Raw genomic sequence first — 226,034 nt, 5'->3', positions numbered from 1 at the left:
ATGGCATAAGCTTCGCCGCCGGGCGCCGGCTGGGCCGCAGCCAGCTTTTCGGAGACGCCCGTTCCGTACAGTTCGAAATATTCGGTCAGCACGATCAGGTCGGGGGAATCGGTTTTCACCGCCTCCTCCATCATGGCCTCCACGCGCGCCAGATTGGCGGCACGGTCCGGTCTGGCATGGTTCTGGATCATCGAGATTTTCATGGCACTTCCTTTTGTGAACGTGTTCAGGCCACGACGCTTTCGCGGCGCAGGACATCGACCGTGGACTGGATGCCGCCGCGCAACACCATATTTTGGGTGGCGATCACCAGCAGTTCAGCACCTTCCTCAAGGGCGAACTGCCGCTCGGCCGGTGTCCATGCGGGCATGATCCAGGTCTTGCCGGCCTCGCGGGCAGCACGGGCGATGCGGGTCAGGTCGGCGCGGTCGGCGTCGTTGAAGGCATAGGCGCCGCGACCGCAGGCCAGCGCCAGATCCGATGGGCCGGGAAACAGGCCGTCAACCGTGTCCAGCGCAATGATCTTTTCGACATCCGCGAGACTCTCGGCGGTTTCGATCATCGCGTAGCACTTGGTGCGGCGGTTCTCGTCCTCAAAGGCCGTGGTGGAAGGGCGGGCATAATCGAAGACCCGCCCGCCCGTATAGGAGCGCACACCGAGTGGTGGGTACTTCGCCGCCTTGGTGATCTCCGCGGCATGGGCCACATCGCGGATGTGGGGAATGACGACTCCCAGCGCGCCGAAATCCAGAACTTGCTGGATGGATTCCACGTTCGGTGCGATCACCTTGCAGATCGCGGGAATGTCCAGCGCCTTCGCCAGCGCCAGGAACTGGTCCAGCGTGGCAAGGTCAAAGGTGCCGTGCTCCAGCTCGACCACCAGTTTCTGAAAACCGCACAGCTTCGCCATTTCCAGAAAACTGAAATGAGGCTGCGACATCCAAAGTGCGATATTTTCCATGATAGAAGGAATGTTCCTTGTTGCGAGATGAGATCAGGGCGTCACTTGCCCATGGCCCTCGAGAAGCCCAGCGTGCGCTCGAGCACGACGATGACCAGCAGGGTGGCCAGGATGAGCGCGACGGAAACCGCGGCGGTCATCGGATCGGTCCGGCTTTCGACATAATCGAAAATCTCGACCGGAAGCGTGCGGACATTCGGCCCTGTGACGAACAGCGAGATGACCACCTCGTCGAAGGACATCAGGAACGACAGGGCAGCCGATGCTATGAACCCGGGCATCATCAGCGGCAGGGTAATGCGGCGGAAAACGGTGAAGGGCGATGCACCGAGCATTGTCGCGGCTTCCTCCACGAAAGGCGGCAGGGTGGAGAACGCCGTGGCCATGATGCGGATCACATAGGGCGTGGTCACGATCAGATGCGCGATCACCAGCCCCGTATAGGACCCCAGCAGCCGCATCTGCACGAACACCAGCAGGATTGCCAGGCCAAGCACGATGGAAGGCAGCAAAAGCGGCGCCGTGAACAGGTTCATCAGGAACTCGCGCCCGGGGAACTGGAAGCGTTTCAGCGCGTATGCCGCTGGCACGCCGATCAGAAGGCTCAGGATGGTCACGACCGTGCCCAGCCATAGGCTGACCTTCAGTGCCTGCATCAGCCCTTCGTGCTGGAACATGGCGCGATACCAGCGAATTCCCCAGCTTTCGGGCGGAAACACCAGGAAGCTGTCCGCGCTGAACGACAAGGGAATGACGACCAGAACAGGCGCCAAAAGAAAGATATAGAGCAGGAACACCACGACCTTGAGCGGCAGGGACATTTGTCCGATCATCTTTGGCCTCACTCGTAGCGTTGCGACTGGCGCGAATAGAGCGCGAGAGCCAGGCCGAAGATGACCAGAACGATGACCGAGGTCGCTGCCGCCTTGGTCCATTCGAGTTGCACGACTGCCTGATCGTAGATTTCGGTGGCAAGCAGGAAGACCCGCCCGCCGCCAAGAAGCTTGGGCGTGATGAACGAGCTGATGGAGAGCACGAAGCAGAGCAGGCACCCCAGCAGCACGCCCGGCATGGTCAATGGCAGGATGATCCTGCGAAAGCGCACAACGGCGTTTGCACCGAGGGTCGCGGCCGCTTCTTCATAGACTGCATCCAGCCTGCCGAAGCCGGCGATAAGCGCCAGAGCCATGTAAGGGATCAGGATTTCGATCATGCCGACATAGACGCCAAGCGCGTTGTTCATCAGCCGTATGGGAGATTCGACAACGCCTGCCTGCATCAGGAGCCCGTTGATCAGCCCCTGGTTTCCGAGGATGACCATCCAGCCATAGGTTCGCACCACGCTGGAGACCAGCAGCGGAGAAACCGTGATCACGAACAGGATATTCCGCCAGCGCGGGTTCACACGGTGCAGGAACAGCGCGATCGGGTAGGCGGCGATCAGCGTGCCGATGGTCACGATGAAGGACATGACCAGCGAGTTCCAGATGAGTTGGTAGCTGAAATAGTCGGTGAAGAAGTTGATGTAGTTGTCGAAGGTGAAGACATTGGTCAGGATGCCGCCCGACTGGCTTTCCAGCAGCGAGATCATGCCCAGCCGCGCCATCGGCAGGATGAACGCGAGCAGGTTCACCGCCGCCATCGGCAGCAACAGCGCCAGGATCAGCCAGCGCGTCGACCTCGGGGCAAAGCCGTCGGCGCTCATGATTCATCCCCATAGACGAACATGTCGGCGGGCGCCCATTCGCACATCAGCATCTCGCCCTCGACATGGCGGGGCCCGGAACTGAGCGTATGGTGCTCGACTTTGAGCTCCTGGCCACCGATATCGAGGTCGTACTGGATCAGGTCGCCGATATAGGTCACGCGCAGCAACCGCCCGCGCACGGCGTTCGTATGGTTGGAGACGATGCCCCGGTCGCGGTCCGGCGTCAGCGCGATGCGGTGGGGCCGGACGGTTGCGGTCACATCGCCCGAGATGCGGCCTTGCGTATCGGCCGAGAAGGTTTCCGAACCTATCTCGATCCTGTTGCGGCCGGTGACCCGGGCGCGGAACTTGTTGGTGCGGCCGACGAATTCCGCCACGAACAACGAATTGGGACGCTCGTAGATATCTTCGGGCGAGCCGAGTTGCGCCAGCTTGCCGCCGTGCATGACGCCCACCAGATCGCACATCGTCAGCGCCTCGACCTGATCGTGCGTCACGAAAAGCGTGGTGATCTTCAGGCGCTTCTGGATTTCGCGGATTTCGACGCGCATCTCATCGCGCAGCTTCGCGTCGAGGTTGGAGAGCGGCTCATCCAGAAGCAGGATCCTCGGGCGTATCACCAGCGCCCGCGCCAGCGAAACACGCTGCTGCTGGCCGCCGGACAGTTCGCGCGGCCTGCGCGAACCCAGGCCCGGCAGGCGCACCATTTCCAGCGCCTCCTCGATCTGTCCCTTGGCATCGCGGCGTGAAATCCCGCGCATTTCCAGACCGAAGGCCACGTTCTCGGCGACCGTCATGTGCGGAAACAACGCATAGCTCTGGAAGACCAGGCCCATATCCCGCCGGTGGGGCGGCTCTTGCGACACGTCCCGCCCGCCGACACGAATATGTCCGGAAGTATTCTGGACGAGGCCCGCGATCATGCGCAACGTAGTGGTCTTGCCGCAGCCGGATGGTCCCAGCAGGCCGAGCAGCTTGCCTTCCGGCAGATCGACATCCAAGGCATCGACCGCCTTGTAGCCGTTCGGATACACCTTGCTGACCGAGGTGAGGCTGAGAAAGGCGGGATCGGCTTCTGCCACGGCAGAAGAAATCCCCTTTGCTGGAGATTGGGTCATGCGCTGTCCTGACTTTTGGCGATCAGAGAGCCACCTGCACCTGGGCGCAGTGGCTCGGTGAGGATGTTCAGCGACCGGCGGGAATGATCTCGCGCCGCCAGCCGGTCAGGAAGGTTTCGCGCAGGTCGCCGATAGCCATCCAGTCGACATCGATCAGATTTGCGCGCTTTTCCGGGTCCGTAAACGGGATGCGGGCCGAGGTTTCCGGGTCCAGCTCGGTTTTGGAATTGGTCGGAGCATAGAACATCGCCTTGGCGAAGTTGGCCTGCGCTTCGGGGCTGATCGCATAGTTGATGAAGGTTTGCGTTGCGTCCGAATCCGGCGACTTGGCGATCTGGCTGATGACGTTGATCTGCGCGGCGGTGCCTTCCTTGGGAGCGACGGAGGCGACCCGCCCGCCGGTCGAATCGAAGAAGAACTGCGCGCGTGCATTGTAGCCGATCGAGATGTTGGCCGTGCCGTCCGCCACGAGCGTATAGGCATCGGGCTTGGGCTCCCAAGTCTGCACCAGCGGAGCAACCTCGATCAGCTTGTCGATGCCGGGACGAATATCCTTCTTGTAGTCCTCCTCGCCGGCCATGCGGTTCGCCACGATGGTCAGCAGGATGGCTTGGATATCGCCGCCGCCTTGTGCCGGCAGGATGACCATGCCGTCGTTCTTCTTGTTCCACAATTCCTCCCAGGAATCCGGGGGCGTGGGATAGACACTGGTGTTGTAGACCAGGCTAAGCGTGTCGAAGGTCAGCGGGATCGCCTTGCCGCCCAGATCCTTGCCGATGTCGTAGAGGTCGGCATAGTTCGGCAGCTTGTCCAGGTGAATATCCTCGACCAGCCCCTCTTCCGAAGCGATCTTGGCCACAGACAGATCGTAGATGACGGCATTGACGGCGGGGGCGTCTTTCTGCGCGCGCATATTGCCCAGCGAGGTCGCCGCGTTCTGAACGCCGAAATACTTGACCTTGATATCAGGATGAGCAGCTTCGAACGGCTGGATCACCGCCTTGACGTAGTTCTCCTCAAACGCGCCACGATAGCCCATCACCGTTATCTCTTGCGCAATGGCGATCGTGGCGAATGCCGAACCCAGAGCCGTTGCGATCAGATAGCAGGACAGTTTCTTCATTTTTGAGTTCCCCTATTGGACTGGAGCAAGCTTGAGCGGGGCGTGGCATCAAGTCCAACGGGAAAATTGTGACGACCGACAAGAAAAGCTTTACGGGTCGGGGCCGGCTGGCCTCGCGCGACCCCTGTGAGGGCATCCGCTCCGCAATCCCTGCTAAGGCCTTAGCGGCATCATCGCTCGATAGACTGCAGGGAAACCGCACATCTTGCCGCTCAAATCTCAGGCGTGCTCGGCGATGACCGCGAGGAAGGCGGGGCCGTAGCGGTCGAGCTTGGCATCGCCGATGCCGGGCACGTTTGCCATCTCGGCGCGTGACGCGGGGCGCGACACGGCAAGCTCGATCAGGGTCTTGTCGTGGAAAATCACATAGGGCGGCACGTTCTGCAGGCGCGCGATCTCCATGCGCTTCTGCCGCAGCGCCTGGAACAGCTCCTGGTCAACACCGGTGACGGCAGATTGCGCCGCACTGCGTACGACCTTGCCACACCTGGCACGGCTCGGCGCCGGCACGCGCAGCATCAGCGCCGGCTTGTCGCGCAGGAAGTCGCGGCCGGCGGGGGCGATCGACAGGCCGCCATGGCCGGCGAGGTCGACATCGATCAGGCGCAGCGCGATCAGCTGGCGCAGGATCGCCCGCCATGTGCGGTTGTCGTGTTCCCTGCCGATGCCATAGGTGGAGATGCGGTCATGGCCGAACTGGGCAATGCGCTCGTTTTCCACCCCCAGCAGCACGTCGACGATATAGGCCTGTCCGAAACGCTCGCCGGTGCGATAGATGCACGACAAGGCCTTTTGCGCGGCGATGGCGCCATCGAACAGCTTTGGCGGCTCCGCGCAGGTGTCGCAATTGCCGCACGGTTCGCAATGGTCGCCGAAATAGGAGAGCAGGACCTGCCTGCGGCAGCTCGCCGTCTCAGCCAGTCCCAAAAGCGCGTCTAGTTTCTGCCGCTCCATGCGCTTGCGCTGCTCGGGCGCCTCGGACTCCTCGATGAAGCGGCTGCGCAACGCGATGTCGTCGTAGCCGTAGAGCATCAGCGTGTCGGACGGCAGGCCGTCGCGCCCGGCGCGGCCGGTCTCCTGGTAATAGGCCTCGATGCTGCCAGGCAGGCCGATGTGGGCAACGAAGCGCACATCCGGCTTGTCGATGCCCATGCCGAAGGCGACGGTGGCGACCATGATGACCGCCTCGCCATGCTGGAAGCGCATCTGGTTGGCTTCGCGCGCCGCCTTGTCCATGCCGGCGTGATAGGCGAGCGCATCGTAGCCCAGACCCTGGAGCCAGGCGGCGGTTTCCTCCGTCCGACGCTTCGACAGGCAGTAGACGATGCCGCTCTCGCCCTCGTAGCGCTTGAGGAACTCCTTGAGCTGGGCGCGCGGATTGTCCTTTTCCTCGATTGCGTAGCGGATGTTGGGCCGGTCGAAACCGGCGATGAAGGCATCGGCCTCGTCGATTTCGAGATGCGACAGGATTTCCGCACGCGTCGGCTCGTCGGCCGTCGCCGTCAGCGCCATGCGCGGGGTGCCGGCAAAGCGGGCCACGACCGCGTCGAGCTGACGATAGGAGGGACGGAAATCATGCCCCCATTGCGACAGGCAGTGCGCCTCGTCGATGGCGACCAGCGACAGCCTCACACCATCGAGCAGCTCCAGAACGTCGGGCCTCAGCAAGGTTTCGGGTGCGACATAGAGGAGGTCGAGCGCACCGGAGCGAATGTCGCGCCACAGAGCGCGGCGTTCGTCGAGCGAAAGATCGGAGTTGAGGCCTGCCGCGCGCACGCCCGCCTGCCGAAGTGCCGCCACCTGGTCGGCCATCAGCGCCAGCAGCGGCGAAACGACGAGCCCCATGCCGGGGCGGACGATCGCGGGGATCTGGTAGCAGAGCGACTTGCCGCCCCCCGTCGGCATCAGCACGAAGGCGTTGTTGCCGGCAATCACATGCTCGACGATGCACGCCTGCGGCCCCCTGAAGGCATCATAGCCGTAGACGGTCTTGAGGATTTCGAGGGCGGTGGCGGTCATCGGCGGCACGGAGAATCACGGAAAGGCCCTTCATAGCAGCTTTCCCGCATTCAACGATGCGCCCATATCAAACGCTGGCCAAGGCGCACCGGGAGTGATCCGTCGCGCCTCTTGTCGCTAACATCGACGGACACCGGCTGATTGCAGCCGAGCAAATGCTTCCTCAATGGACAATTGCTTGAAAGCTTGCATAGTAAGGCGTGCAGCCAGGAGCGCACCATGCCCGAGCGAGGATCAGGAAATAATGCACAATCGACCTGAAAGCGGCGGCGGCAGGCTGGACGATGCCGCGCGCGCCGGCTGGCTCTATTACGTGGCCGGCAACACGCAGGACCAGATCGCCGCGAAGCTCGGCATTTCGCGCCAGACCGCCCAGCGTCTGGTGTCCCTTGCCGTCTCGGAGCGGCTCATCAAGGTGCGGGTCGATCATCCGATCGCCAACTGCCTCGAACTGGCGGAGCGGCTTAGAGCGCGCTTCGCGCTGGATCTGGTGGAAGTCGCGCCGAGCGATCCCGCCTCGCCATCCACAACCCTCGGCATAGCTGAAGCGGCGGCGGCGGAGATCGAGCGGCGCCTGGGTTCGACGGAACCGATCGTCATGGCGATCGGCACGGGGCGCACGCTGAAGGCCGCCATCGAGCAATTGCCGTCCATGGATTGCCCCCGTCACAAGGTCGTGTCCCTGACCGGCAACATTTCGCCGGACGGTTCGGCCGCGTTCTACAACGTGATCTTCACAATGTCGGACCGCGTCAAGGCGCGCTCCTTCCCCATGCCCCTGCCCGTCATTGCGTCGTCGCCGCAGGAGCGGGAAATGCTGCTCAGCCAGCCGATGATCCAGCCGACGCTCGAACTGGCCGCAAGGGCGGACGTTACATTCGTGGGCATCGGCGACCTCGGCCCCAACGCGCCGCTCTATGAGGACGGCTTCATAACAAAGGCGGAGCTGAAAGCCCTGCAAAAGGCAGGAGGCGTGGCCGAAATCGTCGGCTGGGCCTTCGATCATGAGGGGCGGCTGATCGAGGGCATCACCAACGACCGCGTCTCGTCGGCCCCGATCCCCTCACGGGAAAGCTCACTGGTGGTCGCATTGGCCATGGGAGAGCGCAAGCTGCCCGGCATAGTGGCGGCGATGAACCGGCGCCTGATCAATGGCCTGATAACCGACGAACGGACAGCCGCCGCCATTCTGGCGAAATAGACCTCCCTTCCCGACGTTGTGATGATCCGGGCGCTGGCGTGCCTGCTGCTTACGCCAGCGAGACCGCCCGTTTGTGTCGTATTCCGGTGCGAGGGGTAAATCCAGCTTGACATAAATCACTTTAAATGAATAATTGCCCAATGCCAAGGCAAATGCTCATCTTGGCTTGGGAGGATTTTTGATGAGACTTCACACGATCATTCTCGGATTGTGTTCGGCCAGCGCCATCGCCTTTGGCGCACATGCCGAATCCATCACCATCGCCACGGTCAACAATGGCGACATGGTCCGCATGCAGAAGCTGACGGACGACTTCACCGCCAAGAACCCGGACATCCAGCTCCAGTGGGTCACGCTGGAGGAGAACGTCCTGCGGGAGCGCGTGACCACCGACATCGCCACCAAGGGTGGTCAGTATGATGTGATGACGATCGGCACATATGAGGTGCCTATCTGGGCGAAGCAGGATTGGCTCCTGCCGCTCGACAATCTCGGCGACACCTACGATGCCGGCGACATCATCCCGGCGATCGCGGGAGGCCTGTCGCTCGACGGCAAGCTTTATGCCGCGCCATTCTATGGCGAAAGCTCGTTCGTGATGTACCGCAAGGACCTCATGGACAAGGCGGGGCTCACCATGCCCGAAGCGCCGACCTGGGAGTTCATCGCCGACGCGGCGCGCAAGATGACCGACCGCGCCAGCGACATCAACGGCGTCTGCCTGCGTGGCAAGGCGGGATGGGGCGAGAACATCGCGTTCCTGACCGCCATGGCGAACTCCTTCGGCGCGCGCTGGTTCGACGAGAACTGGCAGCCGCAGTTCGACCAGCCCGAGTGGAAGAATGCCTTGCAGTTCTATATCGACCTGATGAAGGACGCAGGGCCGCAAGGCGCCTCCTCCAACGGCTTCAACGAGAACCTGGCGCTGTTCCAGCAGGGCAAGTGCGGCATGTGGATCGACGCCACCGTGGCGGCTTCCTTCGTGTCGAACCCGACCGACTCCACCGTCGCCGACAAGGTCGGCTATGCGCTCGCGCCCGACACCGGGCTGGGCAAACGCGGCAACTGGCTCTGGGCCTGGTCGCTGGCCATCCCCGCAGGCACGCAGAAGGCGGAAGCCGCCCAGAAGTTCGTCGCCTGGGCCACAAGCAAGGAGTATCTCGAACTCGTGGCGTCGAAGGAAGGCTGGGCCAACGTTCCGCCCGGCACACGCACCTCGCTCTACGAAAACCCCGAGTACCAGCAGGCCGCGCCCTTTGCCAAGATGACGCTGGATTCGATCAACTCGGCCGATCCCACGCATCCCACCGTCAAGCCGGTGCCCTATGTCGGCGTCCAGTTCGTCGCTATTCCGGAGTTCCAGGGATTGGGCACGACCGTCGGCCAGCTCTTCTCGGCCGCCTTGGCCGGCCAGTCGAGCGTGGATGACGCGCTGGCCGGCGCCCAGACCGCGGCGGTGCGGGAAATGACCCGCGCCGGCTATATCAAATAAGGCCGCCTCCCAGCGCCTTGGCCGCCCGGTTCCCAGTCCGGGCGGCCACCTTCGACCGTATCGAAACTGTTCGACGCAGCGGTGATCCCCATGGCCACCCGACAGACCCGCACGCTTGCCCGCTTCATGATGGTGCCTTCCGTCATCCTTCTGCTGGTCTGGATGGTGGTGCCGCTGGCCATGACGCTGTGGTTCTCGTTCCAGAACTACAACCTGCTGAACCCGGCGAATGTCAGCTTCGGTGGCCTGTTCAATTATCGCTTCTTCTATACCGACCCGGCCTTCTTCCAGTCGATCTGGAACACGCTGGTCATCGTGGTGGGCGTGCTGCTGATCACGGTGATCGGCGGCATAGCGCTGGCGCTGCTGCTCGACCAGCCGATCTTCGGCCAGGGCATCGTGCGCATCCTGGTCATATCGCCATTCTTCGTCATGCCGCCGGTGGCGGCGCTGGTGTGGAAGAACATGCTCATGCACCCCGGCTACGGCGTGTTTGCCGACATCGCCCGCTTCGTCGGGCTGCGGCCAATCGACTGGTTCGCGCAATATCCGCTGTTTTCGATCATCCTGATCGTCGCCTGGCAATGGCTGCCTTTCGCCACGCTGATCTTGCTTACGTCTCTGCAGTCGCTCGACGGCGAGCAGAAGGAGGCGGCCGAGATGGACGGCGCCGGGGCGCTCAGCCGGTTCGTCTATCTCACCCTGCCGCACATGGCGCGCGCGATCACGGTGGTGATCCTGATCCAGACCATCTTCCTGCTCGGCATCTACGCGGAGATCCTGGTCACCACCAATGGCGGTCCGGGCTACGCCTCGACCAACCTGCCGTTCCTGATCTATCGCACCGCGCTGCTCGGCTACGACGTCGGCGGGGCCTCCGCCGGCGGCATCATCGCGGTGGTTCTCGCCAACATCGTCGCCATCTTCCTGATGCGCGCAGTGGGCAGGAACCTGGACAAATAGGGAGGACAGCCATGGCCCGCACCGTTCCCACCGGCACGAAACTCGGCTGGACGATCGCGGCATGGGTCGTCGCCCTGCTGATCTTCTTCCCGATCCTCTACACCATCGTCACCAGCTTCAAATCCGAAACGGAAGCGATTGCCGGGTTCAACCTTATCCCCTCGGGCACGCTGGAGAGTTATCGCGAGGTCCAGTCGCAATACAACTATTTCAAGCCGTTCATGAACTCGGTGATCATCGCGGTCGGCTCGACCATTCTTGCGTTGCTCGTGGCCATACCGGCGGCCTGGTCGATGGCCTTTTCACCGACAAAGCGCACCAAGGACATCCTGATGTGGATGCTATCCACCAAGATGATGCCGGCGGTGGCCGTCCTCGTTCCCATGTATCTGATCTTTCGCGACTGGGGCCTGCTCGACAGCCGGGTCGGGCTCACGGTAATGCTGATGCTCATCAACCTGCCGATCGTGGTGTGGATGCTCTACACCTATTTCCGCGAGATTCCCGGCGAGATCCTCGAGGCAGCGCGCATGGACGGAGCAACGCTGTGGGGCGAGATCGTCTATGTGCTAACGCCGATGGCCGTGCCCGGCATCGCCTCCACGCTGCTTCTCAACATCATCCTCGCCTGGAACGAGGCGTTCTGGACGATCCGGCTCACCACCACGAACGCGGCACCGCTGACGGCGTTCATCGTCTCGTTCTCCAGCCCCCAGGGCCTGTTCTGGGCCAAGCTGTCGGCCGCCTCCACGCTGGCCATAGCGCCGATCCTGGTGCTGGGCTGGTTCAGCCAGAAGCAACTGGTGCGCGGGCTGACCTTCGGCGCCGTCAAATAGTCCAGCACCGCTCGCGGAGTCATTTCATGGGCAACATAACACTTAGACAGGTCAGCAAGTCGTTCGGAGCGGCGACTATCATCCCCAACATCGACCTCAACATAGAGGACGGGGAGTTCGTCGTCTTCGTCGGCCCGTCCGGGTGCGGGAAATCCACGCTGCTGCGCCTGATCGCCGGGCTGGAGGACGTCAGCGGCGGCACGATCGGCATCGACGGCCGCGACGTCACCAACGAGGCGCCGGCCAGGCGCAAGCTGGCGATGGTGTTCCAGTCCTACGCGCTTTATCCGCACATGACGGTGGCGAAGAACATCGCCTTCCCGCTGAAGATGGCCGGTGAAAACCGGGAAACCATCGACCGCAAGGTGAGGGAAGCGGCGCGCGTGCTCAACCTCACCGACTATCTCGACCGACGGCCGGGGCAACTGTCCGGCGGCCAGCGCCAGCGCGTCGCCATCGGCCGCGCCATCGTGCGCCAGCCCACGGCCTTCCTGTTCGACGAACCGCTGTCCAACCTCGATGCGGCGCTGCGCGGCACCATGCGCCTCGAGATCAGCGAACTGCACCATCAGCTCAAGACCACCATGATCTATGTCACCCACGACCAGGTCGAGGCCATGACCATGGCCGACAAGATCGTCGTGCTGAATGCCGGCAGGGTCGAGCAGGTGGGTTCGCCCATGGAGCTCTACAGGAACCCGCAGAACTTGTTCGTCGCCGGCTTCATCGGCTCGCCGCGGATGAACCTGATCGAGGGCGAGGCCGCCGGCAAGCATGGCGCCCACACCATCGGCATCCGGCCCGAGCATTTGACGATCTCGACCAGCGAAGGAACATGGAAGGCGACCGTCGGGGTGGCCGAGCATCTCGGTTCCGATACCTTCCTCCACGTGCAGGCCGAGGGCGTCGGGGCGCTGACCGTGCGGACGGATGGCGAGTTCGCCGTTCAGCATGGCGACACCGTCTATCTGAGCCCCACTTCCTCGAAGGTGCACCGCTTCGACCAGAACGGAAAGGCGATCTGAATGCATCTGCAAGGCAAGTCGGCGCTCATCACGGGTTCGGCCCGCGGCATCGGCCAGGCCTTCGCCGAAGCCTATATCCGTGAAGGCGCAACGGTCGCCATCGCCGACATCGACCATCGGGCCGCCGAGAAAACCGCGGCGGAGCTTGGTCCCGCCGCTTACGCGATCCATCTCGACGTAACCGATCAGGCTTCAATCGACGCCGCAATCAAGGCGGTCGAGCGGAAGACCGGCGGCATCGACATCCTCGTCAACAACGCCGCGCTGTTCGACCTCGCGCCCATCGTGGAGATCAGCCGGACGAGTTACGAGAAGCTTTTCTCCGTCAATGTCGCCGGAACCCTGTTCATGCTGCAGGCAGCGGCGCGCTCGATGATCGCGCGCGGCAAGGGCGGCAAGATCATCAATATGGCAAGCCAGGCCGGGCGGCGCGGCGAGCCGCTGGTGGCCGTGTACTGCGCCACCAAGGCGGCGGTCATCTCACTCACCCAGTCGGCGGGGCTCGACCTGATCAGGCACGGCATCAACGTCAACGCCATCGCGCCGGGCGTGGTCGATGGCGAGCACTGGGATCACGTCGATTCCCTCTTTGCAAAGTATGAGAACCGCCCGCTCGGCAAGAAGAAGCGTCTGGTCGGCGAGGCCGTGCCCTATGGGCGCATGGGCACGGCGCAGGATCTGGTCGGCATGGCCGTGTTCCTCGCCAGCGCGGAGGCCGACTACATCGTCTCCCAGACCTACAACGTCGATGGCGGCAACTGGATGAGCTGAGGGTCTTCCCGGCCTTGTGCCGGCTTTTGGAAGGAAATGCAGTCATGACCGTCAAGCTGTCTCTAGGAACCCTCGCAGCACTTCCCGCCGGGGTGGCCAAGCCGCGCTACGAGCGCGACAGGCTGAGCCCCGGCATCCTGCATTTCGGCGTCGGCAATTTCCACCGTTCGCATCAGGCCGTCTATCTGGACGAGCTCTTCAACGCCGGCATCGGCCACGACTGGGCACTGGTCGGGGCCGGCGTGTTCGAAGGCGAAAGGCCGAACCGCGAAAAGCTCATCGAGCAGGACTGGCTGACGACGGTGGTCGAGCAGGACGAGGACCATATCGGGGCGCGCGTTACCGGCGCGATGGTCGATTTCATCATGCCGGGAGATACCGCCGCCATCATCGGGCGGCTGGCCGACCCGGCGATCCGTATCGTTTCCCTGACCATTACCGAGGGCGGCTATTTCATCGACCCGGCATCCGGCCATTTCGACCCCATCCATCCCGGCATCGTGGCCGATGCCGCGAATATCGCCAGCCCGAAGACCGTATTCGGACTCATACTGGCCGGGCTGATGCGGCGCAGGACCGCCGGCATCGTGCCCTTCACGGTGATGTCCTGCGACAACATCCCCCACAATGGCCGGGTGACCGCCGACGGGGTGATCGGGCTCGCCCGTCTGGTCGATGACGAACTCGCGGACTGGGTGGCGCAGACCGTCGCGTTCCCGAACAGCATGGTCGACCGCATCACGCCCGCGACCACGGATCGGGAACGCGCGATATTGGCGGACGATTTCGGGGTCGAGGACAATTGGCCGGTTTTCTGCGAGCCCTTCCGGCAATGGGTGCTGGAAGACCGCTTCACCGCCGGGCGTCCGCCGCTGGAACAGGCTGGCGTGCAATTCGTTGCCGACGTGGCGCCCTACGAACTGATGAAGATACGCATCCTCAATGGCGGGCACGCGGCCATCGCCTATCCCGCCGGGCTGATGGACATCCACTTCGTCCACGAGGCCATGCAGGAGAAGCTGGTGCGCGATTTCCTGGCCAAAGTCGAGCATGAGGAAATCATCCCGACCGTGCCGCCAGTACCCGACACCAGCCTCGAGGATTACTACCAGCTTATCGAAAAGCGCTTTTCCAATCCGAAGATCGGCGACACGGTGCGCCGGCTGTGCCTCGACGGCTCCAACCGCCAGCCCAAATTCATCATCCCCACCATTGTCGACCGGCTGAAGGCCGGCAAAGGCATTGCCGGGCTGGCGCTCGAATCCGCCCTGTGGTGCCGCTACTGCTTCGGCACCACGGATTCGGGCGCCGTCATCGAGCCGAACGACCCGAACTGGGACCGCGTGCAGGCAACCGCCAAAGCTGCCCGCAGCGACCCCGGCGCATGGCTCGCGATGGAAGACATCTACGGCGAGGTGGGACAGTCGGCCGTATTCTCGGCGGCCTTCGCGACAGCCTTGCGGGATCTGTGGGCGAACGGCACACGCGAAACCCTGCGCCGCTATTTGTCGAACCCATGAAGCCGCCGCCCTTGCCGTAGCGCCGGCCTCGCCCCGCCCACCTTCACCGCTTGCGTCGCCCGGTGCGGCCTTTATAGTCGCCGACAGTTGCGATGGCCGGCCTTGCAGGCGTGTGATCGAGAGAGCGGCGTGTTGAAGAGCGGATATGTCTGTGCTGTCGATGTTGGCACGGGCAGCGTGCGGGCCGGCATATTCAACCGCAATGGCATCCTGCTCGGCCGCGCCGCCTTCCCGATCGCCCTGCACCAGCCCCTTCCCAATCATGCCGAGCACGATTCGGAAGACATCTGGCGGGCCGTCTGCACGGCCGTGCGCACGGCGCGCGAAACAGCCGGGGCCGCCCCGCACGAAATCGTCGGGCTGGCCTTCGACGCCACATGCTCGCTGGTGGCGCGGAATCGGCAGGGCGGGCAGGTGAGCGTTTCGACTGGGGGCGAGCGGCGCTGGGACACCATCGTCTGGCTCGACCATCGCGCCATCGCCGAAGCCGATGAATGCACGCATACGGGTCATGCCGTGCTGGACTTCATCGGCGGCGTCATGTCGCCGGAGATGGCGACGCCGAAGCTGATGTGGCTGAAGCGCCATCTGCCGCAAAGCTGGGCGCAGGCCGGCTATTTCTTCGACCTCGCCGACTTCCTCTCATGGAAGGCCACCGGATCGGCGGCGCGCTCGCAATGCACGCTCACCGCCAAATGGACCTATCTCGCCCATGAGGCCGAGCCGTGGCGTCCCGATTTCTTCGACCGGATCGGCCTTGGCGACCTGTTCGAGCGGGCGAACCTGCCGCGGCGTGCCAGTCCCGTGGGAGCCAGCCTCGGCGTGCTGTCGGTCGAAGCCGCCGATAAGCTTGGCCTGACGCGGGAATGCGTGGTCGGCACCGGGGTCATCGACGCCTATGCCGGCGCGCTGGGCGTGCTCGGGCGCTTCGCGGGCGACGCGTCCGGCATCGGCCGTCATCTTGCGCTGATTGCCGGCACGTCGAGTTGCGTCATGGCCCTGTCGCCCGAACCGCAGCCCTTCGCCGGCTTCTGGGGACCTTACTTCGGCGCAGCATTGCCGGGTCTGTGGCTGACGGAGGGCGGCCAGTCGGCCGCCGGCGCGCTGCTCGACCATATCATCCGCTGCCACGGCGCGGGCGGCGAGCCAGATGTCGCCATGCATGCGCGGATCGTGGACCGCATCATGGAGTTGCGCGCCGCCGAAGGTCTCGACCTTGCCGGCCGCCTGCATGTGCTGCCGGATTTCCATGGCAACCGCTCACCGCTGGCCGATCCGCACGCCGTCGGCGTCATCAGCGGCCTGACGCTCGACGCCTCGTTCGACGGCCTGTGCCGGCTTTATTGGCGCACCGCCGTCTCCATAGCGCTCGGCGTTCGCCACATACTCGAAACGATGAACGACAACGGCTATCTGATCGACACGTTGCATGTGACCGGGGGCCACACGCGAAACCCGCTCCTGATGGAACTCTATGCCGACGCCACCGGCTGCACCGTGGTCGAGCCGCTGTCGGACGATTCCGTGCTCACCGGAACGGCCAGCCTGGCGGCAACGGCAGCCGGCCTCTATCCGGATCTTGCCGCCGCTTGCATCGGCATGCAGCAGAACGGAAGGCACAGGTTGCCGAACAGGCAAGCCGCCGCGCGTTTCGACCGCGACTATCGCATCTTCCTCGAGATGCACCGGCAAAGGCGTGCCCTCAACGCCATCGAATGAGCGGCATATGCTGCTGCCTCTGAGATCGCCCTCTGCGCGCTCCTGCATAGCTGCCTGCAACGGCACGGCATCTCCCGACTGCCCGATCTCCTCCAGCGCCCAACGGACGCGAAGATCGCGCTCGAAGCCGCAGGGGAACTCGGGCAGCCAGTTGAAGGTCTGGACGATGACGCTCAGCGGCTTTTGGCAGAGTCGAAGATCGGTTCGAACCCGCCCCACATCATGCGCATGCCGTCAAACGGCATTTCGGGAAATTCCTGTCCCTCCATGCTTGCTTCCATCGCTTTGGCCGCGGCGTCGCAGGTTGCCCTGTCTGCCCATGCCGTCCAGCTGAACAGCGGCACCTCGCCTTCCTCCGCCTTGGTCGCTCGATAGAAGTCGGTCTGCTTGCCATGTGGCACGTCGACACCCCAGGCTTCGACTATGCCCAGGCAGCCATTGGGCTTGAACGCACCTTCCCATGCTTCCTTGGCCAACTTGACGTAGGCGGCCTTGTTCTTCTCCGGCACCGCCAATGCGAAACCCTGGATATAGCCGAGGCTTCTGTCGGTGCCTTCCACGAAAATCGGCTCGAAGCCGCCAAAGATCATGCGACTGCCGTCAAACGGCATTTGCGGCATTTCCTTCATGGCCGGATCATTCTGCATCTTTTCCCAAGCAGTGTCGGCGGTCGGCTTGTCCGGCCATTTGATCCACGAGAAAACGACCGTTTCATCGTCCTTGGCATTCACCGCGCCATAGAGATCGGTGACTTTCCCCTTTTGAACGTCGACGCCCCAGTTCTCGACCATGCGGGTCGCGCCATAGTTTCGCATCAGCGGCCAGGCGACGTTCACGTGCTCGATGTATTTCTGCTTGTTCGCGGTCGGAACGGCTGCAACACAACCGGTATAATAGGCCATCTCTCTCCTCTCGGACCGGATCACAGCCCCCGCATACCCAGGATGACTCTTGTGGTACGAAAAAGCAACTGATAGTATTAAAAAATGACTAAGCACTATGAGACCTCGCGGATCCGCTATGACGAAGGCTGTCTGGCCGCGCACGCGCTGAACCTGATCGGCGATCGCTGGGCTCTGCTGGCAGTCCGCGAACTTGTGTTCGCGCCCAAGCGCTTTCAGATGATCCGTGCCGGCCTGCCGGGCATCACCGCCGGCGTGCTGAGCGGCCGGCTGGCGCAGTTGCACGAAACCGGGATCGTCGCGCATGACGAACGACTGGGCCTTTATTCCCTGACCGATGCCGGGCGAGGCCTACTGCCGGTCCTGGAAGCATTGTGCCGGTGGGCATTGACCGTACCGGGGCACGATCCCTCGCGCTTCATCAGCCCGTCGGCGCTGATGATCTCGATGGGCGTGAACCTGGTGTACGAACGGGCAGGCAGGCGCAGGGCACTGGCAGGTTTCGACTTCGGAAAGGAAGCCTTTGAGATGGAGCTGGTCGATGGCCGCCTGTCGACCGCATCGGTTGCCCGGCTCGATGCTCCCTTCGTCCTCATTGGAAACGGCAATGCGATGGCGGCAGCGGTCTATGGCACGGCGCCGCTGTCCCTGCTGATTGCCAAGGGCTTCATCGGGGTGCAAGGGGATATCCCGGCGGCTCAGGATTTCGTCGACATGTTCAGGCTCGAGGCTCGGTCTTGATCATCGTGCCGGGCAGCCGGTGCGCTCGGCCATGACCGCAACAGATCCGTAGGCGTCAGTAGGCGCGGACGGAGCCCACCACATCGACGATGACCTCGAGGCCGTCGAAGGAGGCCGGCAGGCCGCTGGCCTGTTCGCTGCGGGAAACGGAAACATTGAGGGCAAGGTCATCCTCACGTGGATTGAGGCAGATGCCGATGCCCAGAAGCCCTTTCCGATCGCCGAACCGTTCCTGGAAGGCTTTCTGGATTTCGCGCGCCTGCTCCATGGAGTGCTTGGTGGCGGCCATGTGTTACCTATATCAGCGTCACACCCAGTTCTTCGCACACCGATGATATAGGGTTCGCTCCCGTCATTCCAACGTTTCCGGCGCCGCCCGAAGCCGACCCTGCAAATAGCAGCGCCACCGGACGGCCCTCCTCGTCCACGATCAGGGACCCGCTGTCTCCGGGCCGGCTGAAAGGCTGCGGCGCCATGTCGGTCTCGATGACGATTTGCCCGTCGAACCGGGCCACGCCAACGCCGACATCGACCAGATAGTTATTGACATTGACGGCGCGCACCCGGCCACGCGTATGACGGGTTGTGCGCCCTGTCTTGAATACCGTCATGCCGGGCACCGCCTCGACCAGTGCATCCGGTCGCAGGGTGATGGCGGGCGCAGGCTCGTCGGAACTGTCATAGAGCGTGTGGCGGTCCTCGCGCCGGCCATGCTCGGTGAGCGCAGCGACCGCGGCATCCACCCGGTTGGGGAAGCCGCCGAACTGGATCGGCACGAAGCGGGCCAGCTCGCAGATGACGTCTTCCACCGGCCTGCCGCCGTCGCGCGCACCGGGCTGCATGATCGTCGTTCCGACAGCCACGGCGTTGACATCTGCAAGCACGTGATTGTTGGAAAGGATACCTGTCCTGCCACTCAGATTGTCGCGACAGAAGCAGCCAAGCGTGCCGGCATAAGGAACGGTCGTTGGGGAAATGCTCACGCCGGGCCTGATGGGATCGTTGCGCACAGTCGTCCAAAGCGGTTTCTGGCGACCGATGTAAAGCACATCGGCCTCGCCTCTGGCGAAGCCGACAATCTCGTCGACCACCGTGCTGCGAACCTTGTTGCGATTCTGCACGAGCACCGCCAGCCTGGCCTCGTCGCCTCGCGCGCCGGTGATGCCGAGCGCGATATCGTTCAGCCCTTGCCGCGGCGGCCTTCTCGGTCGCGCCGATTTCGTCTCGAACAGCATGGGATCGAGGAACAGTCCGGGGGACGGCCGGGCAACGCCCGCCATCGCCGGCAGTTCGATGAACTGGAAAATCTGCGAAAAGATGCGCGCCTGCAAATCGAGCGCGGATTCGAACTTCATCTCATCCTCCTCCAACGCCCGCCCGACGATTCGGAACTGTAGCAGAAAAGCTCACCCAGCGATTAGCGCCAGCAAACGCCATAACGGATGACGGCTGACGTGGCCGGCTTTTATCGTTGACGAAGCGCGTCGTTGAAGTAACCCGACGGACTTCGCCCCATGCTGCGCTTGAATGTTGCGGCGAATGCGCTCGCGCTTTGATAGCCGCAGTCCAATGCGACCGTTACAACGGGGCGTCCCTCTGCCAGAACGGGCAGGGCAGCGAGCAGCCGGGCCTGCTGCCGCCAACGGCCGTAGGTCATGCCGGTTTCGCGTTCGAAATGACGCATGAAACTACGCCTGCTCATCCCGGTTCGGGAGGCCGCCGCATCCAGTGATAGGTCGGTGTCCGGTTTCGCTTGCAACACGCGACAAAGGTCGCGCAGGCGTTGGTCCGAGGGCATGGGTAGATTGAGCGGTTCCGTTGGGAGAAACGTCAATTCGTCCAGCAACAGTTCGCTTATGCGTTGTGCGAAGGCCGTGACGGCGTGGCCCTGCAGTTCGACTAGGCGCAGGATCAACTCCCGCAACAGGGGCGAAACTTCCACCACGCCGCAGGATGGAGGCAAGGACCGGGCGGCATCCGAACGGACAAAGATTGTGCGAAACTGGACCGGCCCGTGGCTGCGGGTTGCATGTTCCACCATTGAAGGAACCCAGACCGCACGGTTGGGCGGCACAACCCATGTGCCGCTTTCGGTCGTGACCGACACCACGCCGGATCGCGCATAGATCAGTTGGGCATTCTGATGCCGATGCGGCGGACCGGCGAAGGAGACATCGTCCTGCGCGACGGCGGATACGGCAAGCGAAAGCGGTGCGGGATAATTCAACGACATGAGTTGACCCTTTTGCGCTCAATAATGACCTTTACGCGCAAGAATGCCAATGCTCACGTGCATATTATGGATCGCAGAAACGGATTTTCCGGAAAGCTGCCGAGTGTTCGCTTGCGCCCGCCCCCTCATGTCTTTTTCGACGGCATTCACCGCTCCGTTGGATGGCGTGCGCCTTGCTTCGTTCCTTCTTCTCCTTCGACTTACCGGCGACCGTTGGGCCTGATGGCGACCCGACGGTCGTAACCTGCCGTCAGTACCCGTTCCGTTGCCGAAGTCGCTGCCCGACGCAGCAGAAGGAATTTATTGCCATGATGCACAACCCCGTCCATAAATACCGTCCTTTCATTTCCCCGATCACGTTGCCCGACCGCCAATGGCCGAACCGCCGATTGACGCAGGCGCCACGCTGGGTTTCGACAGACCTGCGCGATGGCAATCAGGCGCTTGCCGATCCGATGGATGGCGAAAAGAAAATGCGCTTCTACCGGATGCTGCTGGAGATCGGATTCAAGGAAATCGAGGTTGCCTTTCCCTCGGCCTCGCAGACGGAGTTCAATTTCGTTCGTCGGCTCATCGAAGACGATCTTATCCCTGAGGATGTGACGATCCAGGTGTTGACGCAATCGCGCACCGACCTGATCGCGCGCACCTTCGAATCCCTGCGCGGAGCGCGACAGGCCATCGTGCATCTCTACAACGCGACGGCGCCGCTGTTTCGCCGCGTGGTGTTCAAGATGGAGAAGGAAGAGATCATCGATCTCGCGGTCTGCGGTGTAACCGCGATGCTGGAAGAAAGCCGGAAACAGCCCGAGACTCGCTGGACTTTCGAATATTCGCCGGAAACCTTCTGCTTTACCGAGCCTGATTTCGCGTTGGAAATTTGCGAACGAGTCCTCGACGTCTGGCAGCCGACGCCTGAAAACAAGGTGATCCTGAACCTGCCCGCTACGGTCGAAGTGGCAATGCCGAATGTCTATGCGGACCAGATCGAGTGGTTCTGCCGCAATCTCTCGCGCCGTGACAGCGTGATTATAAGCGTGCACCCGCATAACGACCGGGGCACGGCGGTTGCCGCGACGGAACAGGCTCTGCTCGCGGGGGCCGATCGTGTCGAGGGCTGCCTGTTCGGCAATGGCGAGCGCACCGGCAATGTCGATCTCGTGACGCTGGCGCTGAATCTCTATACGCAAGGCATCGACCCGCAACTCTATTTCCCCGAGATGCGCTCTGTGGTGCGCACGGTCGAGCATTGCAATGCCTTGCCGGTTCATCCACGTCATCCCTATGCTGGCGAACTGGTGCATACAGCCTTTTCCGGCTCCCATCAGGACGCCATCCGCAAGGGCTTTACCGCGCATGAAAGCCGCAATGACGGCATATGGGAAATGCCCTATCTGCCGATCGATCCAAAGGATATAGGCGAGACATATGAAGCCGTCATCCGCGTCAACAGCCAGTCAGGCAAGGGAGGCGTGGCATGGATACTGGAACAGGACCGCGGGCTGAAGCTGCCACGTCCGCTGCAGATCGATTTCAGCCGCCGCGTTCAGGCATTTGCCGACGATACGGGCAAGGAAACGACCGCCGAAATGATCTGGTCGCTGTTCAGCGACGTTTATCATCTCGACAGGAACACCGATTTCGAACTGCTGACCTACAAGGAAAGCAGACCGGCACGTAGCAGGGAAGCACGTATCTTCGCCGGGCGTATTCGACATCGCGGCAAGGAGATCGCCATAACGGGGCGAGGTAACGGTTTGATATCAAGCGCGGTCGCGGCATTGCAGGCCAGTTGCGGCATCGACCTGGAAGTCGTCGACTATCACGAGCATTCACTGAAGAAGGGCACCTATGCGCAGGCCGCCGCCTATATTGAATGCCGCACCCATGATGGACGAAAAATCTTCGGCGTCGGAATCGATGACGATGTCGCAACCGCGTCGGTGCGGGCCGTCCTCAGCGCCGCTGCCGATTATACCGGCATCGCATAGCAGTGTTTGCATCAGATACCATATGAAAGCAATTAAAGCGGTTCCGTTTGAAACGGAACCGCTCGAACACGTTGCTTTTACGGTTGAGCTCCAGGCGCCTTCGTCGCCGGAAACGAGCTCAGGTTCTTGGTCATTCGAGCCAGCCGCGCCCACAGGGCCGCGCCGACGGTCTGGTTGCCATTCGTTGAAGTCGTATTTCGGGTTGTGCAGGATGGCGAAATCTTCGCCGTTCCGAGGCGCAGGAAGCCGCCCGGCTTGTGCTCGAGGGCGGCATGGGCCCGTGACAACCTGGTCATTCCGCGATATCCGGAAGTATCTGATGCAGGACGATTGCCCAGACTGAACCGAAGGCGATAGACGATCCTAGAAGATATTGCATGAAGTCCGGCAGCGTTTTCACAAAATCTTGCGGAGCAAGCGTGGCGAACAGAGCCATCAGCACCGGTAGGCCGATCACCAGCATATTGCGCTCATTGAGCACGGTGGCGCGCACCACGCGGAAGCCGTTCATGGCGATAACCACGCACAAAACGCCGAACACACCGCCGATCACCGGTTCGGGAATGGAAGCAATGATGGCTGCGAGCTTACCGATCAGCCCGAAGACGACGAGGAAAATGCCGGCGGCCGCGAAGGCCACGCGGCTTGCGACGCCCGTGATTGCGATTATCCCGGCATTGGAGGAATAGCCTGTCACCGGCGTGCTGCACAAAAGCGCACTGATCAGGCAGCCGATACCCTCGCCTGTGGCACCCCGATCCAACTGCTCGTTGGATAGTGGTTTTCCGGTGACCGCGCCAATCGCAAACCAAGTACCGGTCGTTTCCGCCAGCACTACGAGATAGACGATCAGCATGGAAAGGGCGGCCGGTAGCGAGAAGCTGACTTCGAGGCTGGCGAATGCGAAGCGTGGCAGTGAAAACCAGCTTGCCGCTGCAACACCAGAAAAATTGAGCTGCCCCATGAAAAACGCCGCTACGCAGCCAGCTGCAAGCGCCAGAATCACCGAGAAAAGGCGGAGCCATGTTCCGCGCGCGCCAAGCACGATGCCTGTTAGCATGCAGCTGACCAGAATCGCCGCCGAAATGAAGGCTAGCAGGATATTGCCACCAACCGTTGCGCTACCGTGCACTGCAAACACGCTCGAATTGAGGGCGACCGGCATCAGCGCCACGCCAACCACGATAATGATCGTCCCGCCAACGACAGGTGGCACGAAGCGGCCCACGAGCTTGTGGAAGATCTTGGTCGGCGAACCGAGCAGGATCATCAGGATCGCGCCCGGAATCAAAGCCCCGATCACTGCCGAAAGGCCAGAAAGACCGCCGCCGGCCGCAAAGGCGATTGCCAGCACCGCGCCGATCGGCACAAAGGAAGGCCCCTGCATCACCGGCAAGCGCATGAACAGTTGCGACTGAATGAGCGTGGCGAGCCCCGCCGCCACGAAGGCTGACTGGATGAAAGAAGTGGCGTCGCCGAGCCCGAAGGAAAGTGCCGACGCGATGATGAAAGGTACGATGTAGACATCCATGGCCAGCACATGCTGCAGACCGAGCGCGGCAGCCTTGCCCGCCGGCAGGGGATCGTCCGGTTGGGCGATCAGTGTGACTTCCCTTTCGGAATGTTTCACCGCGATTTGTTCCATCTTGTTCCCCTCGATTGCGGCCGTTCCTCATATTCGAGCAACTGCGTGCAAAGCATTACATGCCGGCCGATGGTCGATCATGGGATTGCATCGCAAGAAAAAACAGGGGTGCGCGGGTTTGCTCACCGGTTTTATTGTGGGTTATCCTGTACTTTCTCCCTCTTTTGATAACGGGAATCGGGATGAAAAAGCGCCCTTTCACACTTGCCGCGACAGCCTTTCACACACCGGAGCGGGGCCTTTTGGAGGTGCTGGAGAAGCACCTGTTTTCAATCGATGCCGAAGGCCGTATCGTGGATATCCTCTCTCCCGCCGATGACGGGTATGAGCGAAAGAAGGAGGCCGCGCGGGCGGACAGAACTCTGGTGGAGCTTGCGGCCGGCCAGTTTCTGCTGCCGGGGCTGATCGATTTGCATATCCACGCGCCGCAATGGCCACAGATGGGCAAGGCGCTCGATGTTCCACTCGAGGTCTGGTTGCAGAAATACACCTTTCCGTTGGAAGCGAAATATGCCGATCTCGATTTCGCCCGTACAGTCTATGCTGATCTCGTCGACGGACTGATTGCCAACGGCACGACCACCGCGCTCTACTTCGCTACCATTCACGGTCCCGCATCGTTGGCTCTGGCTGAAATATGCCTTGCAAAAGGCCAACGCGCGCTAATCGGCAAAGTGGTGATGGACGACCCCGTCCAGTGCCCAGACTTCTATCGCGATGCCGACGCAACCACGGCGATCAAGGAAACCGAACACTTCATAGAGGCGGTGCGGGCGCTGGCACCGGGCAAGCGACCACTGGTGCAGCCGGTGATCACGCCGCGCTTCATTCCAAGTTGTACCGACGAAGCCCTGAAGGGACTCGGCCATCTCGCCGCTCGCTATGACTGCCATGTGCAGACCCATTGCTCCGAAAGCGATTGGGCGAAAACCTTTGTGGAAGACCGTTTCGGCCAAAGTGATGCGGCAAGCCTCGATGGCTTCGGCCTTCTCACGCGCCGCACCATCCTCGCCCATTCGAATTTCATCGATGAGGAGGATATGAACTTGATTGCAGTACGCGGCGCGGGCATCGCCCATTGTCCGCTTTCCAATGCCTATTTCGCCAATGCGGCGTTTCCGCTGCGCGCGGCCCTCGACCGGCATATGCATGTCGGGCTCGGAACCGATATTTCAGGAGGCTACAGCCCCTCGCTTTTCGATGGCTGCCGCCACGCCCTTTCCACCTCGCGAATGTTGCAAAGCGGCGTCCACGCCCATCTACCGCCGCAAGAACGAGGCCTCCCCGGCGCACCCATCAACCATTGCGAGGCCTTCTGGCTGGCAACGGCAGGCGGGGCCCAGGCACTCGACCTGCCTACCGGTAGCTTCCGGCGCGGTTTCGAATTCGACGCCCTGCTGCTCGACACTAAAGCCGCCCAATCCGATATCCACATCTATGACGGCTACGACACGCCGGAAGATGTGTTTCAGAAGATCGTCCTCAACGCTACTCACGGCAATATCGCAAAGGTATGGGTGAGCGGTAGGGAGATCTTGAAGGGAATTGAGCCCCGTTAGCGAAGATGTCTATCCCGAACAGGGTTGATTGCAGGGTTGCGTTGCAACCGTTGTGGTAATTCGGACGAGGCCTCCCCTTGAGGAGACCGTTTGATGTTCAAAGGCCGTCATTTCGACCGATCAATGATCCTGCTGTGCGTTTGCTGGTACCTCGCCTTTGGTCTGGGCTAAAGGCTTTGCAGCGCCACGGCAGGTCAGACCGCATCGTCATCGACGGGTAGCCGGACCAACCGGGAGGAGATCACCTCCTACGATGCCGGGAGCCGCTTGCGGGATAAGTCGCGGCGAGCGCTGAAGCCAATCAGCATCGCAAGAGCCAATACCTCAACAGCCGGATCGGGCAGAATCATCGGCGCATCAAGCGCCGGGTGCGACCCATGTCGGGTTTCAAGTCCTTCACGACGGCAGCCGTTACACTGGCGGGCATGGAGATGGTCCATGTGATGCGGAAAGCGGCAGGGCCGCTTCGCCTTCAACCCGGCCGCTTCCTTCAAAGAACAATTCGAGGCAATCGCCGCCTGAAATCCGTCAAGTAACTGGTCTCTTTATGGCTATCAAAAAGTTTGCAACACAACCGTAGCCGTCACGTGGCCTCTGCAAACTTGCGGAGACGGCCCGGCAGCTATTCAGGTGCGTTGACGATAACCTCGGTTTTCGCGAATTTCGTCACGTCGATCAGGCCCATGTCGGAAATGCGCAGTTCGGGGATGACAACCAGCGCCAGCAAAGAGTGCTGCATATAGGCGTTGTTGAGCCTACAGCCGCATTCGCGCATGGCTTCGACAAGACGGCCCGCCTTGCCGGCCACAGCTTCCGCGCGCTCGTCCGACATCAGGCCGGCGACGGGCAGCTCGACCAGCGCAACCTCCCTGCCCCCGGAGATCATGACGATGCCGCCGCCGACCTCCTGCAGGCGGTTCGCGGCCTGCGCCATGTCGGCCTTGTTGGTGCCGACCACGATCATGTGGTGGCTGTCATGCGCCACCGTGGAAGCCATGGCGCAATCGCCGGTGTAGCCAAAGCCCGAGACGAAGGCGTTGACCACCTCGCCCGTGGCACGGTGGCGTTCCACCAGCGCGATCTGGCAGACGTCGTTGGCGCGGTCCATCTGCACCAGTCCGTCCTTGACCGGCAGCTTGCGCTGCAGCGCCTTGGTCGGTGCTTGGTTCTCGACCACACCGATGACGCGCACATTCACCTCGGACGCACCGGGCGCGGCAATGTCGAAATCGGTGGCGGTCAGCTTCTTGCCGAGCTTCACCGTATTTTTGGCGCTGTCCGGATAGTCATAGGCCGGAATGTCGGCGGCAAGCCTGCCGCCCTCGGCCAGCAGCTTGCCGCGGGCAAACACCATCTCGACCGGCAGTTCGGTCAGGTCCGAAGTGACGATCAGGTCGGCGCGGCGGCCCGGCGCGATCGACCCCAGCTCGCGTTCGAGGCCGAAATGCTGGGCCGTGTTCAGCGTCGCCATCTGGATCGCGGTGACCGGCTTCAGCCCTTGTGCGATGGCATGGCGCACGACGCGGTTCATGTGCCCGTCATTGACCAGCGTGCCGGAGTGGCTGTCATCGGTGCACAGGATGAAGTTGCGCGGATCGAGCCCGCGCTCGGTGATCGCCTTGACCTGGGCTGCGACATCGTACCATGCCGAGCCGAGGCGCAGCATGGCGCGCATGCCCTGACGCACGCGGGCGATGGCGTCATCCACCGTGGTGCCTTCGTGATCATCGGCCGGGCCGCCGGCGGCATAGGCATGAAAGGCACGGCCGAGATCCGGCGAAGCGTAGTGACCGCCCACCGTCAGGCGGGCGGCCTGCGTGGCGGAGATCTCGGCCATCATCTTGGCATCGTTGCCGGCGACACCGGGGAAATTCATCATTTCGCCGAGACCGACGATGTTGGGCCAGCCCAATGCCTGGCGCACATCCTCGGCGCTCAGTTCCGCGCCGGCCCGCTCAAGTCCCGGCGCGCTCGGCACGCAGCTCGGCACCTGCACAAGGATGTTGATCGGCAGGCTCTGCGCCTCGTCGTTCATCAGCTTCACGCCGGCGAGGCCGAGCACGTTGGCGATCTCATGCGGATCGATGAACATGGTGGTGGTGCCATGCGGGATGACCGCGCGCGCGAATTCGGTGACCGTCACCAGTCCGCTCTCGACATGCATGTGGCCGTCGCACAGTCCTGGCACCAGATAGCGCCCCGCAGCATCCACCACCTCGGTGGCCTCGCCTATGGCATGGCCGGCGTCCGGCCCGACATAGGCGAAGCGGCCGGCCGAAACGGCGATGTCGGTGTTGGGCACGATCTCGCCCGAATAAACGTTGACCCACCTGCCGTTGCGGATCACCAGATCGGCCGGCGTGCGCCCCATTGCCACATCGACCAGTCGTGGGGCGGTTTCGAACCATGGCTGCAGCATGTCCTGCATGTCCTTTCAATTCACATCACAAAACCGGACGGGACCAGACCGGCCCCGTCCTTGTCGTTGCCGGCTATTGAACCTGCATCACCAGCATGGCTGCAAGCAGCGCCACGAACCACATCACCGGCTTCACTTCTCTTGCCTTGCCGGCCACCAGCTTCAGCACGACATAGCCGATGATGGCGAGCGAGAGGCCGAGCGTTATGGAGAAGGTCAGCGGGATCAGAATAATCGCCAGGAAGGCGGGAATGGCATCCTCTACACTCGACCAGTTGATGCGGCCCATGGGCTCCGACATGAATAGGCCGGTCAGGATCAGCACCGGTGCCGTGGCAATCGCCGGCACCAGAGAAAGCAGTGGCGACAGGAACAGGAAGGGCAGGAACAGCACGCCCGAGACCAGCGCCACGAGGCCGGTGCGGCCGCCCTGGGCGATGCCGGCGCCCGATTCCAGATAGACGGTGGCCGGGCTGGTGCCGAGCGGGGCGGAGATCATCGCCGCGACGGCATCGACATGCATCGACTCCTTCACATTGCGCGGCATGCCATCCTCGTCCTTTAGATTGGCGGCTTCCGCCAGCGCAAGGAAGGTCGACAGCGCCTCGACGAAGTTGGTGAAGAGGAACACGAAGATGAAGGGCGCATAGGCGACCTGCAAGGCGCCAAGCAGGTCGATCCTGCCCACGAAGCTGAAGTCGGGCGCCGCCAGCATTCCGCTCCAGTTGACCAGCGTATGCAGGTCGGGGGTTTCGGGCCAGAAGACGCTGCCGTCACCCCACCAGCGGCCGATCGGAATGGCGAGGATGGTGGTGATGATCATGCCGGCCATCATTGCGCCGGGCACCCGGCGCACGACGAGCGCCACCGTCATGATGAAGCCGGCAATGAAGGTCAGGGTGACCGGATTGAAGGTCGTCAGTCCGACGATCGTGTCGGGGTTGGCGACGATGAACTTGGCATTCTCCAGACCGATGAGGGCAATGAACAGGCCGATGCCGCAGGCGATACCGTAGCGCAGGTCGGCGGGTATCGCCTCGATGACGGCCGTGCGCAGATTGAGAACCGCTAAGATGGTGAACAGCACGCCCGCCCACAGCACGCAACCGAGCGCGATTTCCAGCGGCACCTTGGCACCGATCACCATCGTGTAGGCGAACAGCGCGTTGATGCCCATTCCGGGCGCCACCAGGATGGGGCTGCGGGCATAAAGGCCCATGGCGCAACTGCCGACGAAGCTCACCAGCACGGTCGCGGTGACGCCGGCCGAGAACGGAATGCCTGCATGTTGCAGGATCGAGGGGTTGACAATGATGACGTATGAAGCAGCCAGAAACGTCGTCAGGCCGGCGATGATCTCGGTACGGATCGTCGATCCGTACCGGCTTATTTCAAAGAAGCGGTCAAGGAAGCCGTGAAGCCCGGGTTGCCCCGGACTTCCGGCGCGCGCCGCGATGTTCGACTGATAGCTCATTTTTCCTCCCGTATTGAACTTCATCGAACCGCAGAACCTCTCCTCATTCTGCGGCGATGGGCCTGGCCGTCGCGCCGGGCTCCGGCAGCAGCGGCGAGATGATCTCAAGATTGACGCAGTCCACCACGCCGAGGTCGGTGATGGCATAATCCGGAATGGCAGTGATCTGGAGCACGAACATGTACATGAACGGCCACGGCAGATCGCAGCCGAGCGCGCGCGCCGCCTCGTCCAGCCTTGTTTCGAGCGCGGCCATCTCCTGCGGGTCAATGTCGGAGACGATGCCGCCGATCGGCAGGTGCAGGAACTCAACGACCTTGCCGTCCTTCACCACCACCTGGCCACCATTGTTGGCGATGAGATGGTTGATGGCGACGGCCATGTCCTCGGGATTTGCACCGATGCAGATGATGTTGTTGTCATCCGGCGCGGTCGAGGAGGCGATGGCACCGGTCTTCAGGCCGAAGCCGGAGGTGAAGGCGACCGGGCGGTTCTGCGTCTTGCCATAGCGTTCGACGACAGTGACGTACTGCACGTTCTGGCCGACATCGGCGAGCACCTTGCCGTCCCTGACCGGCAGCTTCACGTCGTGGCGCGTGCGCACGAAGATCTTCTCTGGCGTGACTGCGATTGCCAGCACGTCGGCGCTGTCGCCGCCACCGGCATAGGGAACGGCGAGATCGGCCGCCGTGACCGGCTCGACCCTGACCGATTTCAGCAGCGCCTCGCTGCGCACCGGCGGCATCAGTTCCACCGCCATGCGGCCGTCACGCGCGGCGACCGCACCATTGGCGATGACCGCCTCGACGCCGAAATTGCGCAGGTCGTCGACGATCAGGATGTCGGCGATCCGACCGGGCGAAATGGAGCCCACCTTGTGGTCGATGCGCAGCGCCTCGGCCCCGTTGATGGTCGCCATCTGGATCGCCGCCATCGGCGAGATGCCCATGGCAATCGCCATGCGCACCATATTGTCGAGATGGCCGCGCGCGAGGATATCGCTCGCCACCACATCGTCGGTGCAGAAGCTGATGCGGCGCAGCGCCTTCACGCCCATTTCGGTGACGATGCGCAGATTGTCCGACAGGAAATGCGAGATCGAGGATTCGCGCACCACGACATGCATGCCGGCACGCAGCTTCTCCAGCATTTCCTCAGGCGTGTAACTCTCATGGTCGGCGCGCACGCCGGACTGCATATAGCCGTTGAGGCGCGCGCCGCGCGTCATCGGGCAGCAGCCGAGCACCGGCAGGCGGCTCCGCTCGCCGATCTCGAGCGCCTTGAGCACGTCTTCATCCTCTTCCTGGATGAATTCGCGCACCGTCTCCCAAATGCCGACGCATTCGGGCCAATGGTGAGTGGCGAGATGATCTTCGGGGCTGAAATAATGGCCCACTGTCGAGCGCGGCATGGTGTAGGGCGTCTTGCAGGGCGCACCCCAGAAAACCTTGAGCGGCGTCTGCTTCGCCTCGTCAAGGAACTCACGCGCGGCATCCGGGCCGCCAACGACGATGATCTGGTCGAGACCCGAGACGATCGAGGTGGTGCCGAGCGGCACCACGGCCTTGGCGAAGCTGGTGAGCGACAGCTTCGAGCATTCCACGTGGAGGTGGCCGTCGATCATGCCGGGGCACAGATATTTGCCGGTGGCGTCGACGATCTGCGTATTTGGGCCGACATGGTCGGAAATGTCGCCGATGGCGATGATGCGCTCGCCGTAGATGGCGATGTCGGCCTGGTAGATCTCCTCCGACACCACATTGACAAGTCGTCCGCCGCGCACCGCCAGCGTTGCTTTGGCCTCCTTGCCCGACGCCGCGCGAATAAATTCCCGAATGTCCGTCACTTAAGCACCTCCTGATGGAAGGGGTAGTATTTGGTGACGCCGGCGTTTGCGCAACTGGTCAAATCCAGCTATTTATCGGACATATCGTCCAATAAATTGAACGAGAACCATGGACCTCTCCCTTATCGACAGCTTCGTGAAGGTCGCCGACGCCCGTTCGATCTCCGCAGCCGCGCGGCTCCACCGCCTGCCGAAATCCACGCTCAGCCACCGCATCCGCCAGTTGGAAGACCAGTTCGGCGTCGAACTGTTCGTCCGCGAGGGACACAACCTGCACGTCACCGACGCGGGTTCGGAACTGCTGCTGCATGCAAGGCGCATCCAGGCCAGCTATGACGACGCCTCGACCGCCATGGCCGAGATACGCCACGGCGTCGCCGGAACGCTGCGCGTCGGCTCCACCGGCGAGTTCGGCACGACGATCACCTCCGAACTGCTCTACGCCTTCCGCCAGCAATATCCGCAGGTCGTGCTCGACGTGGTGTTCCTGACCACGCACCAGCCTTTCGCCGATGTCACGGAAATGGCGCTCGACGGCGTCTTCCACTGGGGCGAGCCGTCCGATGTCGACTATATCAGCCGGCGGCTGGCGACGGCCTCCTACGGCCTTTATGCAAGCCCCGCCTATCTCGCCCACCACGGCACGCCGCAGGTGCCCGACGACCTTTCGGAACATCGCGGCTTGGTCTTTCGCCAGCCTATCCGTCCGCAATCCTGGTATCTGGCCAAGGACAAGCGCTCCGACGTCAGCATCCTGGCGCCGGCCACCTGCCTGGCCAACGACTACTGGACGCTGAAATATTTCGCCGTGGCGGGCGAAGGCATCGCCTATCTTCCCGGCTTCTTCGTGGAAACGGAATGCCAGAGCAACCTTTTGGTGCCCGTATTACCTGACTGGCGCTCTCCCGAAACCGCGATCAACCTCATCTATTCGCGCCGCCGGCACGTATCGCGGCGCTTCAGGGCCTTCATCGAATTCTGCATCGAGTTTTATCGCGAGCGGGAGCACGAGCAGGTGCCGCGCTACTATGTCGAGAAGGTGAAACGGGAGGAGCCCAGGAGGTGAACGGGGTGCCTGAGGCGGCCAGCCGTCAACAACGATCGGCTTCCGAGCCAAGGGCCTCGAGGATGGCCTCCCTGTGGGCGTCGATGCGAGGCGACTTGCGGTCGCCGCTCAACGCCTTGGGACGAACGTCGCCACGTTCGCGCTCCAGTACCCGCCAACGGCTCACGCTGGTCGCGCTCATCCGCTCACCCGTGGCGCGATCTGCGAACGTGGAGCCTGGATCCCGGCTGACCGCAACATAGGTACGAAACATCTCGAAATCCTTGCCGCCATCGCCACCGGCGCTGACCGGCCCAGTCGCTGTGAGAATGTTGCTGTAGAGCCTGGCCCGGGCGACGTGACGAGCCAAATGCTCAAAAACTGATGATGAGCGTTTTTCGAATTCTGCGATCTCCGCGTCGCGCCGTTGGTCTCGAAGCGCACTCTGGACAACATCAAGCCGTACCTCGCCAGCCTGATCATCTACCGCAAATACCGGCCCATGCGGACCGGCCGGACACCTGCAGCTTCGAAGAAGAGATGACAGGAACGCTCAAGAAGCAATCCGGTCTGGAAGCGATCATGCGCTGGATCGAAAAGGAGCGGTCGAAAGATGATGGTGGCCCCATGCTTGCCACGGTGACCAAAAAGCCAGTCAATACCTCGCGAGTGTCAACCACACGACCGAAAAGATTACCTCCTACATGTCAAACGCCAGCACCGGCCTTGCCCTTCTCCATCCTGCCCCGCAGGCCGCGATGGGTTTTTATGGCTAGGTCTTTGAGGAACAGCGCGTTCATCGTGCCTTTCAGCCCGACACGCAACTCGCTAATCTCGCCCTCGACCAGCATGACGACGGTGATGCCTGCAAATTTCAGGTGCTTGTAGAGGGTCGCCACGTCCGCCTTATCGCGGCTGATGCGGTCCAGCGCCTCGGCCAAGAGGATGTTGAACTCGCCGTGCTGCGCATCGCGCATAAGACGCTGGATGCCCGGCCGCAGGATCGTGCTGGCACCGGAGATAGCCGCATCCTCGTAAGAACCCGACGATCTGTCACTGTTCCCGCGCCGCATGTTCCCGGCAAAACCGGAACTGGTCCTCGATGGACGCCTCGCGCTGGCTGTCGGACGAATAGCGGGCGTAAAGGGCTGCGCGGGTCATAGCTCCAATCCTTTCTTCTTGGCGGTTCACTACCGCGTCAATGCGGATTGGACATCGGTCACGGTGAAGTCATCGCCGACATACAGAAGCGGGGCCGAGTGCCGTTTGGCGAGGGCATAGGCAAAGCAGTCGCCGAAGTTCAGCCCGCCCCGTGTGCCGAACCCCTTGCCATAGTCCAGACGCGCCCGCATCGCGGCACGCGCGAGGCTTTCATCCGTGGGAGCAATGGAAATACGGAAATCGGCCAGAAACGCATCCAGATCGGCAATTGCTTCGTGCCGATCCCCAGTCTTGATCCTGCCTGCCATGACAGTGCCCGCCTCGACATAGTTCACCGCCGAAATGAGGCGGGAACCATCCGCCTGGAGGGCGGTCATGCAGCCAGACGCCTCCGCCTCCTCAAACATGATCGCAATGATGGCGGACGCATCGACAACCATCATCGGGAGAAGCCAAGCTCTTCGGGCGTGTCGCCGACTGCTTCGTCCCATTCCTGCTTCGTGACCGGACGGCGGTCATAACGTCCCGCGCGCTCGCGCACGAATGCCTTCATACGGGAAACGTAGTCGCTCTGCGCCTCCTGCTCGGCGCGCAGCCGATCCAGTCGCTCGCGCATGGCCTGCGTGATGGCGTCCGTCATCGTTTCGCCGGTCAGGCGGGACAGTTCCCGCGCCAGCCGGTCCGCCTCCTCGGTCTTAATGCTCAAGGCCATATCAGCCTCCTTCTAGATTTATAATATAGATAACATTTCCACCCCGATCATTCAATGGCGAAGATCGGAATCCCCGCTGTTATTGATCGTCATCTTCGCAGGGACGATCTTCCTGCACGCCTGTCCGAGTCTTGAACGACTTGTCGTCGTTTGCGGCCTGCAACGCCTCGGAGTGCTCCCGCGCGATCTGGTGTCCGATCAGGCGGGCAATGGTCAGCGCCACCGCGTCCACCCGCTCGACGCATCGGCCGCGTGCCCGGTATCCCGTCCATTGGGCGCGTGGTTGTCATTCGCCGGCCTCTGTTTTCCGTCATCGCCCCCGCTATCAGAAGACATCGAAGTCGCTGCGCGGCTTCCATCCGGCAGGTTAGGCGATCCAAAGATTGATGTCGGATTCATGCCAGCCCGTGCCGTTGGTGCTGATCTTGATCAGGCGTGGGAAGGTGCCGTCGGCGATGTTGCGGCGAAGCTACCGCACCATCGCCGAAGTGCTGCTCGGATTCAGCGGCACGAAAGGGGATTGGGAAATCGGCCCGCGCAAGAACAAGGCTCGCCGCCTCGCCGCCCACGGCATCAGGATGATGCGCGGCGGTTATCGGCTCTTATTGCATTATCGTATCGAGGAACATTCTAAGGGCCTTGGAGGTGTCTGTCCTGTGATCAATGTGCCGCCGTTTCTTGCGGCTGTGCGTCTGAGCATAGTCCGCTGCTTGACCAATAGCGCTCTTGAGTGTGCCCGCATAAGTGCCGTCTCCCGCCCCCGGAAATTTGCGAAACAACCGTCGTCGGGAGCGGAATCCTTAAGCACAATACTCGACAAGCTCCGGATCGAGCGTTCTCCGTGCCTGTAGAACACGTTGCGAACGCCATCCAATCCTCTGTTGTCGGCCAATACCACGGCAATCGTACCCGCATCAGGGCCGGCTGCGGTGCGATTGTCTCGCCGCCTTCATCGGTGCTGGCACGGATTCCGCCACAAGGGCGTCACCGACCGCATGGGCGACATTGCTCAGTATCTTCCATTCCTGTTCGATCCGCCGCATGGCCGTCTGCCAGGAGCCATCCTTCGGCGTTTTGACCCGCCTTCGCGCCGACGCCAGCGAGCGGTAGAGTTCCAGCATGCTGCCTGTCGCGCGCTCGCGGGTGAACAGTCTCGCTGTCCGGCCTGCCGCCTTGCCAAGAGCGCGACGTTTCCTGTCATCGAGTTCGCCAATCCACCGCACTGTTTCGGCGAAGCTGTGGGACGGCACGTCAGCGGGAAGAAGCCGGCCATTGAACCGGTCCCTGACCATCTCGCGGACACCGAAAGCGTCAAGTGCGACCACCGGCACACCGGCTGCCATCGCTTCGGCAAGCACGAGACCTTGCGTCTCGGAACGGGAAGAGAAGGCGAAGGCATCGATCGCGGCATACATCGACGCGAGGCGTTCACCCTCGCAGGCGCCTGGCATATGGATACGCTCGGCAAGGTCGTGTTCTTCGAAGAATCTGCTGATCGGTTCCTTCATCGGTCCGCCCCCAACGACAAGGAAGTGCGCACGTCTCTCGGCGGCCAGGAAACGGCCGATCGCGTCCGCGAGGTAGTCGAGGTTCTTTTCCGGGGCCAGGCGGCCGACATGGCCAACGACGAAGGCATCGGCCGGGATGCCGAGGTTCCTGCGAACCTCATTTCCGTCTCCCCCTGCAAATCCGTCAATCTCGATGCCTGTCGGGATCGTATTCACCGGGGCCTTGACGCCGCGGTCGATGAGGAAATCGGCCATGCTCCGACTCGGCGCGATGACCGCATCGCACAGATCGCTGTAGCCGAGCGCGATGCCAAGCACGAGGCGCTGCAGCACGGGAGAATCCCGGGCAATATGGTAGCTGCAGAGTTCGTAGCGCGTATGATGAGTATAAACGATCGGCAGATCGAACGACGCGGAAACCCTGAGCGCGGTATCGCCAAGCAGGAAGGGATGATGCGAATGGACAATGTCGGGAGCGAAACCGGCAAGCGTATCGCTTAGCGGCCGGGTCAGCGGAATGGGAACGGAAAAGTCGCTGCCCCGAAAATTCTGGACCGCCGGGATACGCACCACATCCGGCTCGTCCGAAGTGATGCCGGGGAACTCCGGCGCCACCACCAGCACCCGATGTCCGATCTCGCGCAAGCCATCCGCCTGCCAGGCGACGCTGTTTGCCACTCCGCTGATGTGAGGCCGGAACGTATTGGTGAACATTACGATATTCATCGGCTGCTCGGGTTATGTAACCTTTCGTTCTGCAGCAACACGAGTGCATCGAACGCCCGCGCCAGCCAAATGTTCCATTCGTGCTTGGACGGCGCCCCGGAAGAAGCAAGGAAACCAGATGGCTGTAGCTATGCGTAAGTTCACCACGTCGAGGCGTTTTGAGTGCTTTCTTCCCGTTAGCCAACGTCAAGCCTGATGCTGGATGTGGTCCGGCGCCGACCAGGAAACATTGTCCACTGAACCCGATGGAAGGAGAAAACGATGAGTGTCCAGGTCATCTGATCTCCCCGGGGGGCCAAAACAACGGCAATCAGGTGCCGAGCGTCTTCCGCGACGATGGACGCGATTCGTTCCTGCACAGGTCGAACTTCGCTTTCCGATGCTGGAAGCGGCCATCGGGTTGGCCGCCCTCATCGTACGAAAACCTCTCCCGCCCTGTTGCGGGAGAGGGACGGCTTCATGCCTTGCGGTCTCCCGAAGCTCCTGCCGCGGATACCTGCTGGGCAGCGAGAAACATCAGCGCCGACGCGACGGTGCGTCGATCCCAGCCAGCGGATTCGGCCATGTCCAGCAGACCCGCCAGCAACGGCTTCAAGACGCTGCGGCATTCCGTTTCATAACCAACGAACTCGTTCGCCGAATGTATGGGCGGCGAAACGAATCCGATGCCGGTCATCTCGTTCATGGCTGTCTCCATGCTCTCTGCGCAAGGCACCCGCTCCCGATATCGGAAGCGGGCGCTTCGCCAGCACGCTAGAAGTCCATGCCACCGGCAGGCATGGCGGGCGCGGATGCTTCCTTCTTCGGCTTCTCGGCCACCATCGCCTCGGTGGTGACGAGCAGACCGGCGACCGAGGCCGCGTCCTGAAGCGCGGTGCGTACCACCTTGGCCGGGTCGATCACGCCTTGCTTGTAGAGGTCACCATATTCGCTGGTCTGAGCATTCCAACCCCAGGCGAATTCAGACTTTTCGCGCAGTTTGCCCACGATGATGGAACCTTCCGCACCGGCATTCTCGGCTATCTGGCGAACGGGAGCCTCGATGGCCCGGCGCACGATCTCGACACCGTGCTTCTGGTCCTCATTGTCGACGGTAACGCCGTCCAGGGCCCTGGCTGCTCGCAACAGGGCCACGCCGCCGCCGGGCAGGATGCCCTCTTCCACCGCCGCGCGGGTCGCATGCAGGGCGTCGTCAACGCGGTCCTTCTTCTCCTTGACCTCGACCTCGGTCGAGCCGCCGACGCGGATTACTGCGACCCCGCCACTCAGCTTGGCAAGACGCTCCTGCAGCTTCTCGCGATCGTAGTCGGAGGTGGTTTCCTTGATCTGGGCCTTGATCTGTTTCACGCGCCCTTCGATTTCTTCCTTCTTGCCCGAACCGTCGACGATGGTAGTGTTTTCCTTCTCGATCACCACCTTCTTGGCGCGACCAAGCATCTGCAAGGTCACATTTTCCAGCTTGATGCCGAGATCCTCGCTGATCGCGGTGCCACCGGTGAGGATGGCGATGTCCTCCAGCATGGCCTTGCGGCGATCGCCGAAGCCGGGAGCCTTGACGGCAGCGATCTTCAGGCCGCCGCGCAACTTGTTGACGACCAGCGTGGCAAGGGCCTCGCCTTCCACATCCTCGGCGATGATGAGCAGCGGCTTGGACGACTGCACGACAGCCTCGAGCACCGGCAGCAGGGCTTGCAGGTTGGAAAGCTTCTTCTCATGGATCAGCACGTAGGGCTCTTCCAATTCTACCCGCATCTTCTCCTGATTGGTGATGAAGTAGGGCGATAGGTAGCCGCGATCGAACTGCATGCCTTCGACGACTTCCAGCTCGGTGTCGGCGGTCTTGGCTTCCTCGACGGTGATGACGCCCTCGTTGCCGACCTTTTCCATCGCCTGCGCCAAAAAGCTGCCGATTTCGCTATCGCCATTGGCCGAGATGGTGCCGACCTGGGCGATCTCGTCGTTCTTCGTCACCTTGCGGGCATTGGCCTTGAGTTCAGCGACGACAGCATCGACAGCCTTGTCGATACCGCGCTTCAGATCCATCGGGTTCATGCCGGCGGCAACGGCCTTTGCGCCTTCCTGAACGATGGCCTGGGCGAGAACCGTGGCGGTGGTGGTACCGTCACCGGCCAGATCATTGGTCTTCGACGCCACCTCGCGCACCATCTGCGCGCCCATGTTCTCGAACTTGTCCTCAAGCTCGATTTCCTTGGCGACGGAGACGCCGTCCTTGGTGATGCGCGGCGCACCGAAGGACTTGTCGATGACAACGTTGCGGCCCTTGGGACCAAGCGTCACCTTGACGGCATTGGCGAGGATATCGACGCCGCGCAGCATCTTCTCGCGGGCTTGTGCATTGAATTTAACTTCCTTGGCAGCCATTGGATCACTCCTTCGATAGGCAGCTTACTTTGACTGGAATGGATTTCCGGGGAAGAAGCCGTTAGGCGGCCTTCTTCACGGCTGTGGCCTGCTCGATCACGCCCATCACGTCGCTTTCCTTCATGATCAGGAGGTCTTCGCCGTTGAGCCTGATCTCGGTGCCCGACCATTTGCCGAACAGGATGCGGTCACCAACCTTGACATCGAGCTCGACCAGCTTGCCGCTCTCGTCGCGCGCGCCCGGGCCGACAGCGATCACTTCGCCCTCCTGTGGCTTCTCCTTGGCGGTGTCGGGGATGATGATGCCGCCGGCAGTCCTTTCATCGGCCTCGATGCGGCGGACCAGGACACGGTCATGCAATGGACGGAACGTCATATCGTTCTCCTTCTGGACAAACAGATTTTTGAGGTTCCTCCACACCGGACCGGCAATCGGACCGATGCGGGGCTCGCGCGACCCTTTCGGCATCGCGCGCCATCACGAGCTAGTTTTGCGATTTTCGGGTTTCAAGAGGTTCCGCAAAAATTTTGGCACTCGTGCCAATCGAATGCTAGCGCGATGAAAACATACGGTTAAATTGGATTGCAGTCGCGTATTTCCGCTTGAATTTTTGAAGCGGTCGAACAAAATTATTCAAGCCCTCGCCACAGCGAGGCCTGGGAAACAGAAACCTCAATAAAGGAGCTTTTTGGAAAGACGGAGGACCAAGATGGACCGACAGAATCCTACGCCGATCATCCCTTCTCTTGTTCCCGAAACATCCGATCTCACACTTGACCGACTGTTATCGCCGGCAAGGCATTTCGAACATCCCGACGACGTCGTGAAAGACGACACCCTCGATATCCAGGAAAAGCGCGCGATCCTGTCGTCCTGGGCATCGGATGCCTGCGCCGTGGAATCCGTTCCCGCGCTACGAAAGCCGCCGGGCGCCGACCGGCCGGTCTCTTTCGATCAGATCATGGACGCGTTATGCCGGCTCGATATGGCGGCTGCGCCATCGCGTTCGACAAGTGATCGAAGGCACAATTTTGATCGCCTGGATGCTTGAAGGCGTAAGGCACAGGGGACGCACATGGTCACTGCGGTCAGCAGGGAATTCCGCCTGCAGATGGAAAGCTGTGGCCTGCCCACGGCCGAAATTCACTATCATCTCCCCGATTATCCAAATCTACTGCAGCTCTACATCTGGCAGGAATACGATCAGGCGACTACTTTCCGGAGCTGAAGGGCACGCGTTCTTGACAGTGGCCATCCTTCGCCAATCAGCGCCTCATCGCCATTGAGCCGGGCTCAGGGCTGATGGCAATGGACAAGTTCCGGGGCACGGGCACGACCGTCGTCACCAGATTCTGAGGTGGCCGGGGCTGATTGCCGGAAGAATCCGGCAATCAGTGGTGTATCTGCTCCTCGATCTGGGCCTTCTGCCGTCCAAAGGACGGAAGAAGCGGCAGGAAGAAAACGATAATCGCGATGCCGAGGCAGATCATGGATATGGGGTGCATGTAGAAGATGCTGATCTCATCGCCCGACATCACCATCGCCCGGCGGAAATTGGACTCCATCAGATAGCCCAGCACCAGCGCCAGTATGATCGGTGCCGGCTCGATCCGCACTTTCTGCAGGACATAGCCGACCACGCCGAAACCGACCGCGACCCAGATCGAGAAGATGTCCTTGGACTCCGAATATGTGCCAAGCAGGCAGGTGGCGGCCACGATCGCGGTGATCACCCCGCGTGAAATCTGCGTTAGTTGCACCCAGAGCCGCGTGCCGTAAAGTCCGAGCATCACCATGAAAGGCATGCCGACCAGCAGTGCGATGTACATCGAGTAAGGCACTTCGGGATTGCGCTCGAAGATCAGCGGGCCCGGCTGGACGCCGTGGATCGCCAGCGCCCCGATCAGCACCGCCGTGCTTGCCTTGCCGGGAATACCGAGCGCAAGCATGGGAGCCAACGCGCCCGGCATGCAGGAATTGTTGGCCGTCTCCGCCGCCACCACGCCTTCCGGGTTGCCCTTTCCAAAGGTCTCAGGCGACTTCGACAGGCGTTTCTGGATCGAATAGGCGGTGATGGAGGCGATTGAAGCCCCAGCGCCCGGAATGACGCCGACAACATAACCCACCAGCGTGCTTCGGATCATGTTCCAGGTATGCGGTCTGATCAGGCTGAACTGGCCTGAAACGCTCGGGATATTGCGCAGCGGTATCACCGGCTCGTCCGCCGTTTCGAGCATGCGCAGCACTTCCGACAGGGCGAACAGGCCGATGAGCGCCGAAACGAAGGGAACGCCGGAAAGAAAGCCTTCCACCACGGCGAAGCGCGGGATGCCATCGACGGGATCGGTGCCGATCGTCGTCAGCAGGAGCCCGAAGAGCAGCGCGATGATGCCGCGCGTCACCGAGTCCCCCGACAGGGTGGAGATCAGGCTGAGGCCGAGCACGGCGATCGCGAAATATTCGGCAGGCCCGAAAGCCAGCGCGAACTTGGTCATCCAGCTCACGGTGAAAATAAGCAGGATCGTGCTCAGCACCGAACCGCCGGCCGAACCCAGAATGGAGAGCGTCAGCGCCTGTCCGGCCTCCCCGCGCTGACGCATGGGATAGCCGTCCAGCGCCGTGATCGCCGCCGAGGGTTCGCCGGGCGTATTGACCAGAATGGCGGGAATGGCGCCGGAATATTCGGATGCCATATAGAGGGTGATAAGCATCACGACCGAGACGATCGGATCGAGGCCGAAACTGAAAGGGATGAGCAGCGCCATGCCGACGCCGGCCGACAGGCCGGGCAGGGCGCCGACGAGATAGCCGATGATGACGCCGGCAAAAAGGCCCGCGATCACCTGCCAGCTCGAGAAGGCGGCGAGACCCGCCATGAATCCGTCGATCATCTGTCTCCTCCGGACATTTGCTGACGAGATTGGTCCGGCCTTCCCGGCGCGGACCGCAAGCGATTGGAGTCGAAACGCAGCCGGCGCCTATGGCAGAGGCGTGCCGAGCAGCATCTCGAAAAGCAGCTTTGTAAAGAGCAGGAAGCCCCCGACATAGAGCACTATGGCAATCGGACTGCGGCAGTTCGCGACGTAGAGAAACGCCGAGAAGAATACGGCCATCGCGATGTAATAGCCGAGGGTGTCCATCATGAGCGGGAACATGATCAGGAGCGCGATGCCAAGCAGCACACGCATCGGCTGCCGCACGGTTATTCGCTCCTCGAGGCGGCCGGATATCATGCGCCGCACACCGGCGCCCGCGAAGATGAGGCTTGTCAGGCCAAGCAGAGCCGCCAGCCCTTTCGGGAAGTCGGCGGCGCCCACCGCCGTGCCGGAAAAGTCCGGCAGGACGGATGCCTGGAAGAAGAACCAGCTCGCCATGGCGGTGAGCGCCAGCCCGATAACGATGTCACCGATTTCGAGCGAAAAGAACAGCGTGCGTGCTTCCGGCATCGTGTCCTGGTCCCGCATTTCGTCTGGGTTCGATTGCATAACCGGTCTGCTCCGACGTCGTTCAGTGCATCGATAGTCGCGTCATCCACTCTTTCGTGATCATGTCTTGCTGATGTGCGAATTCGGTGAATTCGGCAGGCCCCTGGAACGCGGGCGTCAGCGAGGACTCCTTCATGTAGGTTTGCAGCTCCGGCGTTTCCAAAACGGCCTTGACCGCTTCTGCCAACTTGTTCTTGACGTCTTTGGGCATGCCCTTCGGCCCGATGATGCCGCGCATCTGCTGCCAGGAGGTATCCGCGTCATATCCCTGTTCCTTGAAGGTCTGCGCGTCCGGGAACTGCGGTACTCGTTCGTCCGCCATGACGGCGATGACGCGCAGATTGCCCGCCTCCACCTGGTTCTTGACCAGATCGACATAGGCGATCGCGACCTCCGCATGGCCGCCGACGGTCGCGGTCACGGCATCGCCGACGCTGTCATAGGGTATCCAGCGAACCTTGCTGCTTTCGAGATTGGCGGACTGCGCCATGATCTCCCAGGCGAAATGGCCGCCCGACCCGCGCACGAAGCCGGCCATGACGACGCTTCCCGGTTTGTCGTTCGCGGCCTCGACGAGGTCCTTCATGGAATTGAGCTTACTGTCCTTGTTCACGACGAGCAGGTACGGCTCATTCACCAGTCGCGCGATCCAGTCGAAGCTGTCCACATTGTACTGCTTCAGTGTCTGATTGAAGGCGCCGATATGCGTGCTGGTAACCGATCCGATCGTATATCCATCGGGCGCGGACTTGTTGATATCGGCCAATTGCGCTGCTCCGCGCCCGCCCGCCTTGTTTTCGACAGGGACGGGAGTGCCGAGCGACTTTTCCAGACCAAGCGCGATCTTGCGCGCCATGATGTCCGTCGCCCCGCCCGGCGAGACATGAAGAATATAGGATATCGGCCGTGTCGGGTAATCCTGGGCCGCTGCCGGCGCACTGATCAAGCCGATTGCCAAAGCCGCCAACGCCAGCTTTTTGAACATGTTTTCCTCCCGTTTTTGGAACATAAGTTCTCGCTTCGACCGTATACCCGCTCCTCACTTCGGGCCGGCCTCCTCCGCAGGCCCAGCGATCAAGTCGACTCTATAGCGTAGTTGCGATTGATACAACTAAAAACTGGAACACGGTGCCGAGCGCAGTGTGCGGCTAAAACTCTACACTCGCGGAAAGGCAGAGATTGCCGTCCCCATCCCGCGCCCACAATTGATAGCCATCGCCGGAAGGCACGCCTTCTAGGAATATGCGTTCACCTGCAAAGATCGGTTTCATGGCCCGGAATCCGAAAGTTCTGAGACGTCGCACTGAGGTGTTGCGGCGCAGCGCGTTGAAAAGCAGTGTCGCGGTCAGCTGCCCATGCACGACCACATCCGGATATCCCTCGACTTCGCGCGCGTAAGGCGCGTCATAGTGAATGCGATGGGCGTTGAAGGTTACGGCGGAATAGCGGAACAGAAGTGCGGTATCGGGCTCGACCGTCTCGCTCCACGCCGCATTTTCCGGGGCGCGCTTAGGCGGGGGCGGAACCTCGTCGGGCCTGGGGTCGTCACGATAGACGATCGTCTGAACTTCAGTCAGCACATGTTCGCCGCCGCTACGGTAGATGTTCTCGATCTTGAGGAACACCAGCAGGCCGGTCTTTCCGGCTTTCACTAGTATGTCCGCAATTCGCGCTGTTTTTTCAACCTCCTCGCCGATGCGCATCGGGCGACCGAAGCTGATGTCGCTCGCGGCCCACATGCGCCTCGGCAGGCTGACCGGGGGCAGGAAACCTCCGCGCTGCGGATGCCCATCCTCCCCCATGCGTGAGCGCGGCACGGCCGGCACGAAGTAGAGCCACTGGCCGAGCGCCGGCACCTCGTCTCCTTCGCCCGTGCCGACGTCTTCCTCCAGTGCGGCTTTCAATCCCCGCACTGGCCAGGCGTCCAGCCTTTCGCGCGCGACTTCCGTACGGTCGATCCATTCCCGGTAGGTGGTCTCATCGATCTCGGTCACGAACATCTCTTCTGATTGTCAAAATCCGTATGGTTATAACGGAGTTGCTATTGCAACTACTAATGTCTCGATCTAGTGTGGAAGTCAACAGCAGCAGGAGCGAGGAGCCGTGATGGCCATTATCGACATAAAGACCGAGATTACCGGCAATGTGTGGAAGATCGTGGCCGAGGTGGGCCAGGCGATTGAGGAAGATGATCCGATTCTGATCCTCGAATCGATGAAAATGGAGATTCCGGTAACGGCGCCAGAAGGCGGCAAGCTCGTCGCCATTCTTACGGCGGAAGGCGACACTGTCACCGAGGGCACGGTGGTTGCCCGCATCGAAGCCTGAGCACTGGGATGAAGAAGATTCTGGTTGCAAACCGGGGCGAGATCGCACGCCGCATCTTTCGGTCTGCCCGCGCCCTCGGCATCGGCACGGTCGCAGTCTATTCCGAGGCCGACGCCAACGCCGCACATGTCATGGAAGCCGATGCGTCCGAGGCCATAGGTCCGGCTCCGGCGCGTGAAAGCTATCTGAACGCCGACCGCATTCTGGAAGCTGCGCGTTCGTCAGGAGCGGACGCCGTGCATCCCGGCTACGGTTTCCTGGCGGAAAACGCAGGCTTTGCAGAGCGTGTCATCGCCGCCGGGCTCACATGGGTGGGGCCTTCACCTCGCTCTATAATCGAAATGGGCGACAAGCAGCGTGCCCGCGAACTCGCCCAGGCAGCCGGCGTGCCGGTCGTCCCGGGCTCCTCCCGCTTTACCGTTGGCGACACCGAGGGGATCGAGGCCGCTGCCGAGGCGACCGGCTACCCGCTTCTGGTCAAGGCGTCTGCCGGCGGCGGCGGCATCGGGATGCGGCGCGTCGACCGGCCCGATCAGCTACGCGCGACGGTCGAGGCAACGCAGTCCATGGCGCAGAAGGCTTTCGGTGACGGGTCCGTCTTCCTGGAACGCTTCGTGCCCAAGGCGAGACACGTCGAAATACAGGTATTCGGATTCGGCGACAGCAAGGCGGTGCATCTTTACGAGCGCGATTGCTCTCTGCAACGCCGCTTCCAGAAGGTGATCGAGGAGAGCCCCTCGCCCGGCCTGCCGGCCGAGGTTCGCGCCGCGATGACTTCGGCAGCTATCCGGCTGTGCGAAAAAACGCGCTATGCCGGCGCCGGCACGGTGGAATTCATCGTTGACGCGGAGAGCTTCGAGTTTTTCTTCCTGGAGATGAACACCCGCATCCAGGTGGAGCATCCCGTCACCGAAATGACCACCGGGCTCGATCTTGTCGGGATGCAGCTCGATTTCGCCCGCGGCAGACTCACCGGCATGGAGCAGTCGGCGGTGGCTACGAAGGGCCACGCCATCGAGTGCCGGTTGTACGCGGAAAACCCCGCAAAGATGTTCATGCCTTCCCCCGGAACGCTGAATGTTTACCGACCGCCGGCGACGGGAACCCATCTGCGTCTCGACAGCGCCTATCGCGAGGGAGATGCGGTGACGCCCTATTACGATCCGATGATCGGCAAGCTGGTTGTTTGGGGAGACACGCGCGACCAGGCAATCCGGCGTGCCGTCGAAGCGCTGGACGATTTCGCGATCGAGGGCCTTCACACGAACCGCGACTTCCTGGTCGCCTGCCTGAAAGACGATGGCTTCGCCTCGGGCGATGTTTTCACCGGCTTCATCGATACACATCAGAAACGGCTGCTGCTGGCAGCCTGAAAGAGGAGATTTCCGCCATGTCCAACGCACATGCAACGCTGGCCGACAGCGTCTGGTCCCGCGATCCCGCCAACAGCCTCGTCCGGGGTCTGATCCTGTCCGTCGCCGGCTCGATGTTCATCGCCGTCTGCGCGCGCATTCAGGTTCCTATGTGGCCGGTGCCGATCACCATGCTCACATTCGCGGTGCTGTTCGTGTCGCTGGTCTACGGTCCCCGCCTCGCGCTGGCGACGGTTTCGCTTTATCTGGCGCAGGGCATCGCCGGATTGCCGGTCTTCGCGGCAGGAGGCGGGATTGCCTACCTGATGGGACCGACAGGCGGCTACCTGCTTGCCTGCCTTCCCGCCGCCCTCGTCGTCGGCATGCTTGCGCAGCGGGGCTGGGGTTCCCGGGCCGTGCGGGTGTTCCTCGCCATGCTGGCCGGCAGCGCCATCTTCTATCTTGTCGGCGCAAGCTGGCTGGCCATCTTTGTCGGCCCTGAAAAAGCGATCGCCGCCGGCGTCATTCCCTTCCTGATCGGCGATGCGGTCAAGGCGATGCTGGCGGCGGCCTTGCTGCCTGCCGCATGGAAGCTGCTGCCCCGCAGCATCTGATCACAAATGCGCGGCCGGCCCTTGCGACCGGACCGCGCATTTACAAATCTTCATGTCGCATGCTAGTTCGAAACCTCCCGAAATGAATGTGAGGAGCAGGATTTGACCGCTAAGATTGCCGTCGTCGGCGCCGTTCCCGGTACGCTGGTCGCGGATCTGAAGCGGCTCGGCTTCACGGAATACGAATCCCGTATCTACGTTCAGCTCCTGCGCGAAAGCCCGGCCACGGCTTATGAAATTTCCAAAACCGCCGGCGTTCCCCGGCCGAACACCTACCACGCGCTGGAAGCGCTGTCCCAGCGCGGGGCCGTGCTTCCCGTCAGCGAGACGCCCGTCCGCTACATTGCGGCGCAGCCGAAGGAATTTCTCGACAGCCTGGCCCGCCGCACCAGCGACCTGTGCGCCAGCGTAGGCAACCAGCTCGCGAACATCGCCCAGCCGCTCGATGACCAGTATGTCTGGACGCTGACCGGCGAGTCGGCCGTGCATGAAAAAATCGATTCCCTGATCGATTCCAGCCAGTCCATCATCATGGTGAAGGCTGCTGACGACGTGTTGCGGCGGCATGCCGAGACGCTGCGGGCGGCAGCGGCGCGCGGCGTCGAGTTCCTGATCGTGCTGTTCGGGCAGAACGCAGACGAGTTCCGCTTCGCCGAAAATTCGCGTGTCTATATCCACGAGGGCAACGGCGTTCGCATGGGAACGACCGACAATCTGTTCACCATCACCTCGGACCGCAAGGAGATGGTCACCGCGGTGATGGCCGAGGATGTCACGGCCGTACATACGCGCAACCAGCCGATCGTCAACATGGCGGAATCGCTGATCCGCCATGACTACTACATGGCCGAAATCTTCGACCGGCTGGGACCAGAGATCGAATCCAATTTCGGACCCTATCTGCGCGACCTGCGCCTTGCCTGTTTCACACCTGAGCAGGCGGCTTCCTTCAAGGTCAAGACCGGACTGACCTGAGCACGTCGCCCGAGAACGGGAAACGGTTTCAGGCCAGCCTGCCTTCATTCAATTGCGGGCGGCCAGCCGCCGCTCCAGATGCCCCACGATCGACAGCGCGCGGGCCATGGCGGGAATTTCGTCGAACACTGGAACGCGGGCACGCGTAGCGCGTTCGCGATACTCACGGCGCTTCTGATCCAGTTCCGGCGATCCATCAGTGCGCAGCGCCATGGCGAAATGCGCGACGCCCGGCCATTTGCGCAGGGTTTCCTCGACAACCGTGAAGAGATTATCGACCGGGTCCACAGTTCCCCGACCCACGAAAGCCGCGAGGTTCAGATGCATGGCAATGGCATCCGGGTTCGCATGTCTGAAGACATGCTCAAGAATCTCGCCAGCGATCCAGCCGTCCTTTTCCTGCAGGGTTCTCACCGGCGTGTCGATCGGGTTGGCCGTGCTGGTGCCCGGCGGCAATCCCATCGCCGCCAGCGCCTCGCGCGCTGCGCCCTCGAAAGGTGCGATGCTCAGACCCATGCTCGCGAAGACATCGGTGCCAAGAACACTCGAACCGCCGCCATTTCCGAATAGCGTGACCTCATGCGTCGGCTTGGCGGGACGCAGGTCAAGATGCTGAAGCGCGAGCAGCGCGTCGATGAACTCGTCCACTGTCGAGACGAGCGCCACCGCGGCCTGCTTCTCGAGAGCTTCCCATGCCCGGTCGTCGCCGGCCAGTGCCCCGGTATGCGAGGCAGCAGCGAGACGGCCCTGCGAGGAGCGGCCACCCTTCAGGATGACGACCGGCTTCGTGGCGCGCCCGGACCGCAGCAGGTCGAAGAAGGCTCGTCCGTCCGTGATATCCTCCAGATAGACGCCGATGGCCTTGGTCTGCGGGTCGGCGAAATAGAAGTCCACCAGTTCCTGCGGCTGCACATCGGCGCTGTTGCCGATGCTGACCAACCCGGAAAAGCGCAGGCCCCGCCACTGGCCGCGCTTGATGATGTCGGTGCTCAATCCACCGGATTGGGAAACGATTCCGATCTGCCCTACTTCCTTCGGAGCGCCGGCGGGAAAAGTCAGGCAGCCGCGCGGCGAATAGGTGCCAAGACAGTTCGGGCCGAGCACCCTTACGCCGGCCGCACGCGCTTTCTCCACTAGTTCCTTCTGAAGCTGCTCTCCTTCCTCGACCTCACCGAAACCGGACGAGATGACCTGGGCGATACGGCAACGGCCATTCGCCGCCCCAAGCACGTCGGGGATGCGCGTGGCGCCGATCGCCACATAGGCATAATCGACGATCTCCGGTGTCTCGGCCAGCGAGGGGTAGGCCTTGTAGCCTTCTATTTCTTCGGCGGAGGGGTGAATCGGGTAGATTTCACCATGGTAGCCAAAGTCGCGCGCACGGCGAATGAAGGTGTTGGCGATCATCACGTCTTTGGTCGAGGCGCCGAGCACCGCAATCGTCTTCGGCTCGAACAGCGGGCGGAATTCTTCCAGTATGGAAGTAGGGCCCGGCGTGGTCGCCGCTTTTTCATCCTGAGCGAGGATGAAGCGGGCGTCGACTGCGATCACGCCGTCGCGGGAAGCGATGACCGGGTTGAGATCGACCTCGGCGACATGGTCGCCCAGTGTCATCAACAGGCCGTTCTCGCCACCGACCTTTACCATCGCATCGACCAGCGCCTCTTCGTTCACGCCGGCCCCGCCGCGCGCGCCGCGCAGCAGCGCATGGCCTTTCAACTCCGCCAGCATGGCGCGGGCATCATCCCGGGAGACTGGGCAAATCCGGAAGGCCACATCCTTAAGAACCTCCACGAAGACACCGCCGAGGCCGACCATTAGCATGGGGCCGAAGCGGGAATCCCTGAACCCGCCAATGACGATTTCCAGCCCGGCGGGCGCCAATTCCTCGACCAGCCATCCCTCAACATGTGCCGAAGCGATGCCGGGCTTCCTGGCCATCGCGTCGACCGCCGCTTCGACGGCCGCGGCATCGGCCAACCCGAGCGCCACGCCACCCACGTCGGATTTGTGCAGGATCTCGGGCGAGATGACCTTGACCACGAACGGTCCCTTCATGCCGGCGGCCAGTTCGGCCGCATGGGCGGCGTCACGCGCCACCGCCGAACGCGGCACATCGATGCCGAACTGGCGCAGCAGCGACTTGCCCGTGGATTCGTCGAGCGAGGTCTTTCCGGCTTCCAGCGCGCGGATCGCGATTTCAGCCATGGGCTGGCTTTGGATATTCATGATGCTTTCCTCAATAACTGGTCGGCCAGGTGCGCATGAGATGCTGGCCCACGCCCCCCGAGCGACGGCGGCGCTGGATTTCGAACATGCGGATGAGATAGGCCCGTGTTTCCTGAGGCTTGATCACATCCTGCGCGGAGAAGATGCGCGCCATATCCCAGATCTCCAGATCCTTCTGGATATGGCCCAGCGCCTCTTCAAACCCTTCGTCTCCGGCCTTGAGGTTATGGACGATACTGGTGGCGAAGACCGGGTCCATGAAGGAAACTTCCGCCCCCGGCCACGCGATCATGGCGTCGTTGTGCGCACCGCCGCCCATCGCCACATAGGCGCGCCCATACGCCTTACGGCAGATGACTGTGATCTGCGGCACGGTCGTAAGGCAGGTGGCGTTCATGAAATTCATGATGTGGCCGGGTGCGCCACGCCGCTCGGCGTCCGTGCCGACGACGAAGCCCGGCGTGTCCATCATTCTCACCAGCGGAATATTGAAGCTGTCGCACAACACCGTGAAGTCGATGATCTTACGGCAGGCCTCGGCCGAAAGTGCACCCCCGCCGACATTCGGATTGTTGGCGATGATCCCGATGACCTTGCCGTCGAGGCGGGCGAGCGCAACCATCGCCGAGCGGCCGAAACGCGGCTTGAGTTCGAACATGCTGCCCTTGTCGAAGATCAGCTCGATGATCTTCTTCATATTGTAGACTTGGGTTCTCTTTTCCGGGAGCACGTCGAGAATGCGTTCCTGCTCCAGACCCGAGCCGTCAGAAACCGGCGCGTCGGGTGGCAGTTCGCCATTATGGCTCGGCATATAGGACAGGAAGGCCCTCAAGGCCTGCATGGCCTCCTCGTCGGTATCAACAAAATGGTCGATGAGACCTGTCTGTTCGGCATGGAGCCGCCATCCCCCAAGCTCCTCCAGATCGACATTCTCGCCGATGGCCATCGAGACCAGACGGGGACTCGATACCGACATGATCGAGCCTTTCTTCATCACCGCGAAGTCGGAGCAGCAGCACATCCATGCGGACGAGCCGAACGAGGTGTCGAGGGCAGCAGCCACCCAGGGCGTGTCGCGCATGCGCCGGAACTGGGTGATGTCGTTGCCCAGCATGGTGCCCATGCCCTTGGATCCCATGGCGTCGGGCAACCTCGCACCGGTGGATTCGCCCACATGGACGAAGGGCATGCCCTTCTCGGTGCAGGTTCTGCGAATATAGCCCATCTTCTTGGAATTCGTGGCGCCGGTGGACGCGCCCTTGACGGTGAAGTCGTTCACCACCACGCCGACATCACGACCGCCGATGCGTGCAAAACCGGTGATCTTTCCATCGCGTGGCGTGCTGTCGGCATCGGCCTCCAAGGACGACTGGCCGAGCAGGCCGACCTCGAAAAAGGAATCCTTGTCGATCAGGGCGTCGAGGCGCTCCTGAGCATTGAGCTGCCCGCTTTCGCGCCGCCGGGCAAGCTTCCTCGGCCCGCCCAGCGCGCTCGCAATCTCGCGTCTTTTGTCGAGTTCAGCCAGCATCTCATCATGCGCCATCGCAATGTCTCCTCGCTCTTTGCAATCCTAGTGAAAGTGACGGCTGTCGATCGTCACGCGCTCCAGCGCCTCACGATCGACGGTTGGACGATAGCCAGCCAGTATGTGGATCGAGCCCGCCTCGAAACGCAGGGGTTCTACCAGCAGGCTTTCGCGCGATTTCAGGAAACCGTTGAACTCTCCCGCATTGCGGATCGTCTCTCGGGCCACGCATGCCTCGAGCCAGGCATGAATGTCACTGCCGAGCCCGTCTCCCAGCACCGGCTCCATTCCGGCGGAACGAACCGCGCGCAGCCCTTCCTCCAACCTTTCCAGACCGCCAAAGCGCTTCAGCTTGAGCTTGCAGAAGCGGACATTCGGAATGCTCGCCGCGCGTTCGATGTCCTCCAGCGAGCAGATTGGTTCATCGAGCATCAGGGGAACAGAGGAGGCATCGGCGACGGCCCTGTTGGCCTCCCAGTCGTCTGAATCGCAGGGTTGTTCGAAGAGATCGATATTTTCCGGATTCAGTTGACGCGCGAAGTCTGTTCCCTGATCCCGTGAATAGGCGCGATTGGCGTCCAGGCGCAGCGTGGCACGGCCGGCGACTGCATCCTGTATGATTGCGACCCTGGCCAGATCCGCGGTTACATCCTTGCCGACCTTGACTTTGAAAGTCCGGAAGCCCTGTCCGATCCAGTCCTCCACCTCGGTCCGGATCTCGCCTTCCTGAGCACTGTTGATAGGCGTCAGCAGCGGCATGTTTATCGGGTGCGGAAACTCCAGGAGGCGATTGCCCTCCAGAACCTCGAGCGCCGATACCAGCGCCGTGGTGGCGACCTTGGATTCCGAAAAGCGGGCAAGCGCCGCAGTCTTGGCCTCATCTGGCTCCCGACCGACGCTTTCGGCCAGCCGTTCGCACAGAAAGGCCCAGCCCCCTTGACGCGTCTCGCTGCTCGATCCGGGCGAGATATGGGCGTCCGCGAAACCGACCCGGCCGTCGGCATCCTCCACTTCGACAAAGTAGGGCTCGAAAGTCTCGAAGGTCCGATAGGAAAGCCGGTAAGGCCGATAGAGCGGCAACTCCAGTCGCCTGAGGCTCAGTTTTCGAATGGGCGCCACTGACCTGTCTCCTCTCCGGCCCTGATCCGGGCATTGCAATTTAGTAGTTGCTATAGCTACTACGTCGATCTAGTTTATTTGAACGAAACATGCAACAAGCTTCGAAGGTCATTGAAGAAATGAACGCAGGCGAGGTTGTCGGCCGGATGCCGAACAGGCTTGGCGGGTCTCCATGCGGCCGCTGAAGAAACTGTTTCTCGTCGGCGCAATGGCGGCGGTCGGCGGTATCATCGCCAACAGGATCGGCCTGCCGGTCGGCTTTCTCATCGGGGCCGCCGTCGTAACGGCCGTCGCGGGTTTGAACGGCATGGCGGTGCAACTGCCACCAACACTGTATCGGGCCGCGCTGGTAGTGGTGGGAACGGGCGTCGGACTGGGCATCACCACCGACATCGTCGCCCGGCTGGGCTCGGTATTCTGGCAGATCCCCGCAGCCGCGCTGGTTTCCATCGCCATAAGCTGGGCAATGACGCCCCTTTTTTGCCGTCTGAGCGGAACCAGTCTCGCGACCGCACACTTCTCGCTGGTGCCGGCGGGCATCGCCGAGATGGCGGAAACCAGTGCCCGCTATGGCGCCGACACGGGCACCGTCGCCACCATGCACGCGTTGCGGGTCATGCTTGTCGTGCTGGTGCTGCCGGCCGCGCTTACCCTGCACGCCGAACCGCAAGCCTATACGGCGACCGCCATGCTGCGCTCCGGTGCCTGGACACCTGGCCTTGCGCTGGCGCTGGCCATAGGCGCCGTGGCTGGACGTCTCGGGTCTTTGGTGCGCATCCCCAATCCCTACATGCTGACGCCGATCCTCGCCGTGGTTACCCTGTCGGGTGCCGGTTTCGTGGCGGCAGCCGAGCCGCGCCTGCTCTCGGGCGCCGCCCAGATTCTCATCGGCATCAATCTGGGCGCACGGTTCGACCGATCGACCATTCGCAGGCTGCCGCGCGCCTTCGCGACGGCGATTCCCGTGATGCTGCTGCATCTGGGGCTGATGTCCGCCCTCGCGGCCGGCATGGCCTATCTGGCCGGCATCGACCTGCCGACCGCACTTCTCGGTTTCGCCACTGGTGGCACCGTCGAGATGGTCCTGACCGCAGGGGCCGTCGGTGCCAGTGTTGGCATCGTCACCGCATTCCAGGTCGCACGCGGCGTCTTCGGAAACGCGCTTGCAGGCCTCATCTACCGATACGGATATGCCCTGTCGGACTATCGCCCAACAGAAAGACAGTGAAGCTCCAATGCAGACAAGACCCCTCCGGAGCGTCCTTTATATGCCGGCCTCGAATGCCCGCGCGCTCGAAAAGGCGCGCGAGCTCGATGTCGATGCCGTCATCTTCGACCTCGAGGACTCGGTTGCACCGGAGGCCAAACCGGAAGCGCGCGCACAGGCTGTCCGCGCCGTCGGGGAAGGTGGCTATGGCCGGCGCCAGATAGCGATCCGCATCAACGGTCTCGGCACTCCGTGGGGCGCAGCCGACCTCGAAGCGGCAGTCGCTGCCGCTCCCGACGCCATTCTCATCCCCAAGGTCGGCCACCCGGACGACATCGCCACACCACAAGCAGCGATCGCCAAGGCGGGGACTTCAAGCCGCCTCTGGGCGATGATCGAAACGCCCGCCGCCTTCGGCAACCTGCATGCGATAGCCAGTGCGGTCCGGGATACGGCGCCGGCGCTGTCTGTCTTCGTCATCGGCACCAATGATCTCGTCAAGGATATGCGCATGCGCGTTCAGCCGGGCCGCGCGAACCTGGTGGCCATGCTCGTCGCCTGCGTCGCTGCGGGGCGGGCTCACGGCCTTCAGGTGATAGACGGAGTCTACAACGCGCTGGACGATCACTCGGGCTTCGAGGCCGAGTGCGGGCAAGGTCGCGATCTCGGCATGGATGGCAAATCCCTGATCCACCCGCGTCAGGTGGCGCCCTGCAATGCCGCCTTTACACCCTCAGCCGAGGAAGTCGCCTGGGCCCGCCGTCTGGTCGATCTTTTCGACCGCGCCGAGAACAAGAATGCGAACGTGCTGCGCGTGGACGGCCAGATGGTGGAGCGGCTGCACGCCGAAGCCGCGCGCCAGATCCTACCTCTTGCGGAAATTGCTAAAGGCTAGATGGAAAAGGGCATCATGGAGGAATTGCAGAGGAACCTGACTTTACCGCTGCCCGGCCTGCCCGAGGTCGCACATGTCAGCCTCGCGCAGGCCGAAAAGCTCGGTCTTGGCGATCTCGGGGGACTGCCCCGTTCGTTTCTGGTGCTGGCCGAGGGAATCTTGCGCGCATCCGGCCCGGAAGAGCAAATCCGCAGCAGGCTGGCGGCCCTGAAGTCGGGAGACCAGAGCACCGACATACCTTTCCAGCCGGGGCGTGCTCTGCTTCAGGACTTCATGGGCATTCCGCTGATGACCGATCTTGCATCGATGCGCGATGCCCTCGTCGCGCGAGGCGCGGACCCTCTTCGCGTGCAGCCCTGCATTCCCATCGACTTCGTCGTCGATCACTCCCTTGTCGTGGCGCATGCCGGTAGCTCCAACGCCCTCATGCTGAACCGACAGTTCGAGATGGAGCGCAATGCGGAGCGTTTCGCCTTCATCAAGTGGTGCCAACAGAATTTCGACAGGCTGCGCGTTATCCCACCAGGACGCGGCATCATGCATCAGGTCAATCTCGAATGGCTGGCATCGGTGGTGCGCATCGTGGACAGCCCCTCGATGATGCCGCTCGCCGTACCGGACACGATGATCGGCACCGACAGCCACACAACCATGATCAATGCGCTCGGCGTGCTTGGCTGGGGGGTCGGCGGGCTGGAAGCTGAAGCAGCCATACTGGGCATGCCGTCCGACATGGTCCGGCCGAAGGTCGTCGGAATGCGTATGGAGGGTCGTCTGGCAGCCGGCGTGACGGCCACCGATATGGTGCTCCATCTCACCCACATGCTGCGCCGGCTGGACGTCGTGGGCGCCTTCGTCGAGTTCCACGGCCCGGGCGTTTCGGCCCTCCCGGTAGCCGACCGAGCGACCATCGCCAACATGGCTCCGGAGTTCGGCGCCACCTGCGCCTATTTCCCGATCGATACCGGCACATTGAATTACCTTGCCCTGACCGGCCGCGACAGCCGACATATCGAACTGGTCGAAGCCTATGCGAAGGCGCAAGGCTTGTGGCAGTACGCAGACAGCCCGGCCCCGGTGTTCGATGAGAACCACATCTTCGACCTCGATACCGTCGAACCTTCGCTGGCCGGCCCGGTCCGGCCGCAGGATCGTGTCGGCCTTTCCCATGTACCGGCTTCCTTTAACAAACGAATGGTCGAGATCGGCGCAGCACCGCGCGAAGGTGGCCATGGCGCCATCGATCATGGCGCAGTGGTGATAGCGGCGATAACGAGCTGCACCAACACTTCCAACCCGGCCGTGATGCTAGCCGCCGGGCTGCTGGCCAAAAAGGCCGTCGAGCGCGGTCTGCGTGCAAAACCTTGGGTCAAGACATCGCTCTCGCCCGGTTCGCGCATCGTGACGGATTATCTGGACGAAGCAGGGCTCACGCCCGCGCTCGAGACGCTCGGCTTTCACAATGTCGGGTATGGCTGCGCGACCTGCAACGGCAATTCCGGCGCCCTGTCGCAGGCGATCGCTGAAGAAGTGCGGTCCCGCGATCTGTGCGGGGCCGCCGTTCTTTCAGGCAACCGCAACTTCGAAGGCCGCATCCACCCGCAGGTGAAGGCCGCATATCTGGCGTCGCCGCCTATCGTCGTGGCCTATGCCATCGCCGGGTCGATGCATGTCGACCTGTCAAGCGAGCCGCTGGGAACCGACCCGCAGGGCAAGCCGGTGATGCTTGCGGATGTATGGCCGAGCGAGGATGAGATCGCGGAGGCCGTTCATCGCCATGTGCGGGCGGATCTGTTCCGCGGCGCCTACGATTCCAAGATCGAGAGCACCGAAGCATGGGAAACGATTGCAACGCCGCCCGGCCCGCAATTCCCCTGGAATCCTGCAAGCAGCTTCATCGGCCCCTCGCCCTTCGTCACTGAAAACGACGACATTTTGGAGAATTCCCGGAACTTCTCGGGATTGCGGCCGCTGCTGGTCCTCGGCAATTCCATCACCACCGATCATATCTCGCCCAACGGCGCGATCCCGCCGGAAAGTCCCGCCGGCCAGTACCTGCTCTCTTGCGGCTTGGAGCGAAGCAAGCTCGGTAATTATGGCGCACGGCGCGGGAATCCCGCCGTCTGCCTGCGCGGCATGTTCGACAACCGGCTGCTGGAAAATTCCCTCGCCGGCGGCCAACGCGGCAACAAGACGCGCGTGGCCGGAGAACAGGATTTCTTGTCGATCTACGAGGCCGCGCAGCTTTATCGCACGCAACGCAAGAGCTGCATCATCGTCGCGGGGCGCAGCTACGGGGCCGGATCGTCACGTGACTGGGCGGCCAAGGGCGTGGCGTTACTCGGCGTGCGGGCAGTTCTGGCGGAAAGCTTCGAGCGAATCCACGCGTCCAACCTGATCGGCATGGGAATCCTGCCTCTGATGCTGCCCCATGGGCTGGAGGCTGCCTCCCTCGATGTGCAAGCGGAAGATTGTTTCGATCTCGATGTAGACTCGCGCACGCTGGCGGCGGACATGCCCGTCCCTGTCACGTTGCGCAAGCAGGGCACGGCCTGGCATTTTACCGCACGTCTTCTGGCAAAGACGGAATCTGACCTGGCGTTACTCGAAGATGGCGGGCTGCTGCCCACACTGCTGCATACGCTGTCGCGATAGCAGCAGCACCTCAGCTGTGCTTTGCCGGGAAAGTAACGCCGAAGCGCGCGCCGCCATCGGCAGGCGTTTCCTGCTGCACACTCGCACCGTGATGCTGCGCGATCTGGCGCACCAACGCCAAGCCCAGTCCCCAGCCGCCGGCATGCTCGCTGCGGCCCGAGGGACGGTAGAACGGCTCGAACACCCGCTCGCGCTCGGCCTCGGCGATTCCCGGGCCGTGGTCGCGCACGGCGAGTTCGATCGCGCCGCCATGCCGACTGACCTTGACCGAGATCGGCGGTGCGCCATGGCGCAGCGCGTTCTGGACCAGGTTGCGCACGAGGCGGCCAAGCAGTCGCGCATCGCCTTTCACCATCGCAGCCTCGCCCGTCACCTCGACGCCGGAGCGCGCGCCTTCCTCCGCCGCCAGCGCCAGAAGGTCGACATCTTCGTCGAGTTCGACTTTTTCAGCGTGGTCAAGACGGCTCGCCAGCAATATCTCCTCCACCAGCTCGTCCAGTTCGGACAGATTGCGCAGAATCTCGCGGTGACGCGTCTGGCTCGGTTCAGCTTCGTGCAGCTCGCTCGCCATGCGCAGACGCGCCAGCGGCGAGCGCAACTCGTGGCTGGCGTTGGCGAGCAGCGAGCGGTGTGCGGTGACCAGTTGCTCGATCCGTTCCGCCGCCCGATTGAAGCTCGCCGCGACCGCCGCCACCTCGTCCCCACCCTCAACCGGCGCCCGCAGGGCAAGGTCACCGCCGCCCCATTGTTCGACGCCGCGCCGGAGGCGTTCGAGCCTACTGGTCAGATGCCGCACCACCGGCCAGGCAACCAGGCCGGTGACGACGGCGATCAGCACCAGCCAGACGAGCGGGTTGGCGCGCGGCGGCCCGAAGAAGGAGTCGCCGCCCAGCCGGGCGACCACCACGCGCCCGTCCGGCAATCGCGTGGACAGGTGGCGGCGATGTTCGCCGCGCCGGAAACCGGGCTTGTCATCGGGGGCGGCGAAGGAAAGCGGTGCGCCGACGCTCGCAATCACGCTGCCGTCTGTGGTGAAGATCGTGATGTCGGCGTCGAAGGCCTCGCTCAGCCGCGCCAGCACGGTCTGCGTTTCCTCCATGCCGGCGTTGGCCGGCAGCATGGCGGCGATGAAGGCGTCGCGCCTTGTGCCCCAGCCGCGATCCTCCTCGTCATGGGAAAGCCGCACGAAGACGGCACTGGCCAGCGCCACCACCACGAGGCTCGCTAGCAGCGTGAGATAGACCTTGAGGAACAGGCTGTTGCGCATCGGGCCTATTTTTCCTCGTCCTGCCGGCGGGCAAACACGTAGCCTGCGCCGCGCACGGTGACGATGCGCTTCGGGTTCCTGGGGTCGTCCTCGATCGCAGTGCGGATACGCGAGACGTGGACGTCGATAGACCGGTCGAAGGCCTCGGAACCCTCGCCCTTCAGCCGATCCATCAGCTGCTCGCGCGACAGCGTTCGCCCGGCGTTCTCGGCGAGCGCCACGAGCAGGTCGAACTGATGGCCGGTCATCGCGCAGTCACGGCCGTCCAGCCTGGCGACGCGCGAGGCCGGGTCGATCTCCAGCCGGCCGAAGCGCATGACGCGGTCTGCCCCTGCGCCGTTCCCGCGCCGGCGCAGAATGGCGCGCAGCCGCGCAAGCAGTTCGCGGGGGTTGAAGGGCTTGGGCAGGTAGTCATCGGCCCCGAGTTCAAGGCCGACAATGCGGTCCATCTCCTCGCCCTTGGCAGTCAGCATCAGGATCGGCACGTCCGAGCCCGCGCGGATGCGCCGGCATGTCTCGAAGCCGTCGAGGTCCGGCAGCATCACGTCGAGGATCACCGCATCGGGCGCTCTGCGCCTGATCTCGTCGAGGCCAGCCAGGGCGGTCGCCGCCGCCCGCGCCGCAAAGCCGTTGCCGGCAAGATAGTCGCACAGCATGGCGGAAAGCCGCGTATCGTCGTCGACGATCAGGATCTGGTCCGCCATGCCGCGTATGCTCCGCCCGTCGTGCTGTGTTGGTGTCAGGCGGACGATCCTACCACCGACCGAAGCCTTTGCGCTCCTTCATCTGCTCGACCAGCCTGGCGCGCTGTTCCGGCGTCAGCACCTCGGCCGCATCGAGCGCCGTCGCCACCATCTTCTTCGATGCCTCGTCTATTACCGCGATGCGCTCGGCCCGCAGCTTCTCGGCGGCAGTGCGGTCGATCGTCGGCGCGGCCATCAGGTCCATGACCGCCGTGCGCGTGTCGCGGAACTCGCGCATCGCCGGCCGCATCTCGGCGCGGGCGCCGTCGATGATTGCCCAGATGCGGTCTTCCTGCTCGGCGGTGGCGTCTACCGCATCGAGCGCGCGCTCGATACCGCGTCCGCCAAAGGGACCGCCATGGTTCATGCCCATTGCCATCATGTGAGGACCCGTGCCGCCGCCCATCGCGCCGGCCACGCCGATGCCGGCCAGCGCCAGCACGGAAACGCCACCGGCGACAATCCATCTGGTGCGACGCTTACCGCTAATCGGCGCTGCGTTGGCGATGCCGGTTTCCTGTCTGTCCTGTTCCATCGTGAAACTCCTTGTCCATGCGGCCCGATTGCCGCGATGGAGCCAGACTAGGAAAGGACTGTTTCGGCCGTTGCTGGCGAGTGTGAAGAAATGTGAAGCGGCTCAGAACAATCGCGGGTCGAGCGAAAAGGGTTGCTGGCGCACGATCCGGATATCGGCTGCGGCCGGATGGGTGTGATTTATCAGCACGTTGTGGTCCGGGGAATCGATGACCGGCACGATGGCGGAGGGCACGCGCAGCAGCGGCGCTGCGCGTTCCTCATGCCATTTGTCGCCCCTTTCCTGGCTCCAGCCCTCGTGGCGACGCCAGTCCGGCGACAGGTCTGCCAGGTCGATGTCTTCCACAGCGACGGTGTCAGGAAACTCATAGGTGACCATGACGAGTTCCGGCAAGAGCGCGGGGTCCTCGACATGAACGAGCTTTTCCAGAACGCACAGGGCCGGCGAGGTCGCGCAATAGGTGACGGCATGGCCCACGCTGTTCCAGCGCCCTTCGAAATGGAGACCGTAACCTCCGTCGAGCGCCAGCGCATATTGCTTGCCCGACAGGCGCCACAGCAGCATCAGGCGGCAGCACCCCAGGCGATCTTGCCGAGGATAGTCTCGATCACCCGCGCGCCGGCTTCGGTCTGGGCCACAGCGAGCGGCGCTTCGCCGCCGAGCTCGAGAAGGGGGCGGCGAAGCCAAGTGTTGGCCTTGTCGCGGTCGCCGAAGGTTTGCTCGGCCAGTGACTGGATGCGCAGGAGGCGGACAGCGCGGTCGGACTCATCCACCGTCAGCGGCTGCTGCCTGTCTGCGCGATGGCGGCGGGTCCGCTGCGGGATCACGAATTTCTCGATTTCCTGCTCGCTCATCCCAGCCTGACTGAGCCCCCGAAGAGCCGAGAGCGGAAGCCTGTTGCGGACAGCCATGGCGAGGTCCGCCTGTGAGCGCACGACATAGCCAAGCACGCTCTGGCCTCCGAGCTTGCGTGCGACTTCCTCGACGATGGCAACCGACATGACAGCCTCCATGGCGCAAATGGCAATCTGCCGCAAATATATGTGGCAGATTGCCGATTGGCAAGAAGGGCGAAATTTATCGGGACCGCGCCATCAATCAGGCCGCCCGCTCCCCCGCGGGCAGGCGGATGAGATAGTCGAAAGCGGCGAGCGACGCCCTTGCCCTCGCCCATGGCGATGACGATCTGCAGCGAGTTGTTCGGAACCTCGTTGACGATGCCGGGCGAACCCTCCTGATCGCCTCTCCAAAACAGCGCGAACAGCACTATCGGCGGAAGCGGAGACAAGAGAAGCGCAATGGCAAGCCGCCACCCAGGCGGTTGGTAGCGGTGATGTTCCTGTCCATCATCGATCACATCTGATCTTCACGCGGACCTCCGCTACTCGATGTAGGTACCGACAAGCTGCATTTCGGCGTGAAGGGCGTCGGCACGATCTGCCCTGCCAACCCGCTTCATCTCCGTTGCCGCACGCTCACGCTCCTGCATTTCTGCGACGAGGACCGCGCGCACCTGCGCCGGTGTCAGGGAGAGTCGCTCGATTTCCGCAGATCCATCACGGAACCGATGCAGGTCCGTGGCCTGCTGATCGGCCCTAAGCGGCGGTGCCTCCGCGTTGTCGATCGCAGCGACAAGCGCCCGGATCACTCTCGCTTCAGTGGTGCGCCCTTCCTTCATGGCGGAGCGCAGATCGGCCCGCAAACGGATTTTCATGGAGTGTGCGGCATCGCTCATCTTCGTCACGATATCCATCTACTATTTTCCTGCCGTCCTATCCGGCTGCCCGGAACCGGTCGTGAGCGGTGAGCCGCATCGTCAACGGCTCCGCATCGTCCCAGCGATAGATGTCCGTGCGGAGATATCGGAGCTCATCCTCATAGGTTTCCTCATCGACCTCGACCCACCAGGCCTTCGGCCGCCCATCGCTGCCGTCCGACCAGCGATAGCCCCGCGCCTTGAGCTGGTCCTTCATGTCGAAGGGCGAGTTCTCGGCGAAGATCCGCACGCGGCTGCGCGCGCTTGACCGCAGCAGCTCCGCGAAGGGAACTGCCTTCCCTCGCCTGCCGGCCGCGCCAGCACCTCGAGGAGCGCGTGGCAATCGTCGGTCGCCCTGTGTCCCTCGTGGAAGAAGCCCGACTGTCCGACGAGATAGCCGAGCTTGTTGCCCTCGAAGCCGAGATCGGCCCAACGAATCTCCGAGACGGAGCAGGCCCATGCCTTCGGGATGAAGGATGGCGTGAGCTTCTCGCAGAACGGCCGGTCGAAGGCGGCGTTATGGGCGATGACCAGATCGGCCGGCTCGATCAGCACATCGAGGACCGCCATGTCGATCTGCTGCCCGGCCACCATGTCATCCGTGATGCCGGTCAGGCGGGTGATCTCGGGCGGGATGGGATCGGAAGGTTGGCGCAGGCCGCTGAAGACCCCGACGACGTCACCGACCGTTCCATCGTCATCATAGGTGAAGGCGATGGCGCCGATCTCGATCACCTCGTCCTTCGCGTGCTGAAGGCCGGTCGTTTCTGTATCGACCAAGACGGCGAGCCGGGGAAACGGGCTTTCGCTTCGCGGCACGATCGGCCGCGGAACCAGTTTGCGCAGAACCCTGTAGCGCCCGGTCTCTTCCAGGCGATGCGCCGCTCCCTCGTCGTCCCAGACATCCGGTCTGCCGGCATGCTGCTGCCGTGGCTTTCTCGGCGCTGGCCGAGGGACCTCACGATAGCCTGGTGCTTCGTCAAAAAGATCGAACTGGGCGGACGCGTTCTTCATGCTATCGCCCTGACCCCTTTTGCTGTTGGCTTCTTCCCGGCGGCGGTTCCGGTCCACCCCGCGCGCGCAAGCGTGTCGAGCAATGTCGATCGCGCGACGGAAAAGGTTCGGCAGACAGCGGCCTTGCTTGCTCCGGCCTCGAGCGCGGCGATGATCTGCTCGATCTTCTCCTGATCCAGCGCCGGCGGCCGCCCTCCTCGCCTGCCCCGCCGCTTGGCGGCCGCAAGCCCGGCGATTACCCTTTCACGCGTGAGGGATCGCTCATATTGCGCCAGCGCGCCGAAGATCGAAAACAGCAGCTCGCCGTGTGGCGTGGTCGTATCCATCTGCTCGGTCAGCGACCGGAAGGCGATCCCCCTTTCCTTCAGCCTGGCGATGATCGACAGCAGATGCGGAAGGGAGCGGCCGAGCCGATCCAGCTTCCACACGACGAGGCAGTCCCCGCTCCGCAAGTCTTCGAGACATGCCTTCAGGCCAGGCCGGTCATCCTTCGCTCCGGACGCCTTGTCGTGATGAAGGTGCCGCTCATCGACGCCAGCGGCGATCAAGGCGTCGCGCTGCAGATCAACCGATTGCCGGTCGTCGGCCGATGAAACCCGCATGTAACCAACCAACATATACGGAAAACCCCGAATCGTGTGTTTCCGCATAGTACGTCAATCCGACAGAGATTTCCGCATATTTCTACGCAGCGCGCGAACTCTCGCGCGCGGTCGATGGAACACCATACGGAAAACAGGTGTTTGTCGACAGGCAGCTTTGACTTCATTGTCGCCGTTCGGAGTGCTTCTGTCGCCGCCCGAAACCTGCCGTTCGCTCAGTTCCCACCAAACGGCAGAGCCCGGGGCCAGATTGCGACCTGTTAGGTTTGGGGCGCGTGGAACCTAGGATGCATCCACAACGCCGTCAAATCGAGACCTGAGAGGCAGCCATCTGAACGGATGCTCATTCAGACAATCGCGTCTGTCCTGCCAAAATAATCGGTGGAAGCCCTCAATCATATGAATGCACGCGCGAGCAAAGATTGATAAGAATCAGCAGGGCAATGGGCAATGATCACAATTGGATGATGTAACGTACTTGTGGGTCGCTGAGACCGTTCTTCGAAAGCACAAGCGTCCTTTGAACGCACGCGCGCTTGTGAATTACGGTCTCGAAGACGGGCTTTTCCCCGCGGCAGGGCTCAGTCATACGCCTCAGAAATCTATGCAGGCGAGGCTCAGTATCGACATCCTCAACAACAAAGCGTCTATTTTTGTTCGGACAAGCCGAGGGAGATTTTTTCTCCGCGAACTGCTAGAGTTGAGCGAAGATAGCGGGACATCGGGTCTGAAAATCTACACTGCGGAGAGGCATGTGCCGACGCCTTCCGCTGAGATGGTCTTGGCCGTTCCTCGACCGGTTTATGGTCAGTTTCTAGCTTATCAGGGTATTGGTCATATTGGTGTCGAGAACCCACTTGAGCAGCTTCGAGACAACCAAATTGAGTACGTCGCACGCGCAATTGCGGAAACCGATGAAAACTTCAAGCAAGTAGTCACATACACGATCATACAACATCAATCGAAAATTCTGTCATTTCGAAGGGGCCTGTACAACCGTGCAGCCAGTTTCCTGCGCGGCGCTCATTGCGTTGGATTCGGCGGGCACGTAAACGAAGCTGATCGGGACCTCTTCTCACGATTTGACCTCGGCGTACGGCAGAACGCGGCACGAGAGATTTCTGAGGAACTGATGCTTCCGGGCGGTCGGCCGCAGATCGATCCGCAATCACTTGAGTTCCTAGGCATCCTTAACGATGACTCGTCTGACGTAGGCGTCCGCCATATGGCGGTTGTACTCCGTTTCTGGGTTGATGATTGGTCACAATGGCGTGCCGTCACCAAGGGAGAGGCTTCCATTAACAAACTGCGGTGGATTGATACGGCCGGCGAGACAATCAATCTTTCTGAGTTTGAGTACTGGTCGCAGTTGGTCATTCGTGCCTTCTTTCCGAGTTCAATGCAGATGGTGCCGAGCTACAAAATCCAACGAAGGGCGATTTTTCGCGAATCCCATATTCTGTCCGTCGTAGGCTCAATTGGCTCTGGAAAATCCGCAACCAGCCAGCAATTTGCGCAGCAGTTTGGGTATGTCACAGTTAATTCGGGTGCTGTTTTGGCTCAACTGCTTGGCATCCCAGCCATACCTGGTACGCCGCGTGCTGCCTTTCAGCGGCAAGCCGAAGATTTCATCTCTAGTACTGATGGACCAGTACGACTAGGGGCTGCTCTTGCGAATGCCGCGAGAGAAACAGGCGCCGACCGAGTGCTAATAGACGGGATCCGACATCCCGAAACGCTAGAAGCGCTTAGGACGAATGCTGAAAAGCCTATCGCACTGCTCTACGTGTATACGCCACCGGATGTTGCGTATGAAATGTACCGCTACCGAGAAGGACATAACGAAGAATCGATTACCTTCGCTGATTTCGTCACGCTTTACACTGCACCGGTGGAGAACCGAATACGTTATCTGATCGGCGAAGCAGACATCATTACATTCAATTGGCTTGGGTTAGACGCTTACCAACGTGCGCTTTCAAATTTGATGGGGGAGTTGAATGCTCACTGAAGTAGATGGGGGATACGACCAAGGCTATCGCGCTGTGGAGAACTTTTGGGGCAAAGCTCCAGCAAGTCTGGTCGCAACATACCTGCGATCCCACAAGGCAGTTGGGCTTCAAGTTCTCGATGTCGGAGCGGGCGAAGGGAAGAATGCGGCGGCATTTGCGCATGCTGGAGCCTACGTCACTGCGCTAGAGTGCTCCTCGGCCGCTATCCAGAATGGCCGTAAGCTATTTCCAGACGTCGACATCAACTGGGTTCAAGCCGATGCGACAGATTATCGATACCCAACCGGCTTCTACGATGTCGTAGTCTGCTATGGGCTGATCCATTGCCTTAAGAGTGAGTCAGTCGCTCGAAATATGCTATTCAACCTTCAAAACTCTCTCAAAAGTGGCGGAACGATCTTTGTCGTTGCCTTTAACAACGGTAGTCATGATCTGTCAGCGCACCCGGGATTCGCACCGCTGCTTCTGAGCCATGACTGGTTCATTGAAAGGTTCAATGAGTGGCATGCGGTCGGAGCATCTGATTCCATTTTATTTGAAACCCATCCGCATAATCTCATCCCGCATCACCACTCGCTAACCAGACTTACTGCGGTGAAACCATGACAGCTCCCAAGGCGACTGTTCCGGCCGAACTGCGCAAACTTTATGGTCAGGGGCGAGTGATCCCGTTCGTGGGTGCTGGTGCCTCAATGTCATTGACTTGGAAGTCCCATGATGGTTACGAAACGCTCCGAGGACCATCCTGGAGGGAAATGGTGGACCAAGCCTGCCGTCTACTCGGGTATGAAGATCCTGAGCTTCTTCGCTATCGAGGAACGGATCTCCAGATTCTTGAATTTTTCGAACAGAAGAAAGGCAACTTTGCTCCGCTGACCAACTGGCTTGTCAGGCGGTTGGATGTCCCGGAGGCTGCAATCAAGGCATCGCGCGTACATGCAGCACTCTCCGCCTTGGGGGCCTCAACGAAGTTCTACACTACCAATTATGACGATCTGCTAGAGCGAGCCCTTACGCTTGCGGGACGAGAAGTGAAGGTCGTTGCGGCAGAGCGAGACATGGGAACGAGCGACAGGATGGTTGAGGTTGTCAAGTTTCATGGCGACTTTGATAACCCAGAGGCAATGGTGGTGTCCGAAGGTCACTACTACAAACGCTTGAGATTGGACGGGCCGCTAGATCTGAAGCTCCGCTCTGACCTCTTGAACCGTGTTGCTCTTTTCGTTGGCTACAGTTTTAACGATCTCAATATCCGCTTCCTTTTCGACGTTCTCAATGAGATGGTGAGATCGCTGCCAGGTAGCGATATTGGCAAGCGGGCCTACATTGTTGTCAACAATCCGTCGGACTTTGAGTATACGCTCTTCAGGAAGCGGAACATGGAGATCATCCCAACGTATGGAGATGACCGAACCGCCAGCCTTGCTGAAGTCTTGGAACAGCTTGTCTCATGAGAAAGCGAACCATATACTACGCAACACGAAGCGTCTTCAAAAACGAAGAGTTGAAGATTATCTCTCGTTTCGAGACATTTCTCGACCCCGCGAAAAATACTCAAAGCATCGGCGATCTGATCGAATTCAAGGTTTCTGAAATTGTGACCGAAGAACCATTAGAAATCAATCTGTGCGAAATGGTTCGTCACAAGGCGCGATCTGCTTATCGGGTTATTCTTGCTCCATGTATTGTAGAGCATGCTGGACTTGTGCTTGAGAAGAATGAAACCGAGGGCTTTCCAGGCGGCCTAACACAGCCTATGTGGGATGCCCTCAAGCCAGAGGGTTTTCTATCGCGAATAAATTGTGCGGGTGAGCGCGCTATTGCTCGAGCAGTTGTTGGCTATTGCGACGGAAAGCAGACTTACACGTTTGTGGGTGAGACGAGAGGCACGATTGCCGACGCACCTACAGGCTCGAGGGACTTCTATTGGGATGTTATTTTCTGTCCCGATGATGGTGGTGGAAAAACCTATGCCGAGATAAGCGGCGAGCCTAACGGGTTGCAAAAGAAGCTCTCGATGTCACAATCTACCAAGGCGATCAAGGCATTTGCGAGTTTCTTAGCCACACAGAATGGAAATGGACTTTTTGAGACGAGTTGAAGTGCCAGCGCGGGACCTAGCTGAGCAATGGCTGTATCCACCGGAGAGGTATGGCGTAGACCTTGGCCCGCCCAAGACGAGGGCGTTGCCATCGGATCTCGTCGACTAGATGCGGACTGCTTCCCTGCGTGATTGCCCAAAACCTACCAGTCCGTTTCCCACCCCCCTCGAGACATTCCAGATCTCGGATTGACGACCGGTAATTCCGATTTCATCTGGACCACGTCACAGCACAGCAGTCTGTGATTTTTCGTGGAATGAGGACCCTGTTTGAGGGGTGATTTTCGTCCAAACGGGACCCCTTAACGTGGGGTCATCAAGATGCCTCCGGTTTGATCGGAGGCATTTGTGTTTTGGATGTTGGTTGTGGAGACGATTGCAAAGATACGTCGGCTGTCGCTGGTGCAGGGGAAGTCGATCAAGGCGATCTGCCGGGAGCTGGGCATCTCGCGGAAGGTGGTTCGCAAGGTGCTGCGATCGGACGAGACCGATTTCCGCTACGAGCGCAAGCATCAGCCGTATCCTCGCATGGGAGCCTGGCGCGAGAAGCTGGACGGGCTGTTGTTGGCGAATGTGGCGAAGCCGCAGCGTGAGCGGCTCACGCTGATCCGGATCTTCGAGGAACTCCGAGGCCTCGGCTATGACGGCAGCTACAGCTCGGTGTGGCGGCATGCGCAAGATTGGGAAGAGCACCGCGGCAGCGCTGCCGCCGAGGCCTACATTCCGCTGAGCTTCGCGCCAGGCGAGGCCTACCAGTTCGACTGGAGCCATGAGATCGTCCTGCTGGACGGCGTGACGGTCACCGTGAAGGTGGCGCACATGCGGCTTTGCCACAGCCGCATGTTCTTCGTTCGGGCCTATCCCCGTGAGACGCAGGAGATGGTGTTCGATGCACACGACCGGGCGTTCGCGTTCTTTCGTGGAACGTGCACGCGCGGCATCTATGATAATATGAAGACGGCGGTTGACGCGATCTTCATCGGCAGGGATCGCCGCTATAACCGCCGCTTTGCGCAGATGTGCGGACATTACCTTGTCGAACCTGAAGCCTGCACGCCGGCGTCGGGTTGGGAGAAGGGCCAGGTCGAGAACCAGGTCGGGCTGGTGCGCGAGCGTTTCTTCACGCCGAGACTGCGCTTCAAGACGCTGGAGGATTTGAACGGCTGGCTTCTCGACAAATGCGTCTCCTACGCCAAGGCGCACCGGCATCCCGAACAGGGTGACCGCACGATCTGGGAGGTGTTCGAGGAGGAGCGGGCCAGCTTCATTCCCTATGCCGGCCGCTTCGACGGCTTCCACTGTGTTCCGGCCTCCGTGTCGAAGACCTGCACGGTGCGCTTCGACAACAACAAATACTCGGTGCTGTCGAGCGCCGTCGGCCGGCCGGTCGAGATCCATGCCTATGCCGATCGCATCGTCATCCGCCAGGACGGCGTGGTGGTCGGCGAACATGCCCGCTGCTTCGGCCGCAACGAGGTGATCTACGATCCCTGGCACTATGTGCCGGTGCTGGCCCGCAAGCCCGGCGGGCTGCGCAACGGTGCGCCGTTCCGTGGCTGGGTTCTGCCGTCAGCCATGGAGAAGATACGTCGCAAGCTCAAGGCGGCCGACGATGGCGACCGGCAGATGGTGTCGATCCTCACCTGTGTGCTGAGCGACGGATTGAACGCGGTCGAGGCGGCCTGTCAGGAGGCGCTCGATCACGGCGTCTCGTCGGCGGCGGTGATCCTCAACATCCTGGCCCGCCGCCGCGATCCGGCGCCGGGCACGATCCTTTCCATTCCCCAGGCGCTGAAGCTGGCTCACGAGCCGATCGCCGACTGCGCCCGCTATGACAGTCTCAGGAGGACGAACAGCCATGGAACGCACCGAGGTTCTGGAACTGATGGGCACGCTGAAGCTTTACGGGATGCGATCAGCCTATGACGAGATCATGGGCGTCGCCATCAAGCGCCAGCACGAACCACCGAAGATCGTCGGCGATCTGCTGCAGGCGGAGATATCCGAGAAGCAGGCACGCTCCATCAAATACCAGCTCACCGTCGCCAAGCTGCCGTTGGCCAAGGACATCGACGACTTCGACTTCACCGGCACGCCCGTCAACGAGAGCCTGATCCGCGATCTCGCCGGCGGAGCCTTTGTCGCCGATCAGCGTAACGTCGTCCTGGTCGGCGGCACCGGCACGGGCAAATCCCATCTGGCCATCGCCATTGCCCGGGCGCTCATCCGCAACGGCGCGCGCGGCCGCTTCTTCAATGTCGTCGACCTGGTCAACAGGCTGGAGACGGAGACCCGCGCCGGTCGGCAAGGCCGCATTGCCGATCATCTTACCCGGCTCGACTTCGTCGTGCTCGATGAACTCGGCTATCTCCCCTTCGCCCAGGCCGGCGGGCAGTTGCTCTTCCACCTCGTCTCGAAACTCTACGAGCGCACCAGCGTCATCATCACCACCAATCTGGCGTTCGGCGAATGGCCCACTGTCTTCGGCGACGCCAAGATGACCACCGCGCTGCTCGATCGCCTGACCCATCACTGCGAGATCGTCGAGACCGGAAACGAATCCTGGCGCTTCAAGAGCCGCTCTCAAAGCTAAAGCCGAAAGCCAACGAAACGCACCCGATCAGGCTGTGCAACCCCGACCAGCTTCGCCTGATCGGGCGCTAACCGCCGTGCCCTTCATCACCCTAAACCGGGGTCCCTTTTAGGCGAAAATACAGGGTCCCGATTCCACGGTCATTGACAAACAGACCGTCGCAAGCATCGTATTCTGGGTGCCCTGTTCAAAGCGATTGAACGCCAAGGCGGAAAGGTCGTGCAAGGAGAGCGACGTGCCCTGTTTGCCGAAGTCTTGGGCGAAAAGGTGGAGTTCCAGGTTCGCGAGAAGCAAAAGCAGGAACAGCGCCCCCTAACCGAAGACGAGAAGCGATGGCGCTCACCCGGTGACAACGGCTGGAAGAAGGAATTGGTGCCGACGGGATGGCTGGTTTTTGAGATCAAGACTTGGCAATGGCCGGCAGGCCTTCCGCGCCAATGGCTTGAATCCGAAAAGCAGGCAATGGAAAGCATGCTGCCTGACATTCTGGCCACCGTCCTCGCTGCCGGACCACTGCTCGTTCAACAACGCAAAGATCGAGAGGCGGCAGAGCGCGAGCGACAGCTCGCCGAGAGGCGCCGCTATGAAGAGCAGCAACGACGCAAGCGAGACGCTAACCGCTGGCGAAAATTCAGGGAGCTGGCGCAGGATTGGCACGAACTCGCCGCCGTGCGCGATTTCCTGACTGCATTGAGGTCAATGGACACCGAGTCGGCCACAGAGATCGATGGACGAAGCGTTGAAGTGTGGATCGCGTGGGCAGAGGAGTGGCTCCAGCGAGCCGATCCGACAGCCAACGGAGTCGATGGTATCTTTAGGCAGGTCGCCGCCGTTACCGATTGGACCTACCGAGATTGACCGCCTGGATACCAACATCTTATGTGTCTCACTCCTGCTAGATTAGCCCCATCGCGGCTCCCGGCCAGGAGCTGCGATGGGTGGGATACAGCGTTTAACATCTTGTGGCCTGACCACGTTCGCTAGCAGGCTGATCCCATCTCTCCTCACCGTCTCGAACAGTTGACGGCGGCCCGTTTGCGGGACCGCGAAGCATAAGGAAGAGAGAGTGACATGATACCAGCTACAGCCGTGATCGGCATAGATATTTCCCGCGATTGGCTCGACGGATTTTGTGTATCGAGCGGGCAGCACTTCCGCCTGCCCAACACCGCAGAAGGCCATGTTCAGTTGCTGGCCTGGATCCAGAAACTGCCTGATGCGGTGCGAATCGGGTTTGAGGCTACGGGTGGCCAGGAATGGGCACTTTGGGCTTATCTCGTCGCTGCTGGGATTGAGGCGGTGCAACTGGCTCCGGCACAGATCAAAGCCTTCGCCCGTTCTCGAGGCACGCGCGCCAAGACAGACCGCATCGACGCGGTCCTTATTGCCGGCTTCATGCAATTCCGCCCAGAAGCCGGGCGGATATTGCCGCATGGAAATCTGCGCATTCTCAGAGCGTTGACGACCCGGCGGGCTCAGATTGTGGACATGCGCAAGCGGCTTGCAGCTCAGATCTGTGCGCGTGAGAAGCAAGGTGTTACCGACGATCTTCAGGAGTTGGACAGCACTCTGAAGGCTGTTCTGGATGGTCAGATCAGTGAGATCGAGCAGCGGATCGAGCGAGTTATTACTCAAGAGGAAAGCTTGGCCAAAAAAGCCCGACTGCTACGATCCATCCCCGGAATAGGCCCGGTATCGGCAGCCATGTTGATTGCTGAAATGCCGGAACTCGGGCGGATGACAGCAGGCGAGGCCGCCGCCATGACGGGCCTTGCACCAGTGTCACACGACAGTGGCACAAAGCGTGGCAGGCGAACCATCGCCGGGGGACGGCGCTCACTGCGACATGTTCTGTTCCAGGCAGCGCTCGCCGCCGCCTGTCACAATCCGTTGCTCAAACCTCTCGCAAAGCGCATGAAAGAGAGTGGCAAACCGCACAAGCTCATCATCATTGCAGTCGCACGCAGGCTGGTCGTAACCGCAAACGCCGTCCTCAAAACCGCTACGCCATGGCAGACAGGCAAAGCCGCTTAGACACAGTTGCTAGATGGCTTGACAATCGTCTCTCGTCGGAGCTAGAAATGGGAACGTTCTCAGAGAACGTTCCCATTTCTACCAAAATTCTTCCCAGCAGAAAGCCGGGATGGATCACAGGGGCTGCCTCAAATGGAATATCTGAAGACTGGCAAGGATCAGAATGAGGTTTTGGCCGACGATAACGCCGTCAAGTCCGTAGTTGAGGGCATTCTCGCCGACGTCGGCGCCCGCGGCGACACCGCGGTCCGGGAACTGTCCGCCGGCTTTGACAAATACAGCCCTGAAAGTTTCTGCCTCGACGACGCTGACATTGAGCGGGCCATGTCCAAGGTTGCAAAGGGCGATCTCGACGACATCCGCTTCGCACAGGAACAAGTCCGCAATTTCGCCCGCAGGCAGCGCGACAGCATCAGGGACCTCGAGGTCGAAACGCTTCCCGGCGTATTTCTCGGCCATCGCAACATTCCGGTGAACGCCGTCGGTTGCTACATTCCCGGCGGCAAATATCCGATGGTGGCCTCCGCCCATATGAGCATCGTGACCGCCAAGGTAGCTGGCGTGAAACGCGTGATCGCCTGTGCGCCACCCTTCGGCGGTGAGCCGCACCCGGCAATCATCGCCGCGATGCATCTGGCCGGTGTGGACGAGATTTATGTGCTCGGCGGCGTGCAGGCAATCGGAGCTATGGCGCTCGGCACCGAGACGCTCGCTCCGGTCGACATGATTGTCGGCCCCGGAAACGCCTATGTGGCGGAGGCCAAGCGCCAGCTTTATGGGCGTGTGGGCATCGATCTCTTCGCCGGTCCGACGGAAACGCTGGTCATCGCCGACGAAACGGTCGATGCGGAAATTTGTGCGACCGACCTGCTTGGCCAAGCCGAGCATGGACCAACCAGCCCAGCCATACTGCTCACGACTTCCCGCGCTCTCGCCCGTGAGACCATGGCGGAGGTCGAGCGCCAGCTCTCCGTTTTGCCGACCGCCGACATCGCCCGCGCCGCTTGGGAAAATTACGGGCAGGTGATCGCATGCGAAACGCAGCAGGAAATGGTTTCGGTCGCCGACCGGCTGGCTTTCGAGCATGTGCAGGTCATGACGGCGGACCCAAATTTCTTCCTTGAAAACATGACCAATTATGGCGCCTTGTTCCTTGGGCCACGCACCAATGTCGCCTATGGCGACAAGGTGATCGGCACCAATCACACGCTTCCGACCAAACAGGCGGCGCGCTATACAGGCGGGCTGTGGGTTGGTAAGTTCCTCAAGACGTGCACATATCAGCGGATCGAGACGGACGAAGCCAGCGCACTTGTCGGCGATTATTGCTCCCGTCTCTGCAGGCTCGAAGGCTTCATCGGCCATTCGGAGCAGGCCAATATCCGCGTCAGACGGTACGGGAAATCCGGGCCGGTGTGAATGGAGGAAGTGAACGAACTGGGCGTCTCGGCGGGTCCGGGTCCGCGTAAGGGCAGGTCGCGGGTCACAGTCAAGGACCTGGCGCGCGATCTGGGAATGTCGGTCTCGACCGTCTCACGCGCTTTCTACGCCGAGGCCGTCGTCGCTCCGGCAACCCGCGAACTGGTGCTCAAACGTGCACGGGAACTCGGTTATCGGCCCAATCCGATGGCCCAGAGCCTGAAGACGAACCGCACCCAGATCGCCGGAATGGTCGTATCCGATATCACCAATCCGTTCTATCCGGAAGTAATGTCGCGGCTTGCCGCCGGGCTTCACGAGATAGGCATGAACGTCATGCTGATTTCCGCTCCGCAAGCGGGTGAGATCGACGATGCGGTCAAGCTGCTGCTCTCCTATCAGCCCGATCTGGTCATCATACTTGCCGCTACCCTATCATCGGAAGCAATGCAAGAGTGCCGGAAGGCGGGTAGCCCGTGCATCTTCTTCAACCGCCTGTCCAGCGACCCCGACAGTTTCGGCGTAAGCTGCGACAATGCCAAGGGCGGCGTCAAGGCGGCGGATTTTCTGATCGAGCGCAACCACAAGCGCCTCGCCTATATTTCGGCCTATGCCGACGCCTCGACCAATATGGAGCGGCGCGACGGCTTTCTGAATCGCGTCGTGGAGCGAGATCTCGCCCGGCCCCTGGTGATAGAAGCCGGAAGCTTCAGCTACGAGGCGGGCTATGAAGCGGCCGGCGCGTTTGGCGAACTGGAAGCGCGGCCGGACGGGGTCTTCTGCGCCAACGACATTGTCGCGTTGGGCTTCATCGACGGCGTTCGCAACAGGCTCGGACTCGATGTTCCCGGGGACATCTCGGTGGTGGGCTTCGACGACATCGCCATGGCCGGCTGGCCCTCGCACGGCCTCACTACGGTGGGGCAGCCAGTGGACGAGATGGTGTCGGCGACCGTCGAGCTTGCCGCGACACTGGCCGCCGATCCGCGCGAAAAACCCATCGTGATCCGGCTTGCGCCGCACGCGATCGTCGAGCGCACCACTACACGCCGGCGCTAGATCATTGTTCCCATCTCTTTGCAATTTCTTCCGGCTACAATCTCTTGAGGTGTCACATTGACTGAACCCATCAACAAGATCGCTATCGTGGGCGCTGGCCTCGTCGGCTCCGGCTGGGCCATCGTGTTTGCGAGAGCAGGACTGGAGGTCGCCGTCTACGATACGCTTTCCACTGTGCGCGAAGGGGCGCTGCCCTTCATCAAGGATGCGCTCGCCGACCTTCAAGGCGTCGGCCTGATCGATGATGCGGCGCAAATACTTGCCCGCATCCGCATCGCCGGAACGATAGAGGAGGCGCTTGTCGATGCCGATTATGTGCAGGAATCGGTATTCGAGCGCGTCGATGTCAAAAGCGAGGTCTCGCAACTCATCGACGCTGCGATGGCTCCCCGCACCATCGTCGGCAGCTCCAGTTCCGGCATTCCCGCATCCGCCTTTACGCAAGACTGCGTCAACCGGGAGCGCTTCATGGTGGCGCATCCGGTAAATCCACCGCATCTGGTGCCGGTGGTCGAGATCGTACCTACGCCGTGGACCGACAAGGCGGCGGCAGAACGTGTCCGCGTTCTGATGGAGAGGGTCGGCCAAGTTCCCGTCATTGTGCGCCGGGAGATCGAGGGCTTCATTCTCAACCGGCTTCAGGGCGCGCTGCTCAACGAGGCGTGGGCGCTGTTCGAAGAAGGCTACGCCAGCGCCGCTGACATCGACAAGACCGTCGCTCACGGACTCGGGCTTCGCTGGTCTTTCATGGGCCCGTTCGAGACTATCGACCTCAACGCGCCGGGCGGCGTCGCCGACTATGCGAAGCGCCTGGGAACGCTCTACCACGGAATCGCCCGGTCGCGGAAGGAACCGCGCCCGTGGTCCGACGAGTTGATCGCGCGCGTCGAAGACGAACGGCGGCAGGTTCTGGCAGAGACCGACCTGTCCGCGCGGCGCGAGTGGCGGGACGCCTACCTCACGCGGATAGCGGCCTTCCGCAAGCAAAGCGGAGACAAGGGCGATGCTTGAAGGACAATGCGCTTTCGTCACCGGCGCTACCGGCGGCCTCGGCCAAGCCATATGCCATGCTCTCGCGAATGCGGGAATGCAGATAGCGCTCGGCTATACGACACCGGCCAAGGCGCAAACCCTGCTGCCAGAACTTTCCGGCGACGGTCATATCGCCGTTCACGCACCGGTCACGGATTCGGCGATGCTGGCCATTGCCGCCGCGAGGGTTAAAGAGACGTATGGCCGTCTCGACTTGCTCGTCAATTGCGCGGGCATCACCCGCTTCGTACCCCATCACGATCTCGACATGCTCGACGATGCGCTGATCGACGAAATTTTCGCGGTCAATGTGCGTGGGGTGATCGCATCCACCCGCGCCATGCTGCCCTTGTTGCGAGCCGCACCCTCGCCGCTAATCGTCAACATATCGTCCATTGCGGCAACGACGGCCATGGGCAGCAACATCGCCTATTGCGCCTCCAAGGCGGCGGTGGACAATCTCACCCGGTCGCTGGCGCGGGCGCTGGCGCCTGACGTGCGCGTGGTTTCGGTCGCGCCGGGGCTAGTCGACACGGAATTCGTCAAGCAGCTCGACGAAGACTGGCGCAACGATCAGGCCGGACGTACGCCACTTAACCGTCTCGCGCGGCCGGAAGAGATCGGAAGCGCCGTGATCGCTGCGGCGACCAGCCTGTCCTTCATGACGGGTGCGATCATTCCCGTCGATGGCGGCAGGCCGCTTGGTTAGAGCATTCTGCAGCGCGGCAAAAACGCAGAAAACCAGGAATCAACGGCGGAAGCTGGCGCCAAGTCCAAGCGCATCGATCCACCCAAGCCCTGCTCCGGTATCGGCGCGGGGCTTGTACTCGCAACCGATCCAGCCCTCGTAGCCCAGCGCGTCGATAGCCTTCAAAACCCGGCCATAAGCGATCTCGCCTTCATCGGGCTCGGCGCGCGAGGGAACCGCCGCGATCTGGATATGGCCGATCATCGGCATGAAGCGCTCCAGCCGCTTCAGAACATCGCCCTCCGTCACGCTGACATGGTAGACATCAAACATTAGCTTGACGTTTGTGGCGCCAAGCTCCTGGATGAGTTCCGCAGCCTCGCCGATGCGCGAATAGAAATAGCCCGGCTTGTCGCGCGGATTGATCGGCTCCAGCAACAGCGTCAGATCGTGCCGCGCCGCTTTCTTCGAGGCGACTTCGAGATTGCGCAGAAACGTCGATCTCGCCGCAATCCGTTCATCGGGCGCTGTGACGCCAGCCATGGCATGGATCGATCTTGCACCGCTGTCGCGGCAATAGGCGATCGACTGGTCCACAAGCGCCTGGAAATCGGCTTCGCGGCCTGAAACCGCGCCCAGTCCGAACTCGCTGCGCGATGCATCTCCAACGTCTGTGTTGACGCCCAGCAGGACAAGATCGTGACGCGTGCAGGCGGCGCGCACATCGTCCGCCGGAACGTCATAGGGCCAGTGAAGCTCGACTGCCCCGAACCCGGCCGCAGCCGCGCCTTCAATGCGCCCGATGAGATCGAGTTCCGGCCACAGAAAGCCGAGATTTGCTGAAAAACGGGGCATGATCACCTGAGACGGAACGAATTTTCTAGATCGGCCACCGCCACCGCATCGAGCGTGCGGACGGCCATGCCGCGCGTAAGCAGGATCAGCTTCGCGGTTTCCTCCAGCTCTTCCGCTGCGAACACCGCGCCTTCCAACGATGTGCCGGCCACCACCGGCCCATGGTTTCCGAGCAGGACAGCTGAACAGCGACTGGCCCGTTCGCGGATCAGGGGCACGATGTCGGCGGAGCCCGGTCTGGTGTAATTCAGGACCGGCACGCGTCCGACACGCATGACCACATAGGGCGTAACCGGCGCGATCGCATCGTCGGGATCGACGTCTGCAAGGCAGGAAAGCGCGGTGGCGCAAGTCGAATGCAGATGCACCACTGCGCGCGCGGTCGGGCGCGCTGCATAAAACGCCATGTGCAGCGGCAATTCCTTGGTCGGCGCGTCACCGCCTATATGCCGCCCTTCGGCATCCAGGCGCGACAGACGCTCCGGCTCCAGAAAGCCGAGACATGAATTGGTCGGCGTGGACAAAAAACCATCGTCCAGCCTTACCGAGATGTTGCCGGACGATCCCACGGTGAAGCCGCGCTCGAACAGCGAACGGCTCCACCGCACGATGTCTTCGCATATCCGCTCCTCATTGCTGCTCATCTCAGCCATCTCCCAGCGCGTTCAGCGCCTTTTCGTAAAAATCGGGCGCACCGAAATTTCCACTCTTGAGCGCAAGACGCACGGGCCGCGTTCCAACCGCCGCAAGCGCCGGGACGCCGGGATCGATCTCGGGGCCGATTAACAGACTGTGTACGTCAAGACCGGCGACCACAGAACCCGAAGTCTCGCCACCGCCAACCGCGATCCGGACCACGCCGGCCTCCACCAGTTTCGTCGCAAGCATCCTGAAAAAGCCTTCGATCCTTTCGGCTAGTTCCTGACGCCCGAACCGGATCTGATCGGCCGCGACCTGCTTTGGATCGGCGGTCGAATAGATCATGGGCTGACTGTCCAGATGCTCGCGGACCCACGCGACAGCCATGTCCGTGGTTTGCCGGCCCGCCATCAATTCAGCCGGATCGAGCGCTAGTCCCGGATGAGACTTTAGATAGTGAGCCAATTGCGCTTGCGACGCGGTCGAGCACGATCCAGACAGAGCAACGCCGGGGCCGCTCAGACGCGTATAAGGCGCGCTCTGTTTTCCCAGCAGCCCGGCCCTGCGAAAATTTTCCGGCAAACCGAGCGCAAGGCCGGAACCGCCGGTGACCAGCTTCTGGCCAACCAGCGCCGCGGCGATGGCGAACAGATCGTCGTCCTCTACCGCGTCGATTACGATAAGCCGTCGGCCTGCCCCGGCCTCCGCTTCCAGCGCGGCTGAAATCTCCTCAGGGCCCATGCGGACTTGCTTGTATCCGACAAACCCGACCTCACCTTTCGTTTGCAGGCGCAGCCACCGGCGAACGTCCGGATCGATCATGGGATTAAGGGGATGCTTCTCCATACCTGATTCGCTGAGCAGGCGATCATTGACGAAAAGATGCCCCATGAAGAGCCGGCGGCCGGCCGCCGGAAACACCGGACAGACCACAGCGCTGTGCGCGCCGAGCCCATCCAGGAGAGCTTCGGCCACCGGACCGATATTGCCCTGTGGAGTGGAATCGAAAGTCGAGCAATATTTGAAGAATATCTGCTGGCAACCTTGTTCCAGAAGCCACTCCAACGCGGCCAGCGATTGCGCCACGGCATCCTCGGGGGCGATGGAGCGGGTCTTGAGCGCAACCACTCCCGCTTCGCATTCCAGCGCGGGCTTATCCGGCACGCCGACAAACTGCACCGTCGACATTCCCTGCCTGGCGAGAGTGTTGGCTAGATCGCTCGCGCCAGTGAAGTCGTCGGCGATACAACCGAGCAGCATGGTTATCTCCTTTGAGGCTGTCAGGCTTGGGAAGCAAACCCCGGAATCTACATCTGCGGGTGCCGCCGATGCCAGTCTGTCGCTTCCTGAAACGCGGCGCCGGCCCGCAGCAGCAGCGACTCCTCCAGATGCCCGGCGATGAACTGGAAGCCGATCGGCAATCCCCCGCTTGTAAAGCCGCCCGGCAAGGTGATGGTGGGATTCCCGGAGGAATCGAACGGACTGGTGTATTGATGCAATCGGCGTACGGTCTCGACATTGACGCCAAGTCCGGCCATCCATTCGCAAGTCGGAGCCGAAAAGCTCTGCACCGGCGCGAGGATCAGATCAACATCCTCGAACAGGCGGCGAACACGTCCGATGAAATCGAGGCGGCGAAGAACCAGCTTTTGGTACTCCAACCCGCTTGTGGCGCGGCCGAGTTCAATCAGTCCGGCGAGCGAGGGACCGTATTCGCCCTGGCGTGAGGGATAGGTTCCCTCATGTGCCACCGCCACCTCGACACCACATTGAGGGAACCAGTCCATGACTATCTGCCGGGAATCAGGAAACGCGATCTCCACCAGATCCATACCAAGCTGCACGGCGACGCACCTGACCTCGTCCAGCACAGCGCCGGCCGGGCCGTCGACATCGGAGAGCCATTTGGCGTCGATGCCCAGCCGCAACCCCTTAACCCCCTTGGCGGTTTCGGCCAGATAATCCGGGACGGGGGCAAGCGTGGCTGTGGGGTCCAGCAAATCCGAGCCGGCAATCGCACCCATGACAGCCGCCGCATCGCGGGCGCTGCGCGCCATCGGGCCGACATGATCCAGTGTCGCGGCCAGCGGGAACACTCCATGGCGACTGACGCGGCCCCAGGTTCCCTTCAGGCCGGTGATGCTGTTGGCGCCGCTCGGGAAACGGATCGAGCCGCCCGTATCTGTGCCGATGGCGGCGTAGCAAAGCCCGGCGGCGGGCGCTGCGCCGGAGCCGGATGAGGATGCGCCGACCCAGTGGGAGCGCCCCCACGGATTCTTCGGAGCGGCGATGTCGGCATGATGATCGGTGTAAGCGCCTTCCGTGAGCTTGAGTTTGCCGAGAATGATCGCGCCCGCATCGCGCAACCGCCTGACCACCGTGGCGTCCTCATCGGCCATGAAACCGGAACGGACGACCGTACCTGCCGTCGTCGGCGCATCGGTGGTCCAGCACAGATCCTTGACGGCCACCGGGGCGCCGTGAAGCGGGCCTCTTATCCTTCCGGCCCTGATCTCCGCCTCGGCCTGTCGCGCGGCTTCCAGAGCACTGTCGGTGCTGACCGCCGCGTAGCTTGAAATATCGGCGTCGACATTTTCGATCCGCTGCAACTGGGCTTCCGTAACCTCCACCGGCGACAGCTTGCCAGCATGAATGAGACGGGTCAGTTCAAGCAGTTCGAGAAAATGAAGTTCGCTCACGGCAGGCCTCGTTCGTAACTCATGGACAACCGCTTCATGTCGTCCTTTGTGCGGTGCAATCCGAAACCGCTCAGATATGACTGCAGATGTTCGCCGGACCCGGTCCGATCTTTCCGCCATTAGAGTGAAAAGGTCTTACCTGGCCCGGCGAGGGTTACCGGGCGATACGCCTTAGTCGGCCTGGCCGACAGCGTTCTTCGCGAACTCGGTGTTCACGTTGCCGGCATAGCTGCTGGTGTCGGCGTCTTTGTCGATGATGCCGACAAAATCCGCGATGCGCATCGCATTTTCCCAGGATTTTTCGGAAACGGTCACTTCCTTCGGATAGGCCTTGGCGACCAGTTCACGCTGGACAGCCTTTTCCACGACCGCCTTATCGAGATCCGGGAACGCATCCTGCGCAACCTTCACCGCATCATCGGTGTTGGTGTAGATGTATTCCGAAGCACGCTGAAGCGCATTGACCACGCGCTGCGTCTCATCGGCGTGGTCCTTCACGTAATCCTCGGTCGAAAGCAGCGCGGAGAATGCGAACGGATACCAGTCAGGATCGGCGGAGAACGAGTAGACGACGCTCATACCTTCCGTCTCGACTTGGCTGATCTGGGGCTCGGTGCCGAGCGCGTAGTCGGAACGGCCGGCCAGAAGCGGCGCCATTTCATTGCCGACACCCACCTGGTTGATCTTGGCGTAGTCCTTGTCGAAATTGTTCGATTGCATCAGATAGCTGAAGAAGGCCCAGGTGCTGTCCGGCTCCGGCATAGTCGTGACGATCTTGTCCTTGAACAGCGCGACATTATCCTGCAAGTTGGTCGAATCCTTGCCCACAACCCACACCGCCGGAGCATCCTGGATGGCTGCGACGACGACACCCGGCCCGCCCTTGGCCTTGGAGATCGGGATGAAGACCGGATCATGGATCGAGAAGTCGGCCGAGCCGCCGAGAACCGCCGACCAGGACTGAGCGGCACCCCCGCCGGTCGTAATCTTCACGTCCACTCCGGCTTCCTCGAAGAAGCCCTTGTCGCGCGCGACATACAGGGGAAGATAAAGCAGCGACTGGAACGCCTGATTGATGCGCACGGTCTTTGCCGCTTCCGCATGGCTGAAGGAAACGGTCGCGCCAAGCATGACGGCCGTTGTGATGATGGCTTTGTAATTAAACAATTTAATTCTCCACTCTACAGGTTCGACTTAATTTTTCAGGCATTGTCCCGCGCGTGATCTTGCCCGCCCCCTGTCACGCGTATTTCCAGGGAAGAATCCACCGTTCGAGGACCCGGACTATCGCGTTGAAGCAAGTGACCAGGATCATCACGACCAGCAGACCAGCAAGAACGGTGTCGATCGCGAAATTGGCGCTACCGACAAGAATGGAGTGGCCGACGCCGCTCTCGGACGAGATGTACTCGCCGACGATGGCTCCGATAAGTGCGAAGCCGATGTTCAGCTTCAGGCCCGAAATCACCCACGTCATCGACGAGGGCACGACCACTTTGAGGAATATCTGATTGCGCGTCGCGCCGAAGGAGCGCATCAGGTTGATTTCGTCCTGATCGACCTGCTGGGCGCCGCTATAGGAACTCATCAGTGAGACGACGACGCAGGAAAAGGCGACGATGACGACCTTCGAGGTTATATCCGTGCCGAACCAGATAATGATGAGCGGTGCGACTGCAAGCACCGGAATCGACCCGACCGCCGCGATGAAGGGCCGCGTCAACCGCGCTACCAGCGGCGAATACCACAGCGCCAGCCCGATGATGGAGCCGCCGACACCGCCCACAATGAAGCCGAGAACGGTTTCCATCGTGGTCACTTTCACATCATTGAAAAGCTGGCCGCTCGCGAACTGGCGAGTAAGCACGTCGAAGATTCTGGATGGGCTAGCGAACAGGAAAGTGCTGATCCAGCCCTGCCGCGCTGCGACCTCCCACAATATGAGGCAGGCCGCGAGAATGACAGCCTGAAGACCCCAGACTAGCAGCGTTTCACGCGCCGGGCTCATGCCGGCCAGAGAAGACGACGTGCGCCGAGCCTCTACATCGCCTTGTGACGTTTGCGATTGCGCGGACATCTATGCAACCTTTCGGTTCTTCGCCGGCAGCGATTGCTGGGCGATGCTCTTCCAGATGAGCTGGTAATAATGGTTGAAGGCGGGGGCCATGCGGCGATCCTGGACATCCGTGCTCTCGACGCCGAGATCGACCTTGATCTCCTTGATGATCTGGCCTGGACGGGCCTTCATCACATAGACACGGTCGGAGAGCGTGACGGCCTCCTCGATGTCATGCGTCACGAAGATCACGGTCTTGCGCAGACGCCGCACGGTTTCCAGAAGTTCGCTTTCCAGCGCGATCTTCAACGGATAGTCGAGCGCCTTGTAGGCCTCGTCCATCAGCAGGATTTCGGGATCCATGACCAAGGTGCGCATCAGGGCGGCGCGCTGGCGCATACCTCCCGAAAGAGCGGAAGGATAATCGTTTTCGCGCCCCTTGAGGTTGTAATCCTCAAAAAGGGGCCGTGCACGCTCCACTGCGGTCTTGCGGTCGACACCGCGCACCTCGAGACCGAGGATGACATTGTCCATGATGGTGCGCCAGGGCAGCAAAAGATCCTTTTGCAGCACATAGCCAAGCGAAGGATGCGGTTTGCCGGTGCTTGTCTCGCCCTGGATACGAACCTCACCGGCCGTCGGCGTCAGCAGACCGGCAATGATATTGAATAGGGTCGACTTTCCGCAGCCGCTGGGGCCTACAAAGGATATGAATTCGTTTTCATCAGCGTGAAAATTGAGATCGCGCAGCACCTCCGCAACATTTCTGTTCGAAGTATAGCTGTGGGATATATTGCGGGCCTCTAGCTTAGCTTGCATATTGTCTCACACAGTGCGTCGGGTTGAATGTTCCATCTGGGTTTTGCCGATCATATCTGGCGGGCGGGAGCAGCCGTTGTGTTGCGAATCACCAGCGCGCCGGCAAAACGATCGTGTCTGATGGGAGCTTCCTGACGGCCCATACGACGCAGCAAAAGCTCCACCGCTCGGCCGGCCATCGCATCGAGCTGCTGGCTGACGGTGGTGAGTTGATAGCTGCGCCAAGCAGCCATCGCGACATTATCGTAACCGACGACAGAAAGCTGTGAGGGCACGTCGAGGCCTGCCTCGCGCGCGCCGTCAATCGCTCCGAAAGCGGAGAAATCGTTGACGCAGAAAACGGCGGTCGGCGGATCGGGCAGGTCGAGCAGTTCGCGGATACACATACGCCCACCCTCATGAGTGAACAGCGCGTCTCGTACCAGTTCGTCCGGCACCGGCTGGCCCAGTTCGCGCAAACCATGGAGGAAACCGTCCATGCGGTCGCGCGCAGTGCGAGCAACCAGCGGACCACCCAGAAGCCCCATCCGGCGATGGCCAATCTGATACAGGTAGCGCGCCGCTTCCGCCGCTCCCTCGAAATTGTTGCTGGTGACCTGGTCGCAGGACGCCTCGGCGCTGCCGCGGTTGAGGAGCACAACCGGCGCGCCGAGCCTCAGAGCTTCATCGAGTGTGCCCGACCCTTCCGAGACGGAGGTGAAGATCACCCCATCGACCAACCCCTGCCGCACGGCGTCCAGCGCGGCATCTTCGCCGCCGCGATCCGAATCCCACAGCACCATGCGCTGGTCGACACGCTCCAACTGCTTGCCAACCGCTTCCAGCGCCTCAGGATAGAACGGATTGGTGATGCCTGCGACGACCACGCCGATCGTGGAGGTCTTGCGCATACGCAGCCCCTGCGCCAGAGCGTTGGGCCGATAGCCGGTCGCTTCCATCGCCGCCAGAACCGCCACCCGCTTCTCCTCGCTGACATTGGGATTGCCGTTGAGAACACGCGAGACGGTCGCCTGCGAAACCTTCGCCACCCTGGCTATATCGACGCTGGTAACATTCATGCTCGTCCACGCCTCCTAACGTGGCCTCGCCAGCAAGAAGACGGCATACGCCGGGCCTTCTCCCAGGCCTCCCCGATGACGCCTTTTGATGTTTTCACGAATACGTAATCACAGTTTCCTGGATACGTCAACAGAGCCGACTTAGACGTAACCGAAAATAGATAATCTCACATCATATTGTTTTTAAATGTAATTTTTCTCCATATTCCGTCTACGGCAATTTCTACACCGCCATCTCTGTTATTAAAATCAGCGTTTGTGAATGCGTAATCATAGAACTTTGCGAAGGGTTGGCTTGGCAGCGCGGCGCAAACAAGCTATGCCCAAGGAATAGGACAGCGCCTTGAAAGTCCTTCGCCGAAACCGGCGCAGGAAGCTTCCTGCGGATGGATGCGGGGTGGACCAACCATGACAGGAAATGAACGATGGAGCGCATGATGACCGCAGGCGACCAGTCCCCGAGCGATCGTAAGGGCGTGGTGGGGGTGATAGGCCTCGGGTCGATGGGAGGCGGCATGGCAACTGCACTGATGCGCGCCGGTTTCGAAGTCGTGGGTTGTGACGTCTCATCCGAACTGGTTGGCAAACTGATCGCAGCCGGCGGGCGTTCGGCGGGCAGCCCCGCCGAAGCAGCGAGCGGCGCCGATGTCGTGATTTCCGTGGTGGTCAATGCCGCCCAGACCGAATCGGTGCTGTTCGGCGAGAACGGGGCCGCATCCGCGATGCCCCCGGGCACGGTGTTCGTCTCCTGCGCCACCATGTCCCCGGAAATCGCGCGCCAGTTGGGAGCCCGACTGGAGGCGACCGGACGCCACTATCTCGACGCCCCCATCAGCGGCGGCGCGGCGCGGGCGGCCCAGGGCGAGTTGACGGTGCTTGCTTCCGGCAGCGCGGCCGCTTTCGACGCGGCCCGGCCTGCCCTCGACGCCATGGCCGCCAGGCTGTACGAACTCGGCGATGCACCCGGCACAGGCGCTGCCTTCAAGATGATCAACCAGCTTCTTGCCGGCGTGCATATCGCCGCTGCCTGCGAAGCGATGACTTTTGCCGCTAAGCAGAATCTCGACCTTGCGAAGGTCTATGAGGTCATCACCGCGTCGGCGGGCAATTCATGGATGTTCGAAAACCGGATGCCCCACGTGCTGGCGGGCGACTACCGGCCCCTCAGCGCCATCGAGATCTTCGTCAAGGATCTCGGCATCATTCAGGACATGGCACGGTCCGAACGATATCCCGCCCCCCTCGCCGCAGCGGCGTTGCAAATGTATCTCGCCGCCGCTGGGGTGGGCATGGGAAAAGATGACGACGCATCCTTGGCCCGGCTCTATGCACAACTATCCGGTGCGACGCTGCCCGAGAGCTGAAGAGCCTTTGCGCGGCCCCGCTTCCTTGGCCGGCGATTTCGGCCTGGCTCAAACAGGGTCCTCATTCCACAAAAAATCACAGTTTCGCGCGCCGTATCGTCCAATGCCTGGGCAATGTCGAGCAAACCGAGGGCGAACGACGCCTCATCTTCCGCATCCGGAATGTCAACCGGTTGCTCGAGCTGCCGATAGAGATCCTTGTCTTCGACATAAGCGAGAACTAACCCTTGAATCCTCGCAACATGCCGGAGGTAAGGCTACATTCAGCGCTGGGCTATCTCAGCCCGCAACAGTTCGAGGATCAGCAAATCCGGCAGACCGGTCAATCAGTATGAACCGCTACTGCGCCCCGCCCGGCCGAGGGGCAGCTCTGAAAGGTTGTGTTGCAAATTTTCTGGAGGGCACTCGGCCCACTTTCCCGGACGCAATTCAGGCAGCAATTGCCTCGAACTGTTCCTTGAGTGACGGAGCAGGATTGAAGGCGAAGCGGCCTTGCCGTTTGCGCATCATGTGAACCATCTCGATGCCGGCCAGGGTGACCGCGGCTGAGCGGAAAGACTTGAAGCCGAGCATCGGTCGGACGCGTCGCTTGATGCGACGATGATCCTGCTCAATCCGGTTGTTCAGGTACTGGCTGTTGCGGATTCGTATTGCTTTAAGTTCCCGCCTCGATCGATCCCGTAGCCTGTTCTCGACATCGCAGGAAACGATCGCTTCCCGGTTGGTCTGGCTGCCGTCGATGACGATGCGATCCGCGCGACCATGGTGGGCCAGGGCCTTACGCATGAAGCGCTTTGCCGCCGGTAGATCACGGTGCTCGCTGAACCAGAACTCAACCGTGTTGCCGACGCTGTCGATGGCCCGGTAAAGATACTTCCACTGCCCACGAACCTTGATGTAGGTCTCGTCCATGTGCCACTTGCGGCCAACGGTTCGCTTTCGGCAGTTGAACGACCTCAGCAGTACGGGCGAGAAATGGACAACCCAGCGGTGGATCGTCGAATGGTCGATGTCGACGCCGCGCTCGGCCATCATCTCCTTTAGATCCCGCAGGCTCAGGCCATAGGCCAGATACCACCGAACGCATAGCAGGATCACTGATCGATCGAAGTGGCGGCCTTTGAACAACATGAAATGAACTCCGCAAAGTGGAGTGCACCTCATGACATTCCTCCATTACCGGAAAGTTTGCAACACAACCATCAAAGATCCCATGACTGGTGGTGGATAGCGACCTGCGCTCTGACAGAGTGGGGTTGCTGACCAACAACTCTGTGGAGGCCAATCATGCGTGTTGTAGCCGATCGATCTGCGGCGCCTGCCGCTATCCGCACCGATCTTGGCGCGATCTTCGTTTCTTTGGAACTCAGTAAATCGACCTGGTTGATCACTTCGCTGTCGCCGGGTAGTGGGGAGAAGATGTCGAAACATGCGGTACGCGGCGGCGATATCACGGGACTGCTGACACGCTTTGCCCAGCTCCAGGACAAGGCACAGGCGCGTACCGGCCGGCACTTTGCGCTTGTGGTCATTCAGGAGGCGGGTCTCGACGGCTTCTGGATCCATCCAATCCTGGAGGCCGAGGGGATCGAAAGCCATGTCGTCGACGCCGCCTCGATTGCTACGTCGCGCCGGCGGCGTCGTACCAAGACCGACAAGATCGATGGTGAGGCGCTGGTGCGCGCGCTGCTCGCCTACAAGCGGGGCGAGCCGCGCGTGTGCGCGATGGTCAGAGCGCCGGGCGTCAAGGAGGAGGACCGCCGCCGCATCGGCCGTGAACGCAAGGTTCTGGTTGGTGAGCGGATCTGCCATGTCAATCGGATCAAGGGCCTGCTGTTTGCTCAGGGCATCACCGGCTACGAGCCGCTACGACGTGACCGGCGACATCGGCTTGAGGAATTGAGGACCGGCGACGGCCGCCCGCTGCCTGAACATCTGAAGGGGCAAATCCGTCGCAAGCTCGACCGGCTCGAACTGGTGATAGCCCAGATCAAAGAGGTGCAGGCCGAGCGTGACGCTCTGCTGGCAATCGAAGTCGCCGAAACTCCAGCAGCGACATTGCTCGATCTCAAGGGTATCGGCCCCGAGTGTGCCGCCATCCTCTACGCGGAAGGGCTGTTCCGGTACTTCGATAATCGCCGGCAGGTCGCCGCCTATGCCGGGCTCGCGCCGACGCCTTGGCAGAGCGGATCGGTTCAGCACGAGCAAGGCGTTTCGAAGGCCGGCAACCCCCGGCTGCGAACGACGATGATCGAGTTGACCTGGCTATGGCTGCGCAATCAACCTGGTTCAGCCCTTACCCGCTGGTTCCACGAACGCGTGATGCGCAATCAGGGGCACCTCAAGAAGACAACCATCGTCGCCCTTGCAAGGAAGCTGCTCGTGGCGCTGTGGAAATACGTGACCGCGGGCGTCGTCATCGAAGGTGCCGTCATGAAAGCTGTCTGACGAGACCACACCGACACACTCATCCCTCGGGGCCTGATCAGCCTCGGCGGATCCAGGAGGCGAACCGAGATCCCAGCTGGCTGGAATGCCGTATCAAAGACGGGTCCCGCCTACTGGGCCCATGCCGCCGCAAGCGGGATATTGGTGCAGCCGCCCAAGCGGCGACCGTATGTGAGTTTGACCAGGCTCATTAACCGAGCCACGTCACGCAACCGGGCCCAGCTCTGGATTCCGCAACCATTTGGAGAAACACGATGCCACTCTAATGCTCCTCTTGACCCCAGCATCGTCATGTGAGCCCGGGATCAAACAACCGATGCCACCGAGAATATGGTAACCCGAGCTCAGAGGGTGATAACCTCTTCACAGATGCATTTAATTTGAGAATCCGACCGCCACGATTCTCATGATTAAATGCCACGTCTGAGCAAAACGGGCGCATTCTTACAATTAAGTGCCAAGCGACACCTGTCGGCGGGTCAGTTTCATGTCATCTACCTGAAGTTGAATGGCCATTGCGCGCACTGAACCTCACGGGAACAGGCGATCAGCCGGCGCGGAGCCGGAACGAATGGCTGTGAATGTGGTTAGGGTGAAACCGCGCCAACACCTTTGTCGACGTCTGAGGTGGAGTGCCTGATCCGCGGCATTCTTGGCGCGGGGCTGAAATTCCACATTGGTTCCGATTCAGGCGTTAAATATATAGCGATGCGCTGTAAAGATCGCATCGTCATTTTCTTCAGGCATTCCTCGGCCGGAAAGCGCTTTGCCTTTCGCGCCGGCGCAGCGCCGGAAGACACGGCCGGACATCGCTTGCCTGCGCAGCTGTCGCGGCAATTTCCCACCGCTCCGGCTGCGACATAGCCTCCCCGCCCCTGTCGCAGGCCGTGACCTGTTGCAGGTCTGGCTCCTGAGTGCGCTCACATGCCCAGAGCGTGCGGCAGCCACAGCACTGTTGAAGGTATGAAGGTGATCAGCAGCAGGATCACCAGCATGATCCCAAGCAGCGGTATGCTTTCCTTCAGAATCGCTTCCATCGGCTCTTTTGCGATGGATTGCGTGATCAGCAGGTTCAACCCCATCGGCGGATGGATCAACCCGATCATCAGGTTGACCACCACCACAAGGCCGAAATGCACCGGATCGATCCCCAGCGCGACGGCCGACGGCAGGACGATCGGAACGATGATGATCGTGGCGGGTGTCGAATCCAGGAAAGCTCCGGCGATGAGCAATACGACATTGATCATCAGCAGGAATGCGATGGGCGAAAGCTGAGCCTCCTGGATCCAGCGCGACAGGTCCTTGGGCACGCCGTGCACCACCATCAGATAGGCCACGAATGAGGATGCAGCGACCACCAGCATGATGTTGGCGGTCTGCATTCCCGCATCCTTCAGGATCATCGGCAGATTGCCCCAGCGAAACTCCCGGTGGATCACCCAGCCGACAAAGATGGCGTAGAACACGAGAACGGCCCCGATCTCGGTGATGGTGAAGAAACCGCCCCGGGCGCCGATGATCAGCAGGATCGGCATCGACATGGCCCAGACCGAAACACGGAACTTGCGCCAGATGGCAGCGCCTCCCTGACGTCCGCGCCGGGGCAGGTCATGCTTCCGGGCATGGCGATTGACGAAAAACACCAGCGCCACAACGATCATCAGGGCCGGGATATAGCCACCGATGAACAGCTTCACGATCGAGACTTCGGCGATGACGCCGTAGATCACCAGCGGAATCGAAGGCGGCAGGATCGGCCCCAACAGCGCGGCCGTAGCTGTCAGCGCCGCTGCGAAGGCGCCGGAATAGCCTTCCTTCTTCATCTCCGGAATCAGCAACGCTCCGGTGGCGGAAGCATCGGCGACCGAAGAACCGGAGATGCCCGCCAGGAAGAGGTTGGTGCCGATATTCACCTGGCCCGAACTGCCCCGCAGCCGTCCCATGGCCGAACCGAGAAGGTCGACAATTCGGGTGGTGATGCCGCCCGAGTTCATGATGGCGGCGGCAAGAATGAAGAAGGGCACGGCCAGAAGCGGAAAGGAATCGATGCCGTTGATCATCTTCTGCGCCAGGATGAAGCCCGGCATGCCCCAGATGAGGATGATGACGACGGAGGCCAGCCCCAGCGAAACAGCGATCGGCACGGCCAGAAACATCAGCAAAAAAAGGATCAGCGCAAGGATCAGAAGCATCAGCATGGATCATACCCCCCGGCTGGTTTCGCTGGAACGCAGGGTGAAGAGACGGGTCAGCACCAGCCGTTCAAAGGTGAACCACAGTCCCGTTACGCAGAAAAAGGGAAGCGCCATGTACACCCAGCCATAGGGAATGCCCGTTGCCGGCGCGCGCTTGATAGCCACAACGTCGAGCAGCTTTTCGGAATAAATGAGCAGCGCGATCAGCAGAGCGGCGGTACACAGATCGATGAAGACCAGAAGGGCCCGCTTCATCCCGGGCCTCATCCGGTATGAAAAGAAGTCGATCGCAATCAGGTCCCCTTTCCCGATCAGCCAGGCAGATCCGGAAAAGACCAGCCATATGAAGAGGAAGCGCGCAATTTCTGCCAGTTCCGGCGTGGCGGCCCCGGTGAAATAGCGGGTGATGACCTGATAGAAGACCAGGATGACGATCAGAAACAGAGCGCCTGCGACGATTGCGGACAGAACAGCGCGCACAATGTCACTGAACCGGATGAGGATTGTGTTCATCAGGAAATCCGGAGCTGACGAAGCCGAAAAGAAGGCGCCCCCGAAGGGGCGCCAAGGCAGGGATTTTTCTTACTCGACTGCGCGGAATTTTTCGATGATCGGCTGCAGCGCCGCATCATAATTCGCCGAGCCTGTGCGTTCGATGAAAACGGCGGTATCAGGCCGGGTCACGACGGCACCCTCCGCTTCCAGTTCCTTCAGCAGGGCGGCCTGGGACTCTTCCGTATAGGTGCGATACCAGTCGGCGCTGTCCGTGGCAGCCCCCTCGATCGCGGCGCGGGTTGCATCATCCAGACCCGCGAACCAGTCCGCGTTGCACATGAAGCCCATGGTTTCCGCCATGTGGTTGGTCAGCGCGAGGTTCTTGACGACCTCATGGAATCGCTTGTCCTTGATGGCGGTCAGTGGCTGTTCCACCCCGTCGACGACGTGGCTTTGCAGTGCTGCGTATACTTCCTCGAACGCGACGGTTGCCGGATTGGCGCCCATGGCGCGGATCGATTCGATGTAGGCAGGGATTCCCGGCGCGCGGATCTTCATGCCGTCCAGGTCCTCTGCCTTCTCGATCGGCTTGTTGGTCAGCATCTGGCGGAAGCCATGGAAGGCAGGGCCCACGACGCGGAAGCCGGCTTCATCGGCGATGGAATCGAGAACTTCCTGGCCGACAGGACCGCGCCAGATGCGGAAGAAGTGGTCAACGTCGTGGTAGACATAGGCCACCCCTTCGATATTCGCGGCCTGATGGAACGAGCCAAGCACGCCCACGCTCTCATACATGCATTCCAGCACGCCGCCCTTCACCTGCTCGACCATCTCGTCCACCGTTCCGAGATGCGAATTCGGAAACAATTCAACGTTCACGTCCTTGCCGAGGCGCTCCGTCAGCTTCTCGGAAAAGACCTGCATCGCTTTGGTATCGGGGCTCGAGTCCGAGCCCGCACCGCCAATCCGGAACGTGACCTGTGCCTGGGCCGTTCCAGCCATGAGCAGCGCCAGTATCGAGGCAGTCACCAGTTTCTTCATGTCATTCCCCTTTTTTGAGCGGTTCTGTTTTCTGCGATTTTCAGTTTCCCGGCATGCTGACCAGGTCACGCCCGAGCACGGTCAGCACCTCGTCCAATGTGTCGACGAGGATGTCGATCTCAGCCTCGCTGATGGTGAAGGGCGGGCTGATCTGGATGTGGTCGCCGCCCTTGCCATAGTTCGCTCCGGGCACCCCTGCGCCGACAATGACACCCCGTTCGCGCATCATCTTCACGAGACGAGGCGTGAAGCGCACGGCATCGGGGAAGGGAGCGCGGCTTGAGCGGTCCGTCACGAATTCCAGTCCCGCATACAGGCCGCGGCCACGCACGTCACCGACGATTTCATGCCTCTGCTGCAAATCGATCAGGCGCTGGTGCAGGTAGCCGCCGATGCGGCCCGGACGATTGAAGAGATCCTCGCGCTGCATGATCTCGAAAACCTTCTGGCCGACGAAGCATGACATCGCATGGCCGGAATAGGTGAAGCCGTGCACGAACCGGCGACGACCTTCGCGAAAGAAACCGGCGATCTTCTCGGATACGACCACCGCCCCCAGTGGGGCATAGCCCGAGCCGATTGCCTTGCCACAGGTGATCATGTCGGGCAGCACGCCCCAGTGCTCGATGGCGAAGGGGCGGCCGGTGCGGCCATAGCCCATCAGCACCTCGTCGGCGATGAAGAGAATGCCGTAGCGGTCGCAAAGCTCGCGTACCCGGCGGTAGTAATCCGGCCCCGGCGTCACGCCAGCAGCGGTGGTGCCGACAATGGTCTCCGCAAAGAAGCAGGAAATGGTCTCCGGACCTTCCAGGAGGATGGTGCGTTCCAGTTCCTCGATGCAGTGGTCGGTGCAGTCGCCCTCGCCGCCGCAGATGGTGCAGCGATAGTTGTAGGGCGGCGTCACATGAACCACCGGCAGCATGTAAGGGTCGTATGGCGCCCGCCATGAGGTGCGCCCTGAGAGGGACAGGGTCGCGATCGTCACGCCGTGATAGCTTTGCCAGCGGGCAAGCATCTTGTGGCGCGTCCCCTCGCCCCTTTCGACGTGATATTGCCGAGCGAGCTTCAGCGCCGTCTCGTTCGCCTCGGAACCGCCCGAGACGAAATACACCGCCGACATCCCTTTGGGAGCCACCGAGAGCACCGATTTCGCCAGCTCTTCCTGCCAGGGGTGGGTAAAGGAGGCAGTATAGACATAGCTGACGCGGGAACCTTCAGCCGCCAGAGCTTCATAGATCTCGGTCCGGCCATGGCCGATGCCGATGACACCGGCGCTGCCCATGCCGTCGAGGTAGCGCGTCCCGTCGGCCCCGTGAATCCAGATGCCCTCGGCACGTTCGACCAAGGGGTTCCTGTCCGCAAAGTCCCTGAGAAATACGCTGCTCATCCGCCTCTTATCCCTCTGCGGCCACTTCAGCATACTTGATTAGTGATTATCAATAATAAATACAATCGACATGCCGAAAATCGCGATCCGGTCAAAAAACCTGAAAAATCGCACAACGGGAGGCGGCAGGATCGGATGACACCGTCGCGGAAGGTAGCTATCGAGAAGACCAGTGACTTCGGAAAGGATTTCCCAGTGCCCAAGGCCGAACGCCACAACCTGATCCGCCCCAGCCTCGAGGACGAGATAGCCTCGGCGATTCAGGAGGGGATTCTAGGCGGGCAGTGGAACCCCGGCGAGCGGCTGGTGGAGATGGAGCTGGCCCAGTATTTCGGTGTCAGCCAGGGGACGATCCGCGGCGCGCTCAAGTATCTTCAGGCCGGCGGCCTGGTGGAGCACCGTCCACGGCGCGGCAACTTCGTCATTTCCATTTCCGAAGAGGACATCCGCGACATCTCCCTGATGCGCGATACGCTGGAATCGCTTGGCGCACAGTTGGCCGCGGAGCGGATCAGCAGTGAAGGCGAGGCCCGTCTATACGAAGTGGTCAACGAGATGCGCCAGGCATCGAAGCAGCATCAGCGGCAGCGCCTGCTGGAACTGGACCTGCGGTTCCACCGGACCGTGGTCGAGATTGCAGACAGCAGGCTGCTTCAGGATATGTACCGGCGGCTGGAAGGGCCGGCACTGCTTTTCCTGCGCATGGCCGATGACTTCTATCAGGAGCCGCAAGCCATCGTTGACCTGCATGAGCCGTTGCTGGAAGCGATCTGTTCCGGCGACAGCGCACGTGCCTACGAGCTGGCGCGGCGGCACACCGATCCGGATGCCGGGCGGCTCACCGGTCGCTACAGGAAATGACCGGCATCGCAGAATACGCCATCCGGAGCGATGCCACATCGTGCCACGAGTGATGGAAGAAGCCGCCGATCTTTGAAACCGGGTCCCAGCATCGGCACGGCCTTCAGAACATTTCCCGGACGCCTGCCCGAAACCGCCCTGAACCCGTCATGCGCGTCACAGAGGAGATCTGCTGCCGGGATGCAGCCGTTGCATGTCGCCAATCACTGCCCCACCCGGACAAGAACCGGCATGCCCCGCCGAAAGGCAGGCCGGGCCGCTGCGATGCCCGGTGCGCCGGGGATGACGGGCCGCCCTCTCTCCTGAAGCGTCAGAATTTCGCGGTCAGGTCGAGGCGGAAGGTGCGGCCGGGGGCGACGACGGCGTTGTTGCTCAGCGCATCCAGATAGTAGCGGTCGAAGATATTGTCGGCGGCCACGTCTACCCGGAAGCTGTCGCAGACCTTGTAGCTGGCGAAGAGGTCGACCAGTGTGTAGGAGGGCCACGGCGCGAAATTGGCAACGGAGTTGGTCCCCACATAGGAAACGCGCCCCCCAATAGTGAGCTTCTCCTCGAACAGGCGCGCACCGGCGGTTACGCTGCCCGTGAAGCGCGGCTGCACGAAGCCGGCCGAGAAATCCACATTGGGCGGGGTGGAACTGCAGACGTCGCTCTCCACCTGCTGGTTGGTGCCGTCTGGCTGGGTCTCCCATCGCGTCCAGACATAGCAGTAGTCCGCCTTCATGAAATAGGTGAAGCTGCCATCCACGAAGAAGGTGCCGGTGTCGTAATTCGCCGAAAGCTCTATGCCCGAGAACCCGGCCCTGTCGATATTGTCCATCATGAAATAGGCGGAAGACTTCGGCCACAGCCTCATGATGTAGTCGTCGATATCGTTGTTGAAGAACACGCCCTTCACCCGCAGCTTGTCACCCCCGACAAGCACATCGTCGCGAAGCAGGTTGATCCCGGCCTCCAGATTGCGGGCATGTTCGGCCTTCAGGAACGGATTGGGCACGAGGCTGGTATCGTAGTTGGAAACCGACTCCCGCAGGCTCGGCGGACGATAGCCTTCATTGTACTGTGCGAAGAACTGAACGCCGTCCCATGGCTCCAGCCTTGCCCCGAAGCCTGGCGACAAGGAACTGCCTGACAGATCGTCGAACTCGCCGTAGCTGCCGGAAACCGGGCTGTTGTCCTGCGTCTTGTAGGACAGGTAGCGCAGGCCCGCATTGAGGGCGAGCCAGTCCGTAGGGTTCCTGTCCGCCTTGGTGTAGAGGCTGGCAACGTCCCCTTGCCTTCAAAGAAGAAGTTGCTGCCGTTGACCCTGCCCTGGCTGGAATTGAGATCCTCCACCGCATAGGAACCACCATAGGTCAGCGCCAGGCTTCCCAGTGCGTCAAAGTGGAACTGCGACACGTTTTCGACGTCGAAGACATAGTTCTGCGACGTATAGGGCTTGGCGAAAGCATAGGCGGCACCCTTGTCGTTGGTGTCCGCGTAATAGACATTGGCCCGCAGCCGGATGGCATCGCTTTCGGCGGGATCCCACTCATACTTTGCCGTCAGCCGGTTCGTTCTGGTCTCGCGGGGGTCGTTCTGCTTCAGCGCGCCATAGAGAAGATCGGAAGGCCATGTCTCGCCATAGGAGAAGTCCGAGCGCAGCCACGAAAGCTGAACCTTGTGGTCCTCAAGGAATGAGAAGCTGGACTTGAGCAGGAAGGACTCCGTGTCCAGCCCGGTGTTCAGAACCTCGCTGCCCGGCTTGTAGAGGGAATAGGTCCGCTCATTGCCCCATTCGTCGGCATAGGTGGATTTGCCATGCCGGCCGGCAAAATAGTTGCCGTGCCTGCGCCGCGAATAGGCGGCAACCAGGTCTATGCCGCCGAGCGTCGCCGCCGCGGCCACGCTTCCGTTGAGATTGTCGAAGTCGAACAGGCTGGTGGGATTGTCGCGGAACGTCGTGGTTCCGGTGGGTGGCGGCTGCCTGTTGTTGGACGTCAGCCCGCCCCTTCAGCCGCATGCCAAACTGCTTGCCGTCCTTCAGAATGTCCTGCACGTCCAGCGTGCGCATGTTGACCGAGCCGCTGATCGCGCCGGCACCGGCACCGGACATCTGCGGGCCCTTCTCGATCTCTATTCCGGCAATCAGATCGGGATCGACATAGGAACGCGTGCGGCTGCCGGGATAGCCCTGCCCTTCCGCGATCGTCTGCTCGCTGCCGTCGACCGTCACCTTGACGCGGTTCATGCCCTGAACGCCGCGGATGTTCACCTCGAGCGAAGCGCCGTTGCGGTTTGCCGAGGCAATGACGCCCGGCGTCGATTTCAGCATGTCGCCGGTGGATGTGCCGCGAAACCGCTCGATCTGCCCGGCAGAGATATACGCGCCCGAACCGGAACTCCTGTAGGGCGCATCCGCCGGATTGCCGCCGCCGCTGATCGTTATGGTGTCGAGCACAAGCGAGCCGTCCGCGTTGACAGGCGCGCCCAGAGCAGCCGCGGCCCGGCCTGAGCCGGAAACAAGGGCGGCGGTGGAGGGACCGGAAATGTCGGCGCTGACGCCTGTACCGGCAAGCATTGCCTGCAACGCCTGCGCGGGCGCCATCGTGCCGGTGACGGAGGCCGAGCGCCTGCCCGAGACGGTCGCGGAGGTGAAGTGTTTCAGGAGGCAGCATGGGAGGAACTTATTTTGGGTGCTGCCGCTCGTTACGATGATGGGTCTTGGCACGGCTGCGGCCGCTGCCTCTGAAACGGCGCTTGAACGGATTCGCAATGCCGGGACCGTCAGGGTCGGCATCGCCAATATCAATCCCTATGGCTATGTCGACGGCGAAGGGCGTGTAACGGGCCAGTCTGCGGAGTTGCTGCGCGCGTTCTTCAAGGAACAGAATGTCGACGTCGTTCCCGTCGTCACCGAATTCGGGTCCCTGATCGGCGGCCTGCGGGCCGGCCATTTCGACGTCGTCAGCACCGGAATGCTGATCCAGTGCGACCGGTGCGACGTGGTCGCGTTCGGCAATCCCGAATATCGGTCGGACAATGCTTTTGCAGTCGGCAAGGGCAACCCGCTTGGGCTGACGAGCTATCGCTCGGTGGCTGAATCTCCGTCGGCGCGCCTTGGGATGATTTCCGGCTCCGGCGAGATCGCCCTTGCCGCGCATGCCAAAATCCCCACGGAGCGTCAGGTTCTTTTTCCGGATCTGACGACGGCGATGGCCGGATTGCAGGCCGGCCGTGTGGATGCAGTCGTGGCCTCCACGATCACGACCAGGAACGCCGTCGCCCGTGCCGCGACCCCCGCGATCGAATATGCGCCACTGACCGAGCAGCCACAAACTCAGTCGGGAAAACCGGCAACGCGTTACGGGGCCATGGCCTTTCGCCAGAGCGACACGGAGCTGCGCGAGGTCTGGAATGCATGGCTCGCCAGAAATCTGGCCAGCGGGCTTGTTACGGACATCATCGAACCGTTCGGCTTCGACGCCGAAACTCTCCCCCCGCCCGGCCTGACGGCGCAAGACGTGTGCAGCCAGTAGGCCCGTCGACGAAGATGCGGACGGAAGCGGGTCGCGCCGCCGCACCGTGCTGTGCCTCGCCAGCATGAACGGGCCTTTCGGGCCCAGCTGCTGGCGACGGCAAAGGCGCGACCCGCCCAACTCCTACTCTACTGCCCGAGACAGCAAGGCTCGGTCGCGAGCGGGGTAATTCAGCCCGATGGACGTGTGAATGGCCTTCTAGCCGGCTTCCAGGCACGTCGCCCGATCCTATCCAGCACAAGGGGTCTGTCAGGCAGTCATTGCCGAAAAACCGCGGATGCCGGCATCCATAAGTCCCGGGACGCGGGTCCGGCTGCGCAATTTCGGTCAAGCGCATCGCCATCCCCGGCGTCTACCGGAGTCTGCAGGACACCTCCGGAGCCTGCCTCGATACGATCGGCAAGCCTGATCGCTTCGTCGAATCTTCCGACATCCAGTGCTCGGCAACACCTCCCCGCGTACCATGAGCAAACGGACATGGAGGATGGCAACTACGTTCTCACCGAGATGATCGGGCAGCAGCGCTTACGGCAGACTTTGTCGCGGCGTTGCTCCGTCTTCTTCCCCTTGCCGGGCAAGCGGATCTTAACAAGCTTACAAAACATTCCGAACGCCGTGGCTTGCAGGCACTGATCCATGCGCGCGGCCCTGCGGGCCCGGGTTCGGGTTTGGGTTTGGGTTTGGCCGCAGGATGGGACTGATGCCCGCTCCACCCTCGTGCCTATGGTTCCCGCTTCACGCGCCCGCCTTTGGCATGCCGCGGCCCACAGGCGTCTCCTGCGCACACCAGCGGGCATGCGCGATGGGTGCGACATCGTCAAGGGTATCGGCATCAGGGGGTGGATGCGGCAGGCTGCCAGTCCCGGTCGGTGGGAACGGGCGCCGCGTCGAAAGAAGAGAGGGCCTGCTTCGGTTGAAGCTGGATCGGAAGCGGCAGCGGCGGGCGGGCAATCTGAGCAGTTTATTTTCTATTTTCACCATTAACCGCACTGCATGTATTTCTCATATAACGACCGATAATGTTGCCTTATCGGTCGTCGGCACCGCCCGGGGCCGAAATTGGCGCTGTCGCGGCGCAAAAGGCCGAAATCCCTGCCCGGCACCGGGCTGCACGCCCTCACGGACCACCCGAAAGCCCGCCGGTCTGGCCCGCGTCGCGGCGATCGGCCGGCCGCCCGCCCATTGTCATCCCGGAACCTTCTCTTTTTCGGCCTTCATCTCAGGGTATCTCAACGCGATCGCCAACCTTGGATGCAGTTGGTGAACGGCAAACCAGTCCGGGTCGTATCGCTGAAAGATCGGCTTTGGGGCTTTGATTCCGAAGAGGGCTTGGCAAGCTCAAGCCCTGCCTACGCCGCAGCCCGGATGGAGGCCGCTTATTTCACCCTTCGGGCGTGATCAGAGTCAGCCCGGAAAAATAGCTGCGATAGCGGCCGGTGTCGCGCGTCAGAAGCGACAGGCCGGAGACAGCCGCATGGGCGCCGATGAAGAAATCGGGCAACACACCGGTGCGCGCTCCGCCAGAGCGGCGGTAGCGGGCAAACACCTTGCCGGCCAGGAACAGCGCCGAGCGCGGCATCTGGACCAGTTCAAGCCCCGCTGCCTCGATGAAATCCTCCAGATCCTCGATACGCTCATAGCGCACCGAAAGCTCGGAATAGACGACATCGTTGATCAGAAGCGGCCCGCGCAGGCTCGCGGCCTCAAGCTGCGCGATTGACCAGTCCGCCCAGCGCTCATCGTCGGTGACCAGATCGAGCAGCACATTGGTGTCGACCAGTGTCACTTTTCACCGCGCGTCAACGCCATGATCGCATCGGTGTTCAGGCCCACCCCCGCATGGCCCCGCAGGCGGGCAAACCGGTTTTTCGGCGCCTTTCCCTCGGCCCGTGCGATCACCACACTGCCATCGGCCGCGCGCCGGAAATCGACCTTGCTGCCCGGTTCGATGCCAAGAAGGTCGCGAACCGGCTTGGGGATAGTCACCTGCCCCTTTGCTGTGACCGTGGTTGCCATAATGATCGCCTCACGAGGTAATGACTGTTTTTCAGAAGGTATTACCTAGGCTGTAGAATTTCAACTAAAAGCCTGCGGGGAGACGCAACAAGTTCCTCTTTTGGCATCCCCTACCCTGCCCTTCTGACAGGCTCCGCATTTGCCCGCAGAGCGGCCATCAGCATCGGGCCGACGGTAAACTCGCCTACCCCGGCCTTTTCTGTCAGCGCTCGCAGATAGCCGCCAGCGGAATTGATCTCCTGTGCCCGCCCCAGAATACAGGCAATGACGATGGAGGCGGTCTCCTGCCCCATGATTTCGAGCGCATCGGCATAGGCGGAGGGGGAAATTCCAAGATAACCCCGAACCTGGGCCGCGGTCGCCATGAAATCGCGCCAGTTGGCGATGCCGTCGATCGCGTAGTCGAGGATTTCCGGGCAGGCCTTGAGCACGAGCCCGAGCGGATAGGCATTCGGTGGTACGGCTGTTCGTCCGGTTGGCTCGACCTTGCCCATGCTTTTTTCGGAAGCAGGTTCAAATTCAATAGGAGAGTTGGTGTTTGAATTAGATTGCTGCCGCCCAGTATGGGATTCAATGCCAGCCGGATTCTGGGTTTTCATATGCGAATCCAGCAACATATCGATCTCTTCCCGGATTGCAGCCAGCTCGTTCGCAATTGGTGCAAGATCGATTATGGCTGCGCGACGCGGAATGGCCTCGACCACCGTCCTGTAGCGCCTCCACAGACCGCCCCAGTCCCCCGGCATGGCCTCTTCGAGAGCCACTTCGATCAGTTTGCCGATGTCACGGCGCAGCAGCGTGATCCTTTCCCGCAGCCGCTTGAGGGCCTCGATTTCGGCGCGCACGCTTTCGGCGGCCCGGGCGAATTCGTCGGCGCGCGCCAGCATGGGTGCAAGAGAGAAGCCGAATGCCTCTTCAAGGCCCCCTGCCCTGCTCTTCCTGGCGTAGCGCTTGCCGTTTGGAGAGTCCCGCCGGATGATCAGACCGCACTCCACCAGCGCTGCCAGATGGCGCCGCAGGGTCGTATCCGACATGCCGTGGGCGCGCAGTGCAAGCTGCTTGTTCGAAGGGAATACGACCAGGCCGTTTTCCTCCGACAGGTCACTATCCGGATAGAACGACAGAAGCGCTGCCAGGATCGCCAGCGACCGATCGCTGACGCCGACGACTGACTTCCCCTCACAGAGATCCCGGTAGACCTGCCACTTGTCCGCCACCTTGCCTTCGGGGATATCGGCAGCTTCTTTTTGTGCTGCAAACATGGCAAGCGACATCGGCCGCCGCCCGAAGGGCGTCGTTGCAATATGCGTCTGCATTTTCTTTCACCTTCCGATCAGGCAAAAGAAACCTGTCCGCCAGAACGACGGTTACGACTCTTGACAGTGATTCGTGGAAATGCGATTCTCTAGCTGCTAAACATCGAGAAGGGCTTCCACGACGCAAGTCGCCTGGGGGCCTTTTTCTTTTGCTGGTTCAGTTCTCCTGTTTCGACTGCCTGAACGCCTCGTAGAGGCTGTCCAGATTCCTTGAAATCCATTGACCGAAGGGCTTGGCTTCCTTTTCCGTAAGGTCGAGGGAAAAGCCCTTGGGGCCGGGCTTGGCGACAACGGCAACCGATCTGTCAGCCGGAGCCCAGGCCGCAGCCGCCTTCCTTTGGCGCACGGGCTTTGCTCCCCGCTTGGCCTCCTCAAGATGGTTGACGAGAAAAACGAGCCTCTGGTCGCTGTCGGAGGAACGGAAGTCTGGCGTCGCCACCAGTTCCCCTGCTCGGCGGCGTGCGTCACCATCCCGGCATGCAATGGCCAGCTTGTACCAGCGATCCCGCCCGCTGCTTCTAGCGGGTCCGATGGCTTCCAGCATCTCGGCCGGAATGTCGCCGACCACCGAGATCATCTTGGAAACCACCGTCTTGTCGACCGACAGAGCCTGCATGATCACGTCGCGGTCATAGCCCTTGCCCTCGAGATTGCTGGCGAAGACCGCCTTCTCGATGAAGGAGAGATCGGCCCTGGCGGAATTCTCCTGACCCTGGGCGATCACATGATCCTGGTCTTCCATCTCCTTGACGACCGCCCTCACCTTGCGACCCAAGGCTTTGGCCACGCGGTGGCGCCGGTGGCCGAAGACGATCATGTAGCGGCCTTCGCTGCCGGGATGGGGCCGCACGAGGATTGGCGAGCCCTGACCGTGTTCCCGGATGGCCTCCAGCAGTTCATTGAAGGCCGCTTCGTCATCGCCCATGCGGTCGGCGACGAAGGAGGCGTCGATCAGGTCCGGATCAAGATCGATGATGGCAGCCCCTTCGAGAAGCCGGGCCTCGATGTCGCGGGCCGCCTGCGCCTTCTCGGCCAGTTCATCGATCGAGCGGGTGATGGCGCCGAAGGCCCCGCGACTGCGATTTCTCTCCAGCGCCGGGGAGGGTGAAATCCCGTCGGCGGGGGCGGAGTTGACTGCGGTCAACTTCCGTTCCGTGAGGGATGACAAAAGATTCTTTCTCGACATCAGCGACGACCCCATGCCTTGTGGATGAGTTCGGTGACCTCACCGTTGACGCGGTGGAGGGACTCCATCGCCCTGTCATAGGTGGCCCTGGTGAACTGGGCGCGCTCGACCTCGTACAGCGTCTGCTTGGTGATCCCCGCATCCGAGACGGCCGTGGACTTCAGCATCTCACTCACGAGCACATGCTGCTTGAAGATCGCCCGCATGAAGGCCACCATCTGGCTTTGCGGTCCGTCGGTCGGCTCATAACGGGTCACCAGATAGCGCAGCCAGTCGAGCCGCATATTGGCGCCAGCCCGTTTCAGCGTGCCCATCACCTCTCCCATCATGATGAGGAACTGGCACATCGACATGACGTCGAGCATCTGGGGGTGGACGGTGATCAGGACCCCGGTCGAGGACGACAAGGCGGTCAGGGTCAGGTAGCCGAGTTGCGGCGGGCAATCGATGACCACGACGTCGTAATCGTCGGCGACGTCCGCCAGCGCCTCGTCCAGCCGGCCGAAGAAGATGCGCCCCATGGAACCGTCATCGCGCGACAGCGCGAGCGGGGTGTCATACTCATATTCCTGCAATTCGAGATTTGCCGGAATGACATCGAGCCCGGGAAAATTTGTCTTCTTGACCAAGGCGGACAGAGGCTTGCGCTGGTCATCATAGCGCAGGGCCTCGTAAAGCGACTCGTTGTGATCGATTTCGGGCTGGAAGCCGTGCAGTGCCGAAAGCGACGCCTGTGGGTCGAGGTCGATGGCCAGCACGCGGTGACCGGTGAGGGCCAGGTGCTGCGCCAGATGGGCAGCGGTCGTGGTCTTGGCCGAACCGCCCTTGAAATTGACCACAGCCACGATCTGGAGGTGCTCGCCCTCCTTGCGGTGCGGAACATAGCGGGCCGTGCGGCTGTGCTTGTCGAGGAAGTGGCGCATCGCCACCATCTGCTCCGCCGTATAGGAACGACGGCCCGACGGTGTGACCATGGGCTGCGGTCCCTTGCCCTCGAGCGAAAGGTTCTTCAGATAGCCGCTGGTAACCCCGAGATAGTAGGCCACTTCGGAAAGCTGGAACGGGCGCAAGGTCTTTTGCGCATTCGGAGGAAACATCGCCAGCCGGTGCTCATGAAGCATGGCGGACAGGTCGTTCGCCTGCTGCGTCACCAGCAGGTCGACCTCCTCGATCTCGTCCGGGATGTCAGCTTTCAAATTCATCGAAAAATTCCGCACATGCGCTTAAAACGCCATTCCAGCGATCAAAGCGCATCTAGCGCTGATTCTTTCGATGCAGCAAGGAGTTTAGTCTTAACGAAAAGTTAACGGGCTCGCTATCCTCAGGAATCCAGCCAGTTGACTGCAGTCAACTTCCGCCGAATCACCAGCCGCTCTTCATCCTGTCGATGGCATGTTGCCCGAATCCTAGCGAGCGGCTCATCCGCATGTGTGCCTCTCATCTGCTTCAAACCCCAGCGCGCGCGACAACCCACAGGGCTTTCACCCGCCCACATTGACCTCGATGCCCACACAGGCCACGCTGGCATCTAACCAATCTCGCAACAACTGTTGCCAAGACCTTGAGAGGACGGCCGAAGCCCCGAACGACATGCAGGAAAAGGCAGCCAGAAACAGCAACCCGACGGAAGCCGGCAGAGCCCACGATGTCCATGTGGATCTGATCGCGGTGGTTGTCGCGGTAAACGGATACGAGCCTTGCGCGCTGACCATCGGCGAGGCCGACACGCTGCCTTCGGGGCCGTTCGAACTCGGCCACCGTTCCCTGCAATCCGGTCTCAGGACATGGGTCGAACACCAGACGAGGCATCCCCTCGGCTATATCGAGCAACTCTACACCTTCGCCGATCGCGACCGTATCGGCGACGAACCGCAGCAGCGCGTCATTTCCATCAGCTATCTGGCGCTCACCCGCGACGAGCAGGGTCCCGGCAGTTCGTCGCGCCGCTGGCGAAGCTGGTACGACTATTTTCCGTGGGAAGACCATCGCGCCGGCGCTCCGCCGCTGGTTACCGACTTGCTGGAACCGGCGCTGCACCGATGGGCGGCAAGCGCGAAACTTGAGGGGGTAAGTGCTGAACGGCGGCAGCGAATCGCCGTCGCCTTCGGTTTCGGTGACCGGCCGTGGAACGAGGAGCTCGTCCTCCAGCGCTACGAACTGCTCTATGAAGCGGGGCTGGTGGAGGAGGCGCAGCGGGGGCAGGGGCCAGCTTCCGGCCAATTAATGCCGGGCAGGGCGATGGCGCTGGATCATCGCCGCATCCTCGCCACCGGGATTGCCCGGCTGCGCTCCAAGATCAAATACCGTCCCGTCGTCTTCGAATTGATGCCGCCCACCTTCACCCTGCTCCAGCTCCAGCGCACGGTCGAGGCGCTGGCCGGCCGGCTGGTGCACAAGCAGAATTTCCGCCGCCTCATCGAGCAGCAGGAACTGGTCGAGGAAACCGGCGAGACGACCTCCGACACGGGCGGCAGGCCGGCCAAGCTGTTCCGCTTCCGTCACGCCGTGCAGGCCGAGCGGGCCGCCGCCGGCACGAAATTACCGCTCACGCGCTCTTGACATCCCTTATGCTCCAAGTAAGCATATCTCAATTATACTCATCTGGAGCATAATGGAGATGCCGATGACCGCCATGCCGCTGCCGACCGCCGCGTCCCTCTACGACCGCGTGCAGCGGGTAATCCCGCCGATCGAATGGCCGGTGTTTTCCCAGGACATCGACGCGATCCTGAAGCTCAAGCGCGAACGCGACGCCGTCATTCTGGCCCACAACTACCAGACCCCGGAAATCTTCCACTGCGTCGCCGATATCGTCGGCGACAGCCTGGCGCTGGCCCGCAAGGCGATGGAGGTGGATGCCGAGGTCATCGTGCTGGCCGGCGTGCATTTCATGGCCGAGACGGCCAAGCTGCTCAATCCGGGCAAGACCGTGCTCATCCCCGATTTCGGCGCCGGCTGCTCGCTGGCCGATTCCATCACCGCCGAGGACGTGCGGCTGATGCGCCGTCGCTATCCGGGCGTGCCGGTCGTCACCTATGTCAACACCTCGGCGGCGGTGAAGGCCGAATCCGACATCTGCTGCACCTCGGGCAACGCCCTGGCGGTGGTGGAATCGCTTGGCGTGCCCCGGGTGATGATGCTGCCCGACGAATATCTGGCGCTCAACATCGCCGCCCAGACCGATGTCGAGATCATTCCCTGGAAAGGCCATTGCGAGGTGCATGAGCGCTTCACCCCGGCCGACATTCGCGAGCTGCGCGAGGCCCATCCGGGCGTCACCGTGCTTGCTCATCCCGAATGCCCGCCCGAGGTGGTGGCCGAGGCGGATTTTGCCGGCTCGACTGCGGCAATGTCGGACTATGTCGGCCGCCATCGGCCGGCCAGCGTCGTGCTGATGACCGAATGCTCGATGAGCGACAATGTCGCCATCGACCATCCCGATGTGGATTTCGTGCGCCCGTGCAACCTGTGCCCGCATATGAAGCGCATCACGCTCGCCAATATTCGCAAGGCCCTCGAGGAAAACCGCCATGAGGTGACCATCGATCCGCTGGTGGCGGAGCGCGCCCGCCGCGCGGTGGAGCGGATGCTCGCAGTATGAGTGTCGAACCGCACGATCTGCGCGGCCGGCCGGTCGTCGTCGGCAGCGGCGTGGCCGGGCTGATGACGGCACTGCTCCTGGCGCCGGAGCCGGTGGTGCTTCTGTCACGCGCGTGGTTAGGCGATTTCTCCTCCAGCATTCTGGCGCAGGGCGGGCTGGCCGCCAGTCTCGACGCCGACGACAGCCCCGACCTGCACCATGCCGATACGCTCGCGGCCGGCGATGGCCTTTGCGATGAAACCGCGGTGCGCCGTGTGGTCGAGGCCGCGCCGCTGGCGGTCGAGAAACTCGCACGGTTCGGCGTCGCCTTCGACCGCTCGCCCAACGGCACCCTGCGGCTGGGGCTGGAAGCGGCGCATTCGCGCCGCCGCATCGTGCATGCGGCGGGCGACGCCACCGGACGCGAACTGGTGCGGGCCCTCACGGCGGCCGTGCGCGCCACGCCGTCGATCACCATGCTGGAAGGCTGGGAGGCGCGTCGCCTGCTGGTGGAGGACGGTGCCATTGCCGGCCTGCTTGCCGCCGGGCCGGCCGGCGCGGCAGTGCTTTCGGCCAGCCGCGTGGTACTGGCGACCGGCGGCGTCGGCGGCCTGTTCCCGGACACCACCAATCCGCTCGGCTCCTGCGGGCAGGGGCTGGCGCTCGCCGCCCGTGCCGGCGCTGTGCTCGCCGATCCCGAGTTCGTGCAGTTCCATCCGACCGCACTGGTCCTTGCCGCCGGCGGATCGCTGCCGCTGGTCAGCGAGGCGGTACGAGGGGAGGGGGCTCTGCTGATCGACGAGAACGGAGATCGCTTCCTGGCTGCAACACCCGGTAGAGAGCTTGCACCGCGCGATGTGGTGGCGCGGGGCGTATGGCGACACCGTGCCGCCGGCCACCGCACCTTTCTCGATGCGAGGCAAAGCCTTGGTGCATCCTTCGCCACGCGTTTCCCCACCATTGACCGACTGTGCCGCGAAGCCGGCATCGACCCGGCAACCCGGCCGATCCCCGTGCGGCCCGCCGTCCACTACCACATGGGCGGCATCGCCGTGGATGCGGAAGGCCGCAGTTCCGTGTCCGGCCTTTGGGCCTGCGGCGAGGTGGCCCGCACCGGACTGCACGGTGCCAACCGGCTGGCCAGCAATTCGTTGATCGAAGCGGTCGTGTCTGCCGCCTGGGTGGCGGAAAGCGTCGCTGCCGCCGCGCCGGACCCGGCCGTTCGGACGCGGCCGTTCCCTGCCACACTGCCACCGGCGCCGGATGCCTCCCTCGTACGGTCCTGCGCCGCTCAAGCGCTCGGCATCGAGCGCGACGGCGAAACCTTGCACGAGGCCATCGCCACATTGGCACCGCTCGCCACCGGCGGCGGGCCTGCTTCCGACCCCGCCGTCGTCTTGCTGATGATGGCCGTCGCCGCCCTGCGGCGCGAGGAAAGCCGTGGCGCCCATTATCGGGCCGACTTCCCCTTGCAGGCCGAAAAGGCCACCCCGTCGCTGCTCACGCTCGACGATGCGCTCGCAGCAGCCGAAACCCTTTCCGACACCGCCATGCCATTTGCCCGGAGTGCCTGACCATGACATCTTTATCCACCCTGCCAAGCCTTCTCTACGAGCCGCTGGTGCGTGCCGCCTTGCTGGAGGATCTGGGTCGCGCCGGCGATCTGACCACCGATGCGGTCGTACCGGCCGACGTCGTCGCGACCATGGTGCTGGCCGCGCGGCAGGAGGGCGCGATCGCCGGCCTCGACGTTGCCGCCAGCGCATTCACGATCATCGATCCGCGCGTGGAGATACGCAGGGAGCGCCCGGACGGCAGCATTGTTGCGGCAGGCGATGTCATTGCGACCGTTCATGGACCTGCCCGCGCGCTGCTCACCGCGGAACGCACGGCGCTGAATTTCCTGTGCCATCTTAGCGGCATCGCCACCGCCACCTCTGCCGTGGTGCAGGCGGTACGCGGCCACAAGGCACAGATCGTGTGCACGCGCAAGACGACGCCCGGCCTGCGCGCGCTGGAAAAATATGCGGTGCGCGCCGGCGGCGGCGCCAACCACCGCTTCGGCCTCGACGACGCCGTGCTCATCAAGGACAACCACATCGCCATCGCCGGCGATATCCGCACCGCCATCGCAAGGGCGCGCGCCGGCGCCGGCCATATGGTGCGCATCGAGGTCGAGGTGGATTCGCTGGAGCAGCTCGAGGTCGCGCTGGCCGAGGGCGTCGATGCCGTGCTGCTCGACAACATGTCGGTCGGGCAGTTGAAACAGGCGGTGGCGATGGTTGGCGGGCGCGCGCTCACCGAAGCCTCCGGCCGGGTGACGCCCCGGACCGCCCCGGCGGTCGCCGCGACCGGCGTGGATCTCATCTCCATCGGCTGGCTGACGCACAGTGCGCCGATCCTCGACATCGGGCTGGATAGCGACGCGCAAGGGCACCAGCAGGCCGCGTGACAGGGGCCGGGGAGGGGCATGCCGCAACAGGACAGGGTTGCGGCATATCCATCAGCGCGGTGAATCGATCAGGGGCAACCGATTCACGCAACTCGTTGGACGCCGATCCGCAGCCGGGCGAGATTGGGCCATGTCCAGCGACACGAACGCCCTCCACCTTCGACGCATCGATACGAACCGGAACATGCGTCGCTTCTATATGCTGACGATCCAGCCGACTCTCTTCGGCGGCGCCTCGCTTGTCCGCAACTGGGGCCGGATCGGCACCAGCGGCCAGGTCATGGTCGAGACCTTCGACGATTCGAGCCAGGTCGATACCGCATTTGCCCGGCTGGAGCGGGCAAAGCGCAAGCGCGGCTATTCCTGACCCGCCGGGAACCGGTTCGGTTGCATTTGATTCAAAGGCAGCGGTGGATTTTTGCTCTCTTTTGGCATGCCCGTGAGATGAACGGACAGGCGGGCATTGATGGAGAGCAGTTTGACACGAGATCTATCGGCCGCCCGCCTGCATCTTGAACGCGCCTACCACTATCTCGGCGGCAATGACGACACCTGCCGCAAGGCACGCGAAGCGCTGGACCTCCTGATCGAGGCAGTGGCGGCGGCGGAGCACGCGCGGCCGGCTGCGAAGGTCATCGAGTTCCCGTCGCAGTCGCGCAACGCCAGGTGATCCCGCCCAAGCAGCCGGTGATGAGGCCGCATCTGCAAAAAACGGCGCTCGGCACGCCGCTAGCCGGTGCCGGCCGAGTTCTGGGCTTCGATGCGATTGAGGACGGCGCAGGCCGCTTCTATCCGGTATCTCGGCCGATGGTCGAGAACCTGACCGCCCAGGGTGGCAATTGCTTCCGTCACGGTATCCCACGCCGTCCAGCTTCCGTCGGCTTCCTGCACGGGAACGTATCTTCGGTTATTATATATCATCTTGCTGATATAAGGTGGCGCAGGGGACCGGCAAATCAAGCTTGTTCGCCAAAAGTTTCATATGGCGGCCGTTGGCCCGCCGGTACCCAATACGACTATCGTCTTAGACGAACTCTGCTTTCTCCCGAACCGACAACGGTGTTAGCATCCCCGCGCAAGCATTTACGACATGGCCGCCATGGCGCGGATTCCGTCGGTCGAGCATGTGAGAGGAGGCGACTGCCGCGACCACATCGAGCGTAGGCGACCAGTGTTCATGGCATATGGATCAGCCGTCCCTTCGAGAAGGCGGCCAAATGGGAGGTAACTACGTGAAGCTTCTGTCCCTGATTTCGGCGGCACTGGTGGCTGCCACTGCGATTCCCGCAACGGCGGCCGAACTGTCCGACGGCAAGGTCAAGATCGGCATTCTCAACGATCAGTCGGGCGTCTACGCCGATTTCGGCGGCAAATGGTCGGTCGAGGCCGCGAAGATGGCTGTCGAGGACTTCGGCGGCACGCTGCAGGGCGCCCCGATCGAAATCATCAGCGCCGACCATCAGAACAAGCCTGACATCGCCTCCAACATCGCCCGGCAATGGTACGACACCGAACAGGTCGACGCGATCATGGAACTGACGACGTCTTCCGTGGCGCTGGCCGTGCAGGGCATCTCGGCTGAAAAGAAGAAGATCGATCTGGTCACCGGCGCCGCCACCACCGAGCTGACCGGCAAGGCCTGCTCGCCCTACGGCTTCCACTGGGCCTATGACACCCACGCGCTGGCCGTGGGCACCGGCGGCGCGCTGGTCAAGCAGGGCGGCGACACCTGGTTCTTTCTGACGGCGGACTATGCCTTCGGCTATTCGCTGGAGGAGCAGACCGCGAATTTCGTCAAGTCGCAGGGCGGGCAGGTTCTCGGCGCGGTGCGCCATCCGCTCGCCACGACCGACTATTCCTCCTTCCTGCTGCAGGCGCAGGCGTCCGGCGCCAAGGTCGTCGGCCTCGCCAATGCCGGGCTCGACACCGCCAACGCCATCAAGCAGGCGGCGGAATTCGGCATCGTCGCCGGCGGCCAGCGCATGGCGGCGCTTCTGTTCACCCTTGCCGAGGTGCACGGCCTCGGGCTTGAGGCCGCGCAGGGGCTGACGCTGACGGAAAGCTTCTACTGGGACCGCGACGATGAATCGCGTGAATTCGCCCAGCGCTATTTCGACAAGACCGGCCGCATGCCCAACATGATCCAGGCCGGAACCTATTCCGGCGTGCTGCAATATCTCAAGGCCATCGACAAGGCCGGCACCGACGAGACGGAAGCCGTGGCCAAGCTGATGCACGAAATGCCGGTCGAGGACGTTTTCGCGCGTGGCGGCAAGGTCACGCCGAACGGGCGGCTGGTCTCCGATGTCTATCTGATGGAAGTCAAGAAGCCGGCCGAAAGCACCAAGGAATGGGACTACTTCAAGGTGCTGGCGGCGGTCCCCGGTGACGAGGCCTACATCAAGCCGGCCGAAAGCGGCTGTCCGCTGGTCACCCAGTGACGGTCGCGGCAGGCATGGCGGCTCCTGCTGCCACAGCCGGCCCGGAGCAGCCGCGGGTGGTGCTGAGCGCCCGCGGCCTGCGTCGTGATTTTGCCGGTTTCGTTGCCGTCAACAATGTCGACCTCGACATCCATCATGGCAAGATACATGCCCTGATCGGCCCCAACGGGGCCGGCAAGACCACCGTCTTCAACCTGCTGACCAAGTTCCTGCAACCGACCGCCGGCACCATCGAGCTGCTGGGACAGGACATCACCAACATGCCGGCGGCGAAGGTGGCGCGCATGGGGCTGGTGCGCTCGTTCCAGATTTCGGCCATCTTCCCCTTCCTCAGCGTGCTCGACAATGTACGCGTGGCGCTGCAACGCCCGAACGGCCTTGCCGTGCAGTTCTGGCGGCCTCTTTCGGCGCTCGACCGGCTGACCCCGCGAGCGGAGGAACTGCTGGCCGCGGTCGGGCTGGAAGACGTGCGCCACAAGCTGGCCGGCGATCTTTCCTATGGCCGCAAGCGCGTGCTGGAGATCGCCACCACGCTGGCGCTCGACCCCAAGGTGCTTTTGCTGGACGAGCCGATGGCCGGCATGGGTCACGAGGACGTCGGCATGGTTTCCGGCATCATCCGCTCCGTGGCCGGCGATCGCGCCGTGCTGATGGTCGAGCACAATCTGGCCGTGGTGGCGGACCTGTGCGACTGGATCACCGTGCTGCAACGCGGCGAGATTCTCGCTGCCGGCGACTACACCAGCGTCAGCCGCGACGAGCGGGTCAGGACCGCCTATATGGGGACGGAACATGAGTGAGGCGCCGCTTCTGTCGGTTCGTGGCCTCAACGCCTGGTACGGCGAAAGCCATGCGCTGCACGGCGTCGATCTCGAGGTCTTCGAGGGCGAGACGGTGACGCTGCTTGGCCGCAACGGCGTCGGCAAGACCACCACCTTGCGCGCCATCATGGGCCTGATCCGCAAGCGCACCGGCGAAATTTCCTTCGCCGGCCAGGACCTGATGCGCATGCCGCTGCACCGGACGGCGCATGCGGGCCTGGGCTATGTGCCGGAAGAGCGCGGCATCTTCGCCACGCTGACCGTGGACGAGAACCTGCTGCTGCCGCCGGTGGTGGCTCCCGGCGGCATGAGCGTGGAGGAAATCTTCGACCTGTTCCCCAACCTCAAGGAACGCCGCAACAGCCAGGGCACCAAGCTCTCCGGCGGCGAGCAGCAGATGCTGGCCATCGCGCGCATGCTGCGCACGGGCGTGAAGATGCTGCTGCTCGACGAGCCGACCGAGGGGCTGGCGCCGGTCATCGTCCAGCGCATCGGCGATCTTCTCGCCACGCTGAAGAAACGCGGCATGACCATCCTGCTGGTCGAGCAGAATTTCCGTTTCGCCAGCCGCATCGCCGACCGCTTCTACCTGATGGAGCACGGCAAGGTGGTGGGCGGCTTCCCGGTCGGCGAACTGTCCGGCCGGATGGAGCAGCTCCACGAGGTGCTGGGCGTATGAGGGCGACATGACGACCATATTCGGCATTCCCGTTCAGGCGTTCCTTGGCCAGTTGCTGGTCGGCCTCATCAACGGCTCCTTCTATGCGATGCTGAGCCTCGGCCTCGCCATCATCTTCGGCCTGCTGCGCGTCATCAATTTCGCCCACGGCGCGCAATACATGCTGGGCGCCTTCATCGGCTACCTGCTGCTCGTCCATTTCGGCATCGGCTACTGGCCGGCATTGATCATCGCGCCGGCGATCGTCGGCATCATCGGCATCGTCATCGAGCGGCTGGCCCTGTCCCGGCTCTACAACATCGACCCTCTCTACGGACTGCTGTTCACCTTCGGGCTCGCCCTGGTGATCGAGGGCGTGTTCCGCTACCTCTACGGCGTTTCCGGCAACCCCTATTCGGTGCCACCGCTGCTTGCCGGCGGCACCAATCTCGGCTTCATGTTCCTGCCCAACTACCGCGGCTGGGTGGTGATCGCCTCGCTGGCCGTGTGCCTCGGCACATGGTTCGCCATCGAGAAGACGCGGCTCGGCGCCTATCTGCGCGCCGCGACGGAGAACCCGCGGCTGGTGCAGGCCTTCGGCGTCAACGTGCCGCTGCTCCTGACGCTGACCTACGGGCTCGGCTCGGCGCTGGCCGGGCTGGCCGGCATCCTTGCCGCGCCGGTCTACCAAGTCAGCCCGCTGATGGGCTCGAACCTGATCATCGTGGTGTTCGCGGTGGTGGTCGTGGGCGGCATGGGTTCCATCATGGGCGCCATCGTCACCGGCTACATGCTGGGGCTCGCCGAGGGCCTGACCAAGGTCTTCTACCCGGAAGCCTCCAACATCGTGATCTTCGTCATCATGGCCATCGTGCTTCTGGTTCGCCCGGCCGGCCTGTTCGGAAAGGACGCCTGACCATGGCCGAGATGACCCTCAGAGAAGCGCGCGCCAAGACCTCGGGCAAGCTGGAATGGCTGCTGATCGCCGTCGGCATAGCCGGGCTGATCGCGGCCCCCTTCTTCATCTACCCGATCTTCATGATGAAGATGCTGTGCTTCGCGCTGTTCGCCTGCGCCTTCAACCTTTTGCTCGGCTATACCGGGCTGCTGTCCTTCGGCCATGCCGCCTTCTTCGGGGGGGCGGCCTATTTCACCGCCCATGCCGTCAAGGTCTGGGGCCTGCCGCCGGAGGTCGGCATATTGGTCGGTGTCGCCGGTGCGGCCGTGCTCGGCCTCGTCATGGGGTTCTTCGCCATACGGCGACAAGGCATCTATTTCGCTATGATCACGCTGGCGCTGGCGCAGATGTTCTTCTTCTTCTGCGTGCAGGCGCCGTTCACCGGAGGCGAGGACGGCATCCAGGGCGTGCCGCGCGGCATGCTGTTCGGCCTCGTCAACCTGCATACGCCACTCAACGTCTACTATTTCGTGCTGGCGGTGTTCCTGCTCGGCGTGTTCGCCATCTGGCGCATCGTCAACTCGCCCTTCGGCATGATCCTGCGCTCGATCCGCGAAAACGAGAACCGCGCCACCTCGCTGGGCTACACCGTGGCCAACTACAAGCTGGCGGCCTTCGTCATGTCGGCGGCGCTGTCGGGACTGGCCGGCGCGCTGAAGGCCATCGTCTTCCAGTTCGCGACGCTGACCGACGTGGCTTGGCAGATGTCGGGCGAGGTGATCCTGATGACACTGCTCGGCGGCATCGGCACCATGGTCGGCCCCATCATCGGCGCCGGTCTGGTCGTCGGCCTGCAGAACTCGCTGGCGACCTCGGATTTCCCCGTCACCATCGCCACCGGCCTGATCTTCATGGTCTGTGTGCTGATCTTCCGCCGCGGCATCGTCGGCGAGGTCTATGCCCGGCTTCTGGCCGCCGGCAGACGAGGGGGCGAGAGCTGAACCGCGAAGGCCGGCCGGAGCATCCGCGGCCCTCAGGTGCCGGGGGCTTCGCGGCGCCAGTAGGAGACGACCAGATGCTCGTCCTTGCCGAGGCCGCGCTCCTTGCGCAGATAGGCACGGATCGAGCGGAAGGCCTCGAATTCGCATCCAGCCCAGACATAGGGCGAGGCCCCATCTTGCGGGAAGGGCACGGCTCGCACCGCATCGGCAAGCAGCGTCGTGGTGCCGGCGGCCGCCCCGTCGCGCAGCAACCACTCCACCTCGATTTGCGGCGGGTGCCGTAGCGCCTGCTTTTCCGCTTCGTCCGCAACCTCGATCAGGGCCTTGCCCCGCGCATCCTGCGGCAGATGTTCGAGCATGCGCCCGATGGCCGGCAGCGCCGTTTCGTCACCGGCAAGGAGATACCACCCGGCCGGCCGCAGGCCGCCGCCGCCGGGGCCGATCACCCCCACCCGTTCGCCCGGCTGCACCCGTTCCGCCAGTGCGGAACCCGGCCCGGCATCGGCATGCAGCACGAAATCGATGTCGAGCGTCCCCGCAACCTTGTCGATCGACCTGACCGTATATTTGCGGAACTGGGGGCGGCTGGCCTCGTCCTCCCACCGGATCAGCCCGTCGGGACCCACCGTCGGCCATTGCGGTTCGCTGCGGCCTGCATGCTGGCACAGCACATTGAGATGCAGATCGCCAAGCGTATCGAAGCGGGCGATATCCGAGCCGGTAAAGGTGATGCGGCGCATATGCGGCGTCACATCGCGCACCGCCAAAACCTCCAATATGCGGAAATTGGGAGGATGCACCAGATCCTGGCCATCCCCCTGCCAGACGATGGGAGGGATGCCCGGCCCCGCAAACTCGACGATATGCGACGCCACCGTAAGGCGCAGGAAATAGAGATCCTCGAGACTGGCCGCATCCGCGTCGACCTGCGTCGAACCGCCGGAGCGGGAGAAGCGCGCGCGGGTGCCGCGAAAGTTCAGGATGCGCCCGCCGGTATCCGCCTCCACCTGTGCCCCGTGCTCGACCATGTGCTCGCACAAGGCATCGAGCACGGCTTCGGCGTCTTCAAGCTCCACAAGCGCGCTGGCGACGAACCTCTTCATCGGCCCGGCTCCTTTCCTTGCAACTGTCCATCGGCACCATCTTCCAGCCCGACCCAGAATGTGCCTTCGAGCGGCGCGGCCATGAAGTTGCGGTTGATTTGCGCCAGCGTGTCGGCAGGATCGAGGTCGGCGAACAGGTCCGGATGCAGCCATTTCGCCAGGCACTCCAGCATCAGCACGCTGATCGCCGAGATGGAAAGCTGATGCGAAATACCGTAGGCGCGCCCTTCGCGCACCGCCGTGAGGCTGTCGAGATGATTGCGCCCCACTGCACCGCGCAGCGACTCGCGCGCGGCCTTGTCACTGATACCCCCGCCGACGACAAGGCCGCCCTGGCGCGCGAGATGCGGCCCGCCCGTGGCGACATAGACGCGGGGATCGGTCTCGAGCACATATTCGAGACTGAGTTGCCCGTCATAGCCCGGGACGAGCCCGGCGCCGATGCTGTGGCCGCCGGCCAGCTCGACGAGCTGGGTCAGGCGGTTGTCCGCGCCCGGCGTGGCGCAACAGCTTACCCCTGCATGGGCATCGACCAGCAGGTCCGGCCGGTCCGTAACCTGGCCGAGCCGCTCGACGACATGGGCGTAGCGGGAAAGAACGAACTCCGCGAAGCCGGACGCTTCCGCCTCACGGCCGATGGCCTGTCCCAGCAGGCGCATGGAAAAGGCGGTGGCTTCGCCGGGCCCGCGCGAGGCGTTGGCCGGGCCGTCCAGGAAAAGCGTCGGCACCCCGGCCGCCGCCAGCCGCTCGACCGTGCTGTCCCATCCCTGATCCCAGATGCTGACGACGAACAGGTCGGGCCCGGCGCCCAGGACCGCCTCCGCCGACGCGTTGGCCGGCGTAACGGAGCCGACTATGGGCACATCGTCGATCTGCGGGAATTTCCGCCGGAAGCTCTCATACATGCCGGCATCGAAACGGCGCGGCGCGGCCCACCCCGCCAGCCTCGCCACCGGATCGGGATCGATCAGGCCCAGCGACAGGAGCAGCAGGCTTTCGTTGGTGACGATGCGGCGGGCGGGCGCAGTGAGGCGCACCTCGCGCCCGGCGGCGTCGGTCATGACGATATCGGCGCGTGCGGTGCCCATGCCACCCGCCACGGCGGCGGCAAGGCACAGCAGGAACAGGCCGGCCCACCACAGGCGACCGGCCTTTCCTGCCATCCGGATGAAAGACGTCACCATGTGTATTTCAGATTGGCCGTGATCGCGCGTCCCGCACCGTAGTTGCAGCTTCCGCCGGTATTATTGAGGCAATGCGTGACATATTTCTTGTCGAACAGATTGGTGACATTGACCCTGAGCTTGGTGCCCTCGAATTCCTTGTCCAGCGCCCCGAAATCATATTCGGCGCCAATGTCCACCAGCGTGCGGGCGGGAATGCGCAACTCGTCCAGATAGGTGCTGTCGGTCTGGTAGGACGACATGGCGCGCACGCCGGCTCCCACGGAAAGCCCCGGCACGAAATCCGGCCTGTAGGTGACCCACAGCATACCCTGATGCTCCGGCAGGCGAAGCATTTCGCGGCCGAGCGACACCGGGTTGTTGGTCGTCAGCACCTCCGAGTCGGAATAGGCATAGGCGGCGAGGATGTCGAGCTGCGGCGTCAGTTCGTAGCGGCCCTCGATCTCCACACCGCGCACACGCTGCTTGCCGCCCTGCACATAGTTGGTGGGACGGGTGGGTCGTGGATCATCCGGGTCGGGTATCAGGGCGTTTTCCAGCGTAAGCTGGTAGAGCGACAGGGCAATCATGCCACGCGCGTCCACCGGCTCGTATTTGACACCCACCTCGAACTGCTCCGCCGTCTGCGCCTTGAACGGGTTGCCGTCCTTGTCCGTGCCGAGATTGGGCAGGAAGGCGGTCGAGTAGCTGGCATAGGGCGTGAGACCGTTGTCGAACAGATAGGCGAGGCCGACGCGCCCGGTCAGTTCCTCGTCCTTCGTCGCGACCGTCGGGTTGCCGGGCTTCATGCGATTCGTGCTGTCGATGGACGACAGATCGTAGCGCAGGCCGAACGTTCCCACCCAGCGGTCGTAACGAACCTGATCCTGCACATAGAGGCCGGTCTGGTCGAGCTTCTGCAGGCCGGAATTCTGGTAGGCGGGCATCGGCACCGGATAACCGTAGACGGGATCGCGGAAGTCGAGCGGCGGCGGCACCGGGTCACCGAAGGCCGAATTGCCGAAATTGGTGTCGGACACGCCGTGCATATAGTCCAGGCCGAAAAGAACCGTGTGGTCCAGGGCACCGGTGCGGAAGCGGGCCTCGGCCTGATTGTCGACCGAAAAGCTCGTCAGCCGGTCGTCCGATACGGCAGCGACACGGCTGAGTTCGCCGGACGGCGCACCGTCAAAGGCGAAAGCAGGATTGACCAGCGCCAGATGCATATACTGGTCGGAACGGCCGTAGCGCAGGTTCTGCCGCACGGTCCAGGTGTCGTCGAAGGCGTGCTCGAACTCGTAGCCGAGATGATAGTAATCCCGTTTGAAGCTGCCGGAATCCGGCTCGCCCAGGAAAAGGTCCCGCGGAATCTCGCCGGCGGGATTGGGCAGCAGCGTGCCTGCGGCGGGATAGAAGCGCGGGCTGAAGATCGGGCGATCGTGCTGATAGTAGCCGTAGAGCGTCAGCGACGTATCGGTATCGGGGCTCCAGGTGAGGCTTGGCGCCAACATCACCTGCCGGTCGCGCTCGTGATCGATCTGGCCGTGCATGTTCTTGGCAAGGCCGATGAAGCGATAGCTCCAGTCGCCGTCCTCGGTCAGCGGTCCGGTCATGTCGACCGCGCCCTGAATACCCCCGAAGCCGCTCGTCTGGATGCTGGCCTCGCGATGCGCCGTGGTCTGCGGGCGCTTGCCCACCATGTTGACGAGACCGCCGGGAACGGTGCGGCCATAGAGGACCGAAGCCGGCCCCTTGATGACCTCGACCCGTTCCAGCGCATAGGAGTTGATGCTCGGCGTGGCGTAGTTGCTCGGATCGCCGAACATGCCAAGGCCGTCCAGCCACATCATCGAGTAGCTGTTGAAGCCCCGGATATAGAGCCAGTCATAACGCAGGTCATACCCGTTCGGGTCGGGGTGAACGCCGGGCGTATAGCGCAGCGCTTCGGCCACCGTATTGGCACCCTGCACATCCATCTGGTCGCGGGTGACGACGCTGACTGCCTGCGGCGTCTCGCGCAACGACGTATCCGTCTTGGAGGCGGCGCGGCTGCGCTTGGCCACGATGCCCTGATCCGGGCCGACCGGGCTCTCGCCCTCCACCGTGACGGTATCCAGGACGACGGGGCTGTCGGCCGAAGCCTCCTGCGCAAGCGCCGGCACCCCGGCAACACCGCAGATAAAAGTCGAAGCAAGAAGGACCGCCACGCTGCGGCGCCATGAGGCGACACGGCCGCCGCTTGCCCAATCGGCGCGTTCCATGCCCGAAACCCGCGAAACCCCTGTGTCGCGCATAGTTGACCCTGCTCCGGTATCTGCGATGATTGCTATAAACTTGACTTCATATATCAAGTTAAAATAGTCATTATGGCAGCATGCCATAAGTGGCAACGTGCGGACCTTTGCAGGACAACCAGAAACCTTTGCGCAACGACAAAACTGATCGGCGGCCGGTCAATCCGGCATCTGCACCCCGCCCGCTGGCGCGGCGCATCCGCGTCGCCGACTTCCTGCACAAGGACGGCGTCGGCGTGGACAGCTCCGACGACAGGCTTACGCAGGAGGATACGCTGATCAACGGCGAATTCCTGCACCAGGAGCTGCGGCAGGGGCTCTTCCTGCATGTCAGCGACGCCGTGGAAGAGCGTCCCTTCACCGTTACCTCCAGCTTGAGCGAAGGCCTTTCCTGCATCTTTTTTCTGGAAGGCGCCGTCGATATCGAGCTTGGCGGAAGGCGCTTCGAATTTCATGGCGGCCTGAAAGGTGCCCTGAGCGGAGCGGCGATCATGACCACGACCAGCGAAAGCTTCCGCCGGGCATCACGCGGCCGGCAGCATGTGCGCCACCTCGTAGTCTCGGCCACGCCCGAATGGCTCGACGTGCAGGGGCTCGAGGAGATCAGCGAACGCAGCCTCGCGGCCGGCCTGCTGCGCGACAATCTGGCCGATCACCGCTGGACCCTGACCCCGCACGCGGCCGACCTAGTGCGCCAGATCGCCGTTCCCTCGGCCTTCACGCCGGAACTGCGCCGCCTTCATCTCGAAGGTCGCGCGGTCGAAATCGTCGCCGAAACGATTGCGGCCGTCATGCGGGCCGAGCGAAATCGGGGAGAAAGCAGCGGGCTGGGGCGTATCGACCTGATGCGCCTGCAACGTGCCAGGGACCTGATACGCGCCGACCCCGCCGCACCGTTGAGCGTGGAAGCGATCGCACGCGAGGCGGGCATCAGTGCCAGCGGGCTGCAACGGCTGTTCCGCCTCGGCGAAGGCCTTGGGGTCTTCGAATATGTAAGGCGGCTGCGGCTGGAAAGGGCATTCGAAGCCCTGCAAAAGGGCGAGGCGAGCGTGCAGCAGGCCAGCGTCATTGCCGGCTACGCCAGCCCGGCCAATTTCGCCACGGCATTCCGCCGGCAGTTCGGCCTCTCGCCGCGTGAAGTGTCGCGGCCGGCTTCATAGGCCCGAAGCGAATCAGCCTTGCTTGCGATCCTCATCCTCGGGATCGAGCAGAATACGCTGGGCCGCACCGTCGAGGTCCTCGTACTGGCCGCTCCGCAGCGCCCACAGGAAGCCGAGCAGGCTCAGCCCGCCCAGGAAAAGCGCCACAGGAATGAGATAGATGAGGATGCTCATGCCGTCACGGGCTCCGTCACCGGCCGGGCCGATGACCCGGCCCGTGCCGCGCGCATCAGGCGCAGCGCATTGGTGATGACAAGGATCGACGAACCCGACATGGCCACGGCGGCGATCAGCGGCGTGACATAGCCCAGAATGGCGATCGGCACGGCGATGACATTGTAGACGATGGCGATGCCGATGTTCTGGCGAATGAGCTGGCCGGCCCGTCGCGCCACCTCCATGGCGGTGGTGACGGCCGACAGGCTCTCGCGCAGGAACACGAAGTCGGCGGCGTTGCGGCCGATATCGGCGGCGGTGGCCGGCGCCATCGAGACATGGGCGGCGCCGAGCGCCGGGGCATCGTTCAGCCCGTCGCCGACCATCAACACCTTGCGGCCCTGCCGCGACAGTTCCTCGATGCGGGCGACCTTGTCGGCCGGCAGCAGCGCAGCGCGCCAATCGTCGATGCCAAGCTCTTCGGCCACGCGTCGGCAGGCCGCTTCGGTATCGCCCGACAGCATTTCCACCGGACCGACATGCGCCTTGAGGGCGGCAATGGTCGCACGCGCGCCGGCGCGGGTCTCGTCCTCGAAGGCGAAACGGGCGACGATCCCGCCATTTCGGGAAAGCACGGTGCCGCTCTCTTGCGAACCATCCGCCGCCCAGTTGGCGCGGCCGAGCCGCCAGGTCGTGTCGCCTGCGCTTGCCTCCATGCCGAAGCCCGGAAGCTCACGCACCTCGTCGAACGAAGGGGCGGGCGCGCCGCCGCCCTGCGCGGCGATCGCCCGCGAAAGCGGATGACGCGAATGGGCGGCCAGGGACGCGGCCACGCCCAGCAGGCGCGGAGCGATCTCATGCACATTGGTCAGGCGCGGGTGGCCGAGGGTAAGCGTGCCGGTCTTGTCGAAGACGGCGGCGTCGGCCTGCGCGAGGCGCTCCATGGCGGCGCCGTCCTTGACCATGATGCCGTTCTCGAACAGACGACGCGCCGCCACCACCTGCACGATGGGCACGGCAAGCCCGAGCGCGCAGGGGCAGGTGATGATCAGCACGGCAATGGCGATGGTGATCGCCTGATGCCAGTCGGCGCCGGCCAGCATCCAGCCGATGAAGGTGACGAGCGCCGTCAGATGCACCACCGGCGCATACATGGCCGACACGCGGTCGGCGATGCGGCGATAGCGGGCGCGTCCGCCTTCGGCCGCCTCCATCAGCCGCATCATTTCGGCAAGGAAGGAGGAAGAGGCCGGCTTGGTCGCTTCCAGTGTCAGCGGACCGGTGAGGTTGAGCGTGCCGGCCTGGATCTCGGCTCCGACGGCGACGGGTTGCGGCGCGCTCTCGCCGTTGACCAGCGAGCAGTCGAGATCGGATGCGCCCTGCACGATCTTCGCATCGACCGGTATGCGCTCGCCCGCCGCCACCAGCACACGCATGCCGGGCTTCACCTCGCCGACCGGGCGATAGTCGCGCGTGCCGTCGTCGAACAGCACCAGCGCGCCGCGGGGGCTGAGCCGCGCAAGGCCCGCCACGGCGGCGCGCGCCTTGTTGCGCATCACGTGATCGAGGGTGCGGCCGATGAGCAGGAAGAACAGCAGCGTCACCGAGGCGTCGAAATAGGCGTGGCTGCCGGAATGCCAGGTGTCGTAGATGCTCAGCGCATAGGCCATGGTGATGCCGATGGCGATCGGCACGTCCATGTTCATGCGCCCTTGGCGCAGCGCGCTCCAGGCCGAGCGGTAGTAGATGCCGCCGGCCACCGCCAGCGCGGGTAGCGCGATCAGCGCCGAAACCCAGTGGAACAGGTCGCGCGTGGCGCCTTCCGCGCCCGACCACACCGAAACCGACAGCAGCATGATGTTGCCGGCGGCGAAGCCGGAAACGGCGACGGCGCGCAGCAGCTCGGAAAGCACCGGGTCCTTGCCGTCCTGCGCATCGTCGAACAGATTGGGCGCATAGCCGAGGTCGGCGAGCGTCTGGACGATGGGCGGCAGCTCGTCGCCGCGCCAGCGCACGCTGACGCGCTTGGTGGACAGGTTCACACGCGCCCGCTCGACCGTATCGAGCCTGGCGAGCGCGGTCTCGACGCCGTGGATGCAGGCGGCGCAATGCACGGCCGGAACCGAAAGCTCCACCTGTCGCGTGCCGTCGCCCATGTCGCGGGCGGCGAAGGTGACTTCCTCGTCGGAGGGCAGGGCGCGCAAGGTGGCGGCCAGTTCCTCGCTTCCGGGCGCGCAGCAGCTCATCTGATCGTTCCGTCCTTGACGCTAAAGCGGTGGATTTCGTGCCAGGGCGCGTCGCGGCCGGCATCGGCCTCGATCTCGACGATCCAGGCGCCGTCGCGCAACGTCAAAGGTGCATCGAGCGCGCCGCCGGATGCCGGCGCCATGGTCACGGTGGCATCCTCGGCATCGCTCACCGGGCGGCGGAAACTGACAGTTCCGGCCTTCAGCGCGACGGGATTGCCCTCGGCATCGACGAGAGTGAAGCGGAACGTGCCGCCAGCACCGGACAGTGCCGATTTCCAGCCCAGCGCCGCCTGTGCGCGATGCTCGCGCGACTTCCTGTTGAACTCGAGCCCGGCAACATGGGAGTTGCGCACCACGAAGCCGGTCCAGCTCGTATTGGCGTAGACGGCCATGGTGACGTTCACGGAGATGATGACGCCAAAGAAAGCCACCATGATCAGGAGGAAATGGCGGCCGGTGAATTGCGGGCTGGTCTGGCTCTTCATGGGCTTCACTCCGGCGTCTCGAAGCTGGTCACATAGTCGGCGGCGTCAAGGCTTGACTTGTCCTCGACATGAAAGAGGAGCCGCTGCGCCGTGCCGGGGTTCTTCGCCTCTTCGCGCGGCTGGCGCACATAGACCTTGAGCGAGCGGGCACGGTCCGGCTCCAGCGCCACGGTCACCGATCCGCCTTCCTCGTGGTCGATGCCAAGCACGCTCATCGTGGCGCCCGGCAGCTCGCTGAGGCTGACGGTGACGGTGCGCTGTTCGGGGATCTTGTTGAGCAGCTTGATCGTATAGCCGTTACGGATGGAGCCGTCCGAAAGCACCACATATTGCGGGTTGCGGTCGTGCAGCACATTGAGTTCCAGCCGGTCGCGGGTCATCAGTCCGTAGACCAGGAGCAGGCCGATCAGCGTCCACCCGCCGAAATAGATGAAGGTGCGGGGCCTGAAGAGTTTCTTCAGGTGGAAGTGGGACACCTTGTCGGAACTCCGCCCCTTGTCGTCGCGCACCAGCGAGGGGCGGATGCCGTGGGCGCCGTCGGCGGTGGCCACCGCCATATTGGCGTTGTAATCGGCCAGCGTCGCATAGGAGATCAGCCCACGCTCGCGGCCGAGCTTGTCCATGACGCTGTCGCAGGCGTCGATGCACAGCGCGCAGGTGATGCATTCGAGCTGCTGGCCGTCGCGAATGTCGATGCCCATCGGGCAGACTACCACGCAGGCATTGCAATCCACGCAGTCGCCAGCCTCCAGGCCCAGCGCCGCCGCCTTCTTGGTGCCGCGCGTGCGGGGTTCGCCACGCCAGTCGTTGTAGGTGACGGTCAGCGAATGCTCGTCCAGCATCGCCGCCTGGATGCGCGGCCACGGGCACATGTAGGTGCACACCTGCTCGCGCATCAGCCCGCCGAACACATAGGTGGTGGCCGTCAGCACGGCGACGGTGATGTAGGCGACGGGCGCCGCCCGCCCGCTGACGAAGTTCATCAGAAGGGTAGGGGCGTCGGCGAAATAGAAGATCCAGGCGCCGCCGGTGGCCACCGCGATGGCGATCCAGATCGCGTGCTTGGCGATGCGCAGCGCGACCTTGCGCGCCGTCCATGGGCCCTGGTCGAGCTTGATGCGGGCGTTGCGGTCGCCTTCGATGGCCCGCTCGACGACGAGGAAGAGGTCCACCCATACCGTCTGCGGGCAGGTGTAGCCGCACCAGGCGCGCCCGACCGTGGAAGTGATGAGGAACAGCCCGAGTCCTGCCATCACCAGAAGGCCGGCAACGAGGAAGAATTCCTGCGGCCAGATCTCGATGAAAAAGAAATAGAAGCGGCGGTTGGCGATATCGACCAGCACCGCCTGGTCCGGCGCATAGGGGCCACGGTCCCAGCGGATCCACGGCGTCAGGTAATAGATGCCGAGGGTGACGGCCATCACCAGCCACTTGAAATTGCGGAACGAGCCGCTGGCACGCTTGGGGAATATCTTCTTGCGCGCGGCATAGAGCGGCTGGCGCAGCTTGGCAGAGTTCACCGCCTCGGCATCGTGGCGCTCGAACTCGACTGTGCCGGACATGCTCTTCTCCTGACCGTGATACCGCTGCCGAGCAAATGCCCCGGGCCAGGACGGAGCGGCTTGATTTAGGTCAAGCCCGGGGTGCGGCACAGTGACATCTGCGGGCGGCAGAGGGCCCGGCATCGCTGCCGGACCCTCCGGCCCCCCGGCTATCCGCCCGGCCCCTCGTCAGGGTTGGGACCGAAAGGTTGGTATCAACGGCCCCCACCGAGCGAATGGACATAAACCGTCAGTTCCTTGACCGTCGTTTCACCGAGGCGCGGCTCCCAGGCCGGCATGACGCCATGGCGCGGCTGGCGCACCTGGGCGGCGATGTCGGCGGGAGTGGAACCGTAGAGCCAGATGGCGTCGGTCAGGTCCGGCGCGCCGAACTCCAGCCCGCCCTTGCCGTCCTCGCCATGGCAGGAGGCGCAATTGTTGGCGTAGACCTCGGCCCCCGGACCGCTCAGGTCGCCGCCGCTCGACAGGGCAACCACGTGCGAGACCACATCGTTGAGCTCCTCGCGGCTCAATATGTCGTTGAAGGCCGGCATTTCGGAAACCCGCGTGTCGTCGTCGCCGGCGAAGCGGATGCCGTGGGCGATGGTGGTGCGGATGTCCTCCGGCGCACCGCCCCACAGCCATTCGTCGTCATTGAGGTTCGGATAGCCGGGCGAGCCGGCCGCGCCCGACCCATGGCACTGGACGCAGTTGACCTTGAAGGCGGCGGCCCCCGCCGAGATGGCGAACTGGCGCAGCGTGTCGTCGGCCAGGATTTCCTCCACCGAGGCATTCTGGATGGCGGCGACAAAATCGCCCTTGGCGACTTCGGCCGAGGCCAGTTCCGTGCGCAGGTCGGCGCGGCTAGACCAGCCCAGCATGCCGGAGGTGGCCGAACTGACCAGCGGCCATGCCGGATAGGCTATGGTGTAGACCAGCGCCCAGAAGATGGTGGCGTAGAAGGTCCACAGCCACCAGCGCGGCATCGGGTTGTCGAGCTCCTTGATGCCGTCCCATTCATGGCCGGTCGTGGCGACGCCACTGATTTCGTCGATTTCCTTGTGGCTCATGTCAGTCGTCCTTGAGCGGGATATGGGCGGCTTCGTCGGCCTGCTCGCGGCTGCCTGGCCGGAAGGCGAAGACCACCACGCCGATGAAGAACAGCGTCATGGCGAGCAGCCCCCAGGAATCGGCGAAGTGGCGCAGGAAGGTGTAGGTTTCCATCGCGTTGCGCCTCCTATCGGGAGCCTTCCGGCTCGTCATAGGTCGAGAAGTCGACCAGCGTTCCAAGCATCTGGAGATAGGCGACCAGCGCGTCCATTTCGGTCAGGCGGTTGGGATTGCCGTCGAAATCGCCGAGCTTGGCCTTCGGATAGCGTTCCTCGACGCCGGAGGTATCGGCGTTCGGGTCGGCCTGCGCGGTAAGGTCGGCCACCGCGTTCTCGACCATCTCGTCAGTGTAGGGCACGCCGACGCGCCGGTTGGCGACCAGATGCGTTTCGAAGTTGCGGATGTCGAGCGTCTTGTCCTTCAGGAAGGCATAGCTCGGCATCACCGATTCCGGCACCAGCGAGCGCGGCTCGACCAGGTGCTGCACATGCCATTCGTTGGAGTAGCGGTCGCCGACACGGGCAAGGTCCGGGCCGGTGCGCTTCGACCCCCATTGGAAGGGGTGGTCGTACATCGACTCGGCCGCCAGGCTGTAATGGCCATAGCGCTCCACCTCGTCGCGGAACGGCCGGATCATCTGGGAGTGGCAGGTGTAGCAGCCTTCCCGGATGTAGATGTTGCGCCCGGCCAGTTCGAGCGGCGAATAGGGCCGCATGCCGTCGACCTTCTCGATGGTGTTCTCGAGATAGAACAGCGGCGCGATCTCGACGATGCCGCCGATCGAGACCACGAAAAGCGACCCGACCAGCAGAAGCGTGGCGTTCTTTTCGATGATCCTGTGCTTGTCCAGAAGAGCCATTCGGGGAAACTCCTATTCGGCCGGCACGATGGCGGGACGGGACGAGGCGGATTTGCCGCCGATCGGCTCCTCCTCGCGCTCATAGCCGAGGATGGTCATGGTGATGTTGTAGGCCATGATGACCGCACCGCTGAGGAACAGCAGGCCGCCCAGCGCACGCATGAGGTAGTAGGGGAACATCGGCGCCACGGTTTCCGCGAAGGAATAGACCAGGAAGCCCTGCTCGTCGTATTCGCGCCACATCAGGCCCTGCATGATGCCCGACACCCACATCACGGCCGCGTAGACGACGATGCCGATCATGGCCAGCCAGAAGTGCCACACCACCAGGCGCTCGGAGTAGAGCCGCGCGCGGCCCCACAGCCTCGGCACCATGAAATAGATGGCGGCAAAGGTGATCAGGCCGTTCCAGCCCAGCGCGCCGGAGTGGACGTGGCCGATGGTCCAGTCGGTGTAGTGCGACAGCGAGTTGACCGCCTTGATCGACATCATCGGGCCTTCGAAGGTGGCCATGCCGTAGAAGGCGATGGCCGCGACCATCATGCGGATGACGGGATCGGTGCGGATCTTGTCCCACGCGCCGGACAGCGTCATCAGGCCGTTGATCATGCCGCCCCAGGAGGGCATCCACAGCATCACCGAGAACACCATGCCGAGCGTCTGCGCCCAGTCGGGCAGGGCGGTGTAGTGCAGGTGGTGGGGTCCGGCCCAGATGTAGAGGAAGATCAGCGCCCAGAAGTGAATGATCGACAGGCGATAGGAATAGACCGGACGCCCGGCCTGCTTCGGCACGAAGTAGTACATCATGCCGAGGAAGCCGGCGGTGAGGAAGAAGCCCACCGCGTTATGGCCGTACCACCATTGGGTCAGCGCATCCTGCACGCCCGAGAACAACGAGTAGGAGTGCGAGCCGACGAAGGACGTCGGCACCGCTAGGTTGTTGACGATGTGCAGCATGGCGATGGTGACGATGAAGGCCAGGTAGAACCAGTTGGCGACGTAGATATGCGGTTCCTTGCGCTTCAGGATGGTGCCGAGGAACACTGCCAGATACGCCACCCACACGATGGTCAGCCAGATGTCGACATACCATTCCGGTTCCGCATATTCGCGGCTCTGGGTGATGCCCAGCAGATAGCCGGTGGCGGCCATCACGATGAAAAGCTGGTAGCCCCAGAACACGAACCAGGCGAGATCGCCGCCGAACAGGCGCGCGCGCGAGGTGCGCTGCACGACATAGAACGAGGTGGCGATCAGCGCGTTGCCGCCGAAGGCGAAGATCACCGCCGAGGTGTGCAGCGGCCGCATGCGGCCGAAATTGAACCAGGGCTCGATGTTGAGGTCGGGAAAGGCCAGCTGCAGCGCCACGACGACGCCGACCGTGAAGCCGATCACGCCCCAGAACATAGTGGCGATGGCGCCATAGCGGACGGGCCCGTCCATGTAGGCGGACGGATCGACCGCCGGCGCGGGCGCGAAGCGGGCGCGACGGATGAGCACGAAGGTCGCGCCGACAAGTATGAAGAACAGCACCCACATGTGCTGGGCGAAGGGCTGGTCCGCCGCGAAGCCGGCGCCCATCAGGGCGATGAACGCGAACAGGCTCAGGCCGACGATATATGGTCCGTTGGTCATCCAGAGTCCCCGATCCTTGTCCGGCCGGGCTGGGAGCGCCCGCCGGCAGGGCACTCATCGTGGGTTCGCAGGCATTGCGCATTGATCCATGTCAACGCCGTGGCGCGTCGTCGCAGCCATTGTGCGAGGCTCCAGCGGTTGATCGAGCATCGGATTGTTCCGAACCGGACAGGGTTTCGTCCGATGCTCCGGAACGGGTACGTCGCCATGAATTCGATCTCCACGAGAGCCTTGCAGGGAAGCCACCCACCTCGACCGCAATGCCACGACGGCATCGTTGCGATGGTGGAACTGGCCCATGTCGAGATGCTGCGGCTGTGCGGACTGCTGGAGGAAGTGGCCGACTCGCTTCCCGCCGGTATCGACCGCCGCAAATGCCTGATGATCGCCTGCGAGCTGGAGCCGCTGGTGCGCGGCATCCACCGCTTCGAGGAGGAAACCCTGTTTCCAGCCTATCGGCGCGTGCTGGAGGAGCAGGGCAAGGGAAGAGATTCGGTCGAGCGGCTGCTCTCGGAACATGTCCAGGACGAGTGCTTCGCCGGCGAGCTGACCGAAGCGCTGCTGCTTCTTGGGCATGACGGCATGGTCGAGAACCCCGAGGCGCTGGGCTTCATGCTGCGCGGCTTCTTCGAGGCCAAGCGCAGGCATGTCGCCTTCGAGCGCGAACACGTATTGCCTGAAATCCGCTGCCCGGGGCCGTGACGCCCGGCATCCGGCGAACCAGCCGCCTGCCGCTGTCCGTTCTCAGTTGCCGGCGCGGGCTTCCAGCCGGCCGAGATCCGGGACGATGACCTGGCGGTTGTTCTCGATGCTGATGACCTTGTCGGCCCGCAGCTTCGTCAGCTGCCGGCTCACCGTCTCGATGGTCAGGCCGAGAAAATCGGCGATGTCGGCGCGCGTCAACGGCAGGTCGAAGCGCGCGGAACTGCTGTCAGGCTCGGCGTTCGGGTCGATGTTGCGGGCGATCATCAGCAGGAAGGAGGCGATCTTCTCGCTCGCCGTCTTGCGGCCCAGCGTCACCATCCAGTCGCGCGCCTCGTCCAACTCCTTGAGGGTTTGCCGGTAGAGCCGGCGCTCCAGTTCCGGCGAATCCTGCATCATCCGCTCGATCGATGCGCGGGGAAAGGCGCACAGCGATACCTCGGTGGCGGCCTCGGCGTTGAGCTCGCTCTCGGCCTTGAACGGCCGGCCGAGGAAATCGGGCGCGAACTGGAGGCCGACGATCTGCTGGCGCCCGTCCGACAGGGTCTTGGTCAGCTTCACCACGCCCGACAGCACATTGGCGTAACTGTCCACCTGCTCGGCATCGCCCACAAGCTCGGTGCCGCTTCCGGCATTGTATTTGTGCGAGGTCCTGGCCAGCGCCACGAGCTGCTCTGGGTCGAGCGCGCCGCAAACGCCCCTGTGGCGCGCCTCGCAGGACGCGCACAGCACGGGGATACCGTCGGTATGAACGTCCTTGCGCACGATCTCGCCACCTTTCAACCTATGGATACATAGATAGCATTCCGTGCGACCGCCCGCCCCGCGTCAGTTTGTCTTGCCCTCAGGAAGTTTGATCAAAGTCAACGAAACCGCTCTTCCGTAGCGGCAGAGAGGGGCCATCCTACAAGGAGGCCCCATGTCCGCGTCGCCCGCTTTCCAGTTTGCCGACACCGCTCCGCGCTATACGAGCTATCCGACCGCCCCGCATTTCCACAATGGGGTGGGCGATGCGCAGGTGCGCCGCTGGATGGCGGCGGTGGGAGAAGACGAGGCGGTGTCGCTCTACATCCATATTCCTTTCTGCGACCGGCTGTGCTGGTTCTGCGCCTGCCATACCCACCACACGCTGCGCTACGAGCCCGTCGCTTCCTATCTGGAGACGCTTTACCGCGAGATCGTGCTGGCCGCAGCGTCGCTGCCGCAGACGGTCCGGGTCAGCGCACTGCATCTGGGCGGCGGCTCTCCCACCTTGCTGACGCCGCAGGACATGCACAAGCTGATGGATGCGTTGCGCGAAGCCTTCCGCTTCAACAGGGACGCCTCGATCAGCATCGAGATCGACCCCACCGACATGGATGAAGGGCGCCTCGACGCCATCGCCGCCTTCGGCACCACGCGCGCCAGCCTCGGCGTTCAGGACTTCCGCCCCGAGGTGCAGAAGGCGATCAACCGCGAGCAGAGCTTCGAGGATACGCGCGCCGTGGTCGAAGGGCTGCGGGCGCGCGGCGTCGCGGCGGTCAATCTCGACCTCGTCTACGGCCTGCCGCACCAGAGCGTGGACTCCATCGCCGAGACGGTGGCGATGTCCTTGTCGCTGAAGCCGGATCGGGTGGCGCTGTTCGGCTATGCGCATGTGCCCTGGTTCAAGAAGCACCAGAGGCTGATCGACGAGGCTGTCCTGCCTGACCGCGAAGCGCGCATGGCACAGTCGGTGAGGGCGGCCGGACTGATCCGCGCCGCCGGCTACGAGGCGATCGGCCTCGACCATTTCGCCCTGCCGGGCGACAGCCTGGCGCGGGCCGCCCGCAAGGGAAAGCTGCGGCGCAACTTCCAGGGCTACACCGACGATCCGGCCGAGACGCTGATCGGGCTCGGGCCTTCGTCCGTCAGCGGCTTCCGCGAGGGCTATGCCCAGAACGCCACCGCCATGGGCGTCTACCGGCGCTTCATCGAGAAGGGCATGATGCCGGTGATGCGCGGCATCGAGCTGTCCGGGGAAGACCAGGTGCGCGCCTGGGTGATCCAGCGTCTGATGTGCGATTTCGCCTTTTCGGTCGATGAAGCCTCGGTCCGCTTCGGCGAGACGGCCGAACCGGTGCTGGAAGAAGCGCACGAAATGTGCTCGCGCTTTCCGGACGTGCTCGTCCGCCATGGCGGCAGCTTCATCGTCCAGCCGGAGGCGCGCATCCATGTGCGCTCGGTCGCGGCCGGGTTCGACAGCTATCTGGGCCGCGGCACCGCCCGCCATTCCGCGGCCGTGTAAGGATCAGGTCAGGGCCGCCCGTCTATGGAGCGGCGGCTTCGGCCAGTGCCGCTTCCTTGGAAGTGGCGCGGGCGCTGGCCAGCAATGCCTGCGTGTAGGGCTGCTGCGGCGCATGGAACACGTCCTGTGTCGTTCCCTGCTCGACGATCTTGCCGTTGCGCATCACCAGGATGCGGTCGCAGATGTGGTTCACCACGGTGAGATCATGCGAGATGAACACATAGGTGAGGTTCATCTCGGCGCGCAGCTCGCTCAGGAACTCCAGTATCTGCGCCTGCACCGAAACGTCGAGCGCCGAGGTCGGCTCGTCCAGCACCAATATGCGCGGCTTGAGCGCCACCGCCCTTGCGATGCAAACGCGCTGCTTCTGGCCGCCCGACAGCTCGTGCGGGTAGCGGTAGGCGAAATTGCGCGGCAATTGCACCACGTCGAGCAGCCGCTCCACCTCCGCGCGCAACGCCCGGCCCGACAGCCCTTCCTGGATGCGCAGCGGCTCACCGATGGCATCGGCGATGTTGTGGCGACCGTTGAGCGCCGAATGCGGGTTCTGGAACACGAACTGCATGTGACGGCGCATCCGCCGCAATTCCTGCGGCGACAGTGCCTGGAGCGACTTGCCTTCCAGATGAACCGAACCGGAAGTGGGTTCGATCAGCCGCAGCAGCAGCCGCGCGAGCGTCGACTTGCCCGATCCGCTTTCACCCACGACGCCGAGCACCTCGCCCTCGGCTACCGAGAAGCTGACGTCATCGACCGCACGGATATCGCGGCCGGCAGAGTGATAGATCTTGCCGATGTTGCGGATTTCGAGCAGCGGGGCGGACTGCGGCTTCGCCGCCACGGCGGCCTGATCGCCGAATTCGGGCACCGAGGCCAGCAGCCGCTTGGTGTATTCATGCTGCGGGGCGGTGAGGATATCGCGCGTCCTGCCCTGCTCGACGATCTCGCCGCGATACATCACCGCGCAGCGCGAGGCGACCGCCGCTATGGCGCCGATGTCGTGGCTGATCATGATGACGGTCAGATTCAGCTTCGCCACCAGCTCGTTGATCAGGGCCAGCACCTGCGCCTGGACGGTGACATCCAGCGCCGTGGTCGGCTCGTCGGCGATCAGCACGTCCGGCTTTCCGGCGAGCGCCATGGAAATCAGCACGCGCTGGCGCATGCCGCCCGAGAGCTGGTGGGGATACTGGGCGTAGACGCGCGCCGGATCGTTGATGCCGACCTGTCCCAGAAGCTGCTCCGCCCTGGCCTGGCAGGCGGCCCGACCCGGCAACTTTTCGCCGACGGCGCGATGATGGGCGCGGATGACGTCGACGATCTGCTGGCCCACCGTGAACAGCGGGTTCAGATAGGTCATCGGGTCCTGGAAGATCATCGAGATCCGCACGCCGCGGATCTTGCGCCAGCCCTTGTCGTCCAGCCCGGTGAGGTCGATGCCGTCGAAGGTTATGCCGCCGCCGGTGCGGCGCGACTGCCTGGGCCCGATGCCCATCACCGTACGCACCAGCATGGTCTTGCCGGAGCCGCTCTCGCCCACGATGCCCAGCGTGTCGCCCTTGTTGATCTCGAGGCTGACATTGCGCAGCAGCGGCAGCGTGCCGTCGAACGTGTCTATATCCAGCGAGAAGTCGCTGATCTTCAAAAGCGCGCTCACCGTTCCCGGCTCCTTGGATCAAGCATGTCGCGCAGGCCGTCGCCGAGCAGGTTGAAGCCGAGCACGGTGAGGAAGATGGCCGCGCCGGGGAAGAAGGAATACCACCACCAGTCGGGCATGTAGCTGCGCGCGGTGGAGATCATGGCGCCCCATTCCGGCGCGGGCGGACGCGCGCCGAGGCCGATGAAGCCGAGCGCGGCCGCCGCCAGGATGGCCATGCCCATGTCCATGCTCATCTTGACGATGATCGGCGACAGGCAGTTGGGCAGGATGTGATGGCGCAATATCCAGGGCGTGGTGGCGCCTATGGATCGTGCCGATTCCACGAACAGCTCTTCCTTGACCGCCAGCGTCTTGGCTTCGACCAGGCGCACATAGCCCGGCCACCACACCAGCGCGAGCGCCAGCATGCAGTTGAAGATGCCGGGGCCGAGCGCCGCCACGATGGCCAGCGCCAGCGCAAGGTCCGGCACGGCCAGGAACAGGTCCGTCACCCGCATGATGACGGCACGCGCCCAGCCGCCCTTGTAGCCGGCGATGATGCCGAGCGGTACGCCGATCAGCGCCGCCAGTCCGGTGATGACGAGACCGATCCACAAGGAGGTGCGCGCGCCGACCACCACGCGCGAGAAGATGTCGGCGCCCATCTCGTCGGTGCCGAACCAGTGCTCGGCGCTCGGCGGCAGCAGCCGGCTGCCCATGTGCACGGCGCCCATCGTGTCTTCCGGATAGGGCACGATCCATGGCCCGACCGCGGCCAGCACAAGGAAGATCACCACCAGCGTGAAGCCGAGCATGGTGGAGAAGCTGGAGCGGAAGGTATGCATGTGCAGGCGCCATTGCCGGATCTGGCTGGCGTGGCGCTCGCGGAAGGTCGGCGGCTGCGAGGGAACGGTCGGAGAGGTCAAATCACGCTTTCCTCAGGCGGGGATCGATCCAGGCATAGGCAAGGTCGACCAGAAGATTGGTCACGATGAACAGGAAGCCGATGAACAGGGTGACGCCCATGACCGGCTTGAAGTCCGAGGAAAGCGCGGAGGAAACGGCGTAAAGGCCAAGCCCCGGCCAGTCGAACACGGTCTCGACCACCACGGTGGTGCCCAGCATCCAGCCGAAGCGCAGCCCGATCATGGCCAGCGTCGGCAGCATGGCGTTCTTGAGCGCATAGACGCCGACCACGCGCAGCGCCGAGATGCCGTGCGCGCGCGCCGCGACGATGTGGTCCGATTGCAGCACCTCGATCATCTCGGCGCGGTTGACGCGCAGGATCGAGGCGACGCAGGGCATGGACAGCACGAAGGCGGGCAGGATGATGTATTTCAGCGCGGTCCAGAACAGGTCGAACTGGCCGCTGATCAGGCTGTCGAGAAGGAACATGCCCGTGATGGTCGGCGGCGGCGTCGCCACCAGCGGCAGGCGGCCCGAAACGGGCAGCCAGCCGAGATCGACCGCGAACCACAATTGCAGCAATATGCCGAGCCAGAAGGCGGGCAAGGCCACGCCCGACATGGAAAAGATGCGCGTCACATGGTCGATCGGGCCGTTGCGGTAGACAGCTGACAGCACCCCCAGGGGCACGCCAAGCAGGATGCCGATGACCATCGCCACCAGCACCAGCTCGATGGTGGCGGGAGCGTAGCGGAGCAACTCGTCCAGCACCGGGCGGGTCGAGACCATAGACCGGCCGAGATCGCCATGGGCGAGGTCGCTCATATAGATGGTGAACTGCTCGAGCAGCCCCTTGTCCAGCCCGTATTCGGTACGTATGGTCTCCACCATGTCGGGAGTGGCATTGGGACCGGCGATGAGCCGGGCAGGGTCGCCGGGCGCGATATTGGTGATGATGAAGGTCAGCACCGCCACGCCGAACAGCGTGGCGACAAGAGCAATCAACTTCCTGGCGACGAATGAGAGCATTGCGTTTCCCGGCTGGGGGCGCCCGCTCGGGCGGGCGCCTCATCGTGCTTTAGCGACGCGCGATTGTCAGGCGTCGATATAGAGCTGGTAAAGGTCGATCTCGCTGGCGAGCCGCACCGGTGAGAACCGGAAGCCCTTCACATAGTCGCGCAGCGCCCAGCGGCGGTTCTCCAGCATGCCGAACACCTCCGGCTGGTCCGCCACGATCTGGGTCTGGATCTTGGCGTAGAGGGCCGCGCGCTTGTCCCAGTCCATCTCGGCCCGGGCCTCGTCGATCATCTGCGCGACTTCCTTGTTGTCGTAGTAGTGCATGGCATAGTACTGCCCCCAGCTCTTAGGGTGGTATTGATAGGCCACCGCATCCGGGTCGTTGGTGATCGGCGTGGTGTAGACCGAGGTCATGTTCGGCGCGGTCTCGACCCGCGAGCCGAGCGCCACCATGTTCGGCCAGGTCTCGGCGACCAGTTCGAGCGTGATGTTCAGCTCCTTGAGGTTGTCGAGCAGCACTAGGCCGATGCGCCGCGCTTCCTCCAGCCCGTTCATATAGATGTATTTCAAGGTGATGTTGCCGTCCGGATAGGCCGACTTGGCAAGATACTCCTTGGCCTTGGCCACGTCGCGGCGCGGCATGTCGGGAATGTCGATATGGCCGCGCAGCGCGCCCGGGAAGGGGCTGGTCTCGAGAGTGGCCGCGCCGTTGTAGACGGCGATCAGCGCATCGTAGTCCATGGCATAGGCGATGGCCTTGCGCAGGTTGATGTCGGCGGTCGGGCCGACCTGCGTGTTGAACTTGATGCCGAAGGTGGTCGAGCCGGGATGGCTCTCGACGACGATGCCGGGCGCCCTCGACAGAAGCATGTAGTCGTCGCTGGTCAGCGTCTCGACGATGTCGACCTCGCCGCGCTGCAAGGCGGCCTTCTTGGCCGCCGGCTCGGCGATGAGGCGATAGATGATGCCGGCCGGGCGGCGTTCCGCGTTCGGCCAGCCCTTCCAGTAGTCGGCGACCGACTTCAGCTCGTAGAGCACGTTCGGCTCCCAGCGGCCGAGGATGAAGGGGCCGGAACCGGCGGCATGATCCGTCAGCCAGGCCTGGCCGTAGTCGCCGTCCTTCTCGTTGGCCTGCACTTCCTTGGGGTTGACGATGTACCACCAGGGCAGGACCGACATGAATGGCGCATAGGGCGCCTTCAGCTCGAAGCGCACGGTGCGTGCGTCGACCACGGTAATGTCCTCCGGCGCCAGGAATTCCTTCAGCATCCAGGCGACGCCCTTGTTGAGCTTCAGCCCGCGCTCGAACGAATAGCGCACCGCCTCCGCATCCAGCGGATCGCCATTGTGGAACTTCACCCCGTCCACCAGCTTGAAGGTCCACACCTTGCCGTCGGGGCTGGATTCCCAGCTCTCGGCCAACCACGGCTTGATCTCGGCCGGATCGTCCTCATACTTGAACAGCGCGTCATAGACCGCCTGCTGCACCATGCGCGTCGACCAGTCGTAGCGGACATGGGGATCGAGGACGGGAATGGCCTGATTGCCGCCGAACACGATCACGTTTCCGTTTTCCGTGCGCTCGAAGGCCAGCGCCGGGCCCGAAGCCAGCAGGGGAGAGGCCATCAGTCCGGCAAGCACCTGCCGGCGGTTGAGACTTTCAAACATCGAGAACACCTCTGGTCGTTTGCTTGTTTATCGGTTTTGCCCGTGGCGCGTTCAGATCAGCTGTCGCGCCACTCCCGCGACGACGCGGCGCGACAGCAGCACCGGCTTGCCCGCCTTCGCCTTGACCCTTTCATGCATGGCGCTGTCGTAGCCCATGCAATGCATGACGATGAGGTCGCAATCGGCCAGTTGCGAGGCCGCGGCCTCGAAATCGCCCTGCGAATAAGGCGAGGCCGAAACGACCACCGTTTCGCCGTCGAATGCATGATGGGCGGAAAAATCCCCGACCTGGCCGGCCAGCGGCACGATGACGCCGAGCCGCCTGCACGAGGCGGCCAACGCCTCGACGGTCTTGTCGACGACGCTCTGCGCCTCGATCACCAGGGTGCGGGCCAGCGGCTCCGTCCGGGTTCCGGTGCACAGCATCACGATCAGGTCGACCTTGCCGTCCAGCGCGTGCAGCAATTCGTTGAGGCGGGCCTCGGTGCGCTCGACCGAAATGGCGATTTCGGTGCCGTCACGCAGCCGTGTCGCGAAAATTTCCTCGCCTTCGCCGGCGCGCATGGCGTCGAGGGCCGCGCCTTCCAGTCCATCGAGCACGCCATATTCGCTGACGACGAGCCGGTCGCGATCGAACCCCAGTTCGATCTCGGACAACATTTCCGGCACGATATCCGACCGGGGCGTCTGCCCGATCGTCACGAAAGCGACATGCAATTGCTGCTTCATGAAGGTCTCCGCCCGACTAGCCGTGAAGAGTAGCTGCCGTACGGGCACCAGCACCATAGGGGATTCCACCTAATAGCACCCCGAATCCGCCTAAAAAACCGGGCCGGAGCGGTGAAATCAGCGGTAGCCGGCCTCGACAACCATGCGGATCAGCGCGCCGGAAGACGACACTTCCATCTTGCGCATCATGTTCGACCTGTGGATCTCGACCGTCTTGGGGCTTATCCCCAACTGGCGGGCGATGGCCTTGTTCGACAGGCCCTCGGCTGCCAGCGAAAGCACCTGGCGCTCGCGCGCCGTAAGATTGCTCAGCCGCTCCGCGAACTCCGCCGGGATAGAGGGTGAGGGCAGGACGGGCGTGGGACGGTTCAGCAGCAGCCGGATGGCGCTGGCCATGATACGCCGCGCCAAAACGATCGGCTTGCCGCTCGCCTTGGCCATCATCAGCCGGTCGGCCTCGGTAAAGCCGACCGAATTCAGCACGATGATGCTGCATGCCGACAAGTCGAGGATCGCCGTGGCGAGCGAGGCGCGGTCGCCCTCCTCGGCATGAGTCACATGAAGCTGGTAGGAATCGAAGGCAGGGCTTTCGATCTCGCGGGTCTGCCGGCTCAGCGGCTGGACCAGCCCGACGACATCGCCGGCCGCCGCCAGCGACAGCACCGCGGATTCGATGGCGCGCTGGGTGTTGACAGTGGGGCAGGTGCTTTCGAATTCACCGAACAGCCCCGTCGACAGGATGACGACCAGATCGTAGGCGCCCGGCGGGAAGGCGCCGACGATCTCGCTCATTCTTTCCGTCATCTTGGCCTTCGACAGCACGATCCTGCGCGTATCGTCCAGCCTGGAAACGATGCTGTTCTCGTGCGGCGTCGCCTTGAGCTTTTCGATCTCGTGATGGGGCAACCCATCCAGCGCCCCCACCTCGAACACCTCGATCGGGATGTCCAGGTTCTCGACGATCTCGCCGATCAGGTCCTTGCGCGGCGAGCGCCCGACGCTGACGAACATGACCCTCGGCGGCCGTTCAGCAACCACGCTTTTCGGCGAGAGGGAAGACGGAAGCTGCATGTTGATTTTTGGAACCTGCGGATGGTGTTGGCGTCGCTTACGGGTTGTCCCTTATTTCAGGACCGGCGGCCGCTGGCTACTCTACCATAGAAACCGGAGGTTACCATGATCCGTGACTTTGAAGCGGACGAGATCGATCCGCTAGCCGTAGGCGCCTGGATTCTGGGCACCGGGGGCGGCGGCAGTCCGTACCTGTCCCAGCTCAATCTCAAGAAACTCTATGGGGAAGGCAAGCGCTGCCGGCTGATCGACCCTTTGGCACTCGACGACAACGACATGGTGGCGGTGGTGTCCAAGATGGGTGCACCGCTGGTCGGGCAGGAGCGATTGCTCAATCCCGTGCATCTCGCCCGCGCCATGCAGGTGGCCGAGGATTATACCGGCAAGAAGTTCCGCGCCGTGATGGCGGTGGAGATCGGCGGCGGCAACGCGCTTTCGCCTTTCCTGGCCGGCGCCATACTCGACGTCCCCGTGGTCGATGCGGACGCGATGGGGCGCGCCTATCCGGAAGCGCAGATGACCTCCTTCGCCATTGGCGACCTGCAGATGTATCCCCTGACGCTGGTCGATTGCCGCGGCAGCGAGGCGATCGTCACCAAGGCGCCAACCTGGAAATGGATGGAGCGCGTGTCGCGCGCCATCTGCACCGAGGTCGGCTCGACCGCCTCGACCTGCAAGGCGCCGCGCACCGGGCGCGAGGTCAAGGACTGGGGCGTGCTGAACACAGTGACCAAGGCCATCGGGCTTGGCCGCGCCGTGATGGCCGCGCAGGCGGCGCACAGCGATCCGGTTCAGGCGGTGCTGGACTATGAGGGCGGCAAGCAGCTCTTCCGCGGCAAGGTGACCGACGTCGACCGCACCACCACGGGCGGCTTCCTGCGCGGCACGGCCACGATCGAAGGATTGGACGGCGACCGCGGCTCCACGCTCACCCTCGCGTTCCAGAACGAATGGGCGGTTGCCTTCCGCGACGGCGAGCCGATCGCCATGACGCCGGACCTGGTCTGCCTGCTCGACAGCGTCTCGGGCGAGGCGATCGGCACCGAGACGGTGCGCTACGGCCAGCGGGTGACGGCGGTGGCCCTGCCTGCCCCCGCCATCTTGCAGACGCCCAAGGGCCTGCAGCATGTCGGTCCCCGCGCCTTCGGTTATGACATTGATTTCAGATCGGTATTCTCGGCATGAAACGCATCGGCATAGACGTCGGCGGCACCAATACGGATGCCGTCCTGATTGACGGAAACCGGGTGATCAGCTCGATCAAGATTCCCACCAGCGACGATGTCATGACCGGCGTCGTCAAGGCCATCAACAGCGTGATGGCGGCACAGGGACCGCAAGACAGCCCCATCGACGCGGTGATGATCGGCACCACCCATTTCACCAATGCGGTGGTCGAGCGCGCCCGGCTGGAGCGCGCCGGCGCCATCCGCATCGCCATGCCGACCGGCGAGTCGCTGCCGCCGATGATCGACTGGCCGGCCGACCTGCGCGAGGCGGTCAATCCAATGAGCTTCATGGTCGAGGGCGGCCATGAATATGACGGCCGGCCGCTGATGCCGCTCGACCGTGCCGCCATCCGCGACGCGGCGATGCGGCTGCGCGACGCCGGTATCACCTCGGTCGGCATCACTGCCCTGTTCTCGCCGCTGACGGCAGAATGCGAGGTCGAGGCGGCCTCCATCGTGCAGGAGATCATGCCCGACGCCCGCATCACCCAGTCCAGCACGCTGGGGCGCATCGGGCTACTGGAGCGCGAAAACGTCACCATGTTGAACGCGGCCTTGCAGCAGCTTGGCCGCAAGACGGTCGCCGCCTTCGGCGAGGCGCTGCGGCAGGCCGGTATCTCGGCACCCTTCTATCTCACCCAGAACGACGGCACCGTGGTGCTGGCCGAGATCGCGGCCGCCAATCCCGTCTACAGCTTCGCTTCGGGCCCTACCAATTCGATGCGCGGCGCTGCCTTCCTGACCGGCCTCGAGGATGCGATGGTGGTCGATGTCGGCGGCACCACCTCCGATATCGGCTATCTTCAGCGCGGCTTCCCGCGCGAGGCCAACAATGTGGTCGAGGTCGGCGGCGTGCGGACCCTGTTCAGGATGCCGGACCTCCTGCCGATGGCGCTCGGCGGCGGCACCATTGTCGATCCCGACAAGCTCACCGTGGGTCCGCGCAGCGTCGGCTACCGCATCACCGAGAAGGCGCTGGTGTTCGGCGGCGACACGCTGACGACCACCGACATCGCGGTGGCCGCCGGCCGCGCCGACATCGGCGACCGCGACCGCGTCAGGCATCTCGACCCGGCTCTGGTGCAGACGGTGCTGAAACGGATCGAGACGATGCTGGAAGACGGCATCGACCGGATGAAGACCTCGGCCGAGGACGTGAAGCTGATCGCCGTCGGCGGCGGCGCCTTCCTGGTGCCGGAAAAACTGAAGGGCGCCAGCGAGGTGCTGCGCGTGGAACATGCCGGCGTCGCCAATGCGCTGGGCGCGGCCATGGCGCAGGTTTCGGGCGAAGTGGACCAGGTGTTCTCCGGCCTCGGCCGCGCGGAAGCCATTGCCGAGGCCGACCGGATCGCCCGTGAGCGCGCGATGGCCGCCGGCGCGGTCGATTCCACCATCGTCACGCTGGAGACCGAGGATATCCCGCTCGCCTATCTGCCCGGCAATGCCCGCCGCGTGCGGGTGCGGGTGATCGGCGACATCGCCTTCGCCACGGCGTGAGCCAGGGCCGCCCGCCCCCGGCGAGCGGCACCGCCACGGAAATCCACCCATCATCCAGGACCCGATCCGGCCGGATCGGGTTCCTTTTCGTTACGGGCAGAGGGAAACCCGCCACTACGGCGAACGCGGCCCTTCAGCAGCCGTCGCCACCGAGCGTGTCGGGATCGCGGAGCAGCGGCCAGTAGCCGGCCAGCCAGATCAGGAAGGCGGCCGCCCACAGAACCGATGCCACCGCATAGGGCGGACCCGGAAGCACCGGCATCAGGCCGAGGTCGGGCAGGACGCGCAAAAGCACGGCGGCAGCCCCGCACAAGAAGGCCAGTTTCGCGGCACGCGGCAGCACCAGCTTCTGGCCGGTGTGCAGCAGGCCGGCGATGGCGAACACCGCCAGCACGCCGAGGCCGAGCCCGCCCATCAGGGCCATATGCAGGCCCGGCACCTCGCCGAAAGGGGCGCCGAGCCGGGCAGCCCCGACCAGCAGCAGGCCGATGCCTGCAAAGGCGCTGGAACCGGCGAGGACGAGGATTTCCGCCCGCAAGGCCGCGCGGCCGATGAAGGCCTCGCCGATGCGATCCATGAAGGCCGCGCCTGCCGCGATCATCAGGAAGCCGTTGACCGCCGGCGACAGCCCGAGCAGCTCGCCGGCCACGGCCACCACGATCAGTCCCGGTGCGAGATGCCGGCGGCCGGGATGCGGGCGGAAGGGCGATGTCTCCTCGCTCGGATCGAGGACCAGATTGCTGACCGGCACGGTGATGCGCGCCAGCGCCAGCCCCAGAAGCCCGAGGAAGACGAGCCCGGCGCAATGCAGCAGCAACTGCGCCAGCTCGGCGTCGCCAGTCAGGAAGGCATAGCGCACGGTCAGTTGCGCGCATAAGAGGGCCGATATCCAGAACAGGAAGGCCAGCAGCCGGTCGGTGCGCTTGCGAACCGACACCCGGGCCACATAGACGGCCAGAGCCGCAAGCCAGGCGGTGTCGGCCACGGCGCCGATGGCGGAGGCGGCGTCCGCGCCGAAGAAACCGACAAGACGGCCGGCGCCCCACACGCCGGCAAGGGTGAAGAGGCGGCGGCCCTGCATCTTCGGCGTATCGGTCCATTCGGGAACCGCCGTGGTGATGAAGCCGATCAATGCCGCTCCGAAGGCGCCGAAGATCATCTCATGCGCGTGCCACAGGCCCGGCGGCGTCGAGCGCGCCAGCGGCAGGTCGAGGCCGAATACCAGAACCCATTGCAGCGGCCACAGCGCCGCATAGATCGCACCCAGCGGGAAGAAAAGACGAAAGCCCTCGTCGCCGAGGATGCGGCTCAGCGGCGGTGGCGGCAGGCGTTCGGCAGGGGCCAGCATGATCACGCCACCCGCCGCTCGTCGACATCGTGGATGTGGCGAAACAGCGGATCCTGCTTCAGGAACGCCTGCACGGCGGCGAAGACGTCGCCGTCCACGCGGGTGCCCGGCTGGCCGGGCAGGGGGCGCTGGCCGGCAATGCCCCGGCCGGCCAGATCGAGGACGACGATGCGATGGGCGACACGCACCGCTTCCATGAGGTCGTGGGTCACGAACAGGCCGGCGAAATGCGCGCTGCGCGCCGCCTCGATCACGAGGTCCTGCATGCGCCGCTTGAGGGCGGCATCGAGGGCGGTGAACGGCTCGTCGAAGAAGATGAAATCGGGATCGACGGCAAGGGCGCGCGCGATCGCCACGCGCTGGCGCATGCCGCCGGAAAGCTCGGCCGGATATTTGTCGAGGTCGACGGCATCGAAGGCCACCCGGCTTGCCGCCGCCTCGGCCCGCGCCTTGCGCTCGCGGGCGCGGATGCCCGCCAGCCGCAACGGATAGGCGATATTGTCGCGGGCCGTGGCCCAGGGCAGCAGGCGCGGTTCCTGGAACACCATGGCATGGCGGCGATAACCGGCGGCAACGGTGCCGCGCAGCGGCTCCACGATGCCGGCGGCGATGTGGACCAGCGTGCTCTTGCCACAGCCGGAGGGGCCGACCAGCGCCACCACCTCGCCGGGCGCCACGGCAAGGTCGATATGGTCGAGCACGGTGCGGCCGAAATAGGCATGGCCGATGCGCGAAAGGGAAAGCGCGTTCATCTTTTGACCCCCCATGGCCGCGCGGCCGCCCGCCAGCGCTCGAACTCCGAGCGCACGGGATGCACGACCCCGTATTCCACGACGATCAGGGCCGCGACCGCGATCGTCACCCAGGCGAGCGCCCCGGCCACGTCGAGATTGGCGCGGCTACGCGCCAGTTCGCCGCCGATGCCGCCGACATTGGCCAGAAGCTCGGCCATCACAGCCACCTTGAAACCCATGCCGAGCGCCACCACCAGGGCGGGGAAAAGATGTGCCGCGACATGGCGCAGGCCGAGCGTGGTGAGCCGCTGCACCGGTCCGGCGCCGAAGGCGCGCGCCATGTCGTCCAGCCCACGGTCGCGCGTCATCACCCCCTCGGCCACCCCGACGAAGACCAGTGGCGCCGCCGCCACCACGATGGTCACGATGACGGTGCCGTCGGTGGAACCGAACCAGATCATCGCCAGCACGATCCAGGCGATCGGCGGCACGCCGAGCAGCACGGTGACGAGCGGCCGGGCCAGCCGCATGGTGGCGGGGGAGTAACCGGCCGCCAGGCCGAAGGCGGCACCCGCCAGCGCCGAAACCACGAAGCCTTCCACCGCGCGCGAGCCGGTAATCAGCGCCACTTCCCATGCGTGCCGGTCGGAGAGAATGGCTGCGCCCGCCGCCAGCGTATCGAGCGGGGCGGGCAGGATGAAATCGCCATAGGCCTCATGGCCGGCCTGCCACAGCGCAGCCAGTAGGGCCAGCCCGGCAAGACCGGACCAGGCCGACCACAGGAAGCTTCCCGTGCGTCCGAGCCGTGACAGCGCCGCGCCGAACATCGCCTTAGAGGTAGAAGCCATCATCGGGCAGCTTGCCGCCGATCAGGGCGGGATCGGCATCCGCCAGCGTGGTCAGCATGGCCTCGATCTCGGTCCGCATCGTCACGGCGCGCGCCGCCACCAGCTTGGAGGTGGCGATGGACGCGGCGATCACCGGGGCCGGCATCTCCAGCGCCGGGGCCGCGTCGGCCGCCGCCTTTTCCGGCTCGGCATTGACCTCGGCGGACATTTTTTCCAGCACGGCCTGCAAATCGTCGGCGACGCCCGGATTGGCCTGTGTGAACGCATCGGTGAGGGCAAGGCCCGCCTGCGGCAGCACCGGCTGGCCGCCGCTCACCTCGCCCCATACCTCCTGAATATCGATGACGCGCGCCACGGTCTTGCCGGCCGCGCCGGCAAGCATGATGGCGGCCGAGATGGCAGGCTCCGGCGCCAGCACCGCATCCACCCGGCCGGCGAGCAGCATCTGGATCGCCTCGACCGGCGAACCGACCGTCTCGATGGCAAGATCGGTTCCGGCGACGAGGTTATAATGCGGCAGCAGCCGCGCCAGCACCAGGTCCGGCGTGTCGTTGCGGAACGGGACGGCGAGCTTCTTGCCCTTCAGGTCGGCCAGGCCGGTCACGCCGGTGTCCGTGGAAATGACGTAGAGCAGCCCTTTGGTCATGACGTTGAGCAGCTTCAGCTTGAAGCCGCGGTTGTAGAGGCTGGCGGCCGCCTGCACCGGCAGCACCACGGCCTGCATGGTCCCGGACGTCAGGCCGGCGCGCATTTCGTCAGGGTTGCGCCAGGCCTTGAAACTTGCCTTGTCGGCGATCTGCGACAGCGCACCGGAAGCTGCCGCATGGGCAAGGATGATCGAGGGGCCGGCGGGGGGACCGTAGAGCGCAAGTTCGGCCAGCGGGGCGGCAAAGGCGCGGCCGGCCGCGCCGGTCACGAAAGGCAGTGCCAGCGCACCACCCATGACGGCCAGCAAGGAGCGGCGGCCGGCGCGGAAGGAGAGAGGTGTGGAACTGGACATAGGGAGGCTCCCGGCTGGTGGTGCTTTGCGCCCGGATAGGGGCATTCGAGCCCAACCATATAAACTGGACTATCATATTCCAGTTTGTGCCAGATCAAACAAAAGCAGGTATTGCAATCTATGTGCGCCGGGCCGAACCGATCCAGGCGGTCACGCTCCCTGGACTTCGGCAGCTCCGCGATCTATTTTGGTCTTCCGGCAGCCTCGAAATCGCATCAGGTCCCGCCCTTCGCTTCGCCTGCCGCAACGGATGCGGTTCCGGCCTGTGCTTCAGCCCTCAATCCAGCATGTTCACACCGCGCAAGCGGAAGGAGTTTCTATGGCCGATGCCCAATGCGCCTGCGGCGCTCTTAGACTGACGTTTGGCGAACCCCCGCAATTGACCGCGCTATGCCACTGTTTCGCTTGCCAGCGAAGAACCGGCGCGCCGTTCAGCGCCAATGCCTTCTACGCGATCGACTGTGTCGAAATAACCGGAGCGTCGACGGAATTCGTCCGCACCGCCGATAGCGGCCGCAAGGTCCACATGCATTTTTGCCCGACTTGCGGTTCCACCGTCTATTGGCGGGCGGAGGCCTCCCCGTCGTGGATCGGGGTAGGGGTAGGTTCGTTTGCCGACCCGGCCTTTGCGCCGCCCGCCATGTCCGTGTTCGAACAGTCGAAACACAAATGGGTGCAGCTTGACGAAACGGTAGGGCGGTTCCAGGGACTTCCAATCGATCGCTCCTAGCCGCGCTTCCTTGCGAGGGATGGCATCTCCCGCCGCCTCGGCAGGACGGTCGGCGCCTTGATGACCGGTCCGTCCATCAGCGGATCCGGCACCGCAATCGCGGCCAGCCGTGCCCGGTCGGTTATCGTCACGCGCATGCCCTGAACCACCACACCATGGCCTTGCAGGGCCTTCATCGACCGCGACAGGTTTTCGGGCGTCATGCCCAGATGGGAGGCGAGATGCCGCTTCTCCACCGGCAACACGATGGTGGCGGCATCGCCGGACCGGCATGACTGGTGCAGGATGTAGGCGGCGAGCCGCTCCAGCGAATTGCGCAGCTTCAGGTTCTTGGCCTGGCGCACGAAAGCGCGGTAACCGCCGGCCAGTTCGCGCATCGCGGCCATGGCGAAATCGCTGTCGCGCCGCAACGCCACCCGCACATCCGCGACGGGGATCAGGACGATCTGCGACCGCTCCAGCGTCCGTGCCGACATCAGATAGGGCTCGTCATACACGCAGGCCGCCAGGATGAAGGTCGAGACCGGGTGCACGATCCCCATCACGGTGTCGCGCCCGTTCCAGCTGGCGTGCAGTTCGACGGACCCTTCGATGATGACATGCAGGAAATCCGCATATTCGCCCTGCCTGATCAGTTCGAGCTGCGCCGGAAAGCTCTGCGAGTAGGCGATCTGCATCAGACTGTCGAAGGTCGGCGTCATCATTTCGCGGAACAGCGGCAGGCGCCGGAGATTCGGCTTCTCGTCATCGCGCATGATGAGCACCTCCTGTGGCCTTATTGATATTTATCAAGCGAGTAACCGTAAAAATTCAATTCCGATATCCATATCCATCAATGGAACTTCATATGATTATCAAAGCTTAGCTGACCTGCTTCGAAGAAGATCAATTACCTCGGCGTCAGCAATTGTAGTTGATCTGCATCAAAGACCATCGGCATCGACCATGTTTGTTGAGATGTGAGCTAACACATCCAGCCACCGGAGCCAGACCCGGAGTCGAGCCCATGACCGGCCAACAGATGCCTAGCCGTGCAGACCAGCAACGCGCCTTGTGGCTGAGCACAATATCCTTCACCCTGTGCTTTGCCGTCTGGACGATCTTTTCCATCATCGGCCTGTCCATCAAGGATGAGCTCGGACTTTCCGAATTCGAATACGGTCTGCTGATCGCCACGCCGGTGCTGACCGGCTCGCTGACCCGGCTCATCCTCGGCGTATGGACCGAGCGCTATGGCGGGCGGCTGGTGTTCTCGGCTCAGATGATCCTGACCGGTGCGGCCACCTTCGCCCTGACCTGGGCCGACAGCTACGCCACATTCCTGCTGGCGGCACTGGGCGTCGGCCTTGCCGGCGGCTCCTTCATCATCGGCGTCGCCTATGTCTCGAAATGGTATCCGCAGGCCCGGCAGGGCACCGCGCTCGGCGTGTTCGGCATGGGCAATGTCGGCGCGGCGGTCACCAAGTTCCTCGCCCCGTTCGTGCTGATCGCCTGGGGCTGGCAGGGAGTGGCGGAAATATGGGCGGCGGGCATCGCCATCATGGGCGTCATCTTCTACCTCGTGGCCAGGGACGATCCGGATTTCGCCGCACGGCGGGCCAAGGGCGTTGCCGCACCCAGCCTTGCCGAGCAGTTCGCGCCCCTGAAGAACCTCCAGGTCTGGCGCTTCTCGCTCTACTATTTCTTCGTTTTCGGCGGCTTCGTGGCGCTGGCGCTGTGGCTGCCGCACTATCTGGTGCAGGTCTATAACGTGGACGTGCGCACCGCCGGCATGGCGGCGGCCGCCTTCAGCCTCTCGGCCAGCGTCTTCCGTGCCTATGGCGGCGTGCTGTCCGACCGTTTCGGCGCCCGCTCTGTCATGTACTGGACCTTCGGCTTCTCGCTGCTGTTCCTGTTCATGCTGTCCTATCCGCCGACCGACTACGTGATCCGCGGCAAGGACGGGCCCATCGCCTTCTCCACCGAGATGGACCTGTGGCCCTTCGTCGCCACCACCTTCGCACTCGGCTTCTTCATGAGCCTCGGCAAGGCGGCCGTGTTCCGGCACATCCCGATCTACTACCCGAACCATGTCGGATCGGTCGGCGGCCTGGTCGGCATGATCGGCGGCCTGGGCGGCTTCATCCTGCCCATCGTGTTCGGCGTGCTGCTCGACGTGACCGGCATCTGGACGTCGGCCTTCCTGCTCCTGTTCCTCATCGTGCTCGTCTCGATGGCATGGATGCATCTGTCGATCCGGGCCATGGAGCGGCAGGCGCAGGGCGTGGCCCTCGACCGGCTGCCCAATTTCCCCGAGCTGGCGGAAGTTCACGACCCCGAACGCACCGTCATGCCGCATCTGATCGAGGACTGGCGGCCCGAGGACCCGAAATTCTGGGCGCAGAAGGGGCAGCGCATCGCAAAGCGCAACCTGTGGATCTCGATCCCCGCCCTGCTGCTGGCCTTCGCGGTGTGGATGGTGTGGTCGGTGGTCGTCGCCCAGCTTCCATCGATCGGCTTCGCCTTCACCCAGGACCAGCTCTTCTGGCTGGCGGCGCTGCCGGCGCTGTCGGGAGCCACGCTGCGCATCTTCTACAGCTTCATGGTGCCGATCTTCGGCGGCCGGCTGTGGACCACGCTATCGACCGCCTCGCTGCTGGCGCCGGCCCTCGGCATCGGCTATGCGGTGCAGAACCCTGACACGCCCTATCTGATCTTCGCGGTGCTGGCGCTGTTGTGCGGCTTCGGCGGCGGCAACTTCGCCTCCTCCATGGCCAATATCAGCTTCTTCTTCCCGCGTGCCGAGAAGGGCAACGCCATGGCGCTGAACGCCGGGCTCGGCAATCTGGGCGTTTCGGTCATGCAGTTCCTGGTACCGCTGGCCATCACCGCCGGTGTCTTCGGCGCGCTCGGCGGGCCGGCGCAGGAACTGTCCGACGGCGGCCGCATCTGGATGCAGAATGCCGGCTTCATCTGGGTGCCCTTCATTCTCGCGTCGACGGCGGCCGCCTGGCTCGGCATGAACGACATCGCCGACGCCCGGGCGAGCTTCCGCGAACAGGCGGTGATCTTCACCCGCACCCACAACTGGGTGATGTGCCTGCTTTACGTCGGCACCTTCGGCTCCTTCATCGGCTATTCGGCCGGCTTCCCGCTGCTGTCCAAGCTTGCTTTCCCCGAGGTCGACGCGCTGAAATACGTGTTCCTCGGCCCGCTGGTCGGCGCGCTGAGCCGTGCCGGCACCGGCTGGCTGTCCGACAAGGTCGGCGGCGCGCGCGTCACCTTCTGGGTCTTCGCCGGTATGATCGCATCCGTGCTGGGCGTGATCTGGGCGTTGCAGATCGGCTCCTTCGCCGGCTTCTTCGCCTTCTTCATAGCGCTCTTCTTCTTCACCGGCGTCGGCAATGCCTCGACCTTCCAGATGATCCCGGTAATCATGCGCAAGGAAGTCGGCCGGCTGGCGCCCGACCGGGACGCGACCGAGCAGCGCCGCCAGTCGGAGCGCGAGGCCGCTGCCATCATCGCCTTCACCAGCGCCATCGGCGGCTATGGCGGCTTCTTCATCCCCAAGGCCTACGGCACCTCGATCGGCATGACCGGATCGCCGCTGGCGGCACTTTGGGCTTTCCTTGCCTTCTACGTCGTGTGCCTCGCCGTCACCTGGGTGGTCTACACCCGCCGTGGCGGACTCCTGCACGACGTCGAGCGTGGCCGGGCACCGGCCGCCGCCATTCCTGCCGAATAATTGAGGAGACAGCCATGAGCCATCTTCTGGATCGCCTGAATTTCCTGACATCGCTGCGCAAGGACACCTTTGCCAACGGCCATGGCCAGACGACGATCGAGAGCCGCGACTGGGAGGACGCCTATCGCCGGCGCTGGCAGCACGACAAGATCGTGCGCTCCACCCACGGCGTGAACTGCACCGGTTCCTGCTCCTGGAAGATCTACGTCAAGTCGGGAATCGTGACTTGGGAAACGCAGCAGACCGACTATCCGCGTACGCGGCCGGACCTGCCGAACCACGAGCCGCGCGGTTGCGCGCGCGGCGCTTCCTATAGCTGGTATCTCTACAGCGCCAACCGGGTGAAGACACCGCTGATCCGGGGCCGGCTGATGCGCCTGTGGCGCGAAAAGCGCAGGACCATGAGCCCGGTCGAGGCATGGACGGCGATCCAGAACGACCCGGCGGCGCGCGAAAGCTACACCCGCATCCGCGGCAAGGGCGGCTTCGTGCGGGCGAACTGGGACGAGGCGACCGAGATCGTCGCCGCCGCCAATGCCTACACGACGCGCAAATACGGTCCCGACCGGGTGTTCGGCTTCTCTCCGATCCCGGCCATGTCGATGGTTTCCTATGCGGCCGGCACCCGCTATCTGTCGCTGCTCGGCGGCACCTGCATGTCGTTCTACGACTGGTATTGCGACCTGCCGCCGGCCAGCCCCCAGACGTGGGGCGAGCAGACCGACGTGCCCGAATCCGCCGACTGGTACAATGCGGGATATCTGCTTCTGTGGGGCTCGAACGTGCCGCAGACGCGCACGCCCGACGCCCATTTCTACACCGAGGTGCGCTACAAGGGCACCAAGAGCGCCGTCATCTGCCCGGACTATTCCGAGGCCGCCAAGTTCGCCGACATCTGGCTGAACGCCAAGCAGGGCACCGATGCGGCGCTGGGCATGGCCTTCGGCCACGTCATCCTGCGCGAGTTCCACCTCGACCGGGAGGTGCCCTATTTCGAGGACTACTGCCGCAAATATTCCGACATGCCGATGCTGGTGCGCCTCGACCGGCAGGGCGGCCGGCTGGTGCCCGGCCGGCAGTTGCGGGCGGCCGATTTCGCCCGTTCGCTGGGCGAGAAGAACAATCCCGACTGGAAGGCGGTCGGGCTCGACGAGATTTCCGGCAAGGTCGTGGTGCCCAACGGCTCGATCGGCTTCCGCTGGGGCGAGACCGGCAAGTGGAACCTCGAGGAGAAGGCCGGCAAGGACGACATCCGGCTCAAGCTCAGCCTGATCGCCGCGGCGGATCACGACGAGGTGGCCGGCGTCGACTTCCCTTATTTCGGCGGCGCAGCGACCAACGGCTTCGCCGTCGACGACCGCGGCGAGGTGCTGACCCGCAACGTGCCGGTGAAGCGGCTCAAGCTGGCCGGCGGCGAGGAGGTGCTGGTCGCCACGGTGTTCGACCTCCTGTGCGCCAACTACAGCCTCGACCGGGGCCTCGGCGGCGCCCATGTCGCCGCCGACTACGATGCCGACGTGCCGTTCACGCCGGCCTGGGCCGAGCGCATCACCGGGGTTCGCCGCGACAAGATCGTCCAGGTGGCACGGGAATTCGCCGACAACGCCGAAAGGACCAACGGACGTTCCATGGTCATCATCGGCGCGGCGATGAACCACTGGTTCCACATGGACATGAACTATCGCGCCGTCATCAACATGCTGGTGATGTGCGGTTGCGTCGGCCAGTCGGGCGGCGGCTGGGCGCATTATGTCGGGCAGGAGAAGCTGAGGCCGCAGACCGGCTGGACGGCGCTGGCCTTTGCCCTCGACTGGGCGCGACCGCCGCGCCACATGAACTCCACCAGCGCCTTCTACGCCCATACCGATCAGTGGCGGTATGAAACCGTACGCACGCAGGAGATCCTGTCGCCCACCGCGCCGGCGGGCGACTGGAACCAGCTCAGCCTCATCGACTTCAACATCCGCGCCGAACGCATGGGCTGGCTGCCTTCCGCGCCCCAGTTGAAGACCAATCCGCTGGAGGTCGGCCGCGCGGCGAAGGCGGCCGGTGTCGAGGCGAAGGACTATGTGGCCGAGCGCCTGAAGTCGGGCGAATTGCAGATGTCCTGCGAGGACCCGGACGCGCCCGAGAACTGGCCGCGCAACCTGTTCGTGTGGCGTTCCAACCTGCTCGGTTCCTCCGGCAAGGGCCATGAATATTTCCTCAAGCACCTGCTCGGCACCGACCACGGCGTGCAGGGCAAGGATTTGGGGTGGGAGGGCGACCTGCGGCCCGTCGAGGCCGTCTGGCATGAGCAGGCTCCGGAAGGAAAGCTCGACCTTCTGGTCACCATCGACTTCCGCATGTCCACCACCGCCGTCTATGCCGACATCGTCCTGCCGACGGCGAGCTGGTACGAGAAGGACGACATGAACACGTCGGACATGCATCCGTTCATCCACCCGCTGCAGGCGGCGGTGGACCCGGCCTATGAGTCGAAGACGGACTGGGAGATCTTCAAGTCCATCGCCAGGAAATTCTCGGAGGTGGCTCCGGAAATCCTCGGCGTCGAAACGGATGTGGTGCAACTGCCGCTCCAGCATGACAGCCCCGGCGAGATCGCGCAGGGCGTGGTGCGCGACTGGAAGCGCGGCGAATGTGACCTGATCCCCGGCCAGACAGCGCCCGCCTACATCGCCATCGAGCGCGATTATCCCAACCTCTACAAGCGCTTCACGGCGCTCGGACCGCTGATGGAGAAGATCGGCAATGGCGGCAAAGGCATCTCCTGGGACACCAGGGACGAGGTGCACCACCTGAAGGCCCTCAACGGCACGGTGACCGAGGAGGGTCCCACGCGTGGCATGGCCCGCATCGAGACCGCCATAGATGCGGCCGAGGTGGTGCTGATGTTGGCGCCCGAAACCAATGGCGAGGTGGCGGTGAAGGCCTGGGATGCGCTGGCCAAGGCCACCGGCCGCGACCATCGGCATCTGGCCGAGGTAAAGGAAGACGAGAAGATCCGCTTCCGCGACATCGCCGCCCAGCCGCGCAAGATCATCTCCTCGCCCACCTGGTCGGGGATCGAGAGCGAGGAGGTCTGCTACAATGCCGGCTGGACCAACGTCAACGAACTGATCCCGTGGCGCACCGTCACCGGGCGCCAGCAGCTCTATCAGGACCATGAATGGATGCGCGCCTTCGGTGAGGGCTTCGTCACATGGCGCCCGCCGGTGGACCTGAAGACCGTGGGCGCGGCGGCGACGCGCGCGCTGGCGGAAGGCGAGCCGCATGTGGTGCTGAACTTCCTCACCCCGCACCAGAAGTGGGGCATCCATTCCACCTACACCGACAACCTTTTGATGCTGACCCTCAACCGGGGCGGGCCGGTGGTGTGGATTTCGGAGGTCGACGCCAGGAAGGCGGGCCTTGTCGACAATGACTGGGTGGAGGTCTTCAACACCAATGGCGTCATCACGGCCCGCGCCGTGGTCAGCCAGCGGATGAAGGAGGGCTCGATGTTCATGTATCACGCCCAGGAGAAGATCGTGAACACGCCCGGCAGCCAGATCACCGGCAAGCGCGGCGGCATCCACAACTCCGTCACCCGCATCGTGCTCAAGCCCACCCACATGATCGGCGGCTATGCCCAGCTCGCCTACGGCTTCAACTACTACGGCACGGTCGGCTCCAACCGCGACGAGTTCGTGATCGTGCGCAAAATGTCGAAGGTCGACTGGCTCGACCGGCCCGCAACCCAGACCACGGAGGCAGCGGAATGAAGGTACGTGCCCAGATCGGAATGGTGCTGAACCTCGATAAATGCATCGGGTGCCACACCTGCTCCGTCACCTGCAAGAACGTGTGGACGAGCCGCGAGGGGGTGGAATACGCTTGGTTCAACAATGTCGAGACCAAGCCCGGCATCGGTTATCCCAAGGACTGGGAGAACCAGAAGCGCTGGAACGGCGGCTGGACCCGCACCCGTTCGGGCGCGCTGCAGCCCAGGCAGGGCAGCAAATGGCGCATATTGGCGAACATCTTCGCCAATCCGGACCTGCCCGAGATCGACGATTTCTACGAGCCCTTCGACTTCGACTACGACCACCTGAAATCCGCGCCGGAAATGCAGGCGTTCCCGACCGCGCGCCCCCGCTCGAAGATTTCGGGCGAGCGCATGGAAAAGATCGAATGGGGCCCGAACTGGGAGGAAATCCTCGGCGGCGAGTTCGAAAAGCGCTCCAGGGACTACAATTTCGAGGGCATCCAGAAGGAGATCTACGGCCAGTACGAGAACACCTTCATGATGTACCTGCCGAGGCTGTGCGAGCACTGTCTCAATCCGGCCTGTGTCGCCTCCTGCCCGTCGGGCGCGATCTACAAGCGCGAGGACGACGGGGTCGTGCTGATCGACCAGGAAAAATGCCGGGGCTGGCGCATGTGCGTCTCGGGCTGCCCCTACAAGAAAATCTACTACAACTGGTCGACGGGCAAATCCGAGAAGTGCACGCTGTGCTATCCGCGCCTGGAGAGCGGCCAGCCGACGGTCTGCTCGGAAACCTGCGTCGGGCGCATCCGCTATCTCGGCGTGATGCTCTACGACGCCGACCGCATCGCCGAGGCGGCGAGCGTCGAGAACGAGGAGGATCTCTACGACGCCCAGCTCGGCGTCTTCCTCGACCCGAACGACCCCCAGGTGATCGCCGCCGCCCGTGCCGAGGGCGTTCCCGAGGACTGGATCAGGGGCGCGCAGAAATCGCCGATCTGGAAGATGGCGATGGAATGGAAGATCGCCTTTCCGCTGCATCCCGAATACCGCACCTTGCCGATGGTCTGGTACGTTCCGCCGCTGTCTCCGATCCAGAATGCGGCCGAAGCCGGCCGGATCGCCGCGCAGGACAACATGCCCGACGTGCGCTCGCTGCGTATTCCCGTGCGCTATCTCGCCAACATGCTCACCGCCGGCGACGAGGCGCCGGTCGTCTCGGCGCTGGAACGCATGCTGGCCATGCGCGCCTATATGCGCTCGAAAACGGTGGACGGCGTTGTCAATCTGGGCGTAGCCAAGCGCGTCGGCCTGGTGCCGCAGCAGATTGACGAGATGTACCAGCTTCTGGCCATCGCCAATTACGAGGACCGTTTCGTCATCCCGACCACCCATCGCGAACTGGTCGAGGACGCCTATGACCTCAAGGGTGGCTGCGGCTTCACCGACGGCAACGGCTGCTCGAGCGGGCATTCGCCCCAGTCGCTGTTCGGCGGCAAGAAGTTCCGCAGCCCGCAGGAGTTCATCGCATGAAGACGTTCAAGGCCCTGTCGGCCCTGCTCAGCTATCCGAGCCGCGATCTTCAGCAGGCGGTCCCGGCGATCAGAACGGTGCTCGACGAGGGCGTGCTGCCGGAAGCCGCCGTCACGGCGCTGGAGCCGCTGCTCGCCTCGCTGGAGACACAGGACATCTACGACCTTCAGGAACGCTACGTGCTCCTGTTCGACCGCTCGCGCACCCTGTCGCTTAACCTGTTCGAGCACATCCACGGCGAAAGCCGCGACCGGGGCGGGGCGATGGTCGACCTGCTTGAAACCTATCGCGCCGGCGGCTTCGACCTCGCCGGGCCCGAACTGCCCGACCATCTGCCCGTGCTTCTGGAGTTCCTGTCCACCCGGCCGATTGCGGAAGCGCGCGAAATGCTGGCCGACGCCGGCCACATCCTCGTCGCGCTGGCTGAGCGTCTGGCACGGCGCGGGACCGCCTATGCGGCAGTGCTGGAAGGGCTGGTCGCCTTCGCCTCCGCTAATCCGGAAACGGAAGAAGCGCAGGCGCTGTTGTCCCAGCAGGACGACAATCCCGAGGATCTGGCCGCCCTCGACGCGGTCTGGGAGGAGACGCAGGTCACCTTCGGGCCCGATCCGAATGCGGGCTGCCCGGTCAGCCGCGACATCCTTGCCCGGATGGACCCGCCACCCGCGCCCGGCATGCAGTGAACAGGAGGCGCAGATGCACAACTTCCTCTTCGGTATCTATCCCTATATCGCCATCACGGTGATGGTGATGGCCAGCATCGCCCGCTACGAGCGTGACCCCTTCACCTGGAAATCGAAGTCGAGCCAGATCCTGCGCAAGCGGCAGTTCATCGCCGGCTCGGTGCTGTTCCATGTCGGCGTGCTGATGATCTTCGCCGGCCATCTGGTCGGATTGCTGACGCCGATCCAGATCTTCGATTTCCTGGGCGTCGGCCATGGCGCCAAGCAGCTTCTGGCCGTCGCCGCCGGCGGCGTGGCGGGGATCATGGCCCTGGTGGGCGGCCTTCTGCTGCTGCACCGGCGGCTGTTCGATCCGCGCATCCGCGCCAACTCCACCCTTGCCGACACCGGCATCATGATATTGCTGATGATGCAGTTGCTGCTGGGGCTCGCAACCATCATCGTCTCGCTCGGCCATCTCGACGGGGAGGAAATGGTGAAGTTCATGAACTGGGCACAGAGCATCATCTATCTGCGCGCCGGCGCGGCGGACTACATCGTCGATGTCAATCCTCTGTTCAAGGCGCACATCGTGCTCGGCCTGACCATCTTCCTGCTGTTCCCCTTCACCCGGCTCGTCCACATGTTCTCCGCGCCGATCCGCTATCTGTGGCGGCCGGGCTACCAGATCGTGCGCTCGCGGCGCGGGGCCAGGCCGGCGGGCACCGGGCTGACGCCGCTGCCGCGGCCGGGCATGGAGCCGGGCGAATGAGGGTCCTCGATCGCACCAACGCCCCGGTGCCGGTCACCGTCAACGGCATCGTGATCGCCCCCGAGGCGATCGCGGCCGAGGCGCAGAACCATCCGGCGCCGAAGGGCAAGCCGGCCTGGGCCTGGAAGGCGGCGGCGCGGGCGCTGGTGCTGCGCGAGGTGCTGTTGCAGGAGGCGAGGGCGCGCCAGATCGCGCCGGCGCCGGTCGAACTGGCCGAAGGCCAATGGGAGACGGAGGAAGAGGCGCTGATCCGCCAGCTTCTGGAAAGCGCCATTCCTCCGGCAGTAATCGACGAGGACGAATTGCGGGCGATCTACGACGACGCGCCGGACCGGTTCCGGGGGCCCTCGCTGTTCGAGGCCGCGCATATCCTTTTTCCCGCCGCGCCCGATGACGCGGAGGGCCGCGCCGCCGCGAGGTCGCGCGCCGAAACGGTACTGGCCGAACTGCATCGCGATCCGCGCCGCTTCGCCGCGCTCGCCGCCGAGCACAGCGCCTGCCCCTCGCGCGCCAATGGCGGCATGCTGGGCCAGCTTGCCTCGGGCGATACGGTGCCCGAATTCGAAGCGGCACTTTGCAGCATGGACGAAGCAAGCATTTCCGGCACACCGGTGGAAAGCCGCTACGGCTTCCACCTGATCCGGCTGGACGCGCGCGTGCGTGGCGAGGTCCTGCCTTTCACCACTGTGCTGCCGCATCTGCGCCAGGCACAGGAAAAGGCGGACTGGGTGCGCGCCAGCCGCGCCTATGTCGAGGAACTGGCGGCACAGGCCGAGGTCACAGGCATCGACCTTGCAGACCACCTTGCCAAGGAAGCGAGATTATCAGCATGACTTCTTCATCTGCCTTGCCCGATCCTTTCTATTGCGGCTGCGAAACCGAACCGGAACCGGGGAAGCTGGTTTCCGTCGATGTCGCCCTGCGCCAGGGGCTGGCGCTGGCCGAGCCGGTGGCCGGGGTGGAGCGCCTGCCGCTCGACCAAGCCCATGGGCGGGTGCTTGCCGAAGCGGTACGGGCTCAAAGCCCACTGCCGCTGTTCGACAATTCCGCCATGGACGGCTACGCCATCCGCCTTGCCGACCTCGTCGGCACGGGGCCGTGGCGCCTGCCGGTGTCGGGGCGCGTGGCGGCCGGCGATGCCGGCAGCGAGCCGCTTCCGGCAGGCACCGCCTTGCGCATCTTCACCGGCGCGCCCGTCCCGCCCGGCTGCGATGCCGTGGTCATGCAGGAAGCGACACGGCCGGAGGGCAACATGATCCGGCTGGACAGGCGCCCCGCGCCGGGCGAAAGCATCAGGCACGCCGGCGAGGACCTTGCCGCCGGCACCGAGATCGTGCCGGCCGGGCGCTGCATCGGCCCGCGCGCGGCGGCGCTGCTGGCTTCCGCGGGCTGCGGCGAAGTCGCCGTGCGCCGCCGCATCCGCGTCGCCTTCTTCAGCACCGGCTCCGAACTGTGCGCGCCCGGCACGCCGCTGGCCCCGGGGCAGATCTGGAATTCCAACCGCTACCACCTCCAGGGTTCCCTCGATCTGCCCTGGGTGGAGGCGATCGACATGGGTGCCATCCCCGACCAGCCCGACCGGCTGCGGGAGGCACTGGAACAAGCGTCCCGCAAAGCCGATCTGGTGGTGACCACCGGCGGCATTTCCGTCGGCGACGAAGACCATATGCCGGCGGTCCTGCGCGCTGCGGGCGGCGTCATCCACGTGATGAAGGTGGCGATGAAGCCCGGCAAGCCGCTGATCATCGGGCGGATCGGCGCCGCGCTCTATCTCGGCCTGCCGGGCAACCCGGTTTCGGCCTTCGTGACCTGGCACGTGATCGGAGCCCGCATCGCCGAAGCCCTGGCGGGGCTGACGGACGGCGCGCCGCGGCGCATCATCGTGCGGGCCGGCTTCGACCGGGTGCGGTCGCCGGGGCGCTGCGAGTTCCTGCCGGCCCGCCTCGGCAGCTATGACGGACATGGCACGCGGGCGGTGGAGATTGCCACCTCGGAGGTTTCGCATCGGGTGGCGCTGCTTGCGCAAGCCGACGGCCTGCTGCTGATCCCGTCGGAAACAGACCGCATCCAACGTGGCGACATGCTGGAATTCCTGCCCTTCCACGAAGGATAGAGCCGTGATGAAACTGGGCTACGTGACCGTACAGGGGAAGGGCCGCATCGACCTGCTGTTGGCCGAGGTCGTCGAACGGCTGGAAGCCCGTGGCATGGCCCTGGCCGGAACCGTGCAGACCAATATCGAGCGGCACGACCGCCCCCGTTGCGACATGGATCTGCGCCTGCTGCCCGACGGCCCGGTGGTGCGCATCAGTGTCGACCGCGGGGCGGAAGCGCGCGGCTGCCGGCTGGATGCCGGGGCGCTGGAGCAATCGACGCTGTGGGTTGCCGGCGCGCTGGCGAAGGCCGAACTGCTGGTGGTCAACAAATTCGGCAAGCAGGAAGCGGAAGGCAAGGGTCTGGCCGGCTGCATGGCACATGCCCTCGAACGCGGGCTTCCCGTGCTTGTGGGCGTCAACGGGCTGAACCTGCCGGCGTTCCTCGAATTCACAGACGGAATGGCGCAGCAATTGCCGCCCGATGCCGCGCGGGTTGCGGACTGGTGCCTCGCCGCGGTCGCCGAGACGGCTCTGCCGGAAATCCGCCGCGACACCCGCATGGCGGGGCTTCCATCAGCCTGATCCAACAGCCGCGGTTCGGCCGGAGGTGCAGCCATGCATCGATATCGCTTCTGTTTGATCCAGGCCAAATAGAAGCGTCGGCAAAACGCCTATGGTGCGTTTCATCGCAATCCGGAGAAGCCGATGGAACTCGATCTTCACCCCTCTGCCGGTCGGTCCGCCTCCTCTCGGCACCGCAACCCCTATTTCGGCGCGGATCCTGCCGATGCTTCGACCAATTGGGCACGAGAGGTCAGCGAAATCCTCAAGGCGGCCGCCCATGAGGGCCGCTTCCTCATCCTGACCATCCTCACCCATGGCGAGAAGTCGGTGTCCGAACTGGTGAAGGCGGTAGAACTGCCGCAATCGGTGGTTTCCTGGCATCTGGCCCGCTTGCGGCTGGGCAATCTGGTCAAGACCAGAAAGGATGGCCGGGTGGTCTACTATTCGCTTGCGGGGGCCGAAATTCCGGCGCTGGTCAAGATATTCAGCGCCTTCGCGAGCGACGGCATGAAGCAGGACGGCCTGCCCGCCGCATAGCGCGCGTGGAATCAGGACCGGGCATCCGCAGCAAGGAAATCAGGCCCGCGCATCACCGTTTCGGAGGCCTGCGACCTGTTGAAGGCGTTCTGGGAGAACATCAGGTCCGCGACAGTATAGCGGTCGAGGGTCGCCACGAAGGAGTTCAGCGCTTCGTTGAGGACATTGGGAAGGCGGCAACACCTGCTGATGATGCACTGGTTGCCCGTGGCGAAGCACTCCACCAGGGCGAAGTCCGGCTCTGTCGCCCGCACAACGGCGCCGAGATTGATCTGTTCCGGCGGCATGGCGAGCCTGAAGCCGCCCGACCGGCCGCGAACGCCTTGCAGATAGCCGCCTTTCGTCAATATGTTGACCACCTTCATCAGATGAGCCCTCGAAATCCCATAGACTTTCGCAGTCTCCTCGATGGTGATCAGCCGGTCGCCGGCCATGCCCGCATACATCAGCACCCGCAGGGCGTAGTCGGTGAACATCGTCAGTCGCATGTAACCCCATCCAGCGCGGCGCCGTCGGCAGGCCGCCCATGTTAGCAACAATCGGTCACATCTGGCACCATAAGATGGATTGGGAAAGCATCTTATCACCAGCCGGCGAAGCCAGGCCCGCACGGTGCGAATGCCCCATCATGCAGGCCAGAGCCGCGAAGGGAGCTGTGGCCGACCTTCAGGCGGCAAGCGCAACCGGTTCGTCCGGCTTCCGATCCCGGGCAGACGCCTCGATGCGCGCGGCGCGCGCCATCCAGTCCCAGAGCAAACCCTGGTCCTCCTTGGAGAAGCGGGCTCGCCGCTTCAGGTCCTCGAAGGAATCGCCCGGGTGGCAGCGGTCGAACTCGGCGGCGATCAGGGCTTCGTGGCGCAGGCGCGTAGGAGCGTCGTCCGGCCCGATTGCCTGCGTGAACCCATTCAATGCCATATACAACCGGTCTTCGGCGAACTGCGTCATCGCTTTCTCCTTTGCCTATGCATGCCTGTCGCGCTCCATCGCCTCCATGGCGACGATCAGCGCGCCGCAGTCGGCGCATGGCCCTGCCCATGGCCCGGCATTGGCCGCCGCATGGAGCCGTTCGAGCCGCAGATGCCAATCCAGGCGCCGTTCCGCATTGTCGTCCGGCAGCGGTACCAGGACCACGGACGGTGGCACGACACCCGTCGCCCGCATGCCGCACAGGCACATGAGGCGTCTGGTCATCACGCCCGCCATATCCATGACCGTTTCGCGGGGTCGAGGCCTGTCCATGGCATCGTCTCCTTCAAGGTCTCGCCTTCCGGCGGCTGGCGGGCCGGGGCGGAAAGAACCATGCCCGGCACCCAGCTTCATGCCGGCTACGGTAGCCCGTAAAAGATATATTGACAATATATCTTTTGAGGCGAAGATTGAATGCGCATCCGCAAGGATCGTCCTTCCTCAACCAGAGAGATTTTCCAAAGAGGCTTCCCATGAGTGATTCACCCAGCACACCTGACGTCATCGACGTTCGCGTTCTCGTCCCGGCCGAGCGGCATGCGAGGATTTTCGCACTTGTCGACTCGCTGCAGCCCGGCGCCTCCTTCCTCCTCGTCAACGACCATGATCCGAAGCCGCTGCGCTACCAGCTCGAGGCCGAATATCCGGGAGAGTTCTCGTGGACCTATGTCGAGCAGGGGCCGCAGGTCTGGCGCGTCGAGATCGCCAAATTCGCCAAGGCCGCCTGAACCCATTCACCCGTGGCGCCGGTCTCCGCCGGCGTCACGCCGCCGAGGCCATGGTCATGACCGGTGTCAGTCTTTCACGCTGGACGATGTCCTACTTTGCCGCCGCGCTCGCCGCGCTGGTCCTCGGCGAAGCGCTCATGCTCGCCGGATACGGCTTTCCCGCCGCGCCGCTACGCGCGCCGCAGACGCTGGTGCTCGTCCACCTGATCGCCATCGGCTGGCTCAGCCTGCTGCTGTGCGGCGCGCTGTTCCAGTTCGTGCCCGTTCTGGTGGCACGCAATCTTCACAGCGACACGCTGCCGCTGCCCGCGCTGGTTCTGCTGGTGGCCGGCCTTGGCCTGCTGCTTTGCGGCTTCCTCCAGCTTGCCGGCACCATCGCGCCGACGCCGTCGCTGCTGCCCTATGCGGCGACAGCGCTGGCGGCCGGCTTTGCGATCGTCCTCTACAATCTCGGCCGCACCCTGTGGGCGGCGCGCCCGCTGCCGCTGCCGGCGCGCTTCGTCGCCGTCGGGCTTGCATGTCTTGCGGCGACCGTCACGCTCGGCGCCATCTTCAGTTTCGCCTTCGCCGCCCTGTTGCCATCGTCGGCGCTTGCCGCCGTCGCCGCCTCCGGCCTTCCCCTCCATGTCATCGCCGGGCTGGGAGGCTGGCTGACCTTCGTGGCGATGGGTGTCGGCTATCGGTTGCTGGCCATGTTCATGCTCGCCCCGGAGCTTGACGGGCCGCGGCCGCGCACGGCGCTCTGGCTGGGGGCAGGCGCCCTTGCCGTCGCCATCGTCGGGGGGCTTGTGCTAATCCTCCTCGACATTTCGGTCTTCCCGGCACTTCTGGCGAGCGCCGTCCTGGGCGCCGTCTCTCTCGCGCTCTACGGCGCGGACATCGTCTACCTCTATCGCGCCCGCAAGCGCCGCATCATCGAGCTGAACAGCCAGATGGCGGCACTGGCCCTGCTTTCGCTTGCGACGGCGGCGGTATTGGGCGCCGTACTGCTCGCCCTCGGCCTCTTCTTCGACCAGATCGGCACGCTCGTCTTCCTTCTGGCCTTCGGCTGGCTTGGCGGGCTCGGCCTCGCCAAGCTCTACAAGATCGTCGCCTTCCTGACCTGGCTGGAATGCTACGGGCCGGTGCTCGGCAAGCAGCCGACTCCGCGTGTGCAGGACCTTGTGGTCGAAGCCCGCGCCCACAAATGGTTCCTCCTCTACTATGCCGCCGTCTGGAGCGGCAGCGTGGCGCTTGCCATTGCGCAGCCCCTCTTGTTCCGACTGGCGGCAGGCGCCATGCTGGTCGCGACCGTCGCCATCGCGGCCCAGCTAGTGCGCACGCGCCTGCTGTCGGACGTGGCCGCCGGCAACCGGTTGCCCGAAGGCGCGCATCGTCCCCATCTTCTCATTTCCCTTGCCGCCACAGGCTGATGACAGGAGCCTTTCCGATGACCGATATCTTCGTTGACCTCGACGTCCGCCCGATCCTGCGCGACGGCGGGGAACCCTTGTCCGAAATCATCCAGGCCGTCGAGGCATTGGCGCCGCACGAGGGCTTGCGGCTGCTGGCCCCCTTCAAGCCGGTGCCCCTGTTCCAGCTTCTCGGCAACCGGGGCTTCAGTTATGAGGCGCGCGAGATCGGGGAGGGCGACTGGGAGGTGCTGTTCCATCGTTCCGAAGCGCCCGCCGCCCATCCCGGGCCCTTGCCCCAAACAACCGGTGCAGGCGATGCCGACGGCTGGCCGGAGCCGGTCCGGCACATGGACAGCCGCGACCGCGAGCCGCCCGAGCCGATGGTGCTGATCCTGGCCGCCCTCGAAACGATGGAGCAGGGTGAAGTGCTGTCGGCGCTGCTGTGCCGCGAACCGATCTTCCTGCTGCCGGAACTCACCAAGCGCGGCCATGCCTGGCGCGGCGGTTTCGAGCCTGACGGCACCACCTACCGGATACTCGTGCGCAATGGTGGCGCCCATGATGCGGCGGCCTAGAACGCAGCCGCAGAACCACCGAGGCCAAGCATGTTCATCCAGACCGAAACGACAGGCGACGACGCGACCCTGAAATTTCTGCCCGGCCGGCAGGTCCTGCCGCACGGGACACTTGAAATTCGCGACCGGGCGGAGGCCGGCCGCTCGCCACTGGCTGCGAAACTGTTCGAGATCAGGGGCGTGGCGGCCCTGTCCTTCGACGCGGACTCCATCACCATCACCCGCAATGCCGGCGACTGGCGGCACCTCAAGCCGGCCCTGCTCGGAATCATCATGGAGCATTTCATGTCGGGGGCGCCCGTCGTCCTCGAGCCTCTGCGCAAGCCGCCGCCGCAGGAAGACACGGAACCCAGCACACTCGCTGCGAAGATCGAGGATGCGCTCAGGCTGGTGATCGACCCCGAACTCGGCTTCAACATCATCGACCTCGGCCTCGTCTATGACGTGGTCGTCGAGGACGGCGCCACCGCCACCATCGTCATGACAACGACCACCCGGGGCTGCCCGGCGACCAATTACCTCAAGGACGGCGCGCGTGAGGCGGCATGGGCGGTGGAGGGCATCGAGTTCGTCGACGTGAAGCTCACCTATGAGCCGCCGTGGGAGCCGGACATGATGAGCGCCGCGGCCAAGGACCATCTCGGCATCGCCGATTGAGACCGCACGCATCCGCTTTCTGGCACTCGCACTGAGTTGGTGCTAGTGCCATGGAATCACGAAGTTTTTTGAAATCGTGAAGCATTGCCGGCTTGAATTTGCAGGGCAATCGGCGACAATTCCAGAAGGGTGGGTGACCGAGCGCGAATCGGGTGGCGCAAGGAAAAAGGTTAAGGAGTTCGATCGCGCCGGAAAAGTTCGCATCATCCGCTCCGACCGTCGCCTTGCGACCGGGGCAGGCACGGTTCCGAGGGAACCAGCCCGGACCATGGGAAGGATGCGCCGATGGCCACCACGGTCAGCAGGGATTTCGAACTCCAGTTGAAGGGCTACGGCCTGACCACGGCCGAAATCCACTACCACATGCCCGATCACCCGAGCCTGCTTCAGCTCTACATCTGGCAGGAATACGATCTGGCGCCGCATTTCCCTGAATTGCGGGGTTTCCTGGACTACTGGACCCGGGAGCTGGACGGCCCGCTGCATTCGGTGCGGGTCGCCCATCACCACCTGATCAAGCCTTCCGAATGGCAGGCGGTCGACGGCATCATCACCCTGCATTGAAGTTCGGGTAGAAGCAGGAGAGGGCTTTCAAAAGGACAGCTATGCCCGCAGGGGAGCAGTCCACATGGTGCGCGTCGCGGGAAGGGGGCGACCCCGCGGCGGCGCCCGGGCCGGCTCGCACAGGGATGCGCACAGCGATTCCAAAACACCTCGCACCGCCTGCTTTCGAGACGATGACGGATGGTCTGGCCGTCGCGGCCACCGCTGAAGCTGCTTTCTCCGGTCAAGGAGTGCCGGCCGTTTCCCACCGGGAACGGATCGCACGATATACGGCGCTGGCGCTTCAGCCCTGCAATCGGCCACGCCTGCCTTCACGCATCAGAAATGCAGGCGTGCATTGTCCTTCACCTCCTTCATGACGAAGAAGGTGCGGGTCTGGCGCACGCCCGGAAGGGCGATCAGCTTCTGGCCGTGCAGCTTGTTGAAATCGGCCATGTCGCGCACCCTGATCTTCAGCAGATAGTCGAAATCGCCGGCCACCAGATTGCAGTCGAGGACATCCTTGATTTCCAGAACCGCGGCCTCGAAGGCGGCGAAGCTTTCGGGCGTCGAGCGGTCGAGCACCACGCCAACCATCACCACGGCGCCAAGGCCGACGGAGGCCGGCGCGATTTCCGCCCGCACGCCAGTGATGTGCCCTTCTTCGAACAGGCGCTGCGTGCGCCGGTGGCAGGTGGCGGGGCTGACATTCACGCGCGCGGCGAGCTCGGCATTGGTCAGTCGTCCGTCCGCTTGCAGGGCGCGCAATATCTTGATGTCGGTGCGGTCCAAAACAATTGTGGAAGAATCTTCCATAATCCTACCAGAAATAATGAAAATCATTGGATATATCGCCTCATAGCAGATTTATGGCGTTCTGATCAGTCAAAATTAGAGAGCACCTTTCATCCAGATTGCCCTACCTTGCGCCTCGAATTCGCAACGGAGCCCGTCAATGTCCCTGCTTGAAAAATTCGAACGCTACCCGCTCACCTTCGGCCCGACACCCATCGAGCATCTGCCCCGGCTGAGCGAGGCGCTCGGCGGCAAGGTCGAGGTCTGGGCCAAGCGCGACGACTGCAATTCGGGCCTCGCCATGGGCGGCAACAAGCTGCGCAAGCTCGAATATATCGTGCCCGACGCCATCGCCTCGGGTGCCGACACGCTGGTGTCGATCGGCGGCGTACAGTCGAACCACACCCGCATGGTGGCGGCCACCGCCGTCAAGATCGGCATGAAATGCGTGGTCATCCAAGAAAAATGGGTGCCGCATTACGATGCGGTCTACGACCGTGTCGGCAACATACTGATGACGCGCCTGATGGGCGCGGACAGCCGCCTCGTCGAGGACGGCTTCGACATCGGCATCCGCAAGAGCTGGGAAGACGCCATCCAGTCGGTCAAGGATGCGGGCGGCAAGCCCTATCCCATCCCGGCCGGCGCCTCGGTGCATAAATTCGGCGCGCTCGGCTATGTCGGCTTCGCCGAGGAAGTGGCGCAGCAGGAAGAGGGGTTGGGCTTCAAGTTCGACTACATCGTCGTCTGCGTCGTCACCGGCTCGACCCAGGGCGGCATGATCGTCGGTTTCGCCGCGCAGGACCGCGCCGACCGGGTGATCGGCATCGACGCCTCCGGAACCTGTGACCAGACCCGCGCGCAGGTGCGCCAGATCGTCGACGGCACTGCCGAACTGGTGGGCCTCGGCCGCGCCATCCGCGAGGACGAGATCGTCATCAATCCCGACTATGCCTATCCGGCCTATGGCGTGCCCTCGGAGGAAACCAACGAGGCGATCCGGCTTGCCGCGCGCACCGAGGCGATGATCACCGATCCTGTCTATGAAGGCAAATCCATGCAAGGCCTGATCGACCTGACGCGCAAGGGCTTCTTCCCCCAGGGATCGAAGGTGCTCTATGCCCATCTTGGCGGCGCGCCGGCCCTCAACGGCTACAGCTACTACTACCGGGAAGGCTGACAACGCCGCCGGCCGGATCGCGGATACACCGGGGGCGTCAGGGCAGTGGTCGCCGCGCGCTCAGGATGAAGCGGCGGTAGACGCGCGTGCGCAACCGGTTGCGCAGGTCGGCGCCTTGCCGTTGCGCCCTGGCGATAGCGTCATGCGACTTGTAGCGGACGTCCACGAAGCCGGCCTCGGCTAGAAGCGCGGCAAGCCCGTCATAGGTCAGGCCCTCGCCGAAGGGGAGGGCGCGCATGATCTTGGCGTGCCTGTCGCTGAGCGCGCCGTCGTAGTAGGGGTCGGCTCCGTGGATGCGGTCGAGCAGCGCGACCAGCCGCGCGAACAGGCGGCCCGTCAGGCTGGGCTTCGTCCAGTCGCCGTCATAGACGAGCAGCCGGCCGCCGGTTCTCAGCAGGCGCAGCCATTCGCGGAACGTCGCCTGTGGGGCGGTCAGCGTCCACACAAGATGACGACAGACGATGGCGTCGTAGGCGGCATCCGGTTCCATGGTGTTTTCGGCATCGGCAAGGATGAAGCGCAGCCGCTCCTTGCCATTGTGCTTGGCGCGCGCCACCTCCAGCATCGCCTCCGAGAAGTCGAGCGCGGTGACGTCGTGGCCGAGATCGTGGATCAGCCGCGTGACTTCGCCGGTGCCGCAGGCGAGCTCCAGCACCTTGAGCGGTTCCTCGCCCAGCGTGTCGCGGATCGGCCGCTGCCAGGCGCTGAATTCTGCCTCGGAGAATATGCCGTGCCCGAAGGCGAGATCGAAGGTCTCGGCGCGCTTCGACCAGTAGGAGCGGATCTCCTCCTTGAGGTCGAAATTGCCGGCATGCGGCAGAGGCGCGTTCATTTCCCGAACCCGTTGCGGCCGAGGATGTCCTCGAAGCGCTTCCTGGCGCGCTGGGGCACATTGTCGGCCGGGAAGGACGCCGGCCGGGCCGCATCGCCGACGCGGATGACCATCACCATGCCCATGCCGTAATGCGGCGAGCACTTGATGCCGTAGAAACCTTCCTGATCGAGTTTGATCTCGATCTCCTCATTGATCTGGCCGAGGAAGCCGGGATTTCCCTCCGGCACCATGCCGTCGATCGTCGCGGCATTATGGCCGCTGGTCGTCTTGATGAACTTCACCGTGTCGCCGGGCGCAACCTGCAGGAAATCCGGCTCATAGACCATCGGGCCGGTCTCGTTGCGGTTCAGCATCTTCACCTCATGCATTCCGGCGACGGCGGGCGCTGAGGGGACAAGCAAGGCAAAGATAAGAGCGGATGCGGCGATGCGCATGGCATTCCTTTCAGCGTATGTGATCGAGACGGAAAATCCGGGCGCCGTCGGCGGGGTCGACGACGATGCTGGCGCGCACGCCGAACACCTCCGCGATGCGCTCCACGTCCAGCACCTCCTCGGGCGCGCCGAGTGCCACCAGCCGCCCGCCAGCCATGACGCCGACGCGGTCGCAGGTGAGCGCCTGGTTGAGGTCGTGCAGAGCGATGATCGACGTCACCGGCAGGGCCGCGACTAGCTTCAGGATCGAAAGCTGGTGGCGCACGTCGAGATGGTTGGTGGGCTCGTCGAGCAGGAGGATGCGCGGGCGCTGCGCCAGCGCGCGCGCCAGATGCACGCGCTGCTTCTCGCCGCCCGACAGCGTGGCCCAATAGCGCTTCTCGAAACCGTGCAGATCGGCGTCGGCCAGCGCCTCGGCGACGATGCGGTCGTCCTCATGCGACCATGGTTGCAGCGGCGTCAGCCATGGCGTGCGGCCAAGCTCCACCGCATCGCGCACGGTGATCGCCTCGCCGGTATCGGCCTGCTGTTCGAGATAGGCGATCTTCTGCGCCGCCAGCCGGCGCGGCAGGGCGCCGAGCGGCTGGCCTTCGACCGCGACCTCGCCGGCCGTCGGCTTCAGGATGCCGGAGAGCAGCCGCAGAAGCGTGGATTTTCCGGAACCATTGGGCCCGACGAGCCCCAGCGTTTCCCCCTCATGCACGGCAAGGTCCACGCCGCCGACGATCTGCGTGCGGCCCACGCGCCAGCCCAGATTGCGTGCCTGAAGGATCATGGCCGGCGCCGCCCCCTGAGGAGGATCAGGGCGAAGGCCGGCGCGCCGACCAGCGCGGTGATGACGCCGATGGGCAGCACCTGTCCGGGGATCATCGTGCGCGAAAGCACGTCGGCGGCGATCAGGAAGGCGGCTCCGGTCAGCGCCGTCGCCGGCACCAGCCGGCCATGGCGCACGCCGACCACGAAGCGCGCCGCATGCGGGATGACCAGCCCGACAAAGCCGATGGAGCCGACGATGGAGACCATGACGGCGGTGACGAGCGCGGTCAGCCCGATCAGCACCGTCTGCACGGTGCGCACCGGAATGCCCAGCGAAGCGGCGGATTCGGCCCCGAAGGCGAAGGCGTCCAGGGCGCGCGCATACCACACGCAGGCGATAAGGCCTATGGCCGCGACAGGCACGGCCAGCGTCACATCCGGCCAGCGCACGCCGCTCAGATTGCCGAGCAGCCAGAACATGATGCCGCGCGCCTGCTCGGCGTTGGCCGACTTGGTGATGATGAAGGAGGTGAGCGCGTTGAAAAGCTGCGAGCCGGCAATGCCGGCCAGGATGATCTGCCCGGTGCCGCGCGCCGAAACGCCGCCACCGGCCGCCCGTGCCAGCAGCGCGACCAGCAGGAAGGCGGTGAGCGCGCCGGCGAACGCCCCGAGCGACATGGACACCGCCCCACCGCCGATGCCGGCGATCGTCACCGTCACCGCACCGGTCGAGGCGCCGGCGGAGATGCCGAGCAGATAGGGATCGGCCAGCGCGTTGCGCAGCAGCGATTGCAGCACGAGGCCGGACAGCGCCAGCCCCGCACCACAGGACGCGGCCACCAGCGCGCGCGGCAGGCGATAGTTCCAGACGATGCCCATGTCGATCGGGTCGAGCGGATAGGCGGCGCCCAGCACCTTGTTGGCCAGCGTCTGCACCACGACGGACAGCGGAATCGCAGTCTCGCCGATGCAGGTGCCGGCAAAGACCGTCGCCGCCAGCACGACGATGCCGGCCGGCCAGCGCCACCACAGGCGCGCCATGGAATGCTGGCCGGCAGCGGCAATCGTCACTTGGCGATACCCAGATCCACCAGCGCGTCGGCCAGCACCTCGATGCCGGACACGGTGCGCATGGTGGCATCCATGGCATGCGCATCCATCACCACGATGCGGTTGTTCTTCACCGCCTCCATCTGGCTGGCGACCGGATCAGTCTTGAGGAACTCGAGCTTCTTTTCATGGTCGTCAGCGGGGAAGCGGCGGCGATCCATCCTGGCGATGATGATGATCGTCGGGTTGGCCTTGGCGATGGTTTCCCAACCCACGACCGGCCATTCCTCATCGGATTCCACGATGTTCCTGATGCCGAGCTTGTCCAGCATATAGGCCGGTCCGCCCTTGCGGCCGGCGACATAGGGATCGATGTTCATGTCGGCACTGGAGAACCAGAACACGGCCGAAACGTCCTTGAGATCGAGGGCTTTTGCACGCTCGACCGCGTCCGCTTCACGCTTCACGAGATCGGCGACGACTTCGTCGCCCTTGTCCTGCACGTCGAAGATTTCGGCAAGCTCGCGCACGCCCTGATGGATGGTTTCGGTCGAGAAGGCGGCGGTGCGAGTGCCGTCGACGCCGACCGAATTGTCCTTGGCCACGCAATCGGCAGGCATCACATAGGTGGGGATACCGACCTCGTGGAACTGCTCGCGGGTCGCCACAATGCCTTCCGGCCCGACATGCCAGATGAACTGGACAGCGACGAGATCGGGTTTTTTCGCCACGACGCTCTCGAAGCTAGGATCGTTGTCGGCCAGCCGCTCGATTTTGTCGTTGATCGACTTGTGCTCGGGCAGCACGTCGGTGAACCAGACGGAGGTGCCCGTCACCTTGTCGCCGAGGCCCAACGCATAGAGCGCCTCGGTGGCGGCCTGCCCGACGGTCACGGTGGTGGCCGGCGCCTTGTCGAAGGTGATCGTCTCGCCGCAATTCTCCAGCGTGAGCGGATATTTCGTGGGCTCGGCGGCCGCATGGGCCGTGAGCAGCGCAAGGCTAGCGGCAGCAAGTGCCAGATGCGGGAAGGTCATGACGCGAAGTTCTCCGATCGGTTTGCAGCGGGGAACGGAGGCTTCGGGCGGGGAACGCAATGAAACGCCACGCATCCGCAAGGATGCGGCAGACAGCCTGATCGGGCAGGGACGGCTTCATCGACAACCTCTCCCGGGCACCCCGCCCGGCATGTTCAGTTCCAGGTGTCGGCAGGTCTCCTGACTGACGGATCAACATCCCTCCCCACCTTCCCGGGCCGAAGCCCAGTGGCATTTTTTGGGGAGCGGACTCACCGCCTACAGTTGCGGGGGCAGTTTCGTTTCGCAGGTTCCTGAAGAAGCCTGCGGCGAATTCCCTCTTCGTTCCTTTCGGAAACCGACGCCCGTTCGTATCGCATCCTGGCGCAGCATTTCAAGCCGAGAAAAGCCATTCCCCCAGATGTCGCTTACGGCAGAGGCGACGCCTTGCCGAAACCGGCGGGCGCGGGCTCAGCGCAGTAGGTGGATAGAAGAAGGGGAGGGCGTAAGGAACACGGTATCGCCGGTTGCGAACAATCCTGCTTCCGCCGGGTTGGGGCTGTCGACCAGCCAATTGCCGAGACCTTCGATCTCGACCAGATATTCGGCGATGTTGCCGAGGAACATGACGCGGCGCACCGTGCCGCGGAAATCGCCCTTGTCCCCGGCAAGATGGATCGCTTCCGGCCGGACGACGGCGGTGACGGTCGTGCCGGCTTCGAGGTCGGGCATCTCGCGCACGCCGATGCGCACGCCGTTGATGTCGACCGCATCCCCCGACAGGATTTTCACCGGCACGAAATTCGCCTTGCCGATGAAGTCGGCGACGAAGCGGCTCGCCGGCCGGGCATAGATTTCGTGCGGCGTGCCGAGCTGCTCGACCACGCCGGCATTCATCACCACGATCTCGTCGGAGATGCTCATCGCCTCGACCTGATCATGGGTGACATAGATCGAGGTGATGCCGACGCGCTGCTGCAACTCGCGGATCTCGACCCGCATCTGCTCGCGCAGCTTGGCGTCCAGATTGGACAGCGGCTCGTCGAACAGCAGCACCTTCGGCTCCATGACGATGCAGCGGGCAAGCGCCACGCGCTGCTGCTGGCCGCCGGAAAGCTGGTTGGGCGAGCGCCGCGCATAGCCCGAAAGCCCCGTCTGTTCGAGCACGCGGTTCACCCGTTCCTCGATCTCGGCCTTGGGCAGCTTGCGCAGCCTGAGGCCGAAAGCAACGTTCTCGAACACGTCGAGATGCGGGAACACCGCGTAGGACTGGAACACCATCGCGGTGTCGCGGGTGTTCGGCGGCTCCTCGTTCATGCGCTTTTTGCCGAAGAAGATGTCGCCGGAGCTTGGCTCCTCGAAGCCGGCGATCATGCGCAGCAGGGTGGTCTTGCCGCAGCCGGAAGGGCCGAGCAGAGTGACCAGCTTGCCGGCACCAATCTCCAGGTTCACGTCCTTGACGGCGGCGACGGTGCCGCCATCGGGACTGGAAAAGAGCTTGTTGAGGCCGACGATGCGGATGCTGTCCGTCATTTGAATCTTACCATGGAGGTGTGGCGGCTCCAGCGACCGATGAGGTAGCTGATGATGCCGATGGCGATGAGCACGATGACGATCACCACCACGCTGAAGGCGGCCGCGACGCCGAGCCGGCCGGAGCCGACCTGGTTGAGGATCTGCACCGTCATCAGGTTCCAGTTGGCCGAGACCAGGAAGATTGCGGCGCTGATCGCCGTCATGGCGCGCACGAAGGCATAGACGAGACCGGAGAAGAATGCCGGCGCGATCAGCGGCAGCGTCACCTTGCGGAAAGTGGTCAGGCCGCTGGCGCCGAGGTTCTGCGCGGCTTCCTCGATGGCCGGATCGATCTGTCGCAGCACCGCGATACCGGACTGGATGCCGACCGGCATGTAGCGAAACACGAAGCACAGTACGAGGATGGTGAGCGTGCCGGTGAGGATCAGCGGCGGCGCGTTGAAGGCGAGGATGTAGCCGATGCCGACCACGGTTCCGGGCACGGCGAAGGACAGAATCGAGCCGAATTCCAGCGCCGTGCGTCCGGGGAAGCTGCGGCGCACGACGAGGAAGGCGATCAGCATGCCGAGCAGGCCGCTCACCGGCGTCGAGACGATGGCGACGACCAGCGTGTCCTTCACCGAGTTGAGCCCGACATCGAACACATAGAGGAAATGATCCAGTGTCGGCGTGTAGTTGAAGCCCCAGACCTTGGTGAAGGCGCCGACGAGGATGACGGCATAGAAGGCCGCCACCAGCAGCGCGAAGAATATGACGAGCCCGTAGAGAAGCCATTTGACCGGCTGGCTGACGATCTTGCTGGTCGAGGCGGTCGGCTTGCCGGTCACGGTGATGTACTGGCGCTTGGCCAGATAATAGCGCTGGATGGCGAAGGCGGTGAGCGACGGGATCAGCAACACGATCGCCAGCGTCGCACCGCGCGACAGGTTGAAGGAGCCGGTGATCTCCAGATAGGCCTGCGGCGCCAGCATCGGGAAGGCAGCCCCGGCGAGCACCAGCGGATTGCCGAAATCGGCCATGGATTCGATGAACACGATGAGGAAGGCGCTGGCGATACCGGGCAGGGAAAGCGGCAGGCTCACCTTCCAGAAGGTCTGCCAACGGGTGGCGCCGATGTTGAGCGCGGCGTCCTCCAGCGTCGGGCTGAGCGAAGCGAGCACGCCGCGCAGCGACAGATAGGCGATTGGCGCGAAGGTGAAGACCTGCGACAGCACCACGCCGTGAAAGCCGTAGATGGAAAAATCGTTGAGGCCGAGGAGCTGGCGCGTGATCAACCCGTTGAAGCCGAACAGGAACAGGATCGACACCGCGCTGACGAAGGGCGGCGAGACGATCGGCAGGATCGTCACGTAATGCAGCAGCGTCTTGCCCGGCACGTCGAGGCGCGTCAGCACGAAGGCGGCGAGATAGCCGATGGCCACGGAGATCACGCCGACCAGCGTGGCGACGCCCAGGCTGTTCATCAGGGCGTTGCGATAGAGCCTGCGCTGCGCGAGTTCCGCATAACCGTCCAGCGTCCACACACCGCCGATCTGGACGCTGGCGACCAGCACCTTGATCAGCGGGTAGACGACGAAGACGACGATCGACAGGGCGATCGCCGCCAGCAGCACGAGCAGGATCGGGTCTCGCGCGAGCTGCCGCAGTTCGGAACTCAGGCTGCGTGACAAGAGGCGCCCGCCTTACTGGCCGAGAACGTCCGCGGTCCAGCGGTCGACCAGCCGCTGCTTGTTCTCGGCAGCGAATTTCGGATCGACCGGGGTCAGCTTGATCTGGTCGAGCGCGGGGACACCGGTGCCGCCGCTGACATCGCTGCGGATCGGCAGGAAGTAGGTCTTGGTGGCGCTGAGCGCGCCCTGGCCGTCCGCCGAGGTGATCCAGTCGACCAGCTTCTTGGCGTCGTCCGGGTTCTGCGCACCCTTGAGGATCGACATCGACGCCACCTCATAGCCGACGCCCTCGGAGGGGAACACGACCTTTACCGGATAGCCCTCGTCGGCCAGCTTGAGGAAGCCGGGGGTGAACTGGATGGCGAGCGGCGTCTCGCCGACGCCGAGCGCGCCGCTCGGCGCGGTTCCGCTTTGCGTGTAGGTCTGGACGTTGGGGTTCAACGCCTTGAGGAATTCGAAGGCGCCGTCCTCGCCGCGCTCCTCGACCAGCGTCAGGATCAGCGAATAGGCAGTGCCGGAAGACTGCGGCGACGGCATCTGGATGAGGCCCTTGTAGGCCGGGTTCTTCAGGTCTTCCCACGAGGCCGGCACCGGAGCGCCGCGGCTTTCGAGGATATCGGTGCGCACCCCGATGGCCAGCGGGTTGGTGTAGATGGCGTGCCAGTAGCCTTCAACGTCCTTGAACTGGTCAGGCAGGGCATCCGCGTTCTGCGACACATAGGGCTCGGTGAGGCCGCGTTCCTTGGCGAGGATGTGGTTCTCGCTCGGCGCCCCGAACCAGACATCGGCCTGCGGGCGCGCCTTCTCGGCCTCGATGCGCGACATGGCCGGGCCGGAGGACAGGAACACCATCTGGACATCGACGCCCGTCGCCTTGGTGAAGGCGTCGAGGAGTTTCTTGGCGTTTTCCTCGTCCACGCTCGAATAGACGGTCAGCGCATGCGCAGAGCTGAAAGTGAGCAGCGATGCCAGCGCGGCGGCGGCAAAAGCCCGCAGCGAAATGGTCATGGGAGGCCTCCCTGGGAACGGAGCTGTCGATAGGCGTTTCAATAAGCTGGCAAACTATCGGCAGAAGGCGACTAAGGTCAACGTGGGGAGGCCAGTTATGTGTGGACCGAAGCCGCCGGCCGGCGCAACCTTCGCTTTCGACGCAGCGACCGCAGGCCAACCGGAAAGGCGTTTTCCCGGTTGGCGAATAATTCCTAGCGCACCCGCCAGGCCTGTGTGCGGCTGGTCAGCGCCCGCGACAGATACATGTGGACCAGCCGGGCGGCGATGTTGGTGTAGAAGATCATCATGCCCATGGCCGCGGCCGGGGCCACGTCGCCGGCATCGTCCATGTTGAGCACCGCCACCGAGGCCAGCGCCGTGCTGGTCGAGTAAAGGAACACCACCGCCGAGACCGTCGTCATGGCGTTGACGAACAGGTAAATGGAGATGTCGAGGATGGCGGGCAGGCAGATCGGCACCGTCACCCGGCCGAACAGCTTGTAGAAGGGCTGCTTGAGCGAGGCAGCGACCGGTTCGAATTCCTTGTCGATCTGCTTGAGCGCGGTGAGCGCCGTCAGATGGCCGACCGTATAGAAGTGGGTGATCGTGCAGAGCACCAGAATGGCCATGGTGCCATAGATCGGGTTCAGCGGATTGGCCGGATCGTTGAAGAAGAAGATGTAGGCCAGGCCCAGCACCATGCCCGGCACCGCCATGGGCAGCATGGCCAGGAACTGGAACAGGGCGCGGCCGGTGCGGAAACCCTCGATCTTCTCCACCACATAGGCGCCGATAAAGACGATCGCGGTGCCGATCACGGCCGTCAGCAGGCCGAGCTGGATCGAGTTGCGATAGGCGGTCCAGCCGCCGCCGTCCATGCGGTGGAAGGCGAAGTTGCGCAGGCTCGGCGTCATGTCGTAGGGCCAGAACTTGACCATGGCGGCGAGCTGGCAGATGGCGATGATGCCGAGGATGAAGACGGCCACCACGCTGCACCACATCAGGCACAGAAAGTCGAAGCGGGGGGAGGGCTTCGGCTCATAGGGCACCGAGCGCGCCGACAGCAGGGAGACCTGCTTCTTCTGCACCAGCCGGTCGACGATGAAGGCGGCAAGCGCGGGAATGAGCAGCACCACCGAGACCACGGCGCCCATCTCGAAATTCTGCTGGCCGATGACCTGTTTGTAGATATCGACCGCCAGCACGTTGTACTGGCCGCCAATCACCTTTGGCAGGCCGAAATCGGTGATGACCAGCGTGAACACCACGAAGGCGGCCGAGATCAGCCCGTAGCGGGCGCCGGGGATGGTCACCGTCCAGAAGGTGCGCCATTTCGAGGCACGCAGCGATTTCGCGGCTTCGTAGTGGCGCTGGTCGGAGATGGCCAGCGCCGTCGAGATGATGATGAGCGCATGGGGGAAGGTGAAGAACACCGAGCCGATGACGATACCGAGCGGGCCGTAGATCGAGGTCCCCATCAGCAGGTCCTTCAACAGGCCCTGATTGCCGAACAGGTAGATCAGCGCGATGCCGGGCAACAGCGACGGCACCAGGATGGGCACCAGCGCCACCAGCCGGAAGAAGCCCTTGAAGCGCATCTTGGATCGGTTGAGCGCATAGGCGAAGCCGAAGGCGGCGCCGACGGTGATGACGGTGCTGATGATGGCGATGGTGAACGAGTTCTGGATGGAGCGCACCAGCGAGGGGGTCGAGAAATAGTTCTTGTAGTTCTCGATGCCGACGGTGCGGTCCGGCCGCAGCATCACCCGGCGAAAACTGTTGGAATCGAGTTCCATCCATTCCGTGCCGCGATGCAATGTCTGGCCGACCAGCCATGACGCCTCGTCGCTGGTGCCGCGGATGCGGTAGTGGATCGGGCTGCGGAAATTGAAATCGGGGAAGAAGGAGGTGGCCGCCAGCCGCCCGTCGGACCGGCTGGCCAGCTTGTCGGCGGCAACGGCGCCGGTGCTTTCGTTGAGGGCGGCGGCCGTCTGCGGCGCGCTCCAGTTGCCGCTCTCGTCGCCCACCTGGAACTCGAAGCCGGCGAGGTTGAAGCCATAGGTCGAGAACGACTTCGACAGCATCACGTAAAGCGGTGCCGCCAGAGACACCAGCAGGTAGAGGGCGATGACGACCATCAGGCCGCGCTTGATGATCTCGTCGCGGTCGAGCGACAGCTTGACCGTGCGGCCGGCGGGGACAGAGCGTGCAGCAGCCATGGACATGGTCAACCTCGCGCGAATACGAGCAGGCGCTCGGACGGCAGCTCCACGGTCATCAACGTGTCTTCGGCAAGGCCGAGGCGGCGCACGGCATTGATCGAGAAATTGGCGATCAGGGTTTCCTCGCCGATCGAGGGGCCGTGCAGATGGGTGCGCCAGAACGAGCCGAGGAACTCCATCTTGGCGATGGTCAGCTCGATGACGTTGGCGGCCTCAGCCGGACGCTCCGGGCCGCTGCCGTGCGGAATGATTTCTTCGGGGCGGATGGCGGCCACCACCGGGGTGCCATCCGCCAGTTCATGCGGAGCGCAGCGGAGAAGGCGCCCGCCGAGGCGCACGCTGCCGCTGTCGACGACAGCCGCGAACTTGTTGGCCTCGCCGATGAAGTCGGCCACGAACAGCGTGCTGGGATGGCGGTAGATCTCGGCCGGCGTGCCGATCTGCTCGATCACGCCATGGTTCATCACCACGATGCGGTCGGCCATCGACAGCGCCTCTTCCTGGTCGTGGGTCACCATGATGGTGGTGACGCCCAGCTTGCGCTGCAATTCCTTGATCTCATGGCGCAGATGGATGCGCACCTTGGCGTCGAGCGCCGAAAGCGGCTCATCGAGCAGCAGCAGGCCGGGCGAGATCGCCATGGCGCGGGCAAGCGCGATGCGCTGCTGCTGGCCACCGGAAAGCTGGGCGGGGTATTTCTTCGCCTGGTCTGCGAGCCCCACCAGATGCAGCAGGTCCTTGACGCGAGCGTCGATATCGGCGCGGGGACGCCGGGTGTTTTCCAACCCGAAGGCGATGTTCTTCTCGATGGTCAGGTTGGGAAACAGGGCATAGGACTGGAACACGATGCCGTAGTCGCGCTTCGACGGAGGCAGCGCCGAAATATCCTTGCCGGCCTGGTGGATGGTGCCGCGGGTCTGCGGATCGAGACCGGCAACGGCGCGCAAAAGCGTGGTCTTGCCGCAGCCCGAGGGGCCGAGGAAGCAGATGAACTCGCCCTCGCGGATCTCCAGATTGATGTCCTTCAGCGCCTGGAAGCTGCCGAACACCTTCCACAGATTGGCGATTTCGAGATAGGACGGACCTGTGGCGGGGATGCCGGCTTCGACGGGCGTGTGCAGTTGGGTTGCTGTTGGCGCCCTGGCGGCGAGGTTCTCGTGTCGCATATCAGTCATCCGCTCGGCCTGCTGCGTTGAGGACGCCTGTCCGGCATCCGGCTACTCGGGACCATGGTGGGCGGCCGACGGCCGCGGTCATGCCCGCCACCTGGTCATGCTGAGCCATCGGGCCGGCGAAGGCCCGATGGCAGGCAGGGGTCAGTTCTTGGGCTCGGACTTGGAATCGTAGCGCTTGGCCCATTCCTCGATGATCGCCATGCGGTTGTTGGCGGCCCACTCCAGATCGTTGTCGATCATCTTGGAAGGGATATCGTCGGGCAGATGCGGCACGGGCTTGGCTATGCCCTTGTAGGCGACCACGGCGAAGCTGCCATTGTACATCTCGTTCGCCTCCTTGCTCACCGACCAGTCGACCAGAGTCTTGGCGGCTTCCAGGTTGGGTGTGCCGGCAATGATGGCGGTGGCCTCGGACTCCCAGCCGGAGCCTTCGGAGGGGAAGATGATGTCGATCGGGCCGCCGGCCTCCTTGGCGTTGGAGGCAGGAAAGTCGAACGACACGCCGATCACCGTTTCCCCGGCGCCGGCCATCTTGCACGGCTTGGAGCCCGAATGGGTATAGGCGGCGATGTTCTCGTGCAGGGCGTCCATGAAGGTCCAGGCATCGTCCTCGCCGAACATCTGGATCCAGCCCGAAACGTCGAGGAAACCGGTGCCGGAGGAAGCGGGATTGGGCATCACCACATGGCCCTTGTATTCGGGCTTGGTCAGGTCCTTCCAGCTCTTCGGCGGCGTCAGGCCGAGCTTTTCGCCCTCGACCGTATTGTAGCAAAGCGCCGCCACATAGGCGTCCATGCCGGTCCAACTGGGTGGCGAATCCTTGTCGACGAAGCGCGGGTCGAGGTTCTCCACGCCCTTGGGCTCATAGGGCTCCAGCATGCCTTCGGCCTTGAGCAGGAGCAGCGAGGTGGCGGCCACGCCCCAGACCACGTCGGCCACCGGATTGTTCTTTTCCGCCAGCAGCTTGGCGGTCATGACGCCGGTCGAATCGCGCACCCAGTTGATCTTGATCTCGGGATGCGCCTTCTGGAACGTGTCGGCGTAGCGCTGCAGGTCGACCGCCTCGACGGCGGTATAGACGGTCAGTTCGGTCTGCTGCGCCAGCACCGCCGACGACAGCAGCGAGGCGACGGAGGCCGCGACCAGAAAGGACTTCCTTTTGTGCATAGCGATGGCTCCCATTGTGGCTCTTTGTGAGCACGGCGTGATTGGGAGGGCGGCTGGATTGTCCGGCATTGCCTGTCCATCCGCACCCTCCAGGCTCGATAGTGGGAACGACCCTACAATAAGTAAAATCTATTATTTTTATGATGGCATCGATTGCGCCGATGCTAGGAAGTTCAGGCTCCAGATCAGAAAACCAGTGGTTGTACAAACGGTTAGCCGGCGAAAGCCAGGGCGCCGACGCCCAGCGCCACGATAGTGGCGGAGGCGATGCGCGGCCGCCAGGGCCGTTCGCCGAGCAGGATCAGCCCGATCAGGGCAGCCATGATGACCGAGGATTCGCGCACCGCCGAAACGGCGCCGAGCGGCGCAATGGTCTTGGTGTAGATGACAAGGCCGTAGGCCGAGACGGCGCCGACGCCGCCGAGAAGCCCAAGCACCAGCGTGCGCAGTTCGATCGGCACGGCCCGGCGGTGCCGGCGCAACAGGATGAACAGCGGCACCGGGAACTCCATCAGGAAAAGCCAGCCCATATAGCCGAACGGGCTGTCGGCCAGGCGCACACCGATGCCGTCGACGACCGAATAGGACGCGACCAGAACGCCATTGATGGCGGCCACCGCGATGGCGCCACGCGAGGCATGGGTGATGCCGCGCTGGAAGGCGAGCAGGCCGATGCCGAGCGTGATCGCCGTCAATCCCACCCAACCGGCCGGGCCGAGGGTTTCGCCGACGAACAGATAGGCGCCCAGCGTCACCAGCCCCGGCGCCAGCCCGCGCGAGATCGGATAGACCTGGCTGAGGTCGCCCAGCCGGTACGACTGGAACAGGAAGACGTAATAGCCGAAATGGATGACCGTCGACAGGAAGATGTAGAACCAGCTCGCCCGGTCCGGCGGCGTCGCGAACAGGATAAGGGCGAGCCCCAGCAGGGCATGCGAGGCGGATACCGCCGCCAGCACGAGCGCGCGGTCCGAAACCGCCTTCACGACGGCGTTCCAGCTCGCGTGCAGCAGCGCCGCCAGAAGCACGATGGAAAGAGCGAAGGACGACATGCCGGCTACCCCTCTTTGCCGGCGTTACACGCCGGCACGCATAGGGTTCCTGAAAAAATCATCACCGACATCCCCCACGTCATTTCGCCGGCCCTCCCGCAGGATGTCGGCGCTTCCGAAGCCTGATCCTGCCCGAAGGACCTCACACGGCCGTATTCAGCCATCCGCCTTCACGCGGTTCGACGCGGGATCGTAAACCGGGCGCAGATGCGGTGTCGCGGCATGGCGCTCGCTGGCAATGTCGATCTCGAAACGACCCTGTTCCAGCCAGGCTTTGTCGATGCCGGCCGCATCCTCCAGCAAGGCCAGCGCCACCGCCCGGCCGAGCGTGTGGCCATAGGCGGCGGAGCGCACCTCGCCCACCGGCCGGCCGTCACGCAGCACCAGTTCGCCGCCCCACAGCATCGAGCCGCCATCGTCGAGGGTGAACTGCACGATCCGTTTGGCAAGCGGCTTGCCCTTGGCACCGTCCAGCACCTCGCGACCGATGAAGCCGCCGGGCTTGTCCATGGCGACCGCAAAGCCCAGCCCCGCCTCAAAGGGCGTGATGTCCGGCGTCAACTCCCGGCTCCAGGCCCGGTATCCTTTCTCCAGCCGCAGCCCTTCCAGCGCGTAGTAACCGCAATCGACAAGGCCGAGGTCGCGGCCCGCCTCCTGCAACGCCTCATAGACCCCGACCGCGAATTCGCTGGGCACGATCAGCTCCCAGCCCAGTTCGCCGACATAGGTCATGCGGTTGGCATAGGCGGTCGCATAGCCGACGTCGATCTCGCGCACGGTGGCGAAGGGGAACCCGGCATTGGAGAGATCGGCCGAGGTGATGCGGCTCAATATGGCGCGCGCATTCGGTCCCATCAGGGCTAGCACCGCATAGGCGGAGGTGACATCCGTCAGCACCGCATTGGCGCCCTCGGGAATGTTGCGGTTGATCCAGTCGGCATCGTGGACCGCTTGCGCCGACCCGGTGACCATCAGGAACTTTTCCGGCCCCAGCCGCATCACGGTGAGATCGCTTTCATAGCCGCCGCGGCTGTTGAGCACGCCGGTATAGACCGAGCGCCCGACCTCGACGTCGATGTCGGCGGCGCAGATGCGGTTGAGCACGCGTGTGGCATCGCGGCCCTGCACCAGAAGCTTGGCGAAGGAGGTCTGGTCGTAGAGCCCGGCCGCCTCACGCGTCGCCTTCATCTCGCGGCCCACGGCCTCATGCCAGTTCTGGCGGCCGAAGGAATATTCGGTCTGCGGCTTCCGGCCTTCGCCCGCGAACCAGTTGACCCGCTCCCAGCCCATCTTGGAGCCGAAGCAGGCACCTTTTGCGGCCAACCGGTCATAGAGCGGCGAGCGGCGGAAGGGGCGGGCCGTGTCCAGCTCCCGGTTCGGCCATGGCATGGCATAGTGAAGGCCGAGCGTTTCCTTCACCCGGTCGTGCAGCCAGCGAGGATTGTTGTTGAAGGCGGCGAAGCGGCGGATATCGACCGGCCACAGGTCCAGCGTCGGGCTGCCGTTGACAATCCATTCGGCCAGCGCCCGTCCGGCGCCGCCGGCGCTGGCGATGCCCATGGAGTTGAAGCCGGCTCCGACGAAGAAGTTCTTCAATTCCGGCGCCTCGCCGACAATGAAGTTGTTGTCCGGCGTAAAGCTCTCGGGGCCGTTGTAGAACTTCTTGACCTCGCTGGTTTCCATCTGCGGCACGCGGATGAGCGCGTTCGTCATCAGGATCTCGAACTGGTCCCAGTCGTCGTCGAGCAGCGAGAACTCGAAATCGTCGGGTATGCCGTTCATGCCCCACGGCTTGGCGTGCGGCTCGAAGCCGCCCATCACCAGCCCGCCGACCTCTTCCTTGAAGTAGATGTAGCCGTCGGGATCGCGCATCACCGGCAGGTCGGGATGCACGCCCTCGATCCTGCCCGTGACGATATACATGTGCTCGGCCGAATGCAGCGGCACGCTCACCCCGCACATCTGGCCGACCTTGCGCGCCCACTGGCCGGCGCAGTTGACGACGATCTCGACCTTCACGTCGCCCTCGCTGGTGCGGACACCGGTGACGGTGCCGTCCTGCGTGGTGATGCCGGTGACGCGCACGCGCTCCACGATGCGGGCGCCGCGATTGCGCGCCCCCTTGGCCAGCGACTGCGTGAGATCGGTGGGGTTGGCCTTGCCGTCCGCCGGCAGCCAGACCGCCCCGACCAGATCGTCGATGGCCATCACCGGCCACAGCTTGCCGGCCTCCTGCGGGGTGATCACGTCGATCTCCACGCCCTGCGCGCGCGCCGACGCGGCCGTGCGTTTCAGCACCGTCATGCGGTCCTCGGTGCGGGCCACCGACAGCGAGCCGCACTGCTTCCAGCCCGTGGCGAGGCCGGTCTCGGCCTCCAGCTCGCCATAGAGCTGGGTGGAATAGCGGATCAGCCCGGTCATGTTGGCGTGGCTGCGAAGCTGCCCGACCAGCCCGGCGGCATGCCAGGTGGTCCCCCCGCTGAGCTGGCCCTGCTCCAGCAGCAGAACATCCGTCCAGCCCATCTTGGTCAGATGATAGGCGACGGAACAGCCGATGATGCCGCCGCCGATGATGACCACGCGGGCCTGAGTGGGAAACTGCTGTGCCATGATGACCTCCCGGAACGATGCGGGAAGCCTAAAAGCGCAAAATCAAAAAATCAACAAGTTTTGCAACAAAATGCAACATTCCCGTCTCTCACCCGGCGACAATCACCTTCATGCCTTTCTTCTTGAGCCCATGGCCCGATGGCACCGGCGGCGGGGCGTCGACGATGATGCCGGAGGCACGCTCGAAATTGCGGATGCGCATCGGCGTCAGCCGTCCGAATTTCGATGAGTCGAGCAGGAAATAGGTCTTGGCCGCATGGGTCACCATCTGGGCCCGCTGCTCCGCACCCGAACGGGTGAAGTCGGTTATCGTGCCGTCGGGCGTGAGGCCGCCGGCTCCCAGGAACGCGATGTCGATGCGGTAGCGGCCGATCGCTTCCAGCGCATCGATGCCGGACGCGGCCTCCTCGATCGGGTCGATCTCGCCGCCGAGGATATGGACCCGCATCGACGGCTGGCGACACAGCAGCAGGGCGATGACCAGGCTGGTGGTGCAGATGGTGAGGTTCTGTTTGCCGATCAGCGCATTGGCCACTTCCAGCGCGCTGGTGCCGGAATCGAGGAAGACAACCATGCCGTCCTCGACCAGCGCCGCAGCCGCCCGCCCGATCGCCGCCTTGCCGGCAGCGTTCTCCTGGCTGCGCAGCGGCAGCGCCGCCTCGGTCGCGGCGAAGGAGCGCGCGCCGCCATGCACCAGATCGAGCTGACCGCGCTCGGCCAGAAGCTTCATATCGCGGCGTATGGTCTCGCGCGACACGTCGAAGAACGCCGCCAATTCAGCGATGCCGACCGAGCCGTCGGCCGCCAGGCGCTTGAGGATTTCATCATGACGGCGCGGAGCGAGCGCCCGGGAACTGTTCTGCGATGCCATGGCGCGACTGTGGCGGGCTTGCGCCGATCAGGCAAGGCTTTGTTGCAAAAAGTGGCATTGGACGGTTCCGCAAAAAACCTGTGCCGGTTCCTTAGAGAACCCTATTTTCCAGTCTGCGAATGCTGGGCGGCAATATCGAGGAAGGCGCGCAACAGCTTGCCGCCGCCGCGCTCCTTGAGGCAGATCAGCGCCTCCTCCATCAGCATTTCGGGTGCGTCGATGGGAATTTGGACCAGCCGCCCGTCCTGCCCGAACTCCGCCGCCGAGACGAAACCGACACCGGCCCCCGAAGCGACGATCTCATGCACGGCCTCGCGGCCTTCCGCCTCGATCGCCGGCTTCAGTTCGAAGCCTTGGCTGGCGGCCAGGTCCTCCAGCTTGGCGCGGGTCTTGGAACCATGCTCGCGCATCACCAGCGGCTGCACCGAAAGTTCCTGCAAAGACAGCGACGGCGCCGAGGCCAGCGGATGGTCGGTCGACACGAAGGCCACGATGGGGGTGGAGTTGAGCCGCACCACCTCGAAATCGCGGCTGGTCGGAATCTCGCCCAGCACGCCGATATCGGCCTCATAGGCATAGAGGCTGGAGATCACCGTCTCGGTGTTGCCGGAGCGGACTTGCACCTGGATGCCCGGATATTTGTGGCGGAAGCGGCCCAATATGTGCAGCAGGTGATGGGCGGCGTCGGCGACGACGCGCAGGGTGCCGGAGCGCAGCGCCCGCGATTCCGACAGAAGCTCCAGCGCCTGCTGCTCGGTGTCGAATAGGCGCTGGGTGATCTCCAGCAACCGGTAGCCGGCTTCGGTCGGCGTCACCTGCTTCTTGTGCCGGTTGAACAGCAATATGTCATATTCCTGCTCGAGCTTGCGCACCTGATCGGAGATGGCCGGCTGGGTCAGGAACAGCTCCTCGGCCGCGCGGGAGAAGCCGCCGCACACGGCGACATAGTGGAATGCGCGAAGCTGCACGTAGCGCATGGTCTTCCTCCATCAGCAAGGCCAGTCATGATCGATAGATTCCATTAATGTCAATATAGAAACTAACGATTTGATTTATAGAACAGCCGGTGTGCATAGGAGAAAGCGGGAAACTGCGCGCGTCGCGGCATGCCGGAGCCTGCCCGATGAAACCGCCGCAACGCCCATACGGAGGCCGCGATGCACCTGATGTCGATCCTGATCCAGTTGGCCGGCGCCATCATGCTCCTGCTGTGGGCGGTTCGCCTGGTGCGCACCGGCATCGAGCGGGCGCATGGGGCGCTGCTGCGCGATGCGCTGCGCGGCGCCAGCCGCGGTCGCGTGCGCGCCGCCTTGGCCGGGATCGTGCTGGCCATCCTGCTGCAAAGCTCGACGGCCGTCGCCATGCTGGCGGCCAGCTTCGCCGCCACGGGCACACTTGGCGTGGCCGGCGGCATCGCCGTCATGCTGGGGGCCGATGTCGGCTCGGCCCTGGTGGTACAGGCGCTGTCCTTCGACCTCGGCTGGCTGGTGCCGCTGCTCCTGTTCGCCGGCGCCACCATGTTCCTCAAGTTCGAATCGCGCACCATCAAGCAGACTGGCCGCTCGGCGCTCGGCATCGCCTTCATCCTGATCTCGCTGCGCATGGTGGGCGAGGCGACCGCGCCGATGCGCAACAGCGATGTCATGCCCGTCATCATCGCCTATCTGGAGGATGACGCGATCACCGCCTTCCTGCTGGCGGGGCTGTTCACCTGGCTCATCCATTCCAGCGTGGCCTCGGTGCTGCTGCTGATGTCGATGGCCGCACAGGGCGTGCTGCCGGCCGAGGTGGCCCTGCCAATGGTGCTGGGCATCAATCTCGGCGCCGGCCTGGTCGCGGCCGGGCTGACGAGGGGTCAGGCGGTCGAGGCGCGCCGCATTCCGGCCGGCAACCTCCTGTTCCGCGCCGCAGCCGCCGCCGGCCTGCTCATCGCCTCGCGGCTGGTCGAGATCCCGCCCGGCTGGTTCGGCACGGGCGTTGGCCGGCAGGTGGTCAACATGCATCTGGCCTTCAACCTGGTGCTGCTGGTGGCGTGCCTGCCGCTGACGGCCGCGATGGAAGCGGCAACCCGCAAACTGGTGCGCGACAAGCCTGCCGAGGCCGCCGACGATCCCATCACCCAGCGCATCAGCGCGCTCGACCGTTCGGCGATCAAGGTGCCGAACGTGGCGCTCACCAGTGCTACACGCGAATTGCTGCGCATGGCCGAAACCGTAGACATCATGCTGCGGCCGGTGATGGACCTGTTCGACAGCGGCGACGAAAAGCGCATCGCCCGTATCCGCGCCCTCGATCAGGAGGTGAACCGCGCCCATACCGAGATCAAGCTCTACATCGCCGAGGTCAACCGGGGCAGCATGAGCCAGGAGGAAGCGCGGCGCGGCGTGGAACTCACCGGCTTCGCCATCAATCTCGAATATGCCGGCGACATCATCGCCAAGAACCTGCTCACGCTGGCCGAGGGGAAGGCCCGCAAGCAGCTCAATTTTTCACGCGAGGGGCTGAAGGAACTGACGGAACTGCACGAGCGGGTGCTGGCCAACAGCCAGATCGCGATGAACGTGCTGGTTTCGGGCGATCTGGAAACCGCGCGCCATCTGGCCGCCGAAAAGGAACATGTGCGCCGGCTGGAACGGGAAAGCCATGAGCGGCACCTGAAGCGCCTGCAGACCGGCACCACGGAAAGCCTCGAAACCAGCGACATCCATCTGGAGGCGCTGCGGGCGCTGAAGGAGATCAACTCGCTTCTGGTATCGTTGGCCTATCCCCTGCTGACCCAGAGCGGCGAGTTGCTGGAAAGCCGGCTGCTGCGCACCGCATGATCGCCCGGTGCGCGACAATGCATCGACATAACTTATCGATGGATACAAATTAGCGATTTTACATATGGACGGGCCGCTGCCATGGTCAATCCCGGAAATAGCCAGTTGACGGCGAGGAGACAAAAATGCTGTCCGATCAGAACCTTGCATCCGCAGAAGCAGCCCCGCTGCCGGCTCCCGCGCTGGGCGAGCCCTATCTGCTGACGCCCGGTCCGCTGACCACCTCGCGCGAGGTCAAGGAGGCGATGCTGCGCGACTGGGGCTCCTGGGACGGCGACTTCCGCGGCATGACCTCCGAGCTGCGCCGCCGGCTTCTGGCGCTTACCGGCGACACCAAAGACGAATTCGACTGCGTGCCGATCCAGGGCAGCGGCAGCTTCGCGGTAGAGGCGATGCTGGGCTCCTTCGTGCCCCGCGACGGCAAGGTGCTGGTGCTGGCCAACGGCGCCTATGGCCTCAGGGCCGCGCAGACGCTGGTCTATCTCGGCCGCGCCCACACCGTCATCGACAAGGGCGACTACCTGCCGCCGCGCGGCGACGAGGTAGCGGCGGCCCTCGATGCCGATCCCGCCATCACCCATGTCATCGCCATCCATTGCGAGACCAGTTCCGGCATCCTCAACCCGGTGGCCGAGATCGCCGAGGTCGTCCATGCCAGGGGCCGCAAGCTGCTGGTCGATTCCATGAGCGCCTTCGGCGCCGTGCCGCTCGACGTCAGCGAGATCCGCTACGCGGCGATGGTATCGTCGGCCAACAAATGCATCGAGGGCGTACCGGGCTTCGGCTTCGTCATCGCCCGCAAGGACGAGCTGGAGGCAGCCAAGGGCCGCAGCCATTCGATCAGCCTCGACGTCCATGCCCAATGGGCGCACATGAACAAGACCGGCCAGTGGCGCTTCACCCCGCCGACCCATGTCGTCGCCGCCTTCATCGAGGCGCTGCGCCAGCATGCCGCCGAGGGCGGCGTGGCGGGCCGCGGCGCGCGCTACACGAAAAACCGCGACGTCATGGTCGCCGGCATGCGCGAACTCGGCTTCGAAACCCTGCTCAAGGACCGCTGGCTGTCGCCGATCATCGTCACCTTCTTCAATCCCGCGCATCCGAATTTCGACTTCGAGCGCTTCTACGACCTGATGAAGGACAAGGGCTTCATCATCTATCCCGGCAAGCTGACCGTGGTGGACTCGTTCCGCGTCGGCTGCATCGGACGCATGGACGAGCATGTCATGCGGCGCGTGGTCGAGGCCGCCGGACAATCGCTCAAGGAAATGGGCGTCGACACGGCCGCGCCGCCCGAAGCAGCGCTCACCGAGCGCGCCAAGCTCGCGGCCTGAGCCGCCTCCAGCCACAGACAAGGAACGACACCGATGAACCAGCACACTCCTGTTTCTGTTGCCGCGAATGGCCGGACTTATGCGTGGCCGCGTGTGCCTGCGATTGCGATCTGCCTTGACGGCTGCGAGCCGGCCTATCTGGACGCGGCGATTGCGGCGGGGCTGATGCCGGCGCTTGAGAAGATCAAGGCCAGGGGCACGGTGCGCACCGCCCATTCGGTGATCCCCTCCTTCACCAACCCCAACAACCTGTCGATCGCCACCGGGCGGCCGCCGGCCGTGCACGGCATCTGCGGCAACTATCTCTACAACCCGCAGACGGGCGAGGAGGTGATGATGAACGATCCGAAGTTCCTGCGCGCCCCGACCGTCTTCCAGGCCTTCTACGACGCCGGTGCCAGGGTGGCGGTGGTGACGGCCAAGGACAAGCTGCGCGCCCTGCTGGGCCACGGGCTGAAGTTCGACGACGGCCGCGCCGTGTGCTTCTCCTCGGAGAAGTCGGACACCACGACAAAGGCCGAGCACGGCATCGACAATGCCTCCAAATGGCTGGGACGCCCGGTGCCGGAGGTCTATTCGGCCGAGCTGTCGGAGTTCGTCTTCGCCGCCGGCGTCAAGCTGCTCAAGGAATTCCGGCCGGATGTCATGTACCTGACCACCACCGACTATGTGCAGCACAAATATGCGCCGGGCGTGAAGCAGGCCAACGACTTCTACGAGATGTTCGACAAATACCTGGCCGAGCTCGATGCGCTGGGCGCGGCCATCGTGGTCACCGCCGACCACGGCATGAAGCCCAAGCACCATGCCGACGGCTCGCCCAACGTGGTCTATGTGCAGGACCTGCTCGACGAATGGCTGGGCAAGGACGCGGCCCGCGTCATCCTGCCGATCACCGATCCCTATGTGGTGCATCACGGGGCGCTCGGCTCCTTCGCCACCGCCTACCTGCCGCAAGGGGCAGACCGCGCGGCAGTGATGGACAGGCTGCGCCAGGTCGAGGGCATCACGCTGGTGCTCGGCCGCGAGGAGGGCTGCGCCCGCTTCGAATTGCCGGGGGACCGCATCGGCGACATCGTCATGGTGTCGGGCGAGAACAAGACCATCGGCACCAGCGCGCACCGCCATGATCTTGCCGCGCTCAACGAGCCGCTGCGCTCGCATGGCGGGCTGACCGAGCAGGAAGTGCCCTTCATCACCAACCGCGTGCTGCCCGACCAGCCGGGCGCGCCGGCGCTGCGCAACTTCGACGCCTTCTACTATGCGGTGCTGGCGGCAGCGCAGGTGGGATGACACTTTCATCCTCCCCCTTCATGGGGAGGATCGCCAACCGGGCCGGCGGGGCGGAAGGGCCCTGCCTGGCCTTCCAACCCCACCCCGGCGCCGATGCGCCGTCCCTCCCCATCAAGCGGGAAGGGTGAAGGAGCCAGATATGAACAAGCCCGAGACTTCCCTCAAGCTCCGCCACGAGCCGATGCGCATCGCCGGCGAGAAGGTCGATGCCGACGGCGTCGTCGAGGTGCGCTATCCGTGGAACGACACCGTCATCGGCACGGTGCCGGCCGGCGGCGCCGAGCATGCGCGGCGCGCCTTCGACATCGCCGCCGGCTATACGTCGAAGCTCACCCGCTACGAGCGCCAGCAGATCCTGTTTCGCACGGCCGAGGCGCTGGCCGCGCGCAAGGAGGAGATCTCCGACCTGGTGACGCTGGAGCTCGGCATCTCCAAGGCCGACTCGCTCTATGAGGTCGGCCGCGCCTATGACGTGTTCACGCTGGCCGGCCAGATGTGCATCCGCGACGATGGCGAGATCTTCTCGTGCGACCTCACCCCGCATGGCAAGCAGCGCAAGATCTTCACCCTGCGCGAGCCGCTCAACGCCATCTCGGCCATCACCCCCTTCAACCATCCCCTCAACATGGTCTCGCACAAGGTGGCACCGGCCATCGCCACCAACAATTGCGTGGTGGTCAAGCCGACCGAGCTGACCCCGATGACGGCGCTGGTGCTGGCCGACATCCTCTACGAGGCCGGCCTGCCGCCGCAGATGCTGTCGGTGGTCACCGGCTGGCCCGCCGACATCGGCGACGAGATGATCACCAATCCCAACATCGACCTGATCACCTTCACCGGCGGCGTGCCGGTGGGCAAGCTGATCGCCTCGAAGGCCGGCTACAGGCGCCAGGTGCTGGAGCTGGGCGGCAACGACCCGCTCATCATCCTCAACGACCTTTCCGACGGGGACCTCGCCAGGGCCGCCGATCTGGCGGTCGCCGGCGCCACCAGGAATTCGGGCCAGCGCTGCACCGCCGTCAAGCGCATCCTGGTCCAGGAGAAGGTGGCCGACCGCTTCGTGCCCCTGGTGCTGGAGCGGGCGAAGAAGATCCGCTTCGGCGACCCCATGGACCGGTCGACCGACCTCGGCACCGTGGTGCACGAACAGGCCGCCGCCCTGTTCGAGAAGCGCGTCCACATGGCGGCCGAACAGGGTGCGGAAGTGCTCTACGATCCCGGCCGCAAGGGGGCGCTGCTTCCCCCCATCGTGGTCGACCGCGTGCCGCACGCCTCCGAACTGGTCATGGAGGAGACGTTCGGGCCGATCATCCCGATCATCCGCGCCCCCGACAATGACGACGACCTGATCGCTTTGTCCAACTCCACCGCCTTCGGCCTGTCGTCGGGCGTGTGCACCAACGATTTCCGGCGCATGCAAAAATACATCGCCGGCCTCAGGGTCGGCACCGTTAACATCTGGGAAGTGCCCGGCTACCGCATCGAGATGAGCCCCTTCGGCGGCATCAAGGACTCAGGCAACGGCTACAAGGAAGGCGTCATCGAGGCCATGAAGTCCTTCACCAACGTCAAGACCTTCTCCCTTCCATGGGCTTGACCCGGACATGACCCGAATTGGCCGGCCAGAAGGCCGGCCGCTTTTTTTGGGGCCGCGGCCGATCAATCCGACCGGCTGTGTCGTGACCTTTCAAATCCGAATGCCACGCTTCAGGCCTTCGCTTTCCGGGCAGTCGAAGGCCTGGCGAAGCGCCACGGCGGACTGGCGCAGCAGGCCGACGTCGGACCCCACCGCAACGAAGGTGGCGCCGAGATCGATATAGCGCCGCGCCAGGCTTCGGTTGGAGGTCAATATGCCCGCAGGCTTGCCGACCTCCTGCAAGCGCGAAATGCCTGTCTCGATCACTTTTTGCACATCGGGATGTTCGGCGTTGCCTCGGTGACCCATGTCGGCCGCCAGATCGGCTGGACCGATGAACACGCCATCGACACCGTCGACGGCCGCGATACGCTTGAGCTCGGCCATGCCCGCCTGCGTCTCGACCTGCACGAGCAGGCAGGTCTCGGCATCCGCCGTCGCCAGATAATCAGAAATATCGTTGAAGGCCGAGGCCCGCGCCAATCCCGCGCCGACGCCACGCACACCGGCAGGCGCATATTTCATGGCGCGCGCAAGGCGTTGCGCCTGCTCCTCCGTCTCGACCATGGGGATCAGTATCGTTTGGCACCCGATGTCGAGCACCTGCTTGATCATCCAGTTCTCATCGGCAGGCAGGCGGATGACCGGCGTTGCGTTGCTGATCGCGACCGCCTGCAACTGGGCAAGCATCGAGCGCAGGTCGTTCGGCGCATGTTCGCCGTCGATCACCAGCCAGTCGAAACCCGTGCCGGCGAGCAGTTCGGCGCTGTAGGGATTAGCCAGCCCCAGCCAGAGGCCGATCTGGACGCGCCCCTCCGCGAGGCCCCGCCTGAACTTGTTAACGGGCGCCGGCATCGGCCTTCTCCTGAGCGAAACTGCAGCTTACGGTGCCGAAATCGCCGAAATCGGCGACGATATGCGACCCGGGCGGACATTCAATGGGACGGATGAAGGAGCCGGACAACACCACATGGCCGGGTTCGATGGCGCCGCCAAATATGGAGAGCCGTTGAGCAAGCCATGCCACGGCCAATGCGGGATGGTTGAGCACGCCGGCCCCCAGCCCTGTCTCCTCCACGCATCCGTCGCGCGACACGATGGCACCGATCCAGCGCAGGTCGATGCCGTTCGGCTTCACGGGTTCACTCCCGGTCACGATGCCCGCATTGGCGGCATTGTCGGCGATGGTGTCGCATATGGTCCGCCGCCGCCCGGTTTGCGGATCGGTCCGTACGATCCGCGTATCGAGGATTTCGAGCGCGGGAACCAGATAGTCGGTAGCTTCCATGACGGCCTCGGGCGTGATGTCCGCGCCGACCAGCCGATCCTTAATGACAAAGGCAATCTCCGCTTCCACACGAGGCTGGATGAAACGGCCTGCCGGAACCACGCTGCCGTCGGCGAAGGCCATGGAATCCAGCAGGACGCCGGAGTCCGGAATGTCGATATCGAGCGCCTGCTGCATGGCCCGCGAGGTCAGCCCGATCTTCCAGCCGATGATCCTGCGGCCTTCGGCAAGTTTGCGTGCGACCCACGCCGACTGGACGGCATAGGCATTGTCCATCGTCATGCCGGGATGGGCGAGGCTGAGCAGGCCGGTCTGGACCCGTGTACGCTCGGCCCGATCCAGCGCCTCGACCGCCGCCGCGATGTCACGCCCGCTCAGCACGTCGAAACCCCTTCTTCGACCACCTGGTTCTCCAGCGTGCCAATGCCTGGAACACTGACGCGGACCACATCGCCGGAAGTGAGGAAGCGTGGCGGGTCGAAGCGTGCGCCGGAGCCGGTGGGCGTACCGGTGACGATGAGATCGCCCGGCAGCAACGCGGTAAAGGTCGAGATATAGCTTATGAGCCGTGAAAACGGGAACATCATGCGCCCTGCGCTGTCCTGCTGGCGCAACTCGCCATTGACGAATGTGCTCAGTTCCAGCTCTCCCAGTGCGCCAGCCCGTTGCAGCGGAACGACCCACGGACCGATGCTGCCGGAAGCCTCGAAATTCTTGCCCTGCGTCACGTTGAACTTGCCGTGACGCATCCAGTCGCGGACGCTCCCCTCGTTGCACAGGGTCAGGCCGAACACATGGTCGAGCGCGGCGGCCTCGGGAATGCGCCGGCCGGCCTTGCCGATGACCAGGACAATCTCGCCCTCATAGTCGAATTGCGCGGATTCGGGCGGCAGGTGCAAAGCCTGTCCGTGCCCGACAAACGAGCCTCGGGTACGCAGAAACAGGCTGGGGTATTTGGGAAGGTCCGACCCGTCCTTGTATTCCGCATTGCGGTCCGGATAGTTGACGCCAACGCAGATGATCTTGTCTGCATCGAGAACCGGGACCCGGTACTCGATGTCGTCGTAAGCAAAATCGGCTGGAAGGGAAGTGGCGCCGGCCTCCGCTTCGCCCGCTCCGCCCCGTGCGATCATATCGCGCAGCGAGGCGAATCCCGTACGGCCGGAAAGATCTATGACCCCATGGTCGCAGGCAATGCCGAAACGGTCCCGGCCATCGGCCCGGAAGCTGAGATAGTTCATGCTGATAGTCCTTATGCGTGAGTTGGGGCAGGCCCTACTGGACCTCAAGATCCAGTTTCTTGTGGCCGCGACGGATGGCGGGCAGCACCATCAGGGCCAGCAACAGGACCGTCACCGCCAGAAAGGCGGCGCTGATCGGGCTGGTAACGAAGGTGCTGGGGTCGCCATGAGAGATGAGCAATGCGCGACGCACGCTTTCCTCCAGCATCGGCCCCAGCACGAGGCCGAGGATGAACGGCGCGGGGGGACAGTCGAGCTTGTGCGCGAAGTAGCCGAACAATCCGAACCCCGCACCCAGCCACACATCGAAGGAGGAGTTCGACAGCGAATAGATGCCGAAACAGGCCAGCGAGAGAATGACCGGATAGAGCCAGGAATAGGGCACCTTCAAAAGCCATACCCAGATACGGATCAGCGGCAGATTGAGCACCACCAGCAGGACGTTGCCGATCCACATGCTGGCCACCAGGCCCCAGAACAACGCCGGCCGCTCCGTGATGACGTTCGGTCCCGGCGTGATGCCCTGCAGCATCAGGGCACCCAGCATCAAGGCCATGGTCGCACTGCCGGGCACGCCGAGCGTCAGGGTGGGAATGAAGGAAACCTGCGCTGCCGCGTTGTTGGCGGATTCCGGCCCGGCGACGCCCTCGATGGCGCCTTTGCCGAAGCGGGAGGGGTCCTTGGCGACACGCTGTTCCAGCATATAGGAGGCGAAGGAACTGATGGTCGTGCCGATACCGGGCAACAGGCCGAAGAACATGCCCACGCCCGTGCCGCGTACGATCGGCATGGCCGAGTCCTTCAGCTCCTGCCGGCTGGGCAAGAGACTGGTGACCTCGGAGGTCTTGCGCACCTCGGACGTGCTCGACCACAGCTGGGATACGATCTCGGAGAAGGCGAACATGCCCACCGCGACAACAACGAAATCGATGCCGTCCATCAGCGAGGTCATTCCGAAGGTGTAGCGCATGACGCCGGAGTTCAAGTCCATTCCGACCATGCCGATCAATATGCCGAGCAAGGCCATCAGCAGCCCCTTGAGCAGCGCCCCCTGCACGAGGACGGCCGTCGCCACCAGGGCCATGATAATCAGGGCGGTATATTCGGCCGCCCCGAAACGCAGCGCAAAATTGCCGAGCAAAGGGGCGAACAGGGCGATGGCCAGTGTGCCGATGCAGCCGGCGACGAACGACCCCAGGGCGGCGATGGCGAGCGCGGCGCCCGCCCTTCCCTGCCTCGCCATCTGGTAACCGTCGAGACAAGTGACCACCGACGACGATTCACCGGGCAGGTTGACGAGGATGGCGGTGGTCGAGCCGCCATAGGAGGCACCATAGTAGATGCCTGCAAGCATGATGAGGGCCGCCTCGGGCGTGAGGCCGAAAGTCAGCGGCAGCAGCACTGCTATGGTGACCAGCGGGCCGACCCCCGGCAGAACGCCGATCAGGGTGCCGAGCGTAACCCCAACCAGGCAATAGAAGAGGTTGTCGAGCGAGAAAGCGACCTGAAAACCGAGCAGGATTCCGTCCAGCATCAGAACCTCCACAGCGGGATCGGCATGTTAAGGCCGATACGGAAGATGAGGATCGGCACCAGAATGCCGATCACGAGCTGGACCGGCAGGGCGCGCAGGCTGCGGCGCGGATCGGCATACCAGCCGACTGCGGTGAGGAAGCACACAGCGGGAATGAGACCGCCATGCTGGATAAGGATGGCGAACCCTGCGACCGCGGCAATGATGATTGCAAGAGGTCGCCAGGCGATATCTGTGAGCAGGGCACCGTTACCGGCCCGCAGTTCCCGGATTGTGAGCGCGATGCCCAACACAACGATAAGGCCGGAAACGAGGGTCGGGAAATAGCCGGGGCCCATGTTCAATGTCGAGCCAAACGGATAGCCGAGGGCGATGGCCAAGGCACCCAGCCCTATAGTGGAAAACACCAGGCCTGCCACCATGTCGCGTTTGAGTTTCATTGCTTCCTCCCGCAGCCCCTTGCCGACGCCGCCTCAGGCGGCATTGCGGCGGCGCTCGATATGCTCATGCAGGTTGTTGAACTTGTAATTGAGTTCCGCACTCATCTCCTGCATCTCGAAGGCGACTGCGAGCGGAGCCCGATCGCGCAGGGGTGTCAACAAAGCGACCACCTTTTCGAACACATGATCGGCAGCCTTGCGCCGCGTGTCGAGATCCCGGCCATGCCCGATCCGGAGCACGATGTGCACGAAACCGTTGGTGGGATCGCCGTCGCCGACGATGTAGTCGTCGATGACCTGGAAGCGGAGGCGGATGCCCCCCACCGGGAAGATTCCGGTTTCGAGGGCGGCAGCGTAGACTGCCTGTTTCAGTGCCTGAGCCTCCGGCTCCGCAGCGACGTTCCTTGAGCATTCAATCCAGATATGCGGCACAATGGGGTTCCTGTTCTGCTTTGGAGATTTTCTCCGGGGAGGCCCGTCCCCGGAGAGCATTGCATAAAGGAAGGCTATTCGGGCTTGATGCCTGCCTCCTCGATCAGCACCGTCCATTGTTCATATTCGGTGGCGATAAGCTTGGAGAACTCGTCTGGGCTTGACGACTTCGGCTCGACGCCTGCCTTGATGAGTCCATCGCGCACGGTCTCCGTGCCGATAGCCTGCACGACCGCGGCGTTCAGCTTTTCCACGATGGCGTCAGGCGTGCCCGCAGGCGCGGAGATGCCGTACCAGCCGGAAACCTTGAACCCGGAATAACCGCTCTCGGCAACGGTCGGCACGTCAGGCAGCGACGGCGAGCGTTCAGTGCTGGTGATGCCGATGGGGATCAGCGCGCCAGCCTGGATGTGCGGCAACACGGACACCGGGCTGCTCAGCATGACCCCGACGCGGCCAGACAACAGATCGGTCAGCGCTTGCCCGGAGCCACTATAGGGGATGTGGTTCATCTCGACACCCACCGCCTTCTGGAAGAGCAGTGATGCCAGATGCGATGCGGCGGCACCGCTGGCATAGTTGACCTGGCCCGGCTTCTCCTTCGCCAGGGCAATCAGGCCCTGCAGATCCTTCACCCCGAGGCTGGGGTGGACCACGATGACATAAGGCGATTCCGAAATCTGGGAAACCGGAGCGAAATCCTTCAGCGGATCATAGTTCGTCGCCTGATAAAGGCTGGGATTGAGCGCCATCGTGGCCTGGAGCACGAAGAGGATGGTGTGGCCATCCGGCTTGGCATCGGCACCATAGCGGGTACCGGGAATACCCTGTGCTCCGGGCCGGTTTTCGACGAGAACGGGCTGCCCCAGTATCTTGGCCATCTCCTCGGCGACGATACGGGCGGTGACATCGGTGCCGCCGCCGGCGTTGAACGGCACGACAAAGTTGATCGGCTGGGTTGGATAGTCCTGCGCCACCGCGACCCCACCCAACAGCCCCAGGCCCAGCACGGCGCCGGCAAATATTTTCTTCAGTCCCATGATCTCCTCCCTGTTCTGGTTCAAGCGCTCTTGCGCGAGGCAAACAACGCGTCGATCTTCTGTTCGTAGGAATGGTAGTCGAGGAAGCCGTAAAGCTCCTCACGCGTCTGCATGATGTCGAGAATATCCTTCTGGGTGCCCTGCTCCCGGATGGTCCGGTAGACCTTGAGCGCCGCCGCGTTCATGGCACGCGCCGCCGAGAGCGGATAAAGGGCGGCCGACACCCCGGCATCGCGCAGCTCGCCGGTGGTGAAGTTCGGTGTCCTGGAGAATTCGGTGATGTTGGCAAGCACCGCATGCGGACGGCCCAGCGCGTCGGAAAGCTGGCGATACTGCCCCAGTTCGGTGAACGCCTCCGCGAAGATCATGTCCGCGCCTGCCTCCATATAGGCACAGGCACGGTCGATGGCCCCATCCAGGCCCTCGATGGCCAGTGCATCCGTGCGCGCGACGATGACGAAATTCTCGTCGTAGCGCGCATCGACAGCCGCCTTGATACGGTCCAGCATCTCGTCGCGGCTGACGATTTCCTTGCCCGGACGATGGCCGCAGCGCTTGAGCGCCACCTGGTCCTCCATATGCATGGCGCCGGCGCCATCCTTGATGAGGCCGCGCACCAGGCGGGCAATCGAATAGGCGCCACCGAAACCGGTATCGACATCCACAAGCACCGGCAGGTCGGAAGCGTCGGAGACCTTGCGCAGATCGGCAAGGACATCGTTGATGGTGGTGATTCCAAGGTCAGGCAATCCGTGAGAGGCATTGGCCACACCAGCGCCCGCCAGATAAAGCGCCTTGTAGCCCACCGACTTGGCCATGAGTGCCGTATAGGCGTTGATGGTCCCCATGATCTGGAGCGGCGATTCCTCATGCAGGGCCTGACGGAAACGCGCGCCAGCCGAGGTGTTGACCGGAACAGTGGTGAGCATTGAGCTTGACTCCATAATGTGGATTATGTATTGGGTATTTACACTATTTTCTATACAATATGGGTATCTTGTCAATATAGTGGATCATAAATTATCTAGAATTCCATATTATGGAGAATTCCATGGAGCAAGGGGCGCAAAGCATCTACCGGACCGTCGCCGTCCTCATGGCCGTCGCGGACCGCAACCGGGAGGGGGCCGGCATGAGCGACGTGGCTGCCGCCACCGGGCTCACGAGCCCGACGGTGCATCGCATCCTGCGTGCATTGACCAACCTCGGGCTGGTTATCCAGACGGGAAGCCGGCGATATGCGCTCGGCCCCATTGTCTACGACCTGGGCCTTACGGCTGCGCCGCGCTTCGACCTTCAGAACCTGACGCGGGACATCACGGACCGACTGGCCGAAGAAACCGGCGACACCGTCTTTTTTTCCCGGCTGAGCGGCAACGACATGGTCTGCGTCAGCCGCACCAGCGGCTCCTTCCCGGTCAAGACATTGATCACCGATGTCGGCCTTCGCCGTCCGCTCGGCGCGGGCGCCAGCGGGCTCGCGGTTCTGTCTGCAATGCCTGAGGATGAAGCGCTTGCCCTGATCGACACCAACGAAGCGGCCTATGCAGCGCAGGGACGGACAATCGACCAGGTTCGCGAGGAGGTTGCCGCCGCACGGCGTACAGGACATGTAGAGAGGGACATTCCCGCGCTTGGCGCGCGAACCATCTCCGCACCCCTGTGCGATCCTTCCGGCCGCCCTTTCGGCTCCATCAGCATCAGCTCGATCAGCCAGCGCATGAGCGGCGACCACCTTGCCTCGTGCCTTGGGGCTCTGACAAAGGCCGTGGCCGAAGTACAGAAGCGCGTGAACGTGAACTACTCATCGCACAAGCAGTGAACGAAGCCTTCGCGGATGCCCCCAGCAACGTCCGCCTATCCGGCAACCAGATGGCCGCCGCCGATGTCGCGCAGCGTGACCCGGACCGGTTCATCGCCCACGGCGCGCGTCGGGCTCGGGATTTCGCCGTCCATGCGGGCGAAATGCGCACGCCTGCGTGCCGGATCCGGCATGGGAACCGCCTCGATCAATCGTCGCGTATAGGGATGCGCCGGGTTGGAAAACACCTGGTCGCGCGTGCCCATCTCCACGATCTGGCCGAGATACATCACCGCCACACGATCGGAGATATTCTCCACCACCGCCATGTCATGCGAGATGAACAGATAGGCAACGCCAAGCTCCCGCTGCAATTCGCGCAGCAGTTCCAGTACGCGGGCCTGCACGGAGACATCGAGCGCCGACACGCTTTCGTCAGCGATCACCAGCTTAGGGCCCAATGCGAGCGCGCGGGCAATGCAGATGCGCTGCCGCTGGCCACCTGAAAACTCGTGCGGATAGCGCTCCATGGCGTCGACCGGCAGGCCGACGCGCTCGAACAGCGTGGCGACACGGTCGCGGCATTCGCGCTTGCCGGCGATCTTATGGATGAGCAGCGGCTCGGCCACCAGATCACCGACGCGCATGCGCGGATCGAGCGAGGCGAACGGGTCCTGAAACACCATCTGCACGTCGCGACGCACCGCCTTGCGCTGGTCCCTGTCAAGGGAGGCGAGGTCACGCCCGCCGACCCTGATGGAGCCGGCATAAGGGACCAGCCCGGCCAACGCCTTGGCGGTGGTGGACTTGCCGCAACCGGATTCGCCGACCAGCGCCAGCGTCTCGTTGGGGCGGATGTCGAAGGACACGCCTTCCACCGCATGAACCCGCCGCTGGACACGCCCGAGCAAACCGCCGCGCAGGTCGAAGCGCACCTGAAGGTCGGCGACCGCCGCGACCGGCCCCGTGCTGCCCGGCGTGCGGCTTTCCTGTCTTCCGGCACCGGAGCCGATGCGCGGCACGGCGGCCAGCAACACCCTTGTGTAGTCGGTCGCCGGGGCTTCGAAGATCTGCCCGACCGGCCCTTCCTCGACCATCGCACCGTCGCACATGACGATGACGCGATCGGCCATTTCGGCGACGACGCCCATATCGTGGGTGATGAGGATGATGCTGGTGCCGCGCGTACGCTGGAGATCGCGCAGCAGCTCCAGCACCTCGCCCTGCACGGTCACGTCAAGCGCGGTGGTCGGTTCGTCGGCGATCAGCACATCCGGGTTGAGCGCGAGCGCCATGGCGATCATGACGCGCTGGCGCATGCCGCCGGAAAGCTCGTGGGGAAACTGCTTCATGCGGGTTCCGGCTTCCGAAATCCGCACGGCGCGCAGCGCCTCTATCGCCTTCTCATGCGCCTGCGCGCGCGACAGCGAGGTATGGGTCTCGATGGCCTCGGTAAGCTGGCGGCCGATGCTCAGCACCGGGTTCAGCGAGGTCATAGGCTCCTGAAAGATCATTGCCACGCGGTTGCCGCGGATGCGGCGCATGCGGCCTTCGTCAAGGCGCGCGAGATCGGTATCGCCGAGCATGATCGAGCCGGCGGAAACATAGGCGGCGGGCTGTGGCAGCAGGCCCATGACGGCAAGCGAGGTCATCGACTTGCCGGACCCGGATTCGCCGGCGATGCACAGCGTCTCGCCCCGCCCCAGCGTGAACGACAGGTCGCGCACCACATCGCGCGCACCATCCTCGCCGCGCACCGTGACGGTCAGTCCCGAGATGGCGAGGACCGGTTCGCCGGGTGCGGCGGGGGCCGAAGCTCCCGCCGCGATCCTGGTGCCCGTCGCGCTCATTCGAAGACGCAGCGCGGGAAGTAGAAGGACACGACCCAGTTGGGCATGTCGACGATCTCGCTTATGCGCAGATCGCCGCACACCGACACCAGCATATAGGCGTCGACCGGATCGAGATTGTAGCGGCCAGCCAGCAGATCGACCATCTGGGCGACGGCGCTCCTGGCGCCCTCCATCAGGTCCGGTCCGACACCGGTCGTCACCTCGTAGCCCTTGGCGTCGAGATGGCGGGTCACCGGCCCCGACGTGGTGAAGCGCGGCGTCTTGAGGTTCGCCCCCTTCACCAGATCGAGGGTGAGCACGACATCCATCGGGCTCTCGATCGCCGTGCCGCAGACCTCGCCATCGCCCTGCGCGGCATGGGTGTCGCCCACCGAGAACAGCGCGCCCGCCACTTCCACCGGCAGGTAGAGCGTGGTGCCGGCGGCGAGATCGCGGATATCGAGGTTGCCGCCGACACGACGCGGCGGCACGACGGAGTGCAGCCCCTTTTCGGCCGGCGCATTGCCGATGGTGCCGGCGAACGGCTTCAGCGGCACGCGGCCATGCTTGCCGAACAGCGCCGGCTCCAGCGTCGAGGCGTCGTATTTCCAGATCGTCAGCGCCGGTTCCTTGAAGTCGTCGGCGAGCAGGCCGAAGCCCGGAATGTTCGCCGTCCAGCCGAAGCCGGACGGTTTGAACTCCTCGATGGTCACCTTCAGCGCATCGCCCGGCTCGGCCCCGTCCACGAATATCGGCCCGGTGACCGGGTTGATCCTGGCGAAATCGAGTCTGGCTATGTCTTCCACGGTGCTCTCCGGCGACAACTGGCCGCCGGAAGAGTCAAGACACTCGAAGAAGATGGTCGAGCCGGGAGCCACCCTCTCGGCCGGGGCAAGCGCGTTGTCCCAGCCGAAATGGTGGTGGCGCCCGTGGATAGTGTAGTTGCAGCTATTGCACATCGTTCACATACACATGGTCATAGTTGACGGGGATATGGACCGGGTCGACATAGAGGTTGTCGCCGCCGCCCATGCGCGCGGATTTCAGCGTGAAGCGCTGCTCGTTGAAGACCGGCGCCCAGGGGGCGTCCTCCATGATCTTCACATAGATATCGCTCCACGCCTTGTTGCGTTCCTCGGCCTTGGCCGGATCGACGATGGAGTCGGCTTCCGCCGCCTTCCTGTCGAGCTCTTCGTTGCAATACCACGACCAGTTCCAGCCGCCCGGAACCGCGCCGCCACAGCCGAGGATCGGACCGTAGAAGTTCGACGGATCGGGAAAGTCGGCGATCCACGCCATGCCGCCCGACCAGATCATCGGGGCGCCCTCCTTCTCCCCGCCGGCGGCGATGACGTTGGCCTGCGCCAGTGCCTGGATGTTGGCCTTGATGCCGATGGCTGCCAGATCCTGCTGGATGCCCTGTGCGATGCGCGGGTTGGGATCGGTGTTCATGACGTAGAGGTCTGTCTCGAACCCATCGGCAAAGCCGGCCTCGGCCAGCAGGGCCTTGGCCTTGTCCGCGTCATAGGCATAGCCCTTGTAATCCGTGGCGTAGCCCGGCATGGAGGGCGGCAGCGGCTGGTTGGCCGGGACGGCGCGGTTGTTGATGAGCTGGACGATGCGTTCCTTGTTGATGGCCATGTTGACGGCCTGCCGCACCTTCACATTGTCGAAGGGCGGGATGTTGACGTTCATGGTCACATAGCCGGTGTGGAGCTGACCGCCCTCGACCACGCGCGCCTTCTGCTCGGGATCGTTCATCACTTCCTGGAACTTGGCCGGCGGAATGCCATCGCCCGGAATGTCGATCTCGCCCTTTTGCAGGCGCAGCAGCGCCACGATCGGCTCCTGCCCGATCTCAAAGGTGATGGTGTCGAGATGTGGCAGGCCCTTGTTCCAGTAATCCTCGTTCTTCTGGAACACGACGCGCTGGCCGAGCGTCCATTCGCCGAGCTTGAAAGCACCGGTGCCGACCGGGTTCTTGCCGAAGTCGGCGCCATACTTCTCGACCTCTTCCTTCGGCACGACGTGGCTGAAATTGATGGCCATGACATGCAGGAACGTGGCGTCGGGGCGGGTCAGCTCGAACTTGATGGTGAGCGGATCGACCACGGTGATCCCTGAAACGCCGTCGGCCTTGCCTTCGGCCGCTTCGTCATAGCCCTTGATGGAGGCGAAGAAGCCCTGGCCGGGGCTCTGGGTTTCCGGATTGACGACACGGTCGATGGAATATTTCACATCTTCCGCCGTCATCTCGCGGCCGTTGTGGAATTTCACGCCCTGCCGCAGCTTGAAGGTGAAGGTCTGGCCGTCCTCCGAAATCTCGTAGCTTTCGGCGAGGTCGGGCACCAGTTCGGTGGTGCCGGGCTTGTAGTCCATGAGCCCGTCGAACAGGCTCTTGATCATCGACCAGTTCTGCCAGTCATAGCCTATGGCCGGATCGAGCGTAGCGACGTCGTCCTTGTAGGTGATGATGATCGAGCCGCCGTTCTTCGCATCCGGATTAGGCGTCACTTGCGCGGAGGCGGCGGACAGGCCGAGCGCCAGCGCGGCTGCCGCCACCGTTGAAACGAGATAGGTCTTCATTGCTGTTCCCTTTCTTTGGTTATCTGAGCTTGATGCGGGGATCGATGAGCGGCGCGATGATGTCGGCCAGAAGGTTGCCGAGCACGATGGCGAAGGCGGAAACCAGCGTGACGCCCATGATGATGGGGATGTCGACGCGCTGGATCGCCTGCCAGACGAGCTGACCGATGCCGGGCCAGCCGAACACGCTTTCGACGACCACGATGCCGCCCATCAGGATGCCGATGTCGATGCCGATCATGGCGATGATGGGCAGGATGGCGTTGGGCAGGGCGTGGCGGATCAGCACCGTGGCGCGAGCCAGCCCCTTGGCGCGTGCGGTGCGGATATAGTCCTGCCGCAGAACGTCGATCATCGACGAACGCATCATGCGCGCATACCAGCCCGAACTCATCACCGCGACGGTGAGCGAGGGCAGCACGAGATGCGAGAAGGTGCCGTAGCCGCCGATCGGGAACCAGCTCAGCCTCACGGCGAAGACATAGAGCAGCAGCAGTCCGACCACGAATTGCGGGGCCGAAACGCCGATGAAGGACACCACCATCAGCGACTGGTCTGTCCTGGTGCCGCGCCGCACCGCCGCCACCAGCCCCATGGTGAGGCCGATCAGCAGTTCGAACACGATCGCCCCCAGCATCAGCAGCAGGGTGGCCGGCAGGCGCGCCGCGATGAGTTGCGACACCTCCGAACGCTGGATGTAGGAGCGTCCGAGATCGCCATGCAGCAGGTTCCACAGGTAGCGCCCATATTGCACGAGGAAGGGCTGGTCGAGGCCAAGCTGGCGGCGGATGCTCTCCACCGTGGCCGGCGTGGCGCTGCGGCCCGCGATCTGGCGCACCGGGTCGGCCGGCAGCAGATAAAGCAGGGCAAAGGTGATCAGCGAGATGCCGATCAGGATCAGCGCCGACTGGATGATGCGCCTGCTGAGATAGGAGATCATGCGCGCCCCCGCTGGGTCGGGTCGAGGATGTCGCGCAAGGCGTCGCCTACGAGATTGAAGGCCAGCGCCAGCGCGAGGATGGCGACGCCGGGGAAGAAGACCAGCCAGGGGGCCGCCTGGAAATAGGTCTGGTTCTCGAAGATGATGTTGCCCCACGAAGGCGTGGGCGGCTGCACGCCGATGCCGAGATAGGAGAGCGTCGCCTCGAGCAGCACCGTGGTGGAGATGCCGAGCGTGCCCCACACGATGATGGTGGGAACCAGATGCGGCAGGATGTGCAGGAAGAGGATGCGCGCACCGCTCGCACCGATGGTGCGCTCGGCGTCGATGAACTCGCGCTCCGCCAACGAACTGGTCTGCGTGTACATGACGCGCGCGGTCTGCACCCAGTTCACCAGAGCGATGACCAGCGCCACGATCCACAGGCTCGGCTGGAAGACCGCGGCAAGGCAGATCGCCAGAAGCAGGGCCGGAAAGGCCATCATCAAGTCGGTGAAGCGCATAAGGACCGAGCCGATCCAGCCGCGATAGTAACCCGCCACCACACCGATCAGCGTGCCGATGATCAGGGCGATGCCATTGGCAATGATGCCGATGAACAGCGAGGTGCGCGCGCCATAGAGGATGCGGGTCAGCAGGTCGCGTCCCAGAAGATCTGTACCGAGCCAGAAGGTCGCGTTCGGCGGCAGCGGTTCGCCGGACAGGGTGAGCCCGTCGAATATCTGCTCGTCCGGCCGGAAATTGGTGAGATAGGGCGCGAGCGCCGCACCCGCCACCACGATAACGATGATGATCATGCCGATCAGCGCCAGCGGCCGGCGCACCAGCTTCCCCAGCGCGCCCTTGCGCGGCCTCGTCGCCACGGGCTGGGCGTCAGGCGTGATTACGTTGGTCATTCCCGTCCCCGGCCCCGTCCTTGTCCTCGGCCATGGCAACCACGCGCAAGGCGGCCTCCTCCACGCTGACCTGCCAGCTCATCGCCAGCGAGCGCAGCCGCGCGAAGCCCTGCTCGTAGTCGCTGTCCTTTGCCAGCGCGGCCACCGCACGCACGATGGTGTGGCGTTCCGCAACCCGCGCCTGAAGCGCGTCGATGCGCGCGGCGAGCTGCTTGCGCTCCTCGAAATTCTGCCTTGCGATCAGCAGGCTGGAATAGACGCCGGCCGCGCCCACTGGCTTCAGCAGGTGTGCATTGGCGCGGTGCGTGAACAGCGCCCATTCGATGCGGCCCGGCGCCTCGGAGCCGATCAGCGCGATCAGCGGCATGGGCGCTTCGCCCGGCTGCCACGGAAATTGTTCGTCAAAGCCGAGATCGACGTCGAAGAACACGAAGTCCGCCGAAAGGGCTGCTGGCGGCAGTTCGGGCCAGCAGTCGATCGCCGTCAGGCCGATGGCCGACAGTTGTCGCACCATGGTCTGCGCCGTCGGATGCGGCCGGTGCAGCACATAGGCGGTCGCGCCGCCGAGATTGGGAATGCGGCTGCGCCGGCTCATCGCTCCCCTCTCCCCGGCACCACCCTCAGCCGCGGCGTGCCGAACTGGGCGTTGCGATCGTAGCGGGACAGATAGGGATCGGGCGCGACCTCGCCTTCGCGGCCTATGATGCGGAAACCGGCCCCCTCGATTTCACCGATCACCACCGGCAGGGTGGCATGCTGGGTGTGCGTGTCGATGGCGGTCGCGCCAAAAGGCGTTTCAAAGCGGCGCGCTGCAAAGGCTGCGGGCAGATCCGCCCAGCCGGCATCCGGATTCTGTCCGAGGATTTCCGCCAGAATGCGCACGCTGGCATAGGCGGCCGCTTCGAAAGAACTGCCAGGACTGTAGCCCGTCCCGCCGGCACCGGCTTCATGAAAATATGGACCTGCCGAAAGATGCCCGTTGCCGGCCTCCCCGATCGCCTCCAGCTCGCATTCGGTCAGGTTGCACGAAACGACCGGGCAGTGGTGTGGCAGGAAGTGCGCGTCCTGGCGCCCAAGTTCCGCATAGGCCTTGAGAAAGGCGTAGGACGACAAGCCGATCAGATTGTTGAAGACGAAATCCGGGCGCGTGGCGCGGATTTCCTCGATCAGCCGGGCGACCTCCGTTTCGCCGAGCGGCAGGTAGCGTTCGCCGCGCACTTCCCCGCCGGCATCGGCGATCAGGTCGCGGGCCACGCGGTTCATCTCCCAGCCCCAGATATAGTTGGAACCGAGCAGGAAGCCGTTGGCCCCGAAGCGCGGCACGACGTGGGAAAACAGCGGCAGCAATTGCTGGTTGGGGCATGCGTGCATGTAGACGACATGATCGCTGGTCTCGAAGCCCTCGTAGGGACAAGCATACCACAGCGTGCCGCCGAAACGCTCCAGAATGGGGATGGCTTCCTTGCGGCTCCAGGAGGTAATGCAGCCGACGATGTGCCGGGCGCTGCTCTTCTGGAGGATTTCGGCGCAGCCGGTCGCGTAGCCGTCGGCATTGCCTTGCGGATCGTAGTCCACGGGCACGAATGCAATCGGGCTGGAGGGATCGGCATTGACATCCGCGATTGCGGACAACGCACCCGTGCGGCAGGCATCGGAAACGAGCCGATAATTGCCGGAACGCGAATAAAGAATGCCGATTTCGACGCGGCGCTTCAAGAATTCCCCCCAGAAAAGAAAATGCCCCGCAGCCACGCGTGAAGAAGCGGAGCTTACGAGGCATTTTTGCCATTCGGCGAGCAAGGCCGATATGTATGTTCAAGCCTAGCCGACCGCCCAACGTAGTCAAGCGGAAAGCGCGGGGCCGGCCTACACGGTTGCCGGGTCGAGCGCCGGCTTGTCCTTCCAGCGGCCGATGATCGCCGCGAGATCGGCCGTGCGGAAGGCGTCGCGCAGCGCATCGAAGGACGGCAGCACGAAATAGGCGCGCTGGAACTTGTCGATCTCATAGGTGGTGCGCATCACCGTCTCCAGATCGAAGGGCACGCGGTGCGCATCCGGGCTCTCCACCGCGAACTGAAGCTCGGTGAAGGACGACATCAGCCCGGCGCCGAACGCCTTCAACTCCTGTCCCGGCTCTTGCATGAGCCCGTATTCGGCCGTGTACCAGTAAAGCCGCGTGATCATCTCGTCGCCGCCCAGCGCGATCGCCTCGCCCGCCCTTTCGCCATAGGCCTGCATGAAATCGGCGAAGACGGGCTGGGTGAGGATCGGCACATGGCCGAAGAAGTCGTGGAACATGTCCGGCTCGACGATGTAGTCCAGTTCCTTTTGCGTGCGCAGCCAGTTGGTGACGGGGAAGCGCCGCGCCGCCAGATGCCCGAAGAACGGCTCGGCGGGAATGAGCCCCGGCACGGCGACGATCTCCCATCCCGTCAGTCGGCGCAGCCGGTCGCTGACCTCGCCGAAATCGGGAATGCGCTCCAACAGGCCGAGCGCGTCGATACCGTCCAGATAGGCGCGATGCGCGAGCCGGCGGGTCAGCTTGGTCTGGCGGTCGCACAGCGTGCGCCACACGGCCTGCTCCTCCTCGCTGTAATCGTAGTCCTGCGCCACCGTGAAGTCGGGCCGGCAGACCGAATAGTTTCCGCGCAAGCCCTGGGCCGCGCATTCGCGGGCATATTCGGCAATGCTGATCGTCATCTTCTCCTCCCTCGACGGCGAATGCTGTCATTCTAGCAAGAGGTCGTGGAGGATTTCGGCCTGCTTGCTGGGCATATGCCGGTAATTGGAGCATAATCCCCTCCAAAATATCGACAGGGGAGTGGATATGCCTCAATTCGATGCCTTCGAGATCAGGATGCTCGACATTCTCCAGCGCGAGGGGCGCAAGCCGGTGACGGAACTGGCGGAAGAGATCGGCCTGTCGCCGACACCTTGCGCACGCCGCTTCGAGGCGCTGCGGGAGACCGGCGTCATCAAGGGCTTCTCGGCGCAGCTCAGCCGCAAGGCGCTGGGGCTTGCAGTGGAGGTGTTCATCCGGGTGCGCCTGACAAGCCACAGCGATGAGTCGCCCGAACATTTCATTGCCGCCGTGCAGCGCATGGACGAAGTCTCCGCCTGTTGGACGATGACCGGCGACCACGATTTCCTGCTGCATGTGATGGTGCCCGCGGTGGACGACCTCAACGATTTCGTCATGCACCGGCTGATGCGGCTGAAAGGAGTGCGCGACGTGCACACCCAACTGGTGCTGCAGAACATCAAGGGGCCGGGACGAACGCCCCTCGGCCATCTCGGCCCGTAACCGGGCCGGGCACCGGCGGGCGACTCACCATCGATGTGATTCCCGGCCTTGCGTCGTTCGCCGCAAGACTCGCCGACTGGCGGGAAACCGGCCGCTTGGCGGCCACCGAATCACCGTCCCATTTTGGGTCAAGATAACTTTTCGTTTCAGTTCATATTTCATCTAACAGTATGAAAAGAAACGGTATTCCGTCAGGGGAGCGCGCTTTTCCGGATCACGATTTTGCGCGTCGGATCTTCGAAATTAACCTTTTGTTAACCATATCCTCCATACACCGGAGCAACCGAAAATTAACCAAGATGACTGACGTGTTAACTCAACCCCGGCCGATCCGCCTCAAGGGTCGCTCCTTCCTTGCGCTTGCCCTGACCCCGGAGTTGCCCTTCGAGGACTGGCTGGCGCGGCTTGATGATCTGGCGGCCCGTTCGGCAGGATTTTTCCTGCGACGGCCGGTGGTGCTCGACGTTCAGGACCTGGACATCGACCGCACGCAGCTTCGCGAACTCGTCGGCCAGCTCGGCGCGCGCAATGTGCGCATCATGGGCATCGAAGGCGCGCGCCCCTCGCTGCTGGCCGCCGACCTGCCGCCGGCCATGAGCGATGGACGCCCCGCCTCGGACTTCGAAGCTCCGGTCGCCGACGAGGCCGGTGACGGGACGGACGCGGCGGACGCCGTCGAAAGCGCCGACCTTTCCAGCACCACCCTTGCCGGGCCGACCCCGGCCAAGGCCGCGCCTTCGATGATCGTCACCCAGCCGGTGCGCTCGGGGCAATCGCTGTTCTTCCCCGAAGGGGACGTGACCGTCGTCGGTTCGGTCGCATCGGGCGCGGAAATCGTCGCCGGCGGCTCGATCCACATCTACGGCACGCTGCGGGGCCGGGCCATGGCAGGCACGACCGGCAACGCCTCGGCGCGGATCTTCTGCCGCAAGCTCGAGGCGGAGCTGATCGCCATCGACGGGTTCTACAAGACGGCCGAGGACATGGCGCCGGACCTGCGCGGCAAGGCGGTGCAGATCTGGCTCGAAGGCGATGCGATCAAGGTAGAGACATTCGGCTGAGCCGAAGGCGGTTCACACACACTGGAGAGGCCAATGGGCAAGGTAATCGTGGTTACATCTGGCAAGGGCGGCGTCGGCAAGACGACATCGTCCGCCGCGCTGGGCGCCGCCCTTGCGCAGAATGGCGAAAAGGTCGTGGTGGTGGACTTCGACGTCGGCCTGCGCAACCTCGACCTCGTCATGGGCGCGGAACGGCGGGTCGTCTATGACATCGTCAACGTCATCCAGGGCGAAGCCAAGCTGACGCAGGCGCTGATCCGCGACAAGCGGCTGCAGACGCTCTATCTGCTGCCGGCCTCGCAGACGCGCGACAAGGACAACCTCACGCCCGAAGGCGTCGAGAAGGTCATCGCCGCCCTGAAGAACGCCTTCGACTGGGTCATCTGCGACAGCCCCGCCGGCATCGAGCGCGGCGCGACGCTGGCCATGCGCCATGCCGACGTGGCCATCGTCGTCACCAATCCGGAAGTCTCGTCGGTGCGCGACAGCGACCGCATCATCGGCCTGCTCGATTCCAAGACGCTCAAGGCCGAGAACGGCGAGGACATGGAGAAGCACCTGCTTCTCACCCGCTACGACCCCAGCCGGGCCGAACGCGGCGACATGCTGAAAGTGAGCGACGTCCTCGAAATCCTGTCGATCCCGCTGCTCGGCATCATACCGGAGAGCATGGACGTGCTGCGCGCCTCCAATGTCGGCTCGCCGGTGACGCTGGCCGACGGCCGCAGCGCGCCGGCTATCGCCTATTTCGACGCCGCGCGCCGGCTGCGGGGCGAAAGCCTGCCGGTCACCGTACCGGGCGAAAAGCGGGGCCTGCTCGGCAAGATCTTCGGAAGGAAAGCGGCATGAACCTGTTCCGTCTCTTTTCCCGCAGCCAGTCGGCCCCCGCCGCGCGCGAGCGCTTGCAGGTGCTGCTCGCCCACGAGCGCGCTTCATCCGGCGATTCGGACCTCGTCAACCGGCTGCGCGACGAGATCCTGCGCGTCATTTCCAAGCACATGCATATCGACGAAGACAAGGTCTCCGTGAAGATGGAGCGCGGCGGCCAGGTCTCGACGCTCGCCGTCGACATCGAGATCCCGTTCGACGCGGCCAAGAAGAAGGCTGAAGCGGGCAAGAAGAAGAAGGCGGCCTGAGGGCCGCCATCGGCCGGACCATATCGCGTCCCGACGGGCGCGGCGATGATGCGGCAAACGGATACCGCTTTGCGGTCCATTTCCCCAAGGCGGCCCAGGGGGGCTTATCAAGGAGGGACAACATGACCCGGCTCGCACTTCTGAAAAGGCTGAAGGAAGTCCAGCAGATGCCCCGCTATCAGGGGCGCGACATCACCACCATCAGCGCGGTGCTCTCCAACGAGGCGCTGGCCAAGCATGTGGAGGTCTGCGAGGAAGCCGCGGGCGCCACGCCCCCGGCGGCAAAGGTCGGCAACGGGGCCGCGCCGGCGCATGCCGGCAGGGCCTGAGGCGCGACGTCCGTCTATTTCGCCTTTTGCGAGCGGATGCTCTCTTCCAGCATCTCGGCCAGCCGGACCGCCCGGCAGGCGTCATCGAGTTCCCGCGCCAGGGCATCCGCTATATCGGTGTCTGAAGGCGTGTCGATTTCGGCCCAGTTGATGTGGCTGGACGCCTCGATGCCGGCCTCGACGCCCATATCGGCATAGAGGGCGTTGATCGCCTCGGCAGCCTCGACATGGTCGAGCGTTGCGAACATGGCCAGATGGGCAAGCACGGCCTGCTCGCCGGGCCGGTCCCGGCCGAGGCTGCGCCAGCGTTGCGCGGTGCCGGCAAGCTTGCGGGACCCAACCACGATATTATAGGCCCCGTCGCACATGGTGCCGGGAATGGCGCGGTAGGTGCCGTGGATGCCCCGGCTGCGCAACATGGCCATCACCGGCTCGCACAGCACCCGGTAGCTGGTTCCGATACGATCGCGCAAGGCAGGACCGATGGAAAACACCATCGAAAGATTGACCACGCCGGGACCCTGCACAACCGCGCCGCCGCCCGTGTCGCGCGTGTGGACCTGCCAGCCGCGCGCGGCGGAAGCCGCCACCGCCGCCTTGAAACCGGAACGGCTCTCGTGGCTTCGCGGCACCACGATGCAGGGCGCGGTCTGCCACAGCAGCCATGTCAGCCCGGGACTGCCGTCGGCAGCCGCCAGCATCGCCCGTTCCTCCGCCAGCGCCTCCTCATACGGCAGGCGCAGCAGAACGCCCGGCCCATCGGCCTTCCCGGCCTCGCCGCCTTGCACCTGCGCAAGCTTCTCTCTCGTCATCATCACCACCGCCACCTGATCGCCTCGCACGGATCTGACAGGAACGCCACCTCGCCCGCGCCGTCAACAGCCCGGTGGCTAAAGCAGGGACAATCCCCCAACAACCCGCCACGGCGCCGAGATCCTCACCACCGAGATGGCTGTCTTCGAATGGCACTAGACTGCGCAGTACCCGCAATTCCGCCCGGCGGTAGGTGGCTGATCAAGCAGAGCGGCCTGTCAGGCCCCGGCGCTGTCCAGCACGCAGCGGCGCGTCAATTCCCGGATGAACAGGCGCTGGATCGAGGAAATCCTCTGGTCCAGCTTCGATACGATCACCAGCGGCGAGGCATAGCGCTCAGCCGGCGAATTCAGGCGCCGCATCTGGCCGCTCTCCTCCCACTGGCGGGCGAAATGCTCGGGCAGATAACCGATGACACGGCCGCTGAGGATGAGAATGGCCTGCGCCTCCATGGTGGAGGACTGAATGCGCACCCGTGCGTCTGGATAGAAGTCGATCTCCGACTTGTTGGCATAGGAACGCACGATGAAATCGTGGCGCGCGATCTCCTCCGGCGTCAGGGCGGCCGGATCGGCATGGAACAGCGGATGGCGGTGGCTGCAATAGAGTGAATGCATCTCGTGGTAGAACAGCTTCTCGCGAAAATCCGGACCGATCCGCATCGGCGGGGTCAGCGCGATGTCGATGCCGTCCCGGGCCAGTTCGTCCATGAGCGCCTTCGGGTGGGTGACCAGAAGTTCGATCTCGGCATCCTTGACCTGCCGCAGGCAGGCCTCCATCACCGCATCCATGGGCAGGCCGGGATCGGTTACGGTGTTGGCGACGACGCCGACGCGCAGCGTTCCCACGATCTCCTTGCGCAACTCGCCCAGCCGCCCTTCGAAACTCGACACGGCCGCCACGAGGCTCTTCGACGCCTCGTAAACCTCGCGCCCCTTCTCGGTGAGATGGAAGCCGCGCCTGCCCCGGCGGCACAGCTCGAAGCCGACCCGTTCCTCGAGCGCCTTCAGGTGGAAGGAAAGCGTCGACTGGCTCATGCCGAGCGCCAGCTGCGCACCGCCGAAGCCGCCATTCTCGATGATCGAACGGAATACGGCGAGGCCGCGCAGATCCGACGGCGAGAACCGCATGGTCATCTCCTCACGCTGGTAATTACATCGATGATATCGAAATATAATGAGAAAGAAAGGTGTTTATCCATGCATGCTTCCCGCCCCTAATGAGCCGGAGGCAAGATGTCGCCATCAGCAGGGAGAAGAAACTTGACCAGCCAGATCATCCTCGACACCAGTCGCCAGCGCCTGTCGCCCCCGGGCCATTGGGACTGGCACATCCCCACGCCGTTCTCGCAGGGCTGGAGGATCGGCCCGATGGTCTTCGTGGGCGGGCAGTTGTCGGCCGACCGGCATGGCAATGTCCTCGGCAAGGGCGACATCGAGATCCAGACGCAGAACGTGTTCGAGAACATCACCCGGGTGCTGGCCAGCGCCGGCGCCACCTGGAAAGACGTCGTCAAGCTCAACACCTATTATGTCTTCGACGGCGAGGGCGACGAAATCCAGGATTTCTGGGAAAAGATGACCCGCGTGCGCCTGCGCTACATCGCCGATCCGGGCCCGGCGGCCACGGCCGTGCGGGTCGCCGGCCTGATGTATGAGGGCTTCCTCATCGAGGCCGAGGTCGTGGCCATCATCGGCGGGCAGAACGCCGCCACAGCCTTCCTCGGACAGGGCTGACCGCTCTTGCGGGCCGGCGGAGCGGCAACGGACATGAGCATCGACGCCATCGAACTGACGCAGCGTTTGCTTGCCGTCGACACCACCAACCCGCCGGGCGCGGAAGATGCCGCCATCGACCTTCTGGAGGCCATTCTGGGGGAAGCGGGCTTTGCCTTGCGCCGCCATCGCTTCAGTCCGGGCCGGTCCAACCTCGTCGCCCATCTTGCCGGGCGCCGGCCGGGTCCGGCGCTCGCCTTCACCGGCCATCTCGACACGGTGCCGCTCGGTGACACCGCCTGGTCGCGCCATCCGCTGGGTGAGATCGACGCCGACGGAAGAATCTATGGCCGCGGCAGCAGCGACATGAAGGGCGGCGTCGCCGCCTTTGTGACGGCTGCCATCGCTGCGGCACGGACCGGCACAATCGGGCGCGATGTGGTGCTCGTCCTGACCGCAGGCGAGGAGCGCGGCTGCGAAGGCGCGGTCGCGATGCGCCGCGACAAGGTGGAACTGCCTGAGATCGGTGGCTGGGTGGTGGCCGAGCCCACGGCCAATCGCCTCGGCCTCGGCCACAAGGGCGCCCTGTTCCTCAAGCTTGAATTCACCGGCCGTACCGCTCATTCGGCCATGCCCCAGCTCGGCGACAATGCGGTCTACCGGGCGGCGCAAGCCGCCCTGGACATCCGCGACCTCGAACTGGGCGGAGACGCGCACCCGGTGCTCGGCAGCCCGACCCGCAATGTCAGCCTGCTTCAGGGCGGCCATGCCATCAATGCGGTGCCCGACCGGGCGGAGTTGGTCATGGACATCCGCTCAGTGCCCGGCATGGACCACGACACCCTTGTCGAGATCGTTCGCCAACGCACCGGCAGGCAGGCCGCGCTGTCGATCCTTTACGACCTTCCCCCGGTGTGGACGAACGAGCAAGACGCCTTCGTGGCCCGTTGCCGCGCCGCGCTGAGCAAACATGGCTGCCGCGACACGTCACCCATCGGCATGCCGTTCTTCACCGATGCGGCCATACTGGCGGCCATGGCGCCCGCGCCCGTGGTCATCATTGGTCCGGGCGAACCCGCGCAGGCGCACCGCACCGACGAATGGTGCGAAATGGCCGAGATCGAGCGCTCGGTCGACATCTATCGCACCCTGATCGCGGACTGACTTCGCAGCAACGCTGCGGGCCCGGCTCGCCATGCGTTGGACAGGGCGCGTGGCGAGCCGAAGCGTTGATAGGTCCTCAAAACAATCCGGAAGCCGGCTCCGCATTCCGCTGCAATACCGCAGGCGCCCGCATTCCCCGCCAGTCTGGAATTGCCAATGACGGGTGGATCTTCACATCGATAAAATCGAAACAGCTATCGATAACTCGACGTTGATTAATATGAGGCCGACCGTAAGCTGATCCGACACAACAGCCTGCACTCTGAGAGGATCTGCAAAAGGTTGGAACACGCCGGGCAAGCTCCTGCGCCGGCCCGTGTCGTTGCCGGAAACCCGACGCGATCGTCGACGGTTCCGGCATCGAATTCCGCAACAAAGGGAACATTCAATCGGGAGGAAACCTTGAAGTCAGTCATTCGCCTGTGTGCCTCGGCACTTCTCACCGCAGCTTTGTCGCTCAGCGCCTCCGGCATCTCGGCAGCCGCCGATCTGCTGGAACGGATCAAGGAAAAGGCCGAGATCGTCATCGGCACCGAGGCGCGCTATCCGCCGTTCGAGTTCGTCGAGAACGGCAAGGTCGTTGGCTACAACATCGATCTGTTCGATGCCGTCATGCAGGGCCTGCCCGAGGTGAAGGTGTCGAGGTTCGATCTCCCCTTCCAGGGCTTGCTTCCGGGCCTTCAGGCGCTGAAGTTCGATGCCATCGTCACCTCCGTGGCCGTCAACAAGAAGCGGTACGAGACGTATCGCCTGTCGCTTCCGGTCGCCGACGCGACGCTGACCTTCGTCAAGCGCAAGGGCGACGACACGCTGAACAAGGCAGAGGACCTGAGCGGCCGCATCGTCGGCTCGCAGGCCGGATCGGCGCAGCTCAAGGGCGCGGAAAACCTGTCGGCGGAACTGGAGGCGTCCGGCAAGGCGCCCATGAAAAGCATCCAGACCTATCTGGACTATAACGAAGCTTATGCGGACCTCGCCGCCGGCCGCATCGATGCGGTGGTGAACGCACTGCCGAACCTGCTTTACCTGCAGGCCCAGCGCGGAGACGTCTTCGAAACCGTACCTGCCACCTTCGGCCCCGCTTCCTATTTCAGCTGGGCTTTCCGCCAGGACGACGACAGCCGGCCGCTGGCCGACTTCATCGACGAGCGGCTTCGCACGCTGGCCGCCGACGGCACCATCGAGACGCTGCAGAAGAAGTGGTTCGGCTCCACCACTGCGCTGCCGACCGACACGCTGCCGGAACCGCAGAGCTGAGTCCGGCGAAGCCGGGGAGGTTTCTTGCCTCCCCGGCGTTCAGGCGGGCCGTTGCGCCGCCTCCCACGGTACAGGCCCCGGGCCGGACTGTCCGGCTCCGATTTTCCCCAAGGTGAACTCAAGTGGCTACCGTTTCCCTCATCTACGACAATCTGCCCATGCTGCTGTGGGGCGCGGGCATCACCGTGCTGGTGTCCGGCGTGGCGATCGTGCTCGGCATGCCGCTCGGCCTTGTGCTGTGCTTCGGCCTGACCTCTTCGCGTGCCTGGGTGCGTCATCTCTCGCGGCTCTACCAGAGTGTGTGGCGCGGCACGCCGATCCTGGTGCAGCTTCTCATCATCTACTATCTGCTGCCGTTTCTCGGCCTGAACGTGCCGCCTGTTCTTGCCGCGATCATCGCCCTGACCCTGAACACGGTGGCTTTCCAGGCGGAGATCTTCCGCGGCGGCCTGCTGGCGATCGCCCGTGGCCAGATGGAGGCCGCCCGTATGGTGGGGATACGCAAGTGGACGGCGCGCCGCCACGTGCTGGTGCCGCAGATCTTCCGTCTCGTGATTCCTTCGCTGGTCAATGAGACCATCAGCATCCTCAAGAACTCGTCCCTGGTATCGGTGATCGCCGTGACCGAACTGATGCGGGTCAGCCAGCAGATCGTCGCCACCACCTACCGCCCGTTCGAAATCTACATCGCCGCCGCCGTCATCTACATCGCAGTCAATTTCCTCCTGTCGCTGCTCGGCCGCGCCGCCGAACAGCGCCTCGCACGCGGGGTCTGAGCCATGACGCAGGTCTTCGAACTGTGGATTGAATATTGGCCGATGCTGGCGGCGGGCCTCGCCACCACGGCCTGGATCTGCGCGCTCGCCACCATGATCGGCATTGCTGTGGGGCTTCTCCTGGCCTGCCTGGACGGCGCCCGCTCCACGATCCTGCGCCGGACGGTGCGCGCCTATATCGAGATCATGCGCGGTCTGCCGATCCTGATCCTTCTGTTCGTGCTCTATTATGGCGGCCCGGGCATCGGTCTCAGGCTGAATGCGGAGACGGTCGGAGTCCTGGGTCTGGGCTTCTATGGTGCGGCCTATTTCGCGGAAATCTTCCGCTCCGGCTTCCACTCCATCCCCAAGGGACAGATCGAGGCCGCCCGCATGGCGGGCCTTTCCGCCGGGCAGATCATGCGCCATGTCAAGCTGCCGCAAATGCTGGCCTTGATTACCCCGCCGATGGTCAACCAGATCATCATACTGATCAAGGAATCGGCGGTGCTTTCCATCATCACCGTCGCCGAACTGACGAAGAACACCGCCCAGTTCGTGAACGAGACATATGCCGTCGTCGGTCCCTATCTCGCGGCCGCCCTGCTTTACTGGCTGCTGGTCGAGGCCGTCGCCCTGCTGGGCCGGACCGTCGAGCGCATGGTTCGCTACTAACCCATTTCCGCAGGACATCCTGCCCAGGAACGATCGGAAACAAGCATGATCTACGATCCCCCGAAACCCGTCATCAAGATCCGCAACCTGGTGAAGAGCTTCGGCCCATTCACCGCACTGTCCGGCATATCGCTCGACATCAACCCGTCGGAAGTGGTGTGCATCATCGGCCCATCCGGGTCGGGCAAGAGCACCCTGCTGCGCTGCACGGCCTTCCTCGAGGAATACACCAGCGGCGAGGTCGAGATCGAGGGCCGCCTGCTCGGATACAGAAAGACGCCGGCGGGAATGGTGCGCGAAAGCGAACGCAACATCGATACGGCCCGCCGCAATGTCGGCATGGTGTTCCAGCACTTCAACCTGTGGCCGCACATGACGGTGCTCGACAATGTCACGCTCGGGCCGCGTCTGACTAAGGGCGTCCCTGCCGCCGAGGTCAGCGAGAAGGGTCGGATCGCGCTGGCCAAGGTCGGCCTGGCGGATTTCACCGATCGCTACCCCTCCCGGCTCTCCGGCGGCCAGCAGCAGCGTGTCGCCATCGCCCGGGCGCTGGCCATGGAGCCGCATGTGATCCTCTTCGACGAGCCGACTTCCGCCCTCGACCCGCAATTGGTCGGGGAAGTGCTCGATGTCATGAAGCAGCTCGCCAATGAGGGCATCACCATGGTGGTGGTCACCCATGAAATGGGGTTCGCAGCCCAGGTCGCGAACCGGGTCGTGTTCATGGATCGCGGACAGGTGGTCGAGCAGGGTTCGCCGGACAAGCTCTTCAACGAGCCGGAGAGCCCCCGACTGCAAGAGTTCCTCGACACCTGGCGCCAGCGCAACCTGCTGTTTCGCTCCGAGCCGCAACAGTTGGTAGCGGCCTGCTGACGGGCGTCCCGTTCAAGGCACGGCGCACGGAAGAGAAACCTATAGAAGAATAGGTAGCAAGACTGTCGAGATAGCGGATGCTCCTGACATGAATGCACATGCATTGCGATGGACCGGCGATCTCGAGCGAACAGTGATCAAAACACACCGCATGCCACCGGGCCACCCAATGAATAGAGCCAATATCTATATGTTGAACCTCCAGCGATTACGGCACGTCCCAATCTGATGGAAGTACCCACGACGATGCACTCGGGTAAGTCGTTCCCAGTCATTGTGCTTCGGCGATAGCTGGACTGTTGAAACGACGCATGATGTGAATATTGCCTCAGCTTAGTTCTGCGGCAGGCGTCGCAACTATGCGGCGCGATCCTGCGCAGCCATCGGGGGCTGCAGGCTGCCGGGAATCGGGCATCGGTATGGCTGATGGCCCCGCTTTTCCAGAAGCTCGCTCTTAGCTTGCCGCACGGTCTGCGGTCTGGCGATAATGTCCAGCGCGGTCGAAACCATGATCGCCGCGGCATGGGCCATACCCTTATGCGCTGCCGGGCTCTTGCCTTGGGTTACCATCTGCCAGGTATGGAACTCCGTTCCAATGGCATAGCAAGCGCCATAGAGCGAAACAGTTGGCGTGACCCAGCTCACATCACCTACATCGGACGATCCCGCCCACAATTGCGCGGCACGCGGAATGACGCGATTGCTCAAGGGTTCATCCTTGCCAATCGGCGCTTGAAACTTCTCCAGTCCATAGCGAATCTGCTCCTCACTGAAACTGCGCCGAAGCGCGGTCGCGTAGGCGCGATCGTCGTCATCGAACTCGACCTCGCCGAAACGCTGGATGTGCTCGTAGAGCAGTTCGTCCAGCACCGAATTATAGATCACGTTAGAACAAGAATAGTCTGGCACAATCTCCACACGGGTTCCGGTCATGAGTGCTGCGCCTTGAGCTACCTGCTCTACCCTTTCCTGCAGGGTGGAGGCATCCACCACACTCTCTGAACGGATATAATAGATCACCTCGGCCTGCGCCTGAACGACATTGGGAAAGGGTCCACCAGCATCCGTGATTGCATAGTGAAGCTGGCAGCCGGGCGGAATATGTTCACGCAGATAGTTCGAGCCGACATTCATCAACTCGACTGCGTCGAGCGCGCTACGCCCTAGATGCGGCGCCGCCGAGGCATGGGAAGCTTGACCTTGGAAACGGAACTTCACCCTTAGCACGGCTAGCGACTGGTAAGCCTTGACCGCGGTGAAGCAGGCAGGATGCCAGTTAAGCGCGACATCGGCGTCATCAAAGGCACCTGCTCGCGCCATGAACGTCTTACCCGATCCTCCTTCTTCGGCCGGACAGCCATAATAGCGCACCCTGGCCTTGATTGCCTTAGAAGCAAGGATGTCCTTAAGCGCGACAGCAGCCAGCACGGTTCCACCGCAGAGCAGGTTATGCCCGCAGCCGTGACCATTGCCGCCTGCCACCACTGGCTTTGCCTGAACGGCGCCGGCCTCCTGACTCAAACTCGGTAAGGCATCGTACTCGCCAAGGAAGGCGATGACCGGGCCCTCTTCACCAACTTCGGCTGTGAAAGCCGTGGCCATGCCGGCAACGTTGCGCTCGATACGGAAGCCCTGTTTTTCCAGATAATCGATCTGGAGAGCCACGGCGGCGTGTTCATTGAAACATAGTTCCGGCGTGTCCCAGACGCCCTCGCTGATGCGCACTGCCTCGGGAACCCTTTGCGCGACGGCATCGAGGGCAATCTGGATATCGGTGTTGCTCATGCTGCTGCTCGCTCGCTACCGGCATTTTTTAGTATTCTCGACAGGAACGCTTTCGTTCGCTCCTCTTTCGGGTCCCCGAAGAATTCGGCGGCCGGCGCATATTCCACGATCTTGCCTTGGTCCATGAAGGCGACGGAGTCGGCCACTTCGCGGGCGAAGCTCATCTCGTGCGTGACGATCAGCATGGTCATCCCGGTCTCAGCCAGCCCGCGCATCACCTCGAGGACCTCGCCAACCAGTTCCGGGTCGAGCGCACTGGTGGGCTCGTCGAACAGCATCAGCTTCGGGTTCATTGCCAGGGCGCGGGCAATCGCTACACGCTGTTGCTGGCCACCCGATAACTGACGCGGATAGGCGTCAAGCTTGTCCGAGAGACCGACCTGCGTCATCAGCTTCTTGCCACGCTCGATAGCCTCATCCCGGTTCATGCCCAGAACCTGCACTGGCGCCTCGATCACGTTCTGGATCGCGGTCATGTGAGAAAAGAGATTAAAGCGCTGGAATACCATGCCGATGCCGAGACGTTGGCGAGCGATCTCGCTTTCACTGAGGGGGTAGAGGACATTGCCCTGCCGGCGATAGCCGATGAGGCTGCCATCGACATAGATTTCGCCTCCATTGATCTCCTCAAGATGGTTGACGCAACGGAGGAAGGTGGACTTGCCCGAGCCGGACCGACCGATCAGGCACGTCACTTCGCCCTTGGGCAAGGTGAAGTCGATGCCGTCAAGCACCTTCAGGGCTCCGAAACTTTTGGAAACCTTGCGAGCCATGACCATTGCGTTCATGTCATTGTCCTCCGGTAGGATCGATCACAGCCCTCGTTACAATGCATCTCGGGCACACAGCTTCTCGATGTATTTCTGGCCGATGCTCAAAATGCTGGTCATCAGCAGATACCAAGCACAGGCCACGATCAACATCGGGATTACCTGGAAGGTCCGCGCTGACACACCCTGCACCGAATAGAGCAGATCGTAGAGGGATATAACGCTGACCAGGGAGGTCATCTTCAGCATGCCGATCACCTGATTGCCGGTCGGCGGGATGATGACACGCAGCGCCTGCGGAAGAATGATGCGTCGCAGGGTCTTGACCCGCGACATACCCAGCGATTTGGCCGCCTCTTCCTGCCCATAGTCGATCGAGGCTATGCCCGCGCGCGTGATCTCGGCCATATATGCGGCCTCGTTCAAAGAGAGCCCGAGCAGGGCCGCGGTATAGGGGGTTATCAAGGCATTGGTCGAATATTCGGCAAGCACATCGCCGAACGGCAGACCGAGCTGGATGACTGGATAGAGCGCTGCGAGATTGTACCAGAAGATGAGCTGGACCAGCACTGGCGTACCGCGGAACAGCCACAGATAGACATCGGCCGGATAGCGCAGCATGGGGTTGGACGACAGGGCCATCACCGCCAACACCAGACCGAGAATGATGCCGAGCGTCATGGCGACAACGGTTAACCAGATCGTCAAGCCGAGCCCGCTCAGCACGACCGGCGAAAACAAATACTCGGCAACAATATCCCAGCCAAAATTCTCATTGTAGATCATCGAGTTGACGATCCGCCACATGAGAAAGACCGCCACCGCACCGCCTATCCACCGCCAAGGGTGCCGGCGCGGCGCGATGATGATCGCCTCGCCGGAAGCCGCCTCCGACTCCATGCAGCCTCGGATGGAAGATTGTCCGCTCACGGAGATCGCGTTTTCCGGCGTCATTGTCGAAGGTCCTTAGGTTACGGCTTGGCCTGCGTGAGGGGGCGGGTCGTGGTCAAGTTGATTCCGGGCTCATCGAGACGGATGGCCTCGATCTCCCACTTCTTCATGACGAGATCATAGACACCCTCCTTGTGCACCGCCTTGAGGGCCGCCAGCAGTGCTTCAGCGAGCTCCATATTGTCTTTGTCGACGATCATGCCGTTGTACTTGCGCGGAAAGATATCCATCGGGATCACCTTGATCGGCTTCGGTGCCTTCCGCTTCAGTTCCGACGCCCCGATCAACTCATAAGTAATGAAATCGACCCGACCCGAATATAGGGCCACCTGGGCAGCCGCCGCTGAAGGGAAGTTGACGATTTCGATGAGCGGCTTGCCTTGCTTCTCGCAATAGGGGTTGAGCAAGTTCTTGACATTGTCGATATGGGTCGTGCCTTCCTGCCCGCCGACTTTAAGGCCGCACAGCGTTCCCGGATCATCGCCGATGCGGGTATCATTCTCCAGCGCGACCACGCCGGCAATGATGAAGGCCACGTTGATGAAGGTCACCACCTTCTCGCGCTCTACCGTATCGGCCATGCATTCCATCGCCATGTCGAAGCGCTTGCTCTGGACGCCCGGGATCAAACCGGCAAAGGCTATCGACGACACTTCGAGCTCCACTCCAAGCTTCTGGGCCATCGCGTTCCAGATATCGGGCTCCCATCCCACTATGGTCTTGCCGTCCTCGGCGAAGCTTTCGCATGGCGGATACTGGGCATCGGTGGCGAGCTGGATCACGCCGGCCTTCCGGATTGCCTCCGGCAGCATGGCGTTGAGGGCGGGATCGGCCTTCAACGTGGGCATGGGCGTGCTGGGCGTTTCGGCCGCAAGACCCGGCGAAGCCGCCGCCCCCAGAGCCAGCGGCGCCAAACACAAGGCCGCAACGAGATTCCTTACAAAGTGCATTTCCGTTCTCCTCCCTGTCGTTAGGCTATTACTTGTTCCTATTCCTGTTCCTGTTTCTGAGCTGCGTCATCGAATAGCGGGTATGGACCGCGTCCTGATCGATTGTCAGTTCGATAAATGCCGGCCGGCCGGCGGCCAGTGCGCGATCGAAGGCAGGCGCGAACTCCGCGGTCGTCGCCACCCGCTCGGCGTGGGCGCCATAGGCGGTTGCAAGCATATGGAAATCAGGATTGACGAGCTGAGTTCCGTTCACTCGGCCATCGAGGCGGTTCTCCTCATGGATCCGGATGGTGCCATACATGTTGTTGTTGAACAGCACCACGACGATATTGGCGCCGTACTGAACTGCTGTTGCCAGTTCCTCGCCGCTCATCTGGTAGCAACCATCGCCAACGAAGCACACCACCGGCCGCTGCGGGTAGAGAAGCTTGGCCGAGATCGCCGCCGGGAGGCTGTATCCCATCGTGCCGCTGATCGGCCCGAGCTGGGTATGCAACTTGTGGTGCGAGAAATAGCGTTGGCTCCAAGTGGCATAGGCACCGACACCGTTGGTGACGATGGCATCCTGCGGCAGACGCTGGCGCAGCCATTTCATGACCGCCGGCAGGTCGATCGCCCCCGGACAGGCGCCGGGAGCCGTCTCCGCCTGGAAAGTCTGACGCAGATCGCGGGTCCATTGTGCCCGCGAGGTGCTGTCCACGGGTGCATGGGTGGCAAGCGCCCGGGCGAAGGCGTCGTTGTCCGCAAGCAGGGCGATGTCGGCCTGGAAGACGCGGTTCAATTCCTCGAAGCTGCTGGTGACATGGACGAGCTTCTGGCGCGGCACTGGGATGGCAAACAGGGTGAAGCCTTCCATATAGCCAGCGCCGATCGTGTTCACGTCGCTCAGCGCGTCGTTGCACATGATGACAAGGTCACTGTCTTTTATATGGGCGAGCAGAGCCGGGTTCGAGCCGATCCCGATCTCGCCAACATAGCATTCCAGGTCGTGGTCGATGATATCCCGGCGGCGGAACGTGGTGACCACCGGCACATTGTTGACGCGGGCGAAAGTCTGGATGTCTTCGCGTGCCGCCTCGCTCCAGCCAGAGCCGCCGACCACGAGAAGCGGTTTTTTGGCCTGCGAAAGCAGGTCGAACACCCGCTCAACCGAGGCAGCATCCGGGGAGCCGGCCACGGCGCGTTCATAAGGCTTGCCGGGCTGGACCTCACACTCCTCCTCGAAGACGTCTTCCGGTACAACCAGGACGACCGGCCCCATGCGACCCGTCATCGCGGTGTGATAGGCGCGCTGAATGAATTCGGGAATGCGCGCAGGATCGTCGATCTGGGCGACCCATTTGGTCATCGGGGCGAACATGGTGCGGAAGTCGTAGGACATGAAGGCCTCGCGCTCCATCAGTTCGCGCTTCACCTGCCCGACGATCAGGATCATCGGCGACGAATCCTGATAGGCTGTGTGCACGGCATTCACGGCATTGGTGGCGCCGGGACTTCTGGTCACGAACGCCAAGCCCGGCCTGCCGGTCAGCTTGCCATAGGCCTCCGCCATCTGAGCGGAGCCGTTTTCATGACGACACGAAATCAGGCGAATCGAAGGATGACGCAGGGAAAGCGCATCGAGCGCCGACAAGAAGCTTTCGCCGGGAACATGGTATATGAGTTCCGCCCCGTTGAGCGCCAACTCGTCGGCCAGTATTTCGCTGCCTTTTCTCTTGACCATACTGCTCTCGCTTTCGCCCACGCTCCCGGCGGGCCATCCTGAATGCCGCATCCTGTTACCGTCCGTCCTCAGCCGATGACGAAGGGATTGGCAATCTCCTCGGCCGTGGATATCCACACGGCCTTGGTCTGCAGATATTCCCTGATCCCCTCGACACCGTTTTCGCGGCCGATGCCACTCTTCTTGTAGCCGCCGAAGGGCGTTGTATAGGAAATGTCGCGATAGGTGTTGATCCATACGCTTCCGGCATCGAGTCTTTCCGACATCAGCAGCGCACGCTTCATGTCGGAGGTCCAAATGCCCGCCGCGAGGCCGAACTCGCTGTCATTGGCGATGGCGACGGCCTCCTCCACCTCGTCGAAGGCGATAGTCGAAAGAACCGGCCCGAACACCTCCTCGCGGGCGATCCGCATGTCGTTATTCACGCCCGCGAAGATGGTCGGCTCCACAAAGAAGCCGGTCGCGCATTCGTCCAGATCGGGGCGCTTGCCGCCCAGAATCAGCTCGGCGCCTTCCTGTCGGGCAATGTCCACATAGCCGAGTACGCGCTCATACTGCATGCGATTGGCAATAGGGCCGATCTGGGTCTGCACGTTGCGCGGGTCGCCGACGCGGGCGGATTTCGTAAAGGCCGCGAGCTTTTCGACAAACTCATCATGGATGCTGCGATGAACCAGCAGGCGCGATCCGGCAATGCAGGTCTGTCCCGTGGCCCCGAAGATGCCGCCGACCACGCCACGAACCGCATTGTTCAGATCAGCATCGCCGAAGACGATGTTGGGCGACTTGCCACCGAGTTCGAGGCTGACGCGCTTCACGTCCTTCGCCGCCAGCGAATAGAGATGGGAACCGGTGGCAGTGGAACCCGTGAAGCCGACATGACGGGTCAGCGGATGGGTGACGAGGGGCTCGCCGACCTCCTTGCCGAAGCCGGTCACGACATTGATAACACCCGGCGGGAAGCCCGCTGCCTCGACCAGTTCCATAAGCTTGAGCGCGGTCGCGGACGTATGCTCCGCCGGCTTCATCACGATGGTGTTGCCCGCAGCCAACGCGGGCGCGGCCTTCAGCGAAAACAGCAGTAGCGGCGCATTCCAGGGCACAATGCCGACGCAGACGCCGAGCGGCTCATGGCGCGAGAAGCTCAGCGCCGGCTTGTCGCACGGGTGGACGACGCCCTCGATCTTGTCGGCCAGGCCGGCATAGTAATAGTACCATTTGGGGAGATAGCGGATCTGGTGCTGCATTTCTGCCAGCAGACGGCCATTGTCGCGCACCTCGACATCAGCCAGAGTGTCGGCATTCTCCTCCATCAGCACACCGAGCCGATGGATTAGCTTGGCGCGCTCGGACGGATGCATGCGTCCCCACGGCCCCTCCTTGAAAGCCTTGTGTGCGACGCGAATGGCGCGGTCTGCATCTTCGGCATTGCCCCGCGCCACCAGCGCCCAGGGCTTTGCCGTGAACGGATCAATCGTCTCAAAATATTCGCCGCTCGACGGCTCGACCCATTCGCCGCCGATATACATCTTCAGTTTCGGCATCTCGTCCATTTGCCTGACAATCCTCTTGCTGGCACCGCACTCCGCCGCAACCCTTCACGCCTCGCCCGGGTTACCGCCGCAAATCTACACTATCAAATCAAATGCATAATAATATACATTTAGACCTGAATAATCGTGAAATCTTATTGATGTCAAGGAGGAGATTGCAGGGGACCTCCCCGGACAAACGCGCGCCGCACCTCCCTCGCTTGCACCAATTTCGCGAATTCTCAATGAATTTGTTGTCGATTTCCCGACTGCGGCAACAGGCGTACCCACAATGACACTAGACAATGCGCCTGAACTCGGCGTATCAATCCACACAAGATATGATATTATAATAGGAAGCGGGGAGAGAATGGCGAACGAACTTCAAAACTCGCAACCCCTTTACGAGCAAATCAAATTGGCAATCGAAAAGCGCATACGCGGCGACGAATGGCCGGCCGATTTCCGGGTGCCTTCCGAAGAATCGCTGGCCGAAGAATTCGGCGCCTCTTCCCTGACCGTGCGCCGGGCGCTGCGGGAGCTTCAATCGGAAGGCATGCTGGTTCGCATCCAGGGGCGTGGCACCTTCGTCGTCGGTCCCCGCATGCAATGCGCCATATTCGACTTACCGGACGTTTCCGAGGAAATCGCCCTGAGTGGCGGCGTACATACCAGCGAGGTGCTCTTTCTGGGCGTCGTGCCGCCGGAAAGCCTGTTCGCCGGCATGCTGCCCCTGCCCTATGACGGACCCGTTTACCACTCACGTCTGCTTCACAAGGAAGACGGCACGCCCATCCAAATCGAGGATCGCTTTGTCAACTCGGTAGAGGCCCCTGACTATCTGAAACAGGACTTCACACGCATCACGCCTCACGCCTACCTGCTGCGGGAAACCGAGGTTACCTATGTCGACAACACGATCCGGGCTATACGGGCTGACGAGGACAGCAGACGCGCCCTAGAGATAGACGGCAACCAGCCCTGTCTCCTGCTCGATCGCCGTACCTGGCGCGACGGCGTGCCCGTCACCCGCAGCCGCTTCCTTTATCCCGGCGACCGGTACCGGTTGCGCAGTTCACATGAAGCCACACCCAGCCGGACTGGCGCCACGCAACAGCGAGGTGCCGCGGCATCAAGGAGAATCCGATGAGAGACTACGTTGCCCGCCTGCGTGAACGCGGAGATCTGCTTGTCGTGGACAAAGAGATCGACCCCTTCCACGAACTGGCGGCCGTCACTCATATGGCCCAGAAGCGCTGGGGCAAGCCGATTCTGTTCACCAACG

The 226,034-nt window shown here is 63.4% G+C and carries 212 protein-coding genes, 6 pseudogenes and 1 riboswitch (1 of these 219 running past the window's edge); of the genes and pseudogenes, 90 read left to right on the top strand and 128 right to left on the bottom strand.

Annotated elements, in window-relative coordinates; all coding sequences use genetic code 11:
* The 7 genes from ACVCNR_RS24170 to recQ form a co-directional block, all read right to left on the bottom strand.
* A protein-coding gene (locus ACVCNR_RS24170) for a carbon-nitrogen hydrolase family protein (RefSeq protein WP_447076829.1) crosses the window boundary here: on the bottom strand, window positions 1-203 show its 5' end (the start). Its footprint begins 622 nt before the window's first position; 203 of the gene's 825 nt are visible here — the first part of the coding sequence; the start codon lies at window positions 201-203; the stop codon falls past the left edge of the window.
* A gap of 23 nt (window positions 204-226) precedes the next feature.
* Entirely contained in the window at window positions 227-961 is a 735-nt protein-coding gene (locus tag ACVCNR_RS24165; protein ID WP_447076828.1) for an HpcH/HpaI aldolase family protein, read from the bottom strand.
* A gap of 41 nt (window positions 962-1,002) precedes the next feature.
* Window positions 1,003-1,794: an ABC transporter permease gene (locus ACVCNR_RS24160; protein ID WP_447076827.1), complete on the bottom strand. Its 792-nt coding sequence runs from the start codon at window positions 1,792-1,794 to the stop codon at window positions 1,003-1,005.
* 8 nt (window positions 1,795-1,802) lie between these two features.
* Window positions 1,803-2,666 (bottom strand): ABC transporter permease, encoded by an 864-nt coding sequence (locus ACVCNR_RS24155; protein WP_447076826.1) that lies wholly within the window; start codon window positions 2,664-2,666, stop codon window positions 1,803-1,805.
* Window positions 2,663-3,787 carry an ABC transporter ATP-binding protein gene (locus ACVCNR_RS24150; protein ID WP_447076825.1) on the bottom strand — a complete coding sequence of 375 codons (1,125 nt, stop codon included), beginning with the start codon at window positions 3,785-3,787 and terminating at the stop codon, window positions 2,663-2,665. The genes ACVCNR_RS24155 and ACVCNR_RS24150 overlap by 4 nt, the downstream gene beginning before the upstream one ends.
* Window positions 3,788-3,854: 67 nt before the next feature.
* Window positions 3,855-4,910, bottom strand: coding sequence for an extracellular solute-binding protein (locus ACVCNR_RS24145; RefSeq protein WP_447076824.1), 1,056 nt, complete (start codon window positions 4,908-4,910; stop codon window positions 3,855-3,857).
* Between the two features lie 219 nt (window positions 4,911-5,129).
* Window positions 5,130-6,929 (bottom strand): DNA helicase RecQ, encoded by a 1,800-nt coding sequence (recQ, locus tag ACVCNR_RS24140; protein WP_447076823.1) that lies wholly within the window; start codon window positions 6,927-6,929, stop codon window positions 5,130-5,132.
* 244 nt (window positions 6,930-7,173) lie between these two features.
* Here recQ and ACVCNR_RS24135 point away from each other — a divergent pair, with 244 nt between their 5' ends.
* The 8 genes from ACVCNR_RS24135 to ACVCNR_RS24100 all read left to right on the top strand — a co-directional run bounded on the left by ACVCNR_RS24135 (window position 7,174) and on the right by ACVCNR_RS24100 (window position 16,456).
* Window positions 7,174-8,130 (top strand): sugar-binding transcriptional regulator, encoded by a 957-nt coding sequence (locus tag ACVCNR_RS24135; RefSeq protein ID WP_447076822.1) that lies wholly within the window; start codon window positions 7,174-7,176, stop codon window positions 8,128-8,130.
* Window positions 8,131-8,311: 181 nt separating this feature from the next.
* Window positions 8,312-9,622: an ABC transporter substrate-binding protein gene (locus ACVCNR_RS24130; protein WP_447076821.1), complete on the top strand. Its 1,311-nt coding sequence runs from the start codon at window positions 8,312-8,314 to the stop codon at window positions 9,620-9,622.
* Between the two features lie 90 nt (window positions 9,623-9,712).
* Window positions 9,713-10,585, top strand: a complete 873-nt coding sequence (locus ACVCNR_RS24125; RefSeq protein WP_447076820.1) for a carbohydrate ABC transporter permease — start codon at window positions 9,713-9,715, stop codon at window positions 10,583-10,585.
* Between the two features lie 11 nt (window positions 10,586-10,596).
* The gene (locus tag ACVCNR_RS24120) at window positions 10,597-11,421 is read left to right on the top strand and encodes a carbohydrate ABC transporter permease (protein WP_447076819.1); all 825 of its coding nucleotides are present in this window, start codon (window positions 10,597-10,599) and stop codon (window positions 11,419-11,421) included.
* Between the two features lie 26 nt (window positions 11,422-11,447).
* Window positions 11,448-12,446, top strand: a complete 999-nt coding sequence (locus ACVCNR_RS24115) for an ABC transporter ATP-binding protein (RefSeq protein WP_447076818.1) — start codon at window positions 11,448-11,450, stop codon at window positions 12,444-12,446.
* Window positions 12,447-13,217 (top strand): L-iditol 2-dehydrogenase, encoded by a 771-nt coding sequence (locus ACVCNR_RS24110; protein ID WP_447076817.1) that lies wholly within the window; start codon window positions 12,447-12,449, stop codon window positions 13,215-13,217. It begins immediately after the preceding gene.
* 44 nt (window positions 13,218-13,261) lie between these two features.
* Window positions 13,262-14,737 carry a mannitol dehydrogenase family protein gene (locus ACVCNR_RS24105; RefSeq protein WP_447076816.1) on the top strand — a complete coding sequence of 492 codons (1,476 nt, stop codon included), beginning with the start codon at window positions 13,262-13,264 and terminating at the stop codon, window positions 14,735-14,737.
* A gap of 132 nt (window positions 14,738-14,869) precedes the next feature.
* On the top strand, window positions 14,870-16,456 hold the full coding sequence (locus ACVCNR_RS24100; RefSeq protein WP_447076915.1) for an FGGY-family carbohydrate kinase: 1,587 nt from the start codon (window positions 14,870-14,872) through the stop codon (window positions 16,454-16,456).
* A 173-nt stretch (window positions 16,457-16,629) separates the two neighbouring features.
* Here ACVCNR_RS24100 and ACVCNR_RS24095 read toward each other — a convergent pair whose 3' ends face one another.
* The gene (locus tag ACVCNR_RS24095) at window positions 16,630-17,358 is read right to left on the bottom strand and encodes a DUF1428 domain-containing protein (RefSeq protein WP_447076815.1); all 729 of its coding nucleotides are present in this window, start codon (window positions 17,356-17,358) and stop codon (window positions 16,630-16,632) included.
* Between the two features lie 84 nt (window positions 17,359-17,442).
* On the opposite strand from ACVCNR_RS24095, the gene ACVCNR_RS24090 reads away from it, so the two are divergent.
* Window positions 17,443-18,099, top strand: a complete 657-nt coding sequence (locus tag ACVCNR_RS24090; protein ID WP_354197748.1) for a winged helix-turn-helix transcriptional regulator — start codon at window positions 17,443-17,445, stop codon at window positions 18,097-18,099.
* 55 nt (window positions 18,100-18,154) lie between these two features.
* Here ACVCNR_RS24090 and ACVCNR_RS24085 read toward each other — a convergent pair whose 3' ends face one another.
* The 3 genes from ACVCNR_RS24085 to ACVCNR_RS24075 form a co-directional block, all read right to left on the bottom strand.
* The gene (locus ACVCNR_RS24085; RefSeq protein ID WP_354197746.1) at window positions 18,155-18,388 is read right to left on the bottom strand and encodes a hypothetical protein; all 234 of its coding nucleotides are present in this window, start codon (window positions 18,386-18,388) and stop codon (window positions 18,155-18,157) included.
* Between the two features lie 7 nt (window positions 18,389-18,395).
* A complete protein-coding gene (locus ACVCNR_RS24080) occupies window positions 18,396-19,454 on the bottom strand; it encodes a trypsin-like peptidase domain-containing protein (protein ID WP_447076814.1) in 1,059 nt (352 codons plus the stop codon).
* 110 nt (window positions 19,455-19,564) lie between these two features.
* Window positions 19,565-20,332 carry an AraC family transcriptional regulator gene (locus tag ACVCNR_RS24075; RefSeq protein WP_354197742.1) on the bottom strand — a complete coding sequence of 256 codons (768 nt, stop codon included), beginning with the start codon at window positions 20,330-20,332 and terminating at the stop codon, window positions 19,565-19,567.
* 308 nt (window positions 20,333-20,640) lie between these two features.
* Between ACVCNR_RS24075 and leuA the strand changes: the two genes are divergently transcribed.
* Window positions 20,641-22,323, top strand: a complete 1,683-nt coding sequence (gene leuA / locus ACVCNR_RS24070; RefSeq protein ID WP_447076914.1) for a 2-isopropylmalate synthase — start codon at window positions 20,641-20,643, stop codon at window positions 22,321-22,323.
* Between the two features lie 77 nt (window positions 22,324-22,400).
* Here leuA and ACVCNR_RS24065 read toward each other — a convergent pair.
* Window positions 22,401-22,589 (bottom strand): annotated as a pseudogene (locus ACVCNR_RS24065) (hypothetical protein); the annotation flags it as partial.
* Window positions 22,590-22,615: 26 nt separating this feature from the next.
* Complete coding sequence (locus ACVCNR_RS24060; protein WP_447076813.1) at window positions 22,616-23,968, bottom strand: solute carrier family 23 protein; 1,353 nt, start codon at window positions 23,966-23,968, stop codon at window positions 22,616-22,618.
* Window positions 23,969-24,150: 182 nt separating this feature from the next.
* Here ACVCNR_RS24060 and guaD point away from each other — a divergent pair, with 182 nt between their 5' ends.
* The gene (gene guaD / locus ACVCNR_RS24055) at window positions 24,151-25,527 is read left to right on the top strand and encodes a guanine deaminase (RefSeq protein WP_447076812.1); all 1,377 of its coding nucleotides are present in this window, start codon (window positions 24,151-24,153) and stop codon (window positions 25,525-25,527) included.
* A 170-nt stretch (window positions 25,528-25,697) separates the two neighbouring features.
* Window positions 25,698-26,049, top strand: a pseudogene (locus ACVCNR_RS24050) (DDE-type integrase/transposase/recombinase); the annotation flags it as partial.
* A gap of 100 nt (window positions 26,050-26,149) precedes the next feature.
* Here ACVCNR_RS24050 and ade read toward each other — a convergent pair.
* From ade to ACVCNR_RS24035, 3 genes are all read right to left on the bottom strand, one after another.
* A complete protein-coding gene (ade, locus tag ACVCNR_RS24045; RefSeq protein ID WP_447076913.1) occupies window positions 26,150-27,946 on the bottom strand; it encodes an adenine deaminase in 1,797 nt (598 codons plus the stop codon).
* A gap of 73 nt (window positions 27,947-28,019) precedes the next feature.
* On the bottom strand, window positions 28,020-29,420 hold the full coding sequence (locus tag ACVCNR_RS24040; protein ID WP_447076811.1) for an NCS2 family permease: 1,401 nt from the start codon (window positions 29,418-29,420) through the stop codon (window positions 28,020-28,022).
* A 43-nt stretch (window positions 29,421-29,463) separates the two neighbouring features.
* Entirely contained in the window at window positions 29,464-31,266 is a 1,803-nt protein-coding gene (locus ACVCNR_RS24035) for an adenine deaminase (RefSeq protein WP_447076810.1), read from the bottom strand.
* Window positions 31,267-31,375: 109 nt separating this feature from the next.
* On the opposite strand from ACVCNR_RS24035, the gene ACVCNR_RS24030 reads away from it, so the two are divergent.
* A complete protein-coding gene (locus ACVCNR_RS24030) occupies window positions 31,376-32,332 on the top strand; it encodes a LysR family transcriptional regulator (protein WP_447076809.1) in 957 nt (318 codons plus the stop codon).
* Window positions 32,333-32,366: 34 nt separating this feature from the next.
* On the opposite strand, the pseudogene ACVCNR_RS24025 reads toward ACVCNR_RS24030, so the two are convergent.
* The 6 genes and pseudogenes from ACVCNR_RS24025 to ACVCNR_RS24000 form a co-directional block, all read right to left on the bottom strand.
* Window positions 32,367-32,585 (bottom strand): annotated as a pseudogene (locus ACVCNR_RS24025) (IS630 family transposase); the annotation flags it as partial.
* 433 nt (window positions 32,586-33,018) lie between these two features.
* On the bottom strand, window positions 33,019-33,384 hold the full coding sequence (locus ACVCNR_RS24020; RefSeq protein WP_447076808.1) for a recombinase family protein: 366 nt from the start codon (window positions 33,382-33,384) through the stop codon (window positions 33,019-33,021).
* 117 nt (window positions 33,385-33,501) lie between these two features.
* Window positions 33,502-33,915, bottom strand: coding sequence for a type II toxin-antitoxin system VapC family toxin (locus tag ACVCNR_RS24015; RefSeq protein WP_447076807.1), 414 nt, complete (start codon window positions 33,913-33,915; stop codon window positions 33,502-33,504).
* Complete coding sequence (locus ACVCNR_RS24010) at window positions 33,912-34,184, bottom strand: type II toxin-antitoxin system VapB family antitoxin (RefSeq protein ID WP_354197726.1); 273 nt, start codon at window positions 34,182-34,184, stop codon at window positions 33,912-33,914. The genes ACVCNR_RS24015 and ACVCNR_RS24010 overlap by 4 nt, the downstream gene beginning before the upstream one ends.
* 79 nt (window positions 34,185-34,263) lie before the next feature.
* Window positions 34,264-34,407 carry a hypothetical protein gene (locus tag ACVCNR_RS24005; RefSeq protein ID WP_447076805.1) on the bottom strand — a complete coding sequence of 48 codons (144 nt, stop codon included), beginning with the start codon at window positions 34,405-34,407 and terminating at the stop codon, window positions 34,264-34,266.
* 144 nt (window positions 34,408-34,551) lie between these two features.
* A complete protein-coding gene (locus ACVCNR_RS24000) occupies window positions 34,552-34,608 on the bottom strand; it encodes a hypothetical protein (protein WP_447076912.1) in 57 nt (18 codons plus the stop codon).
* On the opposite strand from ACVCNR_RS24000, the gene ACVCNR_RS23995 reads away from it, so the two are divergent.
* Window positions 34,592-35,035, top strand: a complete 444-nt coding sequence (locus ACVCNR_RS23995) for a DNA -binding domain-containing protein (protein ID WP_447076804.1) — start codon at window positions 34,592-34,594, stop codon at window positions 35,033-35,035. The two genes, ACVCNR_RS24000 and ACVCNR_RS23995, sit on opposite strands and share 17 nt — an antisense overlap.
* Before the next feature lie 63 nt (window positions 35,036-35,098).
* On the opposite strand, the gene ACVCNR_RS23990 is transcribed toward ACVCNR_RS23995, so the two are convergent.
* The 4 genes from ACVCNR_RS23990 to ACVCNR_RS23975 all read right to left on the bottom strand — a co-directional run bounded on the left by ACVCNR_RS23990 (window position 35,099) and on the right by ACVCNR_RS23975 (window position 39,176).
* Entirely contained in the window at window positions 35,099-36,418 is a 1,320-nt protein-coding gene (locus ACVCNR_RS23990; protein ID WP_447076803.1) for a glycosyltransferase, read from the bottom strand.
* Between the two features lie 457 nt (window positions 36,419-36,875).
* Window positions 36,876-37,103 (bottom strand): hypothetical protein, encoded by a 228-nt coding sequence (locus tag ACVCNR_RS23985; RefSeq protein WP_447076802.1) that lies wholly within the window; start codon window positions 37,101-37,103, stop codon window positions 36,876-36,878.
* Between the two features lie 68 nt (window positions 37,104-37,171).
* Window positions 37,172-38,800, bottom strand: a complete 1,629-nt coding sequence (gene groL / locus ACVCNR_RS23980) for a chaperonin GroEL (RefSeq protein WP_447076801.1) — start codon at window positions 38,798-38,800, stop codon at window positions 37,172-37,174.
* A gap of 61 nt (window positions 38,801-38,861) precedes the next feature.
* Complete coding sequence (locus tag ACVCNR_RS23975; protein WP_354197717.1) at window positions 38,862-39,176, bottom strand: co-chaperone GroES; 315 nt, start codon at window positions 39,174-39,176, stop codon at window positions 38,862-38,864.
* A 334-nt stretch (window positions 39,177-39,510) separates the two neighbouring features.
* Between ACVCNR_RS23975 and ACVCNR_RS23970 the strand changes: the two genes are divergently transcribed.
* Both ACVCNR_RS23970 and ACVCNR_RS23965 read left to right on the top strand, forming a co-directional pair.
* Complete coding sequence (locus ACVCNR_RS23970) at window positions 39,511-39,852, top strand: hypothetical protein (protein WP_447076800.1); 342 nt, start codon at window positions 39,511-39,513, stop codon at window positions 39,850-39,852.
* Window positions 39,853-39,876: 24 nt separating this feature from the next.
* Window positions 39,877-40,029: a hypothetical protein gene (locus tag ACVCNR_RS23965; RefSeq protein ID WP_447076799.1), complete on the top strand. Its 153-nt coding sequence runs from the start codon at window positions 39,877-39,879 to the stop codon at window positions 40,027-40,029.
* Between the two features lie 163 nt (window positions 40,030-40,192).
* Here ACVCNR_RS23965 and ACVCNR_RS23960 read toward each other — a convergent pair whose 3' ends face one another.
* From ACVCNR_RS23960 to ACVCNR_RS23945, 4 genes are all read right to left on the bottom strand, one after another.
* Window positions 40,193-41,692, bottom strand: coding sequence for a tripartite tricarboxylate transporter permease (locus tag ACVCNR_RS23960; protein ID WP_447076798.1), 1,500 nt, complete (start codon window positions 41,690-41,692; stop codon window positions 40,193-40,195).
* An 87-nt stretch (window positions 41,693-41,779) separates the two neighbouring features.
* Window positions 41,780-42,247, bottom strand: coding sequence for a tripartite tricarboxylate transporter TctB family protein (locus ACVCNR_RS23955; RefSeq protein WP_447076797.1), 468 nt, complete (start codon window positions 42,245-42,247; stop codon window positions 41,780-41,782).
* 61 nt (window positions 42,248-42,308) lie between these two features.
* Window positions 42,309-43,271 (bottom strand): tripartite tricarboxylate transporter substrate binding protein, encoded by a 963-nt coding sequence (locus ACVCNR_RS23950; protein ID WP_447076796.1) that lies wholly within the window; start codon window positions 43,269-43,271, stop codon window positions 42,309-42,311.
* A gap of 163 nt (window positions 43,272-43,434) precedes the next feature.
* Entirely contained in the window at window positions 43,435-44,280 is an 846-nt protein-coding gene (locus ACVCNR_RS23945; protein WP_447076795.1) for an HTD2 family dehydratase, read from the bottom strand.
* A gap of 112 nt (window positions 44,281-44,392) precedes the next feature.
* Here ACVCNR_RS23945 and ACVCNR_RS23940 point away from each other — a divergent pair, with 112 nt between their 5' ends.
* The 4 genes from ACVCNR_RS23940 (at window position 44,393) to ACVCNR_RS23925 (ending at window position 47,555) form a co-directional block, all read left to right on the top strand.
* The gene (locus ACVCNR_RS23940) at window positions 44,393-44,614 is read left to right on the top strand and encodes an acyl-CoA carboxylase biotin carboxyl carrier protein subunit (protein WP_354197703.1); all 222 of its coding nucleotides are present in this window, start codon (window positions 44,393-44,395) and stop codon (window positions 44,612-44,614) included.
* Window positions 44,615-44,622: 8 nt separating this feature from the next.
* On the top strand, window positions 44,623-45,987 hold the full coding sequence (locus tag ACVCNR_RS23935; RefSeq protein ID WP_447076794.1) for an acetyl-CoA carboxylase biotin carboxylase subunit: 1,365 nt from the start codon (window positions 44,623-44,625) through the stop codon (window positions 45,985-45,987).
* 17 nt (window positions 45,988-46,004) lie between these two features.
* Window positions 46,005-46,580, top strand: coding sequence for a biotin transporter BioY (locus ACVCNR_RS23930; RefSeq protein WP_354197699.1), 576 nt, complete (start codon window positions 46,005-46,007; stop codon window positions 46,578-46,580).
* Between the two features lie 102 nt (window positions 46,581-46,682).
* Entirely contained in the window at window positions 46,683-47,555 is an 873-nt protein-coding gene (locus ACVCNR_RS23925; RefSeq protein ID WP_354197697.1) for a TrmB family transcriptional regulator, read from the top strand.
* 48 nt (window positions 47,556-47,603) lie between these two features.
* Here the strand turns inward: ACVCNR_RS23925 and ACVCNR_RS23920 are convergent, their stop codons facing one another.
* From ACVCNR_RS23920 to ACVCNR_RS23910, 3 genes are read right to left on the bottom strand one after another with little or no spacing between them, the layout of a single operon-like run.
* Window positions 47,604-49,784: an acetate--CoA ligase family protein gene (locus tag ACVCNR_RS23920; RefSeq protein WP_447076793.1), complete on the bottom strand. Its 2,181-nt coding sequence runs from the start codon at window positions 49,782-49,784 to the stop codon at window positions 47,604-47,606.
* Window positions 49,785-49,794: 10 nt separating this feature from the next.
* Complete coding sequence (locus ACVCNR_RS23915; RefSeq protein ID WP_447076792.1) at window positions 49,795-51,327, bottom strand: acyl-CoA carboxylase subunit beta; 1,533 nt, start codon at window positions 51,325-51,327, stop codon at window positions 49,795-49,797.
* Window positions 51,328-51,354: 27 nt separating this feature from the next.
* Window positions 51,355-52,428, bottom strand: coding sequence for a mandelate racemase/muconate lactonizing enzyme family protein (locus ACVCNR_RS23910; RefSeq protein ID WP_447076791.1), 1,074 nt, complete (start codon window positions 52,426-52,428; stop codon window positions 51,355-51,357).
* 172 nt (window positions 52,429-52,600) lie between these two features.
* Between ACVCNR_RS23910 and ACVCNR_RS23905 the strand changes: the two genes are divergently transcribed.
* From ACVCNR_RS23905 to acnA, 3 genes are read left to right on the top strand one after another with little or no spacing between them, the layout of a single operon-like run.
* On the top strand, window positions 52,601-53,656 hold the full coding sequence (locus tag ACVCNR_RS23905; protein WP_447076790.1) for an AbrB family protein: 1,056 nt from the start codon (window positions 52,601-52,603) through the stop codon (window positions 53,654-53,656).
* A complete protein-coding gene (locus ACVCNR_RS23900; RefSeq protein WP_447076911.1) occupies window positions 53,619-54,530 on the top strand; it encodes an HpcH/HpaI aldolase/citrate lyase family protein in 912 nt (303 codons plus the stop codon). Before ACVCNR_RS23905 ends, ACVCNR_RS23900 begins: the two co-directional genes overlap by 38 nt.
* On the top strand, window positions 54,531-57,185 hold the full coding sequence (acnA, locus tag ACVCNR_RS23895) for an aconitate hydratase AcnA (RefSeq protein ID WP_447076789.1): 2,655 nt from the start codon (window positions 54,531-54,533) through the stop codon (window positions 57,183-57,185).
* Between the two features lie 10 nt (window positions 57,186-57,195).
* On the opposite strand, the gene ACVCNR_RS23890 is transcribed toward acnA, so the two are convergent.
* The 8 genes and pseudogenes from ACVCNR_RS23890 to ACVCNR_RS23855 all read right to left on the bottom strand — a co-directional run bounded on the left by ACVCNR_RS23890 (window position 57,196) and on the right by ACVCNR_RS23855 (window position 63,150).
* A complete protein-coding gene (locus ACVCNR_RS23890) occupies window positions 57,196-58,452 on the bottom strand; it encodes a sensor histidine kinase (RefSeq protein ID WP_447076788.1) in 1,257 nt (418 codons plus the stop codon).
* Between the two features lie 5 nt (window positions 58,453-58,457).
* Complete coding sequence (locus ACVCNR_RS23885) at window positions 58,458-59,156, bottom strand: response regulator (RefSeq protein WP_447076787.1); 699 nt, start codon at window positions 59,154-59,156, stop codon at window positions 58,458-58,460.
* Between the two features lie 49 nt (window positions 59,157-59,205).
* Window positions 59,206-59,730 carry a Spy/CpxP family protein refolding chaperone gene (locus ACVCNR_RS23880; RefSeq protein WP_447076786.1) on the bottom strand — a complete coding sequence of 175 codons (525 nt, stop codon included), beginning with the start codon at window positions 59,728-59,730 and terminating at the stop codon, window positions 59,206-59,208.
* A gap of 102 nt (window positions 59,731-59,832) precedes the next feature.
* On the bottom strand, window positions 59,833-60,294 hold the full coding sequence (locus ACVCNR_RS23875; protein ID WP_447076785.1) for an RES family NAD+ phosphorylase: 462 nt from the start codon (window positions 60,292-60,294) through the stop codon (window positions 59,833-59,835).
* The gene (locus ACVCNR_RS23870) at window positions 60,294-60,731 is read right to left on the bottom strand and encodes an Xre family toxin-antitoxin system antitoxin (protein WP_447076784.1); all 438 of its coding nucleotides are present in this window, start codon (window positions 60,729-60,731) and stop codon (window positions 60,294-60,296) included. The genes ACVCNR_RS23875 and ACVCNR_RS23870 overlap by 1 nt, the downstream gene beginning before the upstream one ends.
* Before the next feature lie 380 nt (window positions 60,732-61,111).
* Entirely contained in the window at window positions 61,112-61,483 is a 372-nt protein-coding gene (locus tag ACVCNR_RS23865) for a GatB/YqeY domain-containing protein (protein ID WP_447076783.1), read from the bottom strand.
* A gap of 19 nt (window positions 61,484-61,502) precedes the next feature.
* Window positions 61,503-62,500 (bottom strand): annotated as a pseudogene (locus tag ACVCNR_RS23860) (3'-5' exonuclease).
* Window positions 62,497-63,150, bottom strand: coding sequence for a recombinase family protein (locus ACVCNR_RS23855; protein WP_447076782.1), 654 nt, complete (start codon window positions 63,148-63,150; stop codon window positions 62,497-62,499). The pseudogene ACVCNR_RS23860 and the gene ACVCNR_RS23855 overlap by 4 nt, the downstream one beginning before the upstream one ends.
* A gap of 412 nt (window positions 63,151-63,562) precedes the next feature.
* Here ACVCNR_RS23855 and ACVCNR_RS23850 point away from each other — a divergent pair, with 412 nt between their 5' ends.
* From ACVCNR_RS23850 to ACVCNR_RS23795, 12 genes are all read left to right on the top strand, one after another.
* On the top strand, window positions 63,563-65,113 hold the full coding sequence (locus tag ACVCNR_RS23850) for an HTH domain-containing protein (protein ID WP_447076781.1): 1,551 nt from the start codon (window positions 63,563-63,565) through the stop codon (window positions 65,111-65,113).
* On the top strand, window positions 65,103-65,720 hold the full coding sequence (locus tag ACVCNR_RS23845) for a class I SAM-dependent methyltransferase (RefSeq protein WP_447076780.1): 618 nt from the start codon (window positions 65,103-65,105) through the stop codon (window positions 65,718-65,720). Before ACVCNR_RS23850 ends, ACVCNR_RS23845 begins: the two co-directional genes overlap by 11 nt.
* Window positions 65,717-66,568: an SIR2 family protein gene (locus ACVCNR_RS23840; protein WP_447076779.1), complete on the top strand. Its 852-nt coding sequence runs from the start codon at window positions 65,717-65,719 to the stop codon at window positions 66,566-66,568. The genes ACVCNR_RS23845 and ACVCNR_RS23840 overlap by 4 nt, the downstream gene beginning before the upstream one ends.
* Window positions 66,565-67,215: a non-canonical purine NTP pyrophosphatase gene (locus ACVCNR_RS23835; protein ID WP_447076778.1), complete on the top strand. Its 651-nt coding sequence runs from the start codon at window positions 66,565-66,567 to the stop codon at window positions 67,213-67,215. Before ACVCNR_RS23840 ends, ACVCNR_RS23835 begins: the two co-directional genes overlap by 4 nt.
* 357 nt (window positions 67,216-67,572) lie before the next feature.
* Entirely contained in the window at window positions 67,573-69,141 is a 1,569-nt protein-coding gene (gene istA / locus ACVCNR_RS23830; RefSeq protein ID WP_447076910.1) for an IS21 family transposase, read from the top strand.
* Window positions 69,074-69,808, top strand: a complete 735-nt coding sequence (istB, locus tag ACVCNR_RS23825) for an IS21-like element helper ATPase IstB (RefSeq protein ID WP_035033516.1) — start codon at window positions 69,074-69,076, stop codon at window positions 69,806-69,808. The genes istA and istB overlap by 68 nt, the downstream gene beginning before the upstream one ends.
* A 219-nt stretch (window positions 69,809-70,027) precedes the next feature.
* Window positions 70,028-70,666 carry a hypothetical protein gene (locus ACVCNR_RS23820; RefSeq protein WP_447076777.1) on the top strand — a complete coding sequence of 213 codons (639 nt, stop codon included), beginning with the start codon at window positions 70,028-70,030 and terminating at the stop codon, window positions 70,664-70,666.
* Window positions 70,667-70,879: 213 nt separating this feature from the next.
* The gene (locus ACVCNR_RS23815; RefSeq protein ID WP_447076776.1) at window positions 70,880-71,842 is read left to right on the top strand and encodes an IS110 family RNA-guided transposase; all 963 of its coding nucleotides are present in this window, start codon (window positions 70,880-70,882) and stop codon (window positions 71,840-71,842) included.
* A 132-nt stretch (window positions 71,843-71,974) separates the two neighbouring features.
* Window positions 71,975-73,261, top strand: coding sequence for a histidinol dehydrogenase (gene hisD / locus ACVCNR_RS23810; protein ID WP_447076775.1), 1,287 nt, complete (start codon window positions 71,975-71,977; stop codon window positions 73,259-73,261).
* The gene (locus ACVCNR_RS23805; RefSeq protein WP_447076774.1) at window positions 73,262-74,320 is read left to right on the top strand and encodes a LacI family DNA-binding transcriptional regulator; all 1,059 of its coding nucleotides are present in this window, start codon (window positions 73,262-73,264) and stop codon (window positions 74,318-74,320) included. It begins immediately after the preceding gene.
* Window positions 74,321-74,377: 57 nt separating this feature from the next.
* Window positions 74,378-75,331, top strand: coding sequence for a 3-hydroxyacyl-CoA dehydrogenase (locus tag ACVCNR_RS23800; RefSeq protein WP_447076773.1), 954 nt, complete (start codon window positions 74,378-74,380; stop codon window positions 75,329-75,331).
* On the top strand, window positions 75,324-76,061 hold the full coding sequence (locus tag ACVCNR_RS23795) for an SDR family NAD(P)-dependent oxidoreductase (RefSeq protein WP_447076772.1): 738 nt from the start codon (window positions 75,324-75,326) through the stop codon (window positions 76,059-76,061). Before ACVCNR_RS23800 ends, ACVCNR_RS23795 begins: the two co-directional genes overlap by 8 nt.
* A gap of 39 nt (window positions 76,062-76,100) precedes the next feature.
* Here the strand turns inward: ACVCNR_RS23795 and ACVCNR_RS23790 are convergent, their stop codons facing one another.
* From ACVCNR_RS23790 to ACVCNR_RS23755, 8 genes are all read right to left on the bottom strand, one after another.
* On the bottom strand, window positions 76,101-76,895 hold the full coding sequence (locus tag ACVCNR_RS23790) for a hydroxypyruvate isomerase family protein (RefSeq protein ID WP_447076771.1): 795 nt from the start codon (window positions 76,893-76,895) through the stop codon (window positions 76,101-76,103).
* Window positions 76,896-76,897: 2 nt separating this feature from the next.
* Window positions 76,898-77,539, bottom strand: coding sequence for a 3-oxo-tetronate 4-phosphate decarboxylase (gene otnC, locus ACVCNR_RS23785; protein ID WP_354152658.1), 642 nt, complete (start codon window positions 77,537-77,539; stop codon window positions 76,898-76,900).
* A gap of 1 nt (window position 77,540) precedes the next feature.
* Window positions 77,541-78,794 carry a 3-oxo-tetronate kinase gene (gene otnK / locus ACVCNR_RS23780; RefSeq protein ID WP_447076770.1) on the bottom strand — a complete coding sequence of 418 codons (1,254 nt, stop codon included), beginning with the start codon at window positions 78,792-78,794 and terminating at the stop codon, window positions 77,541-77,543.
* 47 nt (window positions 78,795-78,841) lie between these two features.
* The gene (locus tag ACVCNR_RS23775) at window positions 78,842-80,353 is read right to left on the bottom strand and encodes an amidase (RefSeq protein ID WP_447076769.1); all 1,512 of its coding nucleotides are present in this window, start codon (window positions 80,351-80,353) and stop codon (window positions 78,842-78,844) included.
* 51 nt (window positions 80,354-80,404) lie between these two features.
* Window positions 80,405-81,400, bottom strand: coding sequence for an ABC transporter substrate-binding protein (locus ACVCNR_RS23770; protein WP_447076768.1), 996 nt, complete (start codon window positions 81,398-81,400; stop codon window positions 80,405-80,407).
* A 73-nt stretch (window positions 81,401-81,473) separates the two neighbouring features.
* A complete protein-coding gene (locus ACVCNR_RS23765) occupies window positions 81,474-82,310 on the bottom strand; it encodes an ABC transporter permease (protein WP_354152654.1) in 837 nt (278 codons plus the stop codon).
* Window positions 82,311-83,108: an ABC transporter ATP-binding protein gene (locus tag ACVCNR_RS23760; RefSeq protein ID WP_447076767.1), complete on the bottom strand. Its 798-nt coding sequence runs from the start codon at window positions 83,106-83,108 to the stop codon at window positions 82,311-82,313.
* A 50-nt stretch (window positions 83,109-83,158) separates the two neighbouring features.
* The gene (locus ACVCNR_RS23755) at window positions 83,159-84,166 is read right to left on the bottom strand and encodes a LacI family DNA-binding transcriptional regulator (RefSeq protein WP_447076766.1); all 1,008 of its coding nucleotides are present in this window, start codon (window positions 84,164-84,166) and stop codon (window positions 83,159-83,161) included.
* 425 nt (window positions 84,167-84,591) lie between these two features.
* Between ACVCNR_RS23755 and ltnD the strand changes: the two genes are divergently transcribed.
* Window positions 84,592-85,530: an L-threonate dehydrogenase gene (gene ltnD, locus ACVCNR_RS23750; protein WP_447076765.1), complete on the top strand. Its 939-nt coding sequence runs from the start codon at window positions 84,592-84,594 to the stop codon at window positions 85,528-85,530.
* A gap of 429 nt (window positions 85,531-85,959) precedes the next feature.
* Here the strand turns inward: ltnD and ACVCNR_RS23745 are convergent, their stop codons facing one another.
* On the bottom strand, window positions 85,960-86,658 hold the full coding sequence (locus ACVCNR_RS23745) for an IS6 family transposase (protein WP_447076909.1): 699 nt from the start codon (window positions 86,656-86,658) through the stop codon (window positions 85,960-85,962).
* 159 nt (window positions 86,659-86,817) lie between these two features.
* On the opposite strand from ACVCNR_RS23745, the gene ACVCNR_RS23740 reads away from it, so the two are divergent.
* Window positions 86,818-87,978: an IS110 family RNA-guided transposase gene (locus ACVCNR_RS23740; protein ID WP_447076764.1), complete on the top strand. Its 1,161-nt coding sequence runs from the start codon at window positions 86,818-86,820 to the stop codon at window positions 87,976-87,978.
* Between the two features lie 627 nt (window positions 87,979-88,605).
* The gene (locus tag ACVCNR_RS23735; protein ID WP_447076763.1) at window positions 88,606-88,842 is read left to right on the top strand and encodes a hypothetical protein; all 237 of its coding nucleotides are present in this window, start codon (window positions 88,606-88,608) and stop codon (window positions 88,840-88,842) included.
* A 56-nt stretch (window positions 88,843-88,898) separates the two neighbouring features.
* Here the strand turns inward: ACVCNR_RS23735 and ACVCNR_RS23730 are convergent, their stop codons facing one another.
* From ACVCNR_RS23730 to ACVCNR_RS23715, 4 genes are all read right to left on the bottom strand, one after another.
* Complete coding sequence (locus ACVCNR_RS23730; RefSeq protein WP_447076762.1) at window positions 88,899-90,179, bottom strand: TRAP transporter large permease; 1,281 nt, start codon at window positions 90,177-90,179, stop codon at window positions 88,899-88,901.
* 3 nt (window positions 90,180-90,182) lie between these two features.
* Window positions 90,183-90,689, bottom strand: a complete 507-nt coding sequence (locus ACVCNR_RS23725) for a TRAP transporter small permease (RefSeq protein WP_447076761.1) — start codon at window positions 90,687-90,689, stop codon at window positions 90,183-90,185.
* 69 nt (window positions 90,690-90,758) lie between these two features.
* Window positions 90,759-91,712, bottom strand: a complete 954-nt coding sequence (locus ACVCNR_RS23720; protein WP_447076760.1) for a TRAP transporter substrate-binding protein — start codon at window positions 91,710-91,712, stop codon at window positions 90,759-90,761.
* Window positions 91,713-91,752: 40 nt separating this feature from the next.
* On the bottom strand, window positions 91,753-93,099 hold the full coding sequence (locus ACVCNR_RS23715) for an aminotransferase family protein (protein ID WP_447076759.1): 1,347 nt from the start codon (window positions 93,097-93,099) through the stop codon (window positions 91,753-91,755).
* Between the two features lie 195 nt (window positions 93,100-93,294).
* Here ACVCNR_RS23715 and ACVCNR_RS23710 point away from each other — a divergent pair, with 195 nt between their 5' ends.
* A complete protein-coding gene (locus tag ACVCNR_RS23710) occupies window positions 93,295-93,960 on the top strand; it encodes a GntR family transcriptional regulator (RefSeq protein WP_447076758.1) in 666 nt (221 codons plus the stop codon).
* A 310-nt stretch (window positions 93,961-94,270) separates the two neighbouring features.
* Here ACVCNR_RS23710 and ACVCNR_RS23705 read toward each other — a convergent pair.
* Both ACVCNR_RS23705 and ACVCNR_RS23700 read right to left on the bottom strand, forming a co-directional pair.
* A pseudogene (locus tag ACVCNR_RS23705) lies at window positions 94,271-95,170 on the bottom strand (TonB-dependent receptor domain-containing protein); the annotation flags it as partial.
* Window positions 95,171-95,725: 555 nt separating this feature from the next.
* Window positions 95,726-96,547, bottom strand: coding sequence for a TonB-dependent receptor plug domain-containing protein (locus tag ACVCNR_RS23700; RefSeq protein ID WP_447076757.1), 822 nt, complete (start codon window positions 96,545-96,547; stop codon window positions 95,726-95,728).
* On the opposite strand from ACVCNR_RS23700, the gene ehuB reads away from it, so the two are divergent.
* Window positions 96,489-97,478, top strand: a complete 990-nt coding sequence (gene ehuB / locus ACVCNR_RS23695) for an ectoine/hydroxyectoine ABC transporter substrate-binding protein EhuB (protein ID WP_447076756.1) — start codon at window positions 96,489-96,491, stop codon at window positions 97,476-97,478. The genes ACVCNR_RS23700 and ehuB overlap by 59 nt on opposite strands.
* A gap of 1,381 nt (window positions 97,479-98,859) precedes the next feature.
* Here ehuB and ACVCNR_RS23690 read toward each other — a convergent pair.
* The 5 genes from ACVCNR_RS23690 to repA all read right to left on the bottom strand — a co-directional run bounded on the left by ACVCNR_RS23690 (window position 98,860) and on the right by repA (window position 103,198).
* Window positions 98,860-99,264 carry a type II toxin-antitoxin system VapC family toxin gene (locus tag ACVCNR_RS23690; RefSeq protein WP_447076755.1) on the bottom strand — a complete coding sequence of 135 codons (405 nt, stop codon included), beginning with the start codon at window positions 99,262-99,264 and terminating at the stop codon, window positions 98,860-98,862.
* Window positions 99,261-99,494, bottom strand: a complete 234-nt coding sequence (locus ACVCNR_RS23685) for an AbrB/MazE/SpoVT family DNA-binding domain-containing protein (RefSeq protein WP_447076754.1) — start codon at window positions 99,492-99,494, stop codon at window positions 99,261-99,263. Before ACVCNR_RS23685 ends, ACVCNR_RS23690 begins: the two co-directional genes overlap by 4 nt.
* A gap of 110 nt (window positions 99,495-99,604) precedes the next feature.
* On the bottom strand, window positions 99,605-100,810 hold the full coding sequence (repC, locus tag ACVCNR_RS23680; protein ID WP_447076753.1) for a plasmid replication protein RepC: 1,206 nt from the start codon (window positions 100,808-100,810) through the stop codon (window positions 99,605-99,607).
* 157 nt (window positions 100,811-100,967) lie between these two features.
* Complete coding sequence (gene repB, locus ACVCNR_RS23675; protein WP_354196414.1) at window positions 100,968-101,999, bottom strand: plasmid partitioning protein RepB; 1,032 nt, start codon at window positions 101,997-101,999, stop codon at window positions 100,968-100,970.
* The gene (gene repA, locus ACVCNR_RS23670) at window positions 101,996-103,198 is read right to left on the bottom strand and encodes a plasmid partitioning protein RepA (RefSeq protein ID WP_354196296.1); all 1,203 of its coding nucleotides are present in this window, start codon (window positions 103,196-103,198) and stop codon (window positions 101,996-101,998) included. The genes repB and repA overlap by 4 nt, the downstream gene beginning before the upstream one ends.
* A 388-nt stretch (window positions 103,199-103,586) precedes the next feature.
* Here repA and ACVCNR_RS23665 point away from each other — a divergent pair, with 388 nt between their 5' ends.
* The 6 genes from ACVCNR_RS23665 (at window position 103,587) to ACVCNR_RS23640 (ending at window position 108,698) form a co-directional block, all read left to right on the top strand.
* Window positions 103,587-104,555, top strand: a complete 969-nt coding sequence (locus ACVCNR_RS23665) for an NUDIX hydrolase (protein WP_447076752.1) — start codon at window positions 103,587-103,589, stop codon at window positions 104,553-104,555.
* 64 nt (window positions 104,556-104,619) lie between these two features.
* A complete protein-coding gene (gene nadA, locus ACVCNR_RS23660) occupies window positions 104,620-105,597 on the top strand; it encodes a quinolinate synthase NadA (RefSeq protein WP_447076751.1) in 978 nt (325 codons plus the stop codon).
* Window positions 105,594-107,150, top strand: coding sequence for an L-aspartate oxidase (locus tag ACVCNR_RS23655; protein ID WP_354196290.1), 1,557 nt, complete (start codon window positions 105,594-105,596; stop codon window positions 107,148-107,150). The genes nadA and ACVCNR_RS23655 overlap by 4 nt, the downstream gene beginning before the upstream one ends.
* Before the next feature lie 2 nt (window positions 107,151-107,152).
* Window positions 107,153-108,028 carry a carboxylating nicotinate-nucleotide diphosphorylase gene (nadC, locus tag ACVCNR_RS23650; protein WP_354196288.1) on the top strand — a complete coding sequence of 292 codons (876 nt, stop codon included), beginning with the start codon at window positions 107,153-107,155 and terminating at the stop codon, window positions 108,026-108,028.
* A gap of 130 nt (window positions 108,029-108,158) precedes the next feature.
* A complete protein-coding gene (locus ACVCNR_RS23645) occupies window positions 108,159-108,395 on the top strand; it encodes a WGR domain-containing protein (RefSeq protein ID WP_354196286.1) in 237 nt (78 codons plus the stop codon).
* Between the two features lie 111 nt (window positions 108,396-108,506).
* Window positions 108,507-108,698, top strand: coding sequence for a hypothetical protein (locus ACVCNR_RS23640; RefSeq protein WP_354196284.1), 192 nt, complete (start codon window positions 108,507-108,509; stop codon window positions 108,696-108,698).
* Between the two features lie 59 nt (window positions 108,699-108,757).
* Here the strand turns inward: ACVCNR_RS23640 and ACVCNR_RS23635 are convergent, their stop codons facing one another.
* A complete protein-coding gene (locus tag ACVCNR_RS23635) occupies window positions 108,758-108,919 on the bottom strand; it encodes a hypothetical protein (protein WP_354196282.1) in 162 nt (53 codons plus the stop codon).
* A gap of 341 nt (window positions 108,920-109,260) precedes the next feature.
* Here ACVCNR_RS23635 and ACVCNR_RS23630 point away from each other — a divergent pair, with 341 nt between their 5' ends.
* From ACVCNR_RS23630 to ACVCNR_RS23610, 5 genes are read left to right on the top strand one after another with little or no spacing between them, the layout of a single operon-like run.
* The gene (locus ACVCNR_RS23630; RefSeq protein ID WP_447076750.1) at window positions 109,261-110,469 is read left to right on the top strand and encodes an ABC transporter substrate-binding protein; all 1,209 of its coding nucleotides are present in this window, start codon (window positions 109,261-109,263) and stop codon (window positions 110,467-110,469) included.
* 14 nt (window positions 110,470-110,483) lie between these two features.
* The gene (locus tag ACVCNR_RS23625; RefSeq protein ID WP_354196278.1) at window positions 110,484-111,269 is read left to right on the top strand and encodes an ABC transporter ATP-binding protein; all 786 of its coding nucleotides are present in this window, start codon (window positions 110,484-110,486) and stop codon (window positions 111,267-111,269) included.
* Complete coding sequence (locus ACVCNR_RS23620; protein ID WP_354196276.1) at window positions 111,262-111,969, top strand: ABC transporter ATP-binding protein; 708 nt, start codon at window positions 111,262-111,264, stop codon at window positions 111,967-111,969. Before ACVCNR_RS23625 ends, ACVCNR_RS23620 begins: the two co-directional genes overlap by 8 nt.
* 7 nt (window positions 111,970-111,976) lie before the next feature.
* Window positions 111,977-112,864 (top strand): branched-chain amino acid ABC transporter permease, encoded by an 888-nt coding sequence (locus tag ACVCNR_RS23615; protein ID WP_354196274.1) that lies wholly within the window; start codon window positions 111,977-111,979, stop codon window positions 112,862-112,864.
* A 2-nt stretch (window positions 112,865-112,866) separates the two neighbouring features.
* Window positions 112,867-113,847 (top strand): branched-chain amino acid ABC transporter permease, encoded by a 981-nt coding sequence (locus tag ACVCNR_RS23610; RefSeq protein ID WP_354196272.1) that lies wholly within the window; start codon window positions 112,867-112,869, stop codon window positions 113,845-113,847.
* A gap of 32 nt (window positions 113,848-113,879) precedes the next feature.
* On the opposite strand, the gene ACVCNR_RS23605 is transcribed toward ACVCNR_RS23610, so the two are convergent.
* The 3 genes from ACVCNR_RS23605 to ACVCNR_RS23595 are packed head-to-tail and all read right to left on the bottom strand — an operon-like array spanning window position 113,880 to window position 118,407.
* Complete coding sequence (locus ACVCNR_RS23605; RefSeq protein WP_447076749.1) at window positions 113,880-114,950, bottom strand: DUF2218 domain-containing protein; 1,071 nt, start codon at window positions 114,948-114,950, stop codon at window positions 113,880-113,882.
* Window positions 114,947-116,134, bottom strand: coding sequence for an ABC transporter substrate-binding protein (locus ACVCNR_RS23600; RefSeq protein WP_354196268.1), 1,188 nt, complete (start codon window positions 116,132-116,134; stop codon window positions 114,947-114,949). Before ACVCNR_RS23600 ends, ACVCNR_RS23605 begins: the two co-directional genes overlap by 4 nt.
* On the bottom strand, window positions 116,128-118,407 hold the full coding sequence (locus tag ACVCNR_RS23595) for a TonB-dependent siderophore receptor (protein ID WP_447076748.1): 2,280 nt from the start codon (window positions 118,405-118,407) through the stop codon (window positions 116,128-116,130). Before ACVCNR_RS23595 ends, ACVCNR_RS23600 begins: the two co-directional genes overlap by 7 nt.
* A gap of 128 nt (window positions 118,408-118,535) precedes the next feature.
* Here ACVCNR_RS23595 and ACVCNR_RS23590 point away from each other — a divergent pair, with 128 nt between their 5' ends.
* Entirely contained in the window at window positions 118,536-119,567 is a 1,032-nt protein-coding gene (locus ACVCNR_RS23590; protein WP_354196264.1) for an AraC family transcriptional regulator, read from the top strand.
* Window positions 119,568-119,579: 12 nt separating this feature from the next.
* On the opposite strand, the gene ccoS is transcribed toward ACVCNR_RS23590, so the two are convergent.
* The 8 genes from ccoS to ccoN all read right to left on the bottom strand — a co-directional run bounded on the left by ccoS (window position 119,580) and on the right by ccoN (window position 127,602).
* Complete coding sequence (gene ccoS, locus ACVCNR_RS23585; protein ID WP_354196262.1) at window positions 119,580-119,741, bottom strand: cbb3-type cytochrome oxidase assembly protein CcoS; 162 nt, start codon at window positions 119,739-119,741, stop codon at window positions 119,580-119,582.
* Entirely contained in the window at window positions 119,738-121,969 is a 2,232-nt protein-coding gene (locus ACVCNR_RS23580) for a cation-translocating P-type ATPase (RefSeq protein ID WP_447076747.1), read from the bottom strand. Before ACVCNR_RS23580 ends, ccoS begins: the two co-directional genes overlap by 4 nt.
* Entirely contained in the window at window positions 121,966-122,457 is a 492-nt protein-coding gene (locus ACVCNR_RS23575; RefSeq protein ID WP_354196258.1) for a FixH family protein, read from the bottom strand. Before ACVCNR_RS23575 ends, ACVCNR_RS23580 begins: the two co-directional genes overlap by 4 nt.
* 5 nt (window positions 122,458-122,462) lie before the next feature.
* The gene (gene ccoG, locus ACVCNR_RS23570; protein ID WP_354196256.1) at window positions 122,463-124,019 is read right to left on the bottom strand and encodes a cytochrome c oxidase accessory protein CcoG; all 1,557 of its coding nucleotides are present in this window, start codon (window positions 124,017-124,019) and stop codon (window positions 122,463-122,465) included.
* A gap of 194 nt (window positions 124,020-124,213) precedes the next feature.
* Entirely contained in the window at window positions 124,214-125,068 is an 855-nt protein-coding gene (ccoP, locus tag ACVCNR_RS23565; RefSeq protein ID WP_354196254.1) for a cytochrome-c oxidase, cbb3-type subunit III, read from the bottom strand.
* Between the two features lies 1 nt (window position 125,069).
* Window positions 125,070-125,222 carry a cbb3-type cytochrome c oxidase subunit 3 gene (locus tag ACVCNR_RS23560; RefSeq protein WP_354196252.1) on the bottom strand — a complete coding sequence of 51 codons (153 nt, stop codon included), beginning with the start codon at window positions 125,220-125,222 and terminating at the stop codon, window positions 125,070-125,072.
* A 13-nt stretch (window positions 125,223-125,235) separates the two neighbouring features.
* Entirely contained in the window at window positions 125,236-125,967 is a 732-nt protein-coding gene (gene ccoO / locus ACVCNR_RS23555) for a cytochrome-c oxidase, cbb3-type subunit II (protein WP_354196250.1), read from the bottom strand.
* A 12-nt stretch (window positions 125,968-125,979) separates the two neighbouring features.
* Window positions 125,980-127,602, bottom strand: a complete 1,623-nt coding sequence (gene ccoN, locus ACVCNR_RS23550) for a cytochrome-c oxidase, cbb3-type subunit I (RefSeq protein WP_354196248.1) — start codon at window positions 127,600-127,602, stop codon at window positions 125,980-125,982.
* Between the two features lie 207 nt (window positions 127,603-127,809).
* On the opposite strand from ccoN, the gene ACVCNR_RS23545 reads away from it, so the two are divergent.
* A complete protein-coding gene (locus ACVCNR_RS23545) occupies window positions 127,810-128,304 on the top strand; it encodes a hemerythrin domain-containing protein (protein WP_354196246.1) in 495 nt (164 codons plus the stop codon).
* Between the two features lie 42 nt (window positions 128,305-128,346).
* Here ACVCNR_RS23545 and ACVCNR_RS23540 read toward each other — a convergent pair whose 3' ends face one another.
* Window positions 128,347-129,069 carry a Crp/Fnr family transcriptional regulator gene (locus ACVCNR_RS23540; RefSeq protein WP_354196244.1) on the bottom strand — a complete coding sequence of 241 codons (723 nt, stop codon included), beginning with the start codon at window positions 129,067-129,069 and terminating at the stop codon, window positions 128,347-128,349.
* A 154-nt stretch (window positions 129,070-129,223) separates the two neighbouring features.
* Between ACVCNR_RS23540 and hemN the strand changes: the two genes are divergently transcribed.
* Window positions 129,224-130,570 (top strand): oxygen-independent coproporphyrinogen III oxidase, encoded by a 1,347-nt coding sequence (hemN, locus tag ACVCNR_RS23535; protein ID WP_354196242.1) that lies wholly within the window; start codon window positions 129,224-129,226, stop codon window positions 130,568-130,570.
* A 22-nt stretch (window positions 130,571-130,592) separates the two neighbouring features.
* Here hemN and ACVCNR_RS23530 read toward each other — a convergent pair whose 3' ends face one another.
* The 6 genes from ACVCNR_RS23530 to ACVCNR_RS23505 all read right to left on the bottom strand — a co-directional run bounded on the left by ACVCNR_RS23530 (window position 130,593) and on the right by ACVCNR_RS23505 (window position 137,540).
* Window positions 130,593-132,227, bottom strand: a complete 1,635-nt coding sequence (locus tag ACVCNR_RS23530; protein WP_354196240.1) for an ABC transporter ATP-binding protein — start codon at window positions 132,225-132,227, stop codon at window positions 130,593-130,595.
* The gene (locus ACVCNR_RS23525; RefSeq protein WP_354196238.1) at window positions 132,224-133,135 is read right to left on the bottom strand and encodes an ABC transporter permease; all 912 of its coding nucleotides are present in this window, start codon (window positions 133,133-133,135) and stop codon (window positions 132,224-132,226) included. The genes ACVCNR_RS23530 and ACVCNR_RS23525 overlap by 4 nt, the downstream gene beginning before the upstream one ends.
* 1 nt (window position 133,136) lies before the next feature.
* Window positions 133,137-134,144: an ABC transporter permease gene (locus tag ACVCNR_RS23520; protein WP_354196236.1), complete on the bottom strand. Its 1,008-nt coding sequence runs from the start codon at window positions 134,142-134,144 to the stop codon at window positions 133,137-133,139.
* A gap of 66 nt (window positions 134,145-134,210) precedes the next feature.
* Complete coding sequence (locus tag ACVCNR_RS23515) at window positions 134,211-135,800, bottom strand: ABC transporter substrate-binding protein (RefSeq protein ID WP_354196234.1); 1,590 nt, start codon at window positions 135,798-135,800, stop codon at window positions 134,211-134,213.
* Window positions 135,801-135,851: 51 nt separating this feature from the next.
* Complete coding sequence (locus ACVCNR_RS23510; RefSeq protein WP_354196232.1) at window positions 135,852-136,529, bottom strand: AroM family protein; 678 nt, start codon at window positions 136,527-136,529, stop codon at window positions 135,852-135,854.
* Between the two features lie 117 nt (window positions 136,530-136,646).
* Window positions 136,647-137,540, bottom strand: coding sequence for an AroM family protein (locus tag ACVCNR_RS23505; RefSeq protein WP_354196230.1), 894 nt, complete (start codon window positions 137,538-137,540; stop codon window positions 136,647-136,649).
* Window positions 137,541-137,705: 165 nt separating this feature from the next.
* On the opposite strand from ACVCNR_RS23505, the gene ACVCNR_RS23500 reads away from it, so the two are divergent.
* Both ACVCNR_RS23500 and ACVCNR_RS23495 read left to right on the top strand, forming a co-directional pair.
* Window positions 137,706-138,785 carry an S-methyl thiohydantoin desulfurase family protein gene (locus ACVCNR_RS23500; protein ID WP_354196228.1) on the top strand — a complete coding sequence of 360 codons (1,080 nt, stop codon included), beginning with the start codon at window positions 137,706-137,708 and terminating at the stop codon, window positions 138,783-138,785.
* On the top strand, window positions 138,782-140,326 hold the full coding sequence (locus ACVCNR_RS23495) for a hydantoinase/oxoprolinase N-terminal domain-containing protein (RefSeq protein ID WP_354196226.1): 1,545 nt from the start codon (window positions 138,782-138,784) through the stop codon (window positions 140,324-140,326). The genes ACVCNR_RS23500 and ACVCNR_RS23495 overlap by 4 nt, the downstream gene beginning before the upstream one ends.
* Window positions 140,327-140,459: 133 nt before the next feature.
* Here the strand turns inward: ACVCNR_RS23495 and ACVCNR_RS23490 are convergent, their stop codons facing one another.
* From ACVCNR_RS23490 to ACVCNR_RS23475, 4 genes are read right to left on the bottom strand one after another with little or no spacing between them, the layout of a single operon-like run.
* Entirely contained in the window at window positions 140,460-141,674 is a 1,215-nt protein-coding gene (locus ACVCNR_RS23490; protein WP_447076746.1) for an NnrS family protein, read from the bottom strand.
* A gap of 2 nt (window positions 141,675-141,676) precedes the next feature.
* On the bottom strand, window positions 141,677-142,426 hold the full coding sequence (locus ACVCNR_RS23485; protein ID WP_354196222.1) for an ABC transporter ATP-binding protein: 750 nt from the start codon (window positions 142,424-142,426) through the stop codon (window positions 141,677-141,679).
* The gene (locus tag ACVCNR_RS23480) at window positions 142,423-143,259 is read right to left on the bottom strand and encodes an ABC transporter permease (protein ID WP_354196220.1); all 837 of its coding nucleotides are present in this window, start codon (window positions 143,257-143,259) and stop codon (window positions 142,423-142,425) included. Before ACVCNR_RS23480 ends, ACVCNR_RS23485 begins: the two co-directional genes overlap by 4 nt.
* Window positions 143,240-144,256: an ABC transporter substrate-binding protein gene (locus ACVCNR_RS23475; RefSeq protein ID WP_354196218.1), complete on the bottom strand. Its 1,017-nt coding sequence runs from the start codon at window positions 144,254-144,256 to the stop codon at window positions 143,240-143,242. Before ACVCNR_RS23475 ends, ACVCNR_RS23480 begins: the two co-directional genes overlap by 20 nt.
* A 319-nt stretch (window positions 144,257-144,575) precedes the next feature.
* Here ACVCNR_RS23475 and ACVCNR_RS23470 point away from each other — a divergent pair, with 319 nt between their 5' ends.
* The gene (locus ACVCNR_RS23470; RefSeq protein WP_354196216.1) at window positions 144,576-144,986 is read left to right on the top strand and encodes a GFA family protein; all 411 of its coding nucleotides are present in this window, start codon (window positions 144,576-144,578) and stop codon (window positions 144,984-144,986) included.
* On the opposite strand, the gene ACVCNR_RS23465 is transcribed toward ACVCNR_RS23470, so the two are convergent.
* A complete protein-coding gene (locus tag ACVCNR_RS23465) occupies window positions 144,983-145,741 on the bottom strand; it encodes a helix-turn-helix domain-containing protein (RefSeq protein ID WP_354196214.1) in 759 nt (252 codons plus the stop codon). The two genes, ACVCNR_RS23470 and ACVCNR_RS23465, sit on opposite strands and share 4 nt — an antisense overlap.
* Before the next feature lie 251 nt (window positions 145,742-145,992).
* Between ACVCNR_RS23465 and ACVCNR_RS23460 the strand changes: the two genes are divergently transcribed.
* The 9 genes from ACVCNR_RS23460 (at window position 145,993) to ACVCNR_RS23420 (ending at window position 158,622) form a co-directional block, all read left to right on the top strand.
* Window positions 145,993-148,710: a nitrate/nitrite transporter gene (locus ACVCNR_RS23460; protein ID WP_447076745.1), complete on the top strand. Its 2,718-nt coding sequence runs from the start codon at window positions 145,993-145,995 to the stop codon at window positions 148,708-148,710.
* Window positions 148,711-148,724: 14 nt separating this feature from the next.
* Window positions 148,725-152,474 carry a nitrate reductase subunit alpha gene (locus tag ACVCNR_RS23455; RefSeq protein WP_447076744.1) on the top strand — a complete coding sequence of 1,250 codons (3,750 nt, stop codon included), beginning with the start codon at window positions 148,725-148,727 and terminating at the stop codon, window positions 152,472-152,474.
* Window positions 152,471-153,991: a nitrate reductase subunit beta gene (narH, locus tag ACVCNR_RS23450; RefSeq protein ID WP_354196210.1), complete on the top strand. Its 1,521-nt coding sequence runs from the start codon at window positions 152,471-152,473 to the stop codon at window positions 153,989-153,991. Before ACVCNR_RS23455 ends, narH begins: the two co-directional genes overlap by 4 nt.
* Entirely contained in the window at window positions 153,988-154,674 is a 687-nt protein-coding gene (gene narJ, locus ACVCNR_RS23445; protein WP_447076743.1) for a nitrate reductase molybdenum cofactor assembly chaperone, read from the top strand. Before narH ends, narJ begins: the two co-directional genes overlap by 4 nt.
* A gap of 13 nt (window positions 154,675-154,687) precedes the next feature.
* A complete protein-coding gene (narI, locus tag ACVCNR_RS23440) occupies window positions 154,688-155,425 on the top strand; it encodes a respiratory nitrate reductase subunit gamma (protein WP_447076742.1) in 738 nt (245 codons plus the stop codon).
* Window positions 155,422-156,258 (top strand): peptidylprolyl isomerase, encoded by an 837-nt coding sequence (locus ACVCNR_RS23435; protein WP_447076741.1) that lies wholly within the window; start codon window positions 155,422-155,424, stop codon window positions 156,256-156,258. The genes narI and ACVCNR_RS23435 overlap by 4 nt, the downstream gene beginning before the upstream one ends.
* A complete protein-coding gene (locus tag ACVCNR_RS23430) occupies window positions 156,255-157,538 on the top strand; it encodes a molybdopterin molybdotransferase MoeA (protein WP_447076739.1) in 1,284 nt (427 codons plus the stop codon). The genes ACVCNR_RS23435 and ACVCNR_RS23430 overlap by 4 nt, the downstream gene beginning before the upstream one ends.
* Before the next feature lie 7 nt (window positions 157,539-157,545).
* Window positions 157,546-158,103 carry a DUF2478 domain-containing protein gene (locus ACVCNR_RS23425; RefSeq protein WP_447076737.1) on the top strand — a complete coding sequence of 186 codons (558 nt, stop codon included), beginning with the start codon at window positions 157,546-157,548 and terminating at the stop codon, window positions 158,101-158,103.
* A 123-nt stretch (window positions 158,104-158,226) separates the two neighbouring features.
* A complete protein-coding gene (locus ACVCNR_RS23420; protein WP_447076736.1) occupies window positions 158,227-158,622 on the top strand; it encodes an ArsR/SmtB family transcription factor in 396 nt (131 codons plus the stop codon).
* 11 nt (window positions 158,623-158,633) lie between these two features.
* Here the strand turns inward: ACVCNR_RS23420 and ACVCNR_RS23415 are convergent, their stop codons facing one another.
* From ACVCNR_RS23415 to ACVCNR_RS23405, 3 genes are all read right to left on the bottom strand, one after another.
* The gene (locus ACVCNR_RS23415) at window positions 158,634-159,110 is read right to left on the bottom strand and encodes an RrF2 family transcriptional regulator (protein WP_447076735.1); all 477 of its coding nucleotides are present in this window, start codon (window positions 159,108-159,110) and stop codon (window positions 158,634-158,636) included.
* Window positions 159,111-159,288: 178 nt separating this feature from the next.
* Window positions 159,289-159,567 carry a hypothetical protein gene (locus ACVCNR_RS23410; RefSeq protein ID WP_354196194.1) on the bottom strand — a complete coding sequence of 93 codons (279 nt, stop codon included), beginning with the start codon at window positions 159,565-159,567 and terminating at the stop codon, window positions 159,289-159,291.
* A 15-nt stretch (window positions 159,568-159,582) separates the two neighbouring features.
* Entirely contained in the window at window positions 159,583-159,861 is a 279-nt protein-coding gene (locus ACVCNR_RS23405) for a hypothetical protein (protein ID WP_354196192.1), read from the bottom strand.
* Window positions 159,862-160,061: 200 nt separating this feature from the next.
* Between ACVCNR_RS23405 and ACVCNR_RS23400 the strand changes: the two genes are divergently transcribed.
* From ACVCNR_RS23400 to ACVCNR_RS23380, 5 genes are all read left to right on the top strand, one after another.
* On the top strand, window positions 160,062-160,316 hold the full coding sequence (locus ACVCNR_RS23400) for a DUF2249 domain-containing protein (RefSeq protein WP_447076734.1): 255 nt from the start codon (window positions 160,062-160,064) through the stop codon (window positions 160,314-160,316).
* Window positions 160,317-160,372: 56 nt separating this feature from the next.
* On the top strand, window positions 160,373-161,728 hold the full coding sequence (locus tag ACVCNR_RS23395) for a hypothetical protein (protein WP_447076732.1): 1,356 nt from the start codon (window positions 160,373-160,375) through the stop codon (window positions 161,726-161,728).
* A 17-nt stretch (window positions 161,729-161,745) separates the two neighbouring features.
* Entirely contained in the window at window positions 161,746-162,285 is a 540-nt protein-coding gene (locus ACVCNR_RS23390) for a DUF2249 domain-containing protein (RefSeq protein WP_447076730.1), read from the top strand.
* 30 nt (window positions 162,286-162,315) lie between these two features.
* On the top strand, window positions 162,316-162,942 hold the full coding sequence (locus ACVCNR_RS23385) for a NifU N-terminal domain-containing protein (protein ID WP_447076728.1): 627 nt from the start codon (window positions 162,316-162,318) through the stop codon (window positions 162,940-162,942).
* Between the two features lie 285 nt (window positions 162,943-163,227).
* On the top strand, window positions 163,228-163,506 hold the full coding sequence (locus ACVCNR_RS23380) for an usg protein (protein WP_447076727.1): 279 nt from the start codon (window positions 163,228-163,230) through the stop codon (window positions 163,504-163,506).
* 318 nt (window positions 163,507-163,824) lie between these two features.
* On the opposite strand, the gene ACVCNR_RS23375 is transcribed toward ACVCNR_RS23380, so the two are convergent.
* Window positions 163,825-164,301, bottom strand: a complete 477-nt coding sequence (locus tag ACVCNR_RS23375; protein ID WP_447076726.1) for an Lrp/AsnC family transcriptional regulator — start codon at window positions 164,299-164,301, stop codon at window positions 163,825-163,827.
* A gap of 139 nt (window positions 164,302-164,440) precedes the next feature.
* Between ACVCNR_RS23375 and ACVCNR_RS23370 the strand changes: the two genes are divergently transcribed.
* Window positions 164,441-165,460 (top strand): 1-aminocyclopropane-1-carboxylate deaminase, encoded by a 1,020-nt coding sequence (locus ACVCNR_RS23370; protein ID WP_447076725.1) that lies wholly within the window; start codon window positions 164,441-164,443, stop codon window positions 165,458-165,460.
* A gap of 37 nt (window positions 165,461-165,497) precedes the next feature.
* Here the strand turns inward: ACVCNR_RS23370 and ACVCNR_RS23365 are convergent, their stop codons facing one another.
* The 15 genes from ACVCNR_RS23365 to ACVCNR_RS23295 form a co-directional block, all read right to left on the bottom strand.
* Complete coding sequence (locus tag ACVCNR_RS23365; RefSeq protein WP_447076724.1) at window positions 165,498-166,292, bottom strand: class I SAM-dependent methyltransferase; 795 nt, start codon at window positions 166,290-166,292, stop codon at window positions 165,498-165,500.
* Window positions 166,289-166,729 carry a pseudoazurin gene (locus tag ACVCNR_RS23360; RefSeq protein ID WP_447076723.1) on the bottom strand — a complete coding sequence of 147 codons (441 nt, stop codon included), beginning with the start codon at window positions 166,727-166,729 and terminating at the stop codon, window positions 166,289-166,291. Before ACVCNR_RS23360 ends, ACVCNR_RS23365 begins: the two co-directional genes overlap by 4 nt.
* A gap of 10 nt (window positions 166,730-166,739) precedes the next feature.
* Window positions 166,740-167,504, bottom strand: coding sequence for an ABC transporter ATP-binding protein (locus tag ACVCNR_RS23355; RefSeq protein ID WP_447076722.1), 765 nt, complete (start codon window positions 167,502-167,504; stop codon window positions 166,740-166,742).
* Window positions 167,501-168,526, bottom strand: a complete 1,026-nt coding sequence (locus tag ACVCNR_RS23350) for a FecCD family ABC transporter permease (protein WP_354196408.1) — start codon at window positions 168,524-168,526, stop codon at window positions 167,501-167,503. The genes ACVCNR_RS23355 and ACVCNR_RS23350 overlap by 4 nt, the downstream gene beginning before the upstream one ends.
* 26 nt (window positions 168,527-168,552) lie before the next feature.
* The gene (locus ACVCNR_RS23345) at window positions 168,553-169,569 is read right to left on the bottom strand and encodes an ABC transporter substrate-binding protein (RefSeq protein ID WP_354196173.1); all 1,017 of its coding nucleotides are present in this window, start codon (window positions 169,567-169,569) and stop codon (window positions 168,553-168,555) included.
* 153 nt (window positions 169,570-169,722) lie between these two features.
* Window positions 169,723-169,926: riboswitch (cobalamin riboswitch) on the bottom strand.
* 93 nt (window positions 169,927-170,019) lie between these two features.
* Window positions 170,020-171,081: an ABC transporter ATP-binding protein gene (locus ACVCNR_RS23340; protein ID WP_354196172.1), complete on the bottom strand. Its 1,062-nt coding sequence runs from the start codon at window positions 171,079-171,081 to the stop codon at window positions 170,020-170,022.
* Window positions 171,078-172,754: an ABC transporter permease gene (locus ACVCNR_RS23335; RefSeq protein ID WP_354196170.1), complete on the bottom strand. Its 1,677-nt coding sequence runs from the start codon at window positions 172,752-172,754 to the stop codon at window positions 171,078-171,080. The genes ACVCNR_RS23340 and ACVCNR_RS23335 overlap by 4 nt, the downstream gene beginning before the upstream one ends.
* A 12-nt stretch (window positions 172,755-172,766) precedes the next feature.
* Window positions 172,767-173,762 carry an ABC transporter substrate-binding protein gene (locus tag ACVCNR_RS23330; RefSeq protein WP_354196168.1) on the bottom strand — a complete coding sequence of 332 codons (996 nt, stop codon included), beginning with the start codon at window positions 173,760-173,762 and terminating at the stop codon, window positions 172,767-172,769.
* Window positions 173,763-173,956: 194 nt separating this feature from the next.
* Window positions 173,957-175,963 (bottom strand): putative 2-aminoethylphosphonate ABC transporter permease subunit, encoded by a 2,007-nt coding sequence (locus tag ACVCNR_RS23325; protein WP_354196406.1) that lies wholly within the window; start codon window positions 175,961-175,963, stop codon window positions 173,957-173,959.
* Window positions 175,964-175,971: 8 nt separating this feature from the next.
* Window positions 175,972-177,132 carry a putative 2-aminoethylphosphonate ABC transporter ATP-binding protein gene (locus ACVCNR_RS23320; RefSeq protein WP_435521571.1) on the bottom strand — a complete coding sequence of 387 codons (1,161 nt, stop codon included), beginning with the start codon at window positions 177,130-177,132 and terminating at the stop codon, window positions 175,972-175,974.
* A 150-nt stretch (window positions 177,133-177,282) separates the two neighbouring features.
* A complete protein-coding gene (locus ACVCNR_RS23315; RefSeq protein WP_447076721.1) occupies window positions 177,283-178,308 on the bottom strand; it encodes a putative 2-aminoethylphosphonate ABC transporter substrate-binding protein in 1,026 nt (341 codons plus the stop codon).
* 212 nt (window positions 178,309-178,520) lie between these two features.
* A complete protein-coding gene (locus ACVCNR_RS23310; protein ID WP_447076720.1) occupies window positions 178,521-179,360 on the bottom strand; it encodes an EamA family transporter in 840 nt (279 codons plus the stop codon).
* A gap of 156 nt (window positions 179,361-179,516) precedes the next feature.
* The gene (locus ACVCNR_RS23305) at window positions 179,517-181,970 is read right to left on the bottom strand and encodes a GcvT family protein (RefSeq protein ID WP_447076719.1); all 2,454 of its coding nucleotides are present in this window, start codon (window positions 181,968-181,970) and stop codon (window positions 179,517-179,519) included.
* Between the two features lie 88 nt (window positions 181,971-182,058).
* Entirely contained in the window at window positions 182,059-182,841 is a 783-nt protein-coding gene (locus tag ACVCNR_RS23300; protein WP_354196158.1) for a DeoR/GlpR family DNA-binding transcription regulator, read from the bottom strand.
* A 101-nt stretch (window positions 182,842-182,942) separates the two neighbouring features.
* Entirely contained in the window at window positions 182,943-183,818 is an 876-nt protein-coding gene (locus tag ACVCNR_RS23295) for a LysR substrate-binding domain-containing protein (protein WP_447076718.1), read from the bottom strand.
* A 180-nt stretch (window positions 183,819-183,998) separates the two neighbouring features.
* Between ACVCNR_RS23295 and ACVCNR_RS23290 the strand changes: the two genes are divergently transcribed.
* The 4 genes from ACVCNR_RS23290 to phnY all read left to right on the top strand — a co-directional run bounded on the left by ACVCNR_RS23290 (window position 183,999) and on the right by phnY (window position 189,887).
* Window positions 183,999-185,663, top strand: a complete 1,665-nt coding sequence (locus ACVCNR_RS23290) for a Na/Pi cotransporter family protein (RefSeq protein ID WP_447076717.1) — start codon at window positions 183,999-184,001, stop codon at window positions 185,661-185,663.
* 125 nt (window positions 185,664-185,788) lie between these two features.
* Window positions 185,789-186,997 carry a 2-aminoethylphosphonate--pyruvate transaminase gene (locus tag ACVCNR_RS23285; protein ID WP_447076716.1) on the top strand — a complete coding sequence of 403 codons (1,209 nt, stop codon included), beginning with the start codon at window positions 185,789-185,791 and terminating at the stop codon, window positions 186,995-186,997.
* Between the two features lie 33 nt (window positions 186,998-187,030).
* Window positions 187,031-188,290, top strand: coding sequence for a phosphonoacetate hydrolase (phnA, locus tag ACVCNR_RS23280; RefSeq protein WP_447076715.1), 1,260 nt, complete (start codon window positions 187,031-187,033; stop codon window positions 188,288-188,290).
* 139 nt (window positions 188,291-188,429) lie between these two features.
* A complete protein-coding gene (phnY, locus tag ACVCNR_RS23275; RefSeq protein WP_447076714.1) occupies window positions 188,430-189,887 on the top strand; it encodes a phosphonoacetaldehyde dehydrogenase in 1,458 nt (485 codons plus the stop codon).
* A gap of 90 nt (window positions 189,888-189,977) precedes the next feature.
* Here phnY and ACVCNR_RS23270 read toward each other — a convergent pair whose 3' ends face one another.
* The 8 genes from ACVCNR_RS23270 to prpB all read right to left on the bottom strand — a co-directional run bounded on the left by ACVCNR_RS23270 (window position 189,978) and on the right by prpB (window position 196,830).
* Window positions 189,978-190,781, bottom strand: a complete 804-nt coding sequence (locus tag ACVCNR_RS23270; protein WP_447076713.1) for an aldolase/citrate lyase family protein — start codon at window positions 190,779-190,781, stop codon at window positions 189,978-189,980.
* Window positions 190,765-191,595: a 2-oxo-hept-4-ene-1,7-dioate hydratase gene (gene hpaH / locus ACVCNR_RS23265; RefSeq protein ID WP_447076712.1), complete on the bottom strand. Its 831-nt coding sequence runs from the start codon at window positions 191,593-191,595 to the stop codon at window positions 190,765-190,767. The genes ACVCNR_RS23270 and hpaH overlap by 17 nt, the downstream gene beginning before the upstream one ends.
* Window positions 191,589-192,455 carry a fumarylacetoacetate hydrolase family protein gene (locus ACVCNR_RS23260; protein ID WP_447076711.1) on the bottom strand — a complete coding sequence of 289 codons (867 nt, stop codon included), beginning with the start codon at window positions 192,453-192,455 and terminating at the stop codon, window positions 191,589-191,591. Before ACVCNR_RS23260 ends, hpaH begins: the two co-directional genes overlap by 7 nt.
* Before the next feature lie 34 nt (window positions 192,456-192,489).
* Window positions 192,490-193,989, bottom strand: coding sequence for a tripartite tricarboxylate transporter permease (locus ACVCNR_RS23255; protein ID WP_447076710.1), 1,500 nt, complete (start codon window positions 193,987-193,989; stop codon window positions 192,490-192,492).
* Window positions 193,989-194,429: a tripartite tricarboxylate transporter TctB family protein gene (locus ACVCNR_RS23250; protein WP_447076709.1), complete on the bottom strand. Its 441-nt coding sequence runs from the start codon at window positions 194,427-194,429 to the stop codon at window positions 193,989-193,991. The genes ACVCNR_RS23255 and ACVCNR_RS23250 overlap by 1 nt, the downstream gene beginning before the upstream one ends.
* Window positions 194,430-194,462: 33 nt before the next feature.
* The gene (locus tag ACVCNR_RS23245; protein WP_447076708.1) at window positions 194,463-194,861 is read right to left on the bottom strand and encodes a 5-carboxymethyl-2-hydroxymuconate isomerase; all 399 of its coding nucleotides are present in this window, start codon (window positions 194,859-194,861) and stop codon (window positions 194,463-194,465) included.
* Between the two features lie 74 nt (window positions 194,862-194,935).
* On the bottom strand, window positions 194,936-195,901 hold the full coding sequence (locus tag ACVCNR_RS23240; protein ID WP_447076707.1) for a Bug family tripartite tricarboxylate transporter substrate binding protein: 966 nt from the start codon (window positions 195,899-195,901) through the stop codon (window positions 194,936-194,938).
* Window positions 195,902-195,921: 20 nt separating this feature from the next.
* The gene (prpB, locus tag ACVCNR_RS23235) at window positions 195,922-196,830 is read right to left on the bottom strand and encodes a methylisocitrate lyase (protein ID WP_354196131.1); all 909 of its coding nucleotides are present in this window, start codon (window positions 196,828-196,830) and stop codon (window positions 195,922-195,924) included.
* A 122-nt stretch (window positions 196,831-196,952) separates the two neighbouring features.
* Between prpB and ACVCNR_RS23230 the strand changes: the two genes are divergently transcribed.
* Window positions 196,953-197,723 (top strand): IclR family transcriptional regulator, encoded by a 771-nt coding sequence (locus ACVCNR_RS23230; protein ID WP_354196129.1) that lies wholly within the window; start codon window positions 196,953-196,955, stop codon window positions 197,721-197,723.
* A gap of 35 nt (window positions 197,724-197,758) precedes the next feature.
* On the opposite strand, the gene ACVCNR_RS23225 is transcribed toward ACVCNR_RS23230, so the two are convergent.
* The 8 genes from ACVCNR_RS23225 to phhA form a co-directional block, all read right to left on the bottom strand.
* On the bottom strand, window positions 197,759-199,552 hold the full coding sequence (locus ACVCNR_RS23225; protein ID WP_354196127.1) for an ABC transporter ATP-binding protein: 1,794 nt from the start codon (window positions 199,550-199,552) through the stop codon (window positions 197,759-197,761).
* On the bottom strand, window positions 199,549-200,493 hold the full coding sequence (locus tag ACVCNR_RS23220; protein ID WP_354196125.1) for an acetamidase/formamidase family protein: 945 nt from the start codon (window positions 200,491-200,493) through the stop codon (window positions 199,549-199,551). Before ACVCNR_RS23220 ends, ACVCNR_RS23225 begins: the two co-directional genes overlap by 4 nt.
* Window positions 200,483-202,120, bottom strand: coding sequence for an ABC transporter substrate-binding protein (locus ACVCNR_RS23215; protein ID WP_354196123.1), 1,638 nt, complete (start codon window positions 202,118-202,120; stop codon window positions 200,483-200,485). Before ACVCNR_RS23215 ends, ACVCNR_RS23220 begins: the two co-directional genes overlap by 11 nt.
* A gap of 19 nt (window positions 202,121-202,139) precedes the next feature.
* Window positions 202,140-203,060, bottom strand: coding sequence for an ABC transporter permease (locus tag ACVCNR_RS23210; protein ID WP_354196121.1), 921 nt, complete (start codon window positions 203,058-203,060; stop codon window positions 202,140-202,142).
* Complete coding sequence (locus tag ACVCNR_RS23205) at window positions 203,057-203,956, bottom strand: ABC transporter permease (RefSeq protein WP_354196119.1); 900 nt, start codon at window positions 203,954-203,956, stop codon at window positions 203,057-203,059. Before ACVCNR_RS23205 ends, ACVCNR_RS23210 begins: the two co-directional genes overlap by 4 nt.
* On the bottom strand, window positions 203,934-204,551 hold the full coding sequence (locus ACVCNR_RS23200; protein WP_354196117.1) for an ANTAR domain-containing response regulator: 618 nt from the start codon (window positions 204,549-204,551) through the stop codon (window positions 203,934-203,936). The genes ACVCNR_RS23205 and ACVCNR_RS23200 overlap by 23 nt, the downstream gene beginning before the upstream one ends.
* Window positions 204,548-205,672: a transporter substrate-binding protein gene (locus tag ACVCNR_RS23195; RefSeq protein WP_354196115.1), complete on the bottom strand. Its 1,125-nt coding sequence runs from the start codon at window positions 205,670-205,672 to the stop codon at window positions 204,548-204,550. The genes ACVCNR_RS23200 and ACVCNR_RS23195 overlap by 4 nt, the downstream gene beginning before the upstream one ends.
* Window positions 205,673-205,822: 150 nt before the next feature.
* Window positions 205,823-206,656 carry a phenylalanine 4-monooxygenase gene (phhA, locus tag ACVCNR_RS23190; RefSeq protein WP_354196113.1) on the bottom strand — a complete coding sequence of 278 codons (834 nt, stop codon included), beginning with the start codon at window positions 206,654-206,656 and terminating at the stop codon, window positions 205,823-205,825.
* A 127-nt stretch (window positions 206,657-206,783) separates the two neighbouring features.
* On the opposite strand from phhA, the gene ACVCNR_RS23185 reads away from it, so the two are divergent.
* The 5 genes from ACVCNR_RS23185 (at window position 206,784) to ACVCNR_RS23165 (ending at window position 209,786) form a co-directional block, all read left to right on the top strand.
* On the top strand, window positions 206,784-207,260 hold the full coding sequence (locus ACVCNR_RS23185) for an Lrp/AsnC family transcriptional regulator (protein ID WP_354196111.1): 477 nt from the start codon (window positions 206,784-206,786) through the stop codon (window positions 207,258-207,260).
* A 299-nt stretch (window positions 207,261-207,559) separates the two neighbouring features.
* The gene (gene minC, locus ACVCNR_RS23180; protein ID WP_354196109.1) at window positions 207,560-208,321 is read left to right on the top strand and encodes a septum site-determining protein MinC; all 762 of its coding nucleotides are present in this window, start codon (window positions 207,560-207,562) and stop codon (window positions 208,319-208,321) included.
* Between the two features lie 33 nt (window positions 208,322-208,354).
* Window positions 208,355-209,170 carry a septum site-determining protein MinD gene (minD, locus tag ACVCNR_RS23175; RefSeq protein WP_447076706.1) on the top strand — a complete coding sequence of 272 codons (816 nt, stop codon included), beginning with the start codon at window positions 208,355-208,357 and terminating at the stop codon, window positions 209,168-209,170.
* Window positions 209,167-209,457: a cell division topological specificity factor MinE gene (gene minE / locus ACVCNR_RS23170; protein ID WP_354196105.1), complete on the top strand. Its 291-nt coding sequence runs from the start codon at window positions 209,167-209,169 to the stop codon at window positions 209,455-209,457. The genes minD and minE overlap by 4 nt, the downstream gene beginning before the upstream one ends.
* Window positions 209,458-209,579: 122 nt before the next feature.
* Window positions 209,580-209,786, top strand: coding sequence for a hypothetical protein (locus ACVCNR_RS23165; RefSeq protein ID WP_354196103.1), 207 nt, complete (start codon window positions 209,580-209,582; stop codon window positions 209,784-209,786).
* A gap of 14 nt (window positions 209,787-209,800) precedes the next feature.
* On the opposite strand, the gene ACVCNR_RS23160 is transcribed toward ACVCNR_RS23165, so the two are convergent.
* Both ACVCNR_RS23160 and ACVCNR_RS23155 read right to left on the bottom strand, forming a co-directional pair.
* Window positions 209,801-210,601: a lipoyl protein ligase domain-containing protein gene (locus tag ACVCNR_RS23160; protein WP_354196404.1), complete on the bottom strand. Its 801-nt coding sequence runs from the start codon at window positions 210,599-210,601 to the stop codon at window positions 209,801-209,803.
* Window positions 210,602-210,817: 216 nt separating this feature from the next.
* Entirely contained in the window at window positions 210,818-211,729 is a 912-nt protein-coding gene (locus ACVCNR_RS23155; RefSeq protein ID WP_354196101.1) for a LysR family transcriptional regulator, read from the bottom strand.
* Between the two features lie 132 nt (window positions 211,730-211,861).
* Here ACVCNR_RS23155 and ACVCNR_RS23150 point away from each other — a divergent pair, with 132 nt between their 5' ends.
* From ACVCNR_RS23150 to ACVCNR_RS23125, 6 genes are all read left to right on the top strand, one after another.
* A complete protein-coding gene (locus tag ACVCNR_RS23150) occupies window positions 211,862-212,335 on the top strand; it encodes a RidA family protein (RefSeq protein WP_354196099.1) in 474 nt (157 codons plus the stop codon).
* Window positions 212,336-212,368: 33 nt separating this feature from the next.
* Window positions 212,369-213,478, top strand: a complete 1,110-nt coding sequence (locus tag ACVCNR_RS23145; RefSeq protein WP_354196097.1) for a M20 family metallopeptidase — start codon at window positions 212,369-212,371, stop codon at window positions 213,476-213,478.
* Between the two features lie 402 nt (window positions 213,479-213,880).
* A complete protein-coding gene (locus ACVCNR_RS23140) occupies window positions 213,881-214,735 on the top strand; it encodes a transporter substrate-binding domain-containing protein (protein ID WP_354196095.1) in 855 nt (284 codons plus the stop codon).
* A 122-nt stretch (window positions 214,736-214,857) separates the two neighbouring features.
* Window positions 214,858-215,511, top strand: a complete 654-nt coding sequence (locus tag ACVCNR_RS23135) for an amino acid ABC transporter permease (RefSeq protein ID WP_354196093.1) — start codon at window positions 214,858-214,860, stop codon at window positions 215,509-215,511.
* Window positions 215,512-215,514: 3 nt separating this feature from the next.
* Window positions 215,515-216,165: an amino acid ABC transporter permease gene (locus ACVCNR_RS23130; protein WP_354196091.1), complete on the top strand. Its 651-nt coding sequence runs from the start codon at window positions 215,515-215,517 to the stop codon at window positions 216,163-216,165.
* Window positions 216,166-216,210: 45 nt separating this feature from the next.
* Window positions 216,211-217,038, top strand: a complete 828-nt coding sequence (locus tag ACVCNR_RS23125; RefSeq protein WP_354196089.1) for an amino acid ABC transporter ATP-binding protein — start codon at window positions 216,211-216,213, stop codon at window positions 217,036-217,038.
* 357 nt (window positions 217,039-217,395) lie between these two features.
* Here ACVCNR_RS23125 and ACVCNR_RS23120 read toward each other — a convergent pair whose 3' ends face one another.
* The 6 genes from ACVCNR_RS23120 to ACVCNR_RS23095 form a co-directional block, all read right to left on the bottom strand.
* Complete coding sequence (locus ACVCNR_RS23120; protein WP_354196087.1) at window positions 217,396-218,823, bottom strand: amidohydrolase; 1,428 nt, start codon at window positions 218,821-218,823, stop codon at window positions 217,396-217,398.
* A complete protein-coding gene (locus tag ACVCNR_RS23115) occupies window positions 218,820-219,611 on the bottom strand; it encodes an amino acid ABC transporter ATP-binding protein (RefSeq protein ID WP_354196085.1) in 792 nt (263 codons plus the stop codon). The genes ACVCNR_RS23120 and ACVCNR_RS23115 overlap by 4 nt, the downstream gene beginning before the upstream one ends.
* A 36-nt stretch (window positions 219,612-219,647) precedes the next feature.
* Window positions 219,648-220,547: an amino acid ABC transporter permease gene (locus ACVCNR_RS23110; protein ID WP_447076705.1), complete on the bottom strand. Its 900-nt coding sequence runs from the start codon at window positions 220,545-220,547 to the stop codon at window positions 219,648-219,650.
* A gap of 17 nt (window positions 220,548-220,564) precedes the next feature.
* Window positions 220,565-221,383: a transporter substrate-binding domain-containing protein gene (locus ACVCNR_RS23105; RefSeq protein WP_447076704.1), complete on the bottom strand. Its 819-nt coding sequence runs from the start codon at window positions 221,381-221,383 to the stop codon at window positions 220,565-220,567.
* A gap of 139 nt (window positions 221,384-221,522) precedes the next feature.
* A complete protein-coding gene (locus ACVCNR_RS23100; protein WP_354196079.1) occupies window positions 221,523-223,217 on the bottom strand; it encodes a thiamine pyrophosphate-binding protein in 1,695 nt (564 codons plus the stop codon).
* 68 nt (window positions 223,218-223,285) lie between these two features.
* Window positions 223,286-224,770 carry an aldehyde dehydrogenase gene (locus tag ACVCNR_RS23095; protein ID WP_354196077.1) on the bottom strand — a complete coding sequence of 495 codons (1,485 nt, stop codon included), beginning with the start codon at window positions 224,768-224,770 and terminating at the stop codon, window positions 223,286-223,288.
* 349 nt (window positions 224,771-225,119) lie between these two features.
* Here ACVCNR_RS23095 and hutC point away from each other — a divergent pair, with 349 nt between their 5' ends.
* Together hutC and ACVCNR_RS23085 are read left to right on the top strand one after the other, a co-directional pair.
* Window positions 225,120-225,899, top strand: coding sequence for a histidine utilization transcriptional repressor HutC (gene hutC, locus ACVCNR_RS23090; RefSeq protein WP_354196075.1), 780 nt, complete (start codon window positions 225,120-225,122; stop codon window positions 225,897-225,899).
* Window positions 225,896-226,034: pseudogene (locus tag ACVCNR_RS23085) on the top strand (UbiD family decarboxylase); the annotation flags it as partial. The gene hutC and the pseudogene ACVCNR_RS23085, both read left to right, overlap by 4 nt.

This window comes from Aquamicrobium terrae, assembly GCF_052978165.1.
The sequence above is the reverse complement of the archived record's forward strand: the minus strand, read 5'-3'. Positions and strand labels throughout refer to the sequence as shown.

Excerpts from the sequence above, each read along its gene's own strand:
- ACVCNR_RS24165 (WP_447076828.1), bottom strand. The coding sequence starts at position 961 with ATGGAAAATATCGCACTTTGGATGTCGCAGCCTCATTTCAGTTTTCTG.
- ACVCNR_RS24160 (WP_447076827.1), bottom strand. The coding sequence starts at position 1,794 with ATGATCGGACAAATGTCCCTGCCGCTCAAGGTCGTGGTGTTCCTGCTC.
- ACVCNR_RS24155 (WP_447076826.1), bottom strand. The coding sequence starts at position 2,666 with ATGAGCGCCGACGGCTTTGCCCCGAGGTCGACGCGCTGGCTGATCCTG.
- ACVCNR_RS24150 (WP_447076825.1), bottom strand. The coding sequence starts at position 3,787 with ATGACCCAATCTCCAGCAAAGGGGATTTCTTCTGCCGTGGCAGAAGCC.
- ACVCNR_RS24145 (WP_447076824.1), bottom strand. The coding sequence starts at position 4,910 with ATGAAGAAACTGTCCTGCTATCTGATCGCAACGGCTCTGGGTTCGGCA.
- recQ (WP_447076823.1), bottom strand. The coding sequence starts at position 6,929 with ATGACCGCCACCGCCCTCGAAATCCTCAAGACCGTCTACGGCTATGAT.
- ACVCNR_RS24135 (WP_447076822.1), top strand. The coding sequence starts at position 7,174 with ATGCACAATCGACCTGAAAGCGGCGGCGGCAGGCTGGACGATGCCGCG.
- ACVCNR_RS24130 (WP_447076821.1), top strand. The coding sequence starts at position 8,312 with ATGAGACTTCACACGATCATTCTCGGATTGTGTTCGGCCAGCGCCATC.
- ACVCNR_RS24125 (WP_447076820.1), top strand. The coding sequence starts at position 9,713 with ATGGCCACCCGACAGACCCGCACGCTTGCCCGCTTCATGATGGTGCCT.
- ACVCNR_RS24120 (WP_447076819.1), top strand. The coding sequence starts at position 10,597 with ATGGCCCGCACCGTTCCCACCGGCACGAAACTCGGCTGGACGATCGCG.
- ACVCNR_RS24115 (WP_447076818.1), top strand. The coding sequence starts at position 11,448 with ATGGGCAACATAACACTTAGACAGGTCAGCAAGTCGTTCGGAGCGGCG.
- ACVCNR_RS24110 (WP_447076817.1), top strand. The coding sequence starts at position 12,447 with ATGCATCTGCAAGGCAAGTCGGCGCTCATCACGGGTTCGGCCCGCGGC.
- ACVCNR_RS24105 (WP_447076816.1), top strand. The coding sequence starts at position 13,262 with ATGACCGTCAAGCTGTCTCTAGGAACCCTCGCAGCACTTCCCGCCGGG.
- ACVCNR_RS24095 (WP_447076815.1), bottom strand. The coding sequence starts at position 17,358 with ATGGCCTATTATACCGGTTGTGTTGCAGCCGTTCCGACCGCGAACAAG.
- ACVCNR_RS24090 (WP_354197748.1), top strand. The coding sequence starts at position 17,443 with ATGACTAAGCACTATGAGACCTCGCGGATCCGCTATGACGAAGGCTGT.
- ACVCNR_RS24085 (WP_354197746.1), bottom strand. The coding sequence starts at position 18,388 with ATGGCCGCCACCAAGCACTCCATGGAGCAGGCGCGCGAAATCCAGAAA.
- ACVCNR_RS24080 (WP_447076814.1), bottom strand. The coding sequence starts at position 19,454 with ATGAAGTTCGAATCCGCGCTCGATTTGCAGGCGCGCATCTTTTCGCAG.
- ACVCNR_RS24075 (WP_354197742.1), bottom strand. The coding sequence starts at position 20,332 with ATGTCGTTGAATTATCCCGCACCGCTTTCGCTTGCCGTATCCGCCGTC.
- leuA (WP_447076914.1), top strand. The coding sequence starts at position 20,641 with ATGATGCACAACCCCGTCCATAAATACCGTCCTTTCATTTCCCCGATC.
- ACVCNR_RS24060 (WP_447076813.1), bottom strand. The coding sequence starts at position 23,968 with ATGGAACAAATCGCGGTGAAACATTCCGAAAGGGAAGTCACACTGATC.
- guaD (WP_447076812.1), top strand. The coding sequence starts at position 24,151 with ATGAAAAAGCGCCCTTTCACACTTGCCGCGACAGCCTTTCACACACCG.
- ade (WP_447076913.1), bottom strand. The coding sequence starts at position 27,946 with ATGCTGCAGCCATGGTTCGAAACCGCCCCACGACTGGTCGATGTGGCA.
- ACVCNR_RS24040 (WP_447076811.1), bottom strand. The coding sequence starts at position 29,420 with ATGAGCTATCAGTCGAACATCGCGGCGCGCGCCGGAAGTCCGGGGCAA.
- ACVCNR_RS24030 (WP_447076809.1), top strand. The coding sequence starts at position 31,376 with ATGGACCTCTCCCTTATCGACAGCTTCGTGAAGGTCGCCGACGCCCGT.
- ACVCNR_RS24020 (WP_447076808.1), bottom strand. The coding sequence starts at position 33,384 with ATGCGGCGCGGGAACAGTGACAGATCGTCGGGTTCTTACGAGGATGCG.
- ACVCNR_RS24015 (WP_447076807.1), bottom strand. The coding sequence starts at position 33,915 with ATGATGGTTGTCGATGCGTCCGCCATCATTGCGATCATGTTTGAGGAG.
- ACVCNR_RS24010 (WP_354197726.1), bottom strand. The coding sequence starts at position 34,184 with ATGGCCTTGAGCATTAAGACCGAGGAGGCGGACCGGCTGGCGCGGGAA.
- ACVCNR_RS23990 (WP_447076803.1), bottom strand. The coding sequence starts at position 36,418 with ATGAATATCGTAATGTTCACCAATACGTTCCGGCCTCACATCAGCGGA.
- ACVCNR_RS23985 (WP_447076802.1), bottom strand. The coding sequence starts at position 37,103 with ATGAACGAGATGACCGGCATCGGATTCGTTTCGCCGCCCATACATTCG.
- groL (WP_447076801.1), bottom strand. The coding sequence starts at position 38,800 with ATGGCTGCCAAGGAAGTTAAATTCAATGCACAAGCCCGCGAGAAGATG.
- ACVCNR_RS23975 (WP_354197717.1), bottom strand. The coding sequence starts at position 39,176 with ATGACGTTCCGTCCATTGCATGACCGTGTCCTGGTCCGCCGCATCGAG.
- ACVCNR_RS23970 (WP_447076800.1), top strand. The coding sequence starts at position 39,511 with ATGGACCGACAGAATCCTACGCCGATCATCCCTTCTCTTGTTCCCGAA.
- ACVCNR_RS23965 (WP_447076799.1), top strand. The coding sequence starts at position 39,877 with ATGGTCACTGCGGTCAGCAGGGAATTCCGCCTGCAGATGGAAAGCTGT.
- ACVCNR_RS23960 (WP_447076798.1), bottom strand. The coding sequence starts at position 41,692 with ATGATCGACGGATTCATGGCGGGTCTCGCCGCCTTCTCGAGCTGGCAG.
- ACVCNR_RS23955 (WP_447076797.1), bottom strand. The coding sequence starts at position 42,247 with ATGCCGGAAGCACGCACGCTGTTCTTTTCGCTCGAAATCGGTGACATC.
- ACVCNR_RS23950 (WP_447076796.1), bottom strand. The coding sequence starts at position 43,271 with ATGTTCAAAAAGCTGGCGTTGGCGGCTTTGGCAATCGGCTTGATCAGT.
- ACVCNR_RS23940 (WP_354197703.1), top strand. The coding sequence starts at position 44,393 with ATGGCCATTATCGACATAAAGACCGAGATTACCGGCAATGTGTGGAAG.
- ACVCNR_RS23935 (WP_447076794.1), top strand. The coding sequence starts at position 44,623 with ATGAAGAAGATTCTGGTTGCAAACCGGGGCGAGATCGCACGCCGCATC.
- ACVCNR_RS23930 (WP_354197699.1), top strand. The coding sequence starts at position 46,005 with ATGTCCAACGCACATGCAACGCTGGCCGACAGCGTCTGGTCCCGCGAT.
- ACVCNR_RS23920 (WP_447076793.1), bottom strand. The coding sequence starts at position 49,784 with ATGAATATCCAAAGCCAGCCCATGGCTGAAATCGCGATCCGCGCGCTG.
- ACVCNR_RS23915 (WP_447076792.1), bottom strand. The coding sequence starts at position 51,327 with ATGGCGCATGATGAGATGCTGGCTGAACTCGACAAAAGACGCGAGATT.
- ACVCNR_RS23905 (WP_447076790.1), top strand. The coding sequence starts at position 52,601 with ATGCGGCCGCTGAAGAAACTGTTTCTCGTCGGCGCAATGGCGGCGGTC.
- ACVCNR_RS23900 (WP_447076911.1), top strand. The coding sequence starts at position 53,619 with ATGCCCTGTCGGACTATCGCCCAACAGAAAGACAGTGAAGCTCCAATG.
- acnA (WP_447076789.1), top strand. The coding sequence starts at position 54,531 with ATGGAAAAGGGCATCATGGAGGAATTGCAGAGGAACCTGACTTTACCG.
- ACVCNR_RS23890 (WP_447076788.1), bottom strand. The coding sequence starts at position 58,452 with ATGCGCAACAGCCTGTTCCTCAAGGTCTATCTCACGCTGCTAGCGAGC.
- ACVCNR_RS23885 (WP_447076787.1), bottom strand. The coding sequence starts at position 59,156 with ATGGCGGACCAGATCCTGATCGTCGACGACGATACGCGGCTTTCCGCC.
- ACVCNR_RS23880 (WP_447076786.1), bottom strand. The coding sequence starts at position 59,730 with ATGGAACAGGACAGACAGGAAACCGGCATCGCCAACGCAGCGCCGATT.
- ACVCNR_RS23875 (WP_447076785.1), bottom strand. The coding sequence starts at position 60,294 with ATGCTGCTGTGGCGCCTGTCGGGCAAGCAATATGCGCTGGCGCTCGAC.
- ACVCNR_RS23870 (WP_447076784.1), bottom strand. The coding sequence starts at position 60,731 with ATGTCGGTTGCCATCGTCGAGGAAGTCGCACGCAAGCTCGGAGGCCAG.
- ACVCNR_RS23865 (WP_447076783.1), bottom strand. The coding sequence starts at position 61,483 with ATGGATATCGTGACGAAGATGAGCGATGCCGCACACTCCATGAAAATC.
- ACVCNR_RS23855 (WP_447076782.1), bottom strand. The coding sequence starts at position 63,150 with ATGCGGAAACACACGATTCGGGGTTTTCCGTATATGTTGGTTGGTTAC.
- ACVCNR_RS23845 (WP_447076780.1), top strand. The coding sequence starts at position 65,103 with ATGCTCACTGAAGTAGATGGGGGATACGACCAAGGCTATCGCGCTGTG.
- ACVCNR_RS23840 (WP_447076779.1), top strand. The coding sequence starts at position 65,717 with ATGACAGCTCCCAAGGCGACTGTTCCGGCCGAACTGCGCAAACTTTAT.
- ACVCNR_RS23835 (WP_447076778.1), top strand. The coding sequence starts at position 66,565 with ATGAGAAAGCGAACCATATACTACGCAACACGAAGCGTCTTCAAAAAC.
- istA (WP_447076910.1), top strand. The coding sequence starts at position 67,573 with ATGTTGGTTGTGGAGACGATTGCAAAGATACGTCGGCTGTCGCTGGTG.
- istB (WP_035033516.1), top strand. The coding sequence starts at position 69,074 with ATGGAACGCACCGAGGTTCTGGAACTGATGGGCACGCTGAAGCTTTAC.
- ACVCNR_RS23815 (WP_447076776.1), top strand. The coding sequence starts at position 70,880 with ATGATACCAGCTACAGCCGTGATCGGCATAGATATTTCCCGCGATTGG.
- hisD (WP_447076775.1), top strand. The coding sequence starts at position 71,975 with ATGGAATATCTGAAGACTGGCAAGGATCAGAATGAGGTTTTGGCCGAC.
- ACVCNR_RS23805 (WP_447076774.1), top strand. The coding sequence starts at position 73,262 with ATGGAGGAAGTGAACGAACTGGGCGTCTCGGCGGGTCCGGGTCCGCGT.
- ACVCNR_RS23795 (WP_447076772.1), top strand. The coding sequence starts at position 75,324 with ATGCTTGAAGGACAATGCGCTTTCGTCACCGGCGCTACCGGCGGCCTC.
- ACVCNR_RS23790 (WP_447076771.1), bottom strand. The coding sequence starts at position 76,895 with ATGCCCCGTTTTTCAGCAAATCTCGGCTTTCTGTGGCCGGAACTCGAT.
- otnC (WP_354152658.1), bottom strand. The coding sequence starts at position 77,539 with ATGAGCAGCAATGAGGAGCGGATATGCGAAGACATCGTGCGGTGGAGC.
- otnK (WP_447076770.1), bottom strand. The coding sequence starts at position 78,794 with ATGCTGCTCGGTTGTATCGCCGACGACTTCACTGGCGCGAGCGATCTA.
- ACVCNR_RS23775 (WP_447076769.1), bottom strand. The coding sequence starts at position 80,353 with ATGGCGGAAAGATCGGACCGGGTCCGGCGAACATCTGCAGTCATATCT.
- ACVCNR_RS23765 (WP_354152654.1), bottom strand. The coding sequence starts at position 82,310 with ATGTCCGCGCAATCGCAAACGTCACAAGGCGATGTAGAGGCTCGGCGC.
- ACVCNR_RS23760 (WP_447076767.1), bottom strand. The coding sequence starts at position 83,108 with ATGCAAGCTAAGCTAGAGGCCCGCAATATATCCCACAGCTATACTTCG.
- ACVCNR_RS23755 (WP_447076766.1), bottom strand. The coding sequence starts at position 84,166 with ATGAATGTTACCAGCGTCGATATAGCCAGGGTGGCGAAGGTTTCGCAG.
- ltnD (WP_447076765.1), top strand. The coding sequence starts at position 84,592 with ATGGAGCGCATGATGACCGCAGGCGACCAGTCCCCGAGCGATCGTAAG.
- ACVCNR_RS23740 (WP_447076764.1), top strand. The coding sequence starts at position 86,818 with ATGCGTGTTGTAGCCGATCGATCTGCGGCGCCTGCCGCTATCCGCACC.
- ACVCNR_RS23730 (WP_447076762.1), bottom strand. The coding sequence starts at position 90,179 with ATGCTGATGCTTCTGATCCTTGCGCTGATCCTTTTTTTGCTGATGTTT.
- ACVCNR_RS23725 (WP_447076761.1), bottom strand. The coding sequence starts at position 90,689 with ATGAACACAATCCTCATCCGGTTCAGTGACATTGTGCGCGCTGTTCTG.
- ACVCNR_RS23720 (WP_447076760.1), bottom strand. The coding sequence starts at position 91,712 with ATGAAGAAACTGGTGACTGCCTCGATACTGGCGCTGCTCATGGCTGGA.
- ACVCNR_RS23715 (WP_447076759.1), bottom strand. The coding sequence starts at position 93,099 with ATGAGCAGCGTATTTCTCAGGGACTTTGCGGACAGGAACCCCTTGGTC.
- ehuB (WP_447076756.1), top strand. The coding sequence starts at position 96,489 with ATGTCGGCGCTGACGCCTGTACCGGCAAGCATTGCCTGCAACGCCTGC.
- ACVCNR_RS23700 (WP_447076757.1), bottom strand. The coding sequence starts at position 96,547 with ATGGCGCCCGCGCAGGCGTTGCAGGCAATGCTTGCCGGTACAGGCGTC.
- ACVCNR_RS23685 (WP_447076754.1), bottom strand. The coding sequence starts at position 99,494 with ATGGCAACCACGGTCACAGCAAAGGGGCAGGTGACTATCCCCAAGCCG.
- repC (WP_447076753.1), bottom strand. The coding sequence starts at position 100,810 with ATGCAGACGCATATTGCAACGACGCCCTTCGGGCGGCGGCCGATGTCG.
- repA (WP_354196296.1), bottom strand. The coding sequence starts at position 103,198 with ATGAATTTGAAAGCTGACATCCCGGACGAGATCGAGGAGGTCGACCTG.
- ACVCNR_RS23665 (WP_447076752.1), top strand. The coding sequence starts at position 103,587 with ATGCAGGAAAAGGCAGCCAGAAACAGCAACCCGACGGAAGCCGGCAGA.
- nadA (WP_447076751.1), top strand. The coding sequence starts at position 104,620 with ATGACCGCCATGCCGCTGCCGACCGCCGCGTCCCTCTACGACCGCGTG.
- ACVCNR_RS23655 (WP_354196290.1), top strand. The coding sequence starts at position 105,594 with ATGAGTGTCGAACCGCACGATCTGCGCGGCCGGCCGGTCGTCGTCGGC.
- nadC (WP_354196288.1), top strand. The coding sequence starts at position 107,153 with ATGACATCTTTATCCACCCTGCCAAGCCTTCTCTACGAGCCGCTGGTG.
- ACVCNR_RS23645 (WP_354196286.1), top strand. The coding sequence starts at position 108,159 with ATGTCCAGCGACACGAACGCCCTCCACCTTCGACGCATCGATACGAAC.
- ACVCNR_RS23625 (WP_354196278.1), top strand. The coding sequence starts at position 110,484 with ATGGCGGCTCCTGCTGCCACAGCCGGCCCGGAGCAGCCGCGGGTGGTG.
- ACVCNR_RS23620 (WP_354196276.1), top strand. The coding sequence starts at position 111,262 with ATGAGTGAGGCGCCGCTTCTGTCGGTTCGTGGCCTCAACGCCTGGTAC.
- ACVCNR_RS23615 (WP_354196274.1), top strand. The coding sequence starts at position 111,977 with ATGACGACCATATTCGGCATTCCCGTTCAGGCGTTCCTTGGCCAGTTG.
- ACVCNR_RS23610 (WP_354196272.1), top strand. The coding sequence starts at position 112,867 with ATGGCCGAGATGACCCTCAGAGAAGCGCGCGCCAAGACCTCGGGCAAG.
- ACVCNR_RS23605 (WP_447076749.1), bottom strand. The coding sequence starts at position 114,950 with ATGAAGAGGTTCGTCGCCAGCGCGCTTGTGGAGCTTGAAGACGCCGAA.
- ACVCNR_RS23600 (WP_354196268.1), bottom strand. The coding sequence starts at position 116,134 with ATGGTGACGTCTTTCATCCGGATGGCAGGAAAGGCCGGTCGCCTGTGG.
- ACVCNR_RS23595 (WP_447076748.1), bottom strand. The coding sequence starts at position 118,407 with ATGCGCGACACAGGGGTTTCGCGGGTTTCGGGCATGGAACGCGCCGAT.
- ccoS (WP_354196262.1), bottom strand. The coding sequence starts at position 119,741 with ATGAGCATCCTCATCTATCTCATTCCTGTGGCGCTTTTCCTGGGCGGG.
- ACVCNR_RS23580 (WP_447076747.1), bottom strand. The coding sequence starts at position 121,969 with ATGAGCTGCTGCGCGCCCGGAAGCGAGGAACTGGCCGCCACCTTGCGC.
- ACVCNR_RS23575 (WP_354196258.1), bottom strand. The coding sequence starts at position 122,457 with ATGAAGAGCCAGACCAGCCCGCAATTCACCGGCCGCCATTTCCTCCTG.
- ccoG (WP_354196256.1), bottom strand. The coding sequence starts at position 124,019 with ATGTCCGGCACAGTCGAGTTCGAGCGCCACGATGCCGAGGCGGTGAAC.
- ccoP (WP_354196254.1), bottom strand. The coding sequence starts at position 125,068 with ATGAGCCACAAGGAAATCGACGAAATCAGTGGCGTCGCCACGACCGGC.
- ACVCNR_RS23560 (WP_354196252.1), bottom strand. The coding sequence starts at position 125,222 with ATGGAAACCTACACCTTCCTGCGCCACTTCGCCGATTCCTGGGGGCTG.
- ccoO (WP_354196250.1), bottom strand. The coding sequence starts at position 125,967 with ATGGCTCTTCTGGACAAGCACAGGATCATCGAAAAGAACGCCACGCTT.
- ccoN (WP_354196248.1), bottom strand. The coding sequence starts at position 127,602 with ATGACCAACGGACCATATATCGTCGGCCTGAGCCTGTTCGCGTTCATC.
- ACVCNR_RS23545 (WP_354196246.1), top strand. The coding sequence starts at position 127,810 with ATGAATTCGATCTCCACGAGAGCCTTGCAGGGAAGCCACCCACCTCGA.
- hemN (WP_354196242.1), top strand. The coding sequence starts at position 129,224 with ATGTCCGCGTCGCCCGCTTTCCAGTTTGCCGACACCGCTCCGCGCTAT.
- ACVCNR_RS23520 (WP_354196236.1), bottom strand. The coding sequence starts at position 134,144 with ATGCTCTCATTCGTCGCCAGGAAGTTGATTGCTCTTGTCGCCACGCTG.
- ACVCNR_RS23515 (WP_354196234.1), bottom strand. The coding sequence starts at position 135,800 with ATGTTTGAAAGTCTCAACCGCCGGCAGGTGCTTGCCGGACTGATGGCC.
- ACVCNR_RS23510 (WP_354196232.1), bottom strand. The coding sequence starts at position 136,529 with ATGAAGCAGCAATTGCATGTCGCTTTCGTGACGATCGGGCAGACGCCC.
- ACVCNR_RS23505 (WP_354196230.1), bottom strand. The coding sequence starts at position 137,540 with ATGTTCGTCAGCGTCGGGCGCTCGCCGCGCAAGGACCTGATCGGCGAG.
- ACVCNR_RS23500 (WP_354196228.1), top strand. The coding sequence starts at position 137,706 with ATGATCCGTGACTTTGAAGCGGACGAGATCGATCCGCTAGCCGTAGGC.
- ACVCNR_RS23495 (WP_354196226.1), top strand. The coding sequence starts at position 138,782 with ATGAAACGCATCGGCATAGACGTCGGCGGCACCAATACGGATGCCGTC.
- ACVCNR_RS23490 (WP_447076746.1), bottom strand. The coding sequence starts at position 141,674 with ATGCTGGCCCCTGCCGAACGCCTGCCGCCACCGCCGCTGAGCCGCATC.
- ACVCNR_RS23485 (WP_354196222.1), bottom strand. The coding sequence starts at position 142,426 with ATGAACGCGCTTTCCCTTTCGCGCATCGGCCATGCCTATTTCGGCCGC.
- ACVCNR_RS23480 (WP_354196220.1), bottom strand. The coding sequence starts at position 143,259 with ATGATGGCTTCTACCTCTAAGGCGATGTTCGGCGCGGCGCTGTCACGG.
- ACVCNR_RS23475 (WP_354196218.1), bottom strand. The coding sequence starts at position 144,256 with ATGTCCAGTTCCACACCTCTCTCCTTCCGCGCCGGCCGCCGCTCCTTG.
- ACVCNR_RS23470 (WP_354196216.1), top strand. The coding sequence starts at position 144,576 with ATGGCCGATGCCCAATGCGCCTGCGGCGCTCTTAGACTGACGTTTGGC.
- ACVCNR_RS23465 (WP_354196214.1), bottom strand. The coding sequence starts at position 145,741 with ATGCGCGATGACGAGAAGCCGAATCTCCGGCGCCTGCCGCTGTTCCGC.
- ACVCNR_RS23460 (WP_447076745.1), top strand. The coding sequence starts at position 145,993 with ATGACCGGCCAACAGATGCCTAGCCGTGCAGACCAGCAACGCGCCTTG.
- ACVCNR_RS23455 (WP_447076744.1), top strand. The coding sequence starts at position 148,725 with ATGAGCCATCTTCTGGATCGCCTGAATTTCCTGACATCGCTGCGCAAG.
- narH (WP_354196210.1), top strand. The coding sequence starts at position 152,471 with ATGAAGGTACGTGCCCAGATCGGAATGGTGCTGAACCTCGATAAATGC.
- narJ (WP_447076743.1), top strand. The coding sequence starts at position 153,988 with ATGAAGACGTTCAAGGCCCTGTCGGCCCTGCTCAGCTATCCGAGCCGC.
- narI (WP_447076742.1), top strand. The coding sequence starts at position 154,688 with ATGCACAACTTCCTCTTCGGTATCTATCCCTATATCGCCATCACGGTG.
- ACVCNR_RS23435 (WP_447076741.1), top strand. The coding sequence starts at position 155,422 with ATGAGGGTCCTCGATCGCACCAACGCCCCGGTGCCGGTCACCGTCAAC.
- ACVCNR_RS23430 (WP_447076739.1), top strand. The coding sequence starts at position 156,255 with ATGACTTCTTCATCTGCCTTGCCCGATCCTTTCTATTGCGGCTGCGAA.
- ACVCNR_RS23425 (WP_447076737.1), top strand. The coding sequence starts at position 157,546 with ATGAAACTGGGCTACGTGACCGTACAGGGGAAGGGCCGCATCGACCTG.
- ACVCNR_RS23420 (WP_447076736.1), top strand. The coding sequence starts at position 158,227 with ATGGAACTCGATCTTCACCCCTCTGCCGGTCGGTCCGCCTCCTCTCGG.
- ACVCNR_RS23415 (WP_447076735.1), bottom strand. The coding sequence starts at position 159,110 with ATGCGACTGACGATGTTCACCGACTACGCCCTGCGGGTGCTGATGTAT.
- ACVCNR_RS23410 (WP_354196194.1), bottom strand. The coding sequence starts at position 159,567 with ATGACGCAGTTCGCCGAAGACCGGTTGTATATGGCATTGAATGGGTTC.
- ACVCNR_RS23405 (WP_354196192.1), bottom strand. The coding sequence starts at position 159,861 with ATGGACAGGCCTCGACCCCGCGAAACGGTCATGGATATGGCGGGCGTG.
- ACVCNR_RS23400 (WP_447076734.1), top strand. The coding sequence starts at position 160,062 with ATGAGTGATTCACCCAGCACACCTGACGTCATCGACGTTCGCGTTCTC.
- ACVCNR_RS23395 (WP_447076732.1), top strand. The coding sequence starts at position 160,373 with ATGACCGGTGTCAGTCTTTCACGCTGGACGATGTCCTACTTTGCCGCC.
- ACVCNR_RS23390 (WP_447076730.1), top strand. The coding sequence starts at position 161,746 with ATGACCGATATCTTCGTTGACCTCGACGTCCGCCCGATCCTGCGCGAC.
- ACVCNR_RS23385 (WP_447076728.1), top strand. The coding sequence starts at position 162,316 with ATGTTCATCCAGACCGAAACGACAGGCGACGACGCGACCCTGAAATTT.
- ACVCNR_RS23380 (WP_447076727.1), top strand. The coding sequence starts at position 163,228 with ATGGCCACCACGGTCAGCAGGGATTTCGAACTCCAGTTGAAGGGCTAC.
- ACVCNR_RS23375 (WP_447076726.1), bottom strand. The coding sequence starts at position 164,301 with ATGGAAGATTCTTCCACAATTGTTTTGGACCGCACCGACATCAAGATA.
- ACVCNR_RS23370 (WP_447076725.1), top strand. The coding sequence starts at position 164,441 with ATGTCCCTGCTTGAAAAATTCGAACGCTACCCGCTCACCTTCGGCCCG.
- ACVCNR_RS23365 (WP_447076724.1), bottom strand. The coding sequence starts at position 166,292 with ATGAACGCGCCTCTGCCGCATGCCGGCAATTTCGACCTCAAGGAGGAG.
- ACVCNR_RS23360 (WP_447076723.1), bottom strand. The coding sequence starts at position 166,729 with ATGCGCATCGCCGCATCCGCTCTTATCTTTGCCTTGCTTGTCCCCTCA.
- ACVCNR_RS23355 (WP_447076722.1), bottom strand. The coding sequence starts at position 167,504 with ATGATCCTTCAGGCACGCAATCTGGGCTGGCGCGTGGGCCGCACGCAG.
- ACVCNR_RS23350 (WP_354196408.1), bottom strand. The coding sequence starts at position 168,526 with ATGGCGCGCCTGTGGTGGCGCTGGCCGGCCGGCATCGTCGTGCTGGCG.
- ACVCNR_RS23345 (WP_354196173.1), bottom strand. The coding sequence starts at position 169,569 with ATGACCTTCCCGCATCTGGCACTTGCTGCCGCTAGCCTTGCGCTGCTC.
- ACVCNR_RS23340 (WP_354196172.1), bottom strand. The coding sequence starts at position 171,081 with ATGACGGACAGCATCCGCATCGTCGGCCTCAACAAGCTCTTTTCCAGT.
- ACVCNR_RS23330 (WP_354196168.1), bottom strand. The coding sequence starts at position 173,762 with ATGACCATTTCGCTGCGGGCTTTTGCCGCCGCCGCGCTGGCATCGCTG.
- ACVCNR_RS23325 (WP_354196406.1), bottom strand. The coding sequence starts at position 175,963 with ATGGCTGCTGCACGCTCTGTCCCCGCCGGCCGCACGGTCAAGCTGTCG.
- ACVCNR_RS23320 (WP_435521571.1), bottom strand. The coding sequence starts at position 177,132 with ATGCGACACGAGAACCTCGCCGCCAGGGCGCCAACAGCAACCCAACTG.
- ACVCNR_RS23315 (WP_447076721.1), bottom strand. The coding sequence starts at position 178,308 with ATGCACAAAAGGAAGTCCTTTCTGGTCGCGGCCTCCGTCGCCTCGCTG.
- ACVCNR_RS23310 (WP_447076720.1), bottom strand. The coding sequence starts at position 179,360 with ATGTCGTCCTTCGCTCTTTCCATCGTGCTTCTGGCGGCGCTGCTGCAC.
- ACVCNR_RS23305 (WP_447076719.1), bottom strand. The coding sequence starts at position 181,970 with ATGGCACAGCAGTTTCCCACTCAGGCCCGCGTGGTCATCATCGGCGGC.
- ACVCNR_RS23300 (WP_354196158.1), bottom strand. The coding sequence starts at position 182,841 with ATGGCATCGCAGAACAGTTCCCGGGCGCTCGCTCCGCGCCGTCATGAT.
- ACVCNR_RS23295 (WP_447076718.1), bottom strand. The coding sequence starts at position 183,818 with ATGCGCTACGTGCAGCTTCGCGCATTCCACTATGTCGCCGTGTGCGGC.
- ACVCNR_RS23290 (WP_447076717.1), top strand. The coding sequence starts at position 183,999 with ATGCACCTGATGTCGATCCTGATCCAGTTGGCCGGCGCCATCATGCTC.
- ACVCNR_RS23285 (WP_447076716.1), top strand. The coding sequence starts at position 185,789 with ATGCTGTCCGATCAGAACCTTGCATCCGCAGAAGCAGCCCCGCTGCCG.
- phnA (WP_447076715.1), top strand. The coding sequence starts at position 187,031 with ATGAACCAGCACACTCCTGTTTCTGTTGCCGCGAATGGCCGGACTTAT.
- phnY (WP_447076714.1), top strand. The coding sequence starts at position 188,430 with ATGAACAAGCCCGAGACTTCCCTCAAGCTCCGCCACGAGCCGATGCGC.
- ACVCNR_RS23270 (WP_447076713.1), bottom strand. The coding sequence starts at position 190,781 with ATGCCGGCGCCCGTTAACAAGTTCAGGCGGGGCCTCGCGGAGGGGCGC.
- ACVCNR_RS23260 (WP_447076711.1), bottom strand. The coding sequence starts at position 192,455 with ATGAACTATCTCAGCTTCCGGGCCGATGGCCGGGACCGTTTCGGCATT.
- ACVCNR_RS23255 (WP_447076710.1), bottom strand. The coding sequence starts at position 193,989 with ATGCTGGACGGAATCCTGCTCGGTTTTCAGGTCGCTTTCTCGCTCGAC.
- ACVCNR_RS23250 (WP_447076709.1), bottom strand. The coding sequence starts at position 194,429 with ATGAAACTCAAACGCGACATGGTGGCAGGCCTGGTGTTTTCCACTATA.
- ACVCNR_RS23240 (WP_447076707.1), bottom strand. The coding sequence starts at position 195,901 with ATGGGACTGAAGAAAATATTTGCCGGCGCCGTGCTGGGCCTGGGGCTG.
- prpB (WP_354196131.1), bottom strand. The coding sequence starts at position 196,830 with ATGCTCACCACTGTTCCGGTCAACACCTCGGCTGGCGCGCGTTTCCGT.
- ACVCNR_RS23230 (WP_354196129.1), top strand. The coding sequence starts at position 196,953 with ATGGAGCAAGGGGCGCAAAGCATCTACCGGACCGTCGCCGTCCTCATG.
- ACVCNR_RS23225 (WP_354196127.1), bottom strand. The coding sequence starts at position 199,552 with ATGAGCGCGACGGGCACCAGGATCGCGGCGGGAGCTTCGGCCCCCGCC.
- ACVCNR_RS23220 (WP_354196125.1), bottom strand. The coding sequence starts at position 200,493 with ATGTGCAATAGCTGCAACTACACTATCCACGGGCGCCACCACCATTTC.
- ACVCNR_RS23215 (WP_354196123.1), bottom strand. The coding sequence starts at position 202,120 with ATGAAGACCTATCTCGTTTCAACGGTGGCGGCAGCCGCGCTGGCGCTC.
- ACVCNR_RS23210 (WP_354196121.1), bottom strand. The coding sequence starts at position 203,060 with ATGATCTCCTATCTCAGCAGGCGCATCATCCAGTCGGCGCTGATCCTG.
- ACVCNR_RS23205 (WP_354196119.1), bottom strand. The coding sequence starts at position 203,956 with ATGACCAACGTAATCACGCCTGACGCCCAGCCCGTGGCGACGAGGCCG.
- ACVCNR_RS23200 (WP_354196117.1), bottom strand. The coding sequence starts at position 204,551 with ATGAGCCGGCGCAGCCGCATTCCCAATCTCGGCGGCGCGACCGCCTAT.
- phhA (WP_354196113.1), bottom strand. The coding sequence starts at position 206,656 with ATGACGATCAGCATTGCCGAATATGCCCGCGAATGCGCGGCCCAGGGC.
- ACVCNR_RS23185 (WP_354196111.1), top strand. The coding sequence starts at position 206,784 with ATGCCTCAATTCGATGCCTTCGAGATCAGGATGCTCGACATTCTCCAG.
- minC (WP_354196109.1), top strand. The coding sequence starts at position 207,560 with ATGACTGACGTGTTAACTCAACCCCGGCCGATCCGCCTCAAGGGTCGC.
- minD (WP_447076706.1), top strand. The coding sequence starts at position 208,355 with ATGGGCAAGGTAATCGTGGTTACATCTGGCAAGGGCGGCGTCGGCAAG.
- minE (WP_354196105.1), top strand. The coding sequence starts at position 209,167 with ATGAACCTGTTCCGTCTCTTTTCCCGCAGCCAGTCGGCCCCCGCCGCG.
- ACVCNR_RS23165 (WP_354196103.1), top strand. The coding sequence starts at position 209,580 with ATGACCCGGCTCGCACTTCTGAAAAGGCTGAAGGAAGTCCAGCAGATG.
- ACVCNR_RS23160 (WP_354196404.1), bottom strand. The coding sequence starts at position 210,601 with ATGATGACGAGAGAGAAGCTTGCGCAGGTGCAAGGCGGCGAGGCCGGG.
- ACVCNR_RS23155 (WP_354196101.1), bottom strand. The coding sequence starts at position 211,729 with ATGCGGTTCTCGCCGTCGGATCTGCGCGGCCTCGCCGTATTCCGTTCG.
- ACVCNR_RS23145 (WP_354196097.1), top strand. The coding sequence starts at position 212,369 with ATGAGCATCGACGCCATCGAACTGACGCAGCGTTTGCTTGCCGTCGAC.
- ACVCNR_RS23130 (WP_354196091.1), top strand. The coding sequence starts at position 215,515 with ATGACGCAGGTCTTCGAACTGTGGATTGAATATTGGCCGATGCTGGCG.
- ACVCNR_RS23125 (WP_354196089.1), top strand. The coding sequence starts at position 216,211 with ATGATCTACGATCCCCCGAAACCCGTCATCAAGATCCGCAACCTGGTG.
- ACVCNR_RS23120 (WP_354196087.1), bottom strand. The coding sequence starts at position 218,823 with ATGAGCAACACCGATATCCAGATTGCCCTCGATGCCGTCGCGCAAAGG.
- ACVCNR_RS23115 (WP_354196085.1), bottom strand. The coding sequence starts at position 219,611 with ATGAACGCAATGGTCATGGCTCGCAAGGTTTCCAAAAGTTTCGGAGCC.
- ACVCNR_RS23110 (WP_447076705.1), bottom strand. The coding sequence starts at position 220,547 with ATGACGCCGGAAAACGCGATCTCCGTGAGCGGACAATCTTCCATCCGA.
- ACVCNR_RS23100 (WP_354196079.1), bottom strand. The coding sequence starts at position 223,217 with ATGGTCAAGAGAAAAGGCAGCGAAATACTGGCCGACGAGTTGGCGCTC.
- ACVCNR_RS23095 (WP_354196077.1), bottom strand. The coding sequence starts at position 224,770 with ATGGACGAGATGCCGAAACTGAAGATGTATATCGGCGGCGAATGGGTC.
- hutC (WP_354196075.1), top strand. The coding sequence starts at position 225,120 with ATGGCGAACGAACTTCAAAACTCGCAACCCCTTTACGAGCAAATCAAA.